General features: G+C 70.6%; 194 protein-coding genes and 3 pseudogenes. 89 read left to right on the top strand and 108 right to left on the bottom strand.

Features of this window, described 5'->3' with window-relative positions:
* The 13 genes from ACIA5C_RS40775 to iolC all read right to left on the bottom strand — a co-directional run.
* Nucleotides 1-181: hypothetical protein (locus tag ACIA5C_RS40775; RefSeq protein WP_396065104.1), on the bottom strand; the 181-nt coding region annotated here is incomplete at its 3' end.
* Nucleotides 182-344: 163 nt separating this feature from the next.
* Nucleotides 345-1,340, bottom strand: coding sequence for an alpha/beta hydrolase family protein (locus ACIA5C_RS40770; protein ID WP_396065101.1), 996 nt, complete (start codon nt 1,338-1,340; stop codon nt 345-347).
* 204 nt (nt 1,341-1,544) lie between these two features.
* Nucleotides 1,545-2,426, bottom strand: coding sequence for a sugar phosphate isomerase/epimerase family protein (locus tag ACIA5C_RS40765; protein ID WP_396065098.1), 882 nt, complete (start codon nt 2,424-2,426; stop codon nt 1,545-1,547).
* On the bottom strand, nt 2,423-3,442 hold the full coding sequence (locus ACIA5C_RS40760; protein WP_396065095.1) for a Gfo/Idh/MocA family protein: 1,020 nt from the start codon (nt 3,440-3,442) through the stop codon (nt 2,423-2,425). Before ACIA5C_RS40760 ends, ACIA5C_RS40765 begins: the two co-directional genes overlap by 4 nt.
* 13 nt (nt 3,443-3,455) lie before the next feature.
* A complete protein-coding gene (locus tag ACIA5C_RS40755) occupies nt 3,456-4,271 on the bottom strand; it encodes an ATP-binding cassette domain-containing protein (protein WP_396065093.1) in 816 nt (271 codons plus the stop codon).
* Nucleotides 4,272-4,274: 3 nt separating this feature from the next.
* The gene (locus tag ACIA5C_RS40750; protein ID WP_396065090.1) at nt 4,275-5,339 is read right to left on the bottom strand and encodes an ABC transporter permease; all 1,065 of its coding nucleotides are present in this window, start codon (nt 5,337-5,339) and stop codon (nt 4,275-4,277) included.
* Nucleotides 5,340-5,364: 25 nt separating this feature from the next.
* Complete coding sequence (locus ACIA5C_RS40745; RefSeq protein ID WP_396065088.1) at nt 5,365-6,348, bottom strand: substrate-binding domain-containing protein; 984 nt, start codon at nt 6,346-6,348, stop codon at nt 5,365-5,367.
* On the bottom strand, nt 6,345-7,271 hold the full coding sequence (locus ACIA5C_RS40740; protein WP_396065085.1) for a TIM barrel protein: 927 nt from the start codon (nt 7,269-7,271) through the stop codon (nt 6,345-6,347). The genes ACIA5C_RS40745 and ACIA5C_RS40740 overlap by 4 nt, the downstream gene beginning before the upstream one ends.
* Before the next feature lie 8 nt (nt 7,272-7,279).
* Nucleotides 7,280-8,776, bottom strand: a complete 1,497-nt coding sequence (locus tag ACIA5C_RS40735; RefSeq protein WP_396065082.1) for a CoA-acylating methylmalonate-semialdehyde dehydrogenase — start codon at nt 8,774-8,776, stop codon at nt 7,280-7,282.
* An 11-nt stretch (nt 8,777-8,787) separates the two neighbouring features.
* Entirely contained in the window at nt 8,788-10,644 is a 1,857-nt protein-coding gene (iolD, locus tag ACIA5C_RS40730; protein ID WP_396065079.1) for a 3D-(3,5/4)-trihydroxycyclohexane-1,2-dione acylhydrolase (decyclizing), read from the bottom strand.
* Nucleotides 10,641-11,546 carry a 5-deoxy-glucuronate isomerase gene (iolB, locus tag ACIA5C_RS40725; protein WP_396065076.1) on the bottom strand — a complete coding sequence of 302 codons (906 nt, stop codon included), beginning with the start codon at nt 11,544-11,546 and terminating at the stop codon, nt 10,641-10,643. The genes iolD and iolB overlap by 4 nt, the downstream gene beginning before the upstream one ends.
* Complete coding sequence (locus tag ACIA5C_RS40720; protein ID WP_396065074.1) at nt 11,543-12,412, bottom strand: aldolase; 870 nt, start codon at nt 12,410-12,412, stop codon at nt 11,543-11,545. The genes iolB and ACIA5C_RS40720 overlap by 4 nt, the downstream gene beginning before the upstream one ends.
* Nucleotides 12,405-13,352: a 5-dehydro-2-deoxygluconokinase gene (gene iolC, locus ACIA5C_RS40715; RefSeq protein ID WP_396065071.1), complete on the bottom strand. Its 948-nt coding sequence runs from the start codon at nt 13,350-13,352 to the stop codon at nt 12,405-12,407. Before iolC ends, ACIA5C_RS40720 begins: the two co-directional genes overlap by 8 nt.
* A 144-nt stretch (nt 13,353-13,496) precedes the next feature.
* Here iolC and ACIA5C_RS40710 point away from each other — a divergent pair, with 144 nt between their 5' ends.
* Nucleotides 13,497-14,273 (top strand): GntR family transcriptional regulator, encoded by a 777-nt coding sequence (locus ACIA5C_RS40710; protein WP_396065068.1) that lies wholly within the window; start codon nt 13,497-13,499, stop codon nt 14,271-14,273.
* Between the two features lie 234 nt (nt 14,274-14,507).
* Here ACIA5C_RS40710 and ACIA5C_RS40705 read toward each other — a convergent pair whose 3' ends face one another.
* The gene (locus ACIA5C_RS40705) at nt 14,508-14,912 is read right to left on the bottom strand and encodes a VOC family protein (RefSeq protein ID WP_396065065.1); all 405 of its coding nucleotides are present in this window, start codon (nt 14,910-14,912) and stop codon (nt 14,508-14,510) included.
* A 103-nt stretch (nt 14,913-15,015) separates the two neighbouring features.
* Nucleotides 15,016-17,697: a pyruvate, phosphate dikinase gene (ppdK, locus tag ACIA5C_RS40700; RefSeq protein WP_396065063.1), complete on the bottom strand. Its 2,682-nt coding sequence runs from the start codon at nt 17,695-17,697 to the stop codon at nt 15,016-15,018.
* Nucleotides 17,698-17,877: 180 nt separating this feature from the next.
* Between ppdK and ACIA5C_RS40695 the strand changes: the two genes are divergently transcribed.
* The gene (locus tag ACIA5C_RS40695; protein WP_396065061.1) at nt 17,878-18,345 is read left to right on the top strand and encodes a hypothetical protein; all 468 of its coding nucleotides are present in this window, start codon (nt 17,878-17,880) and stop codon (nt 18,343-18,345) included.
* 3 nt (nt 18,346-18,348) lie between these two features.
* A complete protein-coding gene (locus ACIA5C_RS40690) occupies nt 18,349-19,452 on the top strand; it encodes an MAB_1171c family putative transporter (RefSeq protein WP_396065059.1) in 1,104 nt (367 codons plus the stop codon).
* Here ACIA5C_RS40690 and ACIA5C_RS40685 read toward each other — a convergent pair.
* The 3 genes from ACIA5C_RS40685 to ACIA5C_RS40675 all read right to left on the bottom strand — a co-directional run bounded on the left by ACIA5C_RS40685 (nt 19,403) and on the right by ACIA5C_RS40675 (nt 21,077).
* Nucleotides 19,403-19,894, bottom strand: coding sequence for an XRE family transcriptional regulator (locus ACIA5C_RS40685; RefSeq protein ID WP_396065057.1), 492 nt, complete (start codon nt 19,892-19,894; stop codon nt 19,403-19,405). The two genes, ACIA5C_RS40690 and ACIA5C_RS40685, sit on opposite strands and share 50 nt — an antisense overlap.
* Nucleotides 19,895-19,988: 94 nt before the next feature.
* Nucleotides 19,989-20,594 carry a GNAT family N-acetyltransferase gene (locus ACIA5C_RS40680; RefSeq protein WP_396065055.1) on the bottom strand — a complete coding sequence of 202 codons (606 nt, stop codon included), beginning with the start codon at nt 20,592-20,594 and terminating at the stop codon, nt 19,989-19,991.
* Nucleotides 20,595-20,645: 51 nt separating this feature from the next.
* Nucleotides 20,646-21,077, bottom strand: a complete 432-nt coding sequence (locus tag ACIA5C_RS40675; protein ID WP_396065052.1) for a VOC family protein — start codon at nt 21,075-21,077, stop codon at nt 20,646-20,648.
* Nucleotides 21,078-21,162: 85 nt separating this feature from the next.
* Here ACIA5C_RS40675 and ACIA5C_RS40670 point away from each other — a divergent pair, with 85 nt between their 5' ends.
* The gene (locus ACIA5C_RS40670) at nt 21,163-22,371 is read left to right on the top strand and encodes a cytochrome P450 (protein WP_396065050.1); all 1,209 of its coding nucleotides are present in this window, start codon (nt 21,163-21,165) and stop codon (nt 22,369-22,371) included.
* 113 nt (nt 22,372-22,484) lie between these two features.
* Here the strand turns inward: ACIA5C_RS40670 and ACIA5C_RS40665 are convergent, their stop codons facing one another.
* Nucleotides 22,485-23,183, bottom strand: coding sequence for a hypothetical protein (locus ACIA5C_RS40665; RefSeq protein ID WP_396065047.1), 699 nt, complete (start codon nt 23,181-23,183; stop codon nt 22,485-22,487).
* A 103-nt stretch (nt 23,184-23,286) separates the two neighbouring features.
* On the opposite strand from ACIA5C_RS40665, the gene ACIA5C_RS40660 reads away from it, so the two are divergent.
* From ACIA5C_RS40660 to ACIA5C_RS40645, 4 genes are all read left to right on the top strand, one after another.
* Nucleotides 23,287-24,735: an FAD-linked oxidase C-terminal domain-containing protein gene (locus ACIA5C_RS40660; RefSeq protein WP_396065045.1), complete on the top strand. Its 1,449-nt coding sequence runs from the start codon at nt 23,287-23,289 to the stop codon at nt 24,733-24,735.
* Entirely contained in the window at nt 24,735-25,829 is a 1,095-nt protein-coding gene (locus tag ACIA5C_RS40655; protein ID WP_396065043.1) for an FAD-binding oxidoreductase, read from the top strand. The genes ACIA5C_RS40660 and ACIA5C_RS40655 overlap by 1 nt, the downstream gene beginning before the upstream one ends.
* Before the next feature lie 92 nt (nt 25,830-25,921).
* A complete protein-coding gene (locus tag ACIA5C_RS40650) occupies nt 25,922-27,283 on the top strand; it encodes a (Fe-S)-binding protein (protein ID WP_396065264.1) in 1,362 nt (453 codons plus the stop codon).
* 68 nt (nt 27,284-27,351) lie between these two features.
* Complete coding sequence (locus tag ACIA5C_RS40645; protein WP_396065040.1) at nt 27,352-28,938, top strand: purple acid phosphatase family protein; 1,587 nt, start codon at nt 27,352-27,354, stop codon at nt 28,936-28,938.
* Between the two features lie 88 nt (nt 28,939-29,026).
* Here ACIA5C_RS40645 and ACIA5C_RS40640 read toward each other — a convergent pair whose 3' ends face one another.
* Nucleotides 29,027-29,881: an RDD family protein gene (locus ACIA5C_RS40640; protein ID WP_396065038.1), complete on the bottom strand. Its 855-nt coding sequence runs from the start codon at nt 29,879-29,881 to the stop codon at nt 29,027-29,029.
* A 53-nt stretch (nt 29,882-29,934) separates the two neighbouring features.
* Here ACIA5C_RS40640 and ACIA5C_RS40635 point away from each other — a divergent pair, with 53 nt between their 5' ends.
* The 3 genes from ACIA5C_RS40635 to ACIA5C_RS40625 are packed head-to-tail and all read left to right on the top strand — an operon-like array spanning nt 29,935 to nt 32,745.
* On the top strand, nt 29,935-30,924 hold the full coding sequence (locus ACIA5C_RS40635; RefSeq protein ID WP_396065035.1) for a stage II sporulation protein M: 990 nt from the start codon (nt 29,935-29,937) through the stop codon (nt 30,922-30,924).
* A 28-nt stretch (nt 30,925-30,952) separates the two neighbouring features.
* Complete coding sequence (locus ACIA5C_RS40630) at nt 30,953-31,663, top strand: FKBP-type peptidyl-prolyl cis-trans isomerase (protein ID WP_396065033.1); 711 nt, start codon at nt 30,953-30,955, stop codon at nt 31,661-31,663.
* 32 nt (nt 31,664-31,695) lie between these two features.
* Nucleotides 31,696-32,745 carry a spore photoproduct lyase family protein gene (locus ACIA5C_RS40625; RefSeq protein ID WP_396065031.1) on the top strand — a complete coding sequence of 350 codons (1,050 nt, stop codon included), beginning with the start codon at nt 31,696-31,698 and terminating at the stop codon, nt 32,743-32,745.
* 27 nt (nt 32,746-32,772) lie between these two features.
* Here ACIA5C_RS40625 and ACIA5C_RS40620 read toward each other — a convergent pair whose 3' ends face one another.
* Both ACIA5C_RS40620 and ACIA5C_RS40615 read right to left on the bottom strand, forming a co-directional pair.
* Complete coding sequence (locus ACIA5C_RS40620; protein WP_396065029.1) at nt 32,773-33,009, bottom strand: cellulose binding domain-containing protein; 237 nt, start codon at nt 33,007-33,009, stop codon at nt 32,773-32,775.
* A 154-nt stretch (nt 33,010-33,163) separates the two neighbouring features.
* Nucleotides 33,164-33,454, bottom strand: a pseudogene (locus tag ACIA5C_RS40615) (endo-1,4-beta-xylanase); the annotation flags it as partial.
* 171 nt (nt 33,455-33,625) lie between these two features.
* Here ACIA5C_RS40615 and ACIA5C_RS40610 point away from each other — a divergent pair.
* Nucleotides 33,626-34,027, top strand: coding sequence for an MmcQ/YjbR family DNA-binding protein (locus ACIA5C_RS40610; protein ID WP_396065027.1), 402 nt, complete (start codon nt 33,626-33,628; stop codon nt 34,025-34,027).
* Between the two features lie 197 nt (nt 34,028-34,224).
* Here ACIA5C_RS40610 and ACIA5C_RS40605 read toward each other — a convergent pair whose 3' ends face one another.
* Both ACIA5C_RS40605 and ACIA5C_RS40600 read right to left on the bottom strand, forming a co-directional pair.
* Nucleotides 34,225-36,390: a carbohydrate-binding protein gene (locus ACIA5C_RS40605; protein ID WP_396065026.1), complete on the bottom strand. Its 2,166-nt coding sequence runs from the start codon at nt 36,388-36,390 to the stop codon at nt 34,225-34,227.
* A gap of 383 nt (nt 36,391-36,773) precedes the next feature.
* Nucleotides 36,774-37,073, bottom strand: coding sequence for a hypothetical protein (locus ACIA5C_RS40600; RefSeq protein WP_396065023.1), 300 nt, complete (start codon nt 37,071-37,073; stop codon nt 36,774-36,776).
* Nucleotides 37,074-37,484: 411 nt separating this feature from the next.
* Here ACIA5C_RS40600 and ACIA5C_RS40595 point away from each other — a divergent pair, with 411 nt between their 5' ends.
* Entirely contained in the window at nt 37,485-38,096 is a 612-nt protein-coding gene (locus ACIA5C_RS40595) for a HEAT repeat domain-containing protein (protein ID WP_396065020.1), read from the top strand.
* A gap of 4 nt (nt 38,097-38,100) precedes the next feature.
* Nucleotides 38,101-38,414, top strand: a pseudogene (locus tag ACIA5C_RS40590) (hypothetical protein); the annotation flags it as partial.
* A gap of 117 nt (nt 38,415-38,531) precedes the next feature.
* On the opposite strand, the gene ACIA5C_RS40585 reads toward ACIA5C_RS40590, so the two are convergent.
* Genes ACIA5C_RS40585 through ACIA5C_RS40565 form a run of 5 tightly spaced genes read right to left on the bottom strand, consistent with a single transcriptional unit; the run spans nt 38,532 to nt 43,791 of the window.
* Nucleotides 38,532-39,848 (bottom strand): DUF58 domain-containing protein, encoded by a 1,317-nt coding sequence (locus tag ACIA5C_RS40585; protein ID WP_396065018.1) that lies wholly within the window; start codon nt 39,846-39,848, stop codon nt 38,532-38,534.
* A gap of 7 nt (nt 39,849-39,855) precedes the next feature.
* Entirely contained in the window at nt 39,856-40,818 is a 963-nt protein-coding gene (locus tag ACIA5C_RS40580) for an AAA family ATPase (RefSeq protein ID WP_396065016.1), read from the bottom strand.
* Nucleotides 40,815-42,188, bottom strand: a complete 1,374-nt coding sequence (locus ACIA5C_RS40575) for a DUF4350 domain-containing protein (protein ID WP_396065014.1) — start codon at nt 42,186-42,188, stop codon at nt 40,815-40,817. Before ACIA5C_RS40575 ends, ACIA5C_RS40580 begins: the two co-directional genes overlap by 4 nt.
* A complete protein-coding gene (locus ACIA5C_RS40570; protein WP_396065011.1) occupies nt 42,185-42,787 on the bottom strand; it encodes a DUF4129 domain-containing protein in 603 nt (200 codons plus the stop codon). Before ACIA5C_RS40570 ends, ACIA5C_RS40575 begins: the two co-directional genes overlap by 4 nt.
* Nucleotides 42,784-43,791 (bottom strand): hypothetical protein, encoded by a 1,008-nt coding sequence (locus ACIA5C_RS40565; RefSeq protein ID WP_396065008.1) that lies wholly within the window; start codon nt 43,789-43,791, stop codon nt 42,784-42,786. The genes ACIA5C_RS40570 and ACIA5C_RS40565 overlap by 4 nt, the downstream gene beginning before the upstream one ends.
* Before the next feature lie 127 nt (nt 43,792-43,918).
* On the opposite strand from ACIA5C_RS40565, the gene ACIA5C_RS40560 reads away from it, so the two are divergent.
* The gene (locus ACIA5C_RS40560; protein ID WP_396065005.1) at nt 43,919-45,046 is read left to right on the top strand and encodes a cellulose binding domain-containing protein; all 1,128 of its coding nucleotides are present in this window, start codon (nt 43,919-43,921) and stop codon (nt 45,044-45,046) included.
* Nucleotides 45,047-45,084: 38 nt separating this feature from the next.
* Here ACIA5C_RS40560 and ACIA5C_RS40555 read toward each other — a convergent pair whose 3' ends face one another.
* On the bottom strand, nt 45,085-45,762 hold the full coding sequence (locus ACIA5C_RS40555; protein WP_396065003.1) for a winged helix-turn-helix transcriptional regulator: 678 nt from the start codon (nt 45,760-45,762) through the stop codon (nt 45,085-45,087).
* A 114-nt stretch (nt 45,763-45,876) separates the two neighbouring features.
* Between ACIA5C_RS40555 and ACIA5C_RS40550 the strand changes: the two genes are divergently transcribed.
* Together ACIA5C_RS40550 and ACIA5C_RS40545 are read left to right on the top strand one after the other, a co-directional pair.
* Nucleotides 45,877-47,208, top strand: coding sequence for a vanadium-dependent haloperoxidase (locus ACIA5C_RS40550; protein WP_396065000.1), 1,332 nt, complete (start codon nt 45,877-45,879; stop codon nt 47,206-47,208).
* A gap of 1 nt (nt 47,209) precedes the next feature.
* Complete coding sequence (locus ACIA5C_RS40545) at nt 47,210-47,638, top strand: hypothetical protein (protein ID WP_396064998.1); 429 nt, start codon at nt 47,210-47,212, stop codon at nt 47,636-47,638.
* Here ACIA5C_RS40545 and ACIA5C_RS40540 read toward each other — a convergent pair whose 3' ends face one another.
* The gene (locus ACIA5C_RS40540) at nt 47,639-47,962 is read right to left on the bottom strand and encodes a putative quinol monooxygenase (protein WP_396064996.1); all 324 of its coding nucleotides are present in this window, start codon (nt 47,960-47,962) and stop codon (nt 47,639-47,641) included.
* A gap of 70 nt (nt 47,963-48,032) precedes the next feature.
* Here ACIA5C_RS40540 and ACIA5C_RS40535 point away from each other — a divergent pair, with 70 nt between their 5' ends.
* Nucleotides 48,033-48,827 carry an IclR family transcriptional regulator gene (locus ACIA5C_RS40535; protein WP_396064993.1) on the top strand — a complete coding sequence of 265 codons (795 nt, stop codon included), beginning with the start codon at nt 48,033-48,035 and terminating at the stop codon, nt 48,825-48,827.
* Here the strand turns inward: ACIA5C_RS40535 and ACIA5C_RS40530 are convergent.
* The 5 genes from ACIA5C_RS40530 to ACIA5C_RS40510 all read right to left on the bottom strand — a co-directional run bounded on the left by ACIA5C_RS40530 (nt 48,796) and on the right by ACIA5C_RS40510 (nt 54,486).
* Nucleotides 48,796-49,482 carry an iron-sulfur cluster assembly protein gene (locus ACIA5C_RS40530; protein ID WP_396064991.1) on the bottom strand — a complete coding sequence of 229 codons (687 nt, stop codon included), beginning with the start codon at nt 49,480-49,482 and terminating at the stop codon, nt 48,796-48,798. The genes ACIA5C_RS40535 and ACIA5C_RS40530 overlap by 32 nt on opposite strands.
* Nucleotides 49,479-50,450 carry an amidohydrolase family protein gene (locus tag ACIA5C_RS40525; RefSeq protein ID WP_396064988.1) on the bottom strand — a complete coding sequence of 324 codons (972 nt, stop codon included), beginning with the start codon at nt 50,448-50,450 and terminating at the stop codon, nt 49,479-49,481. The genes ACIA5C_RS40530 and ACIA5C_RS40525 overlap by 4 nt, the downstream gene beginning before the upstream one ends.
* The gene (locus tag ACIA5C_RS40520) at nt 50,450-51,448 is read right to left on the bottom strand and encodes an NAD(P)-dependent alcohol dehydrogenase (RefSeq protein ID WP_396064986.1); all 999 of its coding nucleotides are present in this window, start codon (nt 51,446-51,448) and stop codon (nt 50,450-50,452) included. Before ACIA5C_RS40520 ends, ACIA5C_RS40525 begins: the two co-directional genes overlap by 1 nt.
* 93 nt (nt 51,449-51,541) lie before the next feature.
* Entirely contained in the window at nt 51,542-52,303 is a 762-nt protein-coding gene (locus tag ACIA5C_RS40515) for a hypothetical protein (protein WP_396064984.1), read from the bottom strand.
* 68 nt (nt 52,304-52,371) lie between these two features.
* Nucleotides 52,372-54,486 carry an MMPL family transporter gene (locus ACIA5C_RS40510; RefSeq protein ID WP_396064982.1) on the bottom strand — a complete coding sequence of 705 codons (2,115 nt, stop codon included), beginning with the start codon at nt 54,484-54,486 and terminating at the stop codon, nt 52,372-52,374.
* Nucleotides 54,487-54,674: 188 nt separating this feature from the next.
* Here ACIA5C_RS40510 and ACIA5C_RS40505 point away from each other — a divergent pair, with 188 nt between their 5' ends.
* The 3 genes from ACIA5C_RS40505 to ACIA5C_RS40495 are packed head-to-tail and all read left to right on the top strand — an operon-like array spanning nt 54,675 to nt 56,460.
* Complete coding sequence (locus tag ACIA5C_RS40505) at nt 54,675-54,938, top strand: hypothetical protein (RefSeq protein ID WP_396064980.1); 264 nt, start codon at nt 54,675-54,677, stop codon at nt 54,936-54,938.
* Nucleotides 54,939-54,948: 10 nt separating this feature from the next.
* Complete coding sequence (smpB, locus tag ACIA5C_RS40500) at nt 54,949-55,428, top strand: SsrA-binding protein SmpB (protein ID WP_396064978.1); 480 nt, start codon at nt 54,949-54,951, stop codon at nt 55,426-55,428.
* A gap of 9 nt (nt 55,429-55,437) precedes the next feature.
* Entirely contained in the window at nt 55,438-56,460 is a 1,023-nt protein-coding gene (locus ACIA5C_RS40495; protein WP_396064976.1) for an LLM class flavin-dependent oxidoreductase, read from the top strand.
* Between the two features lie 60 nt (nt 56,461-56,520).
* On the opposite strand, the gene ACIA5C_RS40490 is transcribed toward ACIA5C_RS40495, so the two are convergent.
* Both ACIA5C_RS40490 and ACIA5C_RS40485 read right to left on the bottom strand, forming a co-directional pair.
* Nucleotides 56,521-57,645: a sugar ABC transporter substrate-binding protein gene (locus tag ACIA5C_RS40490; RefSeq protein ID WP_396064974.1), complete on the bottom strand. Its 1,125-nt coding sequence runs from the start codon at nt 57,643-57,645 to the stop codon at nt 56,521-56,523.
* A 478-nt stretch (nt 57,646-58,123) separates the two neighbouring features.
* Nucleotides 58,124-59,551 (bottom strand): NAD-dependent succinate-semialdehyde dehydrogenase, encoded by a 1,428-nt coding sequence (locus tag ACIA5C_RS40485; RefSeq protein WP_396064972.1) that lies wholly within the window; start codon nt 59,549-59,551, stop codon nt 58,124-58,126.
* Nucleotides 59,552-59,601: 50 nt separating this feature from the next.
* Between ACIA5C_RS40485 and lhgO the strand changes: the two genes are divergently transcribed.
* Entirely contained in the window at nt 59,602-60,786 is a 1,185-nt protein-coding gene (gene lhgO, locus ACIA5C_RS40480) for an L-2-hydroxyglutarate oxidase (RefSeq protein WP_396064970.1), read from the top strand.
* Between the two features lie 21 nt (nt 60,787-60,807).
* Here lhgO and ACIA5C_RS40475 read toward each other — a convergent pair whose 3' ends face one another.
* Nucleotides 60,808-61,998 (bottom strand): MFS transporter, encoded by a 1,191-nt coding sequence (locus tag ACIA5C_RS40475; protein ID WP_396064968.1) that lies wholly within the window; start codon nt 61,996-61,998, stop codon nt 60,808-60,810.
* A 62-nt stretch (nt 61,999-62,060) separates the two neighbouring features.
* Here ACIA5C_RS40475 and ACIA5C_RS40470 point away from each other — a divergent pair, with 62 nt between their 5' ends.
* Nucleotides 62,061-62,393, top strand: coding sequence for a hypothetical protein (locus ACIA5C_RS40470; RefSeq protein WP_396064966.1), 333 nt, complete (start codon nt 62,061-62,063; stop codon nt 62,391-62,393).
* On the top strand, nt 62,390-62,839 hold the full coding sequence (locus ACIA5C_RS40465) for a MerR family transcriptional regulator (protein WP_396064964.1): 450 nt from the start codon (nt 62,390-62,392) through the stop codon (nt 62,837-62,839). Before ACIA5C_RS40470 ends, ACIA5C_RS40465 begins: the two co-directional genes overlap by 4 nt.
* A gap of 24 nt (nt 62,840-62,863) precedes the next feature.
* Here the strand turns inward: ACIA5C_RS40465 and ACIA5C_RS40460 are convergent, their stop codons facing one another.
* A complete protein-coding gene (locus ACIA5C_RS40460) occupies nt 62,864-63,769 on the bottom strand; it encodes an NADP-dependent oxidoreductase (RefSeq protein ID WP_396064961.1) in 906 nt (301 codons plus the stop codon).
* 86 nt (nt 63,770-63,855) lie between these two features.
* On the opposite strand from ACIA5C_RS40460, the gene ACIA5C_RS40455 reads away from it, so the two are divergent.
* Complete coding sequence (locus ACIA5C_RS40455; protein ID WP_396064959.1) at nt 63,856-64,410, top strand: TetR/AcrR family transcriptional regulator; 555 nt, start codon at nt 63,856-63,858, stop codon at nt 64,408-64,410.
* A gap of 53 nt (nt 64,411-64,463) precedes the next feature.
* Nucleotides 64,464-65,912, top strand: a complete 1,449-nt coding sequence (locus ACIA5C_RS40450; protein ID WP_396064957.1) for a peptide MFS transporter — start codon at nt 64,464-64,466, stop codon at nt 65,910-65,912.
* 13 nt (nt 65,913-65,925) lie between these two features.
* Here ACIA5C_RS40450 and ACIA5C_RS40445 read toward each other — a convergent pair whose 3' ends face one another.
* Entirely contained in the window at nt 65,926-66,708 is a 783-nt protein-coding gene (locus ACIA5C_RS40445; protein ID WP_396064955.1) for a GNAT family N-acetyltransferase, read from the bottom strand.
* Between the two features lie 86 nt (nt 66,709-66,794).
* Here ACIA5C_RS40445 and ACIA5C_RS40440 point away from each other — a divergent pair, with 86 nt between their 5' ends.
* The 3 genes from ACIA5C_RS40440 (at nt 66,795) to ACIA5C_RS40430 (ending at nt 68,713) form a co-directional block, all read left to right on the top strand.
* Nucleotides 66,795-67,058 carry an STAS domain-containing protein gene (locus ACIA5C_RS40440; protein ID WP_396064953.1) on the top strand — a complete coding sequence of 88 codons (264 nt, stop codon included), beginning with the start codon at nt 66,795-66,797 and terminating at the stop codon, nt 67,056-67,058.
* Between the two features lie 39 nt (nt 67,059-67,097).
* Entirely contained in the window at nt 67,098-68,018 is a 921-nt protein-coding gene (locus ACIA5C_RS40435) for an NAD(P)-dependent oxidoreductase (RefSeq protein ID WP_396064951.1), read from the top strand.
* 74 nt (nt 68,019-68,092) lie between these two features.
* The gene (locus ACIA5C_RS40430; protein ID WP_396064949.1) at nt 68,093-68,713 is read left to right on the top strand and encodes an L-threonylcarbamoyladenylate synthase; all 621 of its coding nucleotides are present in this window, start codon (nt 68,093-68,095) and stop codon (nt 68,711-68,713) included.
* Nucleotides 68,714-68,737: 24 nt separating this feature from the next.
* Here the strand turns inward: ACIA5C_RS40430 and ACIA5C_RS40425 are convergent, their stop codons facing one another.
* A complete protein-coding gene (locus ACIA5C_RS40425) occupies nt 68,738-69,883 on the bottom strand; it encodes a lytic polysaccharide monooxygenase (protein WP_396064947.1) in 1,146 nt (381 codons plus the stop codon).
* A gap of 162 nt (nt 69,884-70,045) precedes the next feature.
* A complete protein-coding gene (locus ACIA5C_RS40420; RefSeq protein ID WP_396064945.1) occupies nt 70,046-72,769 on the bottom strand; it encodes a cellulose binding domain-containing protein in 2,724 nt (907 codons plus the stop codon).
* A 474-nt stretch (nt 72,770-73,243) separates the two neighbouring features.
* Here ACIA5C_RS40420 and ACIA5C_RS40415 point away from each other — a divergent pair, with 474 nt between their 5' ends.
* The 3 genes from ACIA5C_RS40415 (at nt 73,244) to ACIA5C_RS40405 (ending at nt 77,595) form a co-directional block, all read left to right on the top strand.
* A complete protein-coding gene (locus ACIA5C_RS40415; protein ID WP_396064943.1) occupies nt 73,244-74,617 on the top strand; it encodes an FAD-binding oxidoreductase in 1,374 nt (457 codons plus the stop codon).
* A gap of 188 nt (nt 74,618-74,805) precedes the next feature.
* Nucleotides 74,806-76,170: a UDP-glucose dehydrogenase family protein gene (locus ACIA5C_RS40410; RefSeq protein ID WP_396064940.1), complete on the top strand. Its 1,365-nt coding sequence runs from the start codon at nt 74,806-74,808 to the stop codon at nt 76,168-76,170.
* Between the two features lie 72 nt (nt 76,171-76,242).
* Nucleotides 76,243-77,595 carry an ABC transporter substrate-binding protein gene (locus ACIA5C_RS40405; RefSeq protein ID WP_396064938.1) on the top strand — a complete coding sequence of 451 codons (1,353 nt, stop codon included), beginning with the start codon at nt 76,243-76,245 and terminating at the stop codon, nt 77,593-77,595.
* A 34-nt stretch (nt 77,596-77,629) separates the two neighbouring features.
* Here ACIA5C_RS40405 and ACIA5C_RS40400 read toward each other — a convergent pair whose 3' ends face one another.
* From ACIA5C_RS40400 to ACIA5C_RS40375, 6 genes are all read right to left on the bottom strand, one after another.
* Nucleotides 77,630-78,508 (bottom strand): carbohydrate ABC transporter permease, encoded by an 879-nt coding sequence (locus ACIA5C_RS40400; protein ID WP_396064936.1) that lies wholly within the window; start codon nt 78,506-78,508, stop codon nt 77,630-77,632.
* A gap of 1 nt (nt 78,509) precedes the next feature.
* Complete coding sequence (locus ACIA5C_RS40395; protein WP_396064933.1) at nt 78,510-79,538, bottom strand: carbohydrate ABC transporter permease; 1,029 nt, start codon at nt 79,536-79,538, stop codon at nt 78,510-78,512.
* 93 nt (nt 79,539-79,631) lie between these two features.
* Nucleotides 79,632-80,918 carry an ABC transporter substrate-binding protein gene (locus ACIA5C_RS40390; protein ID WP_396064930.1) on the bottom strand — a complete coding sequence of 429 codons (1,287 nt, stop codon included), beginning with the start codon at nt 80,916-80,918 and terminating at the stop codon, nt 79,632-79,634.
* A 94-nt stretch (nt 80,919-81,012) separates the two neighbouring features.
* A complete protein-coding gene (locus tag ACIA5C_RS40385; RefSeq protein ID WP_396064928.1) occupies nt 81,013-82,065 on the bottom strand; it encodes a LacI family DNA-binding transcriptional regulator in 1,053 nt (350 codons plus the stop codon).
* A 60-nt stretch (nt 82,066-82,125) separates the two neighbouring features.
* Nucleotides 82,126-82,554 (bottom strand): PH domain-containing protein, encoded by a 429-nt coding sequence (locus ACIA5C_RS40380; protein ID WP_396064926.1) that lies wholly within the window; start codon nt 82,552-82,554, stop codon nt 82,126-82,128.
* Nucleotides 82,555-82,575: 21 nt separating this feature from the next.
* On the bottom strand, nt 82,576-82,869 hold the full coding sequence (locus ACIA5C_RS40375) for a hypothetical protein (RefSeq protein ID WP_396064923.1): 294 nt from the start codon (nt 82,867-82,869) through the stop codon (nt 82,576-82,578).
* A gap of 94 nt (nt 82,870-82,963) precedes the next feature.
* Between ACIA5C_RS40375 and ACIA5C_RS40370 the strand changes: the two genes are divergently transcribed.
* Together ACIA5C_RS40370 and ACIA5C_RS40365 are read left to right on the top strand one after the other, a co-directional pair.
* Complete coding sequence (locus ACIA5C_RS40370; protein WP_396064921.1) at nt 82,964-84,043, top strand: sensor histidine kinase; 1,080 nt, start codon at nt 82,964-82,966, stop codon at nt 84,041-84,043.
* Between the two features lie 25 nt (nt 84,044-84,068).
* Nucleotides 84,069-85,007: an aldo/keto reductase gene (locus tag ACIA5C_RS40365; RefSeq protein WP_396064918.1), complete on the top strand. Its 939-nt coding sequence runs from the start codon at nt 84,069-84,071 to the stop codon at nt 85,005-85,007.
* Between the two features lie 61 nt (nt 85,008-85,068).
* On the opposite strand, the gene ACIA5C_RS40360 is transcribed toward ACIA5C_RS40365, so the two are convergent.
* The gene (locus tag ACIA5C_RS40360) at nt 85,069-85,281 is read right to left on the bottom strand and encodes a hypothetical protein (RefSeq protein WP_396065274.1); all 213 of its coding nucleotides are present in this window, start codon (nt 85,279-85,281) and stop codon (nt 85,069-85,071) included.
* On the opposite strand from ACIA5C_RS40360, the gene ACIA5C_RS40355 reads away from it, so the two are divergent.
* From ACIA5C_RS40355 to ACIA5C_RS40335, 5 genes are all read left to right on the top strand, one after another.
* Nucleotides 85,189-86,112: an HAD hydrolase-like protein gene (locus ACIA5C_RS40355; protein WP_396064916.1), complete on the top strand. Its 924-nt coding sequence runs from the start codon at nt 85,189-85,191 to the stop codon at nt 86,110-86,112. The two genes, ACIA5C_RS40360 and ACIA5C_RS40355, sit on opposite strands and share 93 nt — an antisense overlap.
* A gap of 96 nt (nt 86,113-86,208) precedes the next feature.
* On the top strand, nt 86,209-86,970 hold the full coding sequence (locus ACIA5C_RS40350) for an SDR family NAD(P)-dependent oxidoreductase (RefSeq protein WP_396064914.1): 762 nt from the start codon (nt 86,209-86,211) through the stop codon (nt 86,968-86,970).
* A complete protein-coding gene (locus ACIA5C_RS40345) occupies nt 86,967-89,978 on the top strand; it encodes an SUMF1/EgtB/PvdO family nonheme iron enzyme (protein WP_396064912.1) in 3,012 nt (1,003 codons plus the stop codon). Before ACIA5C_RS40350 ends, ACIA5C_RS40345 begins: the two co-directional genes overlap by 4 nt.
* A complete protein-coding gene (locus ACIA5C_RS40340) occupies nt 89,975-90,196 on the top strand; it encodes a hypothetical protein (protein WP_396064910.1) in 222 nt (73 codons plus the stop codon). The genes ACIA5C_RS40345 and ACIA5C_RS40340 overlap by 4 nt, the downstream gene beginning before the upstream one ends.
* Before the next feature lie 221 nt (nt 90,197-90,417).
* Nucleotides 90,418-91,212 (top strand): hypothetical protein, encoded by a 795-nt coding sequence (locus ACIA5C_RS40335; RefSeq protein WP_396064908.1) that lies wholly within the window; start codon nt 90,418-90,420, stop codon nt 91,210-91,212.
* On the opposite strand, the gene ACIA5C_RS40330 is transcribed toward ACIA5C_RS40335, so the two are convergent.
* On the bottom strand, nt 91,145-91,600 hold the full coding sequence (locus tag ACIA5C_RS40330) for a hypothetical protein (protein ID WP_396064906.1): 456 nt from the start codon (nt 91,598-91,600) through the stop codon (nt 91,145-91,147). The two genes, ACIA5C_RS40335 and ACIA5C_RS40330, sit on opposite strands and share 68 nt — an antisense overlap.
* Nucleotides 91,601-91,625: 25 nt before the next feature.
* On the bottom strand, nt 91,626-92,036 hold the full coding sequence (locus ACIA5C_RS40325) for an OsmC family protein (protein ID WP_396064904.1): 411 nt from the start codon (nt 92,034-92,036) through the stop codon (nt 91,626-91,628).
* Between the two features lie 65 nt (nt 92,037-92,101).
* Here ACIA5C_RS40325 and ACIA5C_RS40320 point away from each other — a divergent pair, with 65 nt between their 5' ends.
* Both ACIA5C_RS40320 and ACIA5C_RS40315 read left to right on the top strand, forming a co-directional pair.
* Nucleotides 92,102-93,040: an ATP-binding cassette domain-containing protein gene (locus ACIA5C_RS40320; protein ID WP_396064902.1), complete on the top strand. Its 939-nt coding sequence runs from the start codon at nt 92,102-92,104 to the stop codon at nt 93,038-93,040.
* Nucleotides 93,037-93,783 carry an ABC transporter permease gene (locus ACIA5C_RS40315; RefSeq protein WP_396064900.1) on the top strand — a complete coding sequence of 249 codons (747 nt, stop codon included), beginning with the start codon at nt 93,037-93,039 and terminating at the stop codon, nt 93,781-93,783. Before ACIA5C_RS40320 ends, ACIA5C_RS40315 begins: the two co-directional genes overlap by 4 nt.
* On the opposite strand, the gene ACIA5C_RS40310 is transcribed toward ACIA5C_RS40315, so the two are convergent.
* From ACIA5C_RS40310 to ACIA5C_RS40300, 3 genes are all read right to left on the bottom strand, one after another.
* Nucleotides 93,767-96,796: a BTAD domain-containing putative transcriptional regulator gene (locus tag ACIA5C_RS40310; protein WP_396064898.1), complete on the bottom strand. Its 3,030-nt coding sequence runs from the start codon at nt 96,794-96,796 to the stop codon at nt 93,767-93,769. The genes ACIA5C_RS40315 and ACIA5C_RS40310 overlap by 17 nt on opposite strands.
* Before the next feature lie 8 nt (nt 96,797-96,804).
* Nucleotides 96,805-99,633 (bottom strand): hypothetical protein, encoded by a 2,829-nt coding sequence (locus tag ACIA5C_RS40305; RefSeq protein ID WP_396064896.1) that lies wholly within the window; start codon nt 99,631-99,633, stop codon nt 96,805-96,807.
* A gap of 241 nt (nt 99,634-99,874) precedes the next feature.
* Nucleotides 99,875-100,603 (bottom strand): VOC family protein, encoded by a 729-nt coding sequence (locus ACIA5C_RS40300; RefSeq protein ID WP_396064894.1) that lies wholly within the window; start codon nt 100,601-100,603, stop codon nt 99,875-99,877.
* A 71-nt stretch (nt 100,604-100,674) separates the two neighbouring features.
* Between ACIA5C_RS40300 and ACIA5C_RS40295 the strand changes: the two genes are divergently transcribed.
* Both ACIA5C_RS40295 and ACIA5C_RS40290 read left to right on the top strand, forming a co-directional pair.
* Nucleotides 100,675-101,370 (top strand): hypothetical protein, encoded by a 696-nt coding sequence (locus ACIA5C_RS40295; protein ID WP_396064892.1) that lies wholly within the window; start codon nt 100,675-100,677, stop codon nt 101,368-101,370.
* 366 nt (nt 101,371-101,736) lie between these two features.
* Nucleotides 101,737-101,880, top strand: a complete 144-nt coding sequence (locus tag ACIA5C_RS40290; protein WP_396064890.1) for a hypothetical protein — start codon at nt 101,737-101,739, stop codon at nt 101,878-101,880.
* On the opposite strand, the gene ACIA5C_RS40285 is transcribed toward ACIA5C_RS40290, so the two are convergent.
* The 4 genes from ACIA5C_RS40285 to ACIA5C_RS40270 all read right to left on the bottom strand — a co-directional run bounded on the left by ACIA5C_RS40285 (nt 101,843) and on the right by ACIA5C_RS40270 (nt 105,262).
* A complete protein-coding gene (locus ACIA5C_RS40285; RefSeq protein WP_396064888.1) occupies nt 101,843-102,859 on the bottom strand; it encodes a YbhN family protein in 1,017 nt (338 codons plus the stop codon). The genes ACIA5C_RS40290 and ACIA5C_RS40285 overlap by 38 nt on opposite strands.
* Before the next feature lie 94 nt (nt 102,860-102,953).
* Nucleotides 102,954-103,433: a hypothetical protein gene (locus ACIA5C_RS40280; RefSeq protein ID WP_396064886.1), complete on the bottom strand. Its 480-nt coding sequence runs from the start codon at nt 103,431-103,433 to the stop codon at nt 102,954-102,956.
* A 144-nt stretch (nt 103,434-103,577) separates the two neighbouring features.
* Nucleotides 103,578-104,315 carry a sugar isomerase domain-containing protein gene (locus tag ACIA5C_RS40275; RefSeq protein ID WP_396064884.1) on the bottom strand — a complete coding sequence of 246 codons (738 nt, stop codon included), beginning with the start codon at nt 104,313-104,315 and terminating at the stop codon, nt 103,578-103,580.
* The gene (locus ACIA5C_RS40270; protein WP_396064882.1) at nt 104,312-105,262 is read right to left on the bottom strand and encodes a MurR/RpiR family transcriptional regulator; all 951 of its coding nucleotides are present in this window, start codon (nt 105,260-105,262) and stop codon (nt 104,312-104,314) included. The genes ACIA5C_RS40275 and ACIA5C_RS40270 overlap by 4 nt, the downstream gene beginning before the upstream one ends.
* A gap of 77 nt (nt 105,263-105,339) precedes the next feature.
* On the opposite strand from ACIA5C_RS40270, the gene ACIA5C_RS40265 reads away from it, so the two are divergent.
* Complete coding sequence (locus ACIA5C_RS40265; protein ID WP_396064880.1) at nt 105,340-106,275, top strand: N-acetylglucosamine kinase; 936 nt, start codon at nt 105,340-105,342, stop codon at nt 106,273-106,275.
* On the opposite strand, the gene ACIA5C_RS40260 is transcribed toward ACIA5C_RS40265, so the two are convergent.
* Both ACIA5C_RS40260 and ACIA5C_RS40255 read right to left on the bottom strand, forming a co-directional pair.
* Entirely contained in the window at nt 106,253-106,969 is a 717-nt protein-coding gene (locus ACIA5C_RS40260; RefSeq protein ID WP_396065262.1) for a helix-turn-helix domain-containing protein, read from the bottom strand. The genes ACIA5C_RS40265 and ACIA5C_RS40260 overlap by 23 nt on opposite strands.
* 35 nt (nt 106,970-107,004) lie before the next feature.
* Nucleotides 107,005-107,565, bottom strand: a complete 561-nt coding sequence (locus ACIA5C_RS40255) for a CPBP family intramembrane glutamic endopeptidase (protein WP_396064878.1) — start codon at nt 107,563-107,565, stop codon at nt 107,005-107,007.
* A 72-nt stretch (nt 107,566-107,637) separates the two neighbouring features.
* Between ACIA5C_RS40255 and ACIA5C_RS40250 the strand changes: the two genes are divergently transcribed.
* Nucleotides 107,638-109,539 (top strand): Na+/H+ antiporter NhaA, encoded by a 1,902-nt coding sequence (locus ACIA5C_RS40250; protein ID WP_396064876.1) that lies wholly within the window; start codon nt 107,638-107,640, stop codon nt 109,537-109,539.
* Here the strand turns inward: ACIA5C_RS40250 and ACIA5C_RS40245 are convergent.
* From ACIA5C_RS40245 to ACIA5C_RS40200, 10 genes are all read right to left on the bottom strand, one after another.
* Nucleotides 109,493-110,104, bottom strand: a complete 612-nt coding sequence (locus ACIA5C_RS40245) for a methyltransferase domain-containing protein (RefSeq protein ID WP_396064874.1) — start codon at nt 110,102-110,104, stop codon at nt 109,493-109,495. The genes ACIA5C_RS40250 and ACIA5C_RS40245 overlap by 47 nt on opposite strands.
* Nucleotides 110,105-110,220: 116 nt before the next feature.
* Nucleotides 110,221-110,772 carry a MerR family transcriptional regulator gene (locus ACIA5C_RS40240; RefSeq protein ID WP_396064872.1) on the bottom strand — a complete coding sequence of 184 codons (552 nt, stop codon included), beginning with the start codon at nt 110,770-110,772 and terminating at the stop codon, nt 110,221-110,223.
* A gap of 174 nt (nt 110,773-110,946) precedes the next feature.
* Nucleotides 110,947-111,411 (bottom strand): bifunctional nuclease family protein, encoded by a 465-nt coding sequence (locus tag ACIA5C_RS40235; protein ID WP_396064870.1) that lies wholly within the window; start codon nt 111,409-111,411, stop codon nt 110,947-110,949.
* A gap of 120 nt (nt 111,412-111,531) precedes the next feature.
* Nucleotides 111,532-112,200 carry a MerR family transcriptional regulator gene (locus ACIA5C_RS40230; RefSeq protein ID WP_396064867.1) on the bottom strand — a complete coding sequence of 223 codons (669 nt, stop codon included), beginning with the start codon at nt 112,198-112,200 and terminating at the stop codon, nt 111,532-111,534.
* A 65-nt stretch (nt 112,201-112,265) separates the two neighbouring features.
* On the bottom strand, nt 112,266-112,718 hold the full coding sequence (locus ACIA5C_RS40225; protein ID WP_396064865.1) for an FHA domain-containing protein: 453 nt from the start codon (nt 112,716-112,718) through the stop codon (nt 112,266-112,268).
* Between the two features lie 168 nt (nt 112,719-112,886).
* A complete protein-coding gene (gene gcvH / locus ACIA5C_RS40220) occupies nt 112,887-113,267 on the bottom strand; it encodes a glycine cleavage system protein GcvH (protein ID WP_396064863.1) in 381 nt (126 codons plus the stop codon).
* A gap of 28 nt (nt 113,268-113,295) precedes the next feature.
* Complete coding sequence (locus ACIA5C_RS40215; protein ID WP_396064861.1) at nt 113,296-114,954, bottom strand: DUF881 domain-containing protein; 1,659 nt, start codon at nt 114,952-114,954, stop codon at nt 113,296-113,298.
* 207 nt (nt 114,955-115,161) lie between these two features.
* A complete protein-coding gene (locus ACIA5C_RS40210) occupies nt 115,162-115,494 on the bottom strand; it encodes a small basic family protein (RefSeq protein WP_364110623.1) in 333 nt (110 codons plus the stop codon).
* The gene (locus ACIA5C_RS40205) at nt 115,491-116,465 is read right to left on the bottom strand and encodes a DUF881 domain-containing protein (protein WP_396064859.1); all 975 of its coding nucleotides are present in this window, start codon (nt 116,463-116,465) and stop codon (nt 115,491-115,493) included. The genes ACIA5C_RS40210 and ACIA5C_RS40205 overlap by 4 nt, the downstream gene beginning before the upstream one ends.
* Nucleotides 116,462-117,067 (bottom strand): CDP-alcohol phosphatidyltransferase family protein, encoded by a 606-nt coding sequence (locus ACIA5C_RS40200; protein WP_396064857.1) that lies wholly within the window; start codon nt 117,065-117,067, stop codon nt 116,462-116,464. Before ACIA5C_RS40200 ends, ACIA5C_RS40205 begins: the two co-directional genes overlap by 4 nt.
* Before the next feature lie 374 nt (nt 117,068-117,441).
* Between ACIA5C_RS40200 and ACIA5C_RS40195 the strand changes: the two genes are divergently transcribed.
* The gene (locus tag ACIA5C_RS40195; protein ID WP_396064855.1) at nt 117,442-120,213 is read left to right on the top strand and encodes a P-loop NTPase fold protein; all 2,772 of its coding nucleotides are present in this window, start codon (nt 117,442-117,444) and stop codon (nt 120,211-120,213) included.
* 11 nt (nt 120,214-120,224) lie between these two features.
* On the opposite strand, the gene ACIA5C_RS40190 is transcribed toward ACIA5C_RS40195, so the two are convergent.
* On the bottom strand, nt 120,225-122,177 hold the full coding sequence (locus tag ACIA5C_RS40190) for a VWA domain-containing protein (protein WP_396064853.1): 1,953 nt from the start codon (nt 122,175-122,177) through the stop codon (nt 120,225-120,227).
* A gap of 76 nt (nt 122,178-122,253) precedes the next feature.
* Nucleotides 122,254-123,678: a sigma 54-interacting transcriptional regulator gene (locus ACIA5C_RS40185; RefSeq protein ID WP_396064851.1), complete on the bottom strand. Its 1,425-nt coding sequence runs from the start codon at nt 123,676-123,678 to the stop codon at nt 122,254-122,256.
* 87 nt (nt 123,679-123,765) lie between these two features.
* On the opposite strand from ACIA5C_RS40185, the gene ACIA5C_RS40180 reads away from it, so the two are divergent.
* Nucleotides 123,766-124,581, top strand: a complete 816-nt coding sequence (locus ACIA5C_RS40180; protein ID WP_396064849.1) for a PhzF family phenazine biosynthesis protein — start codon at nt 123,766-123,768, stop codon at nt 124,579-124,581.
* Between the two features lie 195 nt (nt 124,582-124,776).
* Nucleotides 124,777-126,393 (top strand): ABC-F family ATP-binding cassette domain-containing protein, encoded by a 1,617-nt coding sequence (locus ACIA5C_RS40175; protein ID WP_396064847.1) that lies wholly within the window; start codon nt 124,777-124,779, stop codon nt 126,391-126,393.
* 6 nt (nt 126,394-126,399) lie between these two features.
* Here the strand turns inward: ACIA5C_RS40175 and ACIA5C_RS40170 are convergent, their stop codons facing one another.
* Nucleotides 126,400-128,031 carry a glycoside hydrolase family 10 protein gene (locus ACIA5C_RS40170; protein WP_396064844.1) on the bottom strand — a complete coding sequence of 544 codons (1,632 nt, stop codon included), beginning with the start codon at nt 128,029-128,031 and terminating at the stop codon, nt 126,400-126,402.
* Between the two features lie 55 nt (nt 128,032-128,086).
* Between ACIA5C_RS40170 and ACIA5C_RS40165 the strand changes: the two genes are divergently transcribed.
* Nucleotides 128,087-128,938, top strand: coding sequence for an NAD(P)/FAD-dependent oxidoreductase (locus tag ACIA5C_RS40165; RefSeq protein ID WP_396064842.1), 852 nt, complete (start codon nt 128,087-128,089; stop codon nt 128,936-128,938).
* Nucleotides 128,939-129,034: 96 nt separating this feature from the next.
* Here ACIA5C_RS40165 and glgA read toward each other — a convergent pair whose 3' ends face one another.
* The gene (glgA, locus tag ACIA5C_RS40160) at nt 129,035-130,231 is read right to left on the bottom strand and encodes a glycogen synthase (protein ID WP_396064840.1); all 1,197 of its coding nucleotides are present in this window, start codon (nt 130,229-130,231) and stop codon (nt 129,035-129,037) included.
* 9 nt (nt 130,232-130,240) lie between these two features.
* A complete protein-coding gene (locus tag ACIA5C_RS40155) occupies nt 130,241-131,746 on the bottom strand; it encodes a serine/threonine-protein kinase (RefSeq protein ID WP_396064837.1) in 1,506 nt (501 codons plus the stop codon).
* Between the two features lie 207 nt (nt 131,747-131,953).
* Here ACIA5C_RS40155 and ACIA5C_RS40150 point away from each other — a divergent pair, with 207 nt between their 5' ends.
* From ACIA5C_RS40150 to glgC, 4 genes are all read left to right on the top strand, one after another.
* Entirely contained in the window at nt 131,954-133,255 is a 1,302-nt protein-coding gene (locus ACIA5C_RS40150; protein WP_396064835.1) for a hypothetical protein, read from the top strand.
* Nucleotides 133,255-133,893 carry a class F sortase gene (locus ACIA5C_RS40145; protein WP_396064833.1) on the top strand — a complete coding sequence of 213 codons (639 nt, stop codon included), beginning with the start codon at nt 133,255-133,257 and terminating at the stop codon, nt 133,891-133,893. Before ACIA5C_RS40150 ends, ACIA5C_RS40145 begins: the two co-directional genes overlap by 1 nt.
* Nucleotides 133,865-134,962 carry a hypothetical protein gene (locus ACIA5C_RS40140; RefSeq protein WP_396064830.1) on the top strand — a complete coding sequence of 366 codons (1,098 nt, stop codon included), beginning with the start codon at nt 133,865-133,867 and terminating at the stop codon, nt 134,960-134,962. The genes ACIA5C_RS40145 and ACIA5C_RS40140 overlap by 29 nt, the downstream gene beginning before the upstream one ends.
* A gap of 69 nt (nt 134,963-135,031) precedes the next feature.
* Entirely contained in the window at nt 135,032-136,264 is a 1,233-nt protein-coding gene (gene glgC, locus ACIA5C_RS40135; RefSeq protein ID WP_396064828.1) for a glucose-1-phosphate adenylyltransferase, read from the top strand.
* Here glgC and ACIA5C_RS40130 read toward each other — a convergent pair.
* Nucleotides 136,233-136,859, bottom strand: a complete 627-nt coding sequence (locus tag ACIA5C_RS40130) for a dihydrofolate reductase family protein (protein ID WP_396064826.1) — start codon at nt 136,857-136,859, stop codon at nt 136,233-136,235. The two genes, glgC and ACIA5C_RS40130, sit on opposite strands and share 32 nt — an antisense overlap.
* Nucleotides 136,860-137,195: 336 nt before the next feature.
* On the opposite strand from ACIA5C_RS40130, the gene ACIA5C_RS40125 reads away from it, so the two are divergent.
* From ACIA5C_RS40125 to ACIA5C_RS40100, 6 genes are all read left to right on the top strand, one after another.
* A complete protein-coding gene (locus tag ACIA5C_RS40125) occupies nt 137,196-137,819 on the top strand; it encodes a hypothetical protein (protein WP_396064823.1) in 624 nt (207 codons plus the stop codon).
* Between the two features lie 888 nt (nt 137,820-138,707).
* Nucleotides 138,708-139,760, top strand: coding sequence for an NB-ARC domain-containing protein (locus ACIA5C_RS40120; RefSeq protein WP_396064821.1), 1,053 nt, complete (start codon nt 138,708-138,710; stop codon nt 139,758-139,760).
* The gene (locus ACIA5C_RS40115) at nt 139,688-140,875 is read left to right on the top strand and encodes a tetratricopeptide repeat protein (RefSeq protein ID WP_396064819.1); all 1,188 of its coding nucleotides are present in this window, start codon (nt 139,688-139,690) and stop codon (nt 140,873-140,875) included. Before ACIA5C_RS40120 ends, ACIA5C_RS40115 begins: the two co-directional genes overlap by 73 nt.
* A 147-nt stretch (nt 140,876-141,022) precedes the next feature.
* Nucleotides 141,023-142,012, top strand: coding sequence for a DUF4331 family protein (locus ACIA5C_RS40110; RefSeq protein WP_396064817.1), 990 nt, complete (start codon nt 141,023-141,025; stop codon nt 142,010-142,012).
* Between the two features lie 27 nt (nt 142,013-142,039).
* Nucleotides 142,040-142,429 carry a DUF1622 domain-containing protein gene (locus ACIA5C_RS40105; RefSeq protein WP_396064815.1) on the top strand — a complete coding sequence of 130 codons (390 nt, stop codon included), beginning with the start codon at nt 142,040-142,042 and terminating at the stop codon, nt 142,427-142,429.
* A gap of 65 nt (nt 142,430-142,494) precedes the next feature.
* A complete protein-coding gene (locus tag ACIA5C_RS40100; protein WP_396064813.1) occupies nt 142,495-142,770 on the top strand; it encodes a hypothetical protein in 276 nt (91 codons plus the stop codon).
* 58 nt (nt 142,771-142,828) lie between these two features.
* Here ACIA5C_RS40100 and ACIA5C_RS40095 read toward each other — a convergent pair whose 3' ends face one another.
* The 6 genes from ACIA5C_RS40095 to ACIA5C_RS40070 all read right to left on the bottom strand — a co-directional run bounded on the left by ACIA5C_RS40095 (nt 142,829) and on the right by ACIA5C_RS40070 (nt 147,633).
* A complete protein-coding gene (locus ACIA5C_RS40095; RefSeq protein WP_396064811.1) occupies nt 142,829-143,470 on the bottom strand; it encodes an HAD family hydrolase in 642 nt (213 codons plus the stop codon).
* Between the two features lie 3 nt (nt 143,471-143,473).
* Complete coding sequence (locus ACIA5C_RS40090; RefSeq protein ID WP_396064809.1) at nt 143,474-144,490, bottom strand: AraC family transcriptional regulator; 1,017 nt, start codon at nt 144,488-144,490, stop codon at nt 143,474-143,476.
* A 68-nt stretch (nt 144,491-144,558) separates the two neighbouring features.
* The gene (locus ACIA5C_RS40085) at nt 144,559-144,894 is read right to left on the bottom strand and encodes a phospholipase (RefSeq protein WP_396064807.1); all 336 of its coding nucleotides are present in this window, start codon (nt 144,892-144,894) and stop codon (nt 144,559-144,561) included.
* Nucleotides 144,894-146,291 carry a DUF4331 domain-containing protein gene (locus ACIA5C_RS40080; RefSeq protein WP_396064805.1) on the bottom strand — a complete coding sequence of 466 codons (1,398 nt, stop codon included), beginning with the start codon at nt 146,289-146,291 and terminating at the stop codon, nt 144,894-144,896. The genes ACIA5C_RS40085 and ACIA5C_RS40080 overlap by 1 nt, the downstream gene beginning before the upstream one ends.
* Nucleotides 146,292-146,313: 22 nt before the next feature.
* On the bottom strand, nt 146,314-146,616 hold the full coding sequence (locus ACIA5C_RS40075) for a hypothetical protein (protein ID WP_396064803.1): 303 nt from the start codon (nt 146,614-146,616) through the stop codon (nt 146,314-146,316).
* 105 nt (nt 146,617-146,721) lie between these two features.
* A complete protein-coding gene (locus ACIA5C_RS40070; protein WP_396064800.1) occupies nt 146,722-147,633 on the bottom strand; it encodes a lytic polysaccharide monooxygenase in 912 nt (303 codons plus the stop codon).
* A 132-nt stretch (nt 147,634-147,765) separates the two neighbouring features.
* Here ACIA5C_RS40070 and ACIA5C_RS40065 point away from each other — a divergent pair, with 132 nt between their 5' ends.
* Nucleotides 147,766-148,134, top strand: coding sequence for an FKBP-type peptidyl-prolyl cis-trans isomerase (locus ACIA5C_RS40065; RefSeq protein ID WP_396064798.1), 369 nt, complete (start codon nt 147,766-147,768; stop codon nt 148,132-148,134).
* 126 nt (nt 148,135-148,260) lie between these two features.
* Here the strand turns inward: ACIA5C_RS40065 and ACIA5C_RS40060 are convergent, their stop codons facing one another.
* The 5 genes from ACIA5C_RS40060 to ACIA5C_RS40040 all read right to left on the bottom strand — a co-directional run bounded on the left by ACIA5C_RS40060 (nt 148,261) and on the right by ACIA5C_RS40040 (nt 152,784).
* Nucleotides 148,261-149,145, bottom strand: a complete 885-nt coding sequence (locus ACIA5C_RS40060) for a hypothetical protein (RefSeq protein ID WP_396064794.1) — start codon at nt 149,143-149,145, stop codon at nt 148,261-148,263.
* A 134-nt stretch (nt 149,146-149,279) separates the two neighbouring features.
* The gene (locus ACIA5C_RS40055; RefSeq protein ID WP_396064792.1) at nt 149,280-150,167 is read right to left on the bottom strand and encodes a carbohydrate ABC transporter permease; all 888 of its coding nucleotides are present in this window, start codon (nt 150,165-150,167) and stop codon (nt 149,280-149,282) included.
* A complete protein-coding gene (locus ACIA5C_RS40050) occupies nt 150,164-151,123 on the bottom strand; it encodes a carbohydrate ABC transporter permease (RefSeq protein WP_396064789.1) in 960 nt (319 codons plus the stop codon). The genes ACIA5C_RS40055 and ACIA5C_RS40050 overlap by 4 nt, the downstream gene beginning before the upstream one ends.
* A gap of 11 nt (nt 151,124-151,134) precedes the next feature.
* Nucleotides 151,135-152,502 (bottom strand): ABC transporter substrate-binding protein, encoded by a 1,368-nt coding sequence (locus ACIA5C_RS40045; protein WP_396064787.1) that lies wholly within the window; start codon nt 152,500-152,502, stop codon nt 151,135-151,137.
* Nucleotides 152,503-152,577: 75 nt separating this feature from the next.
* Entirely contained in the window at nt 152,578-152,784 is a 207-nt protein-coding gene (locus tag ACIA5C_RS40040) for an RNA-binding S4 domain-containing protein (RefSeq protein WP_396064785.1), read from the bottom strand.
* A 79-nt stretch (nt 152,785-152,863) separates the two neighbouring features.
* Between ACIA5C_RS40040 and ACIA5C_RS40035 the strand changes: the two genes are divergently transcribed.
* Nucleotides 152,864-153,739: a DUF1775 domain-containing protein gene (locus ACIA5C_RS40035; protein WP_396064783.1), complete on the top strand. Its 876-nt coding sequence runs from the start codon at nt 152,864-152,866 to the stop codon at nt 153,737-153,739.
* A gap of 140 nt (nt 153,740-153,879) precedes the next feature.
* Here ACIA5C_RS40035 and ACIA5C_RS40030 read toward each other — a convergent pair whose 3' ends face one another.
* A complete protein-coding gene (locus tag ACIA5C_RS40030) occupies nt 153,880-154,803 on the bottom strand; it encodes an exopolyphosphatase (RefSeq protein ID WP_396064781.1) in 924 nt (307 codons plus the stop codon).
* Nucleotides 154,804-154,962: 159 nt separating this feature from the next.
* On the opposite strand from ACIA5C_RS40030, the gene zwf reads away from it, so the two are divergent.
* The 3 genes from zwf (at nt 154,963) to ACIA5C_RS40015 (ending at nt 158,060) form a co-directional block, all read left to right on the top strand.
* Nucleotides 154,963-156,471, top strand: a complete 1,509-nt coding sequence (zwf, locus tag ACIA5C_RS40025; RefSeq protein WP_396064779.1) for a glucose-6-phosphate dehydrogenase — start codon at nt 154,963-154,965, stop codon at nt 156,469-156,471.
* On the top strand, nt 156,453-156,851 hold the full coding sequence (locus ACIA5C_RS40020) for a hypothetical protein (protein ID WP_396064777.1): 399 nt from the start codon (nt 156,453-156,455) through the stop codon (nt 156,849-156,851). Before zwf ends, ACIA5C_RS40020 begins: the two co-directional genes overlap by 19 nt.
* A gap of 858 nt (nt 156,852-157,709) precedes the next feature.
* Entirely contained in the window at nt 157,710-158,060 is a 351-nt protein-coding gene (locus ACIA5C_RS40015; protein ID WP_396064775.1) for a hypothetical protein, read from the top strand.
* A gap of 522 nt (nt 158,061-158,582) precedes the next feature.
* Here ACIA5C_RS40015 and ACIA5C_RS40010 read toward each other — a convergent pair.
* Nucleotides 158,583-159,047: a peroxiredoxin gene (locus ACIA5C_RS40010; RefSeq protein WP_396064772.1), complete on the bottom strand. Its 465-nt coding sequence runs from the start codon at nt 159,045-159,047 to the stop codon at nt 158,583-158,585.
* Nucleotides 159,048-159,148: 101 nt separating this feature from the next.
* Here ACIA5C_RS40010 and ACIA5C_RS40005 point away from each other — a divergent pair, with 101 nt between their 5' ends.
* Nucleotides 159,149-159,481 carry an STAS domain-containing protein gene (locus tag ACIA5C_RS40005; RefSeq protein WP_396064769.1) on the top strand — a complete coding sequence of 111 codons (333 nt, stop codon included), beginning with the start codon at nt 159,149-159,151 and terminating at the stop codon, nt 159,479-159,481.
* Nucleotides 159,482-159,582: 101 nt separating this feature from the next.
* On the opposite strand, the gene ACIA5C_RS40000 is transcribed toward ACIA5C_RS40005, so the two are convergent.
* Entirely contained in the window at nt 159,583-160,626 is a 1,044-nt protein-coding gene (locus ACIA5C_RS40000) for an ROK family protein (RefSeq protein ID WP_396064766.1), read from the bottom strand.
* A gap of 105 nt (nt 160,627-160,731) precedes the next feature.
* On the opposite strand from ACIA5C_RS40000, the gene ACIA5C_RS39995 reads away from it, so the two are divergent.
* From ACIA5C_RS39995 to ACIA5C_RS39965, 7 genes are all read left to right on the top strand, one after another.
* Nucleotides 160,732-162,150 (top strand): DUF1800 domain-containing protein, encoded by a 1,419-nt coding sequence (locus ACIA5C_RS39995; RefSeq protein WP_396064763.1) that lies wholly within the window; start codon nt 160,732-160,734, stop codon nt 162,148-162,150.
* 2 nt (nt 162,151-162,152) lie between these two features.
* Nucleotides 162,153-163,355: a DUF1501 domain-containing protein gene (locus ACIA5C_RS39990; protein ID WP_396064761.1), complete on the top strand. Its 1,203-nt coding sequence runs from the start codon at nt 162,153-162,155 to the stop codon at nt 163,353-163,355.
* A gap of 31 nt (nt 163,356-163,386) precedes the next feature.
* Nucleotides 163,387-164,799 carry a DUF2252 domain-containing protein gene (locus ACIA5C_RS39985; RefSeq protein ID WP_396064759.1) on the top strand — a complete coding sequence of 471 codons (1,413 nt, stop codon included), beginning with the start codon at nt 163,387-163,389 and terminating at the stop codon, nt 164,797-164,799.
* Nucleotides 164,799-165,191: a pyridoxamine 5'-phosphate oxidase family protein gene (locus ACIA5C_RS39980; protein WP_396065260.1), complete on the top strand. Its 393-nt coding sequence runs from the start codon at nt 164,799-164,801 to the stop codon at nt 165,189-165,191. The genes ACIA5C_RS39985 and ACIA5C_RS39980 overlap by 1 nt, the downstream gene beginning before the upstream one ends.
* Before the next feature lie 18 nt (nt 165,192-165,209).
* Nucleotides 165,210-166,103 carry a pirin family protein gene (locus ACIA5C_RS39975; protein WP_396065258.1) on the top strand — a complete coding sequence of 298 codons (894 nt, stop codon included), beginning with the start codon at nt 165,210-165,212 and terminating at the stop codon, nt 166,101-166,103.
* A 107-nt stretch (nt 166,104-166,210) separates the two neighbouring features.
* The gene (locus ACIA5C_RS39970) at nt 166,211-166,648 is read left to right on the top strand and encodes a hypothetical protein (RefSeq protein WP_396064756.1); all 438 of its coding nucleotides are present in this window, start codon (nt 166,211-166,213) and stop codon (nt 166,646-166,648) included.
* A gap of 782 nt (nt 166,649-167,430) precedes the next feature.
* The gene (locus tag ACIA5C_RS39965; protein WP_396064754.1) at nt 167,431-173,631 is read left to right on the top strand and encodes a hypothetical protein; all 6,201 of its coding nucleotides are present in this window, start codon (nt 167,431-167,433) and stop codon (nt 173,629-173,631) included.
* Here ACIA5C_RS39965 and ACIA5C_RS39960 read toward each other — a convergent pair.
* From ACIA5C_RS39960 to ACIA5C_RS39930, 7 genes and pseudogenes are all read right to left on the bottom strand, one after another.
* Nucleotides 173,606-174,622 carry a GGDEF domain-containing protein gene (locus ACIA5C_RS39960; RefSeq protein WP_396064752.1) on the bottom strand — a complete coding sequence of 339 codons (1,017 nt, stop codon included), beginning with the start codon at nt 174,620-174,622 and terminating at the stop codon, nt 173,606-173,608. The two genes, ACIA5C_RS39965 and ACIA5C_RS39960, sit on opposite strands and share 26 nt — an antisense overlap.
* 57 nt (nt 174,623-174,679) lie before the next feature.
* Nucleotides 174,680-175,555, bottom strand: a complete 876-nt coding sequence (locus tag ACIA5C_RS39955) for an EamA family transporter (protein ID WP_396064749.1) — start codon at nt 175,553-175,555, stop codon at nt 174,680-174,682.
* Nucleotides 175,556-175,606: 51 nt separating this feature from the next.
* Complete coding sequence (locus ACIA5C_RS39950) at nt 175,607-176,791, bottom strand: ABC transporter permease (RefSeq protein WP_396064747.1); 1,185 nt, start codon at nt 176,789-176,791, stop codon at nt 175,607-175,609.
* A pseudogene (locus ACIA5C_RS39945) lies at nt 176,791-177,447 on the bottom strand (ABC transporter ATP-binding protein); the annotation flags it as partial. The pseudogene ACIA5C_RS39945 and the gene ACIA5C_RS39950, both read right to left, overlap by 1 nt.
* On the bottom strand, nt 177,444-178,772 hold the full coding sequence (locus ACIA5C_RS39940) for an efflux RND transporter periplasmic adaptor subunit (protein ID WP_396064744.1): 1,329 nt from the start codon (nt 178,770-178,772) through the stop codon (nt 177,444-177,446). The pseudogene ACIA5C_RS39945 and the gene ACIA5C_RS39940, both read right to left, overlap by 4 nt.
* A gap of 23 nt (nt 178,773-178,795) precedes the next feature.
* Nucleotides 178,796-179,488 (bottom strand): L,D-transpeptidase family protein, encoded by a 693-nt coding sequence (locus ACIA5C_RS39935; RefSeq protein WP_396064742.1) that lies wholly within the window; start codon nt 179,486-179,488, stop codon nt 178,796-178,798.
* A gap of 72 nt (nt 179,489-179,560) precedes the next feature.
* Entirely contained in the window at nt 179,561-180,697 is a 1,137-nt protein-coding gene (locus ACIA5C_RS39930) for a CAP domain-containing protein (RefSeq protein WP_396064739.1), read from the bottom strand.
* 189 nt (nt 180,698-180,886) lie between these two features.
* Here ACIA5C_RS39930 and ACIA5C_RS39925 point away from each other — a divergent pair, with 189 nt between their 5' ends.
* Genes ACIA5C_RS39925 through ACIA5C_RS39890 form a run of 8 tightly spaced genes read left to right on the top strand, consistent with a single transcriptional unit; the run spans nt 180,887 to nt 191,770 of the window.
* Nucleotides 180,887-182,686, top strand: coding sequence for an acyltransferase family protein (locus ACIA5C_RS39925; protein WP_396064737.1), 1,800 nt, complete (start codon nt 180,887-180,889; stop codon nt 182,684-182,686).
* A 45-nt stretch (nt 182,687-182,731) separates the two neighbouring features.
* Nucleotides 182,732-183,208 (top strand): chemotaxis protein CheW, encoded by a 477-nt coding sequence (locus ACIA5C_RS39920; RefSeq protein ID WP_396064735.1) that lies wholly within the window; start codon nt 182,732-182,734, stop codon nt 183,206-183,208.
* Nucleotides 183,205-184,593, top strand: a complete 1,389-nt coding sequence (locus tag ACIA5C_RS39915) for a CheR family methyltransferase (protein WP_396064732.1) — start codon at nt 183,205-183,207, stop codon at nt 184,591-184,593. Before ACIA5C_RS39920 ends, ACIA5C_RS39915 begins: the two co-directional genes overlap by 4 nt.
* Before the next feature lie 5 nt (nt 184,594-184,598).
* Nucleotides 184,599-185,198 carry a chemotaxis protein CheW gene (locus tag ACIA5C_RS39910; protein WP_396064730.1) on the top strand — a complete coding sequence of 200 codons (600 nt, stop codon included), beginning with the start codon at nt 184,599-184,601 and terminating at the stop codon, nt 185,196-185,198.
* Nucleotides 185,195-186,664 carry a methyl-accepting chemotaxis protein gene (locus tag ACIA5C_RS39905; RefSeq protein WP_396064728.1) on the top strand — a complete coding sequence of 490 codons (1,470 nt, stop codon included), beginning with the start codon at nt 185,195-185,197 and terminating at the stop codon, nt 186,662-186,664. Before ACIA5C_RS39910 ends, ACIA5C_RS39905 begins: the two co-directional genes overlap by 4 nt.
* Nucleotides 186,664-188,730, top strand: a complete 2,067-nt coding sequence (locus ACIA5C_RS39900) for a response regulator (protein ID WP_396064726.1) — start codon at nt 186,664-186,666, stop codon at nt 188,728-188,730. Before ACIA5C_RS39905 ends, ACIA5C_RS39900 begins: the two co-directional genes overlap by 1 nt.
* Nucleotides 188,727-189,785, top strand: a complete 1,059-nt coding sequence (gene cheB, locus ACIA5C_RS39895) for a chemotaxis-specific protein-glutamate methyltransferase CheB (protein WP_396064723.1) — start codon at nt 188,727-188,729, stop codon at nt 189,783-189,785. Before ACIA5C_RS39900 ends, cheB begins: the two co-directional genes overlap by 4 nt.
* Complete coding sequence (locus tag ACIA5C_RS39890; protein ID WP_396064722.1) at nt 189,782-191,770, top strand: response regulator; 1,989 nt, start codon at nt 189,782-189,784, stop codon at nt 191,768-191,770. The genes cheB and ACIA5C_RS39890 overlap by 4 nt, the downstream gene beginning before the upstream one ends.
* Nucleotides 191,771-191,811: 41 nt before the next feature.
* On the opposite strand, the gene ACIA5C_RS39885 is transcribed toward ACIA5C_RS39890, so the two are convergent.
* The 4 genes from ACIA5C_RS39885 to ACIA5C_RS39870 all read right to left on the bottom strand — a co-directional run bounded on the left by ACIA5C_RS39885 (nt 191,812) and on the right by ACIA5C_RS39870 (nt 194,581).
* Nucleotides 191,812-192,063: a Txe/YoeB family addiction module toxin gene (locus ACIA5C_RS39885; RefSeq protein WP_396064720.1), complete on the bottom strand. Its 252-nt coding sequence runs from the start codon at nt 192,061-192,063 to the stop codon at nt 191,812-191,814.
* Nucleotides 192,060-192,335: a type II toxin-antitoxin system Phd/YefM family antitoxin gene (locus ACIA5C_RS39880; protein WP_396064718.1), complete on the bottom strand. Its 276-nt coding sequence runs from the start codon at nt 192,333-192,335 to the stop codon at nt 192,060-192,062. The genes ACIA5C_RS39885 and ACIA5C_RS39880 overlap by 4 nt, the downstream gene beginning before the upstream one ends.
* Before the next feature lie 654 nt (nt 192,336-192,989).
* On the bottom strand, nt 192,990-193,673 hold the full coding sequence (locus ACIA5C_RS39875; RefSeq protein ID WP_396064716.1) for a hypothetical protein: 684 nt from the start codon (nt 193,671-193,673) through the stop codon (nt 192,990-192,992).
* Nucleotides 193,674-193,681: 8 nt separating this feature from the next.
* Entirely contained in the window at nt 193,682-194,581 is a 900-nt protein-coding gene (locus tag ACIA5C_RS39870; RefSeq protein ID WP_396064714.1) for an HAD family hydrolase, read from the bottom strand.
* 224 nt (nt 194,582-194,805) lie between these two features.
* On the opposite strand from ACIA5C_RS39870, the gene ACIA5C_RS39865 reads away from it, so the two are divergent.
* Together ACIA5C_RS39865 and ACIA5C_RS39860 are read left to right on the top strand one after the other, a co-directional pair.
* A complete protein-coding gene (locus tag ACIA5C_RS39865; protein WP_396064712.1) occupies nt 194,806-195,297 on the top strand; it encodes an SDR family NAD(P)-dependent oxidoreductase in 492 nt (163 codons plus the stop codon).
* Nucleotides 195,294-195,539: a hypothetical protein gene (locus ACIA5C_RS39860; protein ID WP_396064710.1), complete on the top strand. Its 246-nt coding sequence runs from the start codon at nt 195,294-195,296 to the stop codon at nt 195,537-195,539. Before ACIA5C_RS39865 ends, ACIA5C_RS39860 begins: the two co-directional genes overlap by 4 nt.
* 30 nt (nt 195,540-195,569) lie before the next feature.
* On the opposite strand, the gene ACIA5C_RS39855 is transcribed toward ACIA5C_RS39860, so the two are convergent.
* The 5 genes from ACIA5C_RS39855 to ACIA5C_RS39835 all read right to left on the bottom strand — a co-directional run bounded on the left by ACIA5C_RS39855 (nt 195,570) and on the right by ACIA5C_RS39835 (nt 202,004).
* Nucleotides 195,570-197,171 (bottom strand): GGDEF domain-containing protein, encoded by a 1,602-nt coding sequence (locus ACIA5C_RS39855; RefSeq protein ID WP_396064708.1) that lies wholly within the window; start codon nt 197,169-197,171, stop codon nt 195,570-195,572.
* 196 nt (nt 197,172-197,367) lie between these two features.
* A complete protein-coding gene (locus tag ACIA5C_RS39850; RefSeq protein WP_396064706.1) occupies nt 197,368-198,207 on the bottom strand; it encodes a phosphotransferase family protein in 840 nt (279 codons plus the stop codon).
* Entirely contained in the window at nt 198,204-198,662 is a 459-nt protein-coding gene (locus tag ACIA5C_RS39845) for a hypothetical protein (protein WP_396064704.1), read from the bottom strand. The genes ACIA5C_RS39850 and ACIA5C_RS39845 overlap by 4 nt, the downstream gene beginning before the upstream one ends.
* Nucleotides 198,663-198,702: 40 nt before the next feature.
* On the bottom strand, nt 198,703-201,246 hold the full coding sequence (locus ACIA5C_RS39840; RefSeq protein ID WP_396064702.1) for an ABC transporter permease: 2,544 nt from the start codon (nt 201,244-201,246) through the stop codon (nt 198,703-198,705).
* Entirely contained in the window at nt 201,243-202,004 is a 762-nt protein-coding gene (locus ACIA5C_RS39835; RefSeq protein ID WP_396064700.1) for an ABC transporter ATP-binding protein, read from the bottom strand. Before ACIA5C_RS39835 ends, ACIA5C_RS39840 begins: the two co-directional genes overlap by 4 nt.
* A gap of 145 nt (nt 202,005-202,149) precedes the next feature.
* Between ACIA5C_RS39835 and ACIA5C_RS39830 the strand changes: the two genes are divergently transcribed.
* Together ACIA5C_RS39830 and ACIA5C_RS39825 are read left to right on the top strand one after the other, a co-directional pair.
* Nucleotides 202,150-203,340 (top strand): sensor histidine kinase, encoded by a 1,191-nt coding sequence (locus ACIA5C_RS39830; protein ID WP_396064698.1) that lies wholly within the window; start codon nt 202,150-202,152, stop codon nt 203,338-203,340.
* Entirely contained in the window at nt 203,337-203,978 is a 642-nt protein-coding gene (locus ACIA5C_RS39825; protein WP_396064695.1) for a response regulator, read from the top strand. Before ACIA5C_RS39830 ends, ACIA5C_RS39825 begins: the two co-directional genes overlap by 4 nt.
* On the opposite strand, the gene ACIA5C_RS39820 is transcribed toward ACIA5C_RS39825, so the two are convergent.
* Nucleotides 203,975-205,213, bottom strand: a complete 1,239-nt coding sequence (locus ACIA5C_RS39820) for an EAL domain-containing protein (RefSeq protein WP_396064693.1) — start codon at nt 205,211-205,213, stop codon at nt 203,975-203,977. The two genes, ACIA5C_RS39825 and ACIA5C_RS39820, sit on opposite strands and share 4 nt — an antisense overlap.
* 122 nt (nt 205,214-205,335) lie before the next feature.
* Here ACIA5C_RS39820 and ACIA5C_RS39815 point away from each other — a divergent pair, with 122 nt between their 5' ends.
* The 5 genes from ACIA5C_RS39815 (at nt 205,336) to ACIA5C_RS39795 (ending at nt 209,780) form a co-directional block, all read left to right on the top strand.
* Nucleotides 205,336-206,088, top strand: coding sequence for a lytic polysaccharide monooxygenase (locus tag ACIA5C_RS39815; RefSeq protein WP_396064691.1), 753 nt, complete (start codon nt 205,336-205,338; stop codon nt 206,086-206,088).
* Nucleotides 206,073-206,645: a DUF305 domain-containing protein gene (locus ACIA5C_RS39810; protein ID WP_396064689.1), complete on the top strand. Its 573-nt coding sequence runs from the start codon at nt 206,073-206,075 to the stop codon at nt 206,643-206,645. Before ACIA5C_RS39815 ends, ACIA5C_RS39810 begins: the two co-directional genes overlap by 16 nt.
* Before the next feature lie 16 nt (nt 206,646-206,661).
* Nucleotides 206,662-207,162 (top strand): GNAT family N-acetyltransferase, encoded by a 501-nt coding sequence (locus ACIA5C_RS39805; RefSeq protein ID WP_396064687.1) that lies wholly within the window; start codon nt 206,662-206,664, stop codon nt 207,160-207,162.
* Entirely contained in the window at nt 207,159-208,232 is a 1,074-nt protein-coding gene (locus tag ACIA5C_RS39800; protein WP_396064685.1) for an erythromycin esterase family protein, read from the top strand. The genes ACIA5C_RS39805 and ACIA5C_RS39800 overlap by 4 nt, the downstream gene beginning before the upstream one ends.
* 192 nt (nt 208,233-208,424) lie before the next feature.
* Nucleotides 208,425-209,780: a phosphatase PAP2 family protein gene (locus tag ACIA5C_RS39795; RefSeq protein ID WP_396064683.1), complete on the top strand. Its 1,356-nt coding sequence runs from the start codon at nt 208,425-208,427 to the stop codon at nt 209,778-209,780.
* The last annotated feature ends 164 nt before the right edge of the window (nt 209,781-209,944 follow it).

Genomic DNA, 209,944 nt, shown 5'->3' with positions numbered 1-209,944 from the left:
CGGCGAAGCGGCGGACCGCGGCGAAGCGGCGGACCGCGGCGAAGCGGCGGACCGCGGCGAAGCGGCGGACCGCGGCGAAGCGGCGGACCGCGGCGAAGCGGCGGACCGCGGCGATAGGGGGGCGGGCCGCGGCGAGAGGCGGGCGGGCGCGCGCCGTCGAGGACCGTCTGGCCGCAAGCAACCGTCCAGCCTGGAACACTCATTTGGTCCGCAATGCGTTCCGGCTGACCGCCTGTCGAGACGCCGACGCGCCGTCAACGCTGACGCCGCCCGGGCCGTCCTCGAAGTGGTCTTCGCTGAGGCCGGCTGCGCGGCGGGGCCGGGGACGGGGCGGCGCGGGGCCGTTAGGGGATGAAGGCTACCTCCGGGAAAGCGCGGCTCGGGCCGTCGAGCAGGGGCGAGTGCCGGCCTCGGAGGTGCTGGTCGAAGAAGGCCAGCGGGTAGGCCTGCTGGATGCGCAGCGCGCGGGCTGGTGGGAGGGTGCCGATCCAGGTTTCGAGCTCCTCGTCGCTCATGCCTAGGGCGGCGGCCAGCTGGGGGAACAGCACCTGCAGGTCGCAGTAGGAGGGGTGGATGGCGCCGGCCGCCTGGATGTTGAGGCGCCAGCCGTGCAGGTGGCTCCAGAAGTCGGCTACGGCCGGGTCGGTGGAGCGGGGGTGGTCGGCGGTCATCAGCATGAACGGGCGGTCGAGGTCGGTGGTGATGGGTGGGTCGCAGACCATTGGGCCGTCGAAGCTCAGGCCGGCCTTGATGCGGCGGTCGGCGATGGCGGCCAGGGCGATGGCGGTCGCGCCCTTCGACCAGCCGAAGGCGCCTACGCGGTGGGGGTCGAGCGCCCGGCGGAAAGGGCCTTCGAGAACGTGGTCGAGGACGGTTCGGATGTCGGCGGCGAAGTCCGGCGGGTACATCGGCGGGTTGTCGACCGGCTCGAGGACCTGGCCGCCGGGGAACTGGGTGTACGCGTCGTAGGTGTGGTCGACCGTGACCACGATGTAGCCGTGACTTGCCAGTTCCTGCACGACGATCGTCGCGTCGGAGCGGTGGTCGTGGGCGCCGTGGGAGAAGAGAACCACCGGCAGACGTGCACCCTTGAGGATCGGCGCGCCCAGGTGCCCGGCCGTCAGTGGCGCGAGCGCCGCGTCGGCCGGGAAGCCGGCCCCGCTCACGTAGGCCCGCATCACCGCGGGCGGCATCCACGCCGCGCGTGGATGCGATCGGACGTCGCCCGCCGGGTACCAGATGCTTGTCATCAGCTCGCGCTGCCGTGACCGGTCGACGACCGGCACCTCGACGATGCCGATCGGGTGGGGACCGGTGGGGCCGGGCAGGCGAAGCTGCAAAGGGCCCGAAGGAGGCGCAGAAGAGGAAGCGAACGGCAGGCCGGCTCCCACGGCCAGAGCACTACCCATCAAGCGACGGCGCGTCATGCCGCCGTTTTCGCCACGTGTGGTCATCGGACCTCCCGGTCGAGAGTGGATGGTCCGATCGTGCCGGGCTACGGGGGGTGGGGCATCCGCCCACGGGATGGTCTGCGGGCCGTGGCGTCAGCCCTGGGGCGTAGGCCGGTCGGCGAAGTACTTGTCGAGGTATTCGTTGACTCGGGCCAGGTTGACGCGCGAGCTTTCGGACGCCCGCTCCTCCCAGGCGAACACGCAGACGGTCGCGATGCCGTCGAAGCCGACCTCGTTGAGCGTGCGGAAGAACAGGTCCCAGTCGACCTCGCCCTGACCGATGTCGAGGTGCTGGTGGATGCGGGCGGTCGAGCCGGGCGGGTTCACGATGTACCGCAGGCCGGACGAACCGCGGTGGTCGAACGAGTCGGCGAGGTGGACGTGGGTCAGCAGCGGCCCGGCGTGCCGCATCACCGCGGCCAGGTCGCCGCCCTGGTGGAACGTGTGCGGTGCGCAGTACAGGAAGGACACGTTGGGCGAGTTGATGCCGCGGACCAGGTCGACCCCGGCGATGCCGTCCTCGATGAAGTCGTCGGGGTGCGGTTCGAGTACGAGCCGCACCCCCTCGCGCTCGAAGATCGGCAGCAATTCCTCGAGGGACCGCCAGAATTGGGCCTCGCTGACGTCCGGCTGGGACGGGCGGCCGTTGAACTCGGAGTTCATCACGTCCACACCCAGATCGACGGTGATCTGGATGGCCCGCTTCCAATAGCGCACCGCGGCTTGCCGGGCGTCCTCATCCGGCCCCGACCAGCGGTAGAGCGGAAGTACGGACGAGACCTGGACGCCCGCCGAGGACAGCGCCGAACGGAACGCCGCCACCCCCGACGAGTCGATCCGCGGGTGCAGGAAGAACGGCATGAAGTCGTCCCGGGGGGACATCTCGATGTACTGATAGCCGAGATCGGCGACCAGGCCGGGAAGGGAAAGCAGCGGCACCGTGCGCAGCATGTAGGGATCCAGCGCGATTTTCATACCGCGACCGCCGGAGAAGACGAGTAGAACGCGGGCTTGGTAACCAGGGAAACCGGCTCTCGTGCACCACCCCGCAGCGCGGAGACAGCGGCGTCGGACACCACAGCCGCCGCGTACCCGTCCCACGCCGATGGGCCCGACGGCGAGCCCGTGGAGAGGACCGAGTCGATCCACTCCTGGAACTCGACGTCATAGGCGGCGATGAACCTGTCGCGCCAATCCGCGGGTACCGGATCGGAAACGCGACCGGCCACCCGTACGGAAACCGGCGAGAGCGACCCCAGTGCGGCCGTGCCGTTCTCGCCCAGGATCTCGCCTCGAATGTCGTATCCATAGCGGACATTGACCGAGATCTCGACGTCGACGAGCACGCCGTTCGCCATCTCGAGGAGCAGGAAGAGCGGGTCCTGCAGTTCGCCGCCGTTGCCGCTCTTGCGCGGAATGAGAACCGATGCCGCGGTGATCTCGGAGTCGAACATCCAGCGCACCATGTCGATCTCGTGGACCGCGGTGTCCGTGATCGCCATCTCCTTCTCGTAGAAGGAGGGCACCGAGGCGTTGCGGTGGGCACAGTGCATCATCAGCGGCGCGCCGATCTCACCGCTGTCGATCACCGCCTTCAGCGCACGGTACGCAACGTCATATCGCCGCATATATCCGACCTGCACGAGGCGGCGACCGGCGGCGACCTCGGCCTCCACGATCCGAAGGCACGCGGCAGCAGTGGTAGCGAGCGGCTTCTCGCAGAAGACGGGCTTTCCGGCCGCGATGGAAGCCAGCACGTATTCCTCGTGAGTCGGCCCCCACGAGGAGACGACCACAGCGTCGACGGAAGGCGCGGCGATCAGCGACGCGCCGTCGGGGAAGACGGCGGCACTGGCCGGCGCGGCAAGAGAAGCCGCCGCCGCGTCCACGTCGGTCACTGCCACGACCTGGACGCCGGAAAGAACAGACGTCATCCGCCGAATGTGGTCCTTGCCGATCATCCCGGTCCCGATGACTCCAACCTTGAGCATGGACACAGAGCTCCTAACGGCCGAGTTCGTGGGACAGCTCGGCAAGCTCGTCGCCGCCGGCCATCTGCGCGGTCAGCTCGTCGAGCGTGACCTGCTTGCTGGTCTTGTCGAGCACGGCCTGGCCGAGTTTCAGGATCACGAAGTGGTCGCCGACCAGGTGGGCGTGGTGCGGGTTGTGGGTGATGAAGACGACGCCGAGGCCGGCGTCGCGGGCCGCGGCGACGTACTTGAGCACCACGCCCGACTGCTTGACGCCGAGCGCCGCCGTCGGTTCGTCGAGGATGAGCACCCGGGCTCCGAAGTAGACCGCCCGGGCGATCGCCACACACTGCCGCTGGCCGCCGGAGAGCGTGCCGATCGGCTGGTTGATGTCCTTGACGACGATGCCCATCTTGCGCAGCTCGCTGTCGGCGATCTCGCGCATCTGCCGGATCTTGAGACCGGCCAGCGGGAACTTCCCGGCCGAGACCTCCGATCCGAGGAAGAAGTTGCGCCAGACCTCCATCAGCGGCACCACCGCGAGGTCCTGATAGACCGTGGCGATGCCGTGCCCGAGCGCCTCGCGCGGCGACGAGAACGTGATCGGCTTGCCGTCGACCTTGAGAACGCCCTCGTTGTGCGGGTGCAGGCCCGACATGATCTTGATGAGAGTGGATTTGCCGGCGCCGTTGTCACCCAGCACGCAGGTGACCTCGCCGGCGTTGACCCGCAGGTTGATGTCGCGCAGGGCGCGGATCGCGCCGTACGCCTTACCGACGTTGTCCATCTCGATGAGCGGCTCGCCGCGGTGCAGCTGGTTGTCGGCGTGCGCGGCCAGGGTGTCGGTCATGGGTCACCCCACCTTCCGGACGGTGGATATCCGCTTGATGTAGAGGTTGACCAGCACGGCGAGCAGGAGCATGACGCCGAGGAAGGCCTTGAACCAGTTCGGGTCCCACCCGGCGTAGACGATGCCGAGGCTTGTCATGCCGAAGATGAACGCGCCGATCGCGACACCGATCGCGTTGCCGAAGCCACCGGTCAGCAGTGTGCCGCCGACGACCGCCGCGATGATGTAGAGGAACTCGTTGCCGACGCCGTTGCCGGCCTGGAGCGTGTTGAACCGGTAGAGCGTGTGCATGCCGACGAACCAGCCCAGGAACGACACGGTCATGAACAGACCGATTTTCGTACGGACGACCGGTACGCCGACCGCGCGGGCGCTGTCCGGGGCGCCGCCCACCGCAAAGATCCAGTTGCCGGTCCGGGTGCGCTGGAGAATCCACGCGGCGATCGCCACGAAGATCAGCCACCAGATCACCGAGCCCCAGACCGTCACCGACCCGATCTTGAAGTTGGAGGCGAAGATCTTGCCGAGCGAGTCGTAGCCGTCGATCTTGCTGATGTCGGGCGACGAGACGGCGTTGGTGACCAGCTTGGTGACGCCCAGGTTGGCGCCCTGGAGCACGAAGAACGTGCCGAGCGTGATCAGGAAGCTCGGAATCCCGGTCTTCATCACCAGGAAACCGTTGAGGAAGCCGATCAGCAGGCAGAACACCAGCGAGAGGAGAGCACCGATCCACAGGTTGACGCCCAGGTCCCAGCAGAACAGGGCGTTGACCAGGCCCGCCGTGGAGACGATGACGCCGGCCGAGAGGTCGAACTCGCCACCGATCATCAGCAGTCCCACGCCGACCGCGACGATCCCGATCGTCGACGACTGGTAGAGGACCGTGAAGAACGAGTCCCACGACCGGAAGGCCGGGGCGACGGCGAGGAAGAAGATGAAGATGACGATCGCCGCCACCAGGGCGCCGATCTCCGGGCGCGCGAGCAGACGGTTGCTCAGGCCCGGCCGGACTCGTCCGGCCGGGTCGGACGGCGCCGCTGCCGGCGCCGCCTCGACGGTTTGGCTCATGACAGCACTCCGATTCGGACGGGCGTCAGCGGGTGTTGTTCTTGGTGAACGGGAGGATCTTGGCGATGTTGTCCTTGTCGACGAACGACGGGCCGGTGAGCACGGGCTTGCCGCCGCCGATGTCGTTGCCGTTCTTCAGGTAGAGGTAGAGCGAGGTGACGGCCATGTAGCCCTGGACGTACGGCTGCTGGTCGATCGAGAACTGGATCTTGCCGTCCGAGATGTCCTGCGCGGCTTCCTGGTTGAGGTCGAACGTCGCGATCTTGGCCTGGCTGTTGGCCGCCGAGACGGCCTTGATCGCGTCGATCGCCTGCGGGGCACCCAGGGTGACGATCCAGTCGATCGACTTGTCCTGCGCCAGCTTGGCCTGCAACGTGTTCGTGACGGCCGAGTCGTCGGCGCCGTTCACCTGGAGGTTCACGGTGCCCGGGTTGGTGGCCTTGACGCCGGCGCAGCGGGCTTCGAGGGCCACCGAACCGGCCTGCTGGATGATGCAGAGCGGGTGCTTGCCGCCGGCCTGGGTGATCCGCGTCCCGGCCTGCTGGCCGGCCAGCGACTCGTCCGAGCCGAAGTACATCAGCGCGCCCATCTGCTGGTACTGGTCGATGCCGGAGTTGAAGCCGACCACCGGGATCTTCGCCGCGGTCGCCGCCTTGACCGCGCCGGCCAGCGCGTCCGGGGTGACCAGCGTGGTCGCGATGCCGCTGACCTTGGAGTCGACCGCACTCTGGATCAGCTGCGCCTGCTTGGTCGCGTCGGGGTCGTTGGAGTATTTGAGGGTGACGCCCTCGTCCTTCGACGCCTGCTGCGCACCCGCCTTGACCTTGTCCCAGAACGTGTCGCCCGGGGTCTCGTGGGTGATGAACGCGATCGTGTAACCGGAGCTGCCCGCGGCGTTGCCGCCGCCGCCCGAGCTGTCGGTGGTCTTCTCCTTGCCGCCACTGCTGCAGGCGGCGGCGCCGAGGACCACCACGGAAACGGCGGCCAGCATTCGGAAGGATTTCCTCATTGAATCTCTCCAGGGGTGGGACGGGATATCAAACCGGCGGAGTTGAGATAGCTGCGCGTCCGCTGGGCGATCGGCAGCGGCCGGTCGAACTCGACCGGGTACATGTCCTGCTCGACCACGACGAACAGTTCGGCGTCGAGGCCCGCCAGAGCCTCGAGCACCGACGGCACGTCGGGTAGTCCGGCCGGCGGTTCGACGCTGGCGCCCATCGCGACGGCCTGCCCGAACGGCAGGTCCTCGGCGGCGGCTCGGGCGGCGATCCCCGGGTCCATCTGTTTGATGTGCACGTAGCCGATGCGGTCCGGGTATTTCCGGATCAGGCCCGGCACGTCGGCCCGGCGGTAGGCCAGGTGACCGGTGTCGAGGCAGAGCGACACGAACCGAGGATCGGTGCCGTCGAGGTAGCGCTCGGTCTGCTCCTGGGTCTCCACCTGGTAGTCCGCGTGCGGGTGGAAGCGGAAGTGCAGGCCGTACTCCTCGAGCAGCATGCGGCCGAGCTCGTTGCTGTGCTCGGTCAGCCGGCGCCAGCCGTCGGCGTCGAGTTCGGCCGGCTCCCGGTAGGCCCCCGTGACGTCGTCGCGGTAGCCGGGCACCGGGACGAAGATCAGATTTTCCGCGCCGAGCGCCTGGGTGAGGACGGCGACCTTGCGGGTGGCCTCGACAAGCGAAGGCAGGTCACCGTGCGGTCCGCCGAGACCGGCGACGGTGCCTCCGGCACACGACAACCCGCGGGCGGCGAGCTCATCGGTCAGGCGCGAGGGGTCGGTCGGCAGATAGCCGTACGGGCCGAGCTCCAGCCAGTGATAGCCGGAAGCGGCCAACTCGTCGAGGAACCGGGCCCAGGGCGTCTGGCGGGGGTCGTCGGCGAACCAGACCCCCCACGAGTCGGGGCAGGAGCCGAGCTGCAGATTGCGGATCTCCATGGGCACCTTCACGAAGCCGTCGGGAAGTGGAAGGAGGCCTCGGAGGCGTGCGAGATGTGCGGCCATCGGGAGGTCACGACCTTGGCGCGGGTGTAGAAGGAGACACCCTCGGGACCGTGCACGTGCTTGTCGCCGAAGAGCGAGTCCTTCCACCCGCCGAAGGAGTAGTAGGCCATCGGCACCGGAATCGGGACATTGATCCCGATCATGCCAACCTTTACGCCGCGCTGGAAACGACGCGCCGCCTCGCCACTGCTCGTGAAGATCGCGGTGCCGTTCCCGTATGGGTTGCTGTTGATCAGATCGATGGCGGAGTCGACGTCGTCGACCCGCACGGTCGACAGCACCGGGCCGAAGATCTCCTCGGTGTAGACGTCCATCGACGGCGTCACCTGGTCGATCACGGTCGGCCCGACGAAGAAGCCGTTCTCGTGGCCGGGCACGGTCAGTCCGCGCCCGTCGACCAGCACCTTGGCGCCCTGCGCCTCGCCTGCGCCGATCAGCGACTCGATCCGCTCCTTCGCGGCCGCGGTCACCACCGGACCCATTTCGCTGGCCGGATCACGACCGGGACCGACGCTAACGGAGAGGGCCTTGCGGACGACCAGGTCCATCAGCGCGTCGCCGGCCCCGCCGACCGCCACCGCGGCCGAGATCGCCATGCACCGCTCCCCCGCCGACCCGAACGCGGCCGCCGTCAGGTGCCCGGCCGCGTAGTCGAGGTCGGCGTCGGGCAGCACGATCGCGTGGTTCTTGGCCCCGCCGAGCGCCTGCACCCGCTTGCCGGTCGCGCTCGCCTGCTGGTGGATGTAGCGGGCGATCGGTGTCGACCCGACGAACGAGACCGCGGCGACGCCCGGATGCTGCAAAATCGCGTCGACCGCGACCTTGTCGCCGTGCACGACGTTGAAGACGCCGTCCGGCAGGCCGGCCTCGGCCCACAGACGGGCGATGAAGTTGGACGCCGAGGGGTCGCGCTCGGACGGCTTGAGCACGAACGTGTTGCCGCAGGCGATCGCCACCGGGTACATCCACATCGGCACCATGGCCGGGAAGTTGAACGGCGTGATGCCGGCGCAGACGCCGACCGGCTCGCGGAAGCTGAACACGTCGACGCCGGTCGACGCCTGGTCCGAATATGATCCCTGGAGCAGGGTCGGGATGCCGCAGGCGAACTCGATCACCTCGAGGCCACGCTGCACCTCGCCGGCCGCGTCCGAGAGCACCTTGCCGTGCTCGTCCGAGATGATCTCCGCGAGGTCGGAGACCCGCGAGTTGACCAGTTCGCGGAAGTTGAACAGGATCTTGGTGCGCTTGCTCAGCGACGCCTGGCTCCACTCCACGAACGCCGCCTGCGCCGCGGTCACCGCCGCGTCGACGTCCTCCGCGGAGGCCAGCACGACCTCGTGCTGCTGCTCACCGGTCGCCGGGTTGAAGACCGCGCCGCGCCGGTTCTCGGAGCCGGACGTAAACGAGCCGCCGATCCAGTGCTCAATCGTTGACATGAAACGAGTCCTTAGAGATAGAGCCGCTGAGAACGCTTGGCGGCTTCGTAGTCGGCGTAGGCCGATCGGGTCGAGTCGAGGGAAGAGGTCGACGAGACCGGCACGTCCCACCACGACTCCGACGACGGAACCGGGGACAGCGGATCGGTCTCGATGTGCACCACGGTCAAGTGATCATTCGAACGGGCCTGTTTGAGGCCCTCCGTCAGGTCGGCGATGGTGCGGCAACGGATCACGGCCGCGCCCAGGCTTTCCGCGTTGGCCGCCAGATCGACCGGCAGATAGGAACCGTCGTAGTCCTGATCCGAGCCACGGAACCGGTAGCTGGTCCCGAATCGCTGCGAGCCCAGGGACTCCGAGAGAGCGCCGATCGACGCGAAGCCCTGGTTCTGGACCAGCACGATGATCAGCTTTACGCCGTCGGCGATCGCGGTGACGATCTCCTGCGACATCATCAGGTACGACCCGTCGCCGACCAGCGCGAACACCTCGCGGCTCGGGTCGGCCAGCTTGATGCCGAGCGCGCCGGCGATCTCGAAGCCCATGCACGAGTAGCCGTACTCGACGTGGTACTGCTTGGGATCCCGCGCGCGCCACAGCAGCTGCAGGTCACCCGGCATGCTGCCGGCCGCCTGCACCACGACGTCGCGCTCGCCGGCGGCGTCGTTGACCACCCCGATCACCTCGGCCTGCGCGGGCAGGGGTCCATGTCCCATCCGGTACGCGGCGTCCACCCGCTCCTGCCACGCGGCCACGTCCGCCCGGTACGGCTCACCGGCGTACCGGAAACCCGGCAGCTGCGTGAGCAGCGCGGAAAGCCCGGCCCGAGCGTCGGCGACGATCGGATAAGCGGCCTGCTTGGCCGCGTCGAACGCGGCGACGTTGATGTTGACGAACTTGACGTCGGGGTGCTGGAAGGCGGTGCGCGACGCCGTGGTGAAGTCGCTGTAGCGGGTGCCGACGCCGATGATCACGTCCGCCTCGCGGGCCAGCCGGTTGGCGACCGGGGTGCCGGTCGAGCCGACGCCGCCGACCGAGCTCGGGTGGTCCCAGCTCACGGCGCCCTTGCCGGCCTGGGTGTCGGCGACCGGGATGCCGGTCTCGCGGGCGAAGCGGTCGAGTTCGTTGCTCGCCTCGGAGTAGATCGCCCCGCCCCCGGCCACGATCAGCGGCCGTTGAGCGTTGCGGACCACCTCGGCCGCCCGCGACACGAAGACCGGCTCCGGTTGCGGCCGGGCGACGTGCCAGACCCGCTTCGCGAACAGTGCGTCGGGGAAGTCGTACGCCTCGGCCTGCACATCCTGCGGCAGGCAGAGGGTCACCGCGCCGGTTTCCGCCGGGTCGGTCAGCACCCGCATCGCCGCGAGAAGAGAGGCCGGCAACTGCGAGGGGCGCCAGATGCGGTCGAAGAACTTCGACAGCGGGCGGAACGCGTCGTTGACCGAGACGTCGTAGGTACGCGGATCCTCCAGCTCCTGCAGCACCGGCGCGGCGACGCGGGTGGCGAAGACGTCGGACGGCAGGAGCAGCACCGGAATCCGATTGACCGTGGCCAATGCGGCGCCGGTGAGCATGTTTGTCGAACCGGGCCCGATCGACGCCGTGCACGCGAAGGTCGACAGCCGGTTCTTCATCCGCGCGTAGCCGACCGCCGTGTGCACCATCGCCTGCTCGTTGCGGGCCAGCCGGTAGGGCAGGTCCGCTTCCCCCGTGCGCTGCGCCTGCAGCAAGGCCTGGCCCATTCCGGCGACGTTGCCGTGACCGAAAATGCCCAGGCACCCGGCGATCGTACGCTGCTCGACGCCGTCCCGCTCGGTCCACTGGTTGGCGAGGAACCGGACCACGGCCTGAGCCACGGTGAGCTTCACGAGCCCATCCTTTCGGTGCGGGTCAGTCTTCCGTTGCTGGTCGTCAGGGGCAGGCGCGGGTCGACCGGGGTGCCGGTCCACGAATTGCGGACCCAGCCGTGCGCCGGGTCGTCGCGCACCAGCCACTCGCGGGCGCCGGGTCCGGCCATGACGTTGAGGTAGTAGAGGTCGTAGCCGGGCGCGGCCATCGACGGACCGTGCCAGCCGTACGGGATCAGCACGACATCGCCGGAGCGCACCTCGGCGCAGACGTCGATCGGGCGGTCGGCGTGGCCGTACACCCGCTGGAAGGCGCTCCCGGCGCCGCCGGCCGGGCTCGGCGCGACCTCGAAGTAGTAGATCTCCTCCAGCCGCGACTCGCCCTCCCCCGCCTCGTCGTGCTTGTGCGGCGGATAGGACGACCAGTTGCCGCCCGGGGTCAGCACCTCGCAGGCGATCAGCCGGTCGCAGTCGAAGTTTTCCGGCGTGCAGAAGTTGTTGACCTGGCGGCTCGCCTGCCCGGCCCCGCGCAGTTCGACCGAGACCTCCTCGGCCGGGCCGTAGCGGAACGGCAGCTTGCGGTCGGCCCGGGCGGCGGGCAGCGCGAAACGGCCGCCGTTGGGAGCGCGCACGGTCACCGACGAGCTGCGCGGGACGTACGCGAAATCGGTCACCCGCGAGAACACCGAGCGCCGCCCGGTCAGCGTGACCCGCTCATCGTCGCAGGTCACGTCGCAGCCGCCGGACAGCGGCAGCACGAGCATCTCGTCGTCGCCGGTCCGGAACTGCGCCCGGCCGCCGGGCGCGAGTTCGAGCACGCGCAGGCCGCTGTAGCGCCAGCCCGCCCGTTCCGGGGTGACCACCAGCTGGAACGGCTTGTCGGCGGTGCTGCCCTTGCGCACCAGGGGGTTGACACGACTCATAGCAATCCCACCGCCCGATCGACCGCGTCGGCCACCGTGCCGGCGGCCGGGTAGAGAAGAGATCGCCCGATCACCAGGCCGTGCACGGTCGGCAGGGCGAGGGCCTTGCTCCACTGCGCATATGCCCCGTCGGCGTCGTCCGACACTTCGCCGCCGAGGATCAGCGCGGGCAGGGTGGTCGCCGCCATCACCCGCTCCATGTCGGGCACGACCGGCACCTTGAGCCAGGTGTAGGCCGAGGTGTTGCCGAGCCCGGCCGAGACCGTGCAGGCCCGGATCATCGCCTCGGCGGTCAGTTCGTTGCGTACCCGGCCGTCGACCCGGTGCGAGATGAACGGTTCGACCATGGCCATCTTCTTGCGGCCCGCCAGCGCGGTCACCGCGTTGCCGCAGGCCTCGAGCGTGCTCACGGTGCCGCTGTCGGCCGGATCGATGCGTAGCAGCATCTTGCCGCCCTCGAACCCGGCGGCGGCGATGGCGTCCGCGTCGTAGGCGGTGAACCGGTCGTCGATCTCGAACGACGTGCCGGCCAGCCCGCCGCGGTTCATCGACCCGATCACGACCTTGTCGTCGAGCGCGCCGAGCAGCAGCAGGTCTTCGAGGATGTCCGGGGTGCCGAGCACGCCGTTGACGCCCGGCCGGGCCAGCGCGGTGCGCAGCCGGTCGAGCAGGTCCTCGCGGTTGGCCATGGCGAGCGGGTCGCCGCCGGCCCGCAGGGCGCCCCGGGCCGGGTGATCGGCTGCGATGATCATCAGCCGGCCGTGGTCGCCCAGGATCGTTTCCGGCCGGCGCCGGGATGCGGCCGCCTCCGCGATCGCATCCGGCCGGCGCACCCGGGCGTCCAGCAGCTCACCGAAACTACGCATGGTTGGCCTCCAGTGCGGCCCGGACCTCGGCCTCGGTCGGCATGGCGTCGGCACACGACAGGCGTCCGGCGACGATCGCACCGGCCGCGTTGCAGAACCGCATGACGCTTTGCAGATCCCATCCGGACAGCAGGCCGTGACACAGCGCGCCGCCGAACGCGTCACCGGCACCGAGCCCGTTCACGACGTCGACCGGCACCGGCGGCACGACGACCTCCTCGCCCTCCCGGCTCGCCATCACTCCGGCCGGCCCCTGCTTCACCACTGCAAGATCAACCCCGGCCTCATGCAGGGCCGCGGCGGCCTTCCGCGGTTCCCGTACGCCCACCGCCGTGTCGATCTCATCGAGGTTGCCCACCGCGACCGTCGCGTAGGAAAGCGCCTCCGAGTACCACCTCCGGGCCTCGGCGCGCGCCTCCCAGAACATCGGGCGGTAGTCGAGGTCGAAGACCGTGATGCCGCTCTTGTCGCGGGCCTTGAGTGCGGCCAGGGTGGCGGTCCGCGACGGCTCCTGCGACAGGCCCGTGCCGGTGACCCAGAAGATGCCGGCGTTCCGGATCGCCTCGAGGTCGAGCTCGCTCTCGTAGATCTCGAGGTCGGGCGCCTTGGGGAACCGGTAGAAGTAGAGCGGGAAGTCGTCCGGCGGGAAGATCTCGCAGAACGTCACAGGTGTCGGCAGCGTGCTCACCGGCGTGACGAACCGGTCGTCCACCCCGAAGCCGCGCAGCGCGTCGTGCAGGAACTCGCCGAACGGGTCGGCCCCGGTGCGGCTGAGGAGCGCCGTCCGCCGGCCGTAGCGCGCGGACGCGACGGCCACGTTGGCGGCGCTGCCACCCAGGAACTTGGCGAAGGTGCGCACCTCACGCAGGGAAGCGCCGATCTGTTGTGGATACAGATCGACACCCAGGCGTCCCATCGTCAGTACCTCGTCCAGGGGCATGAGGAGTCCTTGCTTTTTGGCTGGCCGGTTACGGCGCGATGAAAAGAAGAGTTCGCCCTAGGTTTGCTGATGTCGATGTAATAACGTGAGGGCTTCCCCGTCAATACTTTGTCATGACAAACTGAATAACGAAGGGAGGTCGTCGTGTCGTCAGAGGTGTCCCGGCCACTTTCGGTGCCGCGCAGCCCGGTCCGCCCGGTCGAGGTCGACCGCACCAGCCCGGTCCCGCTGTACTACCAGGTGGCGACCCGTCTGCAGGAGCTGATCGAGAAGGGCGAGATCGGCGTCGGCAGCCGGATCGAGAACGAGGTCGACCTCGCCGAGCGCCTCGGCGTCTCACGCCCGACGACCCGGCGCGCCATCCAGTACCTGGTCGAGCGCGGCATGCTGGTGCGCAAGCGGGGCGTCGGCACCCAGGTCGTGCACCCCAAGGTCCGCCGCCCGGTCGAGCTCTCCAGCCTCTACGACGACCTGGTCGCCGGCGACCGCGCGCCCCGCACCGAGGTCCTCGACCTCCGCGTCATCCCGGCCACCGACGCGATCGCCACCGCGCTCGAGATCACCGAAGGCACCGAGGTCACCTGGATCGAACGCCTCCGGTACGCCGGCGACGAGCCGCTGGCCCTGATGCACAACGCGATCCCGACCGACGTCCTCGACGTGACCCGCGAAGACCTGGCCGACCGCGGCCTCTACGAGTTGCTCCGCCGCGCGGGCCACGTGCCGCGCATCGCCACCCAGGTGATCGGCGCCCGCTCGGCGACCGCCATCGAGGCCCGCACCCTGTCCGAGAAGCGCGGCTCCTCACTGCTCACGATGGTCCGCACGGCCTGGGACGCGACCGGGCGCGCCCTGGAGTACGGCAGCCACGTCTACCGCGCCAGCCGCTACAGCTTCGAAATCAACCTCTCGGCCGGCTGAGGCCGGGCTCAGCCGAGCCGCCGGAGGAACGTGAGACCTCCGGTGACCGCTCGGAGGTGACCGCGCTGTGCCAGGGACCGCCGTCACCACCAGCCCGCCGGATGCGGGCATCGACTATCCGAAGGCCCCGCGAGCCCGGGATGTCGGATGCTGGGCGCCCACATCGACCGGCGCGGCCGCTCGCTGCCGGCCGCTGCGCCGGCGCGGGCGGCTCGCGCCGGCCGGTAGGTGGTATCAGTCGTCCTGGGCGACGTTGACCATCCAGGGAACGCCGTACTTGTCGACGCACTGGCCGAACGTGTCGCCCCACATCTGCTTCTCGAAGGGTACGAAGACCTGGCCGCCGTCCGAGACCTTGGACCAGACCTCCTCCAGGCCGTCGCCGGCCGCGCCGCTCACGCTGATGGTCATCGTGTTGCCCGGGTCGAACGGCATGCCCGGTGCGGTGTCGGAGGCCATCAGGGTGCCCTTGCCGCCCAGCAGCATCGCGTGCATGACCTTGTCGGCGATGGCCGGATCGCCGCCGAACTCGCCGAACGTGTTGACGGTCAGGTCGCCGCCGAGGACGGACCGGTAGAACTCCATCGCCTCGCGGCAGTTGCCGTTGAAGGTCAGGTAGGGGTTGACGTTGACAGTCATCGAGACTCCTTTGGCCGAGTGACGTTTGCCACTCAGGCACGCTAGCCCCACCCTCCGACAAAAAGCAGCAGGCCGGCGCCTCTGTCGGGTGAACATCGCCTACTCAACGATGGTCGGAGCCGGCCGATTCGATCGCGGCCCGGCCGGCCTCCAGCCGGGCGATCGGCACCCGGAACGGCGAGCAGGACACGTAGTCGAGGCCGACCTCGTGGAAGAAGTGCACCGAGTCGGGGTCGCCGCCGTGCTCGCCGCAGACGCCGAGCTTCAGGCCGGGCCGGGCCTGCCGCCCCTCCTCGGACGCGATCCGCACGAGGCGGCCGACGCCGTCGCGGTCGATCGACTCGAACGGGGAGATTCCGAAGATGCCGAGTTCGAGGTAGCGCCAGAAGAACGCGCCCTCGACGTCGTCGCGGGAGAAGCCCCACCCCATCTGGGTCAGGTCGTTGGTGCCGAACGAGAAGAACTCGGCCGCCTCGGCGATCTGGCCGGCCGTCAGCGCCGCCCGCGGCACCTCGATCATGGTGCCGATCAGAACCTCGACTCCGGAGTCCCCGACCACGTCGGCGATGATCTTCTCGGCCTCCGCGCGTACGGTCTCCAGCTCCTGGACCGCACCGACCAGGGGGACCATGATCTCCGGCCGTGGCCGGCCGCCCTCGGCGGCCAGCGCGACCGCCGCTTCGGTGATGGCCCGCACCTGCATCGCGAAGAGGCCGGGGATCACCAGGCCGAGGCGTACGCCGCGGAGGCCGAGCATCGGGTTCTGCTCGTGCATTCGCCGCACGGCGTTGAGCATCCGCTGCTCGCGTTCGACCTCCTCGCCGCGTTCCTGGGCGACCGCGACCTGCACCGCGAGTTCCTCGAGCGAGGGCAGGAACTCGTGCAGCGGCGGGTCGATCAGTCGCACGGTGACCGGCAGGCCGTTCATCTCCCGGAAAATGTCCAGGAAGTCCGCACGCTGCAACGGAAGCAGAGCGTCCAGGGCGTCCCGGCGCTCGGTCGGATTGTGGGCCAGGATGAGCCGCTCGACCAGCGAACGCCGATCCCCCAGGAACATGTGCTCGGTGCGGCACAGCCCGATGCCTTGCGCGCCGAAGCGACGGGCCCGGGCCGCGTCGAGGCCGGTGTCGGCGTTCGTCCGGACGCGCAGGCGCGACCGGGAATCGGCGTGCGTCATGATGCGGTGCACGGCGGCGACCAGCGGGTCGTTGGCCTGGGCCGGGTCGAGGTCGCCCTCGAAGTACTGCACCACCTCGGACGGCCGCACCGGCACCTCGCCGAGGTAGACCCGGCCGGTCGTGCCGTCGATCGAGATGACGTCGCCCTCGTGGACGACGTGGCCGGCGACCGTGAACTCGTCGCGTCCCACTTCGACCTGGTCGGCGCCGCAGACGCAGGTCTTGCCCATGCCGCGGGCGACGACTGCCGCGTGCGAGGTCTTGCCGCCGCGCGAGGTGAGGATGCCCTGGGCCGCGATCATGCCGGGCAGGTCGTCGGGATTGGTCTCCCGCCGGACGAGGATGACCTTGTGGCCCTGGCCGGCCTTCTCGACCGCGTGGGCCGCCGTGAAGACGACCTCGCCGAAGGCCGCACCCGGCGAGGCGCCGACGCCGCGGGTGATCGCGGCCGGGTTCTCCGCGAGGTCGAACCGAGGGAACATCAGCTGACCGAGCTGGGCCCCGGTCACCCGGGTCAGTGCCTCGTCGAGATCGATCATGCCCTCGTCGACCAGCTGGGCCGCGATCGTGAAGGCGGCCGCCGCGGTGCGCTTGCCGACCCGGGTCTGCAGCATCCAGAGTTTGCCGCGCTCGATGGTGAACTCGATGTCGCACAGGTCGCGGTAGTGACCCTCCAGCGTGGCCATGATCTTCAGCAGTTCGTCGTACGACTTCTTGTCCAGTCCCTCGAGTTCGTGCAGCGACAGAGTGTTGCGGATGCCGGCCACGACGTCCTCGCCCTGGGCGTTGGCCAGGTAGTCGCCGTAGATGCCGCTCTCGCCGGTGGCCGGGTCACGGGTGAACGCGACGCCGGTGCCGCTGTCCGGCCCGAGGTTGCCGAAGACCATCGCCACGATGTTGACCGCGGTGCCGAGGTCGGCCGGGATGCGCTCCTGGCGGCGGTAGAGCACGGCGCGGTCGGCGTTCCACGAGCGGAAGACGGCTTCGACGGCCTGGTCCATCTGGTCGCGCGGGTCCTGCGGGAAGTCGTGTCCGGTGTGCTCGGCGAACACCTTCTTGTACGCGCCGACGAGCTCCTGCAGGGCGGCGGCGTCCAGTTCGACGTCGTCGTGAACCCCCCGCGACGACTTGGCGTGCTGCAGCGCCTGCTCGAACTCGTCGCCGGGCACGTCGCAGACGGTCTTGCCGAACATCTGGATGAGCCGGCGGTAGGAGTCCCAGGCGAAGCGGTCGTTGCCGCCGGCCTGCCGGGACAGCCCGGCGACCGACTCGTCGTTGAGCCCGACGTTGAGGACGGTCTCCATCATGCCGGGCATCGAGAACGGTGCGCCGGAGCGGACCGAGACGAGGAGGGGGTCGTTCGGGTCGCCGAGCTTGCGGCCCATCGCCGCTTCCAGATCGGCCAGGTGGGCGGCGATCTCCGTGTCGAGACCGTCGGGCCCGTGCCCGGTCCGCAGGAAGGTCCGGCACGCGTCCGTGGTGATCGTGAAGCCGGCGGGCACCGGCAGGCCGAGATTCGTCATCTCGGCGAGGTTGGCGCCCTTGCCGCCGAGCAGGTCCTTCAGGTCTTTGTTGCCCTCGGAGAAGTCGTAGACGAACTTGACCATGCCGGGCACCTCCGGTTTTGATTCCGTGGCTGATGGGAGTTCTGCCCCGGGATTCGTAAGGCTAAGCAGGCGGTCGGCAAATAGTTAACTGTCTCGTGGGGTTTTTCACCGGCTACATGCACCCGCTGCTCGGGAAGCGCTCTCTTCGCGCAGTTCCGCGCACCCGGTAGCCTGGCCGCAATGGAGGGTCTGCGGCGGAGATGCGAGCGACGTCTGCACGGTGTCCGCATTCCGCAGCCGTTCGATCTCGACGCTTTCTGCCGCGAGGTGGAGAACCGCCGCGGCCGCCGGCTGCTGCGCCGGCCCGTCCCCGGGCTCGGCTCGCACGCCCCGTGCGGCCTCTGGATCGGAACCCCCGAGGCCGATCACGTCTTCTACGACCCCGGCACCTCCCCGCTGCACGCCGAGCACATCGTGCTGCACGAGCTGGCCCACATCCTCAGTGGACACGCGCTCGACGCCTCCCTCGGTGCGCTCTTCCCCGACCTCGCGCCGGACACCGTGGCCCGCGCGCTGGGGCGGGTGGCCTACACCAGCGTCCAGGAACGGGAGGCCGAGATGATGGCCTCGCTGATCCGCGGCCGGTCGGCCCGCCCGCCGCGCACCACGATCGGCCGGGTCGCGCACGTCTTCGGCTTCACCGAGTGACGCGTGGCCTTCTCACTGGTCGTCGTGATCCTCCTGTGGGTCACGACCGCCGTCCGGCTCCCGACCCTCTGGCGTGACCGCCGGCAGCGCGCGCTCTGGACCGCCGTCCTCGGGCTCGCACTGGCCAAGACGGCCTCGTTCCGGCCGGTCGCCGAGCGGTTGCACGCGCCGATCCTCCCCAACCTGCTCGGCGTGGCCGTCGCGTTCTGCCTGCTGCGGTTCATCGCGATGGTCACCGGCAGCGGGCTGCGGCGGTGGCAGGCCGTGGTCACCGCCGGAGTGCTGGTCACTCTCGGTGTGCTCGCCGCCGTTGCCGGCAGCGACATCGACAACCGGGGCGAGGTGCTGGCCGGGCCGCTGCCGGCGGTCGCGGTCGCGTACTGGGTCGTCCTCGAGGGCTACCTGGGCGCGGTACTGATCTTGACGGCTCGCCTCTTCCGGACGGTCGGCCGGGCTGCGCCGGCCGGGCTCCCGCGGCTCGGGCTGCGTGCCATTGCCGCCGGGGCGGCGATCATTTCCCTGTACGCCGTGACGAAGACGTTCCTGATCGTCGTGCACGGACTCGGTGTGCCCATCGCCTTCGAACGCATCGAGCCGGTCGCGCACGTGATCCAGGCGGCCGCGATCCTCCTCGCCGTGGCGGGCAGTCTCGTCCCGGCCACCCGCCGGGCACGCGCGGTCGTCGCCGCGTACCGAAGCCTGCTGAAGCTCCGCCCGCTGTGGCGGGCGATGAAAGACGCCTTCCCGGAGGTGATCCTGTTCAGCCCGCGGCGGGCGGTGATCGAGCTCGCCGGGGTGGACGACGTCAACCTGCGGCTCTACCGCCGGGTGATCGAGATCCGGGACGGGATGCTGGCCCTGCGCGACTACCGGCCCCCGGACGTGCCCGGCGACGCGGACCCGGCCGTGACCGAGGCTCGCGGCATCGCGATGGCCCTCGCGCGTCGCGCGGCCTCGGCCGAGCCGAACGACCGGCCCGAGGCGTGGGCGCCGGTCGGGCCGGACATGGCCGACGAGGTCGCCTGGCTGACCCGGGTGAGCGCCGCCTTCCGCGACCTCACTGCGGCCGGCGTTCCGACTCCCAGACCTTCCGGATCAGCTCGCTGATCGTCTCGCGCCCGCGGGGCGACACGTCGGCCGCGCGCAACGCGATCTGGGTGACCCCGGCGTCGCGAATGGTCTTGAGCAGCTCGAGCTGAGCGTCGACCCGGCGGGTCTGCTCGTCGTCGAGGAAGTAGGAGACGGGCACGCCGAAGTAGGTGGCGAGCGCGGTCAGATGGGTCACCGTCGGGTTGTCCCGCCGGCCGGTGCGCAACTGCCAGATGTAGGTATGGGAGATCGGCACACCCTGCGTGCTGCGGATCGCCTCGGCGACCGCCATGTAGCTCGGTTCGGCCTGGCCCTCGGGGTGGGCCCCGCGGAACAACCGGTCGAGATTTTCGGCGATGGAGAAGGCGCCCACCACGCCCCTCCTCCCACTCGCCGCCGCTCCGACCATCTCATCGACCCGGCCACCCATGAGCAGGCCCGCGCCCGCCCGCGCGGTCATGCACATCCCCCGATGTAGGGCGTCCGTAAACTGTGGTTGATGAGACCTCGGTGAGAGTAGGCCACGACCTCCGCCGGCTCAATCCCTTGGACGGTCAGTTCCGGCCGTTCGCCTCCCGCCGCATGACCACTCGGCGCACCGTAGGGCGGCTGACCTGCGTGAACCCGGCTGCGAGGAACGCGTTGGAGGAACCGACGTTCATCTCACCCCACGACACGTTCTGGCCCGGCCGGGGCACCATCGGGTAACCCTCGACGGCCGTCGCCCCTCTCGCCACGGCAAACTCGGCGGCGGCCCGGACCAGCGGGTAGGTCAGCCCCTGCCGGCGATGCCCGGCCCGGACCGCGAAGCAGACGATCGCCCACACGCCGGGATCGTCCGGATCCTCACTCCGCCCGGCCCACGGCACCGACGACCCCCGCAGCCGCCGATAGTTGCGGCGCGGCTCGACGGCGACCCACCCGACCGGCTCGCCGCCCCGGTAGGCGACCATGCCGCTGGTGCCGTCGGCCTCGGGATGGCCGCAGTCGGTCTCGTCGCGCAGCCGATGCGTCCGCTCGTCGACCGGCATGGCGAACCACTCCCGGTCGCCCAGCTTCACCCGCTGGCAGCCGCACGTGGCCGCCCCACCGCGGCCGAACACCGCCCGCAGGTCGTCCCAACTCGCCTGGTTCGCCGGGACCACCGAAACCTCGATCATCCGGGCAGCCTAGGACCGGTTCCGGACGATCGGCGTCCGGAAGCTTCAGGACTACCGGGCGGCGTGCTCGCCGTGCAGGAGGCCGGTCGACTGGCCGACCTCGATGAGGTAGCCGTCGGGGTCGCGCAGGTAGCAGCGCAGTTCCGAGCCGCGGTCGAGAGGCGGGGTCAGGAACTCGGCGCCGCGGGACCGCCACTGGTCGTAGCGGGCACGGATGTCGGCCACCCGCAGATTGAGGAAGATCGAGGTGGTGTCGCCGGGCTCGTAGTCGACCACCGAGACGCCCGGCTTGTCCGGGGTGGGGCCACCGCCCGGATTCATGATGATCCAGGAGTTGGCCAGGCGGACTATGCACGGGTTCTCGTCGAGGGCGACCGTGCCGCCGAGGACGCGCGAGTAGAAGTCGCGCGAGCGAGCCACGTCGCGCACGGTGATGAAGAGCGTGACCAGGATGCCGTCGTCCGGCGCGGGAAGATCCGTCATGGTTGACATGACCGGACAGCCGGCCGGTCTGTGACACCGCCGGACGGGACGCCGGGGGCGTGACGCGGCGAGGAGAATGGGTCTCGTGGTGGACATTGTGGAAAGTGCCGAAGTCTTTTCCCTGCTCGACGAGCTGACGACCAGGACCGGCCGGGAGGACCCCTATCCGCGGTACGCCCGGCTGCGCGAGATCGGGCCGGTGGTGCGGGCCGAGGACGGCGCGCTGGTGGTGACCCGGCACGCGGACTGTGCGGCGGTGGTGCGGGATCCCAGGCTCGGGCACATGCCGAGGCACATGCTCGACTTCATCGGGCTCGGCGACTGGGCGGAGCACCCGGCCCTGCGGTTGCTGTTCACCAGCATTCTGACCCTCAACCCGCCGGACCATACCCGGCTGCGGCGGCTGGTGAGCACCTCGTTCACCGCCCGGCGGGTGCAGCAGCTGCGGCCGGCGATCGAGCGCCTGGTCGACGAGCTGCTCGACGGGCTGCCGGACCAGGGCGACTTCGTCGAGGGGTTCGCCTTCCCGCTGCCGGTCAACGTGATCGGCGAGCTGCTCGGCGTGCCGGCCGAGGACCGCGCGCAGTTCCAGCCCCTGATCCGGGACTGGACGCAGGTGCTCGACGTCATCACCCCGGAGGTGCTGGCCATCGCCGACCCGGCCGCCGCGCAGGTCCGTGACTATCTGGCCGAGCTGGTCGAGCGGCGGCGCCGGGAGCCGCAGGACGACCTGATCAGTGCGCTGGTGGCGGTCGAGGCCGAGGGCGACCGGCTGACCGGCGACGAGTTGCTGACGATGGCGGCCCTGTTGTTCGCGGCCGGGTTCGAGACGACCACCAACCTGCTCGCCAACGGGCTGGTCGCGCTGCTGCACAACCCGGGTCAGGCGCCGGCACTGGACGCCCGGCCGGACGCGGCGGCCGAGGAGCTCATCCGGTACGACTCACCGGTCCAGTTGCTCAGCCGGGTCGCCTGGGAGCCGACGACGATCGGCGGGGTGGATATCGAGGCGGGCGACCGGATCGTGGCCTATCTGGGGGCGGGCAACCGGGACCCGCGGCAGTTCGGCGACCCGGAGCGGCTCGACCTGTCGAGGGCCGACAACGCGCCGCTCTCGTTCGGCGGGGGCATCCACTATTGCCTGGGTGCGCCGCTGGCCCGGCTGGAGGCCCAGGTGGCCTTCCCGGCGCTGCTGCGACGCTTCCCGAAGCTGGAGCCGGCCGGCGAACCTCAGCGACGGAACAGCCTGACCATCCGCGGTTTCACCAGGCTGCCGGTGGCGTTCAGGGGCTAGGCCCTCACCGGCGGGAAAGTAAGACGCCGCTGCGAATTCCACGGGGGAAGAACTCGCAACGGCGCACCGCGAACATTAGCGAATCGTTGCCCGCGTGTCTATCCCGGTAGCAACTATCCGACGCGCTGGATCACCGATCCGACGAGCTTGCTCCAGTCGTTGCTGAAGTCCGCGCTGGTGCTGGCGTTGGAGAGCCGATAAATCGCATAAGAGTCGACAAGTGTGACGTTTCGATCAGTCAGGATCGCGACCGCGATGTCGGCGGTGCCGGGGTGCTTCGGCTCGTACTGCTTGTGCCGGAGCACCACGAAGCCGTCCCAGCTGCCCTGCTTGAGCGGCTGCACCCGGACCGTCTCGGTGTAGGCCGGCTCGTTGCGGTCGGAGGTCACGGTCGCCGGCGCCGAGACCGAGGGCGCACAACTGTCGGCCGCCGCCCGCAGCAGGGCCTGGGCCGCGGCCGCGGCGGTCTTGTCCGGGAAGACCAGCGCGCTCTGCTGCAGGGTCTGCGCGCCGGTGTCGCCCGCGTCCTCGAAGTCGGCCGCGACGACCTGGCCGCCCGGCGGCACCGGCGGCGGGGTGCTGGTGCCGCCGCAGAGGCTGACCAGCTTGGTGGTGTCGACGGGGTCCTCGGGCAGGGTCCAGGTGGGCCCGATCTCGTTCGCCTGCAGCAGCGCGCCCCGCATCGTGGTCACGTCGATGACGGTGCTGGGGTCGGGCGCCGAATCGTCGGACGACGAACAGCCGGCGAGCCCGGCACCGGCCAGGACGAGAACACTGGCCGCGGCGAGCGCGGCCTTCCCGGTCACGAACATCGGGCCATCTTTGCAGACGGCCGGCCGCCCGACGACAGGCTGACCGTCGCGGCAGCGGGCGGTAGCGGATAGGTTGACGGAAGGCGACGTCAGGAGGTCCGCGATGCTGGACGATCTTGCGAGGCGGCTCCGGGATGAGCTCGGTCCGGCCAAGGTCATCACGGACCGGCAGGAACTGCGGACGTACGAGTGCGACGGCCTCGCCCACTACAAGGTCATCCCGGCCCTGGTCGCCCTCCCCCACACGACCGCCGAGGTGGCCGCGGTCGTGCGGGCGTGCCATCAAGCCAAGGTGCCGTTCGTGGCGCGCGGCTCGGGCACCGGGCTGAGCGGCGGCGCCCTCCCCCACGCCGACGGCGTGCTGATCGTGACCGCGCAGATGCGCGACATCATCGACGTCGACCCGGCCGCCGAGCGCGCGGTGGTCCAGCCCGGCGTGATCAACCTGCAGGTGACCCGGGCCGCCACGCCGCACGGCTACTACTACGCGCCCGACCCGTCCAGCCAGCAGATCTGCTCGATCGGCGGCAACGTCGCCGAGAATTCGGGCGGCGCACACTGCCTGAAATACGGCTTCACCACCAATCATGTGACCGGGCTCGAGATCGTCACGCCGGACGGCGACGTGGTCCGGCTCGGCGGCAAGGCGCCGGATCCACCCGGGTACGACCTGATGGGCGCGTTCGTCGGCTCCGAGGGCACGCTCGGGGTCGCCACCGAGGTGACCGTCAAGCTGACCCGGCTGCCCGAGTCCGTGCGTACGCTGCTGGCCGCCTTCGAAAGCACCGACCAGGCCGGGGCGGCGACCTCGGCGATCATCGGGGCGGGCGTGGTGCCGGCCGCGATCGAGATGATGGACGCGCTGGCCATCGAGGCCGCCGAGGCGGCCGTCGCCTGCGGCTACCCGGCCGGTGCGGGCGCCGTCCTGATCGTCGAGCTGGACGGCCCGGCGCCCGAGGTCGAGGCCCAGTTCGAGCAGGTGACGGCGTTCTGCCGGGGCAGCGGGGCGTTCGAGATCCGGATCGCCGCCGACGACGCCGAGCGGGCGCTGTTCTGGAAGGGCCGCAAGTCGGCGTTCGCGGCGGTCGGCCGGATCAGCCCGGACTACATCGTGCAGGACGGCGTGATCCCGCGCACCGCGCTGCCCGAGGTGCTGCGGCGGATCGGTGACCTGGCGCGCGAGCACGGCGTGCGGGTGGCCAACGTGTTCCACGCCGGCGACGGCAACCTGCATCCGCTCGTGCTCTTCGACGACCAGGTGCCGGGTCAGGCCGAGCGGGCCGAGGAGGCGTCCGGGGCGATCATCGACCTCTGCATCGAGTACGGCGGCTCGATCACCGGCGAGCACGGGGTGGGTGCGGACAAGGCGAAGTACATGCCACGGATGTTCGGCGACGACGATCTGCAGACGATGCAGCTGGTGCGGTGCGCGTTCGATCCGGACGGCCTGGCCAACCCGGGCAAGATCTTCCCCACCCCGCGGCTGTGCGGTGAGCGGCCGGGCCGCGGCACGCCGACTGCCGACCGGTGGAAGGACGTGGAGGTCTTCTGATGGGCGTCCTCGAGGACCTGACGACGCCGGCCGGTGACGAGGACACCGTCGGCGGGAAAAGGGCGCGCCTGGTCGCGGCGCCCGGGTCGACGTCCCAGGCGGCAGAGTTGATCAGGGCGGCGCAAGACCTGACCATCGTGGTCCGGGGCAACGGCACCAAGCTCGACTGGGGTCCGCCGCCCCGGCACCTCGACCTGATCATCGACACGAAGAACCTGAACGGCGTGGTCGAGCACGCGGCCGGCGACCTGATCACGATCGTGCGGGCCGGGACGCCGCTGAGCGACCTCGACCTAGGCGACCAGCAGCTGGTACTCGACGGGCCCGAGAACGCCACGATCGGCGGCACGGTCGCGGCCGGCACGAGCGGGCCGCGCCGGATGTTCTACGGCACCGCGCGCGACCTGCTGATCGGCATCACGATCGTGCGACCGGACGGCGTGGTCGCCAAGTCGGGCGGCAAGGTGGTCAAGAACGTCGCCGGTTACGACCTCGGCAAGCTCTTCCATGGGTCCTACGGCACGCTCGGCCTGATCACCGAATGCGCGTTCCGGTTGCATCCGAAACCGCAGACCGTCCTTTTCGTCCGCGCCCGGAAGGTGAGCGTGCAAAGTGTGCTCGCCGCCCAGATCGTGCCGGCCGCGATCGAGATCGACTCGGCGACCGGCGAGATGGCGGTGCTGCTCGAAGGCACGCCGGAGGGCGTGAAAGAACGGGCGGCCAAGATCGGCGGCGAGGTAACCGACGAGGCGCCACCCTGGTGGGGGACGATGCCGGACGGGCCCATCACGCTCAAGCTCGGCGTCCCGATCTCCAAGGTGCCCGAACTCCTCGCCCACGGCTCGGCGGTCCGCGGATCGGCCGGCACCGGCGTGCTGTACGCCGGGGCGGCCGACATCACCGAGGTGGAGGCGTTACGTGCGCACTGCGTACGTCTGGAAGGGCATGCGGTCGTCCTGGCCGCACCACCGGGAGTCCGGGAGATCCTCGACATGTGGGGCCCGACGTCCGGCCTGGCCCTGATGCGCCGGCTCAAGGACCAGTTCGATCCCGGGCACCGGTTCGCACCCGGCCGATTCGTGGGAGGCATCTGATGAACTTTTTTCAACGTGGCGAGGGCGGCAGCTCCCGGCGGCAGACAACGGTCCGGAGCCTGTTCGCTGGAGGTCAGGTTGAAAAAGGTTCACTGGTCGACGCGACCTGGGGCACCGGCGAGCCGCCGCGGGACGTGCTCGGTCCCGTCTCGCCCGAACCGGCCTTCGACGACGACCACCCGCCCCGGGCCGATCTGATCGCCGACTGTGTGCACTGTGGATTCTGCCTGCCGGCCTGCCCGACCTACGTGCTGTGGGGCGCCGAGGCCGATTCGCCGCGCGGCCGCATCTACCTGATGAACAGCGGCGTCAACGGGGAACCGCTGAGCGACTCGATGGTCGAGCACTTCGACAAGTGCCTCGGCTGCATGTCGTGCGTCACGGCCTGCCCCTCCGGCGTCAAATACGATCGGCTCATCGAGGACACCCGCGCTCAGATCGAGCGGCGCCATTCCCGTACGCCGTCGGAGCGCGCCCTGCGCGCGGCGATCTTCGCCCTGTTCCCCTACCCGCGCCGCCTCCGGCTGCTGCGCGGGCCCCTGCGGGTCTATCAGGGCTCCGGGCTGCAGAAGCTCGTCGCGCGCAGTGGCCTCCTCGAACGGCTCGGGCCGACGCTCAGGACGCTGGAGTCACTGGCGCCGCAGTTGCGCGCCGCGCCGCGGCCGCCGCGCCGGGTCGCCGCCCGCGGCCGGCGCCGGGCGGTGGTCGGCATGCTCACCGGGTGCGTGCAGAGCGCCTTCTTCCCGGAGGTCAACTCCGCGACCGTACGCGTCCTGGCCCTCGAAGGCTGCGACGTTCTGATCCCGCCGTCGCAGGGCTGTTGCGGCGCGCTGAGCGTGCACAACGGACGCAAGGCGGAGGCGCAGAAGTTCGCCCGCCGCCTGATCGACACGTTCGAACGCACCGGCATGGACTACTTCGTCGTCAACGCGGCCGGGTGCGGCTCGTCGCTCAAGGAATACGACGTCCTGCTGGCCGACGACCCGGACTATGCGGCGCGGGCGGCCACCTTCACCGCGAAGGTCCGCGATCTGTCCGAACTGCTGTACGAGCTCGGACCGGTCGCGGTGCGGAACCCGCTTCCGGTGACCGTCGCCTACCACGACGCCTGTCATCTCGGTCATGCCCAGGGTGTGACGACTCAGCCGCGGTCGCTGCTGACCGCAATCCCCGGCCTGTCGCTGCGCGAGATAGCGGACCCGGCCCTGTGCTGCGGCTCGGCCGGCATCTGGAACGTGCTCAACCCCGGCCCGGCCGCCGAGCTGGGCGCCCGGAAAGCGTCGAACGTGCTGGCCACCGGCGCCCAGCTGCTCGTCACCGCCAACCCCGGCTGCCTCATGCAGATCGGCGCGGCGGCCGGCGGGCAGATCTCCCTCGCCCACACCGCCCAGGTCCTGGACGCCTCGCTGCGCGGCCTGCCCGTTTCGGCGCTGGTCAAGTCAACCTCGGCGTAAGCACGGGGCCAGATCGATGACTTTTGCCGTTTCTCGGGAGTCCAGCGGCGACTCATAACGTCCCGGCCATGAGTGAAAAGGTCACCTCCGGGGTCAGCCGCCGCAACGCGCTGATCGCCCTCGGCGCCTCGGGTGCCGCGGCCACCGGCGCCACACTGCTGGGCTCCGCGCCCGCTGAGGCTTCTTCTCCCCTGCTGATCGGCAAGCCGGAACGCCTGGGCGCCCCGCCGGTCGAAGGTCTGCACCTGACGTTCGGCACCGACCCGGCGACCCAGATGGTCGTCTCCTGGACCACACACACCCCGGTCCGCAACCCGCGGGTCAGCTACGGCACGCTCGAGGGCGGCCACGGCCGGACCGTCCAGGCCGAGACCCGCACCTACGTGGACGCGCTGTCCGGCAAGACGGTCCACGCGCACCACGCCACCCTGACCGGACTGCGGCCGGGCGCCTACTACACCTACGCCGCGCTGCACGACGGCGGCCGCCCGGACGCCGGCACCTTCCAGACCGTGTCGCGCGGCCGTTTCCCGTTCACCTTCACCAGCTTCGGCGACCAGTCCGTCCCGCAGGTGACCTGGCAGCCCGACGGCAAGGGCGGCTTCACGCCGGCCATGCAGGCCAACAACACCCCGGCCAACGCCGACATCGTGGCCGGCATCGAGCAGATCGACCCGCTGTTCCACCTGCTCAACGGTGACCTCTGCTACGCCAACCTGGACCCCGACCGGGTGCGCACCTGGAACGGCTTCTTCGCCAACAACACCCGCTCGGCCCGCTACCGGGCGTGGATGCCGGCCGCGGGCAACCACGAGAACGAGAGGGGCAACGGGCCGCTCGGCTTCGGCGCCTACCAGACGTACTTCAAGGTGCCGGGCAACGGCGCCGACGCCGAATTCCAGGGCCTCTGGTACGCGTTCACCGCCGGCTCGGTGCGGGTCATCTCGCTCAACAACGACGACGTGGCCCTGCAGGACGGCGGCGACAGCTACGTCAGCGGCTACTCGGCGGGCGCCCAGAAGGCGTGGCTCGAGAGGCAGCTGTCGGCGGCCCGCAAGTCGGCCGACATCGACTGGATCGTCGTCTGCATGCACCAGGTCATGATCAGCACCTCGGACGCGAACGGCGCCGACCTGGGCATCCGGTCGCAGTGGGGCCCGCTGTTCGACAGGTACGAGGTCGACCTCGTGCTGTGCGGCCACGAGCACGACTACGAGCGGTCGTTCCCGGTGCGCGGCGCGGTGTCCGGCACCGAGACCCTGACCCCGGACCCGGTCGCCACCAACACCTCGGTGGTCGACTCGTCGAAGGGCACCACCCACATGGTGCTCGGCGGCGGTGGCGTCAGCGGCACCACCAACAAGTCGTTCTTCCCGGCCGGCAAGGGCAAGGTCATCGTCGCGGTGGGCGCCCCACCGGCCGGCGGCGGCAAGCGGCCCTCGACCTACGTGTTCGAGGAGACGCCCTGGTCGGCGTTCCGGGACGAGAAGAACCCGTACGGCTTCGCGGCCTTCACGGTCGACCCGGGCACCGGGCCGGGCGCGACCACCCGCATGTTCGTGACCTACTACAACGTGACGATCCCGACCGGCGACATCGTGCCGCTGGAGTCGTTCACGCTGCAGCGCAAGCGCTCCGACGGCCACCACCGCTGAGTCGCGCCCTCGGGTCGGCGGCGCCGGGTGCCGCCGGCCCTTGCGGCTGCGCGCGCCCTCGGGCCGGTGGCGCCCGGCGCCGCCGGCCCTAGCGGCTGCCGAAGCCGGGCAGCAGCTGATAGGTCATCTTGCGGCCGGCCACCAGCTGGACCTCCTGCCGCCGGCGCCGCTCGGCGAGCACCGAGGCCAGCACCGTCCACGCCGTCGTCCCGGGTGGCGGCGGCGGGGTGATCTTGGCCGTGACCTCGGCGGCGACCTGGTTGAACAGGCGCGTGCGGTAGGGCTCGCGCAGCTGGCGGACCCGGGTGACGAGCTGACGCATCTCCATGGCCAGGTCGTCGTCGATCGCGCTCAGGTCGACGGTGGCCGCCCAGGCGGCCGCCTCGAGCGGCATCGCCGGCGCGGCCCGCCACGGCATGGCGTCGCGTTCGTGCACCACGACCGTGCCGGCCGCGAGGTCGCCGAGCCGGCGGCCCTGGGCCGAGGCGAGCATGGTGATGATGCCTGCCGGCCAGCAGAGGGTGAACAGCAGCAGGCCCGGAAACTCGACGGCCAGCCCGACCAGGGCCCGGGTGAACGCGTGCCGCGCGCGCAGCGGCCCACCGTCCTCGCGGACCACCCGCAGACCCAGGGCGCTCTTGCCGATCGTGCGCCCGCGCAGGAAGGTCTCGCAGACCACCGGGTAGCCCACGAAGATCAGCACGGTGCCGACGGTCAGCGCGGCCGAGCCGAGGGCCGCGTCGACGCTGGAGAGGATCAGGCGGACCACACCGACGACCAGGAAGCCCGGCGCGATCATGATCAGGCAGTCGAGCAGGAGCGCGAGCGCGCGCGTCGGCAGGCGGGCCGGCCGCAGATCGATCTCGACCGCCTCGGCGCTCACCAGCCCGGCGACGTCCGGCGCGTCGTCGCCGGGAGCGACCGGGGCGGGCAACAGGTTCACCCGGACAGTGAACACGAGGCGGTACCCTCTCCGGCAACAGGGGGAGGCGAGCAGTGGATCTCGACGCGTTGGTGGCCGAGCACGCCGGCGAGTGGCACCGGCTGCGCATCCTGACCGCGCGCCGCAGCCTGACCGCCGACGAGGCCGACGAACTCGTCACGCTCTATCAGCGCACGACCACGCACCTGTCGATCATCCGCAGCCGCACGCCCGGCGCACCGGTGGTCGTCGAGCTGTCCAACCTGGTGATCGCCGCCCGGGCGGCCCTGGTCAAGGATTCGGGCTTCGGCTGGCGGCCGCTGCTCCGGTTCTTCACCGACACGCTGCCGGCCGAGCTCTACCGGGCCCGCCGCTGGTGGGTCGTCACGGCGCTGGCCGCCATGGCGGCCACGGTCGCCATGGCGTGGTACTTCGCGGCTCATCCGGCGGCGGTGGCGCAGATGAGCGACCGGGCAGAGGTGCGGGCCCTGGTCGACCATCAGTTCGTCGACTACTACAGCGCCTACCAGGCATCGCACTTCGGCCTGCAGGTGTGGACGAACAACGCCGTGGTGACCGCGAAGTGCATCGCCGCGGGCGTGCTCATCCTGCCGGTCTTCTACATCCTCTTCCAGAACCTGTTCAACCTGGCGCTGATCGGCGGTGTGATGGCCGACGCCGGGCACACCGGCACCATGCTGACCTACCTCGCGCCCCACGGGCTGCTGGAGCTGACCTGCGTCTTCATCGGGGCGGGCGTGGGCCTGCGCATCGGCTGGGCGTGGATCGCGCCGGGCCTGACCCGCACCCGCCGCCAGGCCGCGGTCGACGAGGCCCGGGCCGGCATCGGCATCGCGGTCGGCCTGGCCTGCGCGCTCGCGGTCGCCGGCTTCCTCGAGTCGTTCGTGACCCCGTCGGGCCTCCCCCCGCTGCTGCGGGTCGGCATCGGCGCCGCCGTCTGGTTGCTCTTCCTGGCGTACGCGCTGGGCCGCGGCCGGACCGCAGCGGCGGCGCCCCGGCCCCACGACGAAGACCACGCCGCCTACCTGGTGCCGACGGCCTGATCCCGGTCGCGTGTCGTATTGTCGGGCGGTGCCCGATTCCGTGACAAGCCGCGACACCACGGCTACCCAGCGCACCACCACCGGTCCGCCCCGCAGGAACGCCGGCGGGCCACCGCTCAGGACCAAGGCCGAGAAGAAGGCCGAAGCCCGAGCCGCCAAGGCACGCGCCCGCGCCCGCGAGAAACGCCGGCAGGCACTGTCCATCGGCGGCACCGCCGTGGTCGTGCTGGCTCTCATCGTCGGGCTGTTCGTGTGGATCGGCCACTCCTCGCCGAACGGTGTCCCGGCCGCCGCCGACACGGGTACGACCGCCGCACCCACCGAGGCCGCGTCGACTGCGGCGTTCCCGCCGGTACCCGCGGGTGCCGACCCGGCCCTGAGCAAGAAGCCGGTCGCGACAGCGGGCACAGGCACCGTCACCAAGCTCAAGACGACGACCCTCATCCAGGGCACCGGCCCGGCGGTCCGGGCAGGTCAGACGATCAACGTCAACTACGTCGGTGTCACCTACGCCGACGGCAAGGAGTTCGACTCGTCCTGGAGCCGCTCGCAGGCGTTCAGCTTCCAGGTCGGTGCCGGCAACGTCATCAAAGGGTGGGACCAGGGGCTGATCGGGGTCAAGGTGGGCAGCCGGGTCCGGCTCGACATCCCGGCCGACCTGGCGTACGGCGACAAGCCGAGCGGCGGCCAGCCGGCCGGCGCCCTCCGATTCGTCGTCGACGTGCTGTCCGCGACCTGAGTTCCCCCAGCTCACCCGGTACCGTCGAACACATGATCGACGTCCGCCGGATCTACTACGAGGCCGCCGCGGCCGACCTGCCGAGAGGCAGGGAGGTCCTGGCGCGCTTCCCCGGCGCGACCCTGGTCGAGGTCGAGAGCCACCACCGCATCCCCGAGCTGTACGGCGACGAGACCAACGTCGCCCGGTGGGTCCGCATCAAGCGCGAGGCGCTCGTGCTGGGGGTGAAGAAGTCGCTGACCGCCCGCCCGAACGGGCGGTCAGCCGATTTCATCGCCCCGTCCACCGCCAACGGCTGCGCCATGGCCTGCGCCTACTGCTACGTGCCCCGGCACAAGGGCTACAGCAACCCGATCACGGTGTTCGCCAACATCGACAAGATCTCCGGCTACCTGCGGCGGCACGCCTCCCGGCAGGGCACCAAAACCACGCCGAACGAGTGCGACCCGCACGCCTGGGTCTACGACATCGGCGAGAACTCCGACTGCAGCGTCGACGCGCGGCTCAGCGACAACGTCCGCGACCTGGTCGAACTGTTCCGCTCGCTGCCCGGCGCGAAGGCGTCGTTCGCCACCAAACACGTCAACCGTGACCTGCTGACCTGGGACCCGCAGCTCCGCACCCGGATCCGGTTCTCGCTGATGCCGCACGCGGACGCCAAACTGCTCGACATCCGCACCTCCCCGATCGCCGAACGCATCGCCGCGATCGACGACTTCGTCGCCGCCGGGTACGAGGTCCACGTCAACTTCAGCCCGGTCGTCGTCCGCGACGGCTGGCTCGCCGACTGGGCCGAGCTGCTCGACCAGCTGGATGCCGGCCTCGGCCCGGCGGCCAAGGCCCAACTCGCCGCCGAGGTCATCTTCCTGACCCACAACCGCGACCTGCATCAGGTCAACCTGGGCTGGCATCCCCAGGCCGAGCAGCTGCTCTGGCGCCCCGACCTCCAACAGGGCAAGCGCTCGGAGAACGGCTTCTGGAACGTCCGCTACCGCACCGGCGCCAAGGGCAGCTACGTCGCCGCGCTGACCGACCTGATCGCCCAGCGCACCCCTTATTGCCGCGTCCGCTACGCCTTCTGACCCCGCGGTGCGGCCCGGCCGGCCCGGTCAGGGGCTGGTGCAGGAGACGTCGCTGGGCGCAGTGTTGTTGCTTCCGGTGGCCGTGAAGCCGAAGGTGGTCGACGCGCTCGCGCCGAGGGAGCCGTTGTAGGCGGCGTTCCGGACGGTGACCGCGCCGCTGGTGCCGGTGTTGGTGCCGCTCCAGATGCTGGCGAGGGTCTGCCCGGCGGCCGGCGTCAGGTGCACGGTCCAGCCGTTGAGGGCGGCGGAGCCGTTGTTGGCCACGCTGACTTCGCCCTGGAAGCCGCCGGGCCAGCTGTTGGCCAGCCGGAACGTGCCGGCGCAGGCGCCCGGCTGCCCGGTCGGCGGCGGCGTGGTTCACGCTCGGGTCGGCGGCCCGCGCGGTCTTGAACGCCGCCTCGATCCAGTCGTTCCCGGTCACCTGCACGTTGGACTGCCGGCGGCTGCCGTCCTCGGCGAAGGCCTCGTTGACCACGTCCCAGTAGGCGAGTTTGCCCTTGTAGTGGGCCATGACGCCGTTGATGTGCTCGATCATCGCCGCACGCAGGGCGCTGCCGCTGAGGTTGCGCCAGAAGCCCGGTCGCCGGCCGTGCCAGGCCAACGTGTGGCCACGGACCCGCATGCCGTGCTGGACCGCCCAGTTGTAGATCGCGTCGCCGGCCGCGAACGTAAACTGGCCGCTGTTGGGCTCGGTCGCGTCCGGCTTCATCTCGTTGACCGCAGTCATCATGTCGAACTCGCGGTTCGCGGCCGGCGTGGTTCAACTCGCCTGACGCCTGACGTAGGCCGGCCGAGCGCCTCCGGGGCTGGCAACCGGCCGGCCGGCTTCTCCGGCCTTCGCAGCTGCGCCGGGCGTCCGGGGCCGCTACCGTGTCTGCCTGTGTCGGCTCCGGGAGACGTTCCACCGCAGATTCTCGCCCGGCTGCGACCGATCTGCCGCGGGCTGCCCGAGACGTACGAGGAGCCGGCCTGGATCGGCGTCCGCTGGCGCATCCGCAAACGGACATTTGCCCATGTCTACGCGCCGGACCCGGAACGCTGTCCGGGCGCCGGCGAGACGCCGACCGTGATGACGTTTCGGGTGCCGTCCGACGAACTGCTCGGCCTGACCGCTGACGGCTTCCCGTTCTTTCGCGCCGAATGGGGCCGCAACGTCGCCGGCGCGTTCCTCGACGACCACACCGACTGGACCGAGATCGCCGAACTGATCACCGACAGCTACTGCGAGATGGCGCCCAAGTTCCTCGTCGCCCGGGTCGCTCCCACCCCGCCGACCACCTGATCGCGGTCGGGCTCGAGGTAGGCGACGATGTGCTCGTACGAGGCGCCCGCCGAACGGGTCGTGTCGAGGGTGAGCCCGCGCCGCCACCTCGTTTCGGCCTGCGACCGCCTGGGGCCGCTCGCCGACCACCCGGAACGAGCGGCTCGGATGATCGACCATCTCGTCCGGAGCCTCACCGGGTGAGGCCGGTGCCGGGTTCAGGAGATCCGGAGGTAGTCCAGGTTGAAGTTGCCGGTCTCGCAGAACACCTTGACCAGCTGGTCGCCGGCCGCCAGGTCGACCGGCGCGTGCACCGACTGGTAGGTGGTCCAGCCACCGGTGTCCGGCACCGAGACGGTGGCCGACGTCTTCTCGGCCGCGTCCCGCAACGACACCGCGTTCGGTGCCGCTGCGCCGGAACCGTTGGCGACCCGCAGTTCCAGGTCGTAGCGGCCGGCCGCCGGGACGTTGACGCGGTAGGTGAGCCAGCGGCCGGCCGCGGTGTAGCCGACGTCGTGGCCGCCGCTCGCGGCCGGGACGTTCTCCACGAACTGCGTGCTGCCCTCGGTCCAGCCGCTCTGCCCGGCGTACGACTCGGCCTCGATCAGTTCGCCGAGCGCTGCCGCGTGCGGCCGGACGGTCAGGTGTACGGGAATCGACGTGCTGGCGGTGTTATCGGTGACCGTCACCGTGAAGTTCTGGATGCCGGAGCCGGCCGCGTTGATCGTGAGCCGGCCGGTGTCCGGGTCGACGGTGACGCCGTCCGGGGCGTCGGACGAGTAGTAGGTCAGGTGGTCTCGATCGGCGTCGGAGGCGTGCAGTTCGACCTGGATCGGGGTGAACTGGTCGGCGGTGAGGTCCGGTACGGCGGACAGGGCCGGTGCGTGGTTGTGCCGGGCGGGCCGGACGTCGGCGTGCCAGCGGAAGGTGGCGACCGCGCCGGCCGGCACCGTCTCGACGAACGACCGCCCGTCGAGCACGATCCGGAACCGGGTCGCCGTCGCGTTGGTGTTGTGCACCACGGTCACCCAGTTGTCGTCGTGGTCGCGGAAGGCGATGCCTCCGGACGACTCGTAACGGGTGAAGGACGGGTCGAGGTAACGGGCGATCTGACCGATCTGGTACAGCTCATCGCGTACGGAAAAGGTTTTGGTCCCGGTGTCGACCGTGACCATGCGGTCCGGCCACTTCGTGGTCCGGCCGACCTCGTCCCAGTCGATGTTGTTGTCCCGCGAGTGGGTCCAGTGCAGCGTGCCGCCGTCCTGGTCGGTGACCTGCGCCCAGAGGATGTACGAGCCGGCGTTCAGCCGGAAGAAGCTCAGCATGGTGTCCGGCTGCAGGTCGCTGGTCTCGGTCAGGTGCACCGGAAGGTGGTACTCCGCCGCCGCGTCCCGCATCACGGTCGGGCTTCCCGAGTACGGGTGGAACGCGATCGCGTCCGACGCCGCGCGCGCCTGCGGGTCGTCGAAGATCCGGTACAGGTTCTTGGCGTTCGGGTTCGGATCCTTCCAGTTGGCGAAGTTGTAGTCGAACACCCACAACTGGGTCGGCAGGTGGGCCGCCTTGAACTCGCGTTTGATCGCCTTCGCGAGGACCTGCTGCTGCTGCCAGGTGATGTCCATGCCCGGGTAGATCACGTCGATGGTCGGCTCGTTGAGCATGGTGATCGCGTCGATGTGGATGCCCTGCCGGGCGTACGCCTGGAGGTACTTGACGTAGTACCTGGCGAACGCGTCGATATCGTCGTCCCGGAGCTTGCCGAGTTGGTGGCCCTGGCCGTCCGACGTGCCACGGAACAGGTTGGTGGTCTTCATCCAGGCCGGCGCGCTCCACGCCGAGGCGAAGAACGTGGCCCGCGGGTTGTACTTCAGGATCAGCCGCGCGGTGTCGACGATGTGCTGGTCGATGTCGCGCTGGATGGAGAAGTATTTCAGCTCCGGGTCGGCGGTCACCCCGGCCGGAAGGTTGTCGTCGTACGAGGCGAACGGCAGGTGCTCGATCACGTCCGGGCTGCCGATGGTCAGCCGGAACCGGTCCAGCCCGGCCCCGTTCTTCGGGTCGACCAGCAGCTTGATCGCCTTCTCCCGGTTCTCCGGGGTCAGCTTCCACAGGTTGGACACCGCGGTCTCGTCCAGCGACATGCCAAGACCGGTGTACCGCTGACGCACCTGGCTCGGATCGATGACGACCGTCGCGTCGGCCGCAGGCGCGCCGCGCTGCAGGTGGACGGTGGGCAACGGTTGCCAGGCCGCGCTGCCCCCGGTGCTGTAGGTGCCGGTCACGACCGGACCACCCGAGGGATGGCCGGACAACGGCGCCATGGCCATCACCAGGACACCGGTTGCGACTTTGGCGACGAACGCCAGTGCGGGGGAACGGCTCATCCACGCCTCCTCGGTCTGCCTCTTGAACAGGATCCACACATGTGGACACATGCCAACGCTGGAGACGCTACCGGAAGGCGCAGAAGATCGACAGCTGTCTAGGTTCCGGAACCACCGTCGCGGCGCGCGGGCCGGTTCACCGACGACTGGCCTGGTTCAAGCGCGGCTTCTTGGCGGTCCATTCAAAGCCGACTCCCGGACACTCAGCTCGCCTGATGTCGTTGGTCGAATCCGGCGTGAAAGGTCGGCCGAGGTTTCGATATCGCATTTGATCCGGCCCGGGAGCCGATTACCGTCGCGGCCGGGCGAACAGTGTGAAAGGAACGGGGGCGGGCGCGGCGGAGCTTTCCGACTCCGCCGCGCCCCGCGAATGCTACTGCCGGTCAGCGCGTGCGCGGATCGGCGTCGCTGCTGCGGCTGCCGGCTTTGGCCAGGCCACGGCTGATCATGTATCCGACGGTCAGCAGGGTGATGTACCACCACGCCTTGTCAGCGGCAAAGTAGTCGGTGCCGTTGTTGGCCGCACCGTCTCCCACCGCGTTCGAGGCGATCAGTACGCCGATGACCGCCAGCACATAGACGATCAGTTCGGTGGTCTTGAAAGAAGGCTTGGTCTCTTCTCCGCGGAACCGGGCGCCTTTCACAGTGGTGTTCTGGTCCTGGATGTGGGTGCTCGTAGCCATGGTTATCTCCCAGGGGGTCATGTTCGGGCCGCCAAACGGCGGTGAATAGTGCGTACCCGGCAGACGAGGGGTCAATCAGGGGGCGCACAGCATGTTTCCAGACTGTTATCCGACAGGCGTGAGGCAATAATACGAAAAGCATTCACAGCGCCAATTCCGGCGGCGGGACGGGCGGCGCGTATGGTCGGGCGGTGAATCCCGCTGACCTGCAGGGCCTCCGGTCGGGAGACCTCGAGACCCGCGAAGCCCATGTGCACGAACTGCTCGACCGGGCCCGGACCCGCGGTGACGAATCAGCCATCGCGGCGCTGCACGTGCTCGTCCGCGACTATCGGGATTTCCACCGGTCGTTGTATTCGCGGGCGATGAACCACGCGGCCGTCTTTCGCGGACGCCGCACTGCAGGAGCCGTTGCTGGCCGCGCTCGGCGACACCCGGTACAACTGCCAGGCCTGGGCCGTGATGGGTTGCGCGGCGATGGACATCCGGGCCGCCGTGCCCCAGCTCGTCCCGCTCCTCGACCACCCGCAGTGGATGGTCCGGGGCGAAGCGGTGACCGCGCTCGGGCGCCTCGGCGACGCCTCGGTCGTGCCCGCGCTGCGACCTCTGCTCGGCGACCCGGCCGACTGGCTGCGGCAGCGAACCGCCGACGCCCTGGCCCGCATCGGCGGCGATGCGGCACTGGAGGCGCTCTGGTACGAGTTCGAGCATCGGCGGTTCCCCCGGATCGGCTATCTCGCCAGCACGCTGGCCCTGTTCACGCCGGAGGTGGTGCCCCGGCTGCTGGCCGCCGCCGACGGCACCGATCCGGATCAGCGGTACTGGGCGGCCGTCGCGCTGGGATCGACCGGCGATGACCGGGCGGTACCGACGCTGGAGCGCCTGATGGCCGGCGACCGGGGCGTGACCGTGTTCGACGGGGAGGTTCGCACCGCGGCGAAGAAGGCCCTGCGCACGCTCCGTCGCATCCAAGCCGCCATCGCGGAAAGAGAGAGCGCCGAAGCGCAGACCCCGGCCGGCTGACGACGAGGCGCACCCGTCCGGCGGCGCGGACGCCGGCGCCTTCCTCACCGTGATGCGCAACGGCATGGTCGCGCTCGCGGGAATCGGCGCGGCCGAGGCGGTGGACGCGGTGTCGTTCCCGGCGCGGGCGGTGACGTTGCCGGACGGTGAAGGCCGGCGGCTGGGGCACCGGCCGATCGGACCCGCCGGCTCATCGATCCGGACGCGCCCGGGCCGCGCTACTCCGGGCAGCATGTCGTTTATGGCTACACGCCGGGCGACCCGGCCGGTCTCGACCCGGACGAGTACCACATGATCCGTGGCAGCCGAGCGTTCTTCGCTGCACGCCCGCGACGACCCGGGGACCGCGTTCGCCGCCTACGAGGCCCGCCGCCGCGCCGAGAGGAGACGGTGGCCGCGAGCGCGCGCCTGAGCTCCCGGTGAGGACGGCGGACGTCAGAGCCGTCCGGTCGCCTTCAGCAGCAGGTAGAGGTCGGCGACGCGGGAGGCGAGTTCGGCCGGCTCGGCGTCGACCACGGTCGCGCCGAAGCGGCCCAGCACGTCGGCGACCCGCTCCCGTTCGGCGAACGTACGCTGGGCGGCCGCGGCCGTGTGCACGTCGGCGGCCCGGAAGTTCGGCGGCAGTTCGGCGAGCCGGGTCACCTCCGGGTCGCGGGTGCCGGCGACGATCACGTGGTGGCGGGCGGCGATCCGGGGCAGCAGCGGGAGCAGGCCGGCGATCATCGGCGCGACGTCGAGGGCCGTGAAGATGACGACCAGCGACGGTTTCCGGCCGCGCTTCAGCAGTTCCGTGGCGAGCAGCGTGTAGTCGGTCTCGATCAGCGCCGGTTCCAGCGACGCCATGCCGTCGATGAGGCGGGTCAGTTTCTGGTTCTGGCCGCCGTGATCGACGCGGGCCCGCACCTCGGCGTCGAGCGCCAGCAGGTCGACCCGGTCCTCGGCGCGGGTGGCGAGCACCGACAGCAGCAGCGCGGCGTCGATCGCCGCGTCGAGGCGGGGCACGCCCGCGACGCGCACGGCCGAGGTGCGGCCGGTGTCGAGGACGCAGTAGACCCGGCGGTCGCGTTCGGGCCGCCAGGTGCGCACCACCACGTGGCCGGCGCGGGCGGTGCCCCGCCAGTCGATCGAGCGGACGTCGTCGCCGAGCACATACGAGCGCAGCGCGTCGAACTCGGTGCCCTGGCCTCGGCCGCGGGTCACCTGCGAGCCGTCGATCACCCGCATCCGGGCCAGCTTCTCGGGCAGGATGCGGCGCGACGGGAAGTGCGGCAGCACCCGCAGGTTCCAGGCCGGGGTGCGCGCGGTGTTCCACCGGCGGGAGCGCTGCCGGTACGCCAGGCCGAACGGCCCGTACGAGCGGAGCGTCACCCGCACGGCCGGCCGGTTGCCGTGGCGTACCGGAAGAAGCGTGGTCGCCAGAACCTGTTCCTCTCCCGCCGCCAGGGCGATCCGGTGCAACAGCGGGCCGGCCCCGGCCGAGGGCACCCAGCTGTCCCGCACGCCGAGCCGCACCTCGCGGCCGCCCTCGTTGGCCACGGTCAGCGAGACCGTGGCCCGGTCGCCGAGCCAGATCGTGCGGTCGCCGTCGCGCCGCACGGTGACCGCGGTCAGCGCGCCCGCCATCAGGACGTCGACGGCCGCGATCACGCCCCCGGCGACCACCACCCCGAGGACCGCGAGCCACGGCGAGGGCAGGAGCAGCGGCAGCGGGATGCCGAACAGCAGGATGACGGCGAAACGCCTGGTGACCATCGCCGCCTCAGCGCGGGGCCGGTACGGCGGCGAGCACGGCGGCCAGCACCGACTCGACCGTGACGCCGTCCAGGGCGGCGTCGGCCCGCAGCCGTACCCGGTGACGCAGGGTCGGCACGACGTACGCCTTCACGTCGTCCGGGATCAGGTAGTCGCGCCCGTTCAGCCACGCGTACGCCTTGGCCACCGCGAGCAGCGCGATCGTGCCGCGCGGCGAGGCACCCAGTTCGAGCGCCGGGGTCATCCGGGTGGCGCGGGCCAGGTCGACGACGTACGCGAGGACCTCGTCGGCCACCCGGACCTGGCGTACGGCCGCCCGCCCGGCCGCGAGGTCGGCGGCGTTGGCCACCTGGCCCACGCCGGCCGCCTTGAGGTCGCGCGGGTCGAAGCCCAGGTGGTGCGCGCGGAGCACGTTGTATTCCTCGTCGCGCTCCGGCAGCGGCACCGACAGCTTGAGCAGGAACCGGTCGAGCTGGGCCTCGGGCAGCGGGTAGGTGCCCTCGTACTCGATCGGGTTCTGAGTGGCGATGACCATGAACGGCTGGGGCAGCGGGCGCGGCTCACCGTCGACGCTGACCTGCCGCTCCTCCATGGCCTCGAGCAGTGCGGACTGGGTCTTCGGCGGCGTCCGGTTGATCTCGTCGGCGAGCAGCAGGTTGGTGAAGACCGGGCCTGGCCGGAAGTTGAACGCACCGTTGCGGGCGTCGTAGATCATCGAGCCGGTGACGTCGCCCGGCATCAGGTCGGGCGTGAACTGCAGGCGTTTGGTCTGAAGGTCGAGGGCCGCCGAGAGCGCCCGCACCAGCAGTGTCTTGGCCACGCCGGGCACGCCCTCGAGCAGAACGTGACCGCCGCAGAGCAGTGCCACCAGGACACTCCCGACGACCGGGTCCTGACCGACGACGGCCTTGCCGACCTCGGCGCGCAGCCGGCCGAGCGCGAGGCGTGCCTCGTGCGATACGGAGGTCACTGCTTGTCTCCTTCGTTGTTTCCGGGCGCGGCGTGGATGACGTCGTGCAACAGGTCCTGCAGTTGTCTGGTGGCCGCCAGCAGGTCGGCGTCGCGCCTCAGCCGCAAGTTGCCGGTGAACACCGCGGCGAAGCGTTCGACGGCCAGCCCGCTCGCGGCGGCGAGCTCCTCGTCGGTCGCGGTCGGCGCGAGTCCGAGGTGGTCGGTCATCCGGCGCCGGGCGGTCTGCTTGAGGATGCGCAGCGACGGGCCGCGTGAGCCGCCGCGCTGGTAGAGCCGGGCGTGGCCGAGCATCGTCTCGTTGGCCGGCACCCGGGACGGCAGCCGCTCGGCGACCGGTGTGCCCAGGCGGCGCGCCGAGGCGGCCGCGAATGCCGCCCCGGCCAGCAGGACGAGCAGGATGACGGCCCACACCTGCGGCGGGAACGTGTCGGCCTCGCGGCGGGCCTGCTGCGCCTGGCCGTCCGGCTGATGGGTGCGCTGCTGCCCGTCCTGGCCGCCGCCGGACGGGGTGTTTCCCGGGCCCGCGGTGCCGCTGCCGGTGCCGTCCGCAGGCGTCCCGGTGGTGGCCTCCGGGGAGTCGTCCCTCGTCGGGTCGCCGGGCCCGTCCGGGGCCGGGCGGTCGGTGACCACCGGGCCGTCCGAGGTCGGCCACTTGTCCGGGTTGTGCAGGTCGAGCCAGATCACCTGCCGGTTGCCGCCGAGCAGCGACAGGGCGAAGGCGCGGTTGCCGTGCTCGTCGAGCCGGTCGTTGCGGAACGGGTCGGCGGCGCCGACCAGTTCGACCGCCGCCCGGCCGACCGGGAACGCGACCACGCCGCCCCGATAACAGCTGATCGCGCTGGTCTTGTAGTACTGCTTGTGCACGGCCGCGGGAACGGTGAACAGGGCGCAGCCGGGCGCCGGTGCGGAGGCCGCCCAGCGCTCGCCGGCCGTCGACGCCGGCCAGTCCGTCTGCGTGAGGAAGCCGTCGTCCGGACGGACCAGCACGATGCGGCTGCCCGGCGGGAACCACTTCGGGTCGGTCAGATGCTCGACGTCGGTGTAGCCGGGTGCGGTCACGAACAGCGTCGCGTCCTTGCGCGCCCAGAGCGCCGAACTCGCCTGGTAGGTCGTCGTCACCCGGGTCACCGTGACGCCCTGGCCGCGGAGGGCGCCGGCCAGTCGCGACGAGCCGATCGGGGCCTGGCTGTCCGGGTTGAGGTAGTCCTTGTCGGACGGTCCGGCCTGCTGCAGCCCGTGGATGATCGCGGTCGCGACGAACACGGCGATCACCACGGCGATCGGGGTCGCGAGACGCAGCCAGCGCCAGTTGCGCTTGCGCTTGGTCTTCGCGGGTGCCGGCGACGGCCTCGTCGCGGTCGTCGTCATCGCGGGCTCTCCAGGGCTGCCTTGACCTCGGCGGTGAGGCGGCGCATCAGCGCGTCCTGATCGGGGCCGGCCGGGCGGTGCCCGTACCAGACCTCGGAGAAGATGCCGGTCGCCCCGGTCAGCGGAGCCGAGACCGCGGGCCGGTTCGCGCTCGCCTGGACGGCGACCTCGTGGGCGGTCCAGGCCGGGGCGGGCGTGATCACGCCGTACCGGGTAAGCGCCGTGACCGACTCCCGCAGCCGTTCCCGGATGGCCTCGGCGAAGCGGCCTTCGGCCGCGAGCCGATCGGCCAGCGACGCCACCGCGGGCTGTGGACGCGGCTCGGGATCCGGCTGCGGCTCGGGCGCGGGGACCGGTTCGTCGGGCTTGACGGCCTTCGGCTTCTTGGCCTTCTTGCGGCGCGGCGTGCGCTTGAAGGTGAAGTGGGGCCATTTGATGCGCGGCCACCGGATGTGCGGAAAGCGGATCTTGAGCCAGGCCGGGAACGTGTACCAGAGAAGGCCGATCGCGATGGCGACCGCCAGCAGGATCAGCGCCACCAGGGACGGATCGAGGTGGTCGAAGAGGCCGGCGAGGAACTCGTCGTAGTCGCGGGTCACGACTCGCGCCCCTCCTCCGGCCGCGGCGCCTGCTGGTATTGCGCCTGCGCCTGGGCCTGTATCCACTGCATCTGGGCCTGGCGGCTCATCCCGGCCGGCACCGACGGCCGCACCAGGGCCTGCGGCCAGGGCGGCAGCGACGGCTGCGGCGCGACCTGCATCGGCGCGTCACCCCGCGGGCGCTCGTGCACGAAGACCGCGGCCGGGTCGGTGCCGTTGGTCAACGCGCGGCGCAGCGCGATGTCGAGGCCCTCGGACCGGATCCGCGTGTCGATCAGCGTCACGGCGTCGAGGCAGGCGAGCGCCGCGCAGGACACCGTGCCGGCCAGCCCCCACACCGCCAGCACCGGCCAGTCGCCCAGATAGCCGTTCGCGACCAGACCGGCCTGCCAGAGGAACAGGATCGGGCCGATCGCGAGGGCGAGCCGGACGACGAGCCAGATCAGGAAGCCGAAGATCCGGTTGAACAAGCCGCGCAGGCCGGGCCGGGTCACCAGCACGATCGAGCGGCCGAGCGCCCCGAACGGCCACCCGGCCCGGTCGATCACGAGCGCGACGCCGGCCAGGCCGAGGAATCCGGAGACGGCGATCAGACCGACCAGACCGAAGTACGCGCCGGGCCACGCGGCCAGGGCGGGGAGGAGCACGGTCGCCAGCAGCGGCAGCGGGCGCGTCCGCTTGAGCAGCGCCCGGTGGCCCACCTTCTCGCCGATCAGGGCGGGCACGGTGGCCGCACCCGCGTACGCACCGAGCAGCAGGACGATCACGGCGTCGCAGGCCAGCACGGTCGCGATCACGCCCCACCACACGGTGAAGGCCGCATATCCGTCGAGCAGGGGCGCTCCCGCATGCCAGACCGCGATCTGCTCGAGCGCCTGCAGCGGGGCGGCGATCAGCAACAGGGGCAGCGCGCGCTCCCGGAAGAGCACGACGGCCGTGTCGAGCACCTCGCCCGCCATGATCGCTCGCAACGGCAGCGTGCCCCGTGCCCTGCCTCCCCGCATCGAGGCATCCTAGGTGATCATTTGAATCTTCGGGGGACGAGGGCACGGTTCCAGTTATGTCCATCGATGGCGCAACCGGGCATGATGATGGGAGCGCTCCCACTCCCTCGTACCTGGAAGGTTCCCGATGAGACGGATCCTCATGGCGCTGACCGCGCTCGCCCTCGGCATCCTCGGCCTGACCGTGGCCACCCCCGCGCACGCCGCCACCGGCTGCCGGGTCGGCTATCAGGTCACCAGCTCGTGGCCGGGCGGCTTCGGCGCCTCGGTCGCGATCACCAACCTCGGCGATCCGGTGCAGCAGTGGACGCTGGCCTTCGATTTCCCGTCCGGCCAGACGGTCAGCCAGCTCTGGAACGGCGTCGTCGCGCAGTCCGGGGCGACGGTCACGGTGCGCAACGCCGACTGGAACGGCGCGGTCGCCACCGGGGCGACGGCATCCTTCGGATTCAACGGATCCGGGTCCGGTGCGGCTCCGGCGGTCTTCCGCTTCAACGGTACGGCGTGCACAGGCGCCGCCACGACGACCGGCCCGACGCCGCCGACCACCCCACCGACCACGCCACCGACCACGCCGCCCACGACGTCGCCGACCACTCCCCCGACGACCCCACCGACCACCCCGCCGACCTCGCCGCCGTCCACCGGCGCCCCGGTCAAGATCATGGCGCTCGGGGACTCGATCACCGGCTCGCCGGGCTGCTGGCGGGCGCTGCTCTGGCAGATGCTGCCCGCGTCGAAGGTCGACTTCGTCGGGACGCTGCCGGGCCAGGGCTGCGGCTTCCCCTACGACGGTGAGAACGAGGGGCACGGCGGCTTCCTCGCCACCAACGTCGCCGCCCAGAACCAGCTGGTCGGCTGGCTCGCCGCCACCCACCCCGACGTCGTGATGATGCACTTCGGCACCAACGACGTGTGGAGCAACCTCTCCCCCGACACGATCCTGGCCGCGTTCACCACGCTGGTCGGCCAGATGCGCGCCTCGAACCCCCGCATGAAGATCCTGGTCGCGCAGATCCTGCCGATGAAGCCGAGCAACTGCGCCGACTGCGGCCAGCGCGTCGTCAACTTCAACGCCGCCATCCCGGCCTGGGCGAAGTCCCTGACCACCGCCGCGTCCCCGATCACGGTCGTCGACCAGTGGACCGGCTTCGACGACGACACCGACACCTACGACGGCGTCCACCCCAACGACGCCGGCAACCAGAAGATCGCCGCCCGATGGTTCCCATCCGTCTCCGCCGCCATCTCCTGACCGGCACACCGGCCCAGCGCGGTTGTCCGCGCTGGGCCTCAAGCCGCCGACCGGGCGGCCCGCACGGTCGGTGAGAAGTTGCTCCAGGTGAACCACGTCGGGAAGGCACGGACCAGAGCCGGGTCGCCGGCCAGCTTCAGGGTGCCGGCCGCGACCTCGTCGAACAGGTCGCGGCGGCCCATGTAGACCCGGTAGAGCGCGGCCGTCTCACCGTCGACGTGCACGTAGGAGGCCGGATCGAGGCCCGGGTCGGCGTGGCAGATCGAGGCGCCAGCCGGCTCGAGGACCAGCCACAGCCGGCCGGGCTGCGGGCCGGAGAGGCGGAACGCCACCACGGCCTTGCGGGGCGGCAGCGCCTCCGTCGCGACGTGCCGGCTGATCCAGAGGATGAGCAGGTCCGGGTCGAGTTCGGCCTGACTGGGATCCTCCAGCACCCAGCGGGCGGCCCAGTCACCGAGCACCTTCACCACCGGGGTCAGATGCCGGCCGGGCCCGGTCAGCTGGTAACCGGTGCCCGCACCCTCGATGAGCCCGAGCCGTTCCAGATGGCGCAGCCGGTCGCTGAGGACGCTCCGCGAGATGCCGGGCAGCCCCCGGGCCAGCTCGTTGAAGCCGACCGGGCCGAAGAGCAGGTCACGCACGATGAGCAGGGTCCACCGGTCGCCGAGGATCTCGGCCGCCTTGGCCACCGGGCAGTACTGGCCGTAGGTCTTCATGCCCCCGAGTGTCGCCCTACCGGGTGCCGGTCCGGAATCAGAACTTCCCCTATTTCGAGGACGGTCGAACACTTTGGCGAAAGCATCGACCTCTTCATAGGAGCACTGAGGACCATGAAACGCAGAGATCTGCTGGTCGCCACCGCCGCCGCTGCTGTCTTCCCGGCACCGGCCCGCCCGGCACCGGCCCGCCCGGCGCGGGTGCGGGCCGGGAAGCCGAACGCCGCGCTGCACTTCAGCGAGATCGCCGCTGCCGCGATCGCTCCGGACCGGTCACCGGGCAGCGCGGGCGTGCTGGCCGGCATCGTCATCGGGGCGATGCACGACGCGGGCGCGGCGGCCGGCGGGCGATACCGGCCGCTGCTGGCCGGCTTACCCGGCGCTCGAGGCGGTGACGGCGCTCGAGGCGGTGACGTCGCTCGAGGCGGTGACGTCGCTCGAGGCGGTGACGTCGCTCGAGGCGGTGACGTCGATGCGGCGGTGGCGGCCGCGGCGTACGGCGTCCTGACCGGCCGTCTGCCGGCGCAGGCGGCCGTCCTGGCCGACGCCTACGAAAGCTATCTGGCCCTGCTGCCCGGCACCCGCGAGGTTCGCCGCGGCCTCGACACCGGGCGTCGTGTCGGCGAAGAGATTCTGCGGATCCGCGCGGGCGACGGGTTCGACGCCGTCGTGCCGTGGGTGCAGCCGGCGCCCGGGCCGGACGTGTTCGAGCCGGTCGTCACCAACCCGGACGGCACGCCGGCCACCCCGGTCGACGTGAAGCTGCCCCGGGTGCGGCCGCTGGTGATGACGTCGCCGGATCAGTTCCGCCCGGCCGGGCCCAACCGGCTGACCAGCGCCGCCTACACCAGCGACTGGCGGGAGACCCGCGACTACGGACGCATCGACTCCACGCGGCGCAGCCCGGCCCAGACCGGCACCGTGCAGTTCTGGGCCGAGAACACCTACATCCAGTGGAGCCGTGCGCTGCGCGGGCTGGCCGCGGAGCGCGGCCTGAGCACCCTGGCCGCCGCCCGCATGCTCGGCCTCGCCCACGTCGCGGTCGCCGACGCGCTGATCGCCTGCTTCGACGCCAAATACCACTTCGTGTTCTGGCGGCCGGTGCACGCCATCGGCCGCGCCGGCACCGACGGCAACCCGGCCACCACCGCCGACCCGTCCTGGCGGTCGATGCTGGTGGTCAACCATCCCGAATATCCGTCGGCCCACGCCTCGTTCACCGCGGCCGCCACCACCGCGGTGGCCGCATACTTCGGCACCACGCGGGTGCCGCTGACGATGACCAGCACCGTCACCGGCACCACGCGCACCTATCGCTCGACGGCCGGCCCGTCGAACGACGTCGGCGGCGCCCGCATCTGGGCCGGCCTGCACTTCCGCCGGTCCATGGCCGACGGTGCCCGGCTCGGGCGCCGGGCGGCCGCGCTCGTCACCCGGAGGTCGTGAGATGCCGGCCACCGACGTCCTGTATCTGTCGATCAGCAGTAAACGCGACTCGGTCCAGACGTACCTCTCGGCCGCGGTCGCCCGCCGCGACCGCCTGCTTCGCCTCACTCTCGTCAGCGGTGCGCTCGCCGCGGCGATGACCGCGGCGCCCGCCCTCGGCGGGAAGCCCCTGGCCACCTGGCTCACCGTCACCCTCGGCCTGTCCTCGCCGGCCTGGCAGTTGCTCTGCGGCGCCGCCGCGATCTGCTCGCTGACCGCCACCATCGCCACACAGCTCATGAAGTCGCACCATCTCGACGAGAACATCGCCAAGGCGCAGGCAGTCCGTGCCCGGCTCGAGATGCTCGAGGTCGCGACCGGCGTGGGTCAGGTCTCCGAGGCCGAGGCGGCCGAGGAGCTCATGAAATGCATCCAGTCCTTCACACCCTGATCACTTGACGGCGAGCTCGCCCAGCTCGGACCAGTCGTCCTGGTCGACCACCTGGCTGATGATCTTCGGGGTGGCGACCAGGTACTGCGGCAGGTCCAGCTGGGCCTGCTTGAAGTGGGCCGAGCCGACGTGGGCGGCGCCCGCGTCACCGTCGCGGAAGGCCTCGACGAGCACGTAGACGGCCGGGTCGTCGAGGCTGCGCGACCAGTCGAACCACTTGCAGCCCGCCTCGGCCCGGGTCGCCTCGGTGAACGGGCCGCTGATCCGCGGCCAGTCGTCGGCGTGCTCGGGCTTGACCGTGAACCTGGCGGTAATGAAGATCATTTCTGCTCACCTTTCGCGCGATCAGTCACTGGGGTTCCGCTTGCGACCTTGGCGGACGGAGGGTGGTGTCATGGCCGGCAAGGGAACGGGACTTCTGCAGTCCGTCGAGCGGGCGATGCGGGTCCTCGACCACATCGCCGCCGCTGCCGGGCCGGTCGCCGCCCGGGACGTCGCGAAGGCGCTCGGCCTCACCCTCCCGACGACATATCACCTGCTCACGACGTTGGTCACCGGAGGATATCTGGTCCATCTGGGCGACCAGCGGGCGTACGCGCTGGGGCATCGCGTGGACGACCTGGCGCGCGGGCTCCGCCGCCAGATCGCCGCGCCGGCCGAGGTGGAACGGGTCGCCGGGGTGCTGCACCAGCAGGCGCGGGCCGCCGCCTACTACGCGGCGCTGCGCGACACCGAGATGATCGTCGCGCACGTGGCCGAGTGCCCCGAGCATCCCCGCATCCGCCCCCTGGACGTCGGTTTCCATCAGGCTCCACACGCCACCGCCTTCGGCAAGTTGATGCTCGCGACGCTCGGCCGGGACGATCTGGAGATCGTGCTCGGCCACACCGGCACCCCGGCGGTCACCGCGGCCACGGTCACCGACCGGACGCTGCTCGACCGCCAGCTGACCCAGGTGCGCGGGACCGGTCTGGCGATCGAGGTCGACGAGTTCCAGGCCGGTCTGAGCTGCATGGCGGCCCCGGTGACCGACGCGGCCGGGCGCTTCGTCGGCGCGGTCGCGATCTCGATGCCGACCACCCGGCTGCGGGCCGACCGCTGGTCGGTCGAGCGGGCGGTGCGCCTGGGCGCGGTGCGCGCGACCCGGGCGGTCGCCCTCAACACGGCGGTCCGGAAGGGCCGTATCTAGTTTCGAGAAGGCCCTGGCAGAAGCCCGCGTTGCCCTCGATGCTGACCCGCACCGTGCGGGCGAACCGCAGCCAGCCGGGCATCCGCGAGGCGTCGAGCGGATCACCCCGGTCGTCGCAGAACGCCCAGGACGACACGATGCCGAGCCGCTCCCTCCGGCGCACCACACCGTCCGCGGCGCCGGGCGCCGACGACGCCGCCGACGCCAGCGACAGCGTGGGCAACGCGGCCGGCGGCACCCCGCCGGCCACCAGCGCGCGGGCGAGCCGCTCGGAGGCGGCCAGATGCGCCTTCCGCTCGAACGTCGTCCGCAACGCCGCCAGCGAAGGGTCGGCCGTCTCCCCGTCGAAGGTGCACGCGTACGACGTGGCGGCCGCGACCCCCTCGTTGATCTCGGAGGAGACGAAGTGGTCCAGGAGAACCACCTGGACCCACCGCACACCGGGAACGGAAGCCACGGCGTCCCGGGCGTCGGCGACCATGAGCCAGGCGAAGTTCGGGGCACAGAAGTACGTCGGTAGACGGAGCTCGACGCGTACACCCGAAGGGTCTTCGAGTTTGATCCGGAACACGAAACCCAGGTCGGTGATGGGGCGGTCGAGTTCGGGATCCCGCACCGAACTCAGGGCCGCCGTCACCTCGGAGAAGACCGTCATGCCGGGACCTTGACGTCATAGAGGTGGGCCGCGTTGAGGCCCAGGATCTTCTGCTTCGCCGAAGGGGTGAGCACGCCGTATTCCCCCTGCATGTCCTCCGGGATCTGGAAGTCCACGAATTTCTCGATCAGCCATTTGGGCTGCCAGATCGCGTAGTCGCTGCCGAACAGAATGCGGTTCTCGCCGAGCCAGTACAGAAGCTCGCCGATGATCTGGGCGAAATAGCGTGGCCGGCTGTGAATGAACGGCATCGCCACCGCCAGCCCGCCGTAGACGTTGGGTTCCTGCGTGGCGATCCAGCAGAAATCCTCCAGCCGGGGCAGCCCGACGTGCTCGACGATGAACCGCAACTCGGGGAAGGCCGTCGCCGCGTCGTCCACGTCGGCGACGTCGAAGGCGTCCCGGTTCATCGGGTAGACCGTCGGGCCCTTGTGCACGTGGATGTTGCGGATGCCCAGGGAGAGGCACTTCTCGAGATAGCGATAGGCCCACGGGTCGCTCAGTTTCCAGCCCTTCGAATCACCCTTCCACTCGGCGGTGTAGAGCTTGACCCCGCGCAACTGCCACCGCTCGTGCAACCGTTCCAGCTTCTCCAGCCCGGCCTCGCCGTCGCGCGGGTCGAAGCGGCCGTTGACGATGAACCGCCCCGGGTTCCGCTCCGCCATCTCCCCGTTCTGCGCGGTGGTGTTGAAACCGTTCACGTACCAGTCGGTCAGATAGGTCGACTGGAGGATCGCCACGTCGTCGTATCCGACCTCGAACAGGTCGTGAATCATCTTCTCCTCGGAGTAGCGCTCGAAATCCGGGAGCGACCACTGGTATTCCGCCGGGGAGAGATTCGAGTGGTAATCGTAGAAGCACTTGATGAATCCCTCGCCGTAGCGGTTGATCTGGTTGGCCGGCGAACCGTCCCAGAAATGGGTGTGACCGTCGATGACGTAATAGTCCACCCCGTCCTTGCTGTACATCAGGGGACCAGGATTCCGCGTCCCTGCAGGCGGCCGGCCTCGAGGTCGTCCATGGCCTCGTTGACCGCGGCCAGCGGGTAGGTCCGGGTGTGCAGCTTGACGCTGCCCTGGGCGGCCAGCGTCATCAGCTCGGCCAGGTCGTTGTACGAGCCGACCAGGTTGCCGATGATGTTGCGCTCGGTCGAGATCAGATCGATGGTCGGGATGTCGATCGAGCCGCCGTAGCCGATCACGAAGTAGCTGCCGGCCCGCCGGGTGCACGCCAGACCCTCCTTCTCGGCGCCCTGCTCCCCGACGAAGTCGAGCACCACGTGGGCGCTGTCGTGCAGCTCGGACGTGTCCGCGAAGACCTCGTGGGCACCCAGCTGCGTGGCCAGGTTCCGCGCACCCTCCGAGGGGTCGACGACGACCACCCGCGTCGCGGTCATCGCGAGCAGGCATTGCACGCCGATGTGGCCGAGGCCGCCCGCGCCGATCACCACACAGGTCGTGCCCGGATAGAGCAGGGGCACCGCTTTCCGTACGGCGTGGTAGGCGGTGAGGCCTGCATCGGCGAGTGCCGCGACCGCCGCCGGCTCCAGCCCGTCCGCCAGCTTGACCACGGCGCGCGCGTTGGTGACCAGATATTCGGCCATGCCGCCGTCGGTGTCGATGCCGGGGAACTTCGAGTTCTCGCAGTGCACGTCGTCCCCGGCCCGGCACGGCCGGCACAGGCCGCAGGTGACCAGCGGGTGCAGGATCACCGTGTCGCCCGGGGCCACGTTGCTGACCGCGCTGCCCACCTCGCGGACCCAGCCCGCGTTCTCGTGCCCGATCACGTACGGCAGTTGCACGCCGGACTTCTCGGCCCACTGACCCTCGACGATGTGCAGGTCGGTGCGGCACAGCCCGGCCGCGCCGACCTCGACCAGGACGTCGAGCGGCCCGGTCACCCGCGGATCGGGTACCTCGTCGACGGACGGGCGTTTTCCGTAGGAGTGCACGCGTACGGCCTTCATGGGCTGGCTCCCTCGCCGTTGGGGAAATCTTTCCCCGACTTTGCGGTGGCCGCCCGGCGGGAGGACAGCGCGCGTTCAGATGCTGACAACGACTCAGCGAAGCTGGGCGCGGGCCGTCTCGACCAGTTCCGCGAGCTCCCCGAGGAGCCGGCCGATGTCCGGGTCGTCGCGGCCGTACCGGCGGATCAGCCGGTCCACATCGCCCGCGATCGGCACGAACGACGTACGGATGTTGGAGTAGTCGAGCCAGTTGCGGGGCCGCACCCGGCGATAGTGTTCGCCGAAGCTCTCCACCTGGGCGTAGCACCGCCAGAACGCCGCCAGTTTGACGGCCCGGCCGCGTTCGGCCCGGATCTCGCCGAGCAACGCGGTCGCCTCCGCGGCGAGCAGCCGGTCCTCGTCGCGGGCCCGCCCGGCCAGCTGCTCCGCGGTGGCGAGAAAGCCGACCGAGTCGGACCAGCTCGCGGCCAGTGCCCGCGCCGACCGCGGACGGTGCTCGGCCCGGCAGGCCTCCCGCAGCGCGCGGGCGCGAGCCAGGGCGGCCCGGGTGAAGCGACGGTCGAGCCGCAGCGCGTTGTGCCAGAACTCGGCCGCCGCGGAGAAGTCGCCCGCCTCGACGGCCCGGCGCGCGTGCTCGGCCTCGTCGGCGCAGAGCCAGGCGAGCACCGACTGCAACGCCGAGTAGGAAAGGGTGGACCGGCGGGACGCCCACTCGCGGGCGTAGGTGCGCCGGGGATCGTCGCCGCACGGCGCCAGCAGAGCGGCCGCCTCGGCCGGATGCCCGCGGCGCAAAGCCCGCCGGGCCCGCTCGAGGAGAAGCGGAAGCTCGTGGTCGGCCACTTCGTCTTCGTTCACGGCCGCGACTCCCCGGTGCGGAAGCAGACCCCCCGCGACGCAGCGGGAGGTCTACTTTACACGCTGGGTTACCGCACGGGCACGGCTTCCGGCGGTGCGGCCACCTCGGCCGGCGGCTCCTCGTCGCGTACCCGGGCCAGCCTGCTCGGCCACCACATCGCCCGGCCGATGTCCAGGGTGAGGGCGGTGACCAGCACCGACCGCACGACCAGCGTGTCGAGCAGCACGCCGAACGCGACCGCGAACCCGATCTCGGCGAACGCGACCAGCGGCAGGCTGCCGAGCGCCGAGAACGTGCCCGCCAGCACGATGCCGGCCGACGTGATCACGCCGCCGGTCGCGGCCAGGCCGGTGAGCGCGCCCCGCCGGGTGCCGTGCTTCTGCGACTCCTCGCGCACCCGGGTCATCAGGAAGATGTTGTAGTCGATGCCGAGCGCGACCAGGAACACGAAGACGTAGAGCGGGAACGACGTGTCCTCGCCGCCGAAGTGGAACAGGTGGCGGAAGACCAGCGCGCTGACCCCGAGGGCGGCCGCGAACGAGAGCACCACCGTGCCCATGAGCAGCAGCGGCGCCACGACCGAGCGCAGCAGCAGCCCGAGGATGACCAGCACGACCAGCAGCACCAGCGGGATGACCAACCGGTTGTCGTGCCGGTTGGCCTCGTTGATGTCGATGGTCATCGCGGTGATGCCGCCGACCTTGGCGTCGGCGCCGGGGATCGCGTGCACCGCCGTGCGCACCTGTTTGACCACGGTCTGCGCGGCTTTGCTGTCGGGCGCCGCCTGGAGGGTGCCGTCGAGCTCGACCAGGCCGTTCTTGACCACCGGGTCGGCGACCGCGGTGATGCCGGGCGTGCCGGCCAGCGCCTGGCGCACCTGGTCGGCGCTGCCCGCGTCGGCGATCACGGCGACCGGCTGCCCCTGACCGGCCGGGAAGTGCCGGGCCATCGCCTCGAGGCCGACCTCGGCCGGCTGCTTGGTGGTGAAGGTGTCGCCCGAGGACAGTCCGTTGGCGCTGAGCTGGAGCAGACCGAGCGCCATCGCGCCGAGCACGACCGCGGTGGTGATCCAGACCGTGCGCGGGCGGCGGGCCGTCCGGCCGCCGAGCCGGGCCCAGAGGCCGGTCGCGGTCGGCTCGGGGGTGCCGAACTTCGGGCGTACCGGCCAGAACAGCCAGCGGCCGCAGATCACCAGCAGGGCCGGCAGCAGCGTCACCATGGCGAGCAGTCCGACCACGATGCCGAGCGCGGCGACCGGCCCGAGGCCACTGGTCGAGTTGACCTCGGCCAGGGTCAGGATCGACATGCCGACGGCCACGGTGGCCGCCGAGGCGATGATCGCCGGTCCGGCCCGGTGCAGCGCGAACTGCATCGCCTCGTGCCGGTCGGCGTGCCGTCTCAGCTCCTCGCGGTAGCGGGCGACCAGCAACAGGGCATAGTCGGTGCCGGCGCCGAAGACAAGCACGGTCAGGATGCCCGCGCTCTGCGCGTTGACGACCAGGCCGGCGTGTTTGGCGAGCAGGTAGATGACGCCCTGGGCGCTGGCCAGGGCGACGCCGGCCGACAGGATCGGCAGCAGCCAGAGGATCGGGCTGCGATAGGTGATCAGCAGGATCACGGCCACCACGATCAGCGTCGTGTAGAGCAGGGTGCCGTCGATACCGTTGAACGCACCCGCCGAGTCGGCGGCGCTGCCGGCCGGTCCGGTCAGATAGACCTTGAGTCCGTCGGCACCGGTGCCGGTGATCTTCTTGATCGCGTCGGTGCTGTCGACGATCTTGTCCCAGCCGGCGCTGTCCACCTTGATCGGCACGACCGTCTCGAGCGCGGCCTTGTCCTTGCTCGGGACCGGACCGCTGACCTGGCCGGCGAGACCGGGCACGGCGGCGAACGCCTGCGCGTCGGCGGTCGCCCGGGCCTGGTCGGCCGCGGTGATGCCACCGTCGCGCTCGTAGACGATCAGGGCCGGCGCGATGTCGTCCGGCTGGAACTGTTTCTGCAGGTCGGAAACCTTGGTCGCCTCGGCGTTGCCGGGCAGCCAGGCCGAGTTGTCGTTCTTCTCGACGCCGCTGAGCTTGCCGGCCATCGGCGCCGCCACCGCGAGCACGACGATCCACAGTGCCAGCACTACCCATTTGGACCAGCGGCCGCTGACCAGCCGCGCTATCCCACCCGTACCCATAGCCGTCTCCCCCCGGGACAGTCAGTTCGCGCGGAGCGTATGCCGGGGCGCCGGAGCGGCCCAACCCTGAATACGCCGAGCTCAGGGTTATCTCAGGGTTGCCGTCACGCCGTTGTGTCGGGGATGCGAACAATGCGAACCCGGGGTTCGGACAGCGACACGAAGATCGACACGGCATAATTTGTGAGGTGACCAACTGGGAGTACGCACGGCTGGACTACCGCGCCGCGGGCACGCTCGGCACCGACCGGTTCATGGACTGGACCGCCACCTTCCATCACCCGGGCGGCATCCTGCGGTGGGGCACCGACGAGCGCTTCGACGACCTGCAGCACCTCAACCGGGCCGGGGCGGCCGGCTGGCAGGCGTACGACCGGGCCGTCGTCCACGTCAAGGACGAACCGCACCGGCTGAGCAGCGTCGTCTACTCGATGCGCCGCCCCGTGCCCTAAATTGCTCGGCGTGGCAAAAGAACAGGGCCGGAAGCTGATCGCCTCCAACAAGAAGGCGCGGCACGACTACGCCATCCTCAAGACGTGGGAGGCGGGTCTCGTGCTGGCCGGCACCGAGGTGAAGTCGCTCCGCGAGGGCCGCGCCTCGCTGGTCGACGCGTTCGCCCAGGAACACGAGGGCGAGATCATGCTCTACGGCCTGCACATCGCGGAGTACGGCTACGGCAGCTGGACCAACCACGCGCCGCGGCGCACCCGCAAACTGCTGCTGCACAAGGGGGAGATCGCCAAGATCCTGCATCAGCTCGACGACGGCAAGGGCCTGACCCTGGTCCCGCTGTCGATGTACTTCAGCAACGGCTGGGCCAAGGTCGAGCTGGGTCTGGCGCGCGGCCTCCGGACGTACGACAAGCGCCAGGTGATGGCCGAGCGGGACGCGCAGAAGGAGATCGCCCGGGAGCTCGGACGGCGGCTCAAGGGCCGTCGATAGGATCAGGGCGTGGAATTCGGTCTCGACACGTTCGGCGACGTCACCGCCGGCCCCGACGGCAAGAAGCTTCCGTACGCCCAGGTCATCCGTAACGTGGTCGAGCAGGCCGTGCTGGCCGACCGGCTCGGGGTCGACGCGTTCGGTCTCGGCGAGCACCATCGCGACGACTTCGCGGTCTCGGCCCCCGAGATCGTGCTCGCCGCGATCGCCGCCCGCACCGAGCGCATCCGGCTGGGCACCGCGGTCACCGTGCTCAGCTCGGACGACCCGGTCCGTGTCTTCGAGCGGTTCGCGACCCTCGACGCGGTCTCCGACGGGCGGGCCGAGATCGTCCTCGGCCGGGGCTCGTTCACCGAGTCGTTCCCGCTGTTCGGCTTCGACCTCGCCGACTACGACAAGCTGTTCAGCGAGAAGGCCGACCTCATGTCGCACCTGCTCACCGAGGGCCCGGTGACCTGGTCGGGCACGGTCCGGCCACCGCTGACCGACCAGCAGGTCTACCCGAAGACCGAGTCGGGCCGCATCCGCACCTGGATCGGCGTCGGCGGCAGCCCCGAGTCGGTGGTCCGGGCCGCGCAGTTGGGCTTCCCGCTCACCCTGGCGATCATCGGTGGCGAGCCGGCCCGGTTCGCGCCCTACGTCGACCTCTACCGGCGCGCGCTCAAGGAGTTCGGGCAGCCGCAAGATCTGCCGGTCGCGGTGCACTGCCCGGGTTTCGTCGCCGAGACCGACGAGGAGGCGATCGACGTGCTCTGGCCGCACGCCCGCAACATGCTCAACCGCATCGGCCGGGAGCGGGGCTGGCCGCCGCTCGCCCACGACCGCTTCGTCGAGGACATCAAGGTCGGCGCCTGGCACGCGGGCTCGCCCGAGACGGTGGCCCAGAAGATCGCCTCGACCGTGCAGGCGCTCGGCATCCAGCGCTTCGACTTGAAATACTCGGCGGGCACGCTGCCCCACGAACGCATGATGACCACCGTCGAGCTGTACGGCTCGCAGGTCCTCCCCCGGGTCAAGGAGTTGCTGGCCTGAGGTCTCCCACGAAAAAGCGAGGGCCGGCTTCGCCGGCCCTCGCTGTGACGTCGTGCCCGGCTACTTGATCAGGTCGTGGTCGCGGCAGACGCTCTGGAAGGCCGCGGTGCAGACCTCCTTGGCCGTGGCGAAGCCGTCCTTGATCACGTCATCGACGTTGGCGATCGTGATCGACTGCGGCTGCTCGAGCACGGTCGGCACGTAGGCCCCGGACTCCGGGTCCTTCAGCTTGTCGGTCGTGGTCGGCTTCTGGCCCTTGAAGAGGCTCACCGCCAGGTTGGCGGCCGCCTCGGCCTCCGGCTTGATCGGCTTGTAGACCGTCATGCACTGGTCGCCGGTGAGGATGGCCTGCAGGCCGGCCACCGAGGCGTCCTGCCCGGTGACCGGGATCCGGCCGTTGAGGTTCTTCTTCTTCAGCACGCCGATCACCGCGCCGGCCATTCCGTCGTTGGCGGAGAGCACGCCGCCGATGTCGGGTCGCTGGTTCAGCATCTGGGCGAAGATCGTGGTCGCGATCTCCGGCTTCCAGTCGGTGACCGACTGGTCCGGACCCTTCACCATGGTGCCGTCGTCGTAGTTCTGGTTGAGGACCGAGTCGTAGCCGGCCTTGAACAGCGTGGCGTTGTTGTCGGTCGGCGAGCCGTTGATCTCGGCGATCACGGCGTTGTTCTTTTTCTTCTGGTCGAGGCATTGGCGCAGCCCGTAGGCCTGCAGCACGCCGACCCGGTTGCCGTCGAAGGTGACGTAGTAGTCGGCGCCGCCGTTGAGCGTGAGCCGGTCGTAGTCGATCGTCGGAATCTTCTTCGCCTTGGCCAGGTCGAGGGCCGCCTTGCCGCTGACCGAGTCGATGCTCGCGATGATCAGCACCTTGATGCCGCTGTCGACCATGTTCTGGGCGATCTTGACGAAGTCCGCCGCGTTGCCCTGCGCGTTCTCGACCTCGACCGGGACGTTGGCGTCCTTGAACGCCGCCTGGAGGTACTTCGGGTCGGCGGTGCCCCAGCGCTGGGCACTCACGGTGTCGGGGAGGATCACGCCGACCCGGGCCTTGCCGTCGCCCTTACCGACCGTCGTGTTGCTGGTGGTGGCGGCTGACGAGGTCTGGTCATCGGAACTGTCACACGCAGTCATGGTTGCCGTCGCCAGCAGACCGACCGCCGCGAAGGTCAACAGTCTCTTGCGCATTGGGAAGCAGTCCTTCCGGGTGTATCGCTACCTGTGGGGGGCGCCGACAGGCCGCACTAGTATCGACCAAAGCGCGAGGCACCCGACAAGGGGTACGGCACGAGGAAGAAAAATAGTTCATTTCCCGTCCGTAAGCATCCTCCGACTACGCAACGCGCAGGGGCCGGACGGCCCCCTACACCGCAACTGCGCACCCTTTCAGGGGACGCGCCGCCGGATCCACCAGCCACAAAAGGCCGCCAGCGCCCGAGATATCGCGACTAGCTCGTCTAATTCACGCCATCGGGCTGCCGAGTACGCCTTGTCCGGAAATGTACGACAGCCTCGGTCTCAGATGCTGCGAATCGGGCCACCACGGACACGCCGAGCGATCGGCCGGGCGGACCCGGTCCGTCGGCCCGGTGAAGACTCGCTGGGGGCGGACCCTCGGCACAGAAAAGAGGCCCGGCCGCCGGGCCGGGCCTCTCGGAAGCGGGTCTTACCAGTTCACGGCGATGTATTTCGACTCGAGGTATTCCAGCAGGCCCTCGTGGCCGCCCTCCCGGCCGATGCCGCTCTGCTTCACCCCGCCGAACGGCGCGGCCGGGTCGCTGACCAGGCCACGGTTGAGGCCAACCATGCCTGCCTCCAGCGCCTCGCTCACCCGCAGGCCGCGGGCCAGGTCGCCGGTGTAGAGGTACGCCACCAGGCCGAACTCGGTGTCGTTGGCCATTCTGATCGCCTCCGCCTCGTCGGTGAAGGTGACGATCGGGGCGACCGGGCCGAAGATCTCCTCCCGGAGGATGGCCGAGCCCGGTGCGACGCCGGTGAGCACGGTCGGCGGGTAGTAGAAGCCCTTGCCCTCGGGGCGCGAGCCGCCGATCGACGCCGCGGCGCCCTCGTCGAGCGCGCCCCGCACCAGGCCGTCGACCTTCGCGACCGTGTCCTCGTTGACCAGCGGACCGACCTGGGTCCTCTCGTCGGTGCCGGGCCCGACCACGAGCGCGGCCATCTTGTCCGCGAGGCGACGGGAGAACTCGGAGGCCACCGACTCCTCGACATAGAACCGGTTGGCCGCGGTGCACGCCTCGCCACCGTTACGCATCTTGGCGATCATGGCGCCGTCCACGGCGGCGTCGATGTCGGCGTCGGCGAAGACCACGAACGGCGCGTTGCCGCCCAGCTCCATCGACGTGTTGACGACGTTCTCCGCGGCCTGGGCGAGCAGGATGCGGCCCACCTCGGTCGAGCCGGTGAACGAGATCTTGCGGACCCGCGGGTCCTTGAGCATGGCCGAGACCACCTTGCCCGAGCTGCGCGAGGGCAGCACGTTGACGACGCCCTCGGGCACGCCGGCCTCGGCCAGGATGCCGGCCATGGCGAGCGCGGTCAGCGGAGTGTCGCTGGCCGGCTTGAGCACGACAGTGCACCCGGCGGCCAGGGCCGGGCCGATCTTGCGGGTGGCCATCGCGGCCGGGAAGTTCCAGGGCGTGACGAGCACGCAGACGCCGACCGGCTGGTTGACGACCAGGATGCGGTTGGCACCCGACGGCGCGTTCTTGACCAGGCCGTCGACGCGGACCGCCTCCTCGGCGAACCAGCGGAAGAACTCGGCCGCGTACGTCACCTCGCCCTTGGCGTCGACCAGGGCCTTGCCGTTCTCCAGGCTGACCAGCTTGGCCAGCTCGTCGGCGCGCTCGGTCATCAGCTCCCAGGCCTTGCGGAGCACCTCACCGCGTACGCGCGGAGCGGTCGCCGCCCAAGCGGGACCCGCGGCCGCCGCCGCATCCACCGCCGAGATCGCGTCCGATTCGCCGCCGTCGGCCACCGTCCCGATGACGTCGCCGGTGGCCGGGTCCAGCACGTCGAAACGCTTACCGGAAGAGGCGGAGACCCATTTGCCGCCGATGAACAACTCTGTTTCCACAACCGTTCTCCCTACCCCAAGAGCGCCCAGGCATCACTAGTCTGGTCCCGATGTCTGCGAATCCGCCACGCTTCGGTGTCGTCGGGGCCGGGATCGTCGGTCTGGCGATCGCCCGCCGCCTGACCGAACTCGGCTATCCGGTCACGGTCCTCGACAAAGACGACCATGTCGCCGCACACCAGACCGGCCACAACAGCGGCGTGGTGCACGCCGGCCTCTACTACCAGCCCGGCTCGCTCAAGGCGAAGCTGTGCCGGCGCGGCATGACGCTGCTCGAGGAATATTGCGCCAAGCGCGGCCTGCCCTACGACGCGGTCGGCAAGCTGGTCGTGGCGCGCGACGAGAGCGAAGTGCCGGGTCTCGACGAGATCGAGCGGCGCTCCCGGCTCAACGAGGTGCCCGCCCTGCGCCGCGTCTCGGCGGCCGAGATCAGCGAGATCGAGCCGCACGCGCGCGGAGTCGCCGGGCTGCACTCGCCGCGGACCGCGATCGTCGACTTCGTGGCGGTCGCCGAGGCCTACGCCGACGACGTGCGGCAGGCCGGCGGCGAGATCGTCTTCGGCGCCGAGGTGACCGGCCTGCAGGGTGCCCGGGTGCAGACGACGGCGGGTGAGTTCGGCTTCGACCGGGTGGTCATCTGCGCCGGGCTGCAGTCCGATCGGGTCAGCAGGCTGGCCGGCGACACCCCGGGCCCGGCGATCGTGCCGTTCCGCGGCGAATATTACAAGATCAAGCCCGGGCGTTCCGGCCTCGTGCGCGGCCTGATCTACCCGGTGCCCGACCCCCGTTACCCGTTCCTCGGCGTGCACCTCACGCGCCGGGTCGACGGCTCGGTCGAGGTCGGCCCCAACGCCGTGCTCGCGCTCGCCCGCGAGGGCTACACCTGGGGAAACGTCGCCGCCGGCGACCTTTGGCAAACCATGATGTGGTCCGGCTTCCGGCGCATGGCACGCCGCCATTGGCGTACGGGGATAAAGGAGCTCTACGGGAGCGCGTCCAAGCGGGCGTTCGTCGCGGCCGCCCAGTCCTACGTCCCGGACCTGCGGGTCGACGACGTGGAACGCGGCGGGGCCGGCGTGCGGGCGCAGGCGGTCGACGCCGACGGCTCCCTGGTCGACGACTTCCGCATCCACCACCGCGGCCCGGTGACCGCGGTGCGCAACGCCCCCTCCCCCGCCGCCACCTCGTCGCTGGCGATCGCCGAGCACGTGGTCGGCGAGCTGATCGAACGCTAGGACCCGCGCCGTGACGGGAATTTACCGGCGGCGCTGCCCTGGAACGACGGCGAGGGCGAGGGCGGCGGTCGCGCAGACGGCCGCGGTGGTGAGGAAGACGCCGCGGTAGTTGCCGGTGGCGGTGTGCAGCCACGCGGCGGCCAGGGGTGCGGCGGCTTTGGCGACGGTCATCGGAACGACGAGGGTTGCGGCGATGATGGCGTATCGGCGGGTGTCGTAGCGCTCGGCGAGCAGGATCGGTTTGGCGATGGTCGCGACGCCGAAGCCGAGGCCGAAGCCCATGACGGTGATGATGGCGGCGGCGGTGTTCCGGCCGGTGAGGGCGAGTCCGCCGGCCGCGACGGCCTGGACGGCGAAGATCGCGGCGACGATCGGGATGGTCGGGAAACGGTGTTGCAGGCCGCTGGTGACCAGCCGGCCGGTGACCGACAGGATGCCGAACAGGCCGGCGACGGTGGCGGCGAAGGTGGCCGGGTGCCCCCAGCTGGTGAGGGCGGCGACCAGGTGCACGGTCGCGACCGCCACGGCGGCGGTGTTGGCCGTGAAAGCCAGCGCCAGCAGCCAGAATCCGCGGTCGGCGAAGACCGGCCGCAGTGATGCCGGCGGGTCGTGGCGGCCGGGCCACGTTTCGGTCGCCGGATGCGGGCCGGGGCGCAGCACGAGGGCGTGCAGCGGGGCCGTGAGCGTTGCCTGGATGCCGGCCAGGATGAGCAGCGTCGTACGCCAGCCGTGGTGGTCGGTGAGCCAGCCGGTCAACGGCAGGAAGATGGTGCTGGCGAAGCCGGCCACCACGGTGACGGCGAGCAGGGCACCGCCCCGGTGGCGGGCGGTGTGCCGGGCGATGATGACGGCGAACGCGGCTTCGTAGAGGCTGGCGGCCGACGCGGCGCCGATGCCGATCTGGACCGCGTAGAGCTGGGCGACGGTGTGGACCTGGGACCAGGCGACCAGCAGCAGCGCGCCGAGCAGAGACCCGAGCGTCATCAGGGTGCGGGCGCCGTGGCGGTCGAGCCACCGTCCGACGGGCACGGCCAGCGCGGCGGACGCGAGGACGGCGGCGGTGTAGGCGCCGGTGATGGCGGTCGTGCTGGTGTGCAGGTCGGCGGCGGTCGGGACGAGGAAGACGGCGAAGGCGTAGTAGAGGGTGCCGTAGCCGACGGTCTGGGTGATCGCGAGGGCGGCCACGATCGTCCGGTTGCCATGCGGCGGCACTGGACGAGCCTAGGCCGGCAGTGCTTGCATCCGGTCCTGAGGTACAGGTTTACCGTCGTGGCATGACCGGTGATGACCAGGCCTGGGTGCCGGAAGCGTGCACCCTGCCGACCGTCGAGCGGCCACTGCGGCAGGCGGAATTCGATCAGCTGTTCGCGACCGCGCTACGCGGGCAGCAGCGGCTCTCGCCGACCGAGCTGCGGTGGAGGCTCGACCAGGCCGCCGAGGCCACGGCCCGGGATCTGACCGCCCGGGAGACTTCGTGCTGTTCCTTCTTCTCGTTCACCTTCGCCCCGGACGGTGACGCCGTCCGCGTCGACGTGCGGGTACCGGCAGCCCGCGTCGACGTCCTGAACGCGCTCGCCGATCGGGCCGCCGCCGGGATGGCGGCGTGAGCGGGCTGCGCAGCGGCGAGGTCGCCACCGCCGCCGGAGTGAACCCGCAGACGCTGCGCTACTACGAGCGGCGGGGCCTGCTCGCGGAGCCGCAGCGCAGCCCGGGCGGGCACCGCCTGTACCCGGCCGAGGCAGTAACAGTGCTGAGGGTGATCAAAGCGGCGCAGCGGCTCGGGTTCACCCTGGAGGAGGTCGCCGACCTGCTCGAGGCCGGCCGGCGCCGGCACCGGCGGGCCGACGCCGGGCTGCAGGCCCGCGCGCGGGCCAAACTGGCCGAGGTCGAGGCGAAGATCGCCGATCTGCAGATCATCGCCGGCAACCTGCGGGCCGCCACCGACGCCGGCTGCGACGACCTGATCAGCTGCGCCGGGCAGCCATGTTGCCCGATCCCGTTCGCCACCATCGCCACCATCGCCGCCGGAGCTGCCGATACCGACTCTCGCTGACCGCGCTGGTCGCCGCGATCCCGGTCACGGGATCAGGAGGTGCTTGCCGCGGGCCTGCCCCGAGCGGCTGACGGCCAGCGGCTCGCGCCAGTTCTCGAGGGGATAGGTCGCGGCGATCGGGATGGTGAAGCCGCCCTGCGCCGCCAGTTCGGCGTACTCGCCGAGGACGTCGTAGCGCAGGTTCATGTCGGTGCTGCGTACTCCGAGGTTCTTCAGTGCGGCGAAGTCGGTCATGGTGACGATGTGGGCGGGGTCGGTGACGGTGGTCAGCAGTTCCGGCATGGTTCCGGCGGGCGCGCTGTCGAAGACGAGGTCGACCGGGCCGCCGGCCAGCGTCGTCACCCGCCCGCCGAGGCCTTCGCCGTACGCGACGACCTCGGCTCCCGCGTCGCGCAACAAGCCGGCGTACGTCCGGCCGGCGCTGGCGATGACGCGGGCGCCGAGCCGCCGGGCGATCTGGGCGGCGGCGATGCCGATCGTGGTCCCGGCACCGCTGACCAGCACCGTCCGGCCGGACACGTCGCCGAGGGCGGCGATGCCCCGGTAGGCGGTCTCGACGGCCATCGGCAGGGCCGCCGCCTCGATCGCGCCCAGTCCGGCCGGGCGCGGGAACCAGACGTTGAGCAGGGCCTTGTCGGCCGCGCCGGCGGACGGCCCGGTGTACACCGCCGGCCCGAAGACGGGGTCGCCGATCTTGACGCCGGTCACGCCGGGGCCGAGCGAGTCGACGGTGCCGGCCACCTCCAGCCCGATGCCGCGGGGGAGGTCCCCGGTGTGGATTCCGCTGCAGATGGCCCAGTCCGCGGGGGTCAGCCCGCAGGCTTCGACGGCGATCCGGATCTGGCCGGGTCCGGGCTGCGGCGGTGTCGTCTCCTCCAGCCGCAGCACGTCGGCCGGGTCTCCGTACGAGTGGAAGCGAAGTGCGCGCATGGTTGTCCCCTTCGAAGCGACAACAGAATCTGTCGTCACGCAAGCTACACCCTCACGACAGAATCTGTCGTCACTATGATCGGGGCATGGCACGGTGGGAGGGCAACACGCGGCGGCGGCTGGAGCGGGCGGCGCTGGACCTGTTCCGGGAGCAGGGCTACGACGGCACGACGGTCGCGGAGATCGCGCAGCGGGCGAACCTGACCGAACGGTCCTTCTATCGCTGGTTCACCGACAAGCGGGAGGTGCTCTTCGGCGACGACGACCTCGAGGCCTGCTACCTCCCCGCGATCGAAGCCGCGCCGGACGGGCTGGGCGCGCTGCCGACGCTGCTGGCGGCCTTCGCGTCGACGCCGCAGGTGCTGCGCCCCCGCGAGTTCCTGATCGAACGGGCCGCGGTGATCGCGGCCAGCCCGCCCCTGCAGGAGCGCGAATTGATCAAGATGGTGACGCTGTCCGAGAAACTCGTCGCCGCCCTGGTCCGCCGCGGCTACGACGACCAGACGGCGAGTCTGGCCACCGACGTCGGCTCGGCCATCCTCCGGCTGGCCACCCGACGCTGGATCCTCGGCGACGACTCCGACTTCGCCGACCTGCTGGCCGCCGCCCGGCAGGACCTCCTGGACGTCGCCCGGCCGTAGGTCAACCGGCAATCGACCGGTGCGGATCGGGAACGAGTGGGTAGTCAGGCGCTATGACGGACCTCAGGCAGGAGCGGACCTTCTTCGGGCAACCGCGCGTGCTGGCCAACCTCTTCGGGGTCGAGCTGTGGGAGCGGTTCTCCTTCTACGGCATGCAGGGCATCCTGCTCATCTACCTGTACTACGAGGCGTCGCGCGGTGGCCTCGGCATCAACCAGGACACGGCGACCAGCATCGTGGGGGCGTACGGCGGGTCGGTCTACCTGGCCACGGTGGTCGGCGCGTGGCTGGCCGACCGGCTGTTCGGGCCGGAACGGGTGCTGTTCTTCAGCGCGATCCTGGTCATGTGCGGGCACCTGTGCCTGGCGTTGATACCCGGCCTGGCCGGTGTCGCGGCCGGGCTGATCCTGATCGCGCTGGGCAGCGGCGGGGTGAAGGCGACCGCGACGGCGATCGTGGGCACGCTCTACGAGCCGGACGACGAGCGGCGCGACGCCGGCTTCTCGCTCTTCTATCTCGGCATCAACCTGGGTGCGCTGGTCGGGCCGTTGCTGACCGGGCTGCTGCAGAAGGAGGAGGGGTTCCACTGGGGGTTCGGCCTGGCCGCGGTCGGGATGGCGATCGGCCTGCTCCAGTACTCCATCGGACGCCGCGGACTGACCGGCAAGGCCCGCGAGGTCGCCAATCCGCTGCCCCGGGCCCGGCGCCCCTGGATCATCGTGGTCGCGGCCGCGGTCGTGGTGGTCGTCGCCGCACTGGCGTTCGCCGGACTGATTCCGGCCGCTCATCTGTCAACCGTCGTGGTCGTCCTCAGCATCGTCGCGGCGATCGCCTATTTCGGACTTATCATTACGTCCTCGAAGGTCGACGCGACGGAGCGGCGGCGCGTCTATGCGTTCATCCCGATGTTCATCGCGAGCGCGGCCTTCTGGTCGCTCTATCAGCAGCAATTCACCGTTGTCACGGTCTACTCCGACAAGCGGCTCGACCGCGATCTCTTCGGCTGGACCATGCCGGTCTCCTGGGTCCAGTCGATCAACCCGGTCTTCATCATCGTGCTGTCCGGCGTCTTCGCCGCGATCTGGTCCTGGCTCGGCCGCCGGCAGCCCTCGACGCCTGTCAAGTTCGCCGCCGGCACGATCGTGATGGGCGTGGCGTTCCTGCTGTTCCTGCCGTTCTCGGGCACCGGACCGGGCGGCGTGCCGCTGCTCGGGCTGACCGGCATCATCCTGGTCTTCACGATCGCCGAGTTGCTGCTCTCGCCGGTCGGCCTGTCGCTGTCGACCAAGCTCGCGCCGAAAGCCTTCCAGACCCAGATGGTCGCCCTGTTCTTCCTGTCGGTCGCGCTCGGCACCGCGATGTCGGGCACCCTGGCGACCTACTACAGCGAGGACCACGAGGTCGCGTACTTCGGGATCCTCGGGGCGATCGCCGTCGTGCTCGGCCTGATCCTCCTCGCCATCAGCCGCCCCCTGAGCCGGCTGATGGGAGGAGTCAGGTGACGGACCGGGCCGTCTATCCGCCCGACCAGATCCAGTTGCGCCGGGGATAGCACGGCTGAAGGCCGGCCCGCCGCAAGTTGTTGAGCGACCGGTTGTTCTCGCCCGGCTCCGGCTTGCCGGTCTCGGCGACGACGATGCGGCAGCCGGCCGCCCGCGCCGCCTCGATGCGGGCGTGGATCAGGGCGGTCTGCGCGCCGCGGCCCCGGAACTCCGGCGCCGTCGCGGCGGCATTCAGCGACGCGACGTCGCCGGCGATGAAGAGGTTGCCGCCCGCGACGATGCTGTCGCCGGCCCGGACGGCGTACGGCTGGAAGCGCGGGTCTCCCGCGGTGGCCGCCAACATCTCCGGAAGTCCGGCCGCGGTCATGCCGAAGGCGGTCGTCACGAGCCCGGCCCACTCGTCGGCGTCCTTCACCGTGACCCGGCCGACCCGCAGCGGACCCTCGGCGGCCGGCGGGATGTCGCGGATCGAGGCGGCCAGCTTGACCCACTCCGACCCGGCCCGGATGCCGCGCGACGCACAGATCCCGGCCCAGTCGGCGGGTATCCGGTCGGGCGCGATCTGCAGGACGGCGTGCGGGTTGCCCTCCTTGCGATAGAAGTCGAGCACCTCGTCGATCAGGTCGGCGGTGATCGGCGCGGTGAAGCCCAGCGCCTTGCTCCAGTAGCGGGTCGGGTCGTTGCGCATCGACACGGCGACCCCGCCGCCGATCCGGGCCAGTCCGACGCCCAGGGTGTCCACCGGCGCGCACCGGCCGTACTCGTACATGAAGTCGGCCTCGATGGCCTCGGTCACGGATGGCGTCTGCATAACCTGTTAGTCGTTTCCCAGGGGCCAAAGTTCAGGTGTAACACATCACGGCCCTCGCGCGCTGTTCCGGTATGACGACACTGCATCCGCGTGGAGAGGTCGACATGGCGACGATGGCGGCCTTCGAGCGGACCCTCGAGAGCGGCCTCGGCACCGACCGCGACCTGGTCGTCGACCTCAGCGAACTGACCTTCATCGATGCCGCGGGCCTGCGGGCCCTGGCCGCGGCGGCCTGCCGGGTCCGCCAGGACGGCCGGCGGCTGACCCTGGCCCGGCCCAACCGCAACCTGGGCCGGCTCCTGCGCCTGGTCGGCCTGGGCGATCTCATCGTCTAGGGCTGCGGCCCGGGGCGGCCGAGCCATACCGTATCGGCCATGACAGTGGGATTTCTGGGGCTGGGAGTCATGGGCCGGCCGATGGCGGCCAACCTGGTCAACGCCGGTGCCGAACTGGTGACGTGGACACGGTCGGGGGCGCCTCTCGACGGGGCGGACCAAGCCGGGAGCGTGAGCGAGGTCTTCGAGAAGGCCGAGACCGTGTTGATGATGCTGGCCAACGGGGACGTCATCGACGAGGTGCTCGGGCGCGGCGCCGGCGAGTTCGAGCGGCTGGTCCGCGACCACACGGTGGTGCACATGGGCACGACTTCGCCCGACTACTCGGCCGGGCTGGCCGAAGCGGTCCACCAGGCCGGCGGGCGCTACCTCGAGGCTCCGGTCTCCGGGTCGCGGGTGCCGGCCGAGAACGCCCAGCTCGTCGCGATGGTGGCCGGCGAGAAGAGCGACCGCGAACGGATCCGGGAACTCATCACGCCGATGTGCCGGCAGGCGGTGGACTGCGGGCCGGTGCCGAACGGGCTGCTGATGAAGCTGGCCGTCAACACGTTCCTGATCAGCATGGTGGCCGGGCTGGCCGAGTCGTTCCACTTCGCCGAGGGGCACGGGCTCGATCCGGCACTGCTGCGGGACGTCCTCGACGCCGGCCCGATGGCCAGCTTCGTGTCGCGGGGCAAGGCGGACATGCTCGTCGACCGCGACTTCCCGGTGCAGGCGGCAATCGCCGACGTGCACTACAACAACCGGCTGATCACCGGGGCGGCCCGGCAGCGGGGCATCGCCTCGCCGCTGCTCGACGTCTGCGAGGAGCTGTTCTCCGAGACCGAGCGGCTCGGGCACGGCACGGCCGATATGGCCGCGGTGGTCACGGCGATAGCGGCGCGAACCGAGCGCGGTACGCGGTCGGGAAGCAGCCGGAGCGGCGCCGGCAGTGCCGACGTGGCGGGGCCGCCGAGCTGAAGCCGGCCCGCGCCGCGGCGGGAAAGCGAGGGGACACGGCCGGCGGTGATCAGGTGGCACCTAAGCTAGGCGGAGTGGCGAAGTATTTCGACGTACATCCGGAAAATCCCCAGCCCCGCGCGATCCGGCAGGTCATCGACATCGTCCGGGCCGACGGCGTGATCGCGTACCCGACCGACTCGTGCTTCGGGCTCGGCTGCCGGATCGGCAACAAAGCGGGCCTCGACCGGATCCGGGAGATCCGCCACCTCGACGACCGCCACCACTTCACGCTGATGTGCCACGACTTCGCCCAGCTGGGACAGTTCGTGCAGATCAACAACGCGTCGTTCCGGGCGGTCAAGGCGTCGACGCCCGGGCCGTACACGTTCATTCTGCCGGCCACCCGCGAGGTGCCCCGGCGCCTGCTCCACCCCAAGAAACGTACGGTCGGGGTACGCATCCCGGACCACGCGGTGGCGCAGGCCCTCCTCGGCGAACTCGGCGAGCCGCTGGTGTCGACCACGCTGCTGCTGCCCGGCCAGGAGGAGCCGATGACGATGGGCTGGGAGATCAAGGAGACGCTCGATCACGTACTCGATGCGGTGGTCGACGACGGCGAGGGCCGGACCGAACTGACCACCGTGATCGACTTCTCGGACGGCGAAGCCGAGGTGTTGCGGGTCGGCGCGGGCGACCCGTCCCGGTTCGAGTGACCGGGACGGGCTCGTCCGCCGGGATCAGGCAGTGCTGCAGCTGAGGTTGTTGACGCTGGGCGGCGCGGTGCCGTTGCCGAGAATCCCGAACGTCGTGTAGTCGCCGGCCTTCACGGTGCCGTTCCAGCTGGCGTTTTTGACACTGACCAGTGAGCCGCTGCTGGTCGCGGTGCCGTTCCAGGCCTGAGTCAGCGTCTGCGCGCCGGGCCAGGTCCAGCTGACCGTCCAGTGGCTCAGTGCCGTGTCGGTGGAGTGCACCATGACCGTCGCCTGGAAGCCACCGCTCCAGGTGCTGTCCACCGAGTACATCGCCAGGCAGCCGCCGGAGGTCGGCGGGTTGCTGGTCGGCGGGTTGCTGGTCGGCGGCGTGGTCGGGCCGGTGGTGGGCGGCGTGGTCGGGCCGGTGGTCGGCGGCGTGGTGGGAGGCGTCGTCGGCGGTGTGGTCGGCGGCGTCGTGGTGCCGCCGGAGCCGACGCCCGTGACCTCGCCGTGCCCGCCGTCGAAGACCACGTCGGAGCAGCCGTAGAACGTCTCGGTGCTGTCCGAGCGCGACCACACCGAGTAGATCAGGTGCTTGCCGCTCTTGCCGGACGGCAGCGTGGCGTTCCAGTAGTAGTGGCCGGTGTCGCTGCCCGGGCCGCCGTTGGCGGGCGGGTTCGTCGACTGGGAGAACGGCGTCGGATTGAGGTCGCTCCAGGCCAGCGGCTTGGTCGGGTCGTACCCGTCCTTGGTGATGTAGAGCGAGAACGTGCCCGGGTGCTTCGCCCAGTCGTTGTAGTCGACCTCCATCGTCGACCCGGAGGTCAGGTGGGTGACCGGCCAGTCGTTGCGGGCCAGGTTGTAGCCGGTGAAGTCGTACGGGCCGCCGGTCCCGCCGCTGCACAGCGAGCCGTCGGGCAGGAAGCCGCTCACCCGGCCGGCGCCGTCCGAGCGGAGCACGGCGAACCAGTTGTAGAGCGAGGTCGGGCCGCTCTTGGCGACCGCGGCCGCGCAGGCGGCGTTGTGCGGGACGATCTGGCCGGTCACCGGGTCGTGCCCGTCCAGGTAGCAGAGGTAGGTGCGGCTGCCCGGCATCATCATGGCGCCGTGCGCCGAGGCGGCGTTGGGCGCGATCAGCAGCCCGGCCGTGACGGCCAGGAGCGCCACCACCACATATCGCAGGAGTCTCATCGTCGGCCTTTCCAGAGCAGGGGAAAGAGGGATGGCCCGGCGCCGGGGACGGCGACGCCGATTTCCGTACGCCGTGAGGCGCTCACTGTCGGGGACCTCCTCTGCGATGCGGCGAAGGTCCGGGCGTCCCCGCGCCCGGACCTCGCCCATCTCGGTGCGTTGTCAGGTGGCGGGTGTGCAGGTGACCGGGGACGGGACGGGGTTGCTGGTCGAGGGCAGGTTGCCGAGGAATCCGACGGTGGTGCTGGCGCCGGCCGCGAGGACCGCGTTGTAGCCGGCGTCCTTGACCGTCACCGCGGTGCCGGACTGGGTGGCGGTGCCGCCCCACGACTGGGTGATGGTCTGACCGGCGGTGAAGGTCCAGCCGACGGTCCATGACCTGGTGGCGGCCGTACCGGTGTTCTTGACCGTCACCGAACCTTGGAAGCCGCCGCCCCACGATCCGGTGATCGAATACGTCGCGGTGCAGCCGGCGCCACCGGTCGGCGGGGTGGTCGGCGGGGTGGTCGGAGGCGTGGTCGGAGGCGTGGTCGGAGGCGTGGTCGGAGGCGTGGTCGGAGGCGTGGTCGGAGGCGTGGTCGGCGGGGTCGTCGGAGGCGTGGTCGGCGGGGTCGTCGGCTTCGTGGTCGGCGGGGTGGTCACCGTGCCGCCCTGCCGGTCGGCGTAGAGGATGCCGCGGCCGTTGGTGCCCAGGTAGACCCGGCCGTAGATCCGCGGGTCGCCGGCCAGCGCCTCGCCCGCGTTGCCGTACTGATGGGCGTCGTCGTTGATCCGCACCCAGGAGGTGCCGGTGTCGTCGGAGCGGAACACGCCGGTCACGCCGCCGACCGTGCCGACCAGGAAGACCGCCATGTGACTCGCGCCCGGAGCGGCCTTGCCGAAGGCGACGTTGATCCCCGAGGTCACCGACGACACCGCGGTGAACGTGGCCCCCGAGTCGGTCGAGCGGAGCAGACCGGTGCTTCCGGCCAGCCAGACCTCCCCGGCGACGCCGGGCACGGCCTTCAGATGTACGCCAGCGGATGCGGGCATGGCGGCCGACGAAGTGGCAAAGGTCGCCCCGCCGTCCTTGCTGGTGTAGAACTTGCCCGCCGCGTACGCATAAAAGGTCTTGGGGTTGACCCGGTCCGATTCGACGAGCGCCCCGGCCGGGAGGCCGGAGGACGCCGTCCAGGTGCTGCCCCGCGTGGTGCTGTAGTAGACGCCGGTGCCGGCGGGTGCCCAGACGACCGCGTTGGCGTCGGCGCCGACCGCGACCGTGCCGCCGCCGCTGACGCCGGACGGCTCCTGACCCTGATACCAGGTCTTGCCGCCGTCGTTGGAGATGCCGATGTGCGGCGCCGCGTCCGCGTTGCCGACCCGCACGAAGAAGGTCGGGCTGAGCTCGGCGAAGTCCAGGCTGGTGTTGCTGGTCAGGCTCGGTGTGTCGTGGAAGTTGGGCTGCACCGCGTCGAGATCGGCGTGGTAGAAGCCGCTGATGTCGCCGAGCGCGCTGACCAGCGGGGCGCCGCTGGGCGGGCTCGCGAGGTCGAGGACCGCGGTCTCCTCGATGCCCTTGGCGAACGGCTTGATCGTGAAGGTGGTGTTCTTGTCCCAGTTGGTCAGCTGGGTGGTGCCGTAGAGCGTGGCCCCGGTGCCGTAGAGCATCCGGTCGGAGTTGAACGGGTCGATCGCGAGGGACTCGTTCATCCAGCCGAGCTTGGGCGTCGACTCGGGCGGCTGCGGGTTGGTGTTGAAGTCGAGCCACGGGTCGGCCGAGATGTCCATGGTGTAGCGCTTGGAGACACTCGGGTAGCTGGTGAAGTCCCAGATGCGGGTCCAGGTCGCGCCGTAGTCGGTGCTCCGGAAGAAGATCGCGTCGGGCCACCACGAGATCTGGGTGGCGACCATCAGCGTGCCGGGGTGCAGCGTGTCGACGGTCAGTCCGGAGTAGCCGTAGTAGGGCGAGTCGGCGGCCTTGGTCGGCGAGATGTCGGTCCAGACGCCGGTCGTGGTGTCGAGCCGTTCGACCTGCCCGGCGCCCCCGTCGTACGGGCCGCCGGTGTCGCTCGTGGCGATGTAGAGGTAGTTGCCCTGGATGACGCCCTTGTGCGCGAGGTAGCCGGTCGGCTCGTTCGCGATGCGCTGCCAGGTCGCTCCGTTGTCGAGGGAGCGGTAGACCGGGTTGGCCTTGTCGGCGACACCCACATAGATCTGGTTGGCGGCACCGAACGTCACCCAGGTCAGCCCCTGGTTCTGGTCCAGGTAGTGGTTGGTGTCGCTCGGGTCCTGCACGTAGTTGCCCACGTTGGGGAAGTTCGTGACCTGGGCCCACGTCGCGCCGTAGTCGGTGCTGCGCCACAGACCGTTACCGCCCTCGGCGGCGAAGTAGACGTGGCTGTCGTCGTGCGGGTCGACGGCCAGCCGCTCTCCCATGCCGCGGCCCGGCATGTTGCCGCCGTTCTTGAACGGCAGCTTGGTGATCTGCCAGGTGTTGCCCTTGTCGGACGAGCGCAGGATGGCGCCGTTGTTGGGGTCCCAGTCGTTGGTGTACATGCCGACCGCCGCGTAGACCCGGTTGGTCTGCACCGGGTCGGGAGCAATGCTGAGCACGCCGTTGTAGCCCCAGTTGTCCTGACCCACCCAGTCGAGCAGCGGGGTCCAGCTCTGGGTCGACTCGTTCCACCGGTACGCCCCGCCGATGTCGGTGCGGGCGTAGATGAGGTTCTTCTCGCCCGGGTTGAAGACGATCGACGGCACGAATCCGCCGCCGTCGATCCGGACGTTCTTCCAGGTGTAGGACTCCGCGGCGGCCGCCGTGGCCACGTTCGGATGGGCCACGACAAGGGCAGTCGTCGCTCCCAGAAGCACAGCGGCGATCGTCGCGCCGATGCTGGACCGTCTCATTCGGCACCTTCCATTGATGCGCGTGAAGATGGGAGCGCTCCCAAGAGCGTCCGGCCCGCGTCATACCCCTGTCAAGCCCCGGAAACTTCGTGTTGACATCGACCGATCTCCACGTCGATTATGGGAGCGCTCCCAACGAGGCGGCGGGAGCCGATGGACCCTCCTCGAGAAGCCGTCCTTGGGGCGCCGCGGCCACGGCGCCCCAAGGACGGCCGGCCGAGCGGCGGGCACAGCATCCGAGGGCATCGGCCACGGGGCCACGGACGCGGCGGCCCGCCGGGGCGAGTCGGGCCGAAGGGCCGACACGGCGCCCGCGGGGGGCGAACCGAACGTCGACCCCGGCGCCCCGGTCAGCGACCGCTCAGCCACCGAGGCGGTCGCCCCGACCGGGGCGCCAAGCCGGCCCGTCGTTGCGACGACCCGCGGCTGATCTTGGCGGTGCCGTTACGACCTCGGCGGCGTAGGTTCGGGACCATGTTCCCCGGGATCGATACCGTCACCGACGCCGATGTTCTCGCCTCGCTGGCCCACGACGAGGCCGAGTGGGCCGCCGTCGGCAAGCCGGTCGCCGCCGTGCGGGCCCGCACCACGGCCGAGGTCCAGGCGGTCGTGCGGGAGTGTGCCCGCCGCGGCATCCCGGTGGTGACCCGGGGCGCCGGCACCGGTCTTTCCGGCGGGGCCAACGCGGTCGACGGCTGCGTGATCCTCGACCTGAGCCGGATGAACCGGATCCTGCGCATCGACACCGACAACATGGTCGCGGTCGTGCAGCCGGGCGTGGTCAACGACGATCTCAAGGCGGCGGTCGCCGAGCATGGCCTCTGGTACCCGCCCGACCCGGCCAGCGCGCCCTGGTCGACGCTCGGCGGCAACGTCGCCACCAACGCCGGCGGGCTGTGCTGCCTGAAGTACGGCGTGACCCGCGACTACGTGCTGGCGTTGGAGGCGGTCGTCGGCGGTCCGGCGGGCGAGTACGGCACCGCGGTGCGGCTCGGGCACAACACTACGAAGGGTGTGGCCGGCTACGACCTGACGGCACTCTTCGTAGGGTCCGAAGGCACACTCGGTGTGATCACGGAGATCACGGTCCGCTTGCGCCCGGCGCGCCGTGAGTCCCCGCGTACGGTCGTGGGTGCCTTCGCCGACGTAGTGGCCGCCGGCCGGGCGGTGGCCGAGACCACCCGCCGCGGTCTCCTGCCGGCCGCGCTGGAGCTTCTCGACCGGATGACCCTGCGGGCGGTCGAGGACTGGAAGCACCTGGGCCTTTCGGCGGACGCCGAGGCGCTGCTGCTCGCCCAGATCGACAGCCCGGGCGCCGCGGGCGAACAGGAGGCCGCCGCGATGGCCGACGCGTTCCGCAGTGCGGGCGCGACGTGGGCCGAGCAGTCGACCGACGAGTTCGAGGCCGAGGCCCTTTTCGCGGCCCGCCGCCTGGCCTATCCGGCGCTGGAGCGGCTCTCCCCCGTGCTGACCGAGGACGTCTGCGTGCCGCGGTCGGCGGTGCCGGAGATGCTGAGCCGCATCGCCGAGATCGGGGCGCGGCACGACGTCCGGATCGCGTCGATCGCGCACGCCGGGGACGGCAACCTGCACCCGCTGATCATGGTGCCGGCCGGCGACGACGCGGCCCGGGAGGCGGCGCAGGCGGCGTTCGAGGAGATTCTCGCGGCCGCGATCGGGGCCGGCGGCACGGTGACCGGCGAACACGGCGTCGGGCTGCTCAAACGCGGTGGAATGCGCCGGGAATTGTCGCCCTCGGTGCTGGCCATGCAACGGGCCGTCAAAGAGACGTTCGATCCAATAAACCTTTTCAATCCCGGAAAAGTGATCGGCGACCCGGGGGAATGATGTGAATACCCTGCGTTCCTCGTTTACTCGGCGTAGTTTGGATGGTCACGCGCTTTTCGGCACCGGGTCACGCGGCCGGCAATGTGTATCATCTGGCGTTGTTTACGGGAGCGACGCGAGTGCCTGCGGGTCCCCCTGACGACCGGCGGCCGGGCCGGCCGCCCACAGGCGCGCAGAGGAGCGGATACATGAAGGTTTGCGTTGTCGGCACCGGATATGTCGGTCTGACCACCGGGGTCAGTCTCGCCTTCCTGGGACACGACGTGACCTGCGTCGAGATCGATCAGAACAAGGTCGAGATGCTCCGGGCCGGGCGTTGCCCGATCTACGAGCCGGGCATGGAGGACCTGCTCTCCGAGGCCTCGGCGAACCTGCGTTTCACGACCAGTTTCGCGGAGGGTGTGCCGGGCGCCGACGTCGTCTTCGTGGCCGTGCAGACCCCGTCCTCGGCCGACGGCAGTCCCGACCTGCGTTATCTTCGGTCGGCCGCCGAGACCGTGGCCCAGCATCTTGATCACCCCTTCACCGTGGTCGTCAACAAGTCGACCGTTCCCATCGGCAGCGGTAACTGGGTCGACGCGATTCTGCGTGACTCCTTCGCGCAGCGCGAAGACCGTCCCGAGGGTTGTGAATTCGCGGTCGCGTCCAATCCCGAGTTTCTCCGGGAGGGCAATGCGATCCACGACACGCTCTACCCCGACCGCATCGTGATCGGCTCGGACAACCCCCGAAGCCTCGAGGTTCTCAACCAGCTCTACCGCCCGATCATCAACCAGACCTTCACCGCGCCCGGATTCCTGCCCCGCCCGGACGACATCGGTGCCGTCCCCCTGGTCTCCACCGATCTGGCGTCGGCCGAGCTGATCAAGTACGCGGCCAACGCGTTCCTCGCCCTGAAGATCAGCTACGTCAACGAGATCGGCCAGCTGGCGGGCAAGGTCGGCGCCGACATCACCGAGGTGGCCCGGGGCATCGGCCTCGACCAGCGCATCGGCTCGCGCTTCCTGCAGCCGGGCATCGGCTGGGGCGGCTCCTGCTTCGGCAAGGACACCAAGGCCCTGATCGCCACCGCCGGCGAATACAACTACGAGATGCCGATCGTGCGGGCGGCCCGCGACGTCAACTCGCGGCAGCGCCAGATCGCGGTCGAGCGCCTGCAGGACGAGCTGCGCATCCTCAAGGGCCGGCGGATCGGCCTGCTCGGCATCGCGTTCAAGCCCAACACCGATGACCTGCGCGACTCCCCGGCCATCGACATCGCCAAGTTGCTGGTCGCCCGGGGTGCCCGGGTCAAGCTGCACGACCCGATCGCGGGCGAGCGGTTCAAGCGCGAGCAGCCCGAACTCGCCCCGCATCTGAGCGAGACGATCGACGGCCTGTTCGACGACTGCGACGCGGTCGTGCTGGTCACCGAGTGGGCGCAGTACCTGGAGATGGACTGGTCGAAGTTCGTCGGCCTGATGCGTACGCCGATCCTGCTCGACGGCCGGCACGCGCTCGACGCCGACCGCATGACCCGCCTCGGCTACCGCTACCTGGCGATCTCGGGCTGACCCCGGATCGGCGGAGGGCCGGATCGGACGATCCGGCCCTTCGTGGCTTTTGCACGTTTAGAGTCGTTTCATATGTTCGGCCAAAACAGCGTGGCGCGGGCCGGCGCCATCAGCGCCTGCCTGGTCCTCGGCCTGACGGCCTGCGGCGACACCACCGACGACCACGTCTCAGCGCCGGCCGCCTCGGCGGCGGCGTTCGACTGTACGCCGTACAAGAAGTTCGGTGATCTCGCCGGCCGGACGGTCAAGATCTATACCGGCATCGTGTCGCCGGAGGACACCGCCCAGAAGAACTCCTACCGGCCGTTCGAGGACTGCACCGGCGTCCGGGTCGACTACGAGGGCGCCGACACGTTCGAACGCCAGGTCCTGGTCCGGGTCAAGGCCGGCCACGCGCCCGACCTCGCCGTCGTCCCGCAGCCCGGCCTGCTCAAGCAACTCGTCGCGACCGGCAAGGCGGTGGCCGCCCCGGCCGCCACCGCGGCCAACGTCGACCAGTTCTGGAGCCGGGACTGGAAGGCGTACGGCACGGTCGGCGGCACGTTCTACGCCGCCCCGCTCGGCGCGAGCGTCAAATCGCTGGTCTGGTACTCCCCCACGGAGTTCGCCGCACACGGCTACGAGGTGCCGACCACCCTGGACGAGCTGAAGGCCCTGAGCGACCGCATGGTGGCCGACGGCCGGAAACCGTGGTGCGCCGGCATCAGCAGCGGCGACGCCACCGGCTGGCCGGTCACCGACTGGATGGAGGACTTCATGCTCCGGCTCTACGGGCCGGCCGAGTACGACAAGTGGGTCGCCCACCAGATCACGTTCAACGGGCCCGAGCCGGCCGCCGCGCTGAACGCGGTCGGTGGTTACCTGAGGAACGAGAAGTACGTCAACGGCGGCTTCGGCGGCGTCCGGAGCATCGCCACCACCAAGTTCCAGGACGCCGGGCTGCCCGTCCTCTCCCACCAGTGCGAGATGCACCGCCAGGCCAGCTTCTACGCCGCCAGCTGGCCCAGGAGCGCCCGGATCGCCCAGGACGGCGACGTCTACGCGTTCTATCTGCCCGGCCAGGACACCGACACCAAGCCGGTGCTCGGCGGCGGCGAGTTCGTGCTGGCGTTCAGCAGCCGGCCCGAGGTGCAGGCGTTCCAGACCTACCTGTCGTCGGACACCTGGGCCAACGTCAAGGCCAAGCTCTCCTCGGGCTGGGTGAGCGCCAACAGCGGCCTCGACCAGAACAACCTGATCAGCCCGATCGACAAGCTGGCCGCCACCATCCTGGCCGATCCGAAGACGGTCTTCCGCTTCGACGGTTCCGACCAGATGCCGGCCGCGGTGGGCGCGGGCGCCTTCTGGAAGCAGGCGACGAAGTGGATCGACGGCCAGGACACGACGACCACGCTGGACAACATCGAGAAGGCCTGGCCCCGCTGAGGCGGTGCCAGGCCTTTCCCGGTACGAGCGAGGGTCAGCCCTTCACGCCACCGGCGGTGAGGCCGCTGACGATCCGGCGCTGGAACACCAGCACGACGATGACCAGCGGAACCGTGACGATCAGACCGGCCGCCATGGTCTGGGTGTACGGCACGATGTGCGGCCCGGCAGTGAAGTTCACGATGGCCACCGTCGAGGGCGCCACCGTGGCCTTGCCGTTGGACAGCACGCTGGACAGCAGATATTCGTTCCACGACTGGAGGAAGACCAGGATCGCGGTGGTGAACAGCGCCGGCGCGGCCAGCGGCAGGATCACCTTGCGGAAGGCCTGGCCCTGCGTGCAGCCGTCGACCCGGGCCGCCTCCTCCAGATCCCAGGGCATGTCCGCGAAGAAGCTGGTCAGCGTGTAGACCGCCAGCGGCAGCGCGAACGAGATCTGGGGCAGGATCAGCGCCTGGTAGGTGCCCAGCCAGCCCCAGCTCGAGAACAGCTGGAACAGCGGGGTCAGGATGGCGACGCCGGGGAACATCGAGGCGCCCAGGATGGCCGCGAGCACGAAGCCCTTGCCCCGGAACACGAGCCGGGCCAGGGCGTACCCGGAGAACACGCCGAACAGCATGGCCAGCGCGGTCACCACCCCGCCGATGATCACGCTGTTGAGCAGCGAACGGCCGAAGGTGTTGTACTGCGTGTTGAACGCGTACCGGAAGTTGTCCCACGTGACGTGGCTGAACCAGACGTCGGTGGAGAACGTCGCCTGGTTGTCGCGGAACGCGAGCACCAACATCCAGTAGAACGGCGCCAGGCACCACAGGATGATGACCACCATCACGGCGACCGTGCCGACGTTGCCCCACTTGAACGGCTTGCGCGCCTCGGGAACGACCGTGGCGGGAGCGGTTATCGTCGCCATCTCACTTCACCTTTCCGCCGGTCTGGGCACCGACGATGTTCGCGTTGAACAGCCGCACCAGGGCCAGCGCGATGGCGAAGATGAGGACGAACGTGATCGTGGACAGCGCCGAAGCGGAGTTCACGCCACTGGTCAGCTGCTTGACGACCAGGATCGAGCTGGTCGTGGTGCCGTTGGCGCCGCCGGTGAGGATCGCCGGCAGGTCGTACATCCGCAGCGTGTCGAGCACGCGGAAGATGACCGCCACCGCCAGCGCGGGCTTGACCAGAGGCAGCGTCACGCTGGTGAACCGTCGCCAGGCGTTGGCGCCGTCGATGCGCGCCGCCTCGTACGTCTCCTCGGGGATGCTCTGCAGTCCGGCCAGGATGAGCAGGGCGATGAACGGGGTGGTCTTCCAGACATCGGCGATGACGATCGCCGAGCGGGCCGGCCACTGTTCGGAGGTCCAGGCGAACTGGGTGCCGAGGATCTTGTTGAGGATGCCCTGCGGGTCGAAGATGACCTGCCACAGCTTCGAGGTCACGGCGGTCGGGATGGCCCACGGGATGAGGATGGCGACCCGGACCAGCGCGCGGCCGCGGAACGCCCGGTTCATCATCAGGGCGAAGCCCATCCCGATCACGGTCTCGATGGTGCAGGCCACGACGGTGATGCCGAGGGTTACGCCGGCCGACCCCCAGAACTGCGAGCCGAGCGTGCCGGACGGACAGGACTGGGTGCCGCCACCGGCGACCGCACAGCGCTGGCCCAGCCAGTGCGTGTAGTTGGTGATGCCGTTCCAGGCGTTGCCCTGGTTGAACAAGCCGGTCGACTTGTCGAGCCCGGGGTCGGTCAGGAACGACTGGTAGATGGCTTTGATCACCGGATAACCGACGATCAGGATCAGCAGGAGAATGGCCGGCGCGATCAGGGTCCACGCCCGGCGGCTCTCACCCGGGTTGATGCTGGTGCGACGGGGGCGGCGGCGCTTGCCACCGTTCCTGCCCTCGTTTTCGATGACTTTCTCTTCGACCTGGCCGGCGAGAGTCATGAGTTGCTCCTAGCGGAATAAGCGCCGTCCGATATCCCCGCCAGGGCCGCCGCCGTTGGTCGGCGGCGGCCCGGATCGCAAGAGCCGGCTCGGTCAGCCGGCGGTCGCGGACTTGATTGCCGCTTGCATGTTGGTCAGCGCTTGCTTGGTGCTCACCTGGCCCTGAAGGGCGGCGTAGGCGTTGGTCTCGATCGCCTCGGTCACGCCCGGGTAGTACGGCGTGACGGGACGCGGGACCGCGGTCTGGATGCTCGCCAGCAGGGTCGGCAGGTAGGGGAACTTCTTGACCAGCGCCGGGTCGCTGTACAGCGCCGTCACGACCGGGGCCAGGGTGCCCTGGTTGAGGTCGTTGCGCTGGATGTCGTCCGACTCGATGAACTTCAGGAAGTCGAGGTCGGTCGCCTTGTACTTCGAGTAGGCGCTGATGCCCAGGCTGTGGCCGCCGAGGCTGGACGCGCCGTGACCGGACGGGCCGGGCAGCGGGGCGATGGCGAACTTGCCGGCCACCTTCGAGTCCTTGCCGGACAGGATGGCGTCCGCGTACGGCCAGTTACGCATGAACATGAGCTGACCGGCCTGGAACGCGTTCAGGCTCTGGGTCTCCTGGAAGCCGAGGGCCTGCTTGGGGATGTAGCCCTGCTTGAACCCGTTGACCAGGAAGTCGAGGCCGGTCGCGGCCTGCGCCGAGTCGACCTGCGGTGTCACGCCGTCCGGCCCGACGATCTGGCCGCCGGCCGCGTTGATCGCCTCGGCCGCGTTCACGGTGAGGCCCTCGTACTTGGCGAACTGGCCCGCGTAGCAGCCCGGCTTCGGGCCGGTGATGGTGCCCGAGGTGGTCTTGCCGTCGCACTGCTTGATCAGGTCGTCCCAGGTGGTCGGGGGCGTCTTGGTCAGGTCGGTGCGGTAGTAGAGCAGACCGCCGTCGGACGCGTACGGCGCGGCGTAGAGCTTGCCGTTGTAGGTGGCGGCCTTCACGGTCGCCGGCAGCAACTGGCTCGTTTCCAGCGCGTACTGCCCCTCCAACGGGATGATCCAGCCCTTGGCGGCGAACTCGGCGCTCCACACCACGTCGACCGTGACGACGTCGTAGCCCGGGTCCTTCGCCTGGAAGTGCTGCTGCAGGTCCGACAGCTGCTGGTCGGCCTGATCACTCTGCTGCTTGATGGTGACTTTCTCGTTGGGGTGCGCCTTGTTCCACTGATCGGCGATGTACGGCATGATGCCGCTGTTGTCCTTACCGGTCACGAACGTGATCGGGCCCCGGGCGTTGGCTCCCTGCTTGGCGGCGTCGTCCCCGCTGCCGCCGTTCCCGCCGCACGCCGCAAGTACAGCGACCGTGCTGAGCAGGCAAACCGCTGGAGCGATCCCCTTCTTGCGCATGTCGATCCCTCCGCTGGCAAAAGCATCGATTCGATTCGACTATTTCGAGCACGTTAAGTCGGCCGTTCAGCGTGTGTCAACGGTCACAGGCGATCTACGCTGTGTCGTGATCTGAAGCGGGGCCGGTGCTCTCCCGCAGGACGAGCTCGCCGTCGAAGAGCATCTGGGTGGCGCCGCTCGTCCCGCCCTCGACCCGCTCGATCAGCATGGCCGTGGCGGCCCGGCCCATCACCGCCGCCGTCGGGCCGACCGTCGTCATGGTCGGCGTGGTCATCAGGGCCGCCTGGGCCGGCATGTCGATCGACAGCACCGAGAAGTCGGCCGGGATGCGCAGGCCGCGGTCGGTCGCCGCGCTCATGATGCCGGGCACGGCCTGCTCGTTGAACGCGATCACCGCGGTGGCGGCGGCGTCGCGGGCCAGCAACTCGGCGAGCGCGCCCCGGCCGCCGCCGATCGAGCTCTCGCACGTGAGGGTCGTGATCTGCACCTGCGAGGCCGCGGCGGCCCGCAGCACGCCGTCGCGCAGCCGGATCGCGTTGCCGCGCCCGGCCGCGATCGCCGACGCGTCGAGGTTGACGAAGCCGAGGCGCCGGTGACCCAGGCCGGCCAGGTGGTCGACCGCCAGCCGGGCGCACTGGTCGAAGTCGGTGTCGGCGAAGTCCAGCGTGCCCGGGTCGGCGGTCCGGCCGATCATGGCGAACGGCAGGCCGGCCTTGCGGAGCACCGCGAGGCGGCGGTCGCGCAGCCGCACCTCCATCAGCAGCGCGCCGTCGACCAGGCCCTGACCGGCGAGCCGGGCGAGCTCGTCCAGAGCCTCGGCCTCGGTCGTCCACAGCAGCAGGTGGTAACCCAGCTCCTGGGCGTGGTCGGACGCCCCGAGGATGTATTCGAACGTGCTCAGGCCCAGATCACGGCCGCCGCGGGGGAACAGCAGCGCGATCAGGCGGCTGCGCTTGCTCTTCAGACCGCGGGCGAAGGCGTTGGGCGTGTAGCCCAAGTCGTCCATGGCGTGCTGGATGCGTTCGCGGGTGGCCGCGGAGATCGGGCGCGCGCCGGTCAGGGCGTAGGACACCGTGCTGGCGGAGACACCCGCCAGCCGCGCGACATCCGCCATCGTCGGCACGACGCTCTCATCCTCCGCGGCCATGCTCCTCGCCAGTTCGCATTTCGGTTATGTTACGCAGCTTCGACATCGGATCGACAAGGCTCAACTCTCCACCCGTCGGGATTCGATCTGCCGCCGGATCTCCTCCAGCCGGCGCCGGGCGGCCGGCTTGCCCGTCGGCCGGGACGGCTGCAGCAGCGAAGGCGGCGCGTCCACCCACGTCCCGTCGGCCCGGCTGAAGCGGATCGTGTCCGATCCGCGCACGCCGGCGACAACCTCGATCTCGGTGATCTCGGTCCACGGCAGCCACTGCTCGCGGCCCAGGTATCGGACGGCCACGCCCTCGTCGTCGACCACCACGAACATCCAACGCGTGACGGCCGCCAGGGCCAGCGCGCCCAGCGCGACGACGATCAGCACCACGCGGACCGCGGACGACGGATGAAAGTAGAGGGCGGGGACGAAACAGGCCACCGCCACGAGAATCAGGGCCGCGGTCTGGCCCGGCCCGATGCGGTAGATGAGCGGCATGCGCCCACCTTAGGGCCGCCCTCACACGTTCGGGTGAGAGATCGCGGCCGTCCGGTGCCACCAGGATTCACCGCGTCCCTGGTCCCGGCCCAGGACAACTCGATCCCGCCGGACGCCGAGCGCAGCTTCGCCAAACGGATGGGCGCGGCGGTCGGCGACGGTGACCGCCTCGGCGGCGTGCTGCGCCCGGTCCAGGACGGCCGGGCAGCGGCGGCTGTGGTCGAGCCACTCGGGCTGCCCGGTGCGTACGGTCCGGAAGGCGAGCGGGTCGTCCCCCGCAAGCCCGGCCGCCGCCGACTCCGTGTCAGGATTCAAGGGCCGAGCGGTATTGATGGCATATTGTGGCGATATCAGCGTTTTTCGGCTTCTCGGTTCCGGGCCGCAGGCCGCCGCACGGCAGGCTGCGGCCTTGTTCCTGCTGGCCGGGACGCTGGCCCTGCTCAACCTCGTGAACGATCCCGGCAGCGCCCCCCGGCTGCTGATCGTGGCCGGGTGCGACCTCGGCACGGCCCTGCTCGGCCTGCTGCTGCCGTGGCGGCGCCGCTGCTCCCCCGCCCTCCTCGGCGTGCTGGGCTTCGCGGTCCTCGGCCTGTCGACCTGGTCGTTCGGCGGGGTGGCGACCGGCACCGGCCCGTTCCTGGTCCTGCTCTACGCCTGGGCCGCGCTGCACTTCCCCCGCTGGATCCTCGCCGCCTATGCCCTGCCGGCCGCCGCGTCGTACGTGACCCCGCTGATCCTGACCCGTCAACCGCCGGAGGTCGTCGGCAGCGCGTTCGTCCTGATGCCGGTCGCCCTCGCCGTGGCCTTCCTGATCGAGGGTCACGCCCGCCACCTGCGCCAGGAACGGGAACGCCTGGAACGTATCGAGCAGTGGCGGGCCGCGATGATCGGCACCCTGGCCCACGACGTACGGGCGCCGCTGACCACGGTGCAGATGGCGCTCGAGGAACTCCGCGACCAGGTGCCCTCGTCAAGCGCGTGGATGCTGGACGCCGCGCTGCGGCACACCGCCCGCATGACCCGGCTGGCCGAGGACCTGCTCGACGTGCACCGCATCGACACGGCCGGCCACCTCAAACTCGACCGGCAGCTCGTCCCGGCGTGCCGGCTGGTCTCGGAGGCCCTGTCGTACGTCCGCGCGGTCCCGGTGGTCGCCGACGTCGACGAGGACCTGCGCATCTGGGTCGACCCGGCGCGGTTCGAGCAGATCATCGTCAACCTGGTCGGTAACGCGGTGAAGTACGGCCGGCCGCCGATCGTCGTGCGGCTCGTCGAGGGCCGCCTGGAGGTACGCGATCACGGCGACGGCATCCCCTCGTCGCTGCGCTCCCGGTTGTTCTCCCAGTTCGCGGCCGGCGGTCAGGACGGAGTCGGCCTCGGGCTGTGGATCGTCCGGCAATTGGCGGAGGCCCACGGCGGGCGGGCGTCCGCCGAAGCCCGGGACCCAGGCGTAGCGATGGTCGTCACTTTCGAGAACGCGAAGCACTGAGCCGCCGCCCGGCTACGCTCGCCCGATGCGATCCGTCCCGCTCGGCGCGTCCGGAGTCGAGATCACCGAGTTCATCTTCGGCGCCGGCGGGATCGGCGGGATCGGCAGCGCCGAATCCACCCGCGGGCTCGGCCTCGATGCCGGCCAGGGCCGGTCGCGCCTTTCCGAGGCCTACGAACTCGGCATCCGCGTCGTCGACACCGCCGACCGTTACGCCGGCGGCGAGAGCGAGCGGGTGGTCGGCCGTTGGCTCGCGACGGAGAAGCGCGACGACGTCGTGGTGCAGACCAAGGTCGGCCTCGACCTGTCGGCCGTCAACATCGGCCGACAACTGGCCCGGAGCATCGAGCGCCTGGGCCGCGTCGACCTCTACATGTCGCACGCGCCCGACCCGTCGACGCCGATCGAGGAGACACTGACGGCCTTCGCCGAGGCGGTGCACCGGGGGCAGATCCGGGCGTACGGCGTCAGCAACGTCGACGCCCGGCTCCTCGAGTCGCTGCTCGCCGAGGCCGACAAGCGGGGCCTGCCCCGCCCGGTGTTCGTGCAGAACGGCTTCAGCCTCCTCGACCGCTCCGACGAACGCGACCTGCTCCCCCTGATCACCGGGGCCGGAATGGGCTACATGGCCTTCTCGCCGTTGGCCGGCGGCGTGCTCTCCGACCGCTACCTGGACCGCCCGGCGCCGCCCGCGGGCAGCCGCATCGCGCTGGCCGGCGATCTGTTCTATGCCGGCATGCACTCCCCGGCGAACCTCGCCCGGGTCGCCCGCCTCCGCGATCTGGCCCGCGCGCACGGCGTCAGCACGGCCGGCCTGGCCCTGGCGTGGCTCCGCGCGCACCCGGTCGTCACCGCGCCGATCGTGGCCCCCAGCACCGCCGCCCAGTGGCAGGCCGTCCGGGACGCCCTGTCCCGGCCGCTGGACGACGACCTCTTCGCCGAGATCGGCTCCATCTTCGACTGAAGAACGGCGTTCCGCAGGCGTCTGTCGCAGGGCATCGATCTACGTCGATCACCAGTCCGCCCTAGGCGCCGCGCTCCACCGTGCGGCTCACCGCGCACTCCCGTTCGACCGCGTGGACCACCCGCGTGCGCGTCTGGTCGTCGAGGAAGGAGGGGTCGGCGAGCAGTGTCACCGGGATCACGTGGAATTCGCGGTCGTCGGGGCTGCGGGAGGCCTCGGCGACCAGCTTCGCGTCGTCGTCGGCGCGCCGGGTGACCAGCTGCTCGACTGTCACGGCGGTGCAGGCGGCGGTTCACCCAGTTCGCCGCTGGTGGAAAGGACGGCGTCAGACTCGGCTTCTGTACCGTCTGCCAGCTGGCCGAGGCCCACGGCGGCCGGGCGTCGCCGAGGCCCGCACCCCGGGCGTGGCCATGGTGATCACGTTCCGTGCCGAGTGAATAATGGCGCGGTGAACGCCTCAGCCTCGTTGGACTCGATTCTGCTCGACCTGGACGGCACGCTGGTCGACTCGGCCGACGGCATCCTCAGCTCGTTGCGAGCAGCCATGGCCGAGCTCGGCATTCCCGAGCCGACCGCCGGCGTCGACCGGAGCCTTCTCGGCCCGCCGATGTACGCGACCCTGCCGCCACTGGTCGGCACCGACGCGGCTGCGGCGATCATTCCGGTCTACCGCCGCATCTATGCCGATACCGGCTGGCTCCTGACCACCCCGTACGACGGAATCTTCGAGCTGCTGCACGATCTGGCCAGCGTCGGTTTGCGGATCGCGATCGCCACCAGTAAGCAGGAGGCCGTAGCCCGGATGATCGTTGAGAAGCAGGGCTGGAGACCTTTGATCAACGATGTCTGCGGTGACACCCCGACGGCCGGACGACCGACCAAGGCAGCTGTAGTCGGTGCGGCACTGGGCCGCCTGAACAGCGGTTCCGCGGTCATGGTCGGCGATCGGAAGTACGACGTGGCGGGCGCGCGGCAGCACGGGATCGATTGCGTCGGCGTCAGCTGGGGGTATGCGGAGCCCGGCGAACTGACGGATGCTGGCGCCGTCGCGGTCTGCGAAAATCCATCGGAGTTGATCGACCTACTTGGACAGCGAATCTTCTAGGCTCGTCCGCTCAACCTAGCCGCCATAGTGATGGACGTACTACTCTGCGCTACGTAGGTCGTGTGTCAGTCGACGATTGTCTATGGCGGAGGCGATATGTCGGATGCAGTCAGGCGCGATGCCCCGAATCCCCTCCACGTCTTCGTTACCGGCGGCACGGGAACCCTTGGTGAGGCGATTGTCATCGCCTTTGCCAAGGCGGGGCACCACACGTCTTTCCAGTACGTGCGTAATGACGATGCCGCGGGCCGCCTGGCCAGTGACTGGGGTGCTGATGGATTCAAGCTTGACTTCTCGGGCGACTTCAGGCCGCCGGACGTCGACGTAGACGTGCTGGTGAATTGCGCCGGGATCAACATCTCGGAGGCCCAGGCGCACGTCGTCGTCCCCTCAGTCTGGGACGAGATGTTCCGGATCAACGTGACCGTGCCATTCCTGCTCGCCCAAGCGATGCTCCCCGGCATGCTGCGCCGCGGCTGGGGACGAATCATCAACGTCGGATCCGTCTACAGCCTGCGAGCGGCGACCCACCGTGCGCCCTACGTAGCCTCCAAGCACGCGTTGACCGGCCTGACCAGGGCCTTAGCCCTCGAGTATGCGACTGTCGGCGTCACCTGCAACGAGATCTGCCCGAGCGCCATCGACTCCGAAATGATCAACCGGATCGCCCATGAGCGGGCCGACCTGCGCGGCACCTCGGTCGACAGCGTCCTCGACGAGTACCGCACGATGAATCCGTTCGGACGCATGGCCACCGCCGGTGAGGTAGCGTCCGCGGCCCTCTATCTGGCCAGCCCGGAGGCAAGCTTCATCAACGGCGCCTCGATACCGGTAGACGGTGGACAGATCCTGCGATGAGCGAACACTCGTTTCCGCCCCCGGTCCGCTTCGGCATTTGGAGCGACAGCCAGGTCGCCGCCGAAGACCTGCAGGCCCGGCTCCTCTCGGGCGGCCAGCAGGCGGTGATCGCGCGAAGCCAGCGGAGCACCGGCATCGAGTTCCTGGTGGTACTCGCCCGGCGGCCGCTGACGCCGACCGAGCAGGCGACCATCACGAGCCTGTTCAACCTCAGCTCGATGACCATCGCGGTTGAACCACCCGGCTACGATACCGCGGCGCCGGCGCCTTGGCCGCGCGATGTCAGCCTTCGCTGGACGGGCCGGATCGACGAGGTCGGCATGGGTCCGCTCGCGACCGATCTGATAAACCTCGTCCGGCCGGCCGGGATGGTGTTCAGCCGGCTCCCCATGTTGCACAAGACGCGTGAATCCCCTCCGGAGGACGGCGTCGTGGGAACGCGGGAGAAGCTACTCGAACGGCTGACCCAACCGGTTCAGCCACGCGTGGTCCGGGTCACCGAGTCGTTGTGGGCCGACCTCCGCGCGCAACGCCCGGCCGAGAGTCAGGTCGACTACGAACTGCGGCGTCTGGCGGCATGGAGCGCCCACGAGCACAGCCGTTCGTTCGTCAATCTCCGGCTGACCCGGCCGCAGGATCGGACCGTTGCGCCTCGCAAGCCCCTGTCCCTCAGCGACGTGATCAACGATCCCCTGACCCGGCCGTTGGTGCTGTTGCTCGGCGAACCCGGTTCCGGTAAGACGCTCCAGCTGAGCTACTACGACGCGCAGGCCGCTCTGAGTTTGCTGCGGCAGCAGCCCGGTCGGCTGGTTGCGCCGACCTTCTATGTAGCCTTGGCCGATCAACCCGCACGGAGCCCGGATATCTCCGTCGCCTGGCTGGCGCAGCGCTGGAAAGCCGCGGTGGACACGTCCAAATGGTGTGACTTCTATCAGTTTCTCGGCGATGGCGGGACCGTTCTACTCGATGGTCTCAACGAAGGCGGCCAACGGGGGTTGGAGCCCGAGCGATGGATGTCGCAGTGGCGGGATGTGATCCAAGCGCTGTTCGAGAGCGGAGCAGGCAAGGTGGTGGTGAGCTGCCGCACCCGCGATCAGGTCGTGCGGATGAATGTCCCTCGTGACCGTCAGCCCAGCTCGGTCACCATTCTTCCCCTGTCGCAAGAGGAGATCATCGCGATCGCGACGGAGAAGGACGTCGCCAAGGGCCGTCAGCTCACCCAGGCCTTCTCCAGGGATCCCGGTCTGATCGGCCTGTACTCCAGCTCGTTCGCGCTGAAGACCTTCCTGGAGTCCGGCACACCGTGGGTCGCCACCACGGGCGCGCGGCTGATCGGCGCCGGGCTGGCCGCCGCGATCACCAGAGAGTGGGACCACGACATCTACCACGGCCCTCTGGTTCCCGGAACCAGCGCGAGCCGGCTGGACGAGATCACCGAGGCCAACCGGGACCCGTGGCCCGAGCTCGAGATGATCCCGTTGATCCAGGCGCTCAGTCAGCTCGCGAAGGAACTGACCCTGCCGTCGCCGCTCGGCAGCCCTGCGCGGCGACCCATGTCACGCCGGGAGATCGCCGAGTTTCTGACCGGGGCCATCCATCGCATCACCGGTCATCGAGTGAGCTCCGACGAAGTCGTCAAGGCCGCAACCGACCTGCACATCCTTCAACCGGACGAGGGTAGCCGTTATACGCATCCGTCCGTGCAGCATCTGTTCGCGGCGCTCGGCTGCGAGATCGACGAACTGTTCGACCTTGCGGAACGGGAGCGTGACCGTCCGTCGATCCCGTCGATCGGCGTCGCGCCGGGCGAGGCCAGGCATCGCTTCGATGAAGTTTTCCGGTTCGCCGCCCAGCTTCGCGGAACGGAAGTGCCCGATCGGCTGCTCCTGGCCGATCCGGTCCTTGCCGCCCACGTTTATGCCACGATCCGGAGTCAGGCGCCCGACGACGGGGTGCGGGATCGCATCGTCGAGCAACTGCGCGCCCAGCTCGACACCATGTCCGATCCGGCAGCCCGCGCCGAGGTGCTCGCCGCCCTCGGCGATCTGGGCTGGACCCTGCCGTCCGCGGCGAACGGCGACCGCAACGCAACGATGCTGGTGCCGCCGGGCACCTGGCGCCTCGGCGGACGCAGCGTGCAGGGGCCACCCGACCGTCACGTTTACAGCGAAATCCGGACTATGGAACTGCCGCAGTTCCGCATTTCCCGATTCCCGGTGTCCAATGCCGAATACGCAGAATTCATAGACGCCGGCGGGTATGCCGACCGGAGCCTCTGGACGGTCGAAGGCTGGCAATGGTTGACCCGTCACAGCGCGGCCGAGCAATTCGTCGAGGACTGGCAAAAACGGCAGGCGCGGCTGCGGCAGACTCACCCTGCCAAGGCGATCGAGCTGCTGCGCAACAAGCTGGCGAGCCCGGCCGGTGCCGCCGCACTGGTGCGTTTCGCAACGATGTCCGAGAACGAGATGTTCGAGTACGCCCACGCCGTCATGGCCAAATCGGTCACCGCGCCTCGGTTTTGGCGCCGCAAGGCACTGGGCAACCCCTTGCAGCCGGTCGTCGGAGTCTCCTGGTTCGAGGCAAACGCGTACTGCGCCTGGTTGAGCCGCCGGCTCGGGGCCGTGGTCCGGCTCCCCAACGAGAACGAGTGGGAGGCGGCCTGCCTGAGGTCGTGGGGACTGACCGACACCGACGAGATCGAGGAGGCCGGCGGAGTGCTGTTCGGCAACACTCAGGACACCAACTGGCAGGCGACGACACCGATCGGCGCGTTCGGTACCCACGACCAGACGCGTGACGACCTCGCGGTCGAACTGATGGGCAACGTGTTCGAGTGGTTGTTCGACTACTACGCCGCGGGCGACCACGGAAGGAGGGTCGTCAAAGGAGGCTCCTGGCGACACGAGACCTGGCGTGCGCACCCGGCGTACCGTGGCCGTGGGGACGTCGCGGCCCAGAACGACGACGTGGGATTCCGTTACGTGATCAGGGAGGGACCGCCGTGAGTGAGGACGACAGCGGCAGAAAACCGTCCGACGACCGCATGCGCGCCGGCCAGATCGATGCGGAAGATCCGATCGGCGAGATCGCCTTACTGGCCGACGACAAGGCTTCGGATGACGACGAAATCCTGCGCCGGCTGGAGGATCTCGGATCGACGCTGTCGCCGGATGAGATCTTTTCAGTCCTCGTGCGCTATGACACCCCGGACGTGCTCGGCTGATCTAAATTTGGAGAAATCAGCCCATAACCGCCAGGTTTCTGATGTCGTTGCGTACACGAGCGACAGCAGAACGAACGACTAGCCGGAGGCCCTTGACCCGCGCTAACCTGTCGCCTTTCCACAGTGGCGGTTCGCGGAGGTAGTAAGTGATCGAACAGGTGGGTTACCAGCGGCGATTGCGCCGGCTGGTTCCGGGCCACCGCGCCGCAATTTGGCTGCCATTGGACGACGGCCTCATCTCAGGGCCTGAAGACCACCTCCGTGACGTCCGTAGGCTCCTCCGCAAGGACGTTCTCGAACACGTCACCGCTGTCCTCGGATTCCGCGGCGTGCTGTGCGCTGCCCAGCGTGAACTCATCGATACCCCGACGATCATGAACCTTAGCGCCAGCACCACCATGGTCGAGCACACCCGTAAGGTCGCGGTCGGCTCGGTCGCCGACGCGGTGCTCGCCGGCGCCGAGGCGGTCGCCTGCCACGTCAACCTGACCTCGCCGTACGAATCGGAGCAGCTCGAGGTACTGTCCCGGCGGGTGACCGAGGCTCAAGCCGTTGCTCTCCCTGTCGTGGCCTTCGCCTACCCGCGTGGCCGTCATGCAGACGGGTCAGACAACAACTACACCGACCTGCGGGCCAATGACCCTGAGAAGTTCGCGGAGCTGGTCCGCCACGGCGTGCGGGCCTCGGTTGAGCTGGGCGCCTCGGTGATCAAGACGATCTACACCGGGTCGGTGGATTCATTCCGAACGGTGATCGACTCGGCCATGGGCATACCGGTCCTCATCGCGGGCGAACGCCTGACCGAGGACGGCGACGAAGCCATCGCCAAGGCGGTCAACGCCGTAGAGGCCGGGGCAGCCGGCGTCGCGTACGGGCGGCAGATCTTCGCCCGGCCGGAGCCCGACCCCTTTCTCTGGAAGCTCCGCGGTGCCCTCGACGATCAGGTGGTCAGCGCGCCTCCCAGTGAGGCCTTTCCGATGATGGCGTCGAACGCGGGACCGAACTCTCGCTGGTGACACGCTCCAGCATGCCCTCCGGCCGGCGGGTCCATCGCCGGCCGTAGGAGTCGACGACCAAAAGCACCACCGGCTTACCGGCTAGCCCGGCCGGCAACTGGAGCACCCTGGTCTCGCCCGGCCCGAGCCCGAGCGGATCCGAGGCGGTGTCCCGCCCGGCCACGGACACTTCGACCGTGACCGCGACGTCGTTGCTGTTGCGGACGTGGGCCTTGCGCGGGTTTACCCACCAGAGCGAGACCCGGGCCGCCTGAGCCCGCTCGGCCTCGTCGAGAGCGCGCCGCCGGTCACCGTTCGCGCGGGTGTAAGAGACGGCAGCGAGGCCGATCGAGAAGCTGGTCAGGACGGATGCGACCCACGACGGGACATTGCCCCACTCGAGCCCCATCGCCCGAGCTTACCCGTCTTCGTGCTCATCGGATCTCCAGTTCAACCCTGCCGCCCCGCTCGACCGTGCGGCTTACCGTGCATTCCCGCTCGACCGCCGTTCGCATCGCCCGCACCACCCGCTCCCGCGTCCGGTCGTCGAGGAGGCCGAGGAAGGAATCGTCGGTGAGCAGGGTCACCCGGATCACGTCGTATTCGCGGCCGTCGGGGCTGCGGGAGGCGTCGGCCACCGCGACCAGCTCCGCGTCGTCGCCGGCACGACGGGTGACCAGCTGCTCGACTGTCACGGCGGCGCAGGCCGCGGTCGCGACCTGCAGCAACTCGCCCGGCGAGAACGAGTCCGGGCGGCCGCTGCGGCCGATCCGGACTGTCGCCCCGCGCTCGTTGCGGCCCACGAACTCGTGTTCGCCGACCCGTTCCACGGTCAACCCCGTCATGGCGGATTCCTCGGTGTCAGGGCCGTGTCAGAGGCGTGACAGGCCGGGCCTCGAACGTAGTCGGCATGAGAGGCACAGCGATCGAGGTTTCCGGCCTGCGAAAGGCCTTCGGTGACAAGACGGTGCTCGGCGGTATCGACCTGACCGTCGAAGCGGGCACGATTTTCTCCCTGTTGGGCCCCAACGGGGCCGGCAAGACGACGGCGATCAACGTGCTGACGACGCTGAGCAGGGCCGACGGCGGCACCGTGCGGGTCGGCGGCCATGACGTGGTCCGCGAGGCCAAGGCGGTCCGCAAGGCGATCGGCGTGACGGGCCAGTTCGCGGCGGTCGACGAGCTGCTGACCGGCGAGGAGAACCTGCAGCTGATGGCCGATCTGCACCGGGTGGGCCGGCGGATCGTGCCCGAGCTGCTGGAACGCTTCGACCTGACCGGGTCGGCGAAGAAGATGTCGTCGACCTACTCCGGCGGCATGCGCCGCAAGCTCGACCTGGCGATGACGCTGGTCGGCACCCCGGAGATCATTTTCCTGGACGAGCCGACGACCGGCCTCGACCCGCGGAGCCGCCGCACGATGTGGGGCATCATCCGCGAGCTGGTGGCCGGCGGGGTGACCGTCTTCCTGACCACGCAGTACCTCGACGAGGCCGATCAGCTCGCCGACCGGGTCGCCGTGCTCGACCAGGGGCGGCTGGTCGCCGAGGGCACGCCGGCCGGGCTCAAGCGGCAGCTCCCCGGCTCGCACGTCCGGTTGCGGTTTGCGGGCGTACGCGACCTGGACGCGGCCGCCCAGGCTTTCGCCGGCTCGACCCGTGACGAGGACTCGCTGACCCTGACCGTCCCGGGCGACGGCGGCACGAAGTCCCTGCGGGCCCTGCTGGACCGGCTCGCCGAGCACGATATCGAGGCCGAGGAGCTCTCGGTGCACACCCCCGATCTGGACGACGTCTTCCTGGCCCTGACCGGTCATGCGAGCGCGAACACGGAAGGAACCGACAAATGAGCATGGGTGACTCGGCGATCATGCTGCGACGCAACTTCAAACACACGATCCGGAACCCGATCTCGGTCTTCAACGCGATCCTCTTCCCGGTCATCCTCATGCTGATGTTCGTCTATGTGCTGGGCGACGCGTTCAGCGTCGGCGAGCACTACGTGGACTACGCGACGCCCGGCATGATCCTGCTGGCGATCTGCTACGGCCTGAGCGCCACCGCGACCGCCGCCAACTCCGACATGACCAAGGGCATCATCAACCGGTTCAAGGTCATGGACGTCTCGCGGGGCGCCGTGCTGACCGGTCAGGTGATCGGCAGCATGGTCAACAACGTGATCGCGGTGGCGGCCATCGTCGGTACGGCGTTCGCTCTCGGCTTCCGCCCGTCGGCGAGCTTGCTCGACTGGCTCGGTGTCGCCGGGCTGGTACTGCTGGTGGGCTTCGCGATCGGCTGGTTCACGGTCGCCCTGGGCCTGTTCGCCAAGTCGCCGGAGACGGCCGCCATCGGCACCGTCCCGCTGATCATGTTGCCGTTCTTCAGCAGCGCGATCGTCCCGGCCGACAAGATGGGTGCCGGCGTCAAGCAGTTCGCCGAATATCAGCCGTTCACGCCGATCATCGAGACCTTCCGGGACCTGCTGGCCGGCACGCCGCACACCGGTCACCTGATCACCGCGCTGGCCTGGTGCGCGGGTATCGCGATCGTCGGTTACGTCTGGGCGACGTCGACGTTCACGAAGCGAGTGTGACCTCGGCCAGCTCCCGCCAGTCCGGAAGCGCCGTCTCGGTGAAGGCAGAACCGAGGCGGCGCTCGACTTCGCGTGAGATCCGCTCCGCATCGGGGTTGGCACGGTCCGGCAGGCCGCGGACGGCATCGCTCGCGGCGAGCAGCCGCGCGGCCCGCTCGAATTGTTCCTGCCGCACGGCATGGTCGGCGATCCCGACCAGCACGGTGGCGATCAGCGGTGCGATGCCCGTGCCGGCGGTCGCCCGCAGGGCCGCGACGCGGTGCTCCCGAGCCGCCTGGAGGGAGGACGCGAGGTAGCCGAGCAGGTTCTGCAGGAGCCCTGCGACGTTGCCCGCCCCGGCCTCCTCGCCCAGCATCGCGGTCGCGATGGTGAGCTGGCGGCGGGCCTCGCCGACGTCACCGTCCCACCGCGCGATCTCGACCCTCGACAGGGCCAGTTCGGCCAGCGCGCTCGGCCAGGCGACCCGTTGGGCGTACCGCTGCGCCTCGGCCATCGCCGAGGCGCTCGCCGCCCGGTCGCCCTTCAGCCAGTAGAGCTGGGCCTGCCGGGCGCGCAGCGACACCACGTCCTCGGTGACGCCGATCTCGGCGACGACCGCGATCGCCTGCTCGTAGAGCTCGCAGGCGCGGGCGAAGTCGCCGCGGGTGCCGAGCCGGTTGGCCAGTTCCGTCTGGGCGAACGAGATTCCCCAGCGTTCGCCGAGCGCGCGGAACTCGTCGAGCGCCGCCTCGAGCTGGGTGTCGGCCTCGCGGCTGCCGTCGCCCAGCATCACCCGCATCTTGCCCGCCTGCAGGCGGGCCAGGGCGCGCACCCACGGGTCGTCGGCGATGAGCAGGGGGTCGAACGCGGTCGGCAGGTCCTGCGGCCCGCGCAGCATGCGTTCCATCGCGGGCACGAACTGCAGCGCCGGGTGGCCGCCGTGCACCCGCTTCACGACCTCGTCGGCCTTGCGGATCCAGTCCTCGGCGAGGAACTGGTCGCCGTGGCCGGAGGTGACGAACATGGTGACGAGGGCCAGCACCACGGCCCGGTGCTCGTCGTCGGCCTCGCCGGGCATGGTCGCGGCGGCCATGATCAGGTCGTTGCCCTCGGCCTTGTGCCCGCCGAGCCACCAGTACCAGCCGGCGTTGGCGGCCAGCCGCATCGCGCCGTTGGTCTCGCCGGCCGCGAGGGCACCGCGCATCGCGGCCCCGATGTTGTCGTGCTCGGCCTCGAGCCGGGCCAGCCACTGAAGCTGCTCGGCCCGGCGCAGGTGCGGTTCGGCCTCCTCGGCGAGCGAGGTGAAGTAGTCCAGATGCGCGCGCCGGGTCAGGTCGGACTCCCACGCCTCGGCGAGCCGGCGCTCGGCGTACTCCTTGATCGTGCCGAGCATGCGGTAACGCGGCGCCCGGCCGCCGTCGGTGACCACGAGCGACTTCTCGGTCAGCGCGGTCAGCAGCTCCAGGGCGTCGCCGGCGCAGACCCTCTCGGCCGCCTCCAGGGTCGCCCCGCCGGAGAACACCGAGAGCCGCCGCAGCACGGTCCGCTCGGCGTCGGAGAGCAGTTCCCAGCTCCAGTCGACGACCGCCCGCAGCGTCCGGTGCCGGGGCAGCGCGGTGCGGCTGCCCCCGGTCAGCAGGCGGAAACGGTCGTCGAGGCGGTCGGCGAGCTGGTCGAGTGACATCGTGCGCAGCCGGGCCGCGGCCAGTTCGATCGCCAGCGGCATCCCGTCGAGCGCCCGGCAGACCCGCTCCATCGTGGCCAGCGTGTGCGGCTCGGTGCCGAGGCCCGGTCGGACGGCGCCGGCCCGGTCGCGCAGCAGTTGTACGGCGTCCGAGCGCACGTCGAGCGGCTCGACCGGCCAGAGCGCCTCACCGGTGATGCCGAGCGGTTCGCGGCTGGTGGCCAGGATCCGCAGCCGCCGGCACTCCCCGAGCAGCCGGTAGGCGAACGCGGCCGCCGGCTCGATCACGTGCTCGCAGTTGTCGAGGATCAGCAGCGCCTCGCGGTCGCGGAGGGCGGCGACGACCCGGTCGGCCGTCTCGGCGATCGAGGCGTCGCCGAGGATGGCGTCGCGGCGGCCCAGCGCGGCCAGGGTCGCCTGGGCGACGTCGCCGTCGGCGCCGATGGCCGCCAGCTCGACCAGCCAGACCCCGTCCGGTACGGCGTCGAGGAGCGCGCGGCCGGTTTCGGTGGCCAGCCGCGTCTTGCCGGTGCCGCCGGGCCCGGTCAGGGTGGTGAGGCGATGCTGCCCGACCAGGGTCCGCACCGACGAGACGTCGGCATTCTTCCCGACGTAGCTGGTGAGCTCGGCCCGGAGGTTGGACTGCCGCCGCCCGGTCTCACCCCGCAGCAGCGCCACATGAACGGCCGACAGATCGGGCGACGGGTCAACACCCAGCGACTCGGCCAGCGTCTCGCGCGTGCGCTGGAAGACGACGATCGCCTCGTTCTCCCGGCCGTCCGCGGCGAGGGCCCGCATCAGCGCACCGACCAGCCGCTCCCGCAGCGGATGCGCGGCCACCAGATCGGTCAGCTCGGTGACCAGCGCCGCGCCGTGACCCAGCTTGATCTCGGCGTCGGACCGGTCCTCGAGGGCCGTCAGCCGCAGCCCCTCGAGCCTGGTCACCGCCGCGTCGAACACCCCGCTGCCGACCGGGCCGACGTCCGCCATCGCCGCACCGCGCCACAGCGCGAGCGCCTCCGGGAACCGCCCCTGACCGGCCAGACGCTCGAACCGGACCGCGTCGACCGCGTCCGGCGGCACCGCCAGCCGGTAGCCCTCCGAGTGACCCTCGATGGCGCCGGCCGGCAACGCCTTGCGCAGCCGGGACACGAGCCGCTGCAGGGCGTTCGACGCGTCGGCCGGCGGCTGGGAACCCCAGATCCAGTCGACGAGCGTCGCCTTCTGCACCACCCGGCCCGGTTCCAGCGCGAGCGCGATCAGCAGCGCACGCAACCGTGCGCCCGGCACATCGGCGAGGCCGCCGTCGTCGGTGCGCACCTCGAACGAACCCAGCATCCCGATCTGCACGGCACACCCTAACGCTCGTGGTCGCCCCGCCCGACCAGGCCGAGCGCGGCGGTCGCGGCGGCAGTCGCCAGGATCCACCCGGCCACCTGGAGGAAGTCGCTGAGCAGCTGCATCGCCTCGTTGCGGTAGTGCCAGGACGACTTCTGGCCCAGGTCGACCACGGGCACCAGCAGGTCAAGGCTGTAGAGCGCGGGCGAGAAGTTGCCGCAGTAGCCCGGCTGGTCGGCCACCGGGTCGGCGTCGGGCCGCACCACGCAGGCCTGAGTGCGCCCGTCCTCAACCACAGCGGTCGGTGACGGCGCCTCGGACGGGGCGAGGAAGGCGAACACGACGAAGCCGGCCAGCCACAGGCCGAGCAGCCAGTAGAGCGCGAGCTGGAGGCGGTAGCCGTAGCCGACGGTGATCCGGTAGAGGAGGCTCGCGAACGCCATCCAGAGCCCGCGGATCCCGCTCGACGAGGCCGTACGCTGCGCCCATTCCCGCTTGCGCATCTCGAACAGGATCCGGCGGGCGATCGAGTCGGACCCGGTGGCCCGATAGATCGCGGCCAGCTGCAGGTACGGCTGGGAGAGCTGCCCGGTCGGCAGCGCCACGTCGGTCTGCAACGCCGACGGCGGCGGGAGGATCTTGGTGCTCTCGAACCGGCGGATTTGGGTCGCCCACTCCTGCTCCCCCGGCTTGGCGTCGAGGTCGATGTGCACCTGGTATTGCAGCCCGAGCAGGTCGAGCCGCTCCGCCGCCCACAGGTTGCCGTTGTCGGTGAAGGAGAGGATCACCGCCCGCGACATGTCGACGTTGCCCCGCAGCGGCTGCGCCGGAGCCACGACCAGGTCCGGGGTCTGCAGCATGGCCAGGTCGAGGGCCAGGAGCGTCGAGTCGTCGTCGAGCGCGGGCAGCATCCGCAGACGGCTGCGTGCGGCCTCGGCGTCGAGGGGCAGGCTCGCCTCGTACACGGCGGCCACCCCGTACGCGACGTCCTTCATGCCGACCGACCGGCGCACCGTCGCCCTCCGCAGCCGGACCAGTCCCTCGGCTCGCGTGCCGTCGAACCAGGCGTCCCCGCCGATCTCGGCCGCCCCGCCGTCGATCGACGGCAGCGGCAGCCGACCGGCCTCGAGGTCGGCCACCGACTCCGGGTCCCATCGCAGGTGGGCCCCGGTCAGATCGACGTCGCCGGAGATCCGCGCGTCGGTGAACCGGACACCGCCGACCGTGTCGACCCCGGCCAGGAACAGGTCGGAGCAGGTCAGCGTCGACGCGTCGACAGCCGGCCCGTCGTCGCAGGCGATCTCGGCCGAGATGAACTGCACCGACCGCGACACCCGCGCCCCACGGAGCGCGATCGAGCCGCGGGCCCGGAACGGCTGCCCGGACGGGTTGCCGCGAACCGTCCCGGTGATCTGCGCGCCGATCAGGTTCAGCAGCGGGTCGAACGGGATCTCCCGGGCGCCCACCTGATAGATCATCTGGTCGACGACGCAGGGCGCGCTCAGCGACGCCCCCGAGACGAACACCGAACCGGCCGTGACGTCGGACAGTCGCAGCGATCCCTCGGCCCGCATCAGTCCACAGTCGACCGTGCCGCCGATGGTCGCCCGGTTGAGGTTGACCGCGTTGGCGCCGGGCGCCCGCACGATCGACCGCTGAAGCTGCACGTTGTGCTGGATCCGGGCGTCCTGCAGGCAGATCTCGCCGTGCACGTGCGCATCGGTGCCGGTGATCTGTCCCCGCACGACGGCTCCGTCGGCGACCACGGCGTACATCGTGTCGGCCGGCATCCCGATGCCGGCCCGGTCGAACCGCAGATCGCCGCCGATCTCGATGCCGCTGGCCCGCACGCTGCCGTGGGCCTGGAAACTGTCGTCCAGCTCGACGTTGCCGCGCACCTCGGCCCGGTCGAGCACCACCACCGCGACCGGGTCGAACTGGGCGTCCCCGCTCGGCCCGGTCGACCGCCGGTCGCCGACCGGCCCGCCGCCCGCGCTGAGCCGGGCCGCGCTCAGATCGACGTCGCCGCCGATCACCACCCCGGGCAGGTACATCCGGCCGTGCACCTCGAGCAGGTCGTCGGCGCTGCGCAGCGACCCGGTCTGGCGCTGGTGCACCTCGGCGTGCACGATCGACCGCCGCCCCCGGTCGTGGTCGCGGTCGGCGGTCAGCGACCCGGCGACCCGCAGGTCGGGCCCGTTCAGCGCGGTGTCCGGCACCGGGTCGACCGCCGAGCGGGGCGGCGCCGCGAGCCGCGCGCTGTCCAGCTCGAAGTCACCGCCGATCCGGGAGTTGGCCAGGTCGAACAGCCCCCGGCAGTCGATCCGGGGCGCGCTCAGGATGCCGCCGATGGTCAGCCGCCGCATCCGGATCGGGCACCCGCGGGGCACGGCCGCGATCGCGTCGTCCCGGTCGTGCGGCCCGAACACCGACCCGTCCAGGTGCATCGACCCGCCCACGCGCGCGTCGGTGAAATCCACCCCGGCCGGGAACGACGACTCCTTGAGCCACACCTCCAGCGTGATCACACAGGTGGCCGCGTCGATCCACGCCGCGACCGTCCGATCCAGCTGCAGCCCCGGCAACGACGCCTCGAGCAGGTTGAGACCACCCCGGACCATGCAGTCGATCAACGTCAGCTGAATCCCGAGCGTGGCCCCCCGCAGGTCGAGATCCCCGTCGATCTCCACCCCCTGCAGATGCAACTGCCCCGTCGGATGCTCGCCCGACCCGGGCGGCCGCAGCAACGCCTTACGCAGCTCTTCGGCCGGAATCACCCCCGGCGAGTCCACGATCTCCCCGGTGCGGCTCGCCTCCGCCAGCCGCCGCCACAGCTCGTCCGCCCCCATGTCCGCAATCTAGGAAAGGCCTGCGGACACCGCCACCCCCGATTCGGTCACGCTTGGCCGTGATGACCACCGACCGGCCAGCCTCAGCCGCACCGCCGCCCCCCGCCAGAACCCGCCGCAACTGAGACACCGCATTGTGGACCTGACAGCGCGCGGTGACCGCCCGCCGCCGACCAGCCGCCGGTGGGACTGAGGCCGCCCGCCGGCCTGATTCGGGGCAGGCGGCGGGCAAACCATCCGCTCAGGCGGCTGCGGAATCGTTCCGCGGCGGCCGTACGGCGCCGAGCAGCAGGCAGAACTCGTTGCCGTCCGGGTCGGCGAGCTCGACCCGGCTCGCGTCGGACGAGCCGGGACGGGTGGCGCCGAGTGCGAGCAGGCGGTCGAGCTCGGCCGACGGATCGCTCTCGGGCCGCAGGTCGAAGTGGACGCGGCCCTTGCCGACCCGGGGATCGAGCGGCGGCCCGCCCCAGGTGACCTTCGGACCGCCGTGCGGCGAGCGGATCGCGGTCTCCTGGTTCTGATCCCAGACCAGCGGCCAGCCGAGCGCCTCACTCCAGAAGTAGCCGACCGCCTGCGAGCCGTCGCACGACAGGGCGCCGACGAAGCCGCAGCCGGCCAGAAACTGGTTGCCCGGCTCGATGACGCAGAACTCGTTGCCCTCCGGGTCGGCGAGCACCACGTGCCCCTCTTCCGGCTTCTGACCCACGTCGATGTGGCGGCCGCCCAGCTCGAGCGCCCGGGCGACGGTCTCCTGCTGCCCCTCCAGCGACGTGCTCGTCAGGTCGAAATGCATGCGGTTGGGCACCGCCTTGGGCTCGTCGCTCGCCAGGAACCGCAGCCGGAACCCGGTGCCGTCGCCCGGGAGCAGCGCATCACCCTCCGCCTCCCAGCCCAGCAGCGCCGACCAGAACGCCGCCAGGCGCTGCGGTGACCGGGCATCGAAGCAGACCGCAAACAGCTGGGACGTCATCCCGGCAGACTAGGTGCGCTCCGCGAACCCGGCCACCGAATTGCCGCGCACCGTGCCCTACGATGGCGGCCATGCTGGTCCGGCACCGCCTCGCCTTCCTCGTCGGCGTCCTGACGGCCACGGTCGCCCTCGCGGTGCTGCGGCTCGCCGAGATCCCGGTCGTGTCGGCCGTCGCCCTGGGCCTGCTGGGCCTGTTCTGGGTGGGCCTCGCGCTGGCCCCGCTCATTGCCCTCAACGCGCGCCAGCCGCAGACGTTCCAGGTGCACGCGGGCGCCTTCACGTCGGCGCCGCCCCTCGGCGCCATCATGTCGGCCGGAGCATTCACCGCGATGTCGGTGACCCTGGCCGCCGAGAGCATCGACGCGGCCCGGCGCGGCTGGCACGTCGACGCGGTGCAGGTCACGGTCGTCGTGCTGCTGATACTGCTCGCGCCCCTGCAGTGGGGCGGCGTGCTCCGATCGAGCTACGGCCTGTTCCTGCGTCCCGACGGCCTGCTCGACCGGCAGCCTCTGGGCTCGCTGTTCGTGCCGTGGGAGGCGGGCGCCGCCGCCGAGCCGACCACCTACGGCGTCAAGCTCCGCGTCGGCCGCCCCGACCTGATCGTCAAGCGCGGCCTGCGCCCCGGCACCGCCATCCGCACGGGCGCCGACCGCGGCTTCACCGCGTGGGCGGTCAACCTCTACACCGCCCGCCCCGACTTCCGGCCGGCCATCGGCACCCTCGAGGGCCTCCGCCAACTGGTCCCATCACCGCCCGATCCCGCATGACCGCGGACGGCCGTCGCCAGCGTCGAAACGGTAACCCGTGGCGGCCTCCCGAGCCACAAACGTCAAGCCGGGCCAAGCGAACGGCCAAACCGGCGGCTAGCGGTAGCGCGCGTCCTTGAGCGACGGCGTTCGAGCGGCGGGGGATGTGTCGGTCCGATCGGCGGGCCCTGACCGGAACCCGCCGGTATGCACGTCGGCGATCAGGAACGACACCGTGACGCCGATGCCGCGATCTTGCCCGTGCCGGCCACCGAGGCCCCGCCCACGGCCGCCCGGATCGTGCCCTCGCGCACCGCCAACGCTATCCCTTGAGCGTCGAACGCCCCGGCAGCGCCGACCTACCGGCAACCGGCCGCCGCAGCACGGGTGCTGGGCGGTCAGGAGGCGGTCGACAACCGGCCGGGCAACCGCTTCGGGCTGCGCTGGGCCACGCCCGGCGAGCTGGACGGGCTCAACCTGCGGCCCGCGGAGATCAGGCCGCTGCTCGCCGCTTTGCTTGCCGGCGCCTGACCGCTTCGGGGCGGCGCCGGCGCAGCAGGACCGCGGCTACGCCGCCCAGTGGCAGCAGCAGCCAGCAGGAGATCAGGCGGTAGACCAGGACCGCGGCCACCGCGGTCGCCGCCGTTGCGCCGGCCGCGGTCAGGCCGGCGATCAGCGCGGTGTCGATGACGCCGACCCCGCCGGGGGTCAGCGGCACCTGGCGGACGATCTGCACACCCAGGTAGATGCCGGCCAGCGTGGTCGCCCCGACCGGCAGGCCGACCGCCCGGCACGTCGCGGCCAGGCAGAGCAGGTCGGTGAGCCAGTTGATGCCGAGCAGCAGCACCGACACGATCCAGTCGCGGGCCCGCAGTGACGCACCGGCCCGCCAGCCCTCGCGGGCCGACGCCAGGGTGCGGCCGATGAAGCCGGCGCCGGCCGAGCGGGCCGGCCGGCGCATCCAACGGCGTCCGGCGGCTATCGCGCCGAAGGTCAGTGCGGCCAGGACCGCGACGACGATCAGGGGGCGCGGTCCGGCCAGCAGATGCGGGTCGGTGGTGACGAGCGCGGCGAAGCCGGCCACGTAGAGCAGGGCCAGGCCACCGATCGAGGCCAGCCCGGACACGATCATCGAGGCGGTGCCGACCTCGCGCGGGATTCCGGTGCGTTCGTACTCGCGGACCGCGTAGGCCGCCGACACGGCTCCGCCGGCCGGCATGGAGATCGAGAGGGCGGTGCGGGCCAGTGTCACCAGCGCGGCCTGCCGCGCTTTCAGCCGTACGCCGAGGGCGCCCATCAGCAGACGTTGCTGCCATGCGAAAGCACCGAGCGACACGGCTTGGAGCAGTACGGCGAGCGCGACCCACCAATAGTCGGCTCCGGTGAACGCGCTGAGGAAGGAGCGCGGGTCGGGCAGGCGTCCCCACAGACCGAACGCCGCAAGCCCGGTCGCGGCCGCCAGGATCAGGGGCAGCCGGAGCCGGGACCAGGTCCGTTTCGCGCTGGGCACGGGCCGATACTTCCGCACCGCGGCAACCGGGGGCCAGCAGGTGTGACGCAAACGGGCGGCCCGCGTCCGGACCGCCCGGCAGGAACAGCGCGAATCAGCAGTGACCGAGGTCCTGCCACTGGTCGGTCCAGCCCGGTTCCACCCCCTGCGTCCAATACTTCGCTTTCCAGAGGTGCTTGCCCTGCCCGGAGGCGGGACCGTTCGGGTCGCCGTACTTGCTCTTGTCGTGCTTGACCACCGACCCGCCGGTGTAGACCGACGAGAAGTTCCACTCGGGCGCACCGGAGCGATCGGCCGCGGGAGGGGGTGTGGTGGTGGGTCCGGTGGTCGGCGGGGGCGTGGTCGTGCAACCGCCGGTCGAGCTGACCGTGTCCGTGAAAGCGTTCCCGCCCGTACGGTAGGCCGCCGCCTGCGCGGTCGCCTGGGCCGGGCTGAGCACCTGGTTCTTGGCGAAGAGCACCCAGTCGACCTGCTCGGCGTACGTCGAGAGCCCGCCGCTGTGTGCGGCGGTGTCGATGAACCACAGGTTCCAGTTGATGGTCATCGTCTGGCGCGGGTAGTACTGTCGTGCCACCCGTCGAAGCTCTTCCGTTCCTCGGAGTGCACGTTGTCGGCGTACCAGGGCTCGTTCTGGTAGGTGTACCAGCTGGTCTGGTAGTTGATCGGCCCGGGCGCGCCCCACCCGCCGTTGGGCAGATATTTCGTAGGGGGATTTCCGCTATGCGGTGCGCCGGATGCGACCGGCGTAGCGCGCCTCGATCAGAGCGTTGTGCTCTTTTCCGCCGGGCACGTTGTCCGACAGATAGATCGGCGGGGTAACTCCCGCCGCGAGCAGGTTGGTGACCACCTCGGCGACGATCTGCTGGGCCAGCAGCGCCGCGGTGATCGACGAGATCGCGCCGACCGCTCCCCCGCCCGGGATCGGCACGGCCGCGTCGCCGTAGGGCGCCCCGTTGTCGAGCACCACGTCGGCGATCTCACTGAGCTTCCGGCCGCTCGGGTGCCGCGAGTCGACCCCGGCCGAGTGCTTGGCGCTGGTCAGCGCGATCAGCTTGTGGCCACGCTGCTTGACCAGCAGGGCCATCTCGACGACGGCGCCGTTGATGCCGGAGTTGCTGGCGATCACGAAGCAGTCGTCCGGCTTGACCGGTGCCAGCTCGTAGAGCCGGTGCGCGATCTCCGGCCGGCGCTCGAACATCGGGTCGGCCAGCACCTCGGCCGGCTCGCCACCGTAGAGGACGACGTCGCGCAGCGCGATCCGGTTGGTCGGCACCAGGCCACCGGCCCGGCCCGCGATCTCCATCGCCAGGCCCTCGGAGTGACCGCACCCGAACGCCTGGATCACTCCCCCCGCCAGCACGGTCTCGGTCAGCAGGGCGGCAGCGCGGGCCTTCTGCTCGCGCTGGCCGCCGCCGACCTCGGCCACGGCCGCCTGCACGATCTCCAAGAAGCTCATTGCTGTCCTCTCTGCCGCCCGCGCTTGCGGGACGGGATCTTCTCGGGCAGTCGATGGGCGTCCACGGCGCGGACGGTGAGCTCGAGCGCCTCGGCGGTGCGCTCGTACGTCCGCTGGGCGACCGCGACGTAGATCAGGTCGAGCACCAGCAGCTGGGAGTGCAGCGCGGAGAGCGCGGCCAGCCGGAACGTGGTCTCCATGGCCGCGGTCGTGAACACGATGTCGGCCACCTCGGCCAGCGGTGACCGCCCGAAGCTGGTCACGGCCACGGTCAGCGCACCGTGGTCGGCGGCCTCGGCGAGCGTCTCGATGACCTCCCGCGTGCGGCCCGAGTGCGACAGCCCGATGGCGACGTCGCCGGGCAGCAGCAGCGCGGCGTTGGTCAGCGCGGTGTGCGAGTCGGACCGGCTCCACACCGGCACCCGGATGCGCTCGAGCCGGAACGCCATCTCGCCCGCCGCCGTGCCGCTGCTGCCGATCCCGAAGATCTCGACCCGCTTCGCCTCGGCGATCGCGGCGGCCACCCGCTCGACGTCGTCGATCCGCAACGCGGCCGCCGTGCCCTGGATCGCCCGCGTGTCGGCCGCGGTGACCACGCCGAGCACGTCGCTCAGCGGGTCGTCGGGCGCGATGTCACCGCTGATGTCGGTCTCCCAGCGGGCCTGCTCGGCCCGCCCGGTCTCGGTCGCGACCGCCACTCGCAGGTTGGCGTAGCCCTTGAACCCCAGCGTGCGGCTGAACCGGGTCACGGTCGCGGTCGAGGTGCCGGACCGTTCGGCCAGGTCGACGATGCTGGCGTGGGCCGCGGTCTCCGGGTCGGCCAGGATCGTCTCGGCGATCCGCGCCAGGGCCTCCGGCATGCCCGGCCCCTCGATCCGCAGCCGCGCCAGCAGCCCGCCGCTCGCTCCCGTCACGCCGGCCACCCCTTCGATGGACATCGTTTTCATCGATCGCCGTTGCTGATGAAAATTACGACCGGCACGCCGTCTAGTCAACAACAGTTTCATATGTTTCGATTTCCACCATGAATCTCGTGCTCGGGGTGGACGCCGGCGGCACCGCCTCGCGCGCCGTCCTGGCCACGTCGGACGGCACCGTCGTCGGCCGCGGCACGGCCGGTCCGGGCAACCCGATCTCCGCCGGCTCCGCGGCGGCCGTCGCCATCGGTACGGCGATAAGACAGGCCCTGGCCCATCTCAGCCCGACCTCGGTGACCGCCGCGGTCCTGGGCGTCTCCGGCGTCGCGTCCGCCTCCGACCCGGCCGCGCTCGTGCTCGTTCCGATGTGGCGCGAACTGGGCCTGACCTGCCCGCTGACCATCGTCGGCGACGTGGTGACCGCGTTCGCCGCCGGCGCACCCGACCCGTCCGGCACCGTCCTGATCGCCGGCACCGGAGCGATCGCCGCCCGCATCACCGGCTACCGGGTGACCGCCACCGCCGACGGCCTGGGCTGGCTGCTCGGCGACGAGGGCTCGGGACGCTGGATCGGGCTGCAGACCGTACGGGCGGCGGTACGCGACTGGTCGAGCCCGCTGGGCCGGCTGGTCGCCGCCCGCTCGGGCGCCCGCTCGCCCGAGGAGGCCGTCCGCTGGGCCCAGAGCCTGCCGTTCGGCGAGATCGGCGCGCTGACCCCGCCCGTCTGCACGGCGGCCCGGGAGGGAGCACCCGGCGCGGCCCGGATCATCGCCTCGGCCGTCGGCCACCTGATCGCCACGCTCGACGAACTCGCCGCCCCGGGGCCGGTCGTGCTGGCCGGTGGCCTGCTCGTCGCGGACACCCCGGTACGGGACGGCGTCCTCGGCGTACTCGTGAAGCGCGAGGTGCCGACCGGCACCGCGCGCGATCCGGCCGCCGGGGCCGCCTGGCTCGCGGCCCGTCACCTCGGCCCACTGAAGCCGGCCGCCCTGCACGCGGCCCTCCTGTCCGGCGGGCCGGTCAGTCCTTCGCGGGCTCGTTGAGGATCTCGCGGGCCTGCTCGGCCGCCCGCACGATGCTCTCGGCCACGAAGTCCATGAAGCGGGCGATGTTTTCCAGGCGCACGGCGGCCGGGGTGCCCGGTCCGAGGACGGCGATGCCCTGGCGCGCGGTGTCGGAGAACGTCGTGTTCGCCTTCGCACTGGAGATCATCGACTGGTACCACACCTCGGAGTCGACGACGTAGCGCTCGCGGCGGCGCTCGTCGCGCTCCCGGCGGACCAGGCCCAGGTTTTCGAGCAGGGCGATCGCCTTGGAGACGGTCGCCGGGCTGACCTCGAGGGTCTGCACGAGTTCGGCCGCGGTCAGGCTGCCCGAGTCGCTGGTGTAGAGGGCGGCCTGCACGCGGGCCGGCATGCGGGGCAGTCCCGACTGCATGAAGACGGTCGCGAACGCCTCCTCGTAGTCGCGGACGGCCCGGGGGTCGCGCCCGTGCGGAAGCGCGGAGGCGGCCGCGGCCCGCGAGGTGGCCCGCGCGCGGCGGTGGGTGCGCCGCTCGGTCGCGCGATGGGCCAGGTCGGCGCGGTAACCGGCCGGGCCGCCGTTGCGCATCACCTCGCGCGTGACCGTCGACGTCGGACGGTCGAGACGCCGGGCGATCTCCGCGTAGGCGAGGCCGTCGGCCACCCCCAGCGCGATCTGCTGGCGTTCCTGCTGCGTGAGCCGGCCTCCCGGCATCGCCACCTCCTGGCATTCCGCATCGACCATAGCGTTCACTCCCGACGATCGGAGCGGTTGAGCGAGGACGCCACCACGCCGAGCCCGTTGGCCGCCCAGTGCAGCACGAACGGCGCCAGCAGCCCGCCCGAGAAGTGCCGCAGCAGCGCGAACACCACACCGGCCGCGAACGTGAACGCGAACGTCGCCCACCGGTTCGGCGCGGCGGCGTTGGCGCGGGTGCCGGGCAGCACGTGCCAGAGGCCGAACAGCAGCGGCGTCGCCCACGCGACCGGCCACAGCGCCCCGCGGAAGGCGGCCTCCTCGACCGCCACGGTCGAGAGCGGAACGGCGATCAGCGCGGTGTAAAGGGCCCGGCCCAGCGGCATCCGGTAGCGGGGATCGCGAAACAACCGCCGGGTGAACGGAATCAGCAGCGCCGCGGCATAGCCGAGGACGGTCAGGACGAGGCAGCCGGCCGCCCAGCCGACGCCGCCGACCGGACACCCGCCGATCATCAGGAACAGCACCGCGAACACCGGGCCGGTGATCAACGGAGCGCGCCCGCGGACGAGAAAGAAGGCCACCAGGAGCACCGCGGTGAGGGCCAGTCGCATAGCTCACGAGTCTTGTCCGTCACCCCCCGCTCTCCGTAGCGATTCGCAGGTCGCGCATGGTTGGGTGTAGCCGTGACCGACACCGCAACCGCGATGGAAGGGCGCACCACCTGGTCGAGGAAGGTGGGCACCCCACTGCGCCGCTTCCTGGGCACCGAGGCCGGCAGCGCGGGCGTGCTGCTGACCGCGATCGTGGCCGCGCTGCTCTGGGCCAACCTGGCCGACGGATCGTACGAGCGGTTCTGGCACCTCGAGTTCGCGCTCGACTTCGACGGCTCCCGCATCGACCTGACACTGCGCGAGTGGGTCAACAGCGGCCTGATGACGCTGTTCTTCCTCGTCGTCGGACTGGAGGCGCGGCGCGAGTTCGACCTCGGTGATCTGCGCGACCGGCGCCGGTTCATCCTGCCGGCGGCGGCCGGCGTCGTCGGAATGATCATCCCGATCACGATCTTCCTGGTCGCCAACCACGCCGGGACGGGCGGCCACGCCTGGGGTGTGGCGATGTCGACCGACACCGCGCTCGCGCTCGGCCTGCTCGCGCTGGTCGGCCGCCGGGTACCCGACCAGGCACGCCTGTTCCTGGTGACCGTCGCGGTGGTCGACGACGTCGTGGCGCTGATCGTCATCGCGGTCGCCTACACCGACGAGATCCGGCCGATGCCGCTGCTGATCGCCGTGATCGTCTACGGGCTGACGTTCGTGTTGCGGTGGCTCAAGGTACGCAGCGGCTTCGTGTACGTGCCGTTCGGCCTCGTCGTCTGGGGCGCGATGCTGGCGAGCGGCATCGACCCGGTCGTCTCCGGCCTAGCGCTCGGCCTGACCGCCGCGGCATACACCCCGGCCCGCGGCGACCTGGAACAGGCCAGCAACCTGTTCCGCTCGTTCCGCGAGCAGCCGACCGCCGAACTGGCCCGCTTCGCCCGGCTCGGCCTGACCCAGACGCTCTCCCCCAACGACCGGCTGACCCGGGTCTACCAGGGCTGGAGCAGCTATCTGATCGTGCCGCTGTTCGGCCTGGCCAACGCCGGCATCGCGATCGACGCCAAATTCCTCGGCGTCGCGGTCACGTCGTCGATCACGCTGGGCGTCTTCATCGCGTACGTCGTCGGCAAGCCGCTGGCGATCGCCGGCGTCTCCGGTCTCGTGACATGGCTGAGCAAGGGCACGATCCGGCCGGCCGTGGGCTGGGCCTCGGTGGCCGGCACCGGCACGATCGCGGGCATCGGGTTCACGGTGTCGTTCCTGATCGCCGACCTGGCGCTGAAAGGCCCCCAGCTGGCCGAGGCAAAACTGGGCCTGCTCGCCGGCGGGGTGGCCGCGTCGGTGCTGACCTGGGGCATCTTCCGGGCCGTGAGCTCGATGCCGAAGGCCCGCAAGGCGGTCCTGCTGCTGGGCGACGCCGACCAGCTCACCGACCTGATCCCCGAGGTCGACCCGGAACGCGACCACACCCGCGGCCCAGCCGACGCCTCGGTGACGCTGGTCGAGTACGGCGACTTCCAATGCCCGTACTGCGGCCGCGCCGAACCGGTGGTGCGCGAGCTGCTGACCGACGTCGACCTGCGGTACGTGTGGCGTCACCTGCCGCTCAGCGACGTGCACCCGCAGGCCCAGCTGGCCGCCGAGGCGGCCGAGGCCGCAGCCGCACAGGGCAGTTTCTGGGAGATGCACGATGTGCTGCTCGCCCACCAGGACAGGCTGCGGATCATCGACCTGATGAAGTACGCCGAGCAGCTGGGCCTCGACCAGGAACGCTTCCACGACGACGTGATGCGCCACGCCGCGGCCGAGCGGATCACCGAGGACCTCGACTCGGCCGACCTGAGCGGGGTGTCGGGCACGCCGACGTTCTTCGTCAACGGCAAGCGGCACTACGGGGCGTACGACGTGCACACGCTCAAGGAGGCGATCCGGGTCGCCCGGGTCAGGGCAAAGATCGCCGCAGCTTCACCGTCGCGTCGACACGGGTGACCGTGTTGCCGTCCTGATCGTTCTGCTCGCGCGGGTGGGTGGCACTGGTCAGCACCTGCCAGCCGTCGCCGAGTTCGAGCGCGGCGATCACCTCTTCCGGCGCCGGGAAGTGGATCTCGGCGTGGTCGCCGTGGCCGAACGGGCCATGATCCATGTGCCCCTCGATCAGCAGCGTGCCGCCGGGTGCGACCGCGGCGGCGGCCCGGCGCAAAATCTTCTCCCGGTCGAACTCTTCCCAGAAGTGCAGGAACTGAGCGCTGACCAGGTCCCATTCACCCTCCGGGAACGACTCCTGCACATCGTGCCGCTGGAAGTCGATCGTCACGCCCGCGGCGGCGGCGTGCTCAGCCGCCCGCGCGAGTGCGACGCCAGATATGTCCACCGCGGTGACCTGCCAGCCGCGGGTGGCCAGCCACACCGCGTCGGCGCCCTCGCCGCAGCCCAGATCGAGCGCGGTCCCGGTCGGCAGATCCGTGATCTCCGAAACGAGGGCGACGTTCGGGTTGCCGCTCCAAATGCGCTGGGACTCGGCATAGCGAGCGTCCCAGGCTTCCTCATGACTCATGCCCGCCAGCGTGCCGCGATCCGGCACCGAGCGGCAAAGAAGTTGCCGATTCGGCAAGCCGTACACCTCGGGTCACGTGGACCGGCGGCGTCTCGGGACACCGCCGGAGAAGGTGATCAGCCCGCGCGCCGGCGCGCCCGTCGCGCCGCCAGCTCGTCCCCCGCAACCGGCCCTTCCGGCGCCGGAGGCAGCGGCTGAGCGGTGCCCGCCGGCTCGGCCGGCAGGTGCGACAACGAACCCTGAATCTCCTTGAACGCCCCGCCGATCGCGATGCCGAAAACACCTTGGCCGCCCTGCAACAGATCGACCACCTCTTCCGGGGAACGGCACTCGTAGACCGTCGTACCGTCCGAGATCAGCGTGATGCCGGCCAGATCGTCGACCCCGCGCGACCGCAGTGCCTCGATCGCCCGGCGGATGTTCTGCAGCGAGACCCCGGCGTCCAGAAGACGCTTCACGACCTTGAGAACGACCAGGTCACGGAAGGAGTAGAGGCGCTGGGTGCCGGAGCCCTCGGCGTTGCGGACGCTCGGCGAGACCAGCGTGGTGCGGGCCCAGTAGTCCAACTGGCGATAGCTGATCCCGGCCGCCTGACACGCCGTCACCCCGCGATAACCGAGTTCACCGTCCTCGCCGACAAGAGCTCCCTCGGAAGGTTGCTCGTGCACGCGACCACCTCCCCGCTGCGCGGTGCCGCTTCACCTGGACTTCACGAGCGTATATCTCAGACGGCGGCAGAAGAGGGAGGTAACTCCACGACACGCCGCGTACGGACGACGACCGTGATCGAAATCAGCCAGCCCCAGCTGGCTTCAGCCGGCCTCAACCGGCCGCAGTCGCTCTCAGCCTGCGAAATCTTCCGGCCGCACCTGGTCGAGGAACTCGCGGAACTTCTCGACCTCGTCCTCCTGCTCATCCGGGATGACGATGCCCGCCTCGGTCAGCACCTGGTCGGCGCACCGGATCGGGGCGCCCACCCGCAGCGCCAGCGCGATCGAGTCGCTCGGCCGGGCCGAGACCCGCAGGCTGTCCCCGATCAGCAGATCGGCGTAGAAGACATTGTCCTTCAACTCGGTGATCTCGACCGCCTTGAGCGGCGCCTCGAGCGCCTTCAGGATGTCGCGCAGCAGATCGTGGGTCAGCGGCCGGGCCGGTTTGACCCCCTGCTGCTCGTAGGCGATCGCCGTCGCCTCGACCGCACCGATCCAGATCGGCAGGTACCGATCACCGTCGACCTCCCGCAGGAGGACGATCGGCTGGTTGCTCGGCAGCTCCACCCGAACTCCGACAACGCTCAGCTCGCGCACCGTCCGCCTCCGTGTCGTCTCGCCGCCCCGCACGGCTGCCCCTAACCTGCACGGTACACGCACGCCGTCCGTATCCCACGGTCGCGGCACACCGCCATTCGGCGCCCTTGAAGCGCCCCTTCAGCGGCCGAGTTCCCCCCGCAGACCGGTTCGTACCAGCGCGGCGTGCAAACGTTGCGACAACGCCTGCAGGTCACGCGCCGTCTCACCGGCCCGGGCACGGGCACCCGGGTCGCTCTGCCGCACCAGCGGCGCCAGCAGCTGTGTGAACAGGCCCACCTCGCGGTCGGACGCGGCCCGGAAGGCCCGCAGATGCCGCACCTCGAGCCCGTAGCGGGTCAGGCCCACCACGGCCTCCACGATGATCACGGCGTCCGCGTCGTACCACCCCGGCGGGCGGGCGCTGACCAGGCCGATCTGTTCCAGCTCGTCGAGCAGGGCGTCGGTGACGCCCGTGCGCTCGATCACATCCTCCCGGGGAAGCCGGGAGTCGGCCGGATCGGCGGCCTTCTCGGCGCCGACCGCGACCAGCGTGGGACGGGCCGGCGGGGCCGGCTCGTTCTCCATCCGCTCCAGCTGCTCGCGGATCACGCGCAGCGGCAGGTACTGATCGCGCTGGGCGGTCAGCACGAACCGCAGCCGCGCAACGTCGTTCCACGAGTATTTGCGGTAGCCGGAGGCGGTGCGCTGGGGATCGACCAGCCCCTCCGCCTCCAGGAACCGCAACTTGGAGATCGTGGTGTCGGGGAACTCGGTGCGCAGATGGGCCAGCACCTCCCCGATGCTCATGAGCGCAGCCTCGCGGGAACCCGAGGGCCGTGCCCCCGGGTCGCGCGCGGCCGCCCCCGACGAGGTCACGCCCGGCCGACCTCGCCCTCGGGCCGCGGCCCGGCGATGAACACCAGACGGAACTTGCCGATCTGCACCTCGTCACCGTTGCTGAGCGTGGCCGCTTCGACCCGCTCCCGGTTGACATAGGTGCCGTTCAGCGAGCCGACGTCGCGCACGGTGAACGTGCCGCTGTCGCGGTGGAACTCCGCGTGGCGGCGTGACACCGTCACGTCGTCGAGGAAGATGTCGCTGTCGGGGTGCCGCCCGCTGGTCGTCACGTCGTGGTCGAGCAGGAACCGGGCCCCCGCGTTCGGGCCGCGGCGCACGACCAGCAGCGCCATGCCCGGCGGCAGCGAACCGGACATGCGGCTCGGCACCACGTCGGTGTCGGGACCCTCGAGCACCTCGTCGAGGGCGCCGAGGTTCAGCGTGGACGTGACGTCGAGCGGGGGGAACTCGTCGTCTGGGCGCGTCATCGGACCACCTCACGGATCAGTTGGTCGTCGCCAGGCGGCACGGGTTGCTCCCCCGCCGCGGCCGTCAGGCCCGGACGCACGACAATCGGTTTCAAAGGAATAACAGTTGTTGGCCCCGCGAGCCTAGTAAGCGCCAATATCGCGAAGCAACCGGACTCGCTGAGAGGATCAGGTCTCGGTGAGAGCCTTATATGCCTCGGCATCCAGCAACCGCCCGATATCGCCCGCATCGTCGGGGACGATCTCCACCAGCCAGCCGGCCGCATAAGGTTCGGCATTGATCAGCTCCGGCTCGTCGCCGAGCGACGCGTTCTTCGCCACCACCGTGCCGGCGATCGGCGCGTAGATCTCCGAGACGCTCTTGGTCGACTCGATCTCACCCAGCGAGTCGCCCGCCTGCACCGCCGTACCCTCGTCGGGAAGCTGGACGAAGACGATGTCGCCGAGAGCGTCCTGCGCGAAGTGGGTGATGCCCACGCGCACCGGGCCGCTGCCGTCGCCGGCCACCCATTCGTGCTCCGCGGTGTACCGCAGGTCTCCAGGAATCACGCATTCCTCCGTTGTCACGCCGGCCTGCTCAGGAGGCAGGCTTCGCGTATTGCAAAGAACCGGCCTTGCGCACCGCGGTCACCTCGACCATGGTTTGCGTCTCCATCGTCACGCTACCGCCGGCGCCATTAATCGACGCCACCACCCCGCCGGGGATCTGGAGCGCGGTCTGCATGATCTGCGGAGTGCCGATCACCCACAGCGTCCACGGCCCGGAGAGCCGCGTGCCGTCGGCGTCGATCCCGCCGCCCTGAGCGTCGACGAAGTAACTGGACGCGACGATCCGCACCGCGGCGCCGTCCACCCCTTCCAGCTCCATCACCTCCCCGCCCGAGCCACGCAACTCTTGCACGGCGTTGAGGATCTCCGACGCCTTCACCTTGTCGATTGTGATCTTGAGCCCAGGCCCCTTGCCCGGCAGCGTGCCCGCCAGCAGACCCAACTCGTCCGCCCGCTTCTCCGCCTCGCTCAAAGCCGCCTGCCGGCTCGACACACCCGAAGTCAGCTGCCGCTGGCTCGACTCCAGCGACTGGATCTCGGTCTGCAGCCGGCTGTCCCGCGACTCCAGGTCGGACAGGATCGACACCAGATCCTCCTGCCGCGCGGTAGCCAGCCCCTGATCGTCGTTGTTGCTGCGCAGCTGCACGACGAGCGTGTACCCCAGCAACAACAACAAAACCCAGATCAGAGCACCGGCCGAGGTCACCTTTTTCCTAGCCGGCTGCTTACCGCCGGCCTCTTCCTGTACGCGGTCGTCCCCGTCCCCAGAAGCAGAAACATCGTCGATGCCACTCACTCCGGCCACCCGTTCGGGGGAACGCTCACCCCGATCCCCGGTCGCCGCCTCGCCATCACCGACCCAGTCCCGGCGCTCCGCCGCAAACCGCTCCGTCGGCCCGTCCTCGCCCAGCTCACTCCCCGACGCCGCAAACCGCCGCGTCGGCTCATCATCAGCCGAGCCGGGCCGCTCCCGCTCGACGGTAGGCCCGTCCTCGAGGTTCAGCGTCCGGCCCGTCGAAAGCGACCCCGCGGCCCCAGGCGACGGCGTGTCGCCCCCAAGCAGCGGCGTGTCCGCACCAGCTTCCGGCGCCCCAGCAGCATGTCGCGGCGCCCCACCAGACGGTTGCGGCGCCCGAGCAGTAGATTGCGGCGTTCCGGCAGCAGGCTGCGGCGTCCCGGCAGCGGGTTGCGGCTTGTGCCCGGTCGACGGCGGCCGGAGCACCCTTGTCTCGCCGTCGTCGAGCGGCGGCCGGCTCAGCGGCCGCGTCTCCTCCGCCACCGGCCGGCTCAGCGACCGGGTCTCCTCCGCCACCGGCCGGCCCAGTGACCGGGTTTCCTCCGCCACCGGCCGGCTCAGTGACCGGGTTTCCTCCGCCACCGGCCGGCTCAGCGACCGCGTCTCCTCGTCGGCCGGATCGGCGGCGGTGCCGACCTCGCCGGCCGTGCCCGCACCAGCAGTCGTCGGCTCGTCGTTGGGCGAGGTCGCGGTCCGGGGGATCGGGCGACCGATCGGGCCCGTGGCCGCGGCCGGGCGGCGGCCCGCGGTCGGCAGCTCGATCGCCGGCGGGACGGCCGAGAACTCGTCCGGCGGCAGCCCGGTGGCCGGCGGAGCGGCCGCGGACTCGTCCGGCGGCAGCCCGGTGGCCGGCGGGACGGCCGCCGACTCGTCCGGGGGCTGCTCGGTCACCGGCGGGACGGCTGCGGACCTGTCCGGGGGCAGCGCTTCCGAAGGGAATCCAGGGGGCCCCGGCGGACGATCAGAGTTCGATGGGCCGGGCGGTGTCCCATCCGTACGGGAAAGGTCTTCGGACGCGTCCGGAGGCCGCGGCACATTGGTCTCCGCGTCGCCGGGTCGCGGCTTGCCGGGTTCTCGTCGGTCGTTCATCGTCAGGCCTTATGCCCGGAAGAGGTGGCGCCGGATCGCGGCGACGTTGCCGAAGATGCGGACACCGAGTACGACGACCACGCCCGTCGACAGCTGACTGCCGACGCCGAGCTGGTCGCCCAGGTAGACGATCAGGGCCGCGACCAGCACGTTCGAGATGAACGATACGACGAACTGCTTGTCGTCGAAGATGCCGTCCAGCTTTGCGCGGACGCCGCCGAACACCGCGTCGAGCGCGGCCACCACGGCGATCGGCAGGTAGGGCTGCAGGGCGTTCGGCACCGTGGGGTGCACCACGATGCCCAGGACGACCCCGACGAGCAGGGCTAGTACGGCGATCATCGGCCGCCTTCCGACGGTGAGTCGTGCGGCTGCGCCGCCTTGGCTGATGCTGACGGACTGGGTGGTGGCGTCGAAGGAACCGCCACGCGCAGCTTGAGCTCGGTCGCCGCGTCGAGGGTGACGTCCTTCGCCTTCGCCGCGGCGAACGACATCCCGTACTTGCTGACGAGCTCCTTGAAGAACTTGCCCGCGTAGCCGCCCTGGAAGTTCTTGGCGAGGTCGGCGGGCCCGATCGCGATCACCTCGTACGGCGTGCTGACCGGCCGGAAGTCGACCAGGATCGCCTCGCCGGCCTGGCGGATCGTCGACGTCGCGGTCAGCCGCTGCCCGTTGATCGTGATCGCCTCGGCCCCGAGCGACCACAAAGCGTTGGTCGCGAGTTGGAGGTCGGTGTCCTTGACCTGGCCGGCCGTGTTCTTCTCGCCGGTCAGCGGGTTGACCGGCGTCGGACCGTCGCGCAATGTGATCTTGGCGCCGGAGCCGCGCACCGGTGCCAGCCCGGTCTGCGACTCGAGGTCCTTGAGCTGGGCCACCGCGGCCCCGCCGAGTTCCTTCTCGCGCAGCGCCGACACGTCGCTGTTGAGCTGGTCGGCCTGCTTCTGCAGCTGCTCGGTCTCGCCCCGGCGCCGCTGCACCTGGTCGATCAGCGCGGTGCGCGCCTTGGTCGCGGCCGGCTCGTCCGCCACCGTCTGCTGGTAGGCCACGACCAGCAGGAAGCCGAGTCCGATCAGGGTCACCACGGCCACCGCGCTGGTCGTCCACCGGCGCGCACCGACCGGCTCGCCGTCCCGGGCCTTGCGGGCCGCCGCGTCGGCGTAGCCGGGGTCGAGCGGGTTCCGGAAAAGCTCGGTGAGGAAGTCGGGGGTGAACGTCCGCTTCGCGGGGCCCCCGCTGCCGTCCGGATCGGGCGGGCGCGCGCCGGCCAGACCTCCGCTGGCCTGCGCGGCCGTCACGTTCTCCGGGCTTGTCATCCCGCGGCCAGCCGGTCGGCCCGCAACAGCTGCGCGGTCTGGGCCAGGTAGAGCACGCCGGCCGCCCAGTAGAGCGCGAGCGCCCACCACGCGAGCCCCCACCCGACCGGGCCCATCCACGAGTCGATCGACGGGACGGCCCGGGCGAGCAGGATCGCCGGGAGCGCCGCGAGCAGCACGAACGTGCCGGTCTTGCCCACGTAGTGCACCGGCGGCGGCCCGTAGCCGTGGCGCCGCAGCACCACCAGCGCGACGGCCAGCACGGCCTCCCGCAGCAGCAGGGCTCCGGTCAGCCAGTACGGCACGACGCCCCGCACGGTGAACCCGATCAGCGTCGCCAAAATGTAGAGCCGGTCGGCGAACGGGTCGAGCAGCTCCCCGAGCCGCGACACCGAGTTCATCCGCCGCGCCACGAACCCGTCGACCCAGTCGGTGGTGCCGCCGATCGCCAGGACGATCACGGCGGCCACGTCGTGGTGCGGCCCGAGCAGCAGGTACAGGAAGAGCGGCACCCCGAGCAGCCGGATGAAACTGATGACGTTAGGAATCGTCCAGATCCGGTTGGAAGCGACGATTGGCGGCGGCGCAGCCTGCTGCGACATCGCGACTTCCTCTCCCCCTAGGCAAGACACCCCCTGCGAGCCGCCCTCCCGCCGAGTGGGCGATCGCGGAAAGGCCGGGCCGGCCGGCAGTCCCCCGACTGCCGGGCATGCAAACCCGGAATCTCGCGGAGCAACTATAACCAGCTCCGTTCATCCCTTCCGCTACCCGCCGTCCCGGATCACTCACGTCACACTGCGGACGGCATCCTAGGATCCTAGATTTCCTCGAGGCGCCCGATGCCGCACTGGGGCTGGAGCGTGGCTCACCGTATCGGGGCTGACCCTTCTACCGCCCGGAATGTGTGGAGTCCGGCGCTTGCGCCCGACGAGCAGCAGGACGGAACGCGCTGACCGCGCCCTCTAGTGTTTCGGGCATGACCGCGCCCGCCGATCAGCCACCCGGCATCTTCGCGGTCGCCGACGACAAGGGCCAGGTCAGGGGTACGGCCCTCCTGATCGGCGTCGACACCGTCGCGACCCCCGCCCACGTCGTCGGACAACTGTCAGCGGCGACCCTCACTCTCCTCGGGGCGCCCGGTAACGACACTTATCGCGCGGAGGTGCTGGTCTCCGGTCGTCCGGGGGACGACGAGCCCGGTCCGGATCTGGCCATCCTCCGCTTCACCGGGCCGCGACCGCGGATGCGGCCGGCCACGTTGATCTCGCGAGTCAGTCCCGGCGAACAGGTACGCGCCTTCGGCGTAACGCGACAATCTCCGGGCGGCGACTGGGTGCAGGGGACGATTGCCGGCCGCTTGGGCGCCGACATGGTGCAGATCCACGTCACCGCGGGTTCGGTCGAGCCCGGGTTCAGCGGTGCTCCGGTCATGGCGGCGGACGGCGAGGTCCTGGGCATCGTGGTCCGGCTGAGGGCGAACGAGTCCGGTCAGGACATCGTCATGCTCTCGGCCGAAGCGATTCTGAAGCTGCGACCGCCGGACCTGTCCCGGTCGTACCGGCCGGTCCGCCCGACGCAACGGCGCCGGAGCGGCGGAATCTACTCCGGGTACGCGTCGGACGCCGCCACCGGCGAGGACCTCCTCCACCGGGATGCCGAGGTCGAGGCCCTCGCGCTACTCATCGCGGCCCGCAGCACCGCGCCACCGATGTCGGTCGGGCTGTTCGGCGACTGGGGGACCGGCAAAACGTTCTTCCTGGAAAAACTGCGCGAGCTCATCCGGGAGATGACGACCGACCCGGCAAGCGAGGAACCTGTGTGCCGCCAGGTGCGGCAAATCGTGTTCAACGCCTGGCATTACACCGACGCCAACTTGTGGGCGAGCCTGGTCTCCGCCATCTTCGCCGAACTGGCGGAGCCCCGGCATGGTGAGAGCGGCGCCGAGGCGCAGGAACGCTGGGCCGGCCAGCGCCGGCTGCTCGTGCAGGAACTCGAGACCACCCGCGAACAGCTCGACGAGGCAAGAGCCCGGTACGCGGCAGCCGAGGCGGCAGTGGCTCAGGTCTCTGGTGACCTGGAGAAGGTTCGCGCGGAGCGCAGCCACGACCGTCAGGTACTCCGCACCATGCAGGCGGTCGGCGAGTTGGTCCTGGCCGACGCCGGGATGCAGAAACGCCTGTCCGAGGCCCGCGCGCAGCTCGACCTGCAAGCGGGCGCGGAGCTGCAGGAACTGCGCCGCGCGGCGGACGACACCGCGACGCTCATCCAGCGACTGGGACGGTTGTGGAGCCTGGTCCGCGCCAGGGACCGCGGCCGTCTGACGACCTGGTTCTGGCTCGCCGGGGCCGCCGCCGCGATTCTTTGCGTCGTCGTTCCGCTGGTGGTGGACCGATTCGCGAACGGCGTCGTGCAGGTCTTCGCCGCATTCGTGGCCGGTGCGATCCCGCTCGCCGCCGGGGCGCGCCACGCGCTGCACCTGGTCGGCAAAGTTGCCGGGATCGCCGAGTCGGTGGCGGACAAGGCGGCCCAGGTGGAACAGGAAGTCCGCGACCGGCAGGCGCGCGAGGAGTCGGCGATGCTGGCCGAGCTGCAGGACCTGGAGTCCAAGGAGGCCGAGCTGCGAGCTGAGCTCGCGGCGACGCAGGCCCGCAGGGACGCCGCCGCGCAGGCTCTGGAGGACGCCGAGTCGGGCCGGCAGCTGGCCTCGTTCGTCCGGGAGCGCAGCGAGAGCACCGACTACCGGGGGCAGCTGGGCATCATCGCTACCGTCCGGCGCGACTTCGACCGTCTGGCCGAGCTTCTGACGCAGGCCGACTTCGAGCTGTCGCCGCGGCCGCTGGAGCGGATCGTGCTGTACGTGGACGACCTCGACCGGTGCGCTCCCGACCGGGTCGTCGAGGTGTTACAGGCGGTCCACCTGCTGCTGGGCCTGCCGCTGTTCGTGGTGGTGGTCGCGGTCGACCCGCGATGGATGCTCGGGTCGCTCGATCTCCACTTCGAGCGCGTCCTGGGCCGCAAAAGGGCCGGCGCCGCGGAGACGCGGCACTGGGCGGCCACGCCGATCAACTACCTCGAGAAGATCTTCCAGATCCCGTTCAACATCTCGCCCATGCTGCCCGAGGACTTCGGACGGTTGATCGACACCCTGGTCGCCCCGGCCGCGGATCCATCGCCGGAGCTCTCCTCGCGGGTGATCGCCGGGCCGGACGCGCTGACGACTGAGCGGGCCCCTGGCGCCGCGCCGGTCACGCCAGACCCTGCTCCGGATCTGGTCCTCCGCCGCCGCCACAAGTTTCGTACGTTGAAGATGGCAGGGGCCGAACGCGAGCTGCTGGCCGCGATGGGTCCCTTGATCTCGACGCCGCGAGCGGCGAAACGCCTGGTCAACCTCTACCGGCTCACCCGGGCGATGCTGTCCGAGGAGACCATGGCCGCGTACGTGGTCGAGCACGACTATCAGGGCGTGGTAGTGCTGCTCGCTGTCCTCGTCGGGATGCCACAGGAGGCAGTGGGCCTGTTCGCCGACGTGCTCGTCGCGGACGCGGCCCAGCCGTGGGCCGAATTCGTCGCCCAACTGGATCACGGGCGGCTGCGGGACGGGCTCACCGAGGTGCTGCCCGAACTCACCGAGCCGATGACCATCGATCGGATCAGGCGCTGGGTCCCCATCGTCTCCCGTTACTCCTTCCACACCGGAGAGCTCGCTGATTCGATCCAGGGCCGCCAGGTTTCACCCCGACGGCCCTGAGCGTCCGGAAGTCAGCGCTTGCCGCGGCGGGCGCGGACGTAGTCGTCGACCACGTAGCGCCCCAACTCCTGGATGTCGGGACTGAAGACGCGGCCGCCGTTGCGCTGGGCCACGGCGTCGACGAAGTTTTTCAGGCCCGGGTCCTCGCCGAGCATGAAGAAGTTGAGCGTGGCGCCGTAGCGGGTCAGGTGGTCGACCTCGTGGACCGTGGCCCGGACGGTCTCGGGCAGCGGCGGCCACCAGAAGACTGCCTCGCCTTCGTCGTCGAGGTGGGCCGTGGGCTCGCCGTCGGTGACGACCAGGATGACCGGCTCCGCGCCCGGGTGGCGGCGGACGTGCCGCCCGGCGATCTTCAGGGCGTGCTGCAGGTTGGTGCCCTTCTCCTCGGTCGGGTCGATGGCCGCCAGCTGGCCCTGGGAGAGGGTCGAGGCGTACTTGCCAAAGCCGATGATCTGCAGCGAGTCCTGCGGGTACTGCGTGGCGACCAGGTGGGACAGGGCCAGCGCGGTCTGCTTCATCGGCCCCCAGCGGCCGTCGGCGTACATCGAATAGGACAGGTCGACGCAGAGGGCCACCGCGGCGGACGCTCGCCGCTCGGTCTCGGCGACCTCGAAATCGTCGGGCGCAAGGCGTACCGGAAGGACGCCGACGCCACCGGCGGCCCGCCGCCGGACCGCGTTGCCGATGGTGCGCACGACGTCGATGGGTTGTTCGTCGCCGAATTCCCACCGCCGCGAGGAACCGATGAGGTCACCCGCCGCGCCCGCGTCGCGCAGGTCGTGCTGGCCCTGCTTGGAGCCCGAGAGGTCGTCGAAGACCCGGGCCAGCGCGGTGCGGCCGAGCCGGCGCAGCGCCTTCGGCGACAGGTTGAGGCCCTCGCTGTCGCGGGTGACCCAGCCCTGCCGTTGCAGCTCCCGTTCGAGGTCGCGCAGCCGCCGCACGTCGTCGCCGGCCGAGCGGCCCAGCTGGCGTTCGACCAGTTCGACGTCGACGTCGTCGAGTGTGGCCCCCGGGTGTTCCTGGCCGAGCTGGTCGAGCAGCTCGTCGAGTTCGCCGATCTCGCCGAGCACGCCGGCCGCCTCGCCGTAGCCGAGGTCCTGCGAGCCACGCATCCGCTCGCCGCGGCCCCAGTTGAGCTGGGGTCGCAGGGCCTGCAGGTTGCTGGTCAGCTCGCCGAGCTGCCCGCGCAGCGGGCCGTCGCCGAGCGCCTGGTCCATCAACCGGGAGAGTTCCTCCTGCTGCTGCGGGCTGAGCGAGCGCATGAGCCGCTCGGCCGCCGCCGCCCGGCGGGCCAGCGAGTCGATCAGTTCCTCGATGTTTTCCGGATTGTCGGGGAAGAACTGGCCGTGCTTGTCCATGAACTGCTGGAACGCGTCGGTCGTGTCCTCGCCGCGGGCGTGGCGCGCCAGCAGGTCGTTGAGGTCGCTCACCATTTCCGACACCCCGGACATGTCGCCGCTTTCCAGGGCTTGCTTCATGCCGGCGAAGCGCTGTTCCACCACTTCACGGCGCAGACCGTCGAGGATCTGGTTGTACAAATCGCGCGCTTCGGAAGAGGCCCAATCGTATTCGGACAGTTCCTCCACCGCGCGCGACGTCGACCGCGGCAGACTGTCGAGCACCGCCTCGTTGAACCGCGCGGAATCGTCGTCATGGCGGGTCAGCTCGTCGCGCTCGGCGGCCAGAGCCTGGTCGAGCAGCTGCTGGGCCCGGGTCACCGCGCCGTCGAGGTTGCCCCGGCGCAGCGCCTCGCGACGCATCCGCCGGGCGCGGGCCCGCAGGTCGTCGAGGCCCCGGCCCTCTCGCGGCCCCCGGCGGACCAGGTCGCGGAGCACGTCGCGAAGGCTCTCGCCCTCGAGCACGCGCTCCCCCACCTCGTCGACCGCGGCCCGCACGTCGTAGGGCGGCGCCAGGGGGTCGGGCCCGTCGCGCCAAGCGCCGTAACGGAACCTGTTGCCGCTCAATGCTTACCTCCGCTCCGCGACTCGGCGATCATGCACCGTCGTGGTGAAGGCCGTAGCCTCCCCGCTCCCGCTCATGTCAGCTCCCGTACAGGGTGCGGCCGTCGTCGGTGAGCTCCTTCGCCAGCCGCCTGGTCAGGTGGAGCCCTTCGAGCACGAACTCGATGCCGCTCGCCGCCTGCCCCGGGCTCGGCGCGTCGCCCAGTCCGAGCCGGTCGAGCACCTTGGCCAGGCCGGGCACGGTGCCGATCTGGCCCAGCAGCTCGTCGGCGCTGACCAGGTCACCGGTCTCGATGATCGCGCCCTCGGCGACCAGGTCGGTGAAGCCGGACAGGTCGAGGCCGGCCAGCCGGGCCCGGAACGTCTCGGCGGTCGCGACCCGCAACAGGTGCGCGAGCACCTCGGTCTCGCGACCCTCCTCGCCGCTCTCGAACTCGACCTTGCCCCGCAGCGTCGACGTCACCGAGGCGGTGTCGCAGATGCGGGCCACGGCCTCGCGCTCGTTGCGCAGGCCGGACCGGCGCAGCGCGGAGGCCGCCACGGTCTCGGCGGCCGCGATCGCGAACCGGGCCGAGATGCCCGAGCTGCTGTCGACGGCCGGCGACTCGCGCACCGCCCGGGTGTAGCGGGCGATGACCTCGACCAGGTGGTCGGGCACGGCCGCGACGAGCGCGGCCTCCTGCCGTACGAGCGCGGTCTCCAGTTCGAGGTCGACCGGATAGTGCGTGCGGATCTCGGCGCCGAACCGGTCCTTGAGCGGCGTGATGATGCGCCCGCGGTTGGTGTAGTCCTCCGGGTTGGCGCTCGCCACGAGCAGCAGGTCGAGCGGTAGCCGCAGCTGGTAGCCGCGGACCTGGATGTCGCGCTCCTCGAGCACGTTGAGCAGCGACACCTGGATGCGCTCGGCGAGGTCGGGCAGTTCGTTGACCGCGAAGATGCCCCGGTTGGTGCGCGGCACCAGGCCGAAGTGAATCGTGTCGGGGTCGCCAAGCGCCCGCCCCTCGGCCACCTTGATCGGGTCGACGTCGCCGATCAGGTCACCGACGCTGGTGTCGGGCGTGGCCAGCTTCTCCCCGTAGCGCTCGCTGCGGTGCAGCCAGGAGATCGGCAGAAGGTCGCCGGTCTCGGCGGCCAGCCGCCGGGAGGCGGGGGTCAACGGAAGGTACGGGTGTTCGCGGAGCTCACTGCCCGAGATGTACGGCGTCCACTCGTCGAGCAGATCGACCAGCCCGCGGATCAGGCGGGTCTTGCCCTGGCCCCGCTCGCCGAGCAGGACCATGTCGTGGCCGGCGAGCAGCGCCCGCTCGACCTCGGGAAGCACGGTGTCGTCGTAGCCGACGATGCCGGGGAAGCGCGGCGCGCCGGAACGCAGCCGGTCGAGCAGGTTGTCGCGCAACTCCTCCTTGACCGTGCGGAACTCGTGGCCCGAGGCCCGCAGCTCGCCCAGGGTGCGCGCAAGATCGGATGGTGGCGTGGGTGTGATCGCGGTTGGTGCGTCTGTCACCGGGAGAACGCTACTCCGCCGGTGTGACAACCAGCGGCCGCCGATTGGCCCTGGCCGGGTCCGAACTATGTGGCGAGGATCAAGCCCATGACGGAAATTCAGCGGTACGCGGCCTTCACCGCGGATCCGGGTGGGGGCAACCCCGCCGGGATCGTGCTCGACGCGAGAGGGCTCTCCGACGTCGAGATGCTGACGATCGCGGCCGAGGTCGGCTATTCCGAGACGGCCTTCATCGTCTCGGCGTCCGGCCCCTACCGGGTCCGCTACTTCAGCCCCGAGATCGAGGTGCCGTTCTGCGGTCACGCCACGATCGCCACCGCGGTCGCTCTCGGACCGGGCGAGCACGTCTTCACGACCAACGCCGGCGAGGTGCCCATCACCGTCGACGGGAGCGGCCGGGCGACCCTGACCAGCGTCCCCGCCTCGGTGGCCGACCTCGACCCGGCCGACCTCGGCGCGCTCCTCGAGGCCCTCCGCTACTCCGGCTCCGACCTCGACGGGTCACTGCCGCCGAAGGTGGCCTACGCCGGCGCGCACCACCCGGTCATCGCCCTTGCGACCCGCTCCGGACTGGCCGGCCTCGACTACGACGTCGACGCCCTCAAGGCTCTGATGGGGGCCCGCGACTGGACCACGATCCAGCTCGTCCACCGGGCCGCCGACGACACCTTCGACGTGCGCAACCCGTTCCCGGTCGGCGGCGTCTACGAGGACCCGGCCACCGGCGCGGCCGCCGCCGCCCTCGGCGCCTACCTGCGTGAGCTCAAGGTGGTCCCCGAGGACGCGGAGGTCACCATCCGGCAGGGTCACGACATGGGCCGGCCGAGCCGGATCACCGTCACGCTCATCCCGGGCGACGACCGCGTCCGGGTGAGCGGAACGGCCGTACCGATCACCGGCTGAGCCGACCCGCGACCCAGTCCTCGGGCCGGCCCGTCTCCTGCGTGGTGACGCCGGAGACGGCAGCCGCGGCCGCTCCCGCAGGCTGCGCCTGAGCTCGGCGAACCCGGGGAACCGGGCGAGGCCGACGACGTGGTCCCACAGCGCCACGGTGGCGGCGCTCGACGGCCCGGCCGCCGTACTAAGCTCGACGCCGACATGAGCGCCACGATGATCGTGCGGGACCTCGCCTCCGGGCACGGCGACCGCGCCCTCTTCGCCGGCCTCGACGTGGTGATCGCGCCTGGTGACGTGATCGGCCTGGTCGGGGTCAACGGAGCGGGCAAGACGACCCTTCTACGTACGCTGGCCGGCCTGGTCCCCGCGGAAAACGGCACCATCTCGCTGAGCCCGCCCACCGCGACCGTGGGTTATCTCCCGCAGGAGCGGGAGCGACGCCCGGGTGAGACGGTGCGCGAGTTCCTCGCCCGCCGCACCGGTGTCGGCCCCGCCCAGGCCGCCATGGACCGGGCCGCCGAGGCCCTGGCCGCCGGCGAGAAGGACGACGGATATTCCGCCGCCCTCGAACGCTGGCTCGATCTCGGCGGCGCCGACCTGGAGGAACGCATCGCCGAGCTGGCCCTCCCGTTCGACCCCAACCGCCTCATGACGGCGCTCTCGGGCGGTCAGGCGGCCCGGGCCGGCATGGCGTCGCTCCTGCTCAGCCGGTACGACATCTTCCTGCTCGACGAGCCGACCAACGATCTCGACCTGGACGGCCTGGCCCGGCTGGAGGAGTTCGTCGGTGGTCTGCGCGCGGGCGCGATGGTGGTCAGCCACGACCGCGAGTTCCTCACCCGCACGGTCACCGGCGTCCTCGAGCTCGACCTGGCCCAGCAGAGGGTCAACCTCTACGGCGGCGGCTACGCGGCGTACCTCGAGGAGCGCGAGCGGGCCCGCCGGCACGCCCGGGAGGACTACGACGAGTACTCGGACAAGCGCGGGGACCTGCTCGAACGCGCCCGCATGCAGCGCGCCTGGATGGAGAAGGGCGTCCGCAACGCCCGGCGCAAGGCCACCGACGGGGACAAGCACATCAAGCACCACCGGGGCGAGACCTCCGAGAAGCAGGCGGCCAAGGCGCGCCAGACCGAGAAGCTGATCGAGCGCATGGACGTCGTCGAGGAGCCGCGCAAGGAGTGGGAGCTGCGGATGGAGATCGCCGCGGCGCCGCGGGCCGGCGCGGTGGTGGCGACGATGCGCGACGCGGTGGTGCGGCGGGGCGACTTCACGCTCGGTCCGGTCACCCTGCAGATCGACTGGGCCGACCGGGTGGCGATCACCGGGGCCAACGGTTCCGGCAAGTCGACGCTGCTGGCCGCCATGCTCGGCCGGCTGCCCCTCGACTCGGGGGCGGCCGCGCTGGGTCCGGGCGTGGTGGTCGGCGAGGTCGATCAGGCGCGCGGGCTGTTCGTCGGCGAGCAACCCCTGATGGCCGCCTTCGGCGAGGCGGTGCCTTCGTTCAGCGATGCCGACGTACGCACGTTGCTCGCCAAGTTCGGTCTCCGGTCCGACCACGTGGTCCGCCCCGCGTCGACGCTTTCCCCCGGCGAGCGCACGAGGGCGGCTCTCGCGCTGCTGCAGGCCCGCGGGGTCAACCTGCTGGTGCTCGACGAGCCGACCAACCACCTCGACCTGGCGGCGATCGAGCAGCTGGAGTCGGCGCTGGCCGGCTTTGCGGGCACGCTGCTGCTGGTCACCCACGACCGCCGGATGCTCGAGGCGGTACACACGAACCGCCACCTCGAGGTGGACGCCGGCAAGGTGCTGCAGTAGGTCCGGTCAGGACGCGTCGGCGGTGAACGGCGGGCTCAGCGGCCCCTCGTTGCCCGAGCGGTCGAGCCCGCTGAGGCAGTAGACGGCGTGTCCCGCGGGCGCCGCGGGGTCGGCCACGGGGGTGCCGGCCCGGCCGGTCGCGACCAGGCCGGCCGAGGCCCCGTCGACGCGGTAGAGCGCCCAGCTGGTCGCCGCCGCCCCGTCCCCGGCCTTCGTGTCGAGATCGAGCGTTCCTCGCGCGCCTCGATGAGCCGACACGAGGCGGGGCGCGCCGGGTGGCGCGGCCGGGAGCCGCTTCATGATCGGGACCAGGGCCGGCGTACCGTAAAATTTGTCCCGATATTTCGCAACCGCACCGAGCTTGTTCTGGCGGACCTGCGTCGCCGAATAATGCACCTGGCCCTGCACCGCCGGATACTTCTGGTCGAGCGTCATCTGCTTGACCAGCTGCGCCGGGTCACTCCACGCCCCGGATTCCCCGACCCGATAGTCGGCCTCACCGATGTAGAGCTGCACCCCGGTGCCCTGCACCACCGCCGACCACCACGGCAGCAGCTTGGCGTAGTCGGCCTTACCGAACCCGATCTGCCAGTACAACTGGGGCACGATGTAGTCGAGCCAGCCCTGTTTCACCCATTTGCGGGTGTCGGCATATTGGGCGCTGTAGCTCTCCAGCCCGTCGGTCGGCGACCCGGTGCGGTCCGACGACGAGTTCCGCCAGATGCCGAACGGGCTCACCCCGAACTTCACCCACGGCTTGAGCTGCTTGATCCGCTGGTCCATCTCGCGCATGAACGTGTCGACGTTGCCCCGCCGCCAGTTCGCCCGCGACTTCCCGGCGCCCCACCGGGCGAAGCTGGCCGAGTCCGGGAAATCCTGCCCCTTCTCCGGGTACGGGTAGAAGAAGTCGTCGAAATGCACCCCGTCGACGTCGTACTTCTGGACCGCCTCGAGGATCGAGTCCTCGACGTACTTGCGCGCCGACGGATTGCCCGGATCGTAGTAGAACCGGGCGGTCCGGCCGGTCGGATAGGAGATGGCCCAGTCCTTGTGCTTGAGCAGCGGGTTGGTCGGCGCCAGCTTCGCGAACGCCGCGCCCGGTCCGTCGGGGGCCGGCTGGCTGCCCCGGAACGGGTTGAACCAGGCATGGAACTCCAGGTTGCGGGCGTGCGCCTCGCTGACCATGAACGCCATCGGGTCCCACCCGGGCGACCGGCCGTCCCGCTTGCCGGTCAGCCACTCCGACCAGGGCGCGTACTGCGAGGGCCAGAAGGCGTCGCCGCTCGGGCGTACGTGCACGAAGATCGCGTTGTGCCGCTGCGCGACCGCCACGTCGAGCCATTTCTCGTACTCGCCCTTGATCTGCGCCTCGGACTCGCCCGGCCGGGCCGGGAAATCCAGGTTGAGAACCGTGGTCAGCCACATTCCCCGCAGCTGACGCGGCGCCGACGCCGGCACCGAGCCGCACCGTCCGATCTCGCCGACGGCCGGCCCGATCGCCGGCGGCCCGGACGAGCCGCCGGCCACCGGAGGAGCGTGATAGGTCGCCGCCCGCAGGAGGCCGACACCGAGCACCGCGACGATGAACAGCACGGCGCCGAGCAGCAGGACCAGCTTCAGGGGTGGACGTCGACGCATGTCGAACAGTCTGCCTTGCCCGCGCAGGCGCCCCGACGGCCGTAGAGTCCGCCGTGTGACGGTCATCGTGGTAGGAGCCGGGATCGCCGGCCTGGCCTGCGCCCGGGAAATTCTCGACGCCGGGATTCCGGTCCGGGTGATCGAGCGGGCGCCGGGCGTCGGCGGCCGGCTGGCGAGCGTACGCATCGACGGGCGCATCGCCGACATCGGCGCGGCGTATGTGACGGCCGACGATCCGGCGTTCCTGGGCCGCCTGCAGAGCTGGCGGATCGCCGGGCTGGCGCGGCCGTGGACGGACAGTTTCCGCGGCCAGCACGGGCCCGGCCCGATGCGCTGGTCCGCCCCGGGCGGGCTGCGCAGCCTGGCCGAGGACCTCGCCGGCGAGTTGGAGATCACGCTGGGCGCCGAGGTGACCGGGCTGCCCCGGGCCGACGCGGTGGTGCTCGCGATGCCGGGACCCGAGGCGTTGCGGATCGCCGACCTCGCCCCGGCCCGGGAGCAGTCGTGGTTGCCGTCGCTGGCGGTCGTCCTGACGTACGGGAAAAGGGTGTGGACCGATTTTCACGGCGCCTTCGTGAACGACCATCCGATCGTGGCGACGATCGTCGACGACGGCGATCGGCGCGGCGACCGGGCTCCGGTGCTGGTCGCCCACGCCACGCCCGAGTTCGCGCCGAGCGGCGACGGCGCCAAGCTGGCCGCCGCGGTCGGCGAGATCCTCGGCATCGGCGAGACCCCGCGCGTCGACGCGTTCCCGTGGCCCTACGCGACGCCCGCACCCGGTCCGGCCGGTTTCGCCCGGGCCGGGAACGTCTATCTCTGCGGGGACGCGTTCGGGAAGCCGCGCGTGCAGACGGCCTGGCTCAGCGGCCGGGCCGTCGCGCGCAGCATCATCTCAGAGCGCTGAATCGTCTGAGAGCACTGAATCGTCTCAGAGCGCTGAATCGTCTCAGAGCACTGAATCGTCTCAGAGCGCTGAATCGTCTCAGAGCACTGAATCGTCTCAGAGCACTGACCGGTAGACCTTCATCGTGTCCTCGGCGATGCGGGACCAGCTGAACTTGGTGACCGCCCGCTCGCGACCGGCCAGACCCATCCGCTGCGCCCGCTGAGGGTCGCGGATCAGCTCGGTCATCGCGGCACCGAAGTCGGCCACGAACTTGTCCGGGTCGACCGGGGTGCCGGTGCCGTCGGTCAGCTGCTCGATCGGCACCAGCAGGCCGGTCTCGCCGTCGGCGACCACCTCGGGGATGCCGCCGGTCGCGGTCGCCACCACGGCGGTCTCGCAGGCCATCGCCTCCAGGTTGACGATGCCCATCGGCTCGTAGATCGACGGGCAGACGAACACCGTGCCGTGCGTGAGCACCTGGATGACCTCGTGCTTGGGCAGCATCTCCTGCACCCAGATCACGCCCTGCGGATCGCGGGCCGCACGCAGGTCACGGGCCAGCCCCTCGACCTCCTCGGCGATCTGTTCGGTGTCGGGCGCACCGGCCAGCAGCACGATCTGCGCCTCGGCCGGCAGGTCGTGGCAGGCCCGCATCAGGTAGGGCAGGCCCTTCTGCCGGGTGATGCGGCCGACGAAGACCACGCTCGGGCGGTTGAGGTCGATGCCGAGCCGCTCGATCACGTCGGTGCCCTGGTCGGGCTGGTAGAGCTCGGTGTCGATGCCGTTGTAGACCACCTGGATCCGGTCCGGGTCGACCCTCGGGTACGCCGCGAGCACGTCCTTCTTCATGCCGCCCGACACCGCGACGATCGCGTCCGCGTTCTCGATCGCGACCCGCTCGCAGAACGAGGAGAGCGCGTAACCGCCGCCCAGCTGCTCGGCCTTCCACGGCCGGAGCGGCTCCAGGCTGTGCGTGGTCACGACGTGCGGTACGCCGTACAGCAGCTTGGCCGTGTGGCCGGCGAAGTTGGCGTACCAGGTGTGGCTGTGCACGACGTCGGCGCCCTCGCAGCCGGCCGCCATCTCGAGGTCGACGCCCATGGTGCGCAGCGCGGCGTTGGCGCCGGCCAGCCCGGCCGGCTCCGGGTACGCCGTGACGCCCGGCTCGGTGCGCGGCGCGCCGAAGCAGTGCACCCGCACGTCGGCCAGCGGCCGCAGGTCGCGGGAGAGGTATTCCAGGTGTACGCCGGCGCCGCCGTAGACCTCGGGCGGATATTCGCGGGTGATCAGATCGACGCGCAGCTCAGTCACGCCCACACCTTAACCTCGGGCGGGCCCGAAGCTGTCGAGGACCACGGTCCACTTGCCGAACAGGCCGGCCCAGTCGTCGCGCGGGCAGCGCCACTCGATCCGGTAGGTCTTCGAGCCCAGCGTGATCACGTCCTGCTGGGCGCGCATCGGCCCGGTGCGCGGGTCGCGGAAGGTGTATCCCCATTCCGCGTTCGCCGTTCCCGGGATCTGGCCCATGGTGACCCGCTGGTACTCGTCGAGCTTCGTCTTGCCCTCGCCCATGGTCAGGCCGTCGGCGAGATCGGCCGGCGGTGACTTCCAGACCGTGACCCGCAGGCTCAGCTTGCCGTTCGTGAACAGCGCGCCCGGCCCGTGGTGCCAGCCGTCGGGCACGGCGATCCGGTAGGCGCCGTCGGGGCTGGTCCACCACGCGAAGCCGGCGGGCAGCGCGTCCAGCGGCGCCGCCTCCGACGGCGAGGGCGGGGCCACGCTGAGCGTCGGCGCGGCGGCCGGATGCTCGGAGCGGGGCGCGGCGGCGGCGACCGCGGCCGTACCGCCGGCGACCACCACGACCGCGGCCACGATGGCCAGGCGGCGGCCGCGGCCCGCGTAGCGCCGGGCGGCGGCGCTGATGCGTACGGGACCCGGGACGCGCTTGCGCGGCACCGCCTCTTCCTCGGCGATCGCCGGGGTGGACGGCAGGATGACCCGGCGCAGCGCGTTCTCCGCCTCGGCCGGGCTCAACCGCTCGGCCGGGTCACGCCGCAGCATCCGCTCGAGCACCGGGCCGAGCGGGCCGGCGTGCTCGAACGGGTCGGGCGGTTCGGTGTCGAGCGCCCGCAGCGTGTCGTCGGTCGTCGGCCGCGAATAGGGCGGCCGGCCCTCGACCGCGTGGTAGAGCGTCGCGCCGAGCGACCACAGATCGGAGCGCTCGGTCGAGGTGTTGTCGAACAGCCGCTCCGGAGCGACGTATTTCGGCGAGCCCAGAATGATGCCGGCCTCGGTCAGCGCGGCGATGCCGGGCCCGGTCACCGCCGGGCCGAAGTCGTTGAGCACGATGCGGCCGTCCGGGCAGACCAGCACGTTGCCCGGCTTGACGTCGAGGTGCAGCAACCCGGCCCGGCTCGCCGCGGTCAGGCCGTCGAGCACCGCCAGCCCGATCATCGCGACCCGGCCGGGCGGCTGCGGGCCGTCCTCCTCGATGACCTCGAGCAGCGACCGGGACGGCACGTACTCCATGACGATCCACGGGTCGTCCTCCACCGACTCGGACACGACGTCGATGACCCGCACGACATTGGGATGCATGATGCGCCCCACCGCGCGGGCCTCGGCGACCGCGTGTTCGCGCACGAGCGCCCGCTCCTCGGCCGACAGGGCCTCGGGCAGCACGCTCTTCTTCAGCGCGACCTCACGGTCGACCATCTCGTCGGCGCCCAGCCACACATGGCCCAGGCCGCCCGCACCGAGCGCCCGGACCACGCGGTAGCGCCCGGCAACGAGCTGTCCCGCGGCTGTTAGGCCCTCCGCCGTCATCCGATCCCCAGATCTGCTCGACTCCGCCAAGTCGTACCCCTGACGGTACCGGATGCGCGCCTGCCCTTTCCTGCCCACGAGTGGGGCAGTTCGGCGGACTGCCACTGGTCCGCATGGGGGAAGACCAGCTTCGATGCCGGCTGTACCGTCCTGTCCGTCAGAGCGTTACCGTCCTCGCAACCGGGTAGATACACGGAGCTCACAAACATGCCTAAGCACGGAGGAAGCCCGCGGATCTGGCGATGGCTGTGCGCCGGACTGGTCGCCGCGCTGCCGATCGGCACCGCCGTCGTTCTGCATGAACCGGACAGTCCCCGCGCGCTCGGCACCTTCCACGACGACAGCACCGTGTTGATTCCGGCCGCCCAGCAGAACACGGCCGCCGACCTTGCCGTACGCCTGCAGGCCATGCTCGGCCAGCACTCGGTGCTCGCCGCCGACCTGATGCGCAGCCGCATCCGCGGCGACGACGACTTCGTGCAGGCCGCCAACGCCGCCCTCAACAAGAACACCGACGACATGTCGGGCCTGATCGGGCAGCTGTTCGGCACGCCCGCGGCCAAGTCGTTCTCCCCGCTCTGGTCCCAGCATGTGGTTGATCTGGTGACCTATGCGGGCGCGCTGGCCGACCACAACGACTCGGCCCGCAAGAGTTCCGACGCCCGGCTGGTGGTGTCGGAGAACAAGCTGGCCGACTTCTTCTCCGCAGCCTCCAAGGGCCGCCTGTCCAAGTCCGACGCCCGGTCCGCGGTCGAAATGCATGTCGACCATCTGACAGAACAGGCCGACGCGTACGCGAAGAAGGACTATCCGGCCGCCGACAAGCTCTACCGCGCCGGCTTCCAGCACACGTACGCGCTGGGCCTCGCCCTCGACGACGCGCTGCTCCCCAAGTCCGACGTCGCCATCCTCCAGCAGCCGATCTGGCGACTGCGCTCCCAGCTGGGCGAGCTGCTCGCCGAGCACGCGGTGCTGATCGAGGACACGACCCGGGCCGCGGCCAGCAACACGCCCGACTTCAGCGCCGCGGGCGACCAGATGAACGGCAACACCCAGGACATCTCGGCCGCGATCGGCACGCTGTTCAGCGCGTCCGCGGGCAAGCAGTTCCAGGGGATGTGGGCCTCGCACGTCGACGCGCTCGTGTCGTACGGCGCGGCAACCGCGGCCAAGGACCAGACCCGGCAGCAGGCCGCCAAGGCCCGGCTGGCCACCTTCGAGACGCAGATGTCGGCCTTCCTGGCCGGCGCCACCCACAACCGGCTGACCAAGGCGCAATATGCGGCCGCCCTGCGCGACCATGACCAGATGCTGATGCAGCACGCCGACGCCTACGCGGCCAAGGACTACGTCAAGGCCCACGACGTCGGCTACGAGACCTACAACCACATGTTCGACCTGGCCCGCACCCTGGCCGACGCGTTCGGCGAGTCGGTGGCGGAGAAGCTGCCCCAGGGCGGCGCCCAGACCGGCTACGGCGGCGAGGCCGGCCTCGTGGCGACCTGGTGATGCCGGTCCGCAAGTTCCGGGTCCCGCTGCTCGCGGCGGCGGCCCTGCTCGTGGCGGCCGTGGCGGTGGCCGTGATCCTGGCCGTCGTCCGGTCGCCGGGCTCCGCCCACCCGGTGGCCGGACAGCAGACGGCCGACCCGCCCGGCACCCGGCCCAACCCGGCCGACTCCTTCCAGTCGGTGCGGACGTACGACGAGGTCGCCCCGCCCGTACGCATCCGCATCCCGGCCCTGCACGTCGACAGCAAGCTGATCAACCTGGGCCTGCAGTCCGACGGCAGCGTCGCCGTGCCGCCGCGCACCGACATCGCCGGCTGGTACGACGGCGGCCCGCGGCCCGGCCAGCCCGGACCGGCGGTGATCCTCGGGCACGTCGACTCGAAGGACGGCCCCGGCATCTTCATCGACCTGCACGCCGTGAAGGCCGGCACCGAGATCCGCGTCGACCGGGCCGATGGCAGTTCGGTCAGTTTCGCCGTCACGAAAGTGCAGAAAGTGCTGAAGACCCGGTTCCCGACCGACCTGGTCTACGCGCCCACCCTCGACCCGACGCTGCGGCTGGTCACCTGCGGCGGCAGCTTCGACCCGGCGAAAGGGAGTTACCGCGACAATGTCATCGCGTTCGCCGTGGAAAAGTAGGGCCGCCCTGGTGCTGGTCCTGGTCGCCGCGCCGCTCCTGGCCGGCGGCCCGGCCGCCGCCGCGGACATCCCGCTGCCCGTCGAGGCCGTCTTCCCCGGCGCCCGGACGAGCACCCTCGTCGTCGACCTGAGCGCCAGCGACGACAAGGCCGGAGCCCTCACCGTCACCGCGGGCGGCCAGACCCAGAAGGCCACCCTGGTCCCGGTCGTCTCGTCCGGCCTCGCCCTGGCCCTCGTCGTCGACGACGCCCGGGCCGGCGCCGCCAACCTGGCCGCCTGGTCGAGCGCGGCCGCCCGGTTCAGCCTCGCCGCCCCGCCCGACGCCCAGGCCGTGGTGGTCTCCTCGGCCGCACCGGCCAAGGTCGGCGGCGCGCCCCAGGTCGGTCCGGCCGGCATCGTGGCCACCCTCACCCAGATGACCGCCCACGGCACCCGCGACACGACGGCCGCGCTCGCCCTGGCCACCAAGCAGTTCCCCGGCACCGCCCCCGGTCGCCGCGTGGTGGTGCTCTACACCGGCGCGCCCAACGCCGGCAGCATCGGAGCCGAAGCGCTCAGCGCCGAGTTCCGGGACAGCGGCACGATCCTGGTCGTCGTCGGCACCGCGAGCGGCAACGGATACTGGGCCGCCGCGACCGAAGGCACCGGCGGCTTCTTCGCCCCGGCCGGCGACCCGGTCGTCGTGCCCGCCCTCGACCAGGTGCAGACCACCCTGGCCGCCCGCTACCTGGTCCAGCTGGCCACCCCGGCCCGGCTCCCGGCCCGGGTGTCGGTCAAGGTCAGGACCGGGGACGCGACCTTCAGAGGCCCGGCCGACATCCCGGCCACCGCCGCCGCCGGTCAAGGTCGTGACGACGAGGGCGGCCCCTCGGTCTGGTGGTGGGCCGGTGGCGCGCTCCTCGTCGTCCTGCTGGCCGCCGCGGTCGCGCTCCCGCTGCTGCGACCCCGCCGCCCGGTCCCGGCCGCCGCTCCGGGCGACCCCACTCCCGTACGCGGGCGGGTCGCCGTGCCCGGCGCCGCCCCCGGCCGCCCCGCCGTGCCGCCACCCCCGCCCGACGCCGACTCCTGAACGCGGACACCGCGGCCGAAACCCCCGCTTCGGGTGGCGTCATCGGCCGCGGAAAAATAGAGTCAGCGCATGGCTGTAAAGGTGCTTGCGATCGTGCTGGCGGGCGGCGAGGGCAAGCGCCTGATGCCCCTCACCGCAGACCGTGCGAAGCCCGGCGTCCCGTTCGGCGGGATCTACCGGATGATCGACTTCGTCCTCTCCAATCTCGCCAACGGCGGCTACCTCAAAATCGTGGTGCTGACCCAATACAAGTCGCATTCCCTCGACCGCCACATCTCCAAGACCTGGCGCATGTCGACCCTGCTCGGCAACTACGTCACACCGGTGCCCGCACAGCAGCGGCTCGGCCCCCGCTGGTTCGCCGGCTCGGCCGACGCCATCTACCAGAGCCTCAACCTGATCAACGACGAGTCGCCCGACTACGTCATCGTCTTCGGCGCCGACCACATCTACCGCATGGACCCGAAGCAGATGGTCAACGACCACATCGCCTCGGGCGCCGCGGTCACCGTCGCCGGCATCCGCCAGCCCAAGTCGATGTCCGACCAGTTCGGCGTCATCGACGTGGCCGAGGACGGCCGGCGCATCCGGGCCTTCCGCGAGAAGCCCCGCGACGTCGAAGGCCTCCCCGGCTCGCCCGACGAGATCTACGCGTCGATGGGAAACTACGTCTTCACGACCCGCGCCCTCTGCGAGGCGGTCACCAAGGACGCGCAGGACCCGGACAGCAAGCACGACATGGGCGGCAACATCATCCCCATGCTCGTCGAACGCGGCGAGGCCAACGTCTACGACTTCCGCGACAACGACGTGCCGGGCAGCACCGACCGCGACCGCGGCTACTGGCGGGACGTGGGCACACTAGACTCGTTCTACGAGGCCCACATGGACCTCATCGCCACCCTGCCGGTCTTCAACCTGTACAACCACGAGTGGCCGATCTTCACGAACTACGGCTCGTGGCCACCGGCGAAGTTCGTGCACGGCTACGACGACCGCCAGGGGCGCGCGATCGAGTCGATGATCTCCCCCGGTGTCGTCATCTCCGGCTCGCTGGTCGAGCGCTCGGTGATCTCACCCAACGTGCGCGTCAACTCGTGGTCGCACGTCGAGGGGTCGGTCATCATGGAAGGCGTCTCGGTCGGCCGCCGTGCCGTCGTCAAGAACGCCATCATCGACAAGAACGTGTCGATCCCCGAAGGCGCCCAGATCGGGGTCGATCTCGATCGCGATCGGAAGCTCTACACCGTCAGCGATTCCGGGATCGTCGTCATCGGTAAAGGTCAGCGGGTCGAGCTTTAGACGTCACCGCGTAGCGGACGTGGGTGGCGTACCGCGAGCTGTACGCCTTGATCACCTCGAGGTCCAGGTCGTGGTGGAAGCCGTCGAACAGGCGCTTACCGGCGCCGAGGATCACCGGGGCCGTCGAGATGACCAGCTCGTCGACCTTTCCCGCGGCCAGCGCCTGCCGGATGATGTCGGCGCCGCCGCCCACGGCGACGTCGCCCTCCCCGGCCGCCTCGGCCGCCTGGGCGAGGGCGGTGTCGAGGTTAGCGACGAAGCGGAAGCGGGCCTCGGCCGGCGGCTGGTCGGCGGTGCGGTGGGTGAGCACGAACAGGGTGCCGGGGAACGGGTTGGTGCCGCCCCAGGCGCCGGCCGCGTCGTACATGCCGCGGCCGACGACACCGGACGCCACGGTCGAGACGAGCTCGTCGTAGAACTCCTTGTCGGGTCCGTGCATGGCAAAGTCGTGGCCGCCGTCGTACGTCCACGGCCCACCCATCACCCAGTAGTGCAGGCGTTCACCGCCGCGGCCGAGGCCGCACTCCGGCCCGTCGCCGGGCCCGGTGACAAACCCGTCGACCGACGTGGTGATGGATGCGATGATCTTGCTCATGTCGTCTCCTCCGTAGGGTGTCGCCGGTATGGACCGGGCCGGCGGGCTCAACTCATCGCTACCGCCACCGAGATGTCAGCCCTCGGCGAGGACGGGTGCTGCCACGGCGTAAGACCCGGTCGAAGGGTGGGACTGACGTTGGTCCGCTTCGTCGGGCACGCGGCGGACCTGGCGATCCGCCAAATTGGATCCACGATCCCTCACGTTGAGCGATTCGCGCCATACTGCGGGAATGTAGCCCCCACCCGCCCCACTCAGCCGGAATCGGCTCATCTTTAGGGACAGAAGAGGCGTCCAATCTGGACGCCGCAATGGATTCCGTACGATAATGCCTGCATGCCCGGCGAAAGCGGGTGGGCCAAGGGTTGCCGCCTTGGCAACAAACCGGCTCGATGTGGCCTGGCGCTCATTCTGCTGGGACTGCTCGCGTCGTGCGGTCCAGTACGCGAGCCGGCTCCTGACGTCCCGGACCAGGCCTTTTATCAGGACAGCATAACCGAGGACCGAAGCGCTCTCTTCGACGCCACGGTAACCATGGCGATCTCGGACCACGCAGCGGCCGGCAAGTCTTTTCCGCTGTCTGTATGCATTCAAGGATCCCAGACAGCAGAAGATTGCGTTCCGACCGGCCTCCTTAAAAAGGATTCTTACGAATTGAACCACTACTCCGCAAGAATTAGAGGCGGCAATATCGAGGTGGACGTGACGGCAACGGATCCCAAGGTAAGCGTCACGAGTATCTGGGAAACCGACGCTCCCCAACCGATATTGGCGCCGACCGACACCGGATACTGGGCATGGAGCATAGTCGCGTCTTCACCTGGGCAAATCAAGCTGATCGTCAGGGTTTCGGTTTTCCATACCGACACCAAGGACCTACTCGAGCCAAGTAGCGAATACGTTGCAACGGTAGATGTGGGCAAGGACTTCTCTTACTTCGCGGGGGCGCGTTTCCAATAATCAGCGCCATATTGAAGTGGCTTCTGAGCGCCGTGGCCGCCGCCGGCGGACTGGCGGCAATAGGGGCAGCGACGAAATGGTTGAGAAGGAAGAAGAAGCCGAAACCCGGCCCAAAGGCATCAGCAACCAAGACCACGGGCCTTGAAGCGAGGCGAACCAAAGGAGCAACGCCGCAAGCGAAGCCTGGTGGAGGGACACCAGTAACTACAAGGGCGCCGAAGGCGAAGAAGTCGCATTCATGATCTTCATGTCGAGCGACCTCGCCGACCATCTCTGACCGACCGCCGGCCCGCAGGGCGTGGTCGGCAGCGTTTGCCGTCATCGGTTGATGAGCAGCCGGCTGCAGAGTCGCCTGGCCCGATCGACGGCGTGACTGAAGCGACGCCGGGGCGGAGGCGGGCCGGCCTGCCCCAGATTCATTCCGGTGTCCGGCGCGTCGGATCCGGGCCCGTGATGAGAGACGGGCGGGGTGCCGTCAGCGGAAGGTGCCACTCGTCGGAGACCTTCGTCCTCGTGCCGCTTGCTCCTGCTCGCCCGGACCTGCTGCACGATGGTCAAGACGGCACCGACCACTCCCAAAAGCGCACCAAGAGTTTGCAGGTACGGGGTGGCCCCCTGCCAGGAGGCGTCTGCGGACAACATCGGGATTCTCCAGATGATCGACGGGGACAATCCCGGTAGCCTCGACGATCAGGAGCCTTGCCCGCATCCCGTTGCAACAGATCCGCACAGAGGCGTCACTTCTGGCCGCTTCACCACAAGGCGACAATGTGCTTACAGTCAGTCATGGCGCGTGGCTCTGCGGACAATCACAGAAGTGCACAGGAATTCTATGCCCTGCAGCTGAAGCTGTGGCTTGACCACTGTGGGCAACCATCCTTACGAGCGATGGAGGCGCTCAGCCGGGAACTCGGCCATTACTACTCATACAACACCATCAGGTACAAGCTGTCGGGCCGGGGCACGATCGATTGGGCGTTCATCGAGACGATCGTCAGGGTCGGGCACAGCTACGCGGAATTACCCGGAGAACCTGACCTCGAGTCGTGGCGCAGGAGATATGAGCGCGCACGCCTACATCCGCACTGGATCGGGTCGACGCCTTCCGTCGCTGACTCGTACCTCACGCGGCAGACCCGCATCGATACGGTCGGCACCCTCCCCCCGGGCAACACGTTCGTTCTCACCGGCCTCGGCGGAGTGGGCAAGACACAGCTCGCAGCCGACCTCGTACACCGTTCCTGGGTGGATCATCAGGTCGACCTGGTGGTGTGGGTGATCGCGACGTCCCGCGAGGCGGTGATCGCCGCGTACGCCGAAGCCGCCGCGAAGGTGGGTATCGCCGGGGAGGGCGATGCCGAAGCCGCTGCCGGCTGGTTTCTGGCCTGGCTGACCGAGGACCACGGCCGCCGATGGCTCGTCGTGCTCGACAACGTGCAGGCTCCGAACGACCTCCGGGGCCTCTGGCCGCCGACCGGGAACGGGAACACCGTGGTGACCACACGAAGCCGGCACGCGGCGTGGGCGGGCAACGGACGTACGATCATCGCCGTTGGCGTCTTCGAGCGGGACGAGTCGACCCGATACTTACGTGACAAGCTCGACGACGACGAGTTCGACGGCGCCGCCGCACTCGCGGACGCCTTGGGACACCTGCCTCTGGCCCTCGCCCAGGCGGCCGCATACATCCACGACGTCGGTCACGACTGTGCCGACTATCTGCGCCGGTTCCGAGCGGGCCGGCTCGCCGACGTCGAACCGGATTCACTCCCGGACGAGCATTCCGCCGTCGTGGCCGCGACGTGGGACCTTCGATCCGGGCGGCCGACGCGCAACGCCCGACCGGGATCGCCCGCCCGCTGCTGGAAGTGGCCGCATTGCTCAGTCCGGACGGCATCCCGGCGCCGGTCTTCGCCACCCGCGCCGTCCAGGCGCTGCTGAGCGAGCGGCGCGGCCGTCCGGTCAATGCCGACCGCGCCTGGCAAGGACTCTCCAATCTCAAGTTGCTCAGCGTCTGCGGACTGGACGACGATCGGCGCACCGTACGGGTGCACCAACTCGTCCAGCGCGCGGTCCGTGAGGCGTGGCCGGGCAGGCGCGAGCAGACGGCCGTATGCGCGGCGGACGCCTTGCTGGAGGCGTGGCCGGACGTGGAGCGGGATCTGATGCTCGTTGACCTGTTACGCACCAACACGGAAGCGCTTTGCCGGAACTCCGGTGATGCGCTGTGGCATGGCGGGCTGCACCAGGTGGTGTTCCGGGCCGGCAACAGCTTGACCCTGCGCGGCCTCCCCTCCGCCGCCCTCGCCTACTGGAAAGCCCTCCTACCGGCTGCGGTTGATCGTCTGGGCCCCCACCACCCCGACACGCTGACGATTCGGAACAACCTCGCCTGGGCCCGGAGCCGCACGGGATCCAGCGATCGTGCCCTCACGGACATGCGGGAGTTGCTGACCGTACGGCGGCGCGTGCTGGGCGCAGATCACCCGAACACCTTGGCCACCGAGCACGGCATCGCCGATTTCCAAGCGGAAACCGGAGACGTCGACGGCGCCATCGAGATCTTGCGAAGGCTCGTCGCCGGCTACGAACGGGTACTCGGTCCGGACGAGCGCGACACCCTCAATACCCGCCTGTCCCTCGTCCGCCTGCTCGCCTCGAGCCAGGCACCGGCCGAGGCGGTTGCCCACCTGCGTGAATTGCTTGCCGACTACGTCCACGTTCTCGGGCCCGGTTGGCCGGAAACGCTGGACGTCGAGTTCAGCCTGGCCGGTGCGCTGGTAGCCGCGGACGAGTTCAGCGAAGCCCGGTCAACGACCGAGCGGCTGGTCGGCGAATACACACGGGTGCTCGGTCCGGACCACGTCGATACCTTGAGGGCGCGGTTTTGCGCCGCCGACCTGCACGGCCGCGACGGACGCCGGAAGCAGGCGGCGGGCGAGATGAGGGAATTGCTCGACGACGTGCAGCGGCTGCTCCAGCTGGGACGCCGGGAGGCCGAGGAGATCCGCGAGTGGATCCGGCAGTGGTCGGGCGACGAGGACCAGCCCGAATAGGCCACGCCGTGCCGCGGTGCCAGTGCGTCACCGGTCGGCGGGCTCGACCTGGCACGTCCCGGGCCGCCGCTCGCGGCAAGGACCAGGGTTCGGACCAGGGCGAGGCACCGGTGCCATGCCGGGCGATCCGTCGGCACGGTGAAGGCTATGTCCAACCACTACAGCGCGGCCAACCTCAAGTTCCCCGGCGACGACGCGCGCCTCGACCTGACCGACCTGTTCGTCTTCGGTTCGCCCGAGGATCTGGGCAAGACGGTTCTGATCATCGACGTGAACCCGCACACCACGGGTATGAGCGCCATGCCCCCGTTCCTGATGAAGTCGGAGTTCCACCCCGACGGCATCTATCGCATCAACATCGACACGGATGGGGACGCGCAGGCCGAGATCGCGTTCACGTTGGTGTTCTCCGAGCTGGTGGACGACAAGCAAACCGGCACCTTGTTCTACGCCACCGGCGCCGACGCCCGCCGCCCCGAACCGGCCGGCGAAGTGCTCGTCTCCGGCACCCCGGTCGGCTTCGACGCCGGCGCCGAGCCGGTCCAGGCCGCCCCGGTCCGGCTGTTCATCGGCGTGCGCAGCGACCCGTTCTTCGCCGACGCGGACGGTGCGTTCCACGGCTTCCACTGGACCGGGCAGGACGCCTTCGCCGACCGGAACATTCTGTCGATCGCCATCGAGGTGCCCCATGACCTGCTCGGCAGCGGCCCGGCGATCGGGGCGTGGGCCACGGTGAGCGTGCGCCGCGACCGCGCGATCGTCCAGGTCGACCGCGGCGGGCACCCGACGATCAACCCCTTCGTCAACCCGAACAACATCAAGAACGAGTACAACCTGCGGCACCCGGTCGACGACCTCGCCAACTATCTCGAGTTGTGGTCCAAGCTGCTGGAGAGCAACGGTTACCCGGCGGCGGAAGCGCGGGAAGCGGCCCGGATCGTGCTGCCCGACATCCTGCGCTACGACCGCACCCAGCCGGCCGCCTATCCGAACGGCCGCGCCCTCACCGACGACGTGTTCAGCGCCCGCTTCGCCTGGCTGACCAACGGAAAAGTCGGGCCGGACGGCCTGCGGCCACACGACGACATGCTGGACCGGTTCCCGTACCTCGGCGTCCCCAACCGGTACCCGGTCTGACGACGCGTTCGTCAGGCGGTGACAGCGATGACATTCACCCGTCTGCTGGCGGACGTCGCCCGGGTCTTCGAGGCCATCGGCGCCGCCGTCCTGGTTATCGGGCTGATCTGGTCGGTGGTGCTCGCGTGCCGCACCTGGCGGACCTCCGGCGGCCGACGGGCATACCGGACCCTGCGCGAGACCTTCGGCGCCGTGCTCCTCCTCGGTCTGGAGATCCTGGTCGACGCCGACCTGATCACGACGGTCGCGGTCGCGCCGACCCTGCGCAACGTTGCCGTACTCGGCCTGATCGTCCTGATCAGGACGTTCCTCAGTGTCTCGCTGCAGGTGGAGATCGACGGGCGCGTTCCGTGGCGGCGTTTCGTCCCAGCCGGAACCGCGGCCGGGAATCGTGGGGAAGGAGACGGCGGGGATTGAACTGACATCAGGAACCGTCGTCGCTTTGTCGAAGTGATGCCGCGGTTGTTCGGCCTCGTCCCGACGTGCGGCATGGTGTCGCCGGCGTTCACCGGTCGGTGTTGTCCGCGATCCTGTTCTGGCCTGCGGCCGCGGTATGGGTCTGCGCGGTGATGGCCGGGTCGGTTCTCCGCCGGTGGGTGACACCGACGATGGGAACCTCGTTCGTGCTCGCGGCGGCGGCGTTGCTGAGTGCCACGCTCGCGGTCCCCTACCGGTCACGGCGGCTGTGCAGCATCGCGCTTGTTCTCACCGTGGCGGGTCTCGCCTCCACGGGTTCGCGGCCCTGCGATTCGGCCTGAGCCAGGTGCTTTGCGGACATGGCGACAATTGGATCGCCGGCGGGGCGCCGGACTGATTTCAGATCGCCTCGAGGACGATGTCTTTCAGTTCGATCAGAGTTTCGATCCGATAGCTGGCTCGCGAGAAGTCCTGCGCTTCGGTGAATTCGTTATGGACAACGGCACAGTTGATACCGGCCGCCACCGCCGAGTTCAGCCCCCGGGCTGAATCCTCGACGACCAGCGTCTCTTCTTTGCCGGCCCCGAGGCGCTTCAAGCCGGTCAGGTACGGTTCCGGGTGCGGTTTGGCGAGCTTGTAGTCCTCCCGGACGAGGACGAAATCCATGAACCGTCTGATCTCGCGCTTCTCATGGATGACGTCAAAGTCTGCCCGCTTCGCCGTCGTCACGATGGCCATGCGGACGTATTTCGACAGTTCGGCAAGAGCTTCTACGACACCTTCGATCTCGATGGCTTCGGTTCGCAGATATTCCTGATAGTAATCGTTACGGACCGCACGCTGCCTGCTGATGGCCTGTTCATCGATGCCGGCCGCCCGGGCCTGGGCCCACGTGCCCAGTCCCCGGCTCATGTCCCGGAGATATTGCTCCTTGTCCACAGTGAAACCGATATCGGCCAGGGCGCGTTCGCCGGCCTTGTAGTACCAGGATTCGGTGTCCACCAGAACACCGTCGTGATCGAAGAGTATGTACTTTTTCACCGTCTAACGCCTTTCCCGCAACGTCTGGGAAGGCGGCACCCCGTAGCGAGCGCGATAAGCACCAGCAAAGCGCCCAAGATGGGTGAACCCCCAGCGGAAGGCCACCTCGCTGACGCTGACCTCCCACGGCTCCGACCGGGACAGCTCGGCGTGGACGCCGTCGAGGCGCAGGCGGCGGAGGTAGGTCAGCGGAGACATCCCGACGTGCTGACGGAACGACTCCTGGAGGACCCGCACGCCCACACCCGCTATCGCCGCCAGGTCGTTGGCCGTGAACGCCCTCCACGGCTCCGCGTGCATGGCGTCCAGCGTCCGTTTGACCGTGCGGGGGCGGCGCGGTCCCTGCAGGCCCGCCGGCTCTTCGCCGTACGGGTGTTCCACGGTCAAGGCGAGACCACTCACGACCATGTCGCGCCAGCGGGCGGCCATGCGCGGCTGGGACGCCAGGCCCTCCTCGCCGCGGAGTTCGCGGTGCAGCAGCCGCACCAGGGCCGTCCACGTGCGGCCGGGGCCGTCGATCAGGTCGAAGCTGGCGCCGAGCGGCAGCGGCGAGACGACCTGCTGGTCCAGGGCGGCGTCGACCTCGCGTTCCAGGGCGGCCCGTTCGATCTTGACGCTGAGCATGCGGCAGTTGCCGGGCCAGTCGAGGTCGATGTCGCCGACCGGGCGGTAGACCGCGGCCCGGGTCGGGTCGGCCATCACCACTGTCCCCCGATGGCGTGACCGGAGGGTGCCGGTGAGGGGCGCCAGGACGTGGTAGGACGTCTCGAGGTCGGCGATGTTGAGGTGGATGTCGGTGCCGTAGCTGATCTCGCCGACGGTGATCGGGCCGAGCATGACCACGTCGCCGCTGAAGGCGAAGCCGGCCGTGTCACCCACCGGGGTGACCTGCAGCGGGCCGTAGAAGAGCTTGCGGCAGAAGGCTCGGGCCTCGTCCATGTCGGTCGTGTGCAGCGCGACGTGCACGGGGATGTCGGCGCCCGGTGCGCCCGGGCGGATTGGTCCTTCCCCGCCCACCATGGCGTCCACGATAGACCCGGAACACGCGAGTGTCGGCCCACGTGGTGGGCCGACATCACGATATGGGGTCAGGCGGCTACGGATGCGGGCCAGTCGTACTCGGTGACCGCGCCGCCGTTGACATCGACCTCCTGAAGAGGGGTGACGGGGTCACGCCACACGACGTACCGGCCCTCGGGCAGGTTGTCGATGACCTCGCTCCAGACCACCCCGCCGCGCACGTACCGGGCGCGTACGGCCGCGTGCTTGCGGACCGCCGGGTCCCCGACCGGGCTGATCTCGATCTCGTGGCCGTGCATGACGGCCGGGGTGTGTATGACCAGCGCGCCGATACCGGCACCGATGTTGAGCATGACGGTGCCCTGCCCGGAGGGCACCAGGGTGTGGTGGTGGCTGTGGGTCATCAGGGGTTGTCGAATCCGTCGAAGGGCAGGGGGAGGAACGGGAAGCTCTTGAGCGGCTTGCCGCTGACGTTCTTGATGCTCAGGCCCTGTTCGACCGCGGTGGCCGCGGCGTCCGGCTTGAACGTGGAGTCGACCAGCGGGAAGGTGGCTCCGGCGATGGCCCGCAGCGAGATCGACACGACGTCGTCGGCGATGCGGCGGCCGTTGGGGAAGCCGGCCACGTCGCCGCCGACCACGCCGAACGCGTTCTCCTTGCCGTCCTTCGCGGGCGGGATCGCCGTGTTGAGGCGGAGCATGTCGGCCTGCACGTCGCCGGTGTTGTTCTGGAAGCCGTCGATCAGGCCGTCGGGAATGCCGGTGAGCAGGATCGCCAGCAGGTCGGCGCGGGGCGTCTTCGCCTTGTCGAGCTTGGCCAGGTTGTCGAACAGGCCCGGGTAGAGGACCGGCAGCAGGGTCTGCAGTTCGGGCTTCGAGACGAAGCCGGCGAACCGCTTGTCGTCGCTCGGCGGCAGGCTGTTCCACAGGTCTTTCTGGGCCATCGGCACGATGACCTCGTTGAACAGCGGGTTGCCCAGGCGCGAGACCTGCACGTTGGGTCCGACCACGACGTCGTCGGCCTTGCCGTCGTTGTTGCGTACCTGCACCTGCCGGCGGCTGGCCGAGGTCCAGACTCCGATCACCGCGCCGGGGTCCTTCGCGCGTACCTTCTTGGTGCCGTCGCGGCGCACCATGTGCAGCGGGACCTGGATGGCGATGCTGTGCACGTTGAGCTTGTCGGTGGCGTTGACCGCCTTGCCGGCGTAGTTGAACAGCGTCTTGCCGACCAGGTGCTTGTCCTCGAACGGGCGCAGGGTGCCCAGGTCGAAGATCGAGCCGAGGTCGACGAAGAACGCGTCGGCGCGCTGGCCGGCGAAGACCTTCTCGCCGGTCTTGAGCTTGGCGACCGCGTCCGAGGCGAGCTTGCCGTAGTCGGGGATGGAGAGCTTGCCGACGTTGCACGGCGGGCAGGGCAGCTTCTGGGCGAGGACGGTGCTCTTGCCGTGCTTGTCGACCTTGGTCACCGAGAAGAACTGCCGCCGGTTCCAGTTCGCGTCGTCGAGCGACTTGATCTGGCCGGTGTTGTACAGGAACGTCTTGTCGTTGCGCAGTTCGGTGCGGAACCGGAACTGGTAGGTCAGGTCGGGCCGGGCGTCGCCGTTCGAGTCGATGTGGATCTCGTAGAGCACGTCGTCGCCAAATTCGAAGAAGTTGGGCCCGGAGGCCGGCAACTGCAGCGGCACGTAGTTCGCGATGATCGTCACGGTGTCCGGGTTGTCCGGGCTGACGAACGCGTACAGATCGGAGCTGTCGGCGACCGGATCTTTGCTGATCTCGGGGGCCTCGCGGTGCGATGACATCGTGGGTCTCCTCTTGTCGAGATCAGCCGTGGACGGCTTTGAGCAGCTGGGCCGCGAGCTTCTTGTCGGTCACGGTCTTCTTCGAGGCGCCGGCGAAGACGTCGAACGTGCCCTTCTTCGCGTCGCGCAGCGAGATCACCAGCGGGGCACCGGCCGACGCCGACTCGGTCTGTGCCGACTCGCTCTGGGGGGTCTCGCCGGCAAGGCTCAGCCCGGCCACGCCGGCCACCGAGATACCGACAACCCCGGCGCCGCCGAGGGCGATGGCCCGGCGCCGCGACATGGTGTTACCGGCCACGCGGCGGCGGTAGCGAACACGACTCATTGCTCGGCCTTTCGTCTTGCTTGAAGTAGGGGGCTCACGGGGCGAAGGCGGTACCGAGGTTCATTGCGTCGACGCTCATCAGTACGAACTGCGAACCGTTGTGGTTCAACGGTTTTCGAAGCGCTTACGCCGGAGTCGCCCGAATGCCGCGACGGCCAGGGCGCCGAACACGAGCACCAGGGCACCGATGAGGATCTGATGACCCAGCGTGACCTTGGTGTTGTCACTCACCGGAGTGAGATTCGGCGCGGCCTCGGGGGCCTCGGAGGTCGGTCCGGCCGCTGCGAGCGGCACGCTCCCGGCCGTACGCGATGTGGAGGGTGACGGAGAAGCCGTCGCCGGCCTGGTCGTGGTCTTGACGACGGCCTTCCTGGCCGGCGGCGCCGTCGTGGCCGGAGCGGCCGGGAACGCCAGGTCGGAACACGAGTAGTAGGTGTCCGGGGTGTTCGACGTCTGCCAGACGATGAAGAGGATCTGCCGGCCGGTGCGCTGCGGCAGTTTCACGCCGAACTGGAACGCCCCGCCCTTGAGCGGCGGGTTCGCCACGTCGGTCAGCGGCTTGCTGCCGAGGTCGCCCCAGGCCAGCTTCCTGGTCGGCGAGTAGCCCTGCCGGGTGAGGTAGACCCGGAACGAGCCCTGGTGCGCGATCGTCGCCCGGTACTTGATCGACAGGGTCTTTCCGCTGGTCACGCTCGTAGCGGGGAAGTCGTCGCGGGCGATGTTGAGGCCCTTGAACGCGTCCAGGCCGCCGCCGCACAGCTGGCCGTCGGGCACGAACTTCCGGTCGTTGCCGTCGACGCCCGGCACCCGGATGTTGTCGAAGCTGCCGAACGCTCCGCCGTTCGCCTTCAGCGCCGCCTTGCAGGCGGCGGCGCCGGTCTTCGAACCACCGCCCGCGCAGGCGGCCGAGCGGCTGATCGGCGAGGTGGGCGCGCCGTGTGCGAGTGCGGGGCCGGCGGGAAGCAGGCCTGCGACGACGACGACGCCGGTGAGGGCAAGAAGACGGCGGACGTTCATGGGGACTTCTTTCGGCCGGGGCTGGTCCGCATACAGATACGGAGCCGGGCCGTCAGACGTTCACCTTCCCGGGCGACAGCGCGTGGCCGTGTGATTGAGTGGCGGGGCCCGAGAACAATCGAAGGAGCAATCATGGACAAGCCCGACGTCGGCCCCATCGAGGGTGCGCCGCCCGCCGAGCTCGTGGTCGAGGACCTCACCGTCGGCGACGGCCCCGAGGCCAAGGCCGGCCAGACCGTTGACGTTCACTACGTCGGTGTGGCGCACTCGACCGGGCAGGAATTCGACGCGTCCTACAACCGCGGCGAGGCGTTCAGCTTCCCGCTCGGTGCCGGCCGCGTGATCGGCGGCTGGGACCAGGGTGTGCAGGGCATGAAGGTCGGCGGCCGGCGCCGGCTGACCATCCCGCCGCACCTGGGCTACGGCGCCCGCGGTGCCGCCGGCGCGATCAAGCCGAACGAGACGCTCATCTTTGTGGTGGACCTGCTCGGCGTGCACTGACCTGAGGGCGGCAGCCCGACCGGGCCGGGATGGGGAGCGCCCTTCCCGGCCCGTGCCCATCGTCCCCGCCGCGATCGGTTTCCCGATGTGCGTCGTCCCCGGGGTCGAAAGGTTCTCCGATCGGAATCACCGGGTGGCCTTCACCGCCGCGCAGCCGTTCTCGTCCGGCAGCAGCGGGCGGAAGACGATCCGCCACTTGCTCGAGCCGGTGGTCCACGGCGTCAGGGCGTTCGCGCTGCGGGCCGCCGTCAGCACCTTGGGGGTCTGGTCACCGGTCACGGCCAGGCAGCCGGCGCGGGTCGCGGAGTCGATGTCGGTGCCGGGCAACGCCGGGCCGGGCCAGGCCTTGGCCGGGGGCACCGGTCCGTTGGCCGGTTCGGTCCACGGCGCGGCGAAAACCACCACCGCGGTGGGCTGGTAGGCGACCGGGTTCTTCGGCAGGGCGCCGAGCTTCTTGACGTACGCGGCGATCTTGGCTCGCGTGGAGCGCTGGTCGGCGGTCAGGCGCCTGTCGTTCGACGGGGCCTCGGTCAGCGCGTTGATGGTCACGACCTGCTTGCCTCCGGCGGTCACCACGGTCACGCGGGTGGACGGCGCGTCGGCCACGCCCGGCTGCCCGAGGTCGCTCCCGTTGCGTACGCCGGCGGCCAGGCCCTCCTTGACCAGCTGGCGGACCAGCTCGGGCGTGATCATCGAGACCTGGATGTTGGGCAGCGCCGGGCCGGGATAGATCGCCGGCACCGGCCCCTCACTGATCACCCGGCCGTCGCCGTACACGCTGATCTGCGGGAAGCGGCCGAGCACCATGTCCGGGGCGACGAAACCGCCGTACGTCTCGGTGCGCAGAACCAGGTCGTTGGCGGCCGGCGATTTCGCCGCCGCACTTTCCGGTGTGCCACTGCTTCCCGGTGTGCCAGTGGGGGAACCGGCCGCCGTTTGCTGGGCGCACGCACCCAGGAGAACAACGAGGGGAACGGCGGCGGCGATCAGGGTGCCGCGGAGACGAGTCATGACCTTTGGACGAGCGAGGTGGGGGTCAGGTTCCGGCCCGACGGGAATTTTCCGGTCATAAGGCCCGGATGACCGGCCCCAGGCATGAGGGCCGGCCACCTTTCCACCTCTATTGGGGGGCGGAGCCAAGGCGGCTACTTGACCGAGCCCAGGGACAGGCCCTGGACCAGCTTGTCCTGCGCCGCGAAGCCGGCCACCAGCACCGGCAGCGACACCACGAAGGCGGCCGCGCACAGCTGGGCCAGGAAGAGGCCCTGGCTGGTCACGAAGCTGGTCAGGAACACCGGCGCGGTCTCGGCCACGGTGGCGGTCAGCACGCGGGCGAAGAGCAGTTCGTTCCAGCTGAAGATGAAGCAGATCAGCGCGGTCGCGGCGATCCCCGGCGCCACCACCGGCGCGATCACCGAACGCAGGGTCCTGGTCAGCCCGGCCCCGTCGACCGAGGCCGCCTCGAGCATCTCGACCGGCACCTCGGACAGGAACGAGCGCATCATCCAGACCGCGATCGGCAGGTTCATGGACGTGTAGAAGATGATCAGCAGCCAGATGTTGTCGAGCAGGTGGGCCTTCTGCGCGAACAGGTAGAGCGGCAGCAGGCCGGCCACGATCGGCAGCATCTTGGTGGACAGGAAGAAGAACAGTACGTCCGTCCACTTCCGGACCGGTTTGATCGACAGGGCGTACGCGGCCGGGATGGACAGCAGCAGCACCAGCGCGGTCGAGATGACGCTCGACGTGAGCGAGTTGAGCAGCGGCGGCCAGGGCGAGGCGCCGCCGGAGAAGAACTCGCGGTACCCGCTCAGGGTCAGCGGCGCGAGGACGGCGGGCGGGTTCTTGGCCGCGTTGGCCTCGCTGTGGAACGAGGTCAGCACCATCCAGACCACCGGCAGTACGAAGAGGATGCCGATGACCCAGGCGAGCAGGCTGAGCCACGGGCCGCCGCGTTCCCGGCGCTTCTTGACCGGCTCGCCGCGCTCGTCGCGGGTGGCGGGCACCGGAGCGGTGTCGGTGACGCTGCTCATCGGCCGGCCTCCTGCTTGAACAGCGACGAGACGGTACGCAGCGCGAACGTCGCGATGATGATGGTGCCGATCACCACGATCACGGCGGCCGCGGAGGCCCGTCCGTAGTCGTGGGCCTGGTAGAAGATCTGGTAGATCGTGTACGGCAGGTTGGCCGTGCCGAGGCCGCCGGACGTGATCGTGAAGACCGCGTCGAAGTTCTGCACGATGTAGATCGAGCCGAGCAGCGCGCCGAGCTCCAGATATTGCCGCAGGTGGGGCAGCGTCATGCTGCGGAAGATCTGCCAGCTGTTGGCCCCGTCGATGCGGGCCGCCTCGATCACGTCGAGCGGGCGTCCCTGCAGCCCGGCCAGCAGGATCAGCATCATGAACGGCGTCCACTGCCAGACCAGGGCGAAGATGACCGCCCACAGCGGCATGTTGCTGATCCAGTCCGGCTGCGGCGGGTGGTGCGAGCCGAAGAGCCGCCAGATCCCGGTCAGGGCGCCGTTGAACAGGCCGTACTCGGGGTTGTAGAGCGCGTGTTTCCAGATCAGCGCGGCCGCGACCGGCACCACCAGGAACGGCGCGATCATCATGGTGCGCACCGCGCCCCGGCCGCGGAACTTGCGGTCGAGCAGCAGCGCGATGCCCAGCCCGAGCAGCACGCTGATCAGGACGACGCCGGCGGTGAGCAGGATCGTGGTCCAGACCGCGTCCCGCATGTTGACGTCGGTGAACACCCGCTTGAAGTTGTCGACGCCGGCGAAGCCGCGCTGGTTGGGGTAGTAGGCGTTCCAGTTCATGAACGAGATGACCAGCGTCGCCACGAACGGCAGCTGAGTGACGATGATCATGAAGATCAGCGCGGGCAGCAGCGGCGCCCGGCGGGCCCAGGCCGACACCTTTCGGGCCGGGCCGGGCTTCTCCCGGCCGCCGGCGAGTTGCTGATCGGACTGCTCGGCCACGGAAGTCATGACGATCCCCTCTAGCCGTTGGCGCCGGATTGGTAACGCTCGGACACGTCCCGGGCCAGCCGCTGGCCTCGCTTCAGCGCGTCGTCGACCGACATCTGCCCGGCGATGGCCGAGCTGACGTACTGCGAGACCTGGGTGCCGAGATCCGTGAACTCGGGGATGTCGACGAACTGGATGCCGATCGCCGGGCGCGGCTGGGTGCCCGGGTTACGCGGGTCGGCCGCCGAGATGGCGGCCTCGGTCGGCGCCGCGAACGCCTTGGCCTGGGCGATGTAGTCCGGGTTCCGGTACGTCGAGGCCCGCTTGCCGGCCGGTACGCTCGACCAGCCGACCTGCCGGCCGACCAGGTTCTCGTAGTCCTTGCCCGAAGCCCAGGAGATGAACTTCCAGGCGTTCTCCTTCTTCTTGCTGGCCTGCTGGATGCTCCACGACCAGGCGTACAGCCAGCCCGAGCTCGGCGTCCGGACGACCGGGGCCGGCGCGTACCCGATCTTGCCCTTGACCGGGGAATCGGCCGCCTCGAGCGATCCGGCGGCGCTGGTCGCGTCGTACCACATCGCGACGTTGCCCTGGACCATGTCGTTGAGGCACTCGGTGAAGCCGGCCTGCGGGGCGCCGGCCTCGCCGTGCGCGCGCACCAGGTTCACGTAGAACTGGGTGGCCGCCTTGAAGCCGGGGGCGGTGAGCTGAGGCGACCAGTTCTTGTCGAACCAGGTGCCGCCGAAGGTGTTGACGACCGTGGTCAGCGGGGCGAAGACCTGGCCCCAGCCGGGCTGGCCGCGCAGGCAGATGCCGCGCATGCCGGGCTGCTTGTTGTCGACCCGGGCGGCGATGTCGGCGACCTGCTGCCAGGTCGGCTTCGCCGGCATCGTGACGCCGGCCGCGTCGAGCACGTCCTTGCGGTACATCAGGAAGGACGACTCACCGTAGAACGGTTCACCGTAGAGCTTGCCGTCGTCGGCGGTCAGCGACAGCGTCATCGGCTTGAGGATGTCGCCCTGGTCGAACTGGGTGTCCGCCTTGACGTAGTCGTCCAGCGGGGCGATCCACTTGGACTTGGCGTAGATCGGGATCTCGAAGTTGCTCAGCGAGGCGACGTCGTACTGGCCGGCCTGGCTGGAGAACTCCTGGCTGATCTTGTCGCGGACGTCGTTCTCCGGCAGCACGGTGTAGTTGACGCTGATGCCGGTCTGCTTGGTGAAGTTGGCCGCGGTCAGCTTCTGCAGGTCGATCATCTGCGGGTTGTTGACCATCAGCACGTTGATGCTGTCGGCTCCGCCGCCGCCCGCTCCCCCGCCCCAACCGGCACATCCTCCGGCGGCGGCCAGCGTCAGAACCGCCGCGACGGCCAAAGATGCCCGGATCTGCGCGCGTGACATGGGGCCTCCCCTTGCCACCGACTGTGACGCCGGTAACACGTTGGACCCCAGTACATGCCTTGAGATCGATAGGTGTCAACCGACCCGGGCCGAGTTGCCCAGCACCTCCACCACGTCGCCCGGGTGCAGCTGCCGGCCCCGGCGGGTGTCGACCTCGCCGTTGACCGTCACGTCACCCGAGGTGATCAGGACCTTCCCCTCGCCCCCGGTGTCGATGAGGTCGGCCAGCTTCAGGAACTGTCCGAGTCTGATCATGTCGCCATCAATCGGCACGTCACGCATCGGAGCATCATCGCGCACGCCGGACAAACTTTCTCGACCGGCTTTGAACCATTCCCGCGCCTCATCCGAACTACCCCCCGTGAGGGAACTCGTGCTGGCCCGCCGAGCGGGCGTCCTGGCCGTAGCCGCCGTCGCAGGCGCGCTCGTCGCCACGCCGGCCCTGGCCGACGTGGCGGTGACACCCACGTCCGCCGTGCAGGGCGACGCCGTCGATGTGAACTTCAAGGTGACCAACACCGGCGACAAGCCGCTCGGCACCGTGACGGTGACGCTGCCGGCCGACGCGCCGGTCGCGGAGGCCTACCCGCTGTCGAACGACGACTGGGCGCCGAAGATCACGACGAAGAAGCTGACCCACGCGCTTCCGTCGATGATGACCGACATCCCGGTCGACCAGGCGACCTCGGCGATCACCTGGATCGCGATGCCCGGGCTCGCGCTGGCACCGGGCCGGACGGCCGACCTGAAGGTCTCGCTCGGGCCGATGCCCACGCTGAGCTCGTACAAGTTCACGGTGACCACGAAGTACAGCGACGGCACGGCCGGCCCGGCGATGACGCCGGGCATGTTGACGCTCAGCCCGGCCACCGCACAGCAGCAGGCGGTGATCGACCAGGCGCACGCCGGCATGGCCATGGGCGGCCAGGACGCGACCAGCGCCGGCGATCCGAACGCGGACGAGAACGCCCAGTTCGCCAAGGTCGTCGCGGACGCCACGCGCGGTCCGTCGGTGCTGTCGATCGTCGGCTGGATCGTGGCCGGCGCGGCCCTGCTCGGTGGCGTCTGGCTGATGTTCCGCAGCCGGCACCGCGCCGAGGAGGACGACGAGCCCTCGGACGAGGAGGACGTCACCCCCGCGGCGCCGTCGCCCACCGCGTCGGCGGACGAGGCGGATCAGGATGTTGAGGCCAGGGAGCCGGTTGCGGCCGGCAAGTGGAGCCTCAAAGAGGAGTAGGACCCGGTTCCCGCGCCTGGTGGACGCGGGCGGGTGTCGTGTCGGCGCGCGTGGGGCGCGGCGCACGACCGGCGGATGGGGTCACTGGGCATGACCCATGATCCGCGCGAGGGGTGGGAGGAAGTTCGGGCCTCCCACCCCTACAGACTTTTCAGGGCCTCGACGATTTCCTTCTCCACGCGTTCCGACTGGTCGTGAGGCACCTGGCAGGTGCCGGCCGCGACGTGGCCGCCCCCGCCGTAGCGCAGCATGACCTCGCCGATGTCGACCGGAGACGTGCGGTCGAGGATCGACTTGCCACAGGCGAAGACCGTGTTCAGCTTCTGGCGGCCCCAGATGACGTGCACCGAGACCCGGGCCTGCGGGAACAGCGCGTAGACCATGAACCGGTTCCCGGCGTGGATGACCTCCTCGTCGCGCAGGTCGACCACGACCACGTCGCCGTCGGTGTGGCTGACCCGCTTGAGCTGTTCGACGAACAGGTCGTGCTGCTCGCGGAACAGGTCGGCGCGCTCCTTGACGTCGGGCAGGGCGAGGATCCCGCCGACCTCGTCGTGCTCGATGCAGGCGTCGATCAGCTGCATCATCAGCTGGTAGTTGGAGATGCGGAACTCCCGGAACCGGCCCAGCCCGGTGCGGCTGTCCATCAGGAAGTTCATCAGGGTCCAGCCCTGCGGGTTAAGGATGTCGTCGAGGGCGTAGGCGGCCGAGTCGGCCTGGTCGACCGCCCGCATCAGCTCGTCGGAGACCTTGGGGAAGCGCTCCCGGCCCCCGAAGTACTCGTAGATCACCCGGGCCGCCGAGGGCGCGTCCGGGTCGATGACGTGGTTCTCGAGGTTGCCCTCGTTGCGCAGCGTCTCCGAGTGGTGGTGGTCGAAGACCATGTACGCGCCCGGCGCGTACGGGAGGTTGGTGAGGATGTCGTTCTCGGTGACCTCGACCTCGCCGTCCTGCACGTCCTTGGGGTGCACGAACTTGATCTCGTCGATCATGTCCAGGTGCCGCAGCAGAACCGCGCAGACCAGGCCGTCGAAGTCGCTGCGGGTCACGAGCCGGTACTTCACGACGTCCCCCTGCTGTTTTCGGACCAGACCATTAGGTACCAGTTTGCCACTTTTATCGCTATGGCCCTGGTCGCATCGGGGATTGATGTGAACCGCCACACGACCCCGCTGCGTAAGGTTTCCACGGACGGTCACAACGGTCGGAGGACTGGAAACACGATGGATACAGAGCCCACGGGGATTGGCCCACAGCTCATCCAGGAGCGCAGCGCCCCACCCGCCACACTGGTGATCTTCGGCGCCTCGGGCGACCTGACCCGGCGCAAGCTGCTGCCGGCTGTCGAGAGCCTGGCCCGGCACAACCGGCTTCCCGAACAGTTCGCGCTGGTCGGCGTCGCCCGCACGCCGATGGCCGACGACCAGTTCGCGGACAGCGCCCTCGGCGGGCGCAGCCTGGCCGACAAGCGCCAGCTCATGGGCGGCATCCGGTACGTCTCCGGCGGCTACGACGACCCCGAGACGTACAAGCGCCTCAGTGAGACGCTCGACGAACTCGACGCGCACCGCGGGACGGCCGGCAACCGGCTGTTCTACCTGTCGACCCCGGCCGAAGCCTTCGAACCGGTGATCAACGGGCTGGCCGGGGCCGGGCTCAACCACGCCCGCGAAGGCTCGTTCTCCCGCCTGGTCATCGAGAAGCCGTACGGTCGCGACCTGCCCAGCGCGCGCGAACTCGACGGCATCGTGCACGCGGCGTTCGACGAGCCGCACGTCTTCCGCATCGACCACTACCTGGGCAAGGACACGGTTCAGAACGTTCTGGCCCTGCGCTTCGCCAACTCGATCTTCCAGCCGATCTGGGACCGCTCCTGGGTCGACCACGTGCAGATCACGGTCGCCGAAACCCTCGGCGTCGGCACCCGGGGCGGCTTCTACGAGCACGCCGGGGCGATGCGCGACATCGTGCAGAACCACGTGCTCCAGGTGCTGGCGCTGTCGCTCATGGAACCGCCGGCCTCGTTCGACGCCGAAGGCCTGCGTAACGAGAAGGTGAAGCTGCTGCAGGCGGTACGGCTGCCCACCAACCGCGACGTGGCCGACCTGGCCGTCCGGGGCCAGTACACGCGCGGCGGCACCCGCGAGGAGCTCATGGCGGGCTACCGCGAGGAGGTGGGCGTCGACCCGCTGTCGCGCACCGAGACGTACGCGGCGATGCGGCTGAACGTCGACAACTGGCGCTGGGCGGGTGTGCCGTTCTACGTGCGTACGGGAAAGAGGTTGCCGGCCCGGGTGACCGAGGTCGCCCTGCAGTTCCAGCGGCCGCCGCACCTGCCGATCCCGGCCAGCCAGCTCACCGACCTCGAGGCCGACGCGCTGGTTCTGCGGATCCAGCCGAACGAGGGCATCTCGCTGCGCTTCGGCGCGAAGGTGCCGGGTCACTCTTTCCGGGTACGGACGGCGAGCATGGACTTCTCGTACGAGAACACGTTCGCCGAGGAGTCCCCGGAAGCCTACGAGCGCCTCCTGCTGGACGCCCTCCTGGGCGACCCCACCCTGTTCATCCGCACCGACGAGGTCGAGCAGTGCTGGCGCATCGTCGACCCGATCATCGACTGCTGGGCCAACGACCAGTCCCCGATCCCCACCTACGAGGCCGCCTCCTGGGGCCCGACCGACGCCGACCGCTTGATCGGCCGCTCGGGGCGACGGTGGCGGAACAGCCTCTGATCGGCTTTATTGGAAAGGGCGGGACGCCCGCCCTTTCCAAGCCACCGCCCGCCGCGCTGGTAAATTGCGTCAAACCGACTCCGTTGCATTTCGATATCGCCTGCAGCGTGCTGGCGAAGTGCAGCGCGATTTCGCCGGTCGAGCCGGGCGCTTTCCGCCAAGCGCTGCGCACGCCAGAATGGCAATTCAATTCCACCCGCGGCGAATGGCCAAACCCCGGAACCGGCCGCCGCCAATCACGCCAGGGCAGTATCGCAGCCGCTGCGCCAGGCGAGGACGACACCGCCGCCTCCGGAACAGCCGTACTGCCGACCCCTGGGCACCGCCTTACCGCCATGCCCACCGCGGTCATGCCGCGTCGGGCGAAGGCCGGCGGCTAACCGTCCGAAGTCGCAACACCGCTCAGGCCGGGCGCCCGGAACTGGCCCGCTCCCCCAGCCACGACGGGCAGCCGACAACCCGGCACCCACAGGCGCCCACCGTTACGGCTGAACAGACAGCACAGCAGGCCTGCCGCCGGTGCGGCGTGAGCCGGTGCAGTTCCAGCTCGCGTTAGCCGCCGTCTTCGATGGCTGCTCGCGCGACCGCTGCGCACGGCTGTGCCCGACCCACTCGGACCGTCGGCCGCACTACCTGACGGCCTAAGTGCTCCAGGCCGTACGCCGCCTATTCGAGGCGGGCGCGCCCAACCAAGGCGGACGACCCGCGGCCTCAAGCGCAACCCTTGACGACCGAAGCGGCCCTGCCGCCACGCCGCAGGTCATGTTTGGCGGCCCCAGGCACCTGAGAAACAACAGTCGACACCTCGAAGCGAACGAGTCGCAGTGCCCACTCCATGGCCAGCGGCCCGAAGCAGTCATGCAACCATCCTCGACAGGTCGGACAAACCGGCTGCCGAGCCGCTGTCGGCGCCGGGCCACTTCGTATCGGTGGTCGGGTCGCTTCTTCTTAGACCGCTCGCGGCGGACGGGCCACGATCGGCGGCTTGAGGCAGTCATTCCGCCCAACCGGCCTGCTGGCCAACGGTCCGAGGAAGCCGCACCGCCCTGCCGACTGAGTTGCACCGGGTGCGACGCCCCAGGCCGCCGCCGGGGCGGGCCTTGGCGGCTTGTCACAGGACCGGCTCGTGCGGTCGCCGCCTCGAGTAGCTGCTCGCCCAATCGCTCGGACACCTGATCGCCGCACCGCTCCCACCGCTCGGGTAACCGCTCGCCTGGCTGCTCACCCGGTGGGTCGGGGTGGTCGCGCTCCCGGGCCAGGCGGCGCGGCGCGGCCGGGCTGCGGACAAGAGGCTGGGCTCTAGCCTCAAGCTGGGCACTGACCTCAAGCTCGGCACTGACCTCAAGCTCGGCACTGACCTCAAGCTCGGCACTGACCTCAAGCCGAGCATGGATCTCCAGCTCGACACCGACCTCCACCCCGGCGCTGACCTCCATTCCTGCGCTGACTTCCAGCTGAGGGCTGACCTCGGGCTGAGTTGTGCTTGCTTCGAGTTGGGGCTGGGCCATCGCCGCGGCAGCTGGAGGCTCGGAGGGACCGGTCGCGCTCTGGGGACACGGATCGGCCGGTTCGTTGTCCTGGGGATCTGAGATCGGGAGATCGGGTGCGGCTGGCAGCGCCGACATTTCGGGAGCCGGTGGTTCGCAGGTCGGTGACGGGTCGGAGGCTTGGCTGGGCGCGGCTGCCGTCGGTCGGGGGTCGGCGGCGGCCTGGAGGCGGCGGCGTTTCTCGGCGTAGCGGCGTTCGAGGCCCCAGGCGCGGTGGCGCTCATGCGTGCTGCGGAATTCGTCTCGGTCGGGCGAATAATTGCGTGACGCGGTGCGGTCCCGCATTGGGGCCAATTGCGCTGTGGTGAATAGCTGTAGCTGCCGCACGAGATAATTCTTTCGCAGGATCTAGCGGCTTCATCAGCATTCGATCATGCCAAATTCGGCAATCTATCCTTGGGCGGCCAAGCGGCCAAGCGGCCAAGCGGCATAAAGGCTAGGCGCGTGGAATTCAGCGGCCTCGGCCACTGAGCGCGGGGTGAAGGAGGCAACCGTGACGGGGGCGAGAGCTAGCCAGGGGGCCCTTAGAAGGGCGGAGGCTGGGCGCGGGCCGCACTGGGTGGGTCAGGGGCGGGTGGTCAGGACCTGGAGGGCTCGCGCCGCGTGCTCGTTCATGTTGAGCTCGGCGTGGATGACGTCCAGGATGTGGCGGTTCGTGTCGATCACATAGGTGAGGCGCTTCAGGCTCAGGGCGGCCGGGGCCAGCTTTCGCTTGATGCCGAAGCGGATTCCTACCTGGTTGCCCGGGTCGCTGAGCAAAAGGTAGTCGAGGCCGTTGGCCTCGGCGAACTGTTTCTGCTTCTGGGGGGTGTCTCCGCTGATGCCTACCCGCTGGGCGCCCGCCTCGCGGAACTCCGCAGCCAGGTCGCGGAAGTTGCAGGCCTCCATCGTGCAGCCCCGGGTCATCGCCGCCGGGTAGAAGAAGAGCGCTATCGGGCCGTCGGCCAGCATCGTGGTCAGGCGGCGGGGGGTGCCGTCCTGGTCGAGGAGTTCGAAGTCGTCGACTACGTCGCCGCTGCCGTAGGCCATGTGATCAAGTTACTGCCGGGTTGGTGGATTCGGCCAGTGGGGCGGGTCTCCCATAGGCTAGTCATCTCCACCGATCTACCCCCCGAAAGAGCGACACCGCCATGCAGGTTTCGGTTGCACACCACCCGCCGAACACGGCCGTGCTGGTGCTGCGCGGATCCCTCGACATCGACACCGCCGCCTCGTTGAAAGCGAACCTCAGCCGGCTGGTCGAGAGGGCCGCGCCGCGCGTCGTGGTCGACGTCTCCGGGCTCGACTTCTGCGACTCCATGGGGGTGGGTGTGCTGGTCACCGCGCACGGCCGGGCCATGGACCGGGGCGGGTGGGTGCGCCTGGCCGCGCCGTCCGGGTTTCTGCGCCGGCTCTTCGAGACGCTCGGGCTCACCGACTATCTTGCGCTTTTCCCCGACGTCGAAACCGCACTCCAGGACTGAATTCCGGGTGCCCGGCGAGCGCGGGACGGCTCCGGGCGTACGCGGGGAGCGCGCGCCGAACGGCGGGACCGCGACCCGCCGTACGAAAAAAGGGTTGAAAGTCAGCGGTCCTGGATCTCTTCCAGCGCGGCCACCGCGGCGCCTCGGGCGCCGGCCATGTCGAGGTCGGCCACCACCGCGAAGGTTGCCACCTCGCGCTGTTCGCGGCGCAGGCCGGTGTTTTCCTTGACCGTGTTGAGGAACCACTGCCGGAACGTCGGCTGGGCCTCCACCACGCCGCCGCCCAGGAAGTATGCCTCCGGGTCGGTGAAGTTGGCGGCGATGGTGAACAGCTTGCCGATCGCCTTCGCCTGCTGCTCGAACACGGCCAGGGCCAGCGGGTCCTTCTGCTCGCCGTACCCGCGCAGCAGCTTGGCCGCCCGGCCGATCGGCTCGGCCGCCAGCGGGTGGTCGGGGAACCTCTTCAACCAGTACGGCAACAGGTTGTTCTTGATGCCGGTCAGCGAGGCCACGCTCTCGACGTCGCCGCCGAAACCGCAGTTGCACATCGGGAGCGGCTGGTCCGGTTCGAGCACGTCGTGCAGCGGGATCTGCACGTGCCCGAGTTCGCCCGCCATGCCGGCCGCGCCGCTGACCACCTTGCCGGTGACGACCACGCCGCCGCCCATGCCGGTGCCGACGATCGCCGAGATCGACGAGGTGCTCATCGCGGCGTCGCCGAAGTGGCGGTGATGCGCGTAGAGCGCGGCCGCGTTGGCGTCGTTCTGGTAGAGCACCGGCAGGCCGATGCGCCGCTCCAGCGCGCCCCGGATGTCGAAGCCGTGCCAGGCGGCCTGGCTGAAGTTGGTCGATCCCTTGGACGAGATCACCCCGGTCGCGCTGGCCGGGCCGGGCGTGTCCAGGCCGACCGCGCGCACCAGCGTCAGCGGGGTCCTGGTCAGCGTCAGGATGTTGTCGAACGCCTCGGCCAGTGCCTCGACCGCCGCCTGGGGTCCCTCGGTCACCAGGCTCGGGTTTTCCACCAGGTGATCGACGAGGAAACGGCCTGTCGCGTCCAGCACGGTCGCGTTGTTGCAGGTGCCGCCGTTGTCGAGCCCTACGACGACCCAGGACGCGGGGGTGCGTACCTTCTCTGCCTGATCCACACCGGTGAGCGTACGTCCGACGCCCCCGGGTGCGCGACGATTGCAGCTCCGTTAGCCACGGTTGCAGCCGTGACTCGGTGGCGGGAACCCGTCGAACGGATGGGCATGACGAGTCGACGAACGCTCATCGGCGGCGCCCTTCTCGACGGGTCCGCGAAGGCCGCCGTGAAAATCGACGCCGACCCCGTCGCCCACCTGCTGCGCCGGGCCACCTACGGCCCGACGCCGGCGGCGCTGGCCGAGGCGAAGAAGTTCGGCGTCGCCGGGTGGCTCGACCGCCAGCTCGACCCGGCCCGGATCGACGACACCGCGTGCGACCGGCTGCTGGCCCGGCTGCCGCTGGCCGGCGCCTCGATCGCCAAGGTCCGCGCCTCGCTGCCGTTGCACTCGTACGCCGCGTTCGGTCAGCTCGGGCGGGCCGCGATCGCCCGCGCGGTGTGGAGCAACCGGCAGCTGTTCGAGACGACCGCGATGTTCTGGGCCAACCACCTGCACATCTCGGCGCCGTCGAGCGGCGTCTGGGACAGCCGGTGCGACTACGAGACCCAGGTGATCCGCAAGTACGCCTTCGGGAAGTTTTCAGAAATGCTGAAGGCGTCGGCCAGGCACCCGGCGATGCTGACCTACCTGGACAACCGGTCGTCGACCAGGGCGCACCCGAACGAGAACTACGCCCGCGAGCTGATGGAGCTGCACACGGTCGGCCTGATCTACTCCGAGGCCGACGTCGCCGCGGCGGCCCGGCTGCTGGTCGGACTGGGCACCGAAGGACTGGGCACCGACACCGCCAGGAAGGACACCGTCAAGATCCTCGGGTTCACCGGCAACGACCCGGACTCGTTCTTCGCGTACCTGACCCACCACCCGGCGACCGCCCAGCGGATCGCCACCAAGCTGTGTGTGCGGTTCGTCGCCGACGACGCCCCGGCCTCGCTGGTCGCCAAGCTGGCCAAGGTGTACCTGGACAACGACACCGCGATCACGCCGGTGCTGCGCGCGCTGTTCACCTCGCCCGAGTTCGCCGCGTCGGCCGGGCAGAAGATGCGTACGCCGCTCGAGGACGTGGCCGCGTCGATCCGCGCGCTCGGTCTCGGGCCCGAACGCGACGGGATCAAGGCGCTGGACGCGCTCTACAACGAGCTGGTCGACGCCGGGAACGCCCCGTACCGGTGGAGCCCGCCCAACGGCTACCCGGACGTGGCCGCCGCCTGGGCGTCGCCGTCGGCCTTCCTGATGAAGTGCAACCTGCACCTCAACCTGGCCGCCGGCTGGTACCCCAGCCAGCTCACCCGTCCCGCCAATCTGCTCAAGTCGCTCGTTCCGGTCCCGCCGGCCACGTTCGGTGCGCTGGTCGACGCGCTCGCCGTACGCCTGACCGGCACCCGGCTGCCGGCGGCGCAGACCGCCGCCGCGCTCAGCGTTGCCGGGAAGCTGCCGACCAGTCCGGTGGACAAGTCGCTGGACGGTGCCGCGCCGTACCTGATCGCGATGGTCCTCAACTCGCCGACCTTCCAGCTGAGGTGATCATGACCGAGAACATCTCCCGTCGCCGGCTGCTGGGCACCTGCGCGGCCATCGGGGCCGGGGTGGCCGCCTCGACGGTGTCGACCCAGCTGGCGTACGCCGCCGACCCGGCCTACGCCGGTGACACACTCGTGCTGCTGTCGCTGCGCGGCGGCTTCGACGGCCTGTCGGCTATCGTGCCGATCGGCGACCCGGACTACTACCGGGCGCGGCCCTCGATCGGGGTGCCGAAGAGCCAGGTCATCGCCGGCGACGGCACGTTCGGGCTGCACCCGGCGCTGGCCCCGCTGCTCGGCCTCTGGAAGGGCGGGCAGCTGGCGGCCGTGCACGCGGTCGGCCAGCCGAACCCGACCCGCTCGCATTTCGCCGCGATGGAGGCGATGGAGAACGCCGCGCCGGGCACCTCGATCCGGAGCGGCTGGCTGGACCGGATGCTCGGCAGCTCGGGTTCGCACGGTCCGCTGGCCGGGGTTTCGCTGGGTCATGCCATGCCGGCCCGGGTGCTGGGCAGCGGCGTCTCGATGGAGTCGATCGACTCCTTCGAGCTGGCGGGCGCTTCGAAGAAGCCGATCGCCGCGGCGTTGCGCGCCATGTACGCCGATGCGCCCCCGCTGCTGGCCGGCCCGGCTCAGGCCGCCGACCGGGCCCTCGCCGCGACGGCCGGGCTGCCCGCCGCCGCGAAGGGGACATATCCGGCAACCGACCTCGGTGCCGCCCTCCGCGACGTCGCCCGGCTGATCAAGGCGAAGGCCGGCCTGGTCACCGCCGCGGTCGACTGCGGCGACTGGGACATGCACGACAGCCTCGGCAACGCGGTCAAAGGTCAGCGGATGTACGACAACCTCACCGACCTTTCGCTCGCGCTGGCCGCGTTCGCCGCCGACCTCGGCGCCACGATGAAGAACGTCACGCTGGTCACGGTCAGCGAATTCGGGCGCCGGGTCGGCGAGAACGCCTCCCACGGCGCCGACCACGGGCACGGCAACGCGATGCTGGTGCTGGGCGGGGGCGTACGCGGCGGCAAGGTCTACACCAAGTGGCCCACCCTCGCCCCGGGTGCCCTTTCCGACGGCGATCTGGCGGCGACCAGCGACTACCGGTCGGTGATCGGGGAGATCCTGCAGAAGCGGTGCGGTCTCGGCTCGCTGTCCGGCGTGTTCCCGTCCGTCAGCCCGTCGTCCTTCGGGCTGGTGACGGCCCGTTGATGTGGAGGAAATGCCCGTAGTCTGAGGGCCGATGGAACCAGCCAACGGGCACGTCGTGCTCGACAGCGGCGCCGACGGCGGCTTCACCTCGCTGCGGCGCCAGGCCCGCCCGCGCAAACAGCGTTACGAGATCGGCCGTTCCCTGCGCGAACGCTCGCACCGCACCGACATGGCGTTCTGGAACCCGCCGGACGGCCGGCCCGACCCGGTCGAACAGGTCATCGACCAGAACGTGGGCCGCCAGCCCTGGCTGATCCCGATCCGGATCGGCCGCATGATCTCCTCCCCGTACGCGTTCCTGCGCGGCTCGGCCAACATCATGGCCGACGACTTCGCCCGGCTCCCGGCCACCGGCATCACCCCGGTGATCTGCGGCGACGCCCACCTCGGCAACTTCGGCTTCTACGCCTCGCCGGAGCGCGAACTCGTCTTCGACCTCAACGACTTCGACGAGTCCCACCCCGGTGCCTGGGAATGGGATCTGCGCCGGCTCGCGGTCAGCGTCTACGTGGCCGGCCGGCAGAACGGGTTCCGCGAGGGCGCGTGCGGCGAGGCGGTGCAGCACTGCATCGCCCAGTACCGCGACGCGATGCTCACGCTGGCCGAGCAGCCGCTGCTGGCCCGCTCGTTCGAACGGCTCGACGTCGAACGGCTGCGCTCGGCGGCGACCAAACACAGCTTCCGGGACGAGATCGAACGGGCGGCCCGGCGGGCGCGCCGGCGGACCAGCGACCGCGCGCTCCCCCGTTTCACCGAGCGGCGCGACGGCACCGCCCGCCTGGTCGAGGAGCCGCCGCTGATCACCCGGCCGACCGACGGCGACCGGGACGCGCTCGAAGCGGGCCTGGACGGCTACCTCAACACGCTGCCGCCGCACTGGGCGCGCATCCTGGCCGGCTACCGGATCGTCGACATCGCGCACAAGGTGGTCGGGGTCGGGTCGGTGGGCCTGCGGGCGTACGTGGCGCTGTGCGAGGGCAGCAGCACCGACGACGTGGTGTTCCTGCAGCTCAAGCAGGCCCGCCGGTCGGTCATCGCGCGGCACCAGCACGGCGACCGGGCCTGGCACCGGCACCAGGGGCAGCGCGTAGTGGAATATCAGCAGGCGTTGCAGACGGTCAGCGACCCGCTGCTCGGCTGGACCACGGTCGGGCAGCACCAGTACTACGTGCGGCAGTTCCGTGACATGAAGGGGGCGATCGTCGTCGAAGGGATCAGCGCGGGTGCGCTCGCCGACTACGCCGGGGTGTGCGGCTACCTGCTGGCCAAGTCGCACGCCCGCACCAGCGGCGCCTCCATGATCGCGGGGTACATCGGGAGCAGCGACAAGCTCGACGACGTGCTCTGCCGGTTCGCCCGGGCGTACGCCGACCAGGTCGAGTCCGACCATGCCCGCCTCGTTGCCGCGGTCGGCCGCGGACTGCTGCCGGCGGAGGCCGCGTGATGATCTCGTTGGAGTCGCCGCCGGTGCTGGACTTCTGGACCGAACGGCACCTGTGCACGCTGACCACCCTGCGCAAGGACGGCTCGCCGCACGTGGTGCCGGTCGGTGCGACGCTCGACGTGCCGGCCGGGCTGGTGCGGGTGATCTCGTCGCGGGGGTCGGCCCACGTGCGGCACGTGGCGGCCGGGCTCGACCGGGTCGCGATCTGCCAGGTCGACGGCGCGCGGTGGATCACCGTCGAGGGGAAGGCCCAGGTCCGTTCCGCGCCCGACGCGGTCGAGGAGGCGGTGCGCCGCTACGCGGCCCGTTACCGGCAGCCCCGGGTCAACCCCGAGCGGGTCGTCATCGAGGTGTCGATAACGAAGGTCCTCGGATCGACCGTCTTCCGATAACGTCGAGCCGTGGAGTTCATGGAGGGCGCGCCGGTCGCGCTGGGCGGGCCGCGGGGCTTCGAAGTGACGCGCACGCTGCCCGGCAAGCAGCGGCGGACGGTCGGGGCGTGGTGCTTCCTCGACGCGTACGGGCCGCACGACCTCGACCGGACGGGTGGCATGCGCGTCGGTCCGCACCCGCACACCGGCCTGCAGACGGTCACCTGGCTCGTCGCCGGCGAGGTGCTGCACCGCGACAGCCTCGGCAACGTGCAGGAGATCCGGCCGGGACAACTCAACCTGATGACCGCGGGGCGTGGCATCTCGCACGCCGAGGTGACGCCCGAAACCCACTCGCGCCTGCTGCACGGCGTACAGCTGTGGGTTGCCCTGCCCCACGCCGACCGTGACATGGCACCGGCCTTCGCCCACCACGCCGATCTTCCGGTGTTCGCCGACGGCGGCCTTGCCGCCACCGTCCTGATCGGAGACGTGGGCGGTGTGGTCTCGCCGGCGGCCTGCCACACCCCCCTGGTCGGGGCGGAGCTCACGCTGCGTGCGAACGCGGCGGCTTCGTTGCCCTTGCGGCCCGATTTCGAGTACGCCGTGCTGGCGCTCGAAGGAGCCCCGGTCGTCGAGGACACCGCCGTGAAGCCGGGCCCACTGCTCTACCTGGGATCGGACCGTACTTCGTTGCGCCTGTCCACCGCCTCGCCGGCCCGGTTGCTGCTGCTCGGCGGGGAACCGTTCGAGGAACGGCTGGTCATGTGGTGGAACTTCGTCGGCCGCGAGCACGACGAGATCGTCCAGATGCGGCTCGACTGGGAGTCGCAGACACCGCGGTTCGGTTCCGTGCCCCACTACGACGGGCCCCGGATGCCGGCGCCGCGGATGCCGCTGACCAGGTTGGTCTCTCGTGGACGGGTACGTTGACGGACTTCCGGTCCGGTTGATCTTGTCGCTGGCTTGACGGGCCGCCGCGCCCGGCGGAGTCTCGGAGGTAGGCGGCCATCATCGCGGTCGTCACCTGGGAGTCCGTCGTGAACGCCTTCGATGTCGGCAAACTTGCTCTGATCGTAGCCACGCCCACCCTGCTCGGCGCGGTCGTGATCTATGCACCGAAATGGTGCGCGGTGGTGGTCGAAAAATGGAGCCACCTGCGCCCGGCCCCGCCGCAACCGCTCGGCCCGCCGATCCAGCAGCTGGCAGCCGATCTGAGGCGCCTGCTGCGCCTGCACGGAGAACTGGTCGCGTCGGCCCACCTGGCGATGCGGGCACACCGGTTGTGGGCCGTCGAGGCGGCGATCGGGGTGCGGGCGATCGAGGCGGCGCGGGCGCTCGGCGTGCCGCACCGGGAACCGGAGATGCCCGGCGCGCTGACCCGCTCGGAGCTGCTGGAACTGCTGAACGCGCTGTCCGCGAGCGGCCTGGTGCTGCCGGCGAAGGTCGGTCCGTTCACTTCGGACGGGCGGCTCTGAGCTTTCCATAGAAAACGGCGGCGGGAGTGCACTCCCACCGCCGTTCCTTGCCCGGCACTCCCGCGCGTTTAACTGACCTCACGCCGTCATGGGGGGCACATCGGCGTGAGCGTCCCCGGGGTTGCCGGCGCGGGGGCGGCCGCTTACAAACGTGGGCGGCGGCCGCCGGCCGGGGCGTTCAGGGTCTCCAGCGTCCAGTCGTCGATGCGGCGCAGGGCCGCCCGCCAGGTGGCGCGTACGGCGCCGATCTCGAGGCGCGGCATGATCCGCTCCTTTCACTCGGTGTCGTCATCTTCGGTTCGTCCTCTGAAGACCCAGGACCACGTTGTCCCGGGCGTTTTCCACGGTGACACCGCCAGGGTCCTTGATCCGTAGATACGGAGAGTGGTCTTCGCCACCCCTCCCGTCCCTCTTCCGTGTCCGTGGGGATCCTCAATACGGGTTTAAGAATTGCTTAATTCCGCGATCTCACCGGCGGTCACGATCGGACTGCCGCGGTTTTCGCCCGGCACTCGTTTGAACTGCTCGCGGGCCCCGTGCGTACTCTCCGGCGAGGAAACACCCGGCCCCGTACGGCACCGCGACCGACCCTGCGTCACGACGCCGCTACAGGGCCGGGTGACGCGCCCATCCGAGGTGGTGGCGCGGTGTGCAAATACGTGGTTAACCTTCCACATCCATCGCTGTCGGCGCGGTGGAAAGGCCTGCTCGCTGAAGGACGGGGGCACGATGCGGCAGACGGACTCACCGGACGGCCGCGCACCCGGCCGCGGGGTCGCCGCATGAGCTTCGAGGACGACGAATACTGGGACGACGAATACGACCAGTACTCCCTGGTTCCCAACGCCGCCGTCGTCCAGGAAAAGAAGTACGACCGGCGGACGGCACCCGACCCGGTCATCCCGACCCGGCGCCGCGACGACGAAGAAGAACCGGTCGACGAACTCGCGGCCCGGCGGGTCAAGCGGGCCACGTTCGACGCGCAGCGGCCCAGCTGGCTCGACGACCCCGACTTCGTACCGATCGACACGTCCCGGCCCAACCTGGCCGGCGACGCCTACGACGACGTCGACTTCAACCGGCCCGAACTCGGGGCCGACTTCGACGCCCCCGAATTCCCGATCTCGGGACCCCGGCAGAAGGACGACCCGTACGCGGAGTTCTCCGACTACGACGACGACATCGACCAGCCTTACGACCATCGCGATCTGAAGGCGTACGGGCACGGCCGCACCGGGACGGTGTGGTCGAGCGAAGAGGAAGCGGCGGCGGCGTCCGGGCCGCCGCGCCGGCCGTCCCGGCCCGCGCCGCCCTCGGACGATCCGCCGCACCGGCAGCGGCCCCGGGTGGCCGAGTACGACTACGACTGGTCGCCGGAGGACGATTCGCGTCGCGGGCCGGCTCCGGACGGGCGCCGGGAGCGCCGTCCCGACGAGCGAGTGGCCCGCATCGACGAACGCCGCGGCAAGACCGGACGGCCGGACGAACGCCGCCCGGACACTGACCGGGTCGACGAACGCCGTCGCGCGGACGCCGACCGGGTTGATGAACGCCGTCGCCCGGACGCCGACCGGGTCGACGAAGGCCGCGGCCGCGACGAGCGGCGCGGGTCGGATGAGCGGATCGCGCGGGTCGACGAGCGGCGCGGTCGCCGGACCAGTGGGGATCCCGGCCTGCCTGGCCAGACTCGCCGTCCCGACGACCGGCGCGGGCGGCCCGACGAGCGCGTCGCCCGGACCGACGAGCGGGCGGGCGACCGTCGTGGCCGGCCGGAAGACCAGGTCGCCCGGGTCGACGAGCGCCGTGCGGCGCGGCCCGGCGATCCGGGAGATCTTCGAGGGCGTCCGGGTGCGGTGCCGCCGCAGCCCGGAACCGCGAACGGTCGCCCCGACGTCGGACGCGCCCGGCCCCAGCAGCCCGCCGACCGTCCCTCGCGGCCCGGTGACCAGGCCGCGCGGGTGGCACAGCCGCCCACCGACCCCAACGCCCGTCCGGTGCAGCCCACCGACCCGAACGTCCGGCCCGTGCAACCCGGCGACCGGAACGTCCGGCCCGTGCAACCCGGCGACCGGAACGTCCGGCCGGTGCAACCCGGCGACTCGAATGCTTGGCCGCCGCGGCCCGGCGAGCAGGCTGCTCGGGTCGCGCAGCAGCCCGGAGGTCAGGGCGTTCGGCCGGAGGAAAGCCACCCCGCCGACCCCGGCGCGAAGGGCGACAAACATCCCAAGCCGGGCGAGAAGCGCGGGTGGCTGCGGTTCGGCCGGGGCAAGAAGGGCGAGCAGCCAACCCCGGAGCAGGCAGCCGGGCAGCAGCCGGAGGCCCCGTCGGAGGCGTGGGCTCCGGACCCGCACGGCCAGGTCGCCGAGGGGCGCGCCCGCGTACCGGATTACGACCTCGACTTCCAGCCGGTCGACGGCAGCGGCACCACCTGGGCCAGCGCCACCACCGGCGAGTGGGCCCAGACCGACGGCCGGTCGGAGCCCAGCGACCAGCAGTGGTCCGCGGACGGCGACCGCCCGCAGGATGCGCCGGCCGACGACTCACCGTGGGCGCCGGCCGACGGCGAGTGGGTCGACGGCCGCTGGGTCAGCACCGACCAGCAGTGGTCGCCGCCCGACAACTCCAGCCCGGACGAGGAGCGCACCGGTCGCGGCCCGGCCCCCGACGAAGACGGCCCGCGCGTAGTCGCCAAGGCAACCCCGCCGACCCAGCCCCGCGTAATCAGCAAGGCGGCCCCGCCCCCACAGCCCCGCGTCGTCAAAAAAGCCGAACCCGCCGACGTCCCCCGCATCGTGGGCACCACCCCGCCAGCTCCGGCGGCCCAGGCAGCCACCCCACCCCAGGTCCCGGCCGGCGCCACCCCCGCCAGCACCCAACCGGCGGCTGCCGTCACAACCCCCGACCAGGCCGGCAGTCCAACTGCGCGCCCCGGCCCGGCGGCCACGGTCCCCGGGCAGACCGCCACCCGCCCGGGCGCCGGCGCCGAGCCTCGCGGGCCACAGCCAGGATCGGCTCAGCCACAGGGCTACCCCACTCAGCCCACCCGGACAGGTCAGCCCGCCCAGGCGGCGCAGCCCGGCTATCCCGCCCAGCCCATGCAGGCGGGGGCGCCCGGCTACCCGACCCAGCCGAGCCAAGGAGCCCAGCCCGGCTACCCGACCCAGCCAAGCCAAGGAGCCCAGCCGGGCTTCTCGGCCCAGTCAGGCCAGGCGGGGCAATACGGCTACCCGAACCAGCCAGGCCAGGCGACACCAGCTGTCCGCCCCACCCCGCCGGGCCAGGCGGCGCAACCCGGCTATTCGAACCAGCCCAGCCAGGCGGCACAATCCGGCCACCCCAGCCAGCCAGGCCAAGCGACACAACCCGGCAACCCAGCTCAGGCCGGGCAGCCGGGACACCCATCTCAGCCTGGCCAGACAGGTCAGACCGGCCGAGCGGACCAACCCGCCCAGACAGGTCAGCCCGGGCATCCGAACCAGCCTGGCCAACAGCCTGGTTATCCGACCCGGCCGGCGCCTGCGGAACGGCCCGCCTACCCGTCTCAGCAAGGCCAAGCGAGCCAGACAGGTCAGCCCACCTACTCGGGCCAGGCGGGGCACGTCGGCCGCCCGACTCAGACCGGATACCCGGGCCAGCCGGGACAAAATGGCTCTCCGGCGCAGCCTGGCCACGCCGCCCAGGTTCGCCACCCGGGTCGGCACACTTCAGCCGGGCAGCCCGGATATCCCACGCAGCCTGGCCAAGCCGACTTGCCCGGGCAGCCGATTCCTGCCGGGCAGCCGGACAGCCGAAATGTCCCGGGTCGCCGCGATCGCCCGGCGCAGCCCGGAACCGAGGCACCGAGCGGTTACCCGGCTCAGCCAGGAAATCCGAACCAACCAGGGCAAGCCGGTCACGCTGCGTCGACGGGTCAGCCGTCCTACCCCGACGCACCATCCAGCTACCCGCAGCATCCCCGCCAGACCGGTCAGCCTGGGCAGACCGCGTATCCGGCCGCCTTCGCCCAGCCGGATCAGGCGGGACAGGCCCCGGCAGGTCAGAGTTCGCCGGGCTATCCGGTTCAGCCGGGCCAACCGGCCTGGGCGCCGACCGGGCGCCAGGTCGTTCCCGGCTCGGTTTCCGACGCCCAGGCCGGCATGGACCGTCGACCCACGCCCGCACCTGGAGAGAGCGGAACCTTCCCCGCACCCGGCCAACGACCCACGCCCGCACCTGGCGAAAGCGGAAGCTTCGCAAGGCCCGGCCAACGACCCATGCCTGCGCCGGGAGAGAGCGGAAGCTTCGCCGGGTCGGGTGAGGGGACGCGGTCGCGGCGTAGTCCGCGGACGGCTCACGTCACGCTGTCGCAGGACGGCGGGCCCTGGTCGATGGTTCCGGACGACGCGCCGCCGGCTGCGGTGCCGATCTCTGGGCTGAGCCGGCCCATTTCGCCCGCGCCGGGTGAGGGGCGGACGACCGCCGGGGTGCCGGTTCCGGTGGACGGGAACCCTGCCTCGCCCGCGGTCGCCGGGCATGCTGCGGTGCCGGTTCCCCGGGAGGGTGCGCCGGGTGCCGACCGGCCGGCGGTGCCGGACGGTGGGCGGACCGGCGGTGACGTTCCGGTGCGCGGAGGGGCCGCTGCTGCCTTCCCGGCGGCCGAGGTCCGGCCCGTTGTCCCGGCTCCGCGCGACGGGCAGGCGCCCGTGGTGGATCCGAACGAGATCACGGCGGCCAACGTTCGCCGGGCCGGCCCGTCGGTGGATGGCACGGACCCGGCTGAGGTTACGGTCGCCGGCGGTCGTCCGTCGGTGCCCAAGGATGAACCCCGCGTGGGCATCACGGCGCCTTCGGACGGACGACCGAGCAATCCGGCTGCCCCGGCACCGGTGGTTGAGTCGCGGGGCGTGGACGCGGCGCCGCGTGGGGCGCATGCGCTGCCGACCGGGGAGTGGCCGATCGCGCCGCGGCGGCAGTCGGGTGACCTCGGGTCGGTGGGCCGGGCGGAGCCGGGTGCGCATCAGGCGCCTGGTCACGTTTCGCCGGTGGCCGAGCCCACGCGCTCGGCGGAGGCGGACGCTGCCTGGCCGCCGGCGCAGCAGGCCTGGGGGCCGCGGGCCGGTGGTGGTTATGCGGGTACGCCTACCGGCGGAAGCGGTTGGGCGGCTCAGAAGGACGCGGCCGCCGAAGGCCCGGGCCCGAAGGCAGGACCTGCGGCGCAGAATCAGGCGGCTCCGGCCGAGGTCAGCAAGCCGGCGACAGGCGGCCAGGCGGGTCCTGCGGGGCCGGGTTCGCCGACTACCGGTGCGTGGAAGCAGGTTGCCGGTCAGTCGAGCGCCGCGCAGCCGATCTCACCGTCCGCCGGCGGTGGGCAGCCTGGTGCCGGCCCGAGTGCTGGTCAGGTGGGCGCTGCGGCGTGGCAGCAAGGTGTCGCCGGCGGGCCGGGCACGGCATCGCCGGACGGGGCCGAGTTGCCGATCCTGCCGCTCGACGGCGCGCAGCGGCCGGAAGCGGGCGCGAGCACCGCGGACGGCGGCGGGGACGGCTGGCAGGGGCGCGGTCCGGGTGCGGCGGCCGGTCGGCCGATGTCGCTGGGCGACACGCTTCCGATCGTTTCGCCCGGCTCACGACGGGCGACGGGTGGCACCGGCCAGGCTCAGCCGACGCCGACCAATACCACACCAAGCCAGCCGACGGCGCCGAGCAACGCCGCTCACCCCCAGCCGACGCCGATCACGACAACACACAGCCAGCCGACGCCAAGCAACGCTTCGCACGCCCAGCCAGCGCCGAGCGGCGCCGCTCACGCACAGCCCGCGCCAACCGACACCGCGCAAGCTCAACCAACGCCAGGCAACGCCGCCCCCGCCCAGCCGGCGCCGACCGACCCCGCGCACGCTCAACCGACGCCGAGCAGCACGCCGCAGGCCCAGCCGGCGATCAGCAGTGGTGGTGAGGCGGCGGCGGCCACGGGTGACGCGGCGCGCGATGGCCGGAGCGGCGAGGCCGGGACGGCCGGTGAGCGGCGGCCGCAGCATCTCGGGGACGGGACCGGGCCGGGCGCGGACGAGGCGCGGCATGAGGCCGATGCGGCGCCGCGGGTGGGGGCGCACGCGGCGCCCTACATGGATGCGCACGGGGTTCTGCACAACCTGAAGCCGATCGGGCGGCTGGCGGTCTCCGGGCCGGACACCGCGCCCCGGCAGGCGGATTCCGAGTTCGGGAGTTTGTGGTTCGGGGCCAAGGAAGAGGGCCCCGACGGCACCCCCGCGCACCGGGATGGCGACGACCCGGTGGTTGTCGACCTCGACGTGACCGGGCTGTCGGGCGGGGCGGAGCCGCGTACGGAAAAGGCGGAAGAGGCGCCGAAGGCGCCGGAGGAGAAAGCTCGGCCGGAGCTGACCGCGGCCGACCTGCAGGCGATCCGGTGGCGGCTGGACGGTGGCACCCTGCGTGAGGTCGTCGACGACAAGGACGCGCTGCTCGAGCTCGGTGAGAAGCTCGACGAGCCGTTGGCCGACGAGGCCGACAACGTGGCCAAAGCGGGGCTGCTGAGTGTGCGGGCCGAGGTCTACCGGCTGCTCGGGGAGCTCGGGATGGCCGCCGCGGCCAGCCGGCTTGCCCTGGCGCATGCCGAGTCGGCGCGGGACACGCAGTCGATGGTGATCGCGCAGGCCGAGCTGGCGCATGTGCTGCGGCTCCGGGGGGATTTCGGCGAGGCGGACCGGCTGTTCGTGAAGGCGGCCAGCGCCCGGGTGCCGGCGCCGCTGCGGAGCGTGGTGCACGAGAACGCCGGGCGGTGCTGTTTCGATCAGGGGCGGTACATGGAGGCGCTCGACCACTTCGCGCGGGCGGTGCGGCTGGGGCGGTCCGACGACACCGAGCTGGCCGAGCGGATCGGCGTGTGTCTCGAGGCCGTCTACATCCACGTGCTGCGGGACGGGTGGGGGCCCTACCCGCGGGAGGTCGCGCTGGAAGAGGTCACCGCGGAGCAGCCGACCCTATGAGGGTGCGGCCCCGGCCGTTCTGTTTCGCCTCGTAGAGGGCGGCGTCGGAGGCACCCATCAGTTCCTCCGGGGTGGCACCGTGGTCGGGGAACACCGCTATGCCGATGCTCAGGCCGGGCGGCCCGCCGGGCAGTGATGACGCCCGGGCCAGCACCTCGCGTACGTCGTCGGCGGCGCGGCGGGCGGCCGCATGGCCGGTGCGCAGAAGCATCACGAACTCGTCGCCGCCGAGCCGGGCCACGACGTCGTTGTCGCCGGCGACCTGCGACAGGGCGGCGGCGACCGCCTGCAGGGCCTGGTCGCCGACCGCGTGGCCCCAGGTGTCGTTGATCCTCTTGAAGTGGTCGACGTCGATCGTGACCAGGGCGATCGGCTCGCCGGAGGCGCGGGACCAGGCGACCCCGCGGGCCAGTTCGGCGTCGAACGACCGGCGGTTCGCCACCCCGGTGAGGGCGTCGGCCAGGGCCTGCTGCTCCAGCACCTCCCGCAGCCGGTCGCTGCGGTCGCGCAGGGTGAGTACGACGATCGCGATCAGGGTCATGGCCACGGTCATCGAGACCCAGTCGGACGCGGCGTCACCGACCGTGGGCAGCAGTGGGAACACGACTGAGGCCTCGGTGAGCGAGACGCCGGCCATCGTGATGTAGACGACGCGGCGGCTGAGGAAGTTGGCCGAGTAGAGCACCGGCCACAGGTAGAACAGCTGGGCGCCGGTGCTCGCGTCCTCGGTCACCAGGTTCATGCCGGTGACCACCATGATCGCGAAGAACGGGGCGATGAACCAGGACCAGCGGGGCATCCGGTCGGGCCGGAACCGGGCGAAGACGCCGCCGGCCGCCAGCACCGCGCACGTGACGCTGACCGCGACCAGGTGCGAGACGGGCTGGCCGGGAACCAGCAGGAACGTGATGAAGATGAACGGCGACGCGGTCATCATCAGGTACGCGACGGCTCGGGACGCGCCGTGCTGGTCGCGCAGCTGGTACGTCACAGTTCCCCTCCTAGGTCACCTACAAAATTCGGCGACCGCCCGGGGCACCTGAGGGTTCTAGACCGGCTCCCTGATCACCTCGGCCGGCGTCGCTTCCCGCTCCCGCTCCCGCCGGGCCAGCGTGACCCCGGCGCTGGCCAGGGTCACCAGCACGAGCGCGACCACACCCACCATCGGCAGGCGCTGGCCGAGCAGGAGGAGCCCGGCAATCGCGGCGGCCGCCGGTTCGAGACTCATCAGGATCCCGAAAACCCGGGTCGGGATGCGCCTCAGCGCATTGATCTCGAGCCCGTACGAGATGACCGACGAGAGCAGCGCGACCCCGGCCGCGGCGAGCAGCAGGACCGGGCGGTGTACGACCGCGCTCGCCCCGTTCGCCCCGAACGGCAACGCGATCAGGGAGGCGACGGCCAGCGAGACGGTCAGGCCGCCGGTGCCCGGGACGATGCCACCGAGACGCGCGCTGCACACGATGTAGCCGGCCCAGCAGATGCCGGCGATGAACGCGAGAAGCAGGCCACCCACTGGGGCGGACGAGCCGCCGTGCAGGCCGAGGAGTGCAACGCCGGACCCGGCGAGCAGCGCCCACAGCACGTCGATCCAGCGCCGGGTCTGAGCGAGGGCGAGCAGCAGCGGGCCGAGGAACTCGACGGTCACCGCGGTGCCGAGCGGGACCGTCTTCAGCGACAGGTAGAAGATCTGGTTCATCGCGGACATCACGATGCCGAGCACGATCGCCGCCTGCCACGCCTGCCTGCTCCAGGACCGCAGCCGCGGCCGGGTGATCAGGCCGAGGATCACCGCCGAGAGCACCAGCCGGAGCAGGGTCACGCCGGAGGCGCCGAGGTCGTCGAAGAGGTGCCGCGCGATCGCACTGCCCACCTGCACGGAGGTGATCGAGGCGAGGACGAGCAGGGGCGCGGGCACTCTCATGGTGTCAGCCTCTCCCGGCCGTCCACCCGTTACCAGACGACGTGGGCGGCCTCACTCCGTCCGCAGAGCGACGACCGGGTCGAGGCGCCCGGCGCGCTGAGCCGGGATGACCCCGAAGAGGATGCCGACCGCGGCCGAGACGCCGAAGGCGAGCGCGAGGGCCCACCAGGTGACCGCGGCCGGTACGGGCGACAACCGGTCGACGACGACCGCCGCGGTGATGCCCAGCGCCATGCCGATCACGCCGCCGATGGTGGTGAGCAGGACGGCCTCGAGCAGGAACTGGACGCCGATGTCGCGCGGCCGGGCGCCGACCGCCTTGCGCAGACCTATCTCCTTGGTCCGCTCGCGCACCGAGACCAGCATGATGTTGGAGACCCCGACGCCGCCGACGAGCAGGCTGATGCCGGCGATCGCGGCCAGCACCCCGGTCAGTACGCCGAGGATCTGCCCGAGCACCCCGAGGATCTGCTGCTGGGTGACCGCGCTGAAGTCGGTGTCCGGGTGCCGTTTGACCAGGGTGGCGACCACCGAGGAGCCCAGCTGGTCGATGGTGTCCCGGTCCGGTGCCTTGATCGCCAGGCCGTCGATCCGGCTGGTGCCGAGCAGCCGCTGGGCGGCGGTGACCGGGATGTGCACCTCGCTGTCCCGGTCGACGCCGAGGCTCTGGCCGAGCGGCGTGAAGGTGCCGATCACCCGGAACCGGACGCCGCCGATGGTGACCTGGTGCCCGATCGGGTCGGTGTCCGGGAACAGCGTGTTGGCCACACCGGCGCCGAGCACGGCGACCCGGCGGGCGGTGGTGACGTCGGTGCGGGTGAGGTAGGAGCCGCGGTCGAGGCTGCGGACGAAGACCTGCGGGGTGTTCTCGAGGACGCCCTGCATGCTGGCGAAGGCCGACTTGTCGCCGGCGCGTACGGTCTCTCCCGAGCTGATCGTGACCGCGACCCGCGACCGGTCCCCCACCACCCGGTCGACCGCGTCGACGTCGTCCAGGGTCAGCGGCGAGGCGGTCGGCGCGGCTCCCGCCTCCAGGCGTCCCGGCACGACGATCAGCAGGTTGGAGCCGAGGCCCTCGACCTGGCGTTCGATCAGCTGCTTGGTGCCGGTGCCGATGGAGACCAGCGCGACGACCGCGCCGACGCCGATCACCACGCCGAGCATGGTGAGGATGCTGCGCAGCCGGTTGGCCCGCAGGGCGTCCAGGGCGACACGCCAGGCCTCGGCGAGTCTCACAGGATCACGCCGTCCTTCATGACGATCTGGCGGCGGGCCCGGGCGGCCACGTCCCGGTCGTGGGTCACCAGCACCACGGCCACGCCCTCGGCGTTGAGCGACTCGAGCAGGGTCAGCACCTGCTGCCCGGTGGTCGAGTCGAGGTTGCCGGTCGGCTCGTCGGCCAGCAGCACCGCCGGGGACGTGATCAGGGCCCGGGCGATGGCGACCCGCTGCTGCTCGCCGCCGGACATCTGGTTGGGCCGGTGGTCGATGCGGTGGGCGAGCCCGACCCGTTCGAGCATGGTGGCCGCGCGCTCGCGGCGCTCCCGGCGGCCGGTCCCCCGATAGACCAGCGGGAGGGCGACGTTGTCGCGGGCCGTCGTGCGCGGCAGCAGGTGGAACGACTGGAAGACGAAGCCGATGGTCTCGTTGCGCAACTTGGCCATCTCGGCCGGGCCGAGCGTCGACACGTCCCGGCCGTCGATCAGCAGCGTGCCGCTGGTCGGCCGGTCGAGCGCTCCCAGCAGGTGCATGAGCGTCGACTTGCCGGAGCCGCTGGTGCCGACGATCGCCACGTAGTCGCCTTCGGCGATGGTGAGCGAGACGCCGCGCAGGGCGGCCACGGTGACGCCGTCGAGGTCGTACGAGCGGGCGATGTCGGTCGCGACGATCATGACGCCTTGTCGCCCTGGTGGACGCGGTCGGCGCCGGAGACCACGATCCGCTGTCCGGGTGTGACGCCACCGGTCACCTGCACGACGTCCTCGCCCTGCACGCCGATGGTGACCGGGACCTGCTGGTAGTGGCCGTCGCGGACCGCCCAGACGGTGTCCTTCCCGTCCGAGCTGATCACGGCGGAGACCGGGACCGTGGTGGCGTCGGTGGCCTGGCGGACCTGCAGGCGGACGACGGCGCTCATGCCGGGCCGCGGGGTCGGCGCGGCAACCCCGTCGTCGCCGGCGCCCTTGCCCAGGTCGAGCCGCACCCGGTAGGAGACGCCGCCGGTCGCCGAGGTGGTCGGCAGCAGGTCGATCGAGCGTACGGTCGCCTGGTAGGTCGCCCCGGTGACCGCGTCGAACTCGACGCTGGCCTTCCCGCCCGGCTTGACCAGCAGCACGTCGGTCTCGTCGACCTCGGCCGAGAGGCCCAGCCGGTCGGTGTCGACGATCGTGGCGATCGGGGTGCCGGCGGCCACGTAGGCCCCGGCCGGCACGGCCGTGTCGACGCCCGGAAGGGCGCCGGAGGCAGCGGGCGCGGTGCCGGCGGCGAGGAGGGAGCTCAGGGAGGACGGGGACGCGGCGCCGGCCGATGTGCCGCCCAGCTGGACGACCCCGTCGACCGGGGCGCGGAGGGTGAGCGCGTCCACCGCCGCCGAGGCCAGGTCGTAGGCCTGCCGGGCCTGCAGCTTCTGCGCCGACGAGAGCGCGCCCACCGCGTCGCCGAGCGACGCCACGCCGCGCTGCACCGATCGCAGGGCGTCGCCGGCCGCGTCGGAGGCCGCCGAATATTGCTTCTGAGCCGCGTCGACCTGCTTGAGCAGCGCCGCCCGCAGGGTCGGATCCGTGATCTTGGCCGCCGCGGTGCGGGCGTCGCCGAAGGCCGACCGGGCCTGCTTGTCGGTGCGCATGCGGGCGGCCGTGAAGCCCGCGGTGCCGCCGGTCGGGACCCCGCCGCCGCGGTCGGCCTGGTCGAGGGCCTCGGCCGCCGCCTTCTCGCGGGCCTCGACGTCGGGCGCGTCGATCACGGCCACGACCTGGCCCTTGGTCACGCGCTGGCCGGCCTCGACCCGCAACGCGGCCAGGGTGCCACCGGCCGGGGCGCTCAGTGTCGCCGCGGCCCGGGCGGTGACCGAACCGGACGCCTCGACGATCTCGTCGACGGTGCCCCGGCCGGCCGAGCCGACGTTGATGCCCGTGGGTCCGCTGTCACAGGAGGCAGCGGAGACCACCAGTAGCACCACCGGAGCCGCGGCCAGCACACGGAAAGGACGTCGCAACACGACGCCACTCTATGTCGCGGGGATCAGGTTCCCGGGCGGCGGCCGAATACCTTGACCGTCATGCCGAGCTTGCCGATGCCCCAGTAGGCCTGGGCGTCGACCGGCAGCAGGTTGACGCAGCCGTGCGACCCGATCGACTTGTCATGGATGTAGGTCGTGGTCTGGTGGAATCCGCGGCCGCCGATGAACCGCTGCCAGTAGGGCAGCCAGACGTGATAGGGATCCGACCATTCCTTCCTGGTGCGCTTGTTGACGGTGAAGGTGCCGGCCGGGGTCGCGTAGCCCTTCTTGCCGGTCCGGGTGATAGTCGGCGGTCGATAGACCTTGCCGTCCTTCATCACCCAGGTCGTCTGGTGCGTGAGGTCGACACAGAAGGTGATGCCGCTCTTCTTCGCGTTGCAGGCGCCAGTGCTGGTCGCGGTGAGACGCTTGCCCACGTCGTAGGTGGTCGCGTCGGCCGAACCGTTGCCCGGCTTGATGCCGAAACGGGCCTGGAACTTCTTGACGGCGGCACAATCGCCGGCCGACTGTTTTCCGTCGACCGTCACCGGGCCGTATCCGCCCAGCTTGGCCAGATAGCCCTCGACCTGCTTCTGATAGGCGGTCGTGCCGCAACTGACCGAGGGCGCCGCCGAGGCGGACGCCGGAGCCAGTGCGAGCGCACCGAGACCGCTGCCGACCAGAAGTGCCAAAGCGGCCGCGCGCTTTGCTCCCACGTTTCTCTCCTCAACTGCCGACGTGACCGCCGAGAGAGATCGGCGGCCACGGTCCGCAGTTGAGGAGGGAGATCACATCGGGGTGGCGAAATCCTGCACCCAGTAGACGGTGCGTTTCTGATCGCCCGCGATCGCCAGCCCGACGCCCATCTGGTCGAGACTGCAATCGAGAATGTTGTGCCGGTGCTCCGGGCTGTGCATCCACCCGTCGACCACCTCATAGGCGCTGTCCACGCCGCGAGCGATGTTTTCCCCGTAATGCCGCCAGTTGTATCCGGCCCCGGTCACCCGGTCGCCCGCCCCGTCACCGTTGCGGGACTCGTGCGCGAAATAGTCGTGCCGCGCCATATCGGCCGCGTGCCGGTTCGCCGCCTCGATCAGCCGCCGGTCCAGCGTCACGCTCCGGCAGCCGTGCGCCCGCCGATTCCCATTGATGAGCGCCAGGATCTGCTGCTGCGTCGGCGCCGACGGACTCTCGGAGATATCGGCCGCGGTCACATTCTGCTTGGCCTCGGCGATCAGGCTGCCTCCGGCATCCTGACGGATCATCGCCGGGCGGGGCTTCACCCGGACGGCGGCGGCTTTCTGCGGAGCGGGCTTTTCCTGTACGGCGTGCGCCGAACCGGCCACGGAGTCTGATCGATCGTGCCCCGTCGAATCGTCACCGTTCCCCGAATCGGACTGGTGCCGTACCACCGGCGCCCGATTCGCCGACGGTGCCTCGTCGGTTCCGGAAAGGTCCGCGCCGGAATCATCGCCGTCGCCGTCGCTGAATCCCTCGCCCGACCCGTCGCCGTTGCCTGCGCCGCCGAAATCATCGCCGGAACCGTCGGCCGGCCGCTCGGAGTCGCCCGAACCGGCACCGCTCGAAGGGGCATCAATCGAACCGGCATCACCCGAACCGGAGTCGCCGCCGAATCCCGAGAACCCCGGCAGGTCGGAGAGCGAGAACCCGGGTACGTCCGGCCATTGTGGCGTCTCCTCCGCCCCGGCCCGGGTGGCCGCGACGCCACCCACGACCAGCAGCCCCGCCGCCACCATTGCCACCACCACCACAGGCTTACGCCGCCGCACACGCCGTGATCCCTTATGCCGCATACCGCTGCGATCCCTTTTCGGCTCGGTCGCCGCCCGGCCGGTCCGGGCGCCCTCGCCAGGGGTCAACGTCACACTCCGGCCGCGGCAACCGCCGAGCCGAGGGCGCGTCACTCCCCGGCACGGCGCCGATCACTGCTTTCGGCGCGTGAACTGGGCAAAGAGGCGAACGTAACGATCATGGAAGTCGCACAACCGCACAGACAAAACGGACAGTTCATTCGTTCGGGGTAATCCGCGAAGACCGTCTTGCCGACTCGATGGAGGTCCCCCAACATCGGGCACCATCGCTACGTTTTCGCGGTGCGCAACCGCTATCTGGACCTGCTCCGAGCCGCGGCGATCGTACGTGTGATCGTCTACCACCTCTTCGGCTGGCCGTGGCTCTCCCTCCTGCTCCCGGCCATGGGCGTGATGTTCGCGCTGGCCGGGTCGCTGGCCGCCGCCTCGCTGGAGAAGCGACCGGCCCGCAAGGTCGTCTTCTCCCGCCTCCGCCGGCTCCTGCCCCCGCTCTGGCTGCTCGGCCTGATCGCGGTGCCCGCGATGCTGGCCGCCGGCTGGGCGAGCGAACACAACGGCGAGCACCCGTTCGACACCGGCCACCTCTGGCACCTCGCGTTCTGGATCTTCCCGCTGGGCGACCCGCCGGGCAGCGACCGCGCGGCCGACCTCTGGGACCCGCTCTGGTACATCCGGGCGTACGTCTGGTTCCTGCTGCTCTCGCCGCTGATGTGGCTCGTCTACCGCAAGATCGGCTGGCTGGCGGTGGCCGCCCCGATCGTCGCGATCGCCGTGCTCGACAAGACCGGCTTCTCGCTGCCCGACACCGCGGACGCGGCGATGTGGGACTTCGTAACCTACGGCGCCTGCTGGATCGCCGGCTTCGCCCACCACGACGGCCGCATCCGCCGGATCGGGCCCCGCACCCTGGTCTTCCTCGTGCTGGTGCTCGGCCTGGTCGCGCTCTACTGGCAGAACGGCCACCAGGGTGAGGAGCATTGGGACCTCAACGACGTCCCGGAGTCACAGGCGCTGTGGTCGATCGCGTTCGTGCTGCTCGCGCTGCGCTGGGAGCCGTCGATGACCTGGCTGCCCCGCGTACGGCCGCTCGACCGCCTGGTCACCCTGCTGAACGCTCGCGCGGTCACCATCTACCTCTGGCACAACCTGGCCATCACCGCGGTCTGGCCGGTGCTCGGCCTGATCGCGCTGGGCGGCGTGACGTTCGACGACATCGGCCACGGCCTGGACGGCCCGGTCGACCTGACCGCGGCGATGGTGCTGACGCTGCTGGCGGTGCTGGCCTTCGGCTGGGTCGAGGACCTGGCGGCCCGGCGGCGGCCGCGCCTGTGGCCGACCGCGGCGCCGACCCTGCGCCGGGCCGAGGTGCCGCCGGAGGAGGCCGTGCCCGCGCTCGTCGGGGCGTACCCGATCGGCGGCGGCATGGCCGCCCGGCCCGAAGGTCCCGATTTCGCCGACCGGTCGGCCGGTCACACCTCGGCCGCCGCCGCGATGCACCGCGAGCAGTTCCGCCGCTCGGCCCCGCGCTCGGTCCCGTGGGCGGCCGACGTCCCGGCGATCGAGGGCGTCCCCGGCGACGGCACCGGCCCGCTCCGGCTCAGCGAACCCGGCACAACGACTCCGATCCGCCCGCCCGGCGGCACCGGTCCGCTCCCCCTCCCGGCCGGCCCCGACGCCATCCAACCCGTGGGCGGCAGCAGCGATCCCGACAGCGCCACCCGCCCATTCGGCGACAACGAGCCCAGCGGCGCAATGCGCCCACGCAGCGCCACAGATCCGGGCGGCGCAATTCATCCGCTCGACGCCACTGGCCCCGAAGGCGCGACACGCCCGTTCGTCGAGGGCCCGGCGTTCGGCGGCGCGACTCACCAACCCGGCAACACGACCGAACCCGGCGGTGGGACTGATCAATTCGGCGGCTCGCGGGGTGCCGGACGGCATGCCGCGCCCGGTGACGCCCGGGATCTCGACGCGCCGCCCTCCGACTGGCCCCCGGCCCGGCTCGGCGGCGGTCGCGGTGGTGGGGTGCCGGACTGGTTCCGGCAGCAGCGAAACGGTTTTTCAGATTCAAACCCCGAGTGAGGTAATTTCGCGATTTGTCCAGATAAGCGCCGCTAGTCTGGCGAGGTGCGGCAGTACGGACAGCTGACGGTCCCCGGGGGCGCCGTGACCGCGCTCGTCTTCCGGGCCGGGACGCTGCTCTGCGCACTCCCCCTGGACGAAGTTATCGAAACTATGCGCCCGCTCGAGACGCGCCCGCTGGCCGGCACCCCCGCCTTCGTGCGCGGAGTCAGCGTGCTCCGGGGCGTCCCCACGCACGTGATCGACGTCGCCCGGCTGCTCACCGGCGCAACCGGCGACGTCGAACGCTTCGTCGCGGTCGGCACCGGGCGCGGCCCGGTCGCCCTGGCCACCGGCACCGTGCTCGGCATCCGCGACACCGACGCCGGGCCGGTCGAGGCCCACCCGGCGCTGCTCGGCGGCTCGCATCGGCTGGTCGCCGGCATCGGCACGTTCGGCGCCGAGCCGTTGCTGCTGCTGCAGAGCATGCGGGCGGTGCCCGACGACGTGTGGGAAGCGGCCGCCGCCGCGGACGCACGATGAACAGCGGGATCGTCGAGTTCCGGGAGCTGCTCTCGCGGTGGCTGGGCTGGGCCTTCGACGACAAGGACGTCGCACAGCTCGACATCGTGCTCGGCGAGCGCGCCGCCACCGCCGGGATGGGCCGCAAGGACTACCTGGACCGGCTCGCCGGCGGCCGCTGGGAGGCCGAGGTCGTCGAGCTGGCCGAACGGCTCAGCATCACCGAGACCTACTTCTTCCGGCACGGCGAGCAGTTCCGGGCGCTGCGCCAGACCGTCCTGCCGGACCGGATCCGGGCCCGCGACGGGCGCAAGGTGCTGCGATTCCTTTCGGTCGCCTGCTCGTCCGGCGAGGAGGCGTACTCGCTGGCGATCGCCGCCCGCGAGGGCCGGCCGGGCCCCGACTGGCTGGTCTCGGTGACCGGCATCGATGCCAATCCGGCCATGCTGCGCAAGGCCGCGGCGGCGCGGTATTCCAGCTGGTCACTTCGGGAGACGCCTCCGGAGGTACGCGGACGCTGGTTCCACGCCGACGACGGCAGTTTCCGGGTCGACGACGAGATTCGCGCGCTGGTCCGGTTCGCGCGGCACAACGTGGCCGGCGACGACGGCGACCTGTGGATGCCGGGCCAGTACGACGTGATCTTCTGCCGGAACCTGCTGATGTATCTGACCCGCACGGTCGCGACCGCGCTGACCCGGCGGATGACCGAGGCTCTCGTGCCCGGCGGCTACCTGTTCCTCGGGCACACCGATTCGCTCGGCAGCCGCCCGGAGGGCCTCGAACCGCAGCACGACCACCAGACCTTCTACTACCGGCGGCCCACCCTGCAGGTCAGCCCGCCCCCGCTCCCCCGGCCGGCACCGCCGCCCGAGCCGCACCGCCCGGCGCTGCCGGTGACGCAGGAGGACGCGTACAACCGGGCGATCGGGCTGCTGCAGGCGGACCGGTTCGCCGACGCGCTGGAGCTGATGACCTCGCGACTGCCCAGCACGCCCCGGCACCGGGACACGCTGCTGCTCGGGGTGCTGCTGGTGCAGACCGGCCGGATCGACGAGGCGGCGACCGTGGCCCGCGCGCTGGTCGAGGTCGACGGACTGAACGCGGACGCCCACCAGCTGCTCGCGCTCTGTCTGGAGGGCGGCCACGCGGTGGACGACGCAATCGCGCAGTACCGGCTGGCCGCGTTCCTCGACCCGGAGTTCGCGCTGGCCCGGCTGCGGCTCGGCCAGCTCGCCCGGCGCCGCGGCGAGGACCGGCCCGCGACGGCCGACCTGGAACGCGCCCTCGGGCTGCTGCCGCAGGAGCAGTCGGAGCGGATCACACTGTTCGGCGGCGGGTTCGGGCGGATGTCGCTGACCATGCTGTGCCGCTCCGAGCTCGAGGCCTGCGAGGCCCACCGGTGAGGCGTATGGGGGTGGCTCCGACGGTCAGCGCCGAACCACTGCTCAACGTCGGCGGCCGGATCCACCGGCTGCGCGGCGACTTCGACCGGTCGTTCGCCGAGCCGGCCCGGCGCCACGACGTCGAACACGTGGAACTGCTCGCGGTCGGGGCGGGCGGACGCCCGTACGCGCTCCGGCTCTCGCAGACCGCAGGTCTGCACCCGGACCGCCCGGTGACCCCGTTGCCCGGACCGCAGCCGGCCCTGCTCGGGCTGGCCGGTTTCGCCGGCACCGTGGTGGCGGTCTACGACCTGGCCGCCCTGCTCGGGCACCCGGGCACCGGCCGCCCGCGCTGGCTGGTGCTGGCCGCCGGCACGCCGATGCTCGCGCTCGCCTTCCACGAGCTCGACGGGCATGTACGCGTGCCCGCCGACGCGATCGTCGCCGAGGCGTCGACCGACGGCGGCGGCTGCCTGCGGGGCATGGTCACCCTGGGCGGCGACACGCGCCCGATCGTGGACGTGCCGGCGGCCCGAATCCTGGTCCACACGCTCGCCGGGCACGAACTCACCGGACCCGAATTCACCGGGCGCGGGCCCGCCACCTCCGAGGAGATCGCACGATGATGGCCGGACGCACCTTTGGCAAGAAGCTCGCGGCCGGGTTCGGCCTGACCCTGCTGCTGACCGTGGTGATCGCGGTGACCTCGGTAGGTGCGCTGGCGTACGTGGTCAACAGCAACAACAAGGTGATCGCGACGGCGACCGACAACCTGGCCGGCGCGCTGCGGCTGCAGACGACGATGGAGGCCCGGATCAGCGACTACCGGGCCTTCCTGCTCAACGGACAGCAGCAGTACCTGGACCTGACCAACGGTGACCGGACAGCGTTCCTCAGCCAGGTCGTCGGGCTGCGGGCCCAGCTCACCGATCAGCGCGCCCGGGCCCTGCTGGAACGGGTCAGCACCGCCGAGGCGTCCCACGCGGCACTCCTCACGCCGGTCATCGAACGACGCAAGCAGATCAAGTTCCTGACCGATATCGCCCAGCTCAACGCCAAGAGCGTGGCCCCGGCCCGGCAGGAACTGCAGGACTCGACCGCCGCGCTGGTCAAGCGGGTCGGCCAGATCGTCGACCTGGACCGTGCGCACGCGTCGGCGCGGGCCACCGTCGCGGTCATCGCCATCATCGTGCTGGGCCTGCTGGCGCTGGGCGCCGGGGCCTGGATCTCGTGGCGGCTCAGCCGCGACCTGCGGCGCGAGGTGGGCACCGCGGTCGGGCACATCCAGAGCTCGTCGGCCCAGCTCGAGGCCGCCGCGGCGCAGCAGGCGTCGGGCGGGCGCGACCAGGCCAGCGCGATGAGCGAGATCACCACGACCATCTCCGAGTTGCTGATCACCTCGCGGCAGATCGCGGACAGCGCGCAGCGGGTGTCGAAGGTCGCCGAGGAGACGGCCGACGCGGCCCGCTCGGGTGATTCGACCATCGACCAGACGCGCACGTCGATCACCGCGATCCGCACCCAGGTCGACCAGATCGTGCAGCACATGCTGGCCCTGGGCGAGAAGTCGCAGCAGATCGGCGGGGTCGTCGACCTGGTGTCCGAGCTGGCCGAGCAGACCAACATCCTGGCCATCAACGCGACCATCGAGGCGAGCGGCGCGGGCGAGTGGGGGCGCCGGTTCGCGGTGGTCGCCGAGGAGATCCGCAAGCTGGCCGACCGTACGGCCGGGTCCGCCAAGGAGATCCGGGCGCTCATCGAGGACGTCCGGGGCGCGGTCAACACCACCGTGATGGCGACCGAGATCGGCGCGAAGGCGGTCGACGCGGGCTCCCGGCAGTTCGACGACGCCACCAACTCGTTCCGCCGGATCGCCCAGCTGGTGACCACCACCAGCGACGCCACCCGCGAGATCGAACTGTCGACCAAGCAGCAGACCACGGCGGTCGAGCAGGTCAATGTGGCCGCCTCGGACACCGCCCGGGTGACCCGCGAGACCGAGGCCAGCGCGGTGCAGACCAAGCAGACCGCGGCCCACCTGAGCACGCTGTCCGGCGATCTGCTGGACCTGGTCGGCAGCGGGAAACACTGATGGTCGAGGGCCGCGACCCGCTGCGCTATTTCCGGCTGGAGGCGCGCGAGCTGGTCGACCAGATCAGCGCCGGGGTCCTCGACCTGGATCAGCAGCCGGGCGCCGACCTGGTCAACCGGCTGCTGCGGTTCGCGCACACGCTCAAGGGCGCGGCCCGGGTGGTCAAGCAGCAGGACATCGCGGACCGGGCGCACGAGTTCGAGGAGGTGCTGGTCCCGCACCGGGGGCAGGGCGAGGCTCTGCCGGCCGACGAGATGCGCGAGCTGCTGCGGTTGAACGACCAGATCGCGGCGTACGTCTCGGCGCTGGAGGTGGAGCCGGCGCCGCCGCCGGCCGAGGCGGTGGCGCCGGACGCGCCGCAACAGCCGAGGCAGGAGGAACCGGCTCCGCCGCGGGCCGCGACCGCCGACCTCGACGAGCTGCTGGACGCGATCGGTGAGGCGAACGCCCGGATCGCGCCGCTGCGGGACGGCAGCCGCGCGATGAGCCGCCTGCAGCGCTCGGCCGAGACCCTGGCCGACCAGCTGCGCATCCGCCGGACCGCGCTGAGCGAACCGGCCGGGCGGGCTCAGGTGCAACGCCTCGCCGGGGAACTGGGGGCGCTGGGCCGGCGGCTGACCGACGCGATCGACCAGATCGAGCGGGAACTCGACGAGGTGCGCGGGCGGGCCGAGGGGCTGCGGCTGGTCAGCGCCGGAACGATCTTCACCGCATTGCATCGGGCGGTGCGGGACGCGGCCGACGCCGAGGGCAAGCGGGTGCGGTTCATCGCCTCGGGCGCCGAGGTGCGGATGGGCCCGCACCTGCTCAACCAGATCAGCGGGGCGTTCCTGCACGCGGTGCGCAACGCGGTGGTGCACGGGATCGAGCCGGCCGAGGTCCGGCTCGCGGCCGGGAAACCCGCCGAGGGCACGGTGAGCGTCTCGGTCGAGCGCCGGGGGCGGTACGCGATCATCCGCTGCACCGACGACGGGCGCGGGTTCGATCTGGCCGCGCTCCTGCGTACGGCCAGAGAGCGCGGCCTGCTCGCACCCGGCGACCCCGACCCGGAGCCGGCGCGGCTGTTCGACCTGGTGCTGCGGGGCGGCATCAGCACCTCGCCCGCGGTGACCGAGGTGGCCGGCCGCGGCATCGGGATGGACGTGGTCCGGGACGTCGCCGACCAGCTGAGCGGCGAGCTCACGATCCGCAGCGAACCGGGCGGTGGCAGCACGGTCGAGCTGACCGTGCCGCTGACGCTGCTGAGCATGAACGGCCTGGTCGTCGAGGCCGGGCCGACCGTCGCCACGGTGCCGCTCGAGGTGGTCCGCCGATGCGTGCGGCTCACCCCGGAGGAAGCCGTGATCGCCGCGACCACCGGACGGCTGGCCCACGACGACCAGGTCATCCCGTTCCTGCCGCTTGCCCGCACCCTCTACGCCGGCTCGGTGGTGCCGGACACCGCGGCGGGGCCGACCGTGGCGGTCGTGGTCAGCGCCGACGACGTCACGGTCGCGGTCGGCGTCGACCGGCTGGCCGGCACCAGCACGCTGGTCGCCCGGCCGCTGCCCGATCTCGCCCCGGCCGCCCCGGTGATCGGCAGTGTGGCGATCGACCTCGACGGCAACCCGCGTCTGGTGCTCGACCCGCACGGGCTGGTCGCCGAGGCCCGGCGCGGCTACGCGACGGCCGACGGCGGACCGGTGGCCGCCGCGCCGCCGCTGCCGATCCTGGTCGTCGACGACTCGCTGACCACCCGGATGCTCGAGCGCAGCATCCTCGAGTCGGCCGGCTACGAGGTCGACCTGGCCGCCTCCGGCGAGGAGGGCCTGGAGATGGCCCGGTCCCGCGACTACGGCCTGTTCCTCACCGACATCGACATGCCGGGCATCGACGGCTTCACGTTCGTCGCCGAGACCCGGGCCGACCCGGCGCTCGCCGGCGTGCCGGCCATCCTGGTCAGCTCCCGGTCGAGCGCCGAGGACCGGCGCCGGGGCGCCGACGTGGGCGCCGGCGCGTACGTGGTCAAGGGCGAGTTCGACCAGGAGGAACTCCTCGGCCACATCCGGAGGCTGATCCACTCATGATCCGTGTGCTGCTCGTGGAGGACTCCGCGACGATGCGCCATCACCTGCGCCAGTCGCTGTCCACCGACCCCGAACTCGAGGTGGTCGGCGAGGCGACCGACGGCGGCGCCGCGGTCGAGCTGGTCGGCCGGCTGCGCCCGGACGTCGTGACGATGGACATGATGCTGCCGACGATGAGCGGGCTGGTCGCCACCGAGCACATCATGGCCGAGCACCCCACGCCGATCCTGGTCGTCTCGTCGGCCGACCGGCAGGAGCTGTTCAGCACGTACAACGCACTCGCGGCGGGGGCGGTCGACGTGTTGGAGAAGCCGCGTGGGGACGGCTCGGACGCCGACTGGGCCCGGCGGCTGTGCTCGGCCGTGCGGCTGGTCTCCCGGATCCGGGTGATCACCCACCCGCGGGCCCGGCTCGACGGCCGCTCCTCCGCCCCGCCCGCTCCACCGCCCCGGCCGATCGACGACGGCACGCCGGCCGCGGTGGTGGCGGTCGGGGCGTCGACCGGCGGCCCGGGGGCGCTGACCGAGCTGCTGCGGGCGCTGCCGCCCGGGTTCGGGCCGCCGGTGCTCTGCGTGCAGCACATCGCGGCCAGCGAGCCGTTCGCGGTGGCGTTCTCCGACTGGCTGGCCGGCCAGACCGGGCGGGACGTGGCGTACGCGAGGGACGGCACCCTCGTACGGTCGTTGCGCGGCAAGGTCGTGCTCGCCCCGCCCGACCGGCACCTGGCGGTACGCGACGGCGTGCTGCGGCTCAGCGACGCGCCGCCCCGGCACTCCTGCCGGCCCTCGGTCGACGTGCTGTTCGAGTCGGTGGCGGCCGAGTACGCCGCGGCCGGCACCGGGGTACTGCTGACCGGGATGGGCCGCGACGGCGCGGACGGCCTGCTGCGGATGCGGGCCCGGGGCGCGGTCACGTTCGCGCAGGACGAGGCGAGCTGCGTCGTCTACGGGATGCCACGGGAGGCGGCCCTGCTCGGTGCCGCGGCGTACATCCTGCCCCCGGCGAGAATCGCCGCCCGGGTGGCCGAACTGCAGTTCGCCGGGGGCCGGCGATGACCAGCTCCGTACTCATCGTCGACGACAGCCTGACCGTCCGGATGAACTTGCACGAGGCGTTCGAGGCGGACGGCTTCGCGACCGTGCTCTGCGCGAGCGGCGAACAGGCCCGCGCCGCCTTCACCTCGGCCGCCTTCGACGTGGCCGTGCTCGACGTGCTGCTGCCCGACGCCGACGGCCTGGAGCTGCTCACCGAACTGCGCGGCATGCCGACCCGCAAGGACGTGGTGACCGTGCTGCTGTCCAGTGAGGACGACGTGGCCGACCGGCTGGCCGGCCTGCGGATCGGCGCCGACGAATACGTCGGGAAGCCGTACGACGCCGGCTATGTGGTGGCCCGCTGCCGCCAGTTGCTCGGCGAGGGGCCGTACCGGCGCACCGACCGCACCACGGTCCTGGTCGTCGACGACAGCATGACCTTCCGCGAGCAGCTGCGCGAACTGCTCGAAGGCGAGGGGTACGCCGTGCTGACCGCGCCGAGCGGCGAGGAGGGCCTGCGGATGGCGGCCGACCGGCGCCCGGCCGCGGTCATCGTCGACGGCGTGATGCCGGGCATCGACGGCGCCACCGTGATCCGCCGGATCCGCCTCGACCCGGCGCTGCGCGACACCCCGTGCATCCTGATGACCGCGGCCGACGACTACGCCACCGAACTGCAGATGCTGGATGCCGGCGCCGACGCGTTCGTCCGCAAGCAGCAGAACCTGGCGATCGTGCCGGCCAAGCTCAACGCCGTGCTCCGGCAGAGCGCCGAGCAGCTGCCGATCGAGGTCACCGGCAGCCTGCACGGCCCGAGCAAGGTGCTGGCCCTCACCCCGGACCGGGAACGGCTTTCCGGGCTCGCCACCGCTCTGCGCAGCGAGGGGTACGACGTGGTGCCGGTCGCCGACGCCAACGACGCCCTGGACCTGCTGGCCGAGCAGCCGGTCGACTGCATCGTGCTCGGGCAGGGACTGGACGGCGACATCGGCCGGGACGCCTGCCGCCGCATCAAGGAGGTGCCGGTGATCGGCGAGACCCCGGTGGTGATGACCGGCGAGGCCGACGACGACATGCTGGCCTGCCTGGCCGCCGGGGCCGACGACTACGTGCGGGCCAGCTCGGGGGCGGAGGCGCTGCGGGCCCACGTACGCACCCAGATCCGGCGCAAGCAGTCGCACGACGAGAGCCGCCGGATCCGCGAGGAGCTGATGCGGCGCGAGCTCGACGCGGCCGAGGAGCGGGCGGCCCGGCAGCTGGCCGAGACCCGGGCGGCGCTGGTCGAGGAGCTGGAGTGGCGCAACCGGGAGCTGGAGGCGTTCTCCGGCTCGGTCTCGCACGACCTGCGCGGCCCGCTGCAGGTGATCAGCAGCTTCGCCGAGCACATGCTCGACGACGAGGAGGACCCGCTGAGCGCCGAGGCGAAACGCCGGCTGGGCCGGATCAAGAACGCCGCCGGCCGGATGGCCGACCTGGTCGAGTCGCTGCTGATCCTGGCCCGGGCCAGCCGGGGCGAGCTGCGCCGGTCCGTCGTCGACCTGTCGGCGACCACGGTGCAGGTGATCGGCGAGGTCGAGGCCCGCTATCCCGACCGGTCCGTCAATTTCACCGTCGCCGAGGGCATGACCGCCGACGCCGACGAGGGCCTGGTCCGGGTGATCCTGGAAAATCTGATCAACAACGCGGTCAAGTTCACCGGCAAGATCGCCCACCCGGTGATCACCATCGGCACCGAGGCCGGCAAGTTCTTCGTACGCGACAACGGCGCCGGCTTCCCGGCCGGCAAGGCGGGCGAGCTGTTCCGGCCGTTCGCCCGGCTGCACAACGCGCAGGACTTCCCGGGCACCGGCATCGGGCTGACCACGGTGCACCGGGCGGTCGAGCGGCACGGCGGCGAGATCTGGGCCGAGGGCGAGGACGGCCGCGGCGCCACCTTCTGGTTCACGCTCCCCCCGGCCACCCCGGTCCCCACCGAGCGGCGCACCCAGCCCCGCCGCGACGGCTGATCCCGCTGTCGGACGCCGGTCCAGCCCCGAGCGAACCTTACTCAGTAGTGGTAGCGAGCCTGAACGACGATCAGGTTCTCGCCGCGCACGGTGTAGACGAGCCGATGCTCGTCGGTAATCCGCCGCGACCAACAGCCGCTGAGGTTTTCGGTCAGCCGCTCCGGTTTCCCGATCCCCTGCCCAGGGTCGCGCAGAGCTTCCTCAATCATCCGATTGATCCGGCGAAGCGTCTTCGGCTCACCCGCCCAGGAGGTGTAGTCCTCCCAGCCGGTCTTGTCGAATGCGACGTTCACGAGGCTTGACGCCCCATCTCCTCCGGATCAGAGATCAGATCGCGCTGCTCGAACTCCCCGGCCTCGACCCTGGCTACGCTGTCCAGCAGCCGCCGCGCGTTCGCCGGCGACCTGAGCAGGTACCGCGTCTCCACCAACGAGCGCCACAAATGCTCAGGCACGAGGAAGGCAGTGCCAGACTTCGAGACGATCTCCACCGCCTCTTCGTCGTCGTTGACCTGCTCGATCAACGGGAAAAGCCGCTTCCGCGCCTCACTGGCCGACAGTGCCACAGCACACCTCCTAGACTCGTACCACAACACGGTACCAGCACGACGCGACGATTGACGCCGACGCGAGGGCACCGAACAGGCCGCGGTCGCTTGCCCCCGGATGACCGACGTGACCGAGGCCGAGATCATCCGACGACTCGCCGGCGCACTCGGCTTCAGGCCGGGGCGGCTTGGCCGCGGCGAGCGCCTCACGCACCACCGGGTGTCACGCTGCGCGCGCCAGCTCTCGGCGAGCGGACCTCCAGGGTGTCACGGGCGATCGGCCTTGGGTCCCGATCACCCTGGCGCATCCGACGCACCCAGCTCCTCACCGCCAACAACGCGAGCCTTGCCTACCGTCCGCTGCGCGACCTGGTGCTCGTCGCCTTCGGTCCACGCGACGTATATGGCCGGAACCTGGGGATATCGACGTCCTCGTCATCGGCAACGAAGATCGCGACGACACTTTCGACGGCGCAGAACGCGCACAAGACCGCCTCGAGCGCCAGCTCGTCCTGCGCCCGACCCGCGAAGGCGTCCACGAGGTAGCGATCCCAGTTGCAGAAGCACATCTGGCACCGCCCGCCGGACCGATCCTGCGCCCTGTCGACATCACCGCCGAATCCCCGGCACCGGCGATTACCAGGCACCTGAAGAGCAGCGGATCACCCCGCGTCAGCTTCTGGACGGAGCCGGCTTGGTCGCGGGAGCCGGGGAAGTGGGTATCTCCATGATTCGCACGTCCACCCGCTGGGGTTTCCCCGACGTTCCAGCATCGAGCCACACGCCGATCTGGAGGGCAAGGGCAGAAGACAAGATTGCGGCCGCGCCGATCCCATAGAACCAGTTGAGCTTCTCCTCCGAATGCATGGTCGCCCGGCGGCTCACGAAACGGACGATCTTTCCGACGCTCTGCGGGCTTCTAGCCTTGATCGTGGCGGTCATCCCCGCCTGCGGCAGATGTTTTTTGATCTCGTTCTCGATCTGCATGCCGTGCGCGACGGTGGCCTGAAGCAAGGGGTGATACCAGACGCGGTCCACGAAGTAGAACGCGTACCAGAGGATCAGTCCGACCAGCAGAACCAGCGTTCCCAGACTGACCTGGCCGACCTTGGTGCCGTCCTTGGCTGCCACGCCGGCCGCGCCGATGGCGAAGGTCGCAACGGTCAGCGCCAAACCACGGATACGCCACTCGATGTCGTTGAAATGTTGCTGGACGTCGACCGACTTCTTCCACATGTCGACGTAATGACCTACCTGCTCGGCCAGGGTCAGCTCCGTCCGCGGATCGACCGGTGGCGGACCGGGGTTGTTCCTCTGAGCCGCCTCGGAATCGCGCGGCGTCGGCGTGGTCGACATGCTCGGGATCACCCCTTGACGTGGTCGCGATCGAGCGTCCGTTCGAACAGCGGGAGCACTTCCCCGAACAAGCGTTGACAGGTCACCGTGGGAACGACAATGTCGATGGACTGTGCGATCTCGCGCTCCCGGGCGACGTCAGCGTCGGACCAATGGGATACCCGACGCAACAGGTCGTAGCCCGCTCGGCTCTGCGACTCGCCGTACTTCGCGTAGACGTCCATGACCCCCGCCTGCTGCGCCATGGCGATGTCCTTCATCAGACTGTCGCCGAGGTATACGGCCTCCTCGGGGTGAAAGCCCTGCTCGTCCAGGATGGACTGCAGGACGCGCGCGTTCGGCTTCAGCACGCCACGCGGGATGTGGTTGTGCCGCGTTCGCTTGAGGCCGTATTCGGTGGGCGGAAGCATCCGTAAGTCCCCGATGCCACGCCCCGCCGGGAGATCGTGATCGGGTGCTGAGTAAAGGACGTCTATGATTCCGTCCAGTCCCGTGTGCCGTATTCGCCATTCGCTCCAATAGGCGACCGATTCGGTGTACGCCACGATGCGCACGTCGAGTCGCCTCAGCTTCATCAGGCCTTCTTTGACGCCTGGATAAAGCCGGGTAGTCGCCCTCCGCTGGGAGTTGAGGACGTGCACTGCGTCGTCGTAGACCACCGCCGGGTCGGCAGGCGCAGCCGTGTCGATGAGCACAGGAATCTCACCGATCAACCAGGAGTACTCCGTTGTACCGCGCTCCTGATGGATTGCTCGGATCTCTCGCTCGAGTACCTCTTGAGGGACGCCGCTGGTCTCCGTGAGCTGCGCCAGCATCGCCGAAAAGGACCGGTACCAGGCGTCAAACCAGTCCCAGAGCGTGTTGTCCAGGTCGGTTATCAAGATCTTCTTACCCGTCTGGGAGGTCATGAGTCTCACGTTAATGACCGGGTGTGACACATCGGACCTGAGGTGTAGCAGTCTCCACGTATCCGGCCGTCGGACTACTTCACTGCAGCAGCGCTTGACGTTGCGGGTCGTCCGGTAGCTCACCGTCATCGGCGCCGAGGTGGTCGAATAGGTAGCCGGCGCGCAGGGTGGACGCCGGAGCGGCCGGAATCGCCAGGGCGGGAACGTGACGGTCGAGTCGAATTGTGACGGGCGCGTCGGTCGGCATGGGCGCGGCCACCGCGCGGGACCTGGCCCGCCGCCGCTTCCACGTCCTGGCCGGCGTACGCCGCGAGAGCGATGCCGACGCCATCCGCGGCGCCGGCATCGCGGCCAACGCACCGGTGGAGGTTCTGCCGCTCAGCGAGCGGCGGCGGTCCTTCGAGGTGAACCTGTTCGGCCACGTGGCCGTCACCCAGGCGTTCCTGCCCGCGCTGCTGCGCGACAAGGGGCGGATCGTCAACATCAGCTCGGTGGGCGGCAAGGTGGCGATGGCCGGCTACGGGGCGTACGCGGGCAGCAAGTTCGCGCTGGAGGCGATGAGCGACGCCTCTGCCGGGAGTGGCGCCACTCGGCGTACAGGTGATCGTGGTCGAGCCCGGCGGCGTCAAGACCGAGATGTCCGGTCGCGGCATCGCCACTGCCCACCGGCCGGCCGCCCGGATGACCCCGGAAGCACGAACGCTACGGGCCGATGATGCAGGCGTTCGTGTCGCACACGCAGGCCTTCACCGAGGCGGGCGTGACCGCCGAGCGGGCGGCCCGGATCATCGCCCGGGCCGTGACCGACCGGCACCCCCGGATCCGTTACACGATCGGCCGGGACGCCGCGATCATGACCCGGCTCCCCCGCCTCCCCGACCAGCTGCTGGACCGGTTGGTCGCCGCCGACCTCCGGCCGCACTACCCGGCGAATCCTCGGCTCGTGCCCAGCCGGTAGACCCGGCCGCCCGGCCGGAGGCAGTCACCGTCAGGCGTGGAAGCTGGTCGCGGCGACCCGGCCCCGGCCGTTGTTCTTTGCGTGGTAGAGGTTGCGGTCGGCCTCGGTCAGCAGGGTCGGCAGGTCCTGGACCCCGCCGCGGTGCACACCGATGCTGATCGAGACGGTGAGGCCGGGGGCCAGTTCGTCCCAGGCCTGCTCGCGGACCGCGTCGAGGATCTCCTGCGCACGCTTCTCCGGGTGGTCGGGGGCGCCGCCCGTGAGCACCACGACGAACTCGTCGCCGCCCAGCCGCGCGGCGAGGTCCATCGACCGTATGTGCGCGGCCAGCACCTCAGAGATCCGCGTCAGGACGAGGTCGCCGACGTCGTGGCCGAACCTGTCGTTCACCTGCTTGAAGTGGTCGACGTCGACCATCATGACGGCGTACTCCTCCGGCGCGTCCGGGTTGGCCCCGGGCGCCAGCAGCGCGCTGAGATAGGCGCGGTAGCCCCTCCGGTTCGCCAGCCCGGTCAGCTCGTCGACCAGGACCTGCTGGCGGAGCTGTTCGTGGTCGCGGCGCCGGCGTTCGACGTCGATCGCGTCCCGCAGGCCGGCCACCTGGTCGAGCCGGGCGTTCCAGCGCAGGAGGGCCAGTTCGTCGGCGTACGCGGCCGCCGCGGCCGGTGTCGCCGGCTGCCGGGCGGCGATGCTCATGCAGAGCAGCCGGGTGCCCTGCGGGGTGGCCCAGCCAAGACGGCCGGCCAGACCCACGGCGAGCCGGGCCGCCCCGGCGGTGTCGGCGGAGCGGGCGGCGCCGATGCACTCGCCGAGCGCGACGACCGCGGCGGACGAGACACCCGTGCTGACCTCGTCCGCCGGCAGGGCGAACTCCGCCTCGCCGGCCGGGGATCTCCCGGCCAGGGCGGCCAGCAGGTAGAGGTGGGCGCGGTGCTCCATTTCCCAGCTCGGCGGCCAGCCCCCGTCGATGGCGGCGAGGCCGCCGGCCAGCGCCGCCCCGGCGTTCCCCGCGGCCGCGTCCCAGCTGCCGATCATGGCCTGGGCGCTCGCCCAGTCGAGCACCACCTCGGCCCGGTTGTAGCTGAGGACCCGCCGCTGCAGGACGACGGTGTCGGCCAGGCGCGGATCGTCGGCGCCGTCCAGGTCCTGCTCGGCCCGGTCGTAGTACTCGACGGCCAGCTCCCAGAAGCCCAGCTCCTGCGCGGCGACGCCGACCTCGATCAGGGCGGCCGCGCGGTGCACCACCGGGCCGCTCCGCTCGTCGAGAAGCGCTACGGCGCGCACCAGCGGGGTGGCCGTGGACTCGGTCACGTCCAGGGCACGCTTCAGGTTGTTACGCCGGGCGGCCGCCGTGGCCAGCGCGAGGGCCAGCAACGACGTTTCGCCGGTGGTCTCGGCCAGGTCGAGCATGGCCCGCAGATATTCGGCGTTGTCGAGCCCGGTGTCCCGGGCGGCCATGGTGCGGGCCCACTTGAGCAGCAGCCGGACGTCGGTCCACCCGCGCGCGGCCGCTTCGTCCTCGGCCGCGCCGATCTCGGCGTCCACGTTCTGGCCCTGGGCCAGGCCGATCAGGTCGTAGGCCCGCTGAATGCCCGCCGCATGGGCGTCGTCCAGGAAGCCGGCACTCGGCACGGAGCCACCTCTCTCGTGATCCGCGTCGCCGCGTGTCTCCACATCCCGCTGTCTCCCCATCGGCAGCCCGGGCGTTCCCATGAGCTTGTCACTTACCGGGACCTGACGGTAGCCGAGCGTCCAGCACGCGACCCGTCCGACCGGATCCTGATCGCACAGGCCCCAGCCGGAACGGCTGACCCCTGCTTCGATGGCCTCAGGGCGACCGGTCCGTGCGGCACACCGACGCGGCGAGTTCGGTTGCCCGGGCCGCCTGGTCGCGGTGGAGCTGCGGGTCGTCGAACTCCTCCACCGAGACGACCGTGAGCAGCAGGGCCGTGTCGAGCTCGTAGAGGTCGAGGAGAGCCGGGTCGGGGTCCGGGTTCCCGTAGCCGGCCAGGAACTCCTCGGTCAGCAGGCCGTAGCCGCGGATCCGCCCCAGCTCCATCAGCGGGTCGCCGACGATGCAGTTCGCGACGTCGATGAGCGCGACGATCCGGCCTCCCTCGACGCACACGTTGGCCGGCCGCAGATCCATGTGCAGCAGGCTGGTCGCGTACGCCTCGCGCGGCTCCAGCAGCGCGGTCACCCGGCCGTCCAGGGAGGCGGGCAGTTCGCAGTAGCGGCGGGCCGCCTCCAGTCGTTGCCGGAGCCGGTTGCGGACGAAGGCGGTCCACGATTCGTGCGCCGGCGGCCGGATGTCGTGCAGCTTCCGGGTCAGTTCGCCGAGCCGGCGCAGCGGCACGGCGGCGCCCTCGTCGTGCGGCACGAGGCTGAGCAGGATCCAGGACGGATCGCCGCGCCGCCGGCCGAGCACCCGCGGCACCGGGATGCCGGCCGCCGCCATGAGATTGAGCGCCGCGGCCTCCTTCTCGATGACCGCGCCGAAGTCGACTACGCCGTCGTAGGTCGTCTCGACGCGCTCGAACCGCGGCGACCGCACGACCGCCGGGCCGTCGCCGGTCTCGACCAGGTCGGCCCAGAAGTCGGTGCCCGCGCGCCAGGGCCGTACCGGAAGGCCCAGTTCGCGGCGCAGCCTTTCGACGCGGCCGGTCACCGGCCGAACCACGGCAGCGCCGCTTCCAGTCCGGTCACCGACACGTCCGCCGGCGGGCGGCGGGCGGCGGGCGGCGGGCGGCGGGCAGCGGGCGGCGGGCAGCGGGCAGCGGGCAGCAGGCAGCAGGCAGCAGGCAGCAGGCAGCAGGAAGTTCTGCAGCTCGACGTGCCCTCGAGCGTCTGGACCCCGACCGGCTCCCCGTCGTGGAAGACGACGAAGTGCAGTTCCCGGGCCGCCGGGTCCCAGTTGCCCATCGAGCACCAATAGCCCTGGCAGAACAGGCGGCGCTCGTTCTCCTCGAAGGTCTGCGACTCGAACGTCGCGGGCCGCGGGTCGTGCCCGACGTCGCCGGGCAGCATCGCGGCGAGCGGGGCCAGGTCGGCCTCGCGCGTCGGGCGCAGCAGCACGTCGCGGTGGCGCAGGCGGAGGCCGGACAACGGCCAGAAGGAGTCCACCCACGCTGTATACCAGCGTCGATGGACTCCTCCGGGGTTCTCAGTCGGTTGCCAGGGCCGCCACCGGGCTGACCTTCGCCGCCCGGCGCGCGGGCAGGACGCCCGCCGCCGCGGTCAGCAGGACCAGGACCACGAACACCGCCAGGAGCTGCCAGATCGGTAGGGTGAGCGGTGCGTTCACGCCGAGGGCGGCGACCGCCAGCCAGGCGTACGGGATACCGAGCACCAGTCCGAGCAGGGCCCCGATCACGCCGTAGAGGGCCGCCTCGGTGGTGAGCATCGTCCGGAGGCCGCCGCGGGACAGGCCGACCGCCCGCAGCAGGCCGGCCTCGCGCACCCGCTCGACCACCGACAGGGCGGTGGTGGTGCCGACGCCGACGACCGCGATCAGCACGGTCAGGCCCATCAGAGCGACCGCGATGGCCAGGATGACGTTCAGCTCGCTGCTGATCTCGTCGCGCTGGTCGGCCAGCACCTCGATCGCGTACCCGCTGGCCGCCGATCCGGTGAGATCGGCGATCGCCTTGCGGCCCGCGGCCCGGCCCTGCTCGCCGGCGGTCGCCTGATCGGCGAGCAGCCCGCTGTACGCGTCGGCCGGCGCACCGAGCGTGACCATGTCCGACGGATCGAGCACGAGCGACGAGCCGAGCGGCGCCGAGTCGGCGAACAGGGCCGCCACCTTCAGATTCACCGTCTTCTTGCCGTGCGTGATCCGGGCCGTGTCGCCGACCGTGAGCCCGGTGTCGGTGGCCGTGAAGTCGGAGAGCGCCACCTTGCCCGGCCCGAGGTCGGCCAGGCGGCCCGCGGCAATGTCCAGCGTGGACAGCCGCGGTACCGAGCCGATCTTCAGGTCGCTGGCGTCCAGGTCACCTTCGAAGCCGGCCACCTTCACGTCGAGCCGGCGGTACGGCGCGACGTGCGCCAGTTCCGGCCGGGCCGCGATCTGCTGCTCGAGGTTCGCCGGCAGCTTCACGTCGTCGGACGCGGTGAGCTCGTAGTCGGCCGGCGCGGAGAGTGCGGCCTGCCGGTCCGCCCGCACCTTGATCGAGGCGCCGCCGACCAGCGTGCCCGCGATCAGCGTGACACCGAGCGCGACCACCACCGACACCGCGGCGGCCCGGCGCGGTGCGCCGCCCACTCCGCCGGCGGCCAGGCGACCGGTCGGTCCGCTGCGCCGTAGCGGCCACCCGGCCGCGGCCAGCACCGGCCGGACGATGACCGGGCCGAGCGCGATCAGCGCGAAGAACGCGAGCGCACCCGAGGCCACCACGGCCAGCAGCGGCAGGTTGGGGTTGTAGTCCTTGGGGTGGGCGCCCGGCAGGCTCTTCACCACGAACGCCGCGATCGCGACCGCGCCGAGCGCCAGCAGCAGGCCGACCACCCAGCGCAGCTTGCCGATGTCCTTGCGCCCGCCGGTGGTGCTGGCCGTGCGCAGGGCCTCGAGCGGGGCGACCTTGGCCGCCGAGAAGGCGGGTGCGATGACCGCCAGCATGGTGATCACCACGGCCAGCACCACCGTGGCGACGGCGGGCAGGACCGGGAAGCCGGGCCCGACGATCTTCCAGCCGAGCCCCTTGCCGATCGCCGTGACCAGATGGCCCGCGCCGAGCGCCAGGAACATGCCGACCAGGCCGGTGACCAGGCCGGTCAGGACGCCCTCGACGGCCAGCGACCAGCTGAGCGAGCGGCGGTTGGCGCCGATCGCCCGCAGCAGGGCCAGCTGGCGCAGCCGCTGGGCGAACACGATGCGGAAGGTGCTGGTCGCGACCAGGCCGGCCGCCACCACCGCGATCGCCACGAACATGCCGACGACCGCGAACACCGAGTCGATGTCGGACGCCTTGGCCTGCGCCTCGGCGTGCCGCACGTCGGCGCCGGTCGCCACCGTGGGCGTGTCGCCCTTCTCGGTCGCCGGAAGTCCGGCCCCGACGATGGATCGCGCCTTGTCCTGCACGGCCGCGGCGTCGGCACCGGGTGCGAGCCGCAGGTCGATCTGGTTCAGAGCGTCGTCGCCGGTGAGCGCGGAGACGGCGGGCTGCGACGCGTACAGCTGGGAGCCGAAGTCGCCGGGGACGGTGACCGTCCCGACCACCGTGAGGTGCGCCGGAGCCTCGGCCTTGCCGTCCTTGTCGAAGCGCAGCGCCAGCGAGACCTGGGAGCCGACCTTGAGGCCGAGCCGGTCGACCGTCCGCGGGGTGGCCGCGACCTCGTTCGGCCCGGTCGGGTAGCGCCCGGAGGCGAGCTTCGCCTTGGCCAGCGGACCGGTGCCCGGGTCGCCGACGACCTCGAGGAAGTCGGCGCCGAACTGGCCGCCCGCCTCGACCTCGCCGCTCGCCTCGGCCACGCCCGGGATGGCCTTGATCTGGTTGAGCATGCCGGTGGTGACCCGGCCGTCGTGCACGACCACGTCGGCCGCGACCGGGGTGTCGCTGAGCCCGTTGAGCAGGCTGTTCCTGGTGATCTGCTGGGCGAGCACGGTCGAGTAGACGACGAACGAGACGACCAGCACCGCCAGGCCGGTCAGCAGCAGCCGGGCCGGGCGCCGGAGCACCCCGCCGAGCTGGGTGCGGAGCACCGCCTTCATCGGTTCACCGCCAGGTTCTGCAGCGCCTCGGTGACCGAGTGGATGTCGGGGCGCTCGATGTCGCCGGCGATGCGGCCGTCGGCGAGCAGGACCGCACGGTCGGCGTACGCGGCGGCGCTCGGGTCGTGGGTCACCATGACCACCGTCTGGCCGAGGTCGCGCACCGACGTACGCAGGAACGACAGCACCTCGGCGCCGGAGCGCGAGTCGAGGTTGCCGGTCGGCTCGTCGGCGAACACCACCTCGGGGCGAGCGGCCAGCGCCCGGGCCAGCGCGACCCGTTGCTGCTGGCCGCCGGAGAGCTCGCTCGGCCGGTGCCCGAGGCGGTCGGTCAGCCGGAGCACCCCGGTCAGGTGGTCGAACAGCTGCTTGTCCGGCTTGCGGCCGGCCAGTTCGAGCGGCAGCGTGATGTTCTGCGCCGCGGTCAGCTGGGGCAGCAGGTTGAACGACTGGAAGACGAAACCGATCCGCTCCCGCCGCACCTTCGTCAGCACCTTGTCGCCGCCCTTTTTATGAGCGAGGACCGTGAGGTCGGTGCCGCCGAGCAAAGCCTGCCCGCTGGTCGCCGTGTCGAGGCCGGCCAGGCAGTGCATGAGGGTCGACTTGCCACTACCGGACGGGCCCATGATCGCGGTGAACTGGGCCCGGCCGAAGCCGACGGTCACCCCGTCCAGCGCGCGGACCGCGGTGTCGCCGTGCCCGTAGACCTTGACCAGGTCCACCGCGGCAACCGCGGCCATCCCGTCGTTCGTGTTCATGAAGTCTCCAGAAGGAGTGGTAGCGGAACGGACAGCGATGATTGTTGGGGCAGCCGGGGTGCTCCTACATCGGCCGGCAGCCAGGGGTGCGGATCTACCTTTCGGCAGATGGAGACCGGTGTATCGCCAACTACGCTGGGTCACAATGTTGACGAATCCGAACCGGAAGCTGCTGCTGCGGCTGGGCCAGCTGGGTGCCCTGGGAACGCTGTTCCTGCTGGGTGTCTTCGATGTGAACGAGAGCATGCACGCGGGCTCCGTGCTTGCGTTGTTCCAGGTGGCCGCCGCGATCGCGGCCGCCGCCGTGTGGCTGCCCGGCCATCAACAGGGCTCGGAGACTCTGCCGAAAGTCGCAGTCCTGCTCGGTGTCGGCTCGCTGCTCCTGACCGCGGTCATCTCCGCGGTCTATTCGTCCAACGACAATCGGGCCAGCGGCCTCTGGGGCCTCGCCGAGTCGCTGGCCCTGCTCGGGGTGCTCTTCGTCGTGGCACGCCGCGGCAAACCGGCCTGGTCGGTCGCCGCGGTCACGGTGGTCGGCGCGGCGGTCAGCTTCATCACGCTGCGGGGTGGCTGGGACCCGGCCTATGTGATCTTCGGCCTGATCCAGGCCCTCGCCGGCACCGGCGCGATCGGTCTCGGTGTCTACCTGCGGACCATCGAGAGCTCGCGGCAGCGAGCGGTTGATGCCGTACGCGCCGAGCAGCGCGCCGAGTTCGCCCGCGACCTCCACGACTTCATCGCCCACCACGTGACCGGCATCGTCGTGCAGGCGCAGGGCGCCAAGTTCATCGCCGAGCAGGACCCGCAGCGGGTGCTGCTCGCGCTGGAACAGATCGAGCAGGCGGGCGCCGAGACGATGGCGTCGATGCGCCGCATGGTCGGCGTGCTGCGCGACCCCTCGTCGAAGCCGGACGCCCCGCTCGCCCCGGTCGCCGGTGTGCCCGAGCTGGGACTGCTGACCGAGCAGTTCACCGCGGCCGGTGGCCCGCTGGCCCGGCTGCATCTGGACGGCGACGCCGGGGACCTGCCGGTCGAGGTGTCCACGTCGGCCTATCGGGTGGTGATGGAGGCGCTGACCAACATCCGCCAGCACGCGAGCGCCGCGCGGGTGGCCGACGTCTGGGTACGCCGTACGCCGGACTGGCTGCTCGTGCGGATCGCCAACGACGGGCAGCCGCCCAAGCCGGCGATGCCCCGGGAGCGTCCGGGGTACGGTCTCGTGGGCCTGACCGAACGGGTCCGCGCGGTCGGCGGCCGCATCACGGCCGGTCCCGGCATCGAGGGTGGCTGGGTGGTCGACGCCGCGTTCCCGCTCGATGGAAAGCTGGGCGCATGATCCGGGTGATGATCGCGGACGACCAGGCGATGGTCCGTACCGGCTTCGGCATGATCATCGGGGCGCAGCCGGACATGGAGGTGGTCGGCGAGGCGTCCGACGGGGTCGAGGCGGTCGCGCTGGCCCGCCGGCTCAAGCCCGACGTGGCCCTGTTCGACATCCGCATGCCCAGGATGGACGGGCTGGAGGCGCTGCGGCTGCTCGCCGGTCCGGGCGTGGCCGAGCCGATCAAGGTGGTCGTGGTGACCACCTTCGACCTCGACGAGTACGTGCACCAGGCACTGCGCAACGGCGCGGCCGGTTTCCTCCTCAAGGATTCCGGCCCGGCGCTGCTGATCGAGGCGGTGCGCGCGGCCGTCTCGGGCGACGCGCTGATCAGCCCGTCGATCACCGTACGGCTCCTGCAGCACCTCTCCCCGCCCGCCCGCACCGACGTCGGCGAGTCCGGGCTGTCCCCGCGCGAGATCGAGGTGGTCAAGTTGACCGCACGCGGGCGCACCAACGCCGAGGTCGCGAGCGAACTGTTCATCTCGGTCGGGACGGTGAAGACCCACTTGAGCAGCATCCACGCCAAGCTCGACACCCGGAACCGGGTCGAGATCGCGGCCTGGGCCTGGGAGCGGAAGCTCGTCAGTTAGACCTGGACGGGCACCGCGGTGAGCCAGCGCAGCAACGAGCGGGCGGCCTCCACCACGAGCTCCCGGTCGTGGGTCAGCGCGAAGTCGAACTGCCGCTCGCCGTCCTTGGTGTTCTCGCCGACGTCCCGCGCCACGAGCGCGGCCGCCCGGTGCGGTCCGACCACGATCACGTTCCACTCGCCGTGCAGCGGATCGTCCTCGGCCAGCCCGGCACCGCGTACGCCCGGAGCCGGCTGTTCGCTCAAGCCGGCGCCGAGCGCCGCGACGAGCGGGCTGTGGCCCGCGATGCGGGCGAAGCGCTCGGCGGTCGCCGCGGAGAAGTGCCGGGCGTCCTGGAAGCAGGCGAGCAGCACCGGCGGCTCGGGACCGCTCCCGGCCAGGGCTTCGAGGTGCCGGCTCATCGGCATGAGCAGGCTCTTGGTGGTGCGGGTGACCGGCCGCACCCGGCTGACGATCTCGAACGGTGTCCGGTCGGCCGGCCGCGGCGATTCGATCAGCGGGAGCCGGGCCTGTGCGCGCCGGCCGCGGGGCAGCGACCCCGGCCAGCCGTAGTGCCGGCCCTGCCCGACCGTGGCGCCCATCGCACGGGCGGTGGCCAGGTGCTGGATCGTCTCGATTCCCTCGGCCAGCACGACCGCCCCGGTCGCCTCGGCGTAGGCGGCGACCGCCGCGACCACCCGGGCGGTGTGCGGGTCGTCCGGCGCGCGCAGCAGCTGCATGTCGAGCTTGACCACGTCCGGGTGCACGAACGGCATCAGCGCGAGCGAGGCCGGGTCGGCGCCGACGTCGTCGAGCGCGACTCCCCAGCGCCCTTCGCGCAGCTTCGCGGTGGCCCCGAGCAGCCCCGACGGGTCGCGGGCGAGGGCACGCTCGGTCAGCTCGGTGACCACCCGCAGCCGCCGGGAGGTGGCCTGGTCGATGATGTCGGCCAGGTCGGGCGGCCCGGCGCTGCCGACCGCGACCGGTTCCATGTTGACGAACCAGGTCAGCGCCGGGTCGGGGGCGGCGGCCAGGATGTGACGGAACGCCTGCGCCCGGCACACCCAGTCGAGCTCGACCTCGCGGCCGGCCTCGCGGGCGGCGGCGAACAGATCGATCGGCGCTTCCCAGGGCGTGCCGGCCGGGCCGCGGCTCAGCGCCTCGTAACCGAGTACGCCGCCCGCCTTGATGTCGACCAGCGGCTGGAAGACCGTGGTGACGGCCCGCCGGTCGATGACCTGGTGGATGTCTTTCACGGCCGCACCATCGGCGTTTTCTCCGAGGTGTTTAAAACTTGGCCCACAGGTCTTTACTGTTAACACCCTTTAATTTACGTTCATCGAAATGCTCGTTGAAGCCGTCCCCCAGGAGCCAGCCCATGAAACGGAGATTCGCCCTTCCCGCACTGACCGTCGCCGCCCTGGTGACCTCCCTGTTCGTCGCGGTATCCCCGGCCTCGGCGCACGGATACATCTCATCCCCGCCCAGCCGCCAGGCCAACTGCGCCAGCGGCGCCGTCCCCAACTGCGGCGACATCGTCTACGAGCCGCAGAGCGTGGAGGCACCCAAGGGCTCGACCCTCTGCAACGGCGGCGGCAGCCGCTTCGCCGTGCTCAACGACAACAGTAAGAACTGGCCGGCCACGACCGTCGGGCACACCGTCACGTTCAACTGGGTGATCACCGCCCGGCACTCCACCACCAACTGGGAATACTTCATCGGCAACACGTTGCTGGCGTCGTTCAACGACAACGGGGCCCAGCCCGGGGCCACCAAACAGCACACGGTGGGCATGAAAGGCTTCACCGGCCGGCAGACCGTGCTCGCCCGGTGGAACATCGCCGACACGGTGAACGCGTTCTACTCGTGCGTCGACGTCAACATCGGCGGTGGCACCTCCTCACCGCCACCCACGACCACCCCGCCCACGACCACCCCGCCCACGACCACCCCGCCGACCACCCGGCCCACCACGGCACCCCCGGCCAGCGGCACCTGGGCGGCCGGGACGGCGTACAGGACGGGTGACGTCGTGACCTACAACGGCGTCTCCTACCGCTGCCTGCAGGCGCACACGGCCATCGCGGGCTGGGAACCGCCGAACGTTCCGGCCCTGTGGGCGCGCGCCTAGCCCTGCTGGCGGCGCTCCTCGTGGTCGCCGGCTGCTCCGCACCGGGGCAGCCGGCCGCGCCGCCCTTTCCCGGGCCGCCGTCCTTCGGGCCGGCTTCCTTCGGGCCGGTTGACGTGATGTTCGCGCAGATGGCGCTGGCCCAGAACCAGGACGGATCGCAGGTCGCTGCCGTTGCCGCCACCCGCTCGGGCGACCCGCGCATCCGGACGATCGCCTCAACCCTGCGGGACCGCTGGAAGGCCGACTCGGGCACGCTGCAACGGTGGCTCCTGGGCTGGCAGCAGCCGACCACCGCGCCCACGGGAACGCACGCCGGGCACGGAGACCTGCACGCGTTGCAACCGGCCGATCTCGTTTCCTTGCGCGCCGCGTCCGGCGCGGCTTTCGACCGTACGGCGGTAGCACTCCTGCTCGGCGGCCTCCACAACAGCGTGGAAACCACCCGCATGGAGTCCACCGGCGGCGACTATCCACCGGCCCGGCAACTGGCCACGTCGATGACATCGGCCTACCAGGAACAGATCCGCGCATTGCTCATCATCGCTGCCCAACAGTGACGGGTAAGGTTTTCGGATGCCCTCGCTACAGGCGCCGACCGCCCGCCTTCACACCGCGTTCGCCGAAGCGCACCAGGAGTGGGGGCCGGGCCTGCACGAGGACGGCTTCGGCCTGACAGCGGACGACGACGTCGAGACGGCGGGCGGCTTCGCGGCCTGGGTGAGCCGCCTGACCCGGGCCGAGGACCCGGCCACCGACCCCGGCATCGGCCACTCGCACGCCACCTACCGCTGGATGGTCGAAGACTCCGCGATCCAGGGCGGCATCGCACTGCGGCACACGCTCAGCGAGGCGCTCGGCCACATCGGCTACGGCGTACGCCCCTCGGCCCGCCGCCGGGGCCTCGGCGCCTGGGCCCTCACCGAAATGCTGGGCGAAGCCCGCGCCCGCGGGTTCGACCGGGTCCTGCTGGTCTGCGCCACCGACAACGTCGGCTCCGCCCGTACGATCCTCCGCTGCGGCGGCATCCTCGAACCCGGCTCCGGCCCGACCGACCGCTACTGGATCGCCCTGTGAACCTGGCCGCGCTGACCGCCATCACCGACGGCGCCCGCGTGGTCGCCATCGGCGAGACGGCCCATCACGTCCCCGGCTATCTGCGGCTACGCCGCGAGATGGTCGAATTCCTGGTGCAGAAGGCCGGCTTCACGGTGGTGGCGATGGAATCGGGCTTCCCGGAAGGGCTGGCCCTGGACGCGTGGCTGTCGGGTGCCCCGGGCCCGTTCCCGGCCTCCGCCCTGACCTACGGCTTCGGAGCCCACGCGGAGACGCGCGCGCTCTTCGAATGGCTGCGCTCCATCGGCGGCATCCGCTACCACGGCGTCGACCTGCCGGCCGGCTTGGCGTCGATGCTGCCCGCGCTGGACGTCGTCACCACCCATCCGGCTTCCTCCATCGACGCACTCTCGGAAATCCGGCGCCTGGCTACGATGTACGCGCGTCCCGACACCATTCCGGCCTTCGCCGCCTACGCCGCGATGTCCCAGACCGACCGCGACCACTTGACCGTCCTGCTGTCGTGCCTGGCGGCCCGATTGGACGCCCTGGGCCCGCTTCACCCCGCGCCCGGCAACGCAACGGCCCGCCACGCACTGCAGATGGCAGTCCTGCTCGACCAGCAGTTGCGAACCCAACTGGCCGGCGACCCGGCGGTCAACGTCCGCGACCACGCCATGGCCACGACCATGTCCTGGCTGCTGTCCCGCACCGACGCCCGGGTCATCCTGATCGCCGCCAACTCCCACATCCAGCGGGTGCCGGTGGTGGCGGGCCCCTACACGTTCCCGGTACTCGGCCAGCACCTGGCAGCCTCCGTGGGCCCGTCTTACGTGTCGATCGGCATGACCACCGCGACCGGCACCACGGTGACCCGGCGCGCGGCCCCCGACCATCCGGCCGGCTTCGAGACCGCGGTGGTCGACCTGCCGCCGGCCCCGGAGGACAGCGCCGAGGCGATCCTGGGCCCCGGCCTGCACCGCCTGTCCCCGTCCTCGCCGGCGGGCGCCCGCATTCGCTCCCTGGACAATTTCGCCGAGGTCACGGTGGCGGCCGCCTTCGACGCCGTGGTCTGCCTTCCGGCCACCTGACCGCGTCCGCCTCCGACGCCCCGGGCCTGTTTCCCGCCACTTGAGCGCGCCCGTCAGGGTCTCCGCGCCGCGAGGACGAGCGTGCGGACCGTGCTCGCAGCGCTCCGCTAGGATGATCGACCTCGTAGCGATGCCCTTGGATCGCCTGACCTCTCAACCGGAAGCTAACAATCGGTAAAAATCTTGAAACCTATGGCATCGCGGGCACTTTCGCGAATAAACGAAAAGGAAACGTTCGCCGCGTGGCGCCAACCACGAGTTGTTCTGTGGGCCACCATGGGCGTCGCGGCTCTCGGTTTTCTCGCCGCGCTGGAATTAACCGCACGCCATTACGGACTGCCGGGACCCGTCACCAATCAGGTGAAAGAATTTATATTTCCCCCTAAGTCAGGCTTCCTGCTGTACGCCAGTATGGCCTTGATGATGGTGGTGCTCACCCGACGACAAAGATTCATCTCAGTCGCCGCGGCAATCGGTATAGATGTCGTCTTCCTGCTGGTTCGGTGGATCGCCGACGCCAAACTGACCTTCGGAAACGGCGCGCTGTGGGTGATTGCGGCCCACGCGTTCATCGCCATGACGCGACGCACCGGCCGGGAACGAATCCTGCTGCTGAAGGGCGTCGGGCTGGCTCTGCTGCTGGTGGCGGGCCGGAAGACCGGCGACACCTGGTTGCTCATCACGTCGAAGGCCCGTCCTACCGTACTCGACCAGTACGTGGCGACCGCCGATCGCGCGCTGGGCAACCCGTCCTGGGTGGCGGGCCGGATCGTCAGGGCCACCGGTACGGTCGGCGCACACGTCCTCGACTACGTTTACATACAGCTCGCGGTGGCTGCGGTTCTCATCGCGTTCTACCAGCTGCGCAACGTAGCGGCCGATCGTGCGTTCCCGCGCCATCATCTGGTGCGCACGTTTCTTGTCATAGGACTTCTCGGGCCAGGCATCTACATGCTGTTCCCGGTGGTCGGACCGGTTTTTGCGTACGGTATCCACGGCGGGCACTGGGCAGTGGCCAACCTCTGGCCGGACATCCCGCCATCGATCAGCCCCCCGCGGCACATGCCGTTCGACGAGATCACTCCACGCAACTGCATGCCCAGCCTGCACACCGCATGGGCCACCGCGATCTTCATTCATTCTCGCCGAGGCCCACGCGCTCTACGATTCGCCGGGACCTTCTGGTTGATCGCCACGCTCGGCGCAACCCTGGGGTTCGGCTATCACTACGGTGTGGACATCGTCGCTGGTGTGGTATTCACCCTCACCATCGAGGCTGCCCTGCGCTCGCAGGCACGGGGCTGGGACCGATCGGGAATTCAGACGGCCGTCTATGGCGCGGCCGTCTTCGCCACGCTCTTGCTGGTCTACCGTTTTCTGCCGCTGCAAATGGCCGAACAGCCCTGGTTCTTCGGACCAGTTGTCATTCTGTTGATGATTTCCGTGATTTACCGCTATGTAGGGACCACTCGATCGTGGGATCCAAGACCCCCGGTGGCGACTCGGATCCCAGGACCCCGGCCGGAAGCGCAATCGGAAATGGTCTGACTGGACGTTTAGTTCAGGTGCGTGGTGATTGCCGCCCTTTTTTTGCCGACTCAGCCTGAGCCCATTCAGGGGCGAATCATCCCTATAGCGACCTATTCGATCTCGTGTTCCGGGATTGAAATGAGAGCATCTGGTACCTCAATAGTGTTTGATTCGCCTTCGTG

The sequence above is a fragment of the Actinoplanes sp. NPDC051343 genome (assembly GCF_044455125.1).
GTDB lineage: Bacteria > Actinomycetota > Actinomycetes > Mycobacteriales > Micromonosporaceae > Actinoplanes.
This window is presented reverse-complemented; position numbering and strand designations above follow the sequence as displayed.

Excerpts from the sequence above, each read along its gene's own strand:
- ACIA5C_RS40175 (WP_396064847.1), top strand. The coding sequence starts at position 124,777 with ATGAGCGCCACGATGATCGTGCGGGACCTCGCCTCCGGGCACGGCGAC.
- ACIA5C_RS39980 (WP_396065260.1), top strand. The coding sequence starts at position 164,799 with ATGATCTCGTTGGAGTCGCCGCCGGTGCTGGACTTCTGGACCGAACGG.
- ACIA5C_RS39995 (WP_396064763.1), top strand. The coding sequence starts at position 160,732 with ATGACGAGTCGACGAACGCTCATCGGCGGCGCCCTTCTCGACGGGTCC.
- ACIA5C_RS40170 (WP_396064844.1), bottom strand. The coding sequence starts at position 128,031 with ATGCGTCGACGTCCACCCCTGAAGCTGGTCCTGCTGCTCGGCGCCGTG.
- ACIA5C_RS40405 (WP_396064938.1), top strand. The coding sequence starts at position 76,243 with ATGTTCGGCCAAAACAGCGTGGCGCGGGCCGGCGCCATCAGCGCCTGC.
- ACIA5C_RS40225 (WP_396064865.1), bottom strand. The coding sequence starts at position 112,718 with ATGACGCGCCCAGACGACGAGTTCCCCCCGCTCGACGTCACGTCCACG.
- ACIA5C_RS40525 (WP_396064988.1), bottom strand. The coding sequence starts at position 50,450 with ATGTACAGCAAGGACGGGGTGGACTATTACGTCATCGACGGTCACACC.
- ACIA5C_RS39795 (WP_396064683.1), top strand. The coding sequence starts at position 208,425 with ATGGCATCGCGGGCACTTTCGCGAATAAACGAAAAGGAAACGTTCGCC.
- ACIA5C_RS40080 (WP_396064805.1), bottom strand. The coding sequence starts at position 146,291 with ATGTCATCGCACCGCGAGGCCCCCGAGATCAGCAAAGATCCGGTCGCC.
- ACIA5C_RS40075 (WP_396064803.1), bottom strand. The coding sequence starts at position 146,616 with ATGAGTCGTGTTCGCTACCGCCGCCGCGTGGCCGGTAACACCATGTCG.
- ACIA5C_RS40125 (WP_396064823.1), top strand. The coding sequence starts at position 137,196 with ATGCCCGGCGAAAGCGGGTGGGCCAAGGGTTGCCGCCTTGGCAACAAA.
- ACIA5C_RS40320 (WP_396064902.1), top strand. The coding sequence starts at position 92,102 with ATGAGAGGCACAGCGATCGAGGTTTCCGGCCTGCGAAAGGCCTTCGGT.
- ACIA5C_RS40530 (WP_396064991.1), bottom strand. The coding sequence starts at position 49,482 with ATGACGGTCTTCTCCGAGGTGACGGCGGCCCTGAGTTCGGTGCGGGAT.
- ACIA5C_RS40735 (WP_396065082.1), bottom strand. The coding sequence starts at position 8,776 with ATGTCAACGATTGAGCACTGGATCGGCGGCTCGTTTACGTCCGGCTCC.
- ACIA5C_RS39870 (WP_396064714.1), bottom strand. The coding sequence starts at position 194,581 with ATGACCTCCCAGACGGGTAAGAAGATCTTGATAACCGACCTGGACAAC.
- ACIA5C_RS40535 (WP_396064993.1), top strand. The coding sequence starts at position 48,033 with ATGGCCGGCAAGGGAACGGGACTTCTGCAGTCCGTCGAGCGGGCGATG.
- ACIA5C_RS39805 (WP_396064687.1), top strand. The coding sequence starts at position 206,662 with ATGCCCTCGCTACAGGCGCCGACCGCCCGCCTTCACACCGCGTTCGCC.
- ACIA5C_RS40540 (WP_396064996.1), bottom strand. The coding sequence starts at position 47,962 with ATGATCTTCATTACCGCCAGGTTCACGGTCAAGCCCGAGCACGCCGAC.
- ACIA5C_RS40545 (WP_396064998.1), top strand. The coding sequence starts at position 47,210 with ATGCCGGCCACCGACGTCCTGTATCTGTCGATCAGCAGTAAACGCGAC.
- ACIA5C_RS39990 (WP_396064761.1), top strand. The coding sequence starts at position 162,153 with ATGACCGAGAACATCTCCCGTCGCCGGCTGCTGGGCACCTGCGCGGCC.
- iolB (WP_396065076.1), bottom strand. The coding sequence starts at position 11,546 with ATGAGTCGTGTCAACCCCCTGGTGCGCAAGGGCAGCACCGCCGACAAG.
- ACIA5C_RS39835 (WP_396064700.1), bottom strand. The coding sequence starts at position 202,004 with ATGAACACGAACGACGGGATGGCCGCGGTTGCCGCGGTGGACCTGGTC.
- ACIA5C_RS40120 (WP_396064821.1), top strand. The coding sequence starts at position 138,708 with ATGGAGGCGCTCAGCCGGGAACTCGGCCATTACTACTCATACAACACC.
- ACIA5C_RS40085 (WP_396064807.1), bottom strand. The coding sequence starts at position 144,894 with ATGACCCACAGCCACCACCACACCCTGGTGCCCTCCGGGCAGGGCACC.
- ACIA5C_RS40350 (WP_396064914.1), top strand. The coding sequence starts at position 86,209 with ATGTCGGATGCAGTCAGGCGCGATGCCCCGAATCCCCTCCACGTCTTC.
- ACIA5C_RS40150 (WP_396064835.1), top strand. The coding sequence starts at position 131,954 with ATGCCTAAGCACGGAGGAAGCCCGCGGATCTGGCGATGGCTGTGCGCC.
- ACIA5C_RS40005 (WP_396064769.1), top strand. The coding sequence starts at position 159,149 with ATGCAGGTTTCGGTTGCACACCACCCGCCGAACACGGCCGTGCTGGTG.
- ACIA5C_RS40765 (WP_396065098.1), bottom strand. The coding sequence starts at position 2,426 with ATGAAAATCGCGCTGGATCCCTACATGCTGCGCACGGTGCCGCTGCTT.
- ACIA5C_RS40435 (WP_396064951.1), top strand. The coding sequence starts at position 67,098 with ATGACAGTGGGATTTCTGGGGCTGGGAGTCATGGGCCGGCCGATGGCG.
- ACIA5C_RS40010 (WP_396064772.1), bottom strand. The coding sequence starts at position 159,047 with ATGGCCTACGGCAGCGGCGACGTAGTCGACGACTTCGAACTCCTCGAC.
- ACIA5C_RS39900 (WP_396064726.1), top strand. The coding sequence starts at position 186,664 with ATGGTCGAGGGCCGCGACCCGCTGCGCTATTTCCGGCTGGAGGCGCGC.
- ACIA5C_RS40685 (WP_396065057.1), bottom strand. The coding sequence starts at position 19,894 with ATGACCGCGCGGGCGGGCGCGGGCCTGCTCATGGGTGGCCGGGTCGAT.
- ACIA5C_RS40330 (WP_396064906.1), bottom strand. The coding sequence starts at position 91,600 with ATGGGGCTCGAGTGGGGCAATGTCCCGTCGTGGGTCGCATCCGTCCTG.
- ACIA5C_RS40645 (WP_396065040.1), top strand. The coding sequence starts at position 27,352 with ATGAGTGAAAAGGTCACCTCCGGGGTCAGCCGCCGCAACGCGCTGATC.
- ACIA5C_RS40090 (WP_396064809.1), bottom strand. The coding sequence starts at position 144,490 with ATGGTGGGCGGGGAAGGACCAATCCGCCCGGGCGCACCGGGCGCCGAC.
- ACIA5C_RS40155 (WP_396064837.1), bottom strand. The coding sequence starts at position 131,746 with ATGACGGCGGAGGGCCTAACAGCCGCGGGACAGCTCGTTGCCGGGCGC.
- ACIA5C_RS40210 (WP_364110623.1), bottom strand. The coding sequence starts at position 115,494 with ATGATCGCCGTACTAGCCCTGCTCGTCGGGGTCGTCCTGGGCATCGTG.
- ACIA5C_RS40565 (WP_396065008.1), bottom strand. The coding sequence starts at position 43,791 with ATGCGGGGAGGCAGGGCACGGGGCACGCTGCCGTTGCGAGCGATCATG.
- ACIA5C_RS40105 (WP_396064815.1), top strand. The coding sequence starts at position 142,040 with ATGACATTCACCCGTCTGCTGGCGGACGTCGCCCGGGTCTTCGAGGCC.
- ACIA5C_RS39840 (WP_396064702.1), bottom strand. The coding sequence starts at position 201,246 with ATGAAGGCGGTGCTCCGCACCCAGCTCGGCGGGGTGCTCCGGCGCCCG.
- ACIA5C_RS39875 (WP_396064716.1), bottom strand. The coding sequence starts at position 193,673 with ATGTCGACCACGCCGACGCCGCGCGATTCCGAGGCGGCTCAGAGGAAC.
- ACIA5C_RS40400 (WP_396064936.1), bottom strand. The coding sequence starts at position 78,508 with ATGGCGACGATAACCGCTCCCGCCACGGTCGTTCCCGAGGCGCGCAAG.
- ACIA5C_RS40455 (WP_396064959.1), top strand. The coding sequence starts at position 63,856 with ATGGCACGGTGGGAGGGCAACACGCGGCGGCGGCTGGAGCGGGCGGCG.
- ACIA5C_RS40575 (WP_396065014.1), bottom strand. The coding sequence starts at position 42,188 with ATGACGACGACCGCGACGAGGCCGTCGCCGGCACCCGCGAAGACCAAG.
- ppdK (WP_396065063.1), bottom strand. The coding sequence starts at position 17,697 with ATGGTCAAGTTCGTCTACGACTTCTCCGAGGGCAACAAAGACCTGAAG.
- ACIA5C_RS40255 (WP_396064878.1), bottom strand. The coding sequence starts at position 107,565 with ATGCGACTGGCCCTCACCGCGGTGCTCCTGGTGGCCTTCTTTCTCGTC.
- ACIA5C_RS40200 (WP_396064857.1), bottom strand. The coding sequence starts at position 117,067 with ATGTCGCAGCAGGCTGCGCCGCCGCCAATCGTCGCTTCCAACCGGATC.
- ACIA5C_RS40450 (WP_396064957.1), top strand. The coding sequence starts at position 64,464 with ATGACGGACCTCAGGCAGGAGCGGACCTTCTTCGGGCAACCGCGCGTG.
- ACIA5C_RS39965 (WP_396064754.1), top strand. The coding sequence starts at position 167,431 with ATGAGCTTCGAGGACGACGAATACTGGGACGACGAATACGACCAGTAC.
- ACIA5C_RS40425 (WP_396064947.1), bottom strand. The coding sequence starts at position 69,883 with ATGAGACTCCTGCGATATGTGGTGGTGGCGCTCCTGGCCGTCACGGCC.
- ACIA5C_RS40625 (WP_396065031.1), top strand. The coding sequence starts at position 31,696 with ATGATCGACGTCCGCCGGATCTACTACGAGGCCGCCGCGGCCGACCTG.
- ACIA5C_RS40065 (WP_396064798.1), top strand. The coding sequence starts at position 147,766 with ATGGACAAGCCCGACGTCGGCCCCATCGAGGGTGCGCCGCCCGCCGAG.
- ACIA5C_RS40720 (WP_396065074.1), bottom strand. The coding sequence starts at position 12,412 with ATGCGTAGTTTCGGTGAGCTGCTGGACGCCCGGGTGCGCCGGCCGGAT.
- ACIA5C_RS40390 (WP_396064930.1), bottom strand. The coding sequence starts at position 80,918 with ATGCGCAAGAAGGGGATCGCTCCAGCGGTTTGCCTGCTCAGCACGGTC.
- ACIA5C_RS40490 (WP_396064974.1), bottom strand. The coding sequence starts at position 57,645 with ATGCGCAAGAGACTGTTGACCTTCGCGGCGGTCGGTCTGCTGGCGACG.
- ACIA5C_RS40680 (WP_396065055.1), bottom strand. The coding sequence starts at position 20,594 with ATGATCGAGGTTTCGGTGGTCCCGGCGAACCAGGCGAGTTGGGACGAC.
- ACIA5C_RS40460 (WP_396064961.1), bottom strand. The coding sequence starts at position 63,769 with ATGCGCGCACTTCGCTTCCACTCGTACGGAGACCCGGCCGACGTGCTG.
- ACIA5C_RS40415 (WP_396064943.1), top strand. The coding sequence starts at position 73,244 with ATGTTCCCCGGGATCGATACCGTCACCGACGCCGATGTTCTCGCCTCG.
- ACIA5C_RS40470 (WP_396064966.1), top strand. The coding sequence starts at position 62,061 with ATGACCGGTGATGACCAGGCCTGGGTGCCGGAAGCGTGCACCCTGCCG.
- ACIA5C_RS40180 (WP_396064849.1), top strand. The coding sequence starts at position 123,766 with ATGACGGAAATTCAGCGGTACGCGGCCTTCACCGCGGATCCGGGTGGG.
- ACIA5C_RS40345 (WP_396064912.1), top strand. The coding sequence starts at position 86,967 with ATGAGCGAACACTCGTTTCCGCCCCCGGTCCGCTTCGGCATTTGGAGC.
- ACIA5C_RS40300 (WP_396064894.1), bottom strand. The coding sequence starts at position 100,603 with ATGACGTCCCAGCTGTTTGCGGTCTGCTTCGATGCCCGGTCACCGCAG.
- ACIA5C_RS39975 (WP_396065258.1), top strand. The coding sequence starts at position 165,210 with ATGGAGGGCGCGCCGGTCGCGCTGGGCGGGCCGCGGGGCTTCGAAGTG.
- ACIA5C_RS40305 (WP_396064896.1), bottom strand. The coding sequence starts at position 99,633 with ATGGGGGCGGACGAGCTGTGGCGGCGGCTGGCGGAGGCGAGCCGCACC.
- ACIA5C_RS40195 (WP_396064855.1), top strand. The coding sequence starts at position 117,442 with ATGACCGCGCCCGCCGATCAGCCACCCGGCATCTTCGCGGTCGCCGAC.
- ACIA5C_RS40260 (WP_396065262.1), bottom strand. The coding sequence starts at position 106,969 with ATGCCGGGAGGCCGGCTCACGCAGCAGGAACGCCAGCAGATCGCGCTG.
- ACIA5C_RS40130 (WP_396064826.1), bottom strand. The coding sequence starts at position 136,859 with ATGAGCAAGATCATCGCATCCATCACCACGTCGGTCGACGGGTTTGTC.
- ACIA5C_RS40740 (WP_396065085.1), bottom strand. The coding sequence starts at position 7,271 with ATGGAGATCCGCAATCTGCAGCTCGGCTCCTGCCCCGACTCGTGGGGG.
- ACIA5C_RS39860 (WP_396064710.1), top strand. The coding sequence starts at position 195,294 with ATGATGCAGGCGTTCGTGTCGCACACGCAGGCCTTCACCGAGGCGGGC.
- ACIA5C_RS40705 (WP_396065065.1), bottom strand. The coding sequence starts at position 14,912 with ATGACTGTCAACGTCAACCCCTACCTGACCTTCAACGGCAACTGCCGC.
- ACIA5C_RS39890 (WP_396064722.1), top strand. The coding sequence starts at position 189,782 with ATGACCAGCTCCGTACTCATCGTCGACGACAGCCTGACCGTCCGGATG.
- ACIA5C_RS40110 (WP_396064817.1), top strand. The coding sequence starts at position 141,023 with ATGTCCAACCACTACAGCGCGGCCAACCTCAAGTTCCCCGGCGACGAC.
- ACIA5C_RS40755 (WP_396065093.1), bottom strand. The coding sequence starts at position 4,271 with ATGACCGACACCCTGGCCGCGCACGCCGACAACCAGCTGCACCGCGGC.
- ACIA5C_RS40270 (WP_396064882.1), bottom strand. The coding sequence starts at position 105,262 with ATGAAAACGATGTCCATCGAAGGGGTGGCCGGCGTGACGGGAGCGAGC.
- glgC (WP_396064828.1), top strand. The coding sequence starts at position 135,032 with ATGGCTGTAAAGGTGCTTGCGATCGTGCTGGCGGGCGGCGAGGGCAAG.
- iolC (WP_396065071.1), bottom strand. The coding sequence starts at position 13,352 with ATGCCCCTGGACGAGGTACTGACGATGGGACGCCTGGGTGTCGATCTG.
- ACIA5C_RS40205 (WP_396064859.1), bottom strand. The coding sequence starts at position 116,465 with ATGACAAGCCCGGAGAACGTGACGGCCGCGCAGGCCAGCGGAGGTCTG.
- ACIA5C_RS40655 (WP_396065043.1), top strand. The coding sequence starts at position 24,735 with ATGGGCGTCCTCGAGGACCTGACGACGCCGGCCGGTGACGAGGACACC.
- zwf (WP_396064779.1), top strand. The coding sequence starts at position 154,963 with ATGGATACAGAGCCCACGGGGATTGGCCCACAGCTCATCCAGGAGCGC.
- ACIA5C_RS39825 (WP_396064695.1), top strand. The coding sequence starts at position 203,337 with ATGATCCGGGTGATGATCGCGGACGACCAGGCGATGGTCCGTACCGGC.
- ACIA5C_RS40055 (WP_396064792.1), bottom strand. The coding sequence starts at position 150,167 with ATGAGCAGCGTCACCGACACCGCTCCGGTGCCCGCCACCCGCGACGAG.
- ACIA5C_RS40675 (WP_396065052.1), bottom strand. The coding sequence starts at position 21,077 with ATGACGGATCTTCCCGCGCCGGACGACGGCATCCTGGTCACGCTCTTC.
- ACIA5C_RS40230 (WP_396064867.1), bottom strand. The coding sequence starts at position 112,200 with ATGAGCATCGGGGAGGTGCTGGCCCATCTGCGCACCGAGTTCCCCGAC.
- ACIA5C_RS39905 (WP_396064728.1), top strand. The coding sequence starts at position 185,195 with ATGATGGCCGGACGCACCTTTGGCAAGAAGCTCGCGGCCGGGTTCGGC.
- ACIA5C_RS40695 (WP_396065061.1), top strand. The coding sequence starts at position 17,878 with ATGGAGGGTCTGCGGCGGAGATGCGAGCGACGTCTGCACGGTGTCCGC.
- ACIA5C_RS40380 (WP_396064926.1), bottom strand. The coding sequence starts at position 82,554 with ATGCCGCTCATCTACCGCATCGGGCCGGGCCAGACCGCGGCCCTGATT.
- ACIA5C_RS39830 (WP_396064698.1), top strand. The coding sequence starts at position 202,150 with ATGTTGACGAATCCGAACCGGAAGCTGCTGCTGCGGCTGGGCCAGCTG.
- ACIA5C_RS40555 (WP_396065003.1), bottom strand. The coding sequence starts at position 45,762 with ATGAAGACCTACGGCCAGTACTGCCCGGTGGCCAAGGCGGCCGAGATC.
- ACIA5C_RS40665 (WP_396065047.1), bottom strand. The coding sequence starts at position 23,183 with ATGTTCGTGACCGGGAAGGCCGCGCTCGCCGCGGCCAGTGTTCTCGTC.
- ACIA5C_RS40600 (WP_396065023.1), bottom strand. The coding sequence starts at position 37,073 with ATGGCTACGAGCACCCACATCCAGGACCAGAACACCACTGTGAAAGGC.
- ACIA5C_RS40660 (WP_396065045.1), top strand. The coding sequence starts at position 23,287 with ATGCTGGACGATCTTGCGAGGCGGCTCCGGGATGAGCTCGGTCCGGCC.
- ACIA5C_RS40050 (WP_396064789.1), bottom strand. The coding sequence starts at position 151,123 with ATGACTTCCGTGGCCGAGCAGTCCGATCAGCAACTCGCCGGCGGCCGG.
- ACIA5C_RS40440 (WP_396064953.1), top strand. The coding sequence starts at position 66,795 with ATGACGACACTGCATCCGCGTGGAGAGGTCGACATGGCGACGATGGCG.
- cheB (WP_396064723.1), top strand. The coding sequence starts at position 188,727 with ATGATCCGTGTGCTGCTCGTGGAGGACTCCGCGACGATGCGCCATCAC.
- ACIA5C_RS40510 (WP_396064982.1), bottom strand. The coding sequence starts at position 54,486 with ATGGGTACGGGTGGGATAGCGCGGCTGGTCAGCGGCCGCTGGTCCAAA.
- ACIA5C_RS40275 (WP_396064884.1), bottom strand. The coding sequence starts at position 104,315 with ATGAGCTTCTTGGAGATCGTGCAGGCGGCCGTGGCCGAGGTCGGCGGC.
- ACIA5C_RS40750 (WP_396065090.1), bottom strand. The coding sequence starts at position 5,339 with ATGAGCCAAACCGTCGAGGCGGCGCCGGCAGCGGCGCCGTCCGACCCG.
- ACIA5C_RS40060 (WP_396064794.1), bottom strand. The coding sequence starts at position 149,145 with ATGACTCGTCTCCGCGGCACCCTGATCGCCGCCGCCGTTCCCCTCGTT.
- lhgO (WP_396064970.1), top strand. The coding sequence starts at position 59,602 with ATGTCTGCGAATCCGCCACGCTTCGGTGTCGTCGGGGCCGGGATCGTC.
- ACIA5C_RS40140 (WP_396064830.1), top strand. The coding sequence starts at position 133,865 with ATGTCATCGCGTTCGCCGTGGAAAAGTAGGGCCGCCCTGGTGCTGGTC.
- ACIA5C_RS40760 (WP_396065095.1), bottom strand. The coding sequence starts at position 3,442 with ATGCTCAAGGTTGGAGTCATCGGGACCGGGATGATCGGCAAGGACCAC.
- ACIA5C_RS40585 (WP_396065018.1), bottom strand. The coding sequence starts at position 39,848 with ATGGTCACCAGGCGTTTCGCCGTCATCCTGCTGTTCGGCATCCCGCTG.
- ACIA5C_RS40550 (WP_396065000.1), top strand. The coding sequence starts at position 45,877 with ATGAAACGCAGAGATCTGCTGGTCGCCACCGCCGCCGCTGCTGTCTTC.
- ACIA5C_RS40325 (WP_396064904.1), bottom strand. The coding sequence starts at position 92,036 with ATGACGGGGTTGACCGTGGAACGGGTCGGCGAACACGAGTTCGTGGGC.
- ACIA5C_RS40365 (WP_396064918.1), top strand. The coding sequence starts at position 84,069 with ATGCGATCCGTCCCGCTCGGCGCGTCCGGAGTCGAGATCACCGAGTTC.
- ACIA5C_RS40295 (WP_396064892.1), top strand. The coding sequence starts at position 100,675 with ATGCTGGTCCGGCACCGCCTCGCCTTCCTCGTCGGCGTCCTGACGGCC.
- ACIA5C_RS40420 (WP_396064945.1), bottom strand. The coding sequence starts at position 72,769 with ATGAGACGGTCCAGCATCGGCGCGACGATCGCCGCTGTGCTTCTGGGA.
- ACIA5C_RS40070 (WP_396064800.1), bottom strand. The coding sequence starts at position 147,633 with ATGAACGTCCGCCGTCTTCTTGCCCTCACCGGCGTCGTCGTCGTCGCA.
- ACIA5C_RS39985 (WP_396064759.1), top strand. The coding sequence starts at position 163,387 with ATGGAACCAGCCAACGGGCACGTCGTGCTCGACAGCGGCGCCGACGGC.
- ACIA5C_RS40520 (WP_396064986.1), bottom strand. The coding sequence starts at position 51,448 with ATGAAGGCCGTACGCGTGCACTCCTACGGAAAACGCCCGTCCGTCGAC.
- ACIA5C_RS39915 (WP_396064732.1), top strand. The coding sequence starts at position 183,205 with ATGAACAGCGGGATCGTCGAGTTCCGGGAGCTGCTCTCGCGGTGGCTG.
- ACIA5C_RS40145 (WP_396064833.1), top strand. The coding sequence starts at position 133,255 with ATGCCGGTCCGCAAGTTCCGGGTCCCGCTGCTCGCGGCGGCGGCCCTG.
- ACIA5C_RS39910 (WP_396064730.1), top strand. The coding sequence starts at position 184,599 with ATGGGGGTGGCTCCGACGGTCAGCGCCGAACCACTGCTCAACGTCGGC.
- ACIA5C_RS40410 (WP_396064940.1), top strand. The coding sequence starts at position 74,806 with ATGAAGGTTTGCGTTGTCGGCACCGGATATGTCGGTCTGACCACCGGG.
- ACIA5C_RS40045 (WP_396064787.1), bottom strand. The coding sequence starts at position 152,502 with ATGTCACGCGCGCAGATCCGGGCATCTTTGGCCGTCGCGGCGGTTCTG.
- ACIA5C_RS40560 (WP_396065005.1), top strand. The coding sequence starts at position 43,919 with ATGAGACGGATCCTCATGGCGCTGACCGCGCTCGCCCTCGGCATCCTC.
- ACIA5C_RS40605 (WP_396065026.1), bottom strand. The coding sequence starts at position 36,390 with ATGAGCCGTTCCCCCGCACTGGCGTTCGTCGCCAAAGTCGCAACCGGT.
- ACIA5C_RS40745 (WP_396065088.1), bottom strand. The coding sequence starts at position 6,348 with ATGAGGAAATCCTTCCGAATGCTGGCCGCCGTTTCCGTGGTGGTCCTC.
- ACIA5C_RS40040 (WP_396064785.1), bottom strand. The coding sequence starts at position 152,784 with ATGCGTGACGTGCCGATTGATGGCGACATGATCAGACTCGGACAGTTC.
- ACIA5C_RS40385 (WP_396064928.1), bottom strand. The coding sequence starts at position 82,065 with ATGGCCGCGGAGGATGAGAGCGTCGTGCCGACGATGGCGGATGTCGCG.
- ACIA5C_RS39955 (WP_396064749.1), bottom strand. The coding sequence starts at position 175,555 with ATGAGAGTGCCCGCGCCCCTGCTCGTCCTCGCCTCGATCACCTCCGTG.
- ACIA5C_RS40395 (WP_396064933.1), bottom strand. The coding sequence starts at position 79,538 with ATGACTCTCGCCGGCCAGGTCGAAGAGAAAGTCATCGAAAACGAGGGC.
- ACIA5C_RS40245 (WP_396064874.1), bottom strand. The coding sequence starts at position 110,104 with ATGAGTCATGAGGAAGCCTGGGACGCTCGCTATGCCGAGTCCCAGCGC.
- ACIA5C_RS40315 (WP_396064900.1), top strand. The coding sequence starts at position 93,037 with ATGAGCATGGGTGACTCGGCGATCATGCTGCGACGCAACTTCAAACAC.
- ACIA5C_RS39815 (WP_396064691.1), top strand. The coding sequence starts at position 205,336 with ATGAAACGGAGATTCGCCCTTCCCGCACTGACCGTCGCCGCCCTGGTG.
- ACIA5C_RS40265 (WP_396064880.1), top strand. The coding sequence starts at position 105,340 with ATGAATCTCGTGCTCGGGGTGGACGCCGGCGGCACCGCCTCGCGCGCC.